The following is a 224,983-nucleotide window of genomic DNA, read 5'->3' on the forward strand; positions in this document are numbered from 1 at the left end:
GCCGACGAAGCCGCCATCGTCGCCGCCGCCCATGCCCTGCGCAGCGAAACCGTCGCCCTGCTCAGCGAACTGGTCACCCACCCTTCCCTGCTCGGCCAGGAGCAGAGCGCGCAGGAGCTCGTCGCGCGCACCTTCGAATCGTTGGGCCTGCAGGTCGACGCCTTCCAGATCGACGAAGACAAACTCAAGCAGCACCCCGGCTATTCGCCCTCCATCGTCTCCTACGACGGCCGTACCAACGTCGTCGGCATCCACCGGCCGGGCGGCCCCTTCAAGGGCCGCTCGCTGATCTTCAACGGCCACATCGACGTGGTGCCCACCGGCGCCAAGGTGCTGTGGACGCACGACCCCTTCTCCGGCCGCGTCGAGGGCGACCGGCTCTACGGCCGCGGCGCCTCGGACATGAAGGCCGGCATCGTCGCCTACACCATGGCCTACAAGGCGCTGAAGTCCATCGGCCTGGAACCGGCCTCGCCCGTCTACTTCCAGTCGGTGATCGAGGAGGAGTGCACCGGCAACGGCGCCCTGGCCTGCCTGGTGGCCGGCTACCGCGCCGATGCCGCCGTCATCCCCGAGCCGATCGCGCCCAACGGCGTGATGACCTGCCAGCTGGGCGTGCTGTGGCTGGCCATCGAGGTGCTGGGCAAGCCGGTGCATGCCTCGATCGCGCAGACCGGCGTGGGCGCGATCGACTTCGCGCTCTATTTGTTCGGCGAACTCAAGAAGCTCGAAGACAAATGGAACGCCCCCAGCGCCCGCTACCGCAGCTTCGCCCACCACCAGCATCCGATCAACTTCAACCTGGGCAAGATCAGCGGCGGCGAATGGGCTTCGTCCGTGCCCTCGGCCTGCCGGGCCGACATCCGCCTGGGCTTCTATCCCGACCGCAAGGTGGCGCAGATCAAGCAGGAAGTGGAAGCCCTGCTGGCCGCCGCCTACGAGGCGCATCCCGCCCATGCGGCTCTCACCTACCGGGTGCACTACGAAGGCTTCCAGGCCGACGGCTGCCATGTGCCGGACGACGCGCCCATCGTCACCGCCATCTCGCAGACGCACCTGGACGTGGTCGGCACCCAGCTCACCCCCACCGCCTTCACCGGCACCACCGACTGCAAGTTCTTCAACCTCTACGGCGACACGCCGGCGATCTGCTACGGCCCTTCGGGCGGCGAGAACATCCACGGCATCGACGAGTGGGTGTCCATCGAAAGCGTGATGCAGACGACGGCCGTGCTGGCGGTGTTCATGGCGCGCTGGTGCGGGGTGAACCGGCTGGCGGCGGTGGTGGACTCCAGTTTCGCGCCCGCCGCACGGCCGGTGTTGCACAGCGTTTGAGAGGCGCTCGCGCCGCCGTCTAGACTTTGCCGGATACCGGTCGAAGCCACAGCGCGGCGCCCGCCAGCATCAACAGAACCGCCGCCCCAGCTGAAAAAACAAAAGGTGCCGTTCGTCCGTACACGGCAATCAGCCAGGCACCAAAGATCGGAAAAGACAGGACGGCCGCGAGCTGGGCACTTCGGATGGAGGTGCTGACCCGCCCCAGCAACTGTCGCGGGCAGAGGTTCTGCAGGTTCACGCCTGCTCCGATCGCAAATAATTCGTACCCGAATCCATTCACAAACCAGAGCGCCATGAGAAAAGGCTCGATGGATTTCTGCGGCACATACGAGACGACAAACGCAGTCACGACCAGCACGCATGAATAAACCAGCAAACCGCCGCGCATTAAATTCGCGACGGAATTTCGACCGATCACGACACGACGGACCAATATAGCCGCCGTGGCTGCGCCAAGAGCCGTTGACGACATGATCCAGGAATATGTTTCTCCACTGAATCCCAGAAAACTCAGATAGGCCGCAAGGTGGGGGTCATAGACAGCCAGCAGGGCGGATACTGCAACACTGGCCAGTGCGCCGAGAAGAAGCCCCCTCGGCAATCGCGTCATCAATCCAAATGCGGGCGTTGGCCGATCGGCTTCTGATGAACCCGCCTCCTCCAAGGCCTTGCACGTTTCCGGATCGCGAAGCAAGACTGCCGGCAACAAACCAGTAGCTGCAGCCATGATTGCCCCCGAAAACAAAAATACCATGGGCATGGCAAGCAGCTGGGTGAGCCCACCGGCGAACAGCGGAGCGGCGATTTTCGAAGCCTGGTCCAGCGCACTCAAATTGGCGTAATAGCGGGTGCGTGCATGCGCTGGCACCAAGCGCCGGGTCATGACCGAACTGGACGCCCAGTAGAAGGTGTTGGCAAGCCCCTTTGCAAACACCAGCGCCAGGAACGGATAAAGAGACGGGGCGAATGCAATGCATATCGTCAACGCCGTCCGCGCTGTCGCCCCGTACAGCATGATGATCTTGCTGTCGCCGCGATCCGTCAAAAATCCGACAAATGGCCCCAGCACGAGGCTAGGGATGGCAAACGCCGCAGCGACCAAAGCAATGTCCGCAGGAGGCGCGTGCCACAGGAACGATGGGATGGAAAATATGAGAAAAATATCCAGCCATTGAGAAGCGCCGCTCAGTGCCTGAACCACGAGCCAGCTTTTTTTGCAGATTCCCTGGTCGGCGCCGGCATCTTCCATTTCGTTCAAGCCGAATAATCAATCGTTTCCCGGCAATGGTGGCCGCTTCAAGCCACAGCACCGGCTCGTGTTCATTTCACGCGGCCTGTCTTCCCAACCAGGCTGCTGCACCAATCGACAGACAGCCACCATCATCGCGCCACACAAGTACCGCTCAGCCCCCTTCGCCCTCGCCCCGCCCCAGGTAATGCCGTGGCGTCTTGCCCATCACCCGCCGGAACATCGCCGTGAAGGAACTCGGGCTCTCGTAACCCAGGTCCATGGCCACCTTGTGCACCGGCGTGCCCAGCGACAGCCGGCGCAGCGCCTCCATCAGGCGCAGTTGCTGGCGCCACAGGGTGAAGGTCATGCCGGTCTGTTCCAGGAAGAGCCGGGTCAGGGTGCGCCGGCCCAGGGCGCCGAAGCGGGCCCAGTCCTCCAGGTCGCCCTCGCGGCCGGGGTCGGCCAGCAGGGCCTTGCAGATGCGCAGCAGGCGGGCGTCGCGCGGCATGGGCACATGCAGTGGCACCTGGGGGGCGGCGCAGATTTCGTCCAGGATCAGGCGCATCACCCGGCCGTCGCGGCCGGCCTCGTCGTAGAGCAGGGGGATGTCGATCGCCTCGATGATCAGCTGGCGCAGCAGCGGCGAGACCTCGATCACGCAGCATTCGCCCGGCAGGTTCGGCGAGGCATCGGGCTGGATGTAGAGCGAGCGGTTGGACACCGCCTGCCCCCGCGCATGCATCTCGTGCTCGATGCCGCCCGGCACCCACACCGCGCGGTTGGGCGGCACCAGCCAGGCGCCGGCCTCGGTGTGCAGGGTGAACATGCCCTTGACCGCATAGGCCAGCTGGGCGCGCGGATGGGAATGGCGCGGCACGATCATCGAGGGCTCGGGATCGTGCTCCACGATGATCATCGAGACCGGGCGCGGGATGTCCTGGTAGTCCTGGAAGACGACGCTGCGGGCGGGATTCGCTGGGTTCATGGCTGGGCCTGCGGGCACGCAAGAAGCACGCCCAAGTCAGTTTGGCCCGCGCGAAACAGAACTCGGCTCGATCCCGCCGGTGCCGCGCCAGGCCCCTGCCTACACTGATTTTCGCCATACGGCGGGCCGCCGGCAGCAGGCGGCGGCTCCTTCCCCACACGAGGATCAGCATGCACAAACGTGAGTTCAACAAGAGCCTGGTGGCAGCCGGCGCCCTGGGCCTGTTCGAAGCTTCTTTCGGCATTACCAAGGCCTTTGGCCAGACCCGCGGCGGCACGCTCAACTCCATCGTGCAGCCCGAGCCGCCGATGCTGAACCTGGCGATCAGCCAGCTCACGCCCACGCAGATGGTGTCGGGCAAGATCTTCCTGAGCCTGCTGACCTACGGCTTCGACCTCAAGCCCATGCCCAGCCTGGCCAAGAGCTGGACCATCTCGCCCGACGGCAAGACCTACACCTTCCACCTGGAGCCGGCCGCCAAATGGCACGACGGCAAGCCGCTGACCTCGGACGACGTGCTCTACACCGTCAAGGAATTCCTGCCGATCACCCATCCGCGCGCCAAGGCGATCTTCGGCCGCTGCGAGTCGATCACCGCGCCGGACGCCCACACCGTGGTCTTCAAGCTGGCCGAGCCCTTCGGCCCCTTCATCGGCGCCTTCGACATCTCCAACCTGCCGGTGATGCCCAAGCACATCTACGCCGGCACCGACATCACCAAGAATCCCAACAACATGAGCCCGATCGGCTCGGGGCCCTTCAAGTTCAAGGAATGGGTGCGCGGCTCGCACATCCACCTGGTGAGGAACGAGGACTACTTCAAGCCCGGCCTGCCCTACCTCGACGCCCTCATCTACCGCGTGGTGCCCGACGGCGCCTCGCGCGCCCTGGCCATCGAGAAGGGCACGGTGCAGCTCACCCAGTGGACCGACCTGGAGCTGTTCGACGCCCAGCGCATCGGCAAGCTGCCGCAGCTGGCCATGACCACCAGGGGCTACGAATACTTCGCGCCCATCATGTGGCTGGAGATCAACAACCGCACCGCGCCGCTGGACGACAAGCGTTTCCGCCAGGCGGTGATGCACGCCATCGACCGCAACGTGATCAAGGACAAGATCCTCTACGGCTTCGGCAAGATCGCCACCGGCCCGGTCAACTCCAAGACCCGCTTCTACGAGCCCAACGTGAAGAAGTACGACTTCTCCATCGCCAAGGCCAACGCCCTGCTCGACGAGATGGGCCTGAAGCCCGACGCCAAGGGCATACGCGCCCGGGTGCGCCTGCCGGTGGCGCCCTACGGCGAGATGGTCACCCGCACCTGCGAGTACATCCGCCAGTGCCTCTCCAAGATCGGCGTGACGGTGGTGCTGGAGTCCACCGACACCGGCAGCTACAGCCAGCGCATCGCCAACTGGGACTACGACCTGAACCTGCTCTGGCTCTACCAGTTCGGCGACCCGGCGCTCGGCGTGACACGCAACTACGTCAGCTCCAACATCCGCAAGATCATGTTCACCAACACGGTGGGCTACTCCAACCCGGAAGTCGACAAGCTGGCCGACGCCGCCGCGGTGGAGGTGGAGGACAGCAAGCGCCAGGCCCTCTACAGCAAGATGCAGCAGCTGATCGTGGAGGACGTGCCCATCGCCTGGCTGGTAGAGATGGAGTTCCCCACCATCTACGACAAACGCCTGCAGAACCTGGTGACCACGGCCATCGGCATCCACGAGAGTTTCGACACCGTGTACTTCAAGGCCTGAGGACGCGGGCGCGATGACCTCCCCGGTCGAACCCCAGCTGGCCGCCAGGCCCGAAGGCGCGCTGCCGGCGCCCATGGACCCGCAGATCCGCGAGTTCGTGCGTCGCATGTCGGCGGACGCATCGCAATACCCGCGGCGCGACACCGTCTCCATCGCCGAGGGCCGCGACATCGCCGAGAAGGTGCGGGCGCCCTGGGCCGCCGGCGGCCCGGCGATGGCGCGCACGGTGGAGCGCCACATCCCCACCCGCCACGGCGAGCTGCGCATCCGCATCCACCACCCGGCCGGGCAGCGCATGCCCGGCGCCCTGCTCTACATCCACGGCGGCGGCTTCGTGCTCTTCAGCGTGGACACCCACGACCGGCTGATGCGCGAATACGCCCACCGCGCCGGCATCGTGGTGGTCGGCATCGACTACACCCGGGCGCCGGAGGCGCGTTTTCCGCAGCCGCTGGAAGAGTGCATCGACGCCATCGAATGGCTGGCCGCGCATGCCGGCGAGATCGGCTTCGACCCCGCCCAACTCTTCGTCGGCGGCGACTCGGCCGGCGGCAACCTCACCATGGGCTGTGCCCTGCACTTCCGCGATGCGGGCCGCCAGCCGATCCGCGCCATGGTGCTCAACTACACCGGCTTCAGCACCAACCTCTACCGCGACTCCGTGGTGCGCTACGGCGCGGGCGACTACGGCCTCTCGCTGCACATGATGGTCTGGTTCTACCGCAACTACCTGGGCCGCCAGGAGGACTTCGCCGACCCGCGCATGAACCTGCTGGCCGCCGATGTGCGCGGCCTGCCGCGGGCCTGCCTGGTGATCGCCGAATGCGATCCGCTGTACGACGACAGCATCGACATGGTCGCCAAACTCGAAGCCGCGGGCGTGGACCTGTGGGCCAGGGTCTATCCCGGCACGGTGCACAGCTTCCTCGAAGCCGTCTCCATCGCCGAGGTGGCCAACACCGCCTTCGACGACACTGTGCGCTGGCTGCAGCAGCACGCATGACCGCCCTTTTTTTCTTCCCCTGACCCTGCCTCTCCCATGACGCCCACCGAACCCGGCCTGCTGGCCGACGCCGAAGCCCGCACCCGCCAGGAACTGGCCGCCCTCTACCGCCTGGTCGCGCATTTCCGCATGACGGACCTGATCGATACCCACATCAGCGCCCGCATCCCCGGCACGCCCGACCATTTCCTGATCAACCGCTACGGCGTGCTCTTCCACGAGATGCGGCCCGAGGACCTGGTGAAGATCGACCCGACCGGCAGCGTGGTCGAGGCCCGGGATTCCGCCGAGCCGGTCAACGCCGCCGGCTTCACCATCCACTCCGCCGTGCACATGGCCCGCCACGACCTGGCCTGCGTGATCCACACCCATACCGGCGACGGCATGGCCGTGGCCTGCATGGAAGAAGGCCTGCTGCCCATCACCCAGCACGCGCTGAAGTTCTACGGCCGGCTGGCCTATCACGACTACGAGGGCATCGCCCTGGACCTCGACGAGCGCGAGCGCCTGGTCGCGAGCCTGGGCCAGCACCAGGTGATGATCCTGCGCAACCACGGCCTGCTGGCCGGCGGCCGCAGCATTCCCGAGGCCTTCCTCAACATCTATTTCCTGGAGCGCGCCTGCCAGGCGCAGGTGAAGGCCCTGAGTTCAGGCCGCAAGCTGAGCCTGCCCTCGCCCGAGGTCTGCCAGCGCACGGCCGACCAGTTCAACCGCGAGGAAGGGCTGGAGCATGCGCAGCTGGCCTGGGATTCGGCGCTGCGGCTGATCGCCTGATAAGCCTGATCGCGCGGCGGCCTATTCGAGCTTGATGTCGGCCTTGCGGATCACCTCGGCCCAGCGCCTGGTCTCGGCCTGCACATAGCTGCCGAACTCGGCCGGCGTGGAGCCGGTGGGGATGTAGCCCAGGGGCTCGACCATCTTCTTGAACTCGGCCGACTTGAGCGTGGCGTTGATCTCGGCATTGAGCTTGTTGACCACCGCGGCCGGCGTGTTGGCCGGCGCCAGGATGCCGTACCAGCCGTAGACCTCGAAGCCCTTCAGGGTCTCGGCGATGGCGGGCACGTCGGGGATCAGGGGCGAGCGTTCCAGGCTGGTCACGGCCACCGGATGCAGGCGGCCGGCGCGGGCCATGCCCAGGGAGTCGGGGCCGGCGAACACGCTGGGGATCTCGCCGCCCACGGCCGCGTTGATCGAGGGGCCGCCGCCCTTGTAGGGCACATGCATCATCTTCACGCCGGCCGTGCTGGCGAACAGCTCGCCGGCCAGGTGGCTGGTGTTGCCGCTGCCGGCCGAGCCGAAGCTGAGCTGGCCGGGGTTCTTCCTGGCGTACTCGATCAGCTCGGGCACCGTCTTCGGGCCGAACTGGGGGTTGGTGTAGAGCACCAGCGGCAGCTTGGCCACCATGGAGACCGGCGTGAAATCCTTGGTGGAGTCGTAGGGCAGCGTCTTGTAGAGGCTGGGGTTGATGGCGTGCGCCGCCAGCACCATCACCAGGGTGTAGCCGTCGGGCTGCGACTTGGCGACGAACTGGGTGGCGATGGCGCCGCCTGCGCCGCCCTTGTAGTCGAGGATGACCGGCTGGCCCAGGCGCTTGCCCAGCTCCACCGAGAGCGGCCGGGCCACCGAATCCGCGGTGCCGCCGGGCGGATAGGGAATGACGATGGTGACCGGCCGGCTGGGGTAGTCCGCGGCCATGGAGGCCAGGGCCGTCAGTGCCAGGCCGGCGGCCAGCAGGGTTCTGCGAAGGTGGTTTTGCATGGTCTCTGTCTCTCGGTTTTCTTGGGGAATCTTCGGGATGGATCAGTGGCGCAGCACGGCGAGCTCGTCGGCCCAGTGCAGCGGCGCGCCGGTCAGGGCCTGCACCTGCTCGCGGCTGACGCCTTCGGCCAGGCCGCGCACCACGAAGCCGGTGCCGGGCACCACGTCGATGGCCACCAGGTCGGTGTGCACCGAGGTGACCACGCCGCAGCCGGTGAGCGGGAAGACGCAGCGCTCCAGCAGCTTGGGGCGGCCCTCGCGGGTGGTGTGCTCCATGGTGACGATGACGCGCTTGGCGCCGGCCACCAGGTCCATGGCGCCGCCGATGCCGGGCACGGCGCCCGCGTCTCCGGTGGACCAGCTGGCGATGTCGCCGTTGGGGGCGACCTGGAAGGCGCCGAGGATGGTGGCGTCCAGGTGGCCGCCGCGCATCATGGCGAAGGAGGTGGACTGCTCGCAGATCGAGGAGCCGGGCACCAGCTGCACGAACTCCTTGCTGGCGTTGATCAGGTCCACATCCCCGTCCTCGCCTTCGATCAGGCCGCGCAGGCCGAGGATGCCGTTCTCGCTGTGCAGGATGACCTCCTTGGCCGGGTCCAGGTAGCGCGCCACCAGGGTCGGGATGCCCAGGCCCACGTTGACATAGCTGCCGTCGGGGATCGAGGCGGCGACGAGCTGCGCCAGCCGGTGGCGCGAGAGTTTCCTGAGTTCAGCCATGGGAGTCCTTGCGTACCGCGCAGGCCACGAAGATGCCGGGGGTGACGACCGCGTCCGGTGCGATGGCGCCCAGGGGCAGCACGTCGTCCACCTGGGCGATGGCATGGCGGGCGGCCATGCACATGGTCGGGCCGAAGCCGCGGCCGGCCAGCCGGTAGGTGAGGTTGCCCCAGCGGTCGGCCTGGTAGGCGCGCACCAGGGCGAAGTCGGCGCGCAGCGGCTGCTCCATCACGAAGCCGCGGCCGTCGATGACCCGCTGCTCCTTGCCCTCGGCGATGGGCGTGCCGTAGCCGGTGGGCGTGAAGAAGGGGCCGAGGCCGGCGCCGCCGGCGCGCATGCGCTCCAGCAGCGTGCCCTGGGGCACCAGTTCCAGCTCGATCCTGCCGGCCTTGAAGAGGCCGGCGAAGACATGCGCGCCGGAGGACTTGGGATAGGTGCACACCATCTTGCGCACCCGGCCCGCGGCCAGCAGCGCGGCCAGGGCATGGTCGCCGGTGCCGGCGTTGTTGCTGATGATGGTGAGGTCCCTGGGGCCCTGTTCGACCAGGGCATGCAGCAGCTCGAAGGGCAGGCCCGAGTCGCCAAAGCCGCTGACCATGACGGAGGCGCCGTCGGTTATGCCGGCCACGGCGGCGCGCAGGTTGGGGGCGATCTTGTTGATCACAGCGCGGCCTCCGTCGACAGGATGGCGGTGGACTGGCTCGACAGCGTGGAGCCGTTGCCGTGCACCAGGGCCACGTGCACATCCGCCTGCTGGCGCGCGCCGGCATGGCCGCGCAGCTGCTCCACCGCCTCCAGCACCAGGAAGCTGCCGTACATGCCGGGATGGCCGAAGGACAGGCCGCCGCCATTGGTGTTGACCGCCAGCCGGCCGCCGGGCGCGATGCCGCCGTCCTGCACGAAGGCGCCGCCCTCGCCCTTCTGGCAGAAGCCCAGGTCCTCCAGGAACAGGATGACGTTGATGGTGAAGGCGTCGTAGAGGCAGGCCAGGTCGATGTCGGCGATGGACACACCCGCCATCGCCAGCGCCCGGGGGCCGGAGCGCGAGGCCGCGGTCACCGTCAGGTCCGGCATGCTGGAGATCTGCCGGTGCCAGGTCTCGCTGGCATTGCCCAGGATGTAGGCCGGCCGGTGCGGGCCGTCCTTGGCGCGTTCGGCCAGGCTCAGCACGAAGGCGCCGGCGCCGTCGGTGAGCAGGCAGCAGTCGCGCACGCCGAGCGGGTCGCAGACCATGCGGGCCTGGAGCACGTCCTCGATGCTCAGCTCGCCGCGGCTGAAGGCCCGCGGATTGAGCTGCGCCCAGCGGCGGGCCGCCACCGCCACTTCGGCGAGCTGGGCGCGGGTGGTGCCGTACTGGTGCATATGGCGGGCGGTGGCCAACGCATAGGCGCTGATCGGCTGCATCGGCTGGTAGGGGGTCTCGTAGGGCTGGGGGTCGAGCACCTGGCGCATCTTCGTGACCGCCGCCCGGTCCACCGTGCCGCTGCGCTGGGTGCTGCCGTAGCAGACCAGCACGTGCTTGCATTCGCCCGCCATCAGCGCCAGCACCGCCGGCAGCAGCTGGGCGATGAAGCTGGAGCCGCCGAGCATGGTGCTGTCCACGAAACTTGGCCGGATGCCGAGGTATTCGGCCACCGGCAGCGCCCACATGGTGGCCGAGCCGCTGCAGGTGCACAGGCCGTCGATGTCGGCCATCTTCAGCCCCGCGTCGGCCACCGCGCGTTGCGCGGCCAGCGACAGGATCTCCATCTCGCTGAAGCCCTTCGCATCGCCCATGCCGGCCATGCCGATGCCGGTGATCGCGGCGGCGCCGCGCAATGCCTTGTCCTGCGAATTCATACGCTGCCGCCTTGCGGGTGGAACACGACCAGCGCTGCGCCGGCATGCTCGACGAGCGCCGCCTGCACCCGGTCGCCGATGGCGACGCTCTCGGGCGCCACGCCCTCGACACGGCTCATCATGCGAAAACCCTCCTCCAGATCGACCAGGCACAGGTGCAGGTCGCCGCCGGCCGCGGGAGGCCGGCGCATCACGGTGGTGGAATGGACCACGCCGCGGCCGCTGGGCGCGAACCAGGCGTAGTCCGCCGAGCCGCAGGCCGGGCAGGCGGTGCGCGGGAAGAAGATGGCGCGCTGGCAGCTGTTGCAGCGCTGGACCTGCCAGCGTCCCTCGGCCAGCGATTGCGCGTAATGGGCATCGGGGCCCACGGCGCTCGGTGTGTGGTCGGTCGGCATAGGCATCAGATCGGGTCCCAGTTGACGACGTCGGGCGAGCGCTCCAGCGCGTAAAACTCGTGCTGCATGGCGGGCATCGCCACCTCGGCGATGGATTCGGGGGTCCAGCCCTCGCTGCGGTGCACCGAGCGCACCGGCCGCGGCTGGCTGAAGAGAAAGATCTCGTTGGCGCGCACGCCGAAGATCTGGGCATTGACCTCGCGGGCCGCATCGCTGGCCAGGAAGACGGCCATGGGCGCGATCTTCTCGGCGCCCATGCGCTTGAGTTTTTCCACGCGCGCCAGTTCCTCGGGGGTGTTGGCCGGGATCGAATCGGTCATGCGGCTCCAGGCGAAGGGCGCGATGCAGTTGGAGCGCACGCCGTAGCGCGCCATGTCCAGCGCGATCGACTTCGACAGCGCCACCACCCCCAGCTTGGCCGCCGAATAGTTGGCCTGGCCGAAGTTGCCGATCAGGCCCGAGGTGCTGGTCATGTGCACATAGGCACCCGAGCGCTGCTCGCGGAAATGCGGCGCCGCCGCGCGGCTCACGAAGAAGCTGCCGTGCAGGTGCACGTCGATCACCTCGCGCCACTCGGCCTCGCTCATGTTGAAGAAGAAGCGGTCGCGCAGATTGCCCGCGTTGTTGATCACCGCGTCGATGCGGCCGAACTGGTCGAGCGCGTTCTGCACGATGCGCGCGGCGCTGGCGGCGCCGGCGACCGAATCCCTGTTGGCCACCGCCTGGCCGCCGCTGGCGCGGATGTCGGCGGCCAGCGCTTCGACGGCCGACGCGTCGCCGCCCTCGCCCGCCAGCGACACGCCGATGTCGTTGAGCACCACCTTCGCGCCCGCCGCGGCCAGCCCCAGCGCGACGCCGCGGCCGATGCCGCCGGCCGCGCCGGTCAAGACCACCACCCTGTCCTGCAGACTCTGCATACGTCTCCCATGATTTATGTTCGAACAAATAATATGTTCGAACATATTTCAGGGTCAAGACGTCCGAGCCCCGGGTTTGCCCGGGGTCGGTAAAACAGCTCAGTCGTTCTTGACGGACTGGCGCTTGAGCACGGTGGAATAAGCCGAGCGATCGCCCGGATGCACACTCACCGCCACCTGGAACAGCTCGCGCGCCTGGTCGTAGTACTGGCGGGTGAATTCGAGCGCATGGGCATCCGGCGCCACGCCCAGCTGCGCGGCCAGGCCTTCGGGCACACCGATGGCGCGCACGGTCTGGCGCACCTCGCTCAGCACCCGGCCGGTGGCTTCGTGGATCAGGTCGGAGATCAGGCGCTGGTCGGTCTTCAGGCGGTTGCGGATCAGCGCGCCGTCGTCCTTGGTCACATAGACCGTCCACCAGGCCATGGGGAAGCCGGCCACGCCGGGCTCGGAGCGCGAGGCCTCGACCTGCATCCAGGCCGTGCCCGGGGCGCAGCCCAGGCGCGCGGCCAGCGCCTGGTCGGCGACGATGTTGCGGATGCTCTGGATCAGGCGGGCGGAATGGGCCGAGTACTGGATCAGCTCGTCGACCGAGGAGATCGTCGGCTCGTAGGTGGCCACCGGCGGATGCCGCGCCTCCACCCGGGTGCCGGCCCGCTTGCGCCGGGAGATGAGGCCCAGGCCCTGCAGCTTGTCCAGTGCCACCCGCACCGTGCCGCGGCTGACCTGGAAGGCCTCGGCCAGTTCGGTCTCGCCCGGCAGGTTGCTGCCGACCGGATAGGTGCCGGCGGCGATGCCGCTGACGAGTGCCTTGGCCACGGCGGCGTATCGCTGCTCCACGTTTGGAAAACTCCTCCGCTGTCCGCTCGGACGAAAGCGGGGATTCTATGCATGGCGGCGCGGGCGATTCAGGCCGACCGTGGCCATCAGCCCCAGGCCGGCGAGCAGCATCACCAAGTGCCGCGGTTCGGGCACGGCCGGCACGGCAGCCACCGAGATGCCGGACAGACGGTAATAACCGCCGTCATTCACGAAGCCGAATCGCAGGTCGGTGGATGTGGAACTGGCGACGATATCCGTCGAAAACGGCGTCTGGGAAAACACGGCCGCATCGATGGCACTGAAAATCGTGGCGCCGTTCCAGCCGACCTCGTAGGAGTTGCTGGCCGGAGTGTTCTGCGAGTTCTCCAGCAGGAATTCGACGTGGTAGGTGAGGCCCGGCGTCGTGGCGAGCGTCTGGTGGATGCCGCCGGCGGTATTGGCGGGGCCGAACCAGGCCTGCGACAGAAGGCCCGAGACGAAGGTCGAATCGGTATTGCCGAACTGGGTCCATCCGCTGAAATCGCCGGTGGCGAAATCGCCGTTGGCAACCAGGTTGGCGGCACAGAAGGCGCCATGGCCGGCAAACATCAAGGCTGCGGCGGCGATTTTGGGCAAAGCGCTTTTCACTGACAGTTTCACGTCGGCTCCTTTGGGGTTGTGGGCTCGCATCAATGCTAGCCAGCCCTCACATCCGACGTGCTGCCGCGCGCCCTCCATCCCATGGGCAATTGGTGCCAGCGGTGCAGCAGCGAAGAGGCCCGGATTCCGTGTAAGCGCGGACTTCAGGCGCCTATGCCCTCGACCGTCTGGCGGATCAGCTCGCGGAACCAGGTGTGGCCGCTGTCGGCGTCGTTGCGTGGATGCCAGGCGATGTCCAGCGTCAGCGCCAGCTCGATCGGCAGCGGCCGCGCCACGCAGTGCTCGGCGAAGCGCTGCGTGCCCATCCAGCGGCCGGGGATGGCGGCCACCAGGTCGGTGGAGGCGATCACCGGCAGCATGCCCTGCCAGCTCGGCACCCGCATCATCACGCGGCGGGCCCGGCCGCACTGGGCCAGCACGTTGTCGATGGCATTGCTGCCCACGCCGGTCACCTTCAGGTGCGGCTGGGCGAGGTAGGCGTCCAGGTCCCAGGGCAAGGCGGCGGCGGGATGGTCCTTGCGCATGATGACCATGAAGCGGTCTTCCAGCAGGCGCTGCGAACGCATGGGCGTGGCGGCGCGGGACTCGACCGACAGATGGATCTCCACGCCCTCGTAGGCGATCACGTCCGGCACCGGCTGGTCGCCCACGTACTGCACGGTCAGGCCGATGTCGGGCGCCGTGCGGCGCAGCGCCAGGCACAGGCGCGGCAGCAGCAGCTCGCCCACATAGTCGGACACGCTCAGGTGGAAGGTGCGCCGGGCTCGGGCCGGATCGAAACCCCGCTCCACGTTCAGCACGCTCTCGATCTGGCCCAGCGCCGCGCGGAATGCGGTGGCCAGTTTCACCGCCTCGGGCGTGGGCTCCATGCCGTGGGCGGTGCGCACCAGCATCTCGCCGCCGAAGGTCAGGCGCAGGCGCTTGAGGGCATGGCTGACCGCCGGCTGCGTCATGCCCAGGCGGGCGGCGGCGCGGGTGACGCTGCGCTCCTCGATCAGCGCCTCGAAGACCACCAGCAGGTTGAGGTCGATGCCGCGCAGGTTCATCGCAGCATTATTCATCCGGCGCATGTGGAGGATGCCAAACATTGACTTGAGGGATGGACAGCGCGGGCGAATACTCAAAAAGCAAGTCAACAAAAACGGAGACGCCGCACCGATGAACGCCCGCACCGAGATCCCCCATCCCGTGGACGCATCCGACACCTGCCCGCAGGGCATGGACATGGCCGAATGGCAGTCCCGGGTAGACCTGGCCGCCTGCTACCGCCTGGTCGCCCACTTCGGCATGAGCGACCTGATCTACAACCACATCACCGCCCGCATCCCCGGCACCGAGGACATCCTGATCAACCCCTACGGGCTGATGTACGAGGAGATCACCGCCTCCAGCCTGGTGAAGATCGACCTCGAAGGCCGCATCCTCGCCAACCCCGACCCGGCCTACGGCATCAACCCGGCCGGCTACGTGGTGCACAGCGCCGTGCATGCGGCACGGCCGGACGTGGGCTGCGTGATCCACACCCACACCCGCGCCGGCATGGCGGTGTCGGCCATGCGCTGCGGCCTGCTGCCGCTGGCGCAGACCTCGATGCGTTTTCACCGCATCACCTACCACGACTACGAAAGCGTGGCCCTGGACCTGGACGAACGCGCCCGCCTGGCGCAGGACCTGGGACAGGAGAACGCCATGATCCTGCGCAACCACGGCCTGCTGGCCGCCGGGCCCACCGTGGCGCAGGCCTTCAACACCCTCTACTGGCTGGAGCTGGCCTGCCGGGTGCAGGTGGATGCCTGCGGCAGCGGGCAGGAGCTGTCGATGCCGCCCGAGGCGGTGATCGCCAAGACCCACCACCTCTACCAGCCCGAGGCCCGCCGCCCCTACGGCGAGCTGGAATGGCCCGCCATGCTGCGCATGCTCAACCGCCGCGACCCGGGTTACCGCCAATGAGCGCCCTGGCCCCGCTGCCGCAGGCTGGCGCCATGAGCACCGCGCAACGTCCTTATCTGCCCTTCGACCCGGTCGTCGCCTCGCCGCGCCAGCGCCTGCCGACGGGCAGCTGCGACTGCCACTTCCACGTCTTCGAGGACCCGCGCCAATTCCCCCTGGGCGAACCGCGCACCTACACACCGACGCTGGCCACGCTGGACCACTACCGCGCCATGGCCCGCGCCGTCGGCCTGGAGCGGGCGGTGCTGGTGCACCCCAGCGTCTATGGCCGCGACCACCGCACTTTCGAGCGCGCGCTGGCCGCATCGCAGGACTGGATGCGCGGCGTGGCCGTGGTCTTCGCCGATACGGCGCAGGAAGACATCGCCCGCTGGCACGCCCTGGGCAGCCGCGGCACCCGCTGCAATTCCCTCTTTGCCGGTGGCGCGGAGGTGGGCGCGCTGGCCGCGGTGGCCGACCGGGTGCGGCCCTTCGGCTGGCATCTGCAGATGCTGGTGGATGTGTCCGCCACACCCGCGCTGCTCGGCCACGTGGCCGGCTTCGGCCTGCCGCTGGTGGTGGACCATTTCGGCCACCTGCCGATCGAACGCGGCGTGCAGGACGCGGGCTTCCGGAACCTGCTGGCCCTGCTGCGCGAGGGCAACACCTGGGTCAAGCTCTCCGGCCCCTACCGGCTGACGGCCACCCGCCAGGGCTTCGCCGACCTGCAGCCGCTGGTGGACCGGCTGCTCGATGCCAACCCCGACCGGCTTGTCTGGGGCTCGGACTGGCCGCACCCGGCGATCACGCCGCCGCCCATGGTCAACGACGGCGCCCTGGCCGATGCGCTCTTCGACTGGCTCGATGCCGACGCACGCCAGAAGGTGCTGGTCGACAACCCCACGCAGCTCTACTGGAAGGACTGAACCCGCGCCGAAAACCGCACGGCGCCCCCAGATCCCGGACACAGATCCGAGGACGGCAGACAACAGAGACAAGACCACAACAGGAGACAAGAACATGCAGATCCATCGCAGGAACATGCTCGTGCTGGGCGCGGCGACGCTGGGCGCCAGCGCCTTCGCCCAGAGCTTCCCGAACAAGCCGGTGACCCTCATCGTGCCCTTCGCCCCCGGCGGCAATATCGACATCGTGGCCCGGGCGCTCTCGGTGCCGCTGGCCAAGGCCCTGGGCCAGTCGGTGCTGGTGGACAACCGGGCCGGCGGCGGCGGAGCCATCGGCACCGCGCTGGTGGCCGCCGCCCATGCCGACGGCTACACCGTGCTGGTGGCCACGCCGGGGCAGATCTCCACCCTGCCGCAGATGTTCAAGACCCCTACAAGGTGGCCAACTTCCTGCCGGTGGGCGTGGCCAGCAAGACCTCGATGGTGATCACCACCCGCAAGAACGACAGCCGCTTCAAGACGGTGGGTGAATTCATCGCCTTCGCCAAGGCCAACCCGGGCCGCATCAACTGCGGCCATGCGGGGCCCGGCACCCCCAACCACCTCGCCATCCTGCAGATGGAGAACGCGGCCGGCATCCAGCTGAGCGCCGTTGCCTACAAGGGCTCCGGCCCGGCGCTGGTGGACCTGCTCGGCGGCACGCTGGATGCCGTGTTCGACCAGATCAGCAGCTCCATGCCGCACTTCAAGGCCGGCAACCTCCAGGCGCTGGCGGTGCTGGGGCCGCAGCCCGAAGCCTTGCTGCCGGGCGTGCCCACGCTGGCGCAGTCGGGCCTGCCGGAGTTCGATTCCACCACCTACGCCGGCCTGCTGCTGCCGGCGGGAACACCGCCCGCGGTGGTCGGCACCCTGGGCGCGGCGCTGAAGAAGGCGCTGGCCGATCCGCAGATGAACGCCAGCTTGAAGGAGCTGGGCAGCTCGGTGTACGACGCCGATGCCGCCGCCTTCTCGCGCATGCTGGTCAGCGAGGACCAGCTGGCGACGGCCATGGTCAGGGACGGCAAACTCAAGTCGGACTGAAGGACATGACCCACACACTGCGTGTCGGCGCGATCTCGCGCAACTACTTCAACATGCCGCTGTGGATCGCGCAGGACCAGGGCCTGTTCGCCGAACAGGGCCTGGACGTGGCCATCGAGCTGTTCGAGCCGATCGACGAGGTGACCACGCGCCTGAACGACGGCCGCCTCGACCTGGCCCTGGGCGTGACCGAACACGTGATCCTGGCGGCCGAGACCGGCGGCGACCTGACGGTGATCGCCGGCAACGTCAACCGCCTGCCCTTCTCGCTGATCGCCCGGCCGGAGATCCGCAGCGTGGAGCAGCTGCGCGGGCAGGTGGTGGGCGTGTCGTCCCTGCAGGCGGGCAGTTCCTCGCTGGTGATGAAGATGCTGACCGCCCACGGCCTGGAATGCCCGCGCGACTACACCCTGGAAGCCGTCGGTCCCATCCTCGCCCGCTGGGAGCGGCTGCAGCGCGGCGAGATCGCCGCCGGCCTGCAGGGCATACCGCTGAACTACATGGCGCTGGATGCCGGCTACCGCTCGCTGGGCGAGCCGCGCGAGCAGTTCCCCTGGTTCCAGTTCACCTCGCTCAATGTGTCCGCGCGCTGGGCCGGGGCGCATCGCGCCGAGACCGAGGCCTTCGTACGGGCCTGGGTGGCGGCGCATGCCTGGTTCTACGGGCATCCAAAGGAATGCACCGCCATCGCCATGCGCCACACCGGCATTGACGAAGGCTATGCCGAGCGGGCCTGGCGCGACTACACACAGGACGAGATCTTCCCCCGCGACGGCGCGGCCGACCCGCGCGGCATCCAGACCCTGATCGACATCAGCGCCCTCATCCGCGCCCTGCCCGGCCGCGCGAAGACCCGCGCCGAGGATTACATCGACGGCCGCTATCTCGAAGCGACGCGGCAGGCGGCGTGATGACCGGAGCAGCCATCGACTATGGCGACGAGGCGCGCATCGGCGTGATCGTGCCCTCGGGCAATGTGGTCGCCGAAGCCGAGACCCACGCCATGCTGCCGGCCGGCGTGCGGGCGCTGTTCACCCGCCTGCCCCTGCGCAGCACGGCCGAGGCCGAACTGCTGGCGATGGCCGCGCAGGCGGAAGGCGCGGCCGCGCTGCTGGCCGATGCCCTGCCGGCGGTAATCGCCTTCCATTGCACGGCAGCGACCACCTTCAGCGACGCCATCTCGCGGCAGGTCGGCGCCGGCCTGCAGGCGGGCTCGCGCGGCATCGCCAGCTTCCAGACGGGCGAGGCCATCGTCGCCGCCCTGGCCGCGCTGGGCGCCCGCCGCATCGTGCTGCTGACGCCCTACCCCGCCGAGGTCAACCGGCGCGAAGCCGCGTACCTGGAAAACCGCGGCATCGAGGTGCTGGCAGAGAACGGCCTGGGCATCGCCACCAACACCAAGATGGCCCGCCTGCCGCCGCAGGCCTTCATCGACCAGGCGCTGCGCCATCGCCATCCGCAGGCCGAGGCTTACTTCATCAGCTGCACCGCCATCCGCAGCGCCGGCTGCATCGCGCCGCTGGAGCAGGCGCTGGGCCGGCCGGTGATCACCAGCAACCAGGCGCTGGTGTGGCAGGCCTTGCAGCGTTGCGGCGCGGCAGGCCGCGTGGCGGGCTACGGGGCCTTGCTGGGCGGCTAGCCGCCGGCTCACTCGGCCTGCACGTTCGCGGCCTTGATCACCTTGTCCCACTTCACCATTTCGGACTGCAGCTGCTTCTGCAGCGATTCGGGAGTGACCTTGTCGGGCGACACGATCTCGCTGCTCAGCTCGGCCAGGCGGGTCTTCACGTTGTCGTCCTGCAGCGCGGCGCGCAGGGCGGCGTTGATCTTGCCGATGTGCTCCTTGGGTGTGCCCTTGGCCACGTACATGCCGTGCCAGACCTTCACATCGAAACCCTTGAGGCCCTGCTCGTCCAGCGTCGGCAGGTTGGGAAAACTCGCCAGGCGCTGCGGCGTGGTCACGCCGAAGACCTTCACCCGGGTGCCGTCCTTGATCACCGGGCCGGTGGAGGTGGTCTGGTCGCAGAGCACATCCACCTGCCCGCCCATCAGGTCGTTGAGCGCGGGGCCGGCGCCCTTGTAGGGCACCTGCGTGGGGGTCACGCCGACCTGGCTGGTGAAGAGCAGCGCGCACAGCTGCGACACGGCGCCGATGCCGGCATGGGCCATCGACACCTTGTCGCCGTTCTTCTTCATATAGGCCAGCAGCTCCTGGAAGTTGGCCACCGGCAGGTCCTTGCGCGAGAGCAGGGTCATCGGCACATCCATCACCTGGCCGATGTAGTCGAAGTCCTTGAGCGGATCGAATGTGAGCTTCTTGTAGAGCGCCGGCGCGGTCGCCATGCCCATGTGCTGGAAGAGCACGGTGTAGCCGTCCGGCTTGGAGCGCGCCACCCGTGCGCCGGCCAGGGTGCCGCCGGCGCCCACGGTGTTCTCCACCACCACCGTCTGGCCCAGCGACTTGCCCATGGGCACGGCCAGCACCCGCGCCACCACGTCGGTGGGGCCGCCGGCCGAATAGGGCACGACGAGGGTGACGGGTTTGTCGGGCCAGCTGCCCTGGGCCTGCGCGGGGGCCAGGCAGGTGGTGGCCGCGACGGCGATCAGGGCCAGGGCGGTGCGGATGCTCGTTTGTTTCATGCTCTTTGTCTCCTTGATGGTTCTTGTGGAAAACAGCTCAGGCGGCTTGCTGCGCCGCTGTCGGCCCGCACAGGGCATCGATGGCGGCCTCGTCCAGGCCGGCCTCGCGCAGCAGCGCCCGGCTATGTTGGCCGACATGCGGCACCGGGTCCATGCGGGCTTCCCAGCGGTCGCTGCGGCCGGGGGGCAGCAGGGCCGGGATGTCGCCGGCCGGGCTGCCCACCTGGCGCCAGCGCTGGCGCGCCGCCAGCTGCGGATGGGCCCAGAGCCCAGCCATGTCGTTCATGGTGGCGTTGGCGATGCCGGCCTCGTCCAGCCGGGCCAGCACCTGGGCGGTGGAGAGTTCACAGAACGCCCGCACGATGATGTCCCGCAGCGCCTCCCGGTTGGCGTTGCGCCTGGCATTGGCATCGAAGCGTTCGTCGCCGGCCAGCGCCGTATCCAGCAGCACGTGTTCGCAGAAGAGCTTCCATTCGCGCTCGTTCTGCAGGCCCAGCATCACCGTGCCGCCGTCGCCGGCCGGGAACGGTCCGTAGGGGTAGATGCTGGCGTGCGCCGCACCGGCACGCGGCGGCGGCGCGGCGCCATCGAAGGCGTAGTACATGGGAAAACCCATCCACTCGGCCAGCGACTCCAGCATCGAGATGTCGATATGCGCACCCTCCCCCGTCGTGCCCCGGCGCAGCAGCGCGGCCAGGATGTTGGAGTAGGCGTACATGCCGGCGGCGATGTCGGCGATGGAGTTGCCCGACTTGCAGGGCTGCTCCGCCGTGCCGGTGACCGAGAGGAATCCCGCCTCGCTCTGGATCAGCAGGTCGTAGGCCTTCTTGTCGCGGTAGGGCCCATCGGCGCCGTAGCCCGAGATGTCGCAGACGATGAGCCGCGGGAACTCGGCTTTCAGCGCCTCGTAGCCCAGGCCCATGCGGGCGGCCGCGCCCGGCGCCAGGTTCTGCACCAGCACATCGGCCTTGGCGATCAGGCAGCGCAAGGCGGCGATGGCCTCGGGCTGCTTCAGGTCCAGCGCCAGGCTTTCCTTGCTGCGGTTGGTCCAGACGAAATGCGATGCCTCGCCCTTAACCCGCTGGTCGTAGGCGCGGGCGAAGTCGCCGGCGCCGGGCCGCTCCACCTTGATCACCCGCGCGCCCAGGTCGGCCAGCTGGCGGGTGCAGAAAGGCGCGGCGATCGCATGTTCCAGCGAGACCACGGTGATGCCTTGCAGGGGCAGTGTCATGTACAGCCTCCTAGAAGGAACGCGGCAGGCCCAGCACATGCTCGGCCACGTAGCTCAGGATCAGGTTGGTGGAGATGGGCGCCACCTGGTAGAGCCGGGTCTCGCGGAACTTGCGCTCCACGTCGTATTCGTTGGCGAAGCCGAAGCCGCCGTGGAACTGGATGCAGGCATTGGCCGCCTCCCAGCTGGCCTTGGCCGCCAGGTACTTGGCCATGTTGGCCTGGGCGCCGCAGGGCTGGTGGGCGTCGAACAGGCGGCAGGCCTCCCAGCGCATCAGGTTGGCCGCCTCCACCTCGATGTGGGCCTCGGCGATGGGGAACTGCACGCCCTGGTTCTGGCCGATGGGGCGGCCGAAGACCACCCGCTCCTTCACGTACTTCGTCACCCGGTCGATGAACCAGTAGCCGTCGCCTATGCATTCGGCGGCGATCAGGGTGCGCTCGGCGTTCAGGCCGTCGAGGATGTACCTGAAGCCCTTGCCCTCCTCGCCGATCAGGTTCTCCGCCGGGATCTCCAGGTTCTCGAAGAAGAGTTCGTTGGTCTCGTGGTTGACCATGTTGGGGATGGGCCGCACCGTCATGCCGGTCTTCTCGGCCTCGCGCAGGTCGACCATGAAGATGGACATGCCCTCGGACTTCTTCGTCACCTCGGCCAGCGGCGTGGTGCGGGCCAGCAGGATCATCCAGTCGGAATGCTGCACCCGGCTGATCCAGACCTTCTGGCCGTTGACGACGTATTTGTCGCCCTTCTTCACCGCGGTGGTCTTGATTTTGGTGGTGTCGGTGCCGGTCGTGGGCTCGGTCACGCCCATGGACTGCAGCCGCCATTCGCCGCTGGCGATGCGCGGCAGGTAGAACTGCTTCTGCTGCTCCGAGCCGTGGCGCAGCAAGGTGTTCATGTTGTACATCTGGCCGTGGCAGGCGCCGGAGTTGCCGCCGCTGCGGTTGATCTCCTCCATCACCACCGAGGCTTCGGCCAGGCCCAGGCCGGAGCCGCCGTATTGCTCGGGGATCAGGGTGGCCATCCAGCCGGCCTGGGTGAGGGCATCGACGAACTCAGCGGGATAGCCGCGTTTCTCGTCGACCTTGCGGTGGTATTCGTCGGGGAAACGGGCGCAGAGGTCGCGCACCGCGTCGCGGATGTCGGCGTACGGGTCTTCGGTGGTCGTGGTCTTGGTCATGGGAATCCGGATGCTCAGGCGAAAGTGGCCGTGGCCTGCATGGTGAGAAAGCCTTGGTGGTCCTGGCCCCAGAGGCGCACGGTGCGGCCGTCGTCCGAAGGCTGGCCGTTCACCGCGAAGGGGTGGATGTCGAAGGTGGGCCGCACGGCGCGGAAGTCGAAGCCCAGCAGGCGCCGGCCGGGCGCATGGCGGTGCAGCAGGTCGACCAGCAGGGTGGCGATCAGCGGGCCGTGCACGATCAGGCCGGGGTAGCCCTCGACCCCGGTGACATAGCTGCGGTCGTAGTGGATGCGGTGGCCGTTGAAGGTGAGCGCCGAATAGCGGAACAGCATCACCGGATCGGCGCTCAGGCCGCGCCGCCAGGCGGCGCCAGTCTCGGCGGGCGTGGGTGGGGGCGCGGTCTCGCCGGGCTGGGCGGCGGCGCGGTAGACGATGTCGTGCTCCTCGCTCAGCGCCAGGCCCTGCGGGTTGTGCACCTCGTGGCCGACGGTGACGAACATCAGCTCGCCGCTGCGGCCGGCCTTGTGCGCCACCGACAGGATGCGCGAGCGCCGTTCCACCGCCTGGCCGAGGCGCAAGGGGTTGTCGGCCTGCCACTTCAGCCGGCCGCCGGCCCACATGCGGCGCGGCAGGGGCACCGGCGGCAGGAAACCGCCGCGGCGGGCATGGCCGTCCTCGCCCAGTTCGTCCTGGCGGTGCTGGGGCAGGAAGTAGAGCCAGTGCCACAGCGGGGGCAGCTCGGCCGCGGGGTCTTGCGCGAGGAAGGCGCCGTCTTCCCGGTCCAGCGTGGCGGCCAGGCCGGTGACGGGAAAGGCGGTGATCAGATCGCTGGCGGTTTCGGCGCGGCCGGCCCAGCTCTTGAGGTGTTCGATCGTGGCCGTGTCCAGCACGGCGGCGGATGCGCTTGTGGCGAGGGTATTCATGAAGCCATGGTCCGCCCTGCCCCGCGCGCGCACAATCTGCGATTTCCCGAGCGAGCCTTCGCCAAATCAAGAGGCAGCCGCAGGCAAACCCTCTTGCCCCCGCCCATGAACTTCGACCTGCGCGACCTGCGCCTCTACATCGCCGCGGCCGAACTCGGCAGCCTGACCCGTGCGGCCGAGCGGCTGCACCTGTCGCTGGCCGCGGCCAGCGCGCGCATCAGGCAGCTGGAGGACCAGGCCGGCGTGGCCCTGCTGCAGCGCGAGCCGCGCGGCGTGCGGCTGCTGCCGGCCGGCGTGGTGCTGCTGCACCATGCCCGCGCCATGCTGCGCCAGACCGAGCAGCTGCGCGCCGAACTCGGCGAATACGGCGGCGGCGCACGCGGCCACCTGCGGGTGCTGGCCAACACCACGGCGGTGAGCGACTTCCTGCCGGAGATCCTGCCGGGCTTTCTGCGCGGCAACCCCGGCATCAATGTGGACCTTCAGGAAAAACCGAACACGGTGATACCGCGCGGTGTGCTCGACGAGAGCGCCGACATCGGCATCGTCGCCGGCCAGGTGGACACCCTGGGCCTGGAGCAGATCCACTTCAGCACCGACCGGCTGGTGCTGGTGACGCCGCTGCGCCACCGCTTCGCCAGGCGCAAGTCGGTGGCCTTCGCCGAGACCCTGGACGAGGACACCGTGGGCATGCAACAGGGCAGCACCCTGCACGCCTTCCTGGCCGGCATCGCCGATGGCCTGGGCCGGCGGCAGAAGCTGCGGCTGCAGCTGGGCAGCTTCGATGCCATGTGCCGGATGATCTCGGGCGGCGTGGCGATCGGCGTGCTGCCGGAATCCACCGCCCTGCGCCACCGGGATGCGCTGGGGCTGGCGCTGGTGCCGCTGTCGGATCCGTGGTGCGTGCGGGAACGCTATCTGCTCACCCGCGACCGGGCGCGGCTGGCGCCCTACGGCCGCGAGCTGATCGCGGCGGTCTGCCGGCATTTCGGCACGCCGGCTCCAGCCTGATTCAACGCGGGCCCTGCACGCCCAGGGACTTCATGTCGGTGATCCAGCCGGCCAGATCGCGCGCCACCCGCTCGGTCACGCCATCGACGTATTCGCCGGTGCTGCGGGTGCCGGGGTTGTCCAGCGCGTACTGGCCGGCCAGGGCCAGGCGTTTTTTCTGGCAGAGGGTCAGGGCCTTGTCGGCGGCGTGGCGGGGATTGCCCACCTTGGAGAAATTGTCCGGCAAGGAAAGCGCGGCGCAGACCCGGTATCGCTCGGCCGCGGCGCGCAGGCCCTCGCTGTCGGCGGCCGTGGGGTTCAGGGCGGCCGAGGCGCAGAAGCAATAAAGGAGCGGGACCAGGCCGAAGCCGGCGAGCCGTGGTTTCATGGAGAGGGCAAGGCCGAAGAACACGTGTCCATCACTCTAACAAGACGGCACTCCATCCCTGTGGATCATCCTGCCGAAACCTGCGGGCTTTGGCGGACTTGCTACATTCCCGCCCCATGTCGTTCCGCTGGGCCCTGATCGTGATGCTGCTTCTGCTGCCGCTGCAGTGGGGATTGGCGCAGGCGCACGATGCGGCGGAGGAGATCGCCGCGCTGGCCGTGGCCGCCGCCTCCGGCGAGGCATCGGAGCAGGCCCTCACCGCCGAGGGCGCGGCCCATGCGCAAGAGCCGGACGGCATCTGCCAGTTCCACGACCTGGCCCACAGCCTGGCCCTGGCGCCGGTCGGAGCCGGCGGCCGGGCCTGGGCGGCGTTGCCCGCCGCGCGCGTCAGCGGCACGGCCGCCGCTCGCCTGGCCGCGGGCCCGCCGGCCGATATCGACCGGCCCAAGTGGCCGAACCACGGTTCTTCCGTGGTGGAAGCCCCGGCAGCGCGCACCGTCCTCGGCTGAGGACCGCCGCCGCGCCGCGGCCCACCGAAGTCTTGTCGAACTTCGGAGTCTTCTTTTGTCCCATCCCCGTCATCCGGGGCGTGTCCGCCTGCGCCGTGCCAGCGCTGTTTCGGCCGCCCTGATTCTTTTGTTTGCCTGCGCGCCGTCCTGGGCGCAGGACGAGGCCGGCTTCGCCCTGGGCCTGGACACCGCCATCGCCCGCGCGCTGGACCGCAATCCCGAGATCGCCGCCGCGCGGCACGAGCAGCAGGCCAGCGAAGGCGCGCTGCTGCAGGCCGGCCTGCGGCCCAATCCCGAGATCTCCGCGCTGGAGGAAGACCTGCGGCGCGGCCGCCGCACCACCACGCTGCAGCTGAGCCAGCCGCTGGAGCTGGGCGGCAAGCGCCAGGCGCGCACCAGCGCCGCCGGGCTGCGCCGCGACCAGGCGGTGTGGGCGCTGCAGCAGATGCGCGCCGATGTGCGTGCCGCCGTCGCCGTGCAGTTCATCGAGCTGCTGGCCGCCCAGCAAAGGCTGCGGCTGGCGGCCGATTCGGTCGCCCTGGCCGAGAGCGCCAGCCGCGCCGCGCGCCAGCGGGTGGCGGCCGGCAAGGTGTCGCCGGTGGAGGAGACCCGCGCCCAGGTGGCCGAGGCGGCCGCGCGGGTCGAATCGCTGCAGGCCGAGGGCGGCTTGCGTATCGCGCGCCAGCGGCTGGCGGCGCTGTGGGGCGACATGCCGAATGCGGCGAGCGCCCCCCTGAGCGCCGCCGGCCGCCTGACCCTGCCGCCGGCCACCCTGGCCGATGCATCGCTGCAGGACCGGCTGGCCGATGCGCCCCTGCTGGCCCAGGCGCGTATCGAGCTGGACCGCCGCCGCGCCCTGGTGCAGGTCGAGACCGCCGCCCGGGTGCCCAACGTCTCGGTGAGCGTGGGCGCCAAGCGCCTGCAGGAAGCCGGCGTGACGCAGGCCGTCGTCGGCTTCTCGATGCCACTGCCGGTGTTCGACCGCAACCAGGGCAACCTGGCCGAGGCCCTGCGCCGCGAGGACAAGGCACACGACGAACTCGATGCCGCCACCCTGCGCCTGGCCACCGAGCTGGGCCAGGCCCAGGAAAGGCTGCGCTCGGCACGCGCCGAGGCCCGCACGCTGGAACGCGACGCCCTGCCCGGCGCCCGCCTGGCCTACGACGCGGCCGCGCGCGGTTTCGCGCTCGGCAAGTTCAGCTTTCTCGAAGCCCTGGACGCTCAGCGCAGCTGGTTCCAGGTGCAGGCCCAGGCACAGCGCGCGCTGGCCGAAAGCCTGCGCGCCGCCACCGAAATCGAACGGCTGCTCGGCGTGTCCGAGGAGCGCTCCGAACTCTCCAACGTCCTGCTGCCCTGAGCCACGGAGACACCATGCCTTTGCTTTTTTCCCGCATCCTGCAGGCTCCGCGCGCCCGGCGCCAGGCGCTCGTCCTACTGCTGATCCTGCTGCTCACGGCCGTGGCCGCCGTGCTCATCCTGCGCACCGGCACGCCGGGCGCCGAGCACGAAGAAGAACACCCGGCCGGTGAAAACCACCAGGAGCACCAGGACGAGCCGCATGCCGGCGAGACGCCCGGCCTGATCGCCCTGCCCGATGCCCAGCTCGCCGCCGCCGGCATCACCCTGGCCAGCGCCGGCCCGGCACGCATCGCCAGCAGCCTGCAGCTGCCCGGCGAGATCCGTTTCGACGAAGACCGCACCGCCCATGTCGTGCCCCGGGTGGCCGGCGTGGTCGACAGCGTGGGCGTTCAGCTCGGCCAGCAGGTGAAGAAGGGCCAGGTGCTGGCGGTGCTGTCGAGCACCACGCTCTCGGAACTGCGCAGCGAGCTGCTGGCGGCCAGCCAGCGCGCCGCCCTGGCCCGCACCACGGCCGAACGCGAGGAGCGGCTCTGGCGCGACCGCATCTCCGCCGAGCAGGACTATCTGCAGGCCCGCCAGGCGCGGCAGGAGGCCGATATCGCCGTCGCCAACATCAGCCAGAAGCTGCGCGCCCTGGGCGCCGCCACCTCGGGCGCTGCCGGCCAGCTGGCGCGCTACGAGCTGCGTGCGCCATTCGACGCCATGGTGGTGGAGAAGCATCTGGCACTCGGCGAATCGGTGCGCGAGGACGCCAATGTCTTCACCCTCTCCGATCTCTCCCATGTCTGGGCCGAGATCGCCGTGCCCGCCAGCCAGCTCGGTGTGGTGCGGGTGGGCGAGCCGGTGACCGTGCGCGCCACCTCCTTCGACCAGAGCGCCCGCGGCAGCATCGCCTATGTGGGATCGCTGCTCGGCGAGCAGACACGCACGGCGGTCGCCCGCGTCACCCTGTCCAACCCGCAGCTGGCCTGGCGGCCCGGGCTGTTCGTGACGGTGGAGCTGGAGCAGTCCGCCGCCGAGGTGGCGGTGAGCGTGCCCAGCGAGTCCCTGCAGACGGCGGACGGCCGCAGCCTGGTCTTCGAGAAGGTCGAGGGCGGCTTCATGCCGCGCCCGGTCACGCCCGGGCGCAGCGGCGGCGGGCGCACCGAGATCGTCCAGGGCCTGGCCGCCGGCACCCAGCTGGCCGGCGCCGGCAGCTTCGTGGTGAAGGCGCAGCAGGGCAAGGGCTCGGCTTCGCACGGGCACTAGGAGGCGGCATGTTCGAAAAAATCATCCGCACCGCCATCGCCCAACGCTGGCTGGTGATGCTGGGCGTGCTCGCCATGGCCGCGCTGGGCGTGTTCAGCCTGCAGCGCCTGCCGATCGACGCGGTGCCCGACATCACCAACGTCCAGGTCCAGATCAACACCGCCGCGCCCGGCTTCTCGCCGCTGGAGGTGGAGCAGCGTGTGACCTTCCCGCTGGAGACCGCCCTGGCCGGGCTGCCGGGGCTGCAGCAGACACGTTCGCTGTCGCGCTACGGGCTGTCGCAGGTGACGGCCATCTTCGACGACCGCAGCGATGTCTTCTTCGCCCGCCAGCTGGTCGGCGAACGCCTGCAGGCGGCGCGCGAAGCCATGCCCGCCGGCAGCAGCCCGGCCATCGGCCCCATCTCCACCGGCCTGGGCGAGATCTACCACTGGACGGTGGAGGCCGAGGAGAACGCCCGCCGCCCCGACGGCCAGCCCTACACGCCGACTGATCTGCGCGAGATCCAGGACTGGGTGATCCGGCCGCAGATGCGCACCGTCAAGGGCGTGACCGAGGTCAACACCATCGGCGGCTTCGCCCGGGAATACCAGGTCGCCCCCGATCCCGGAAAGCTGGCCGCCTACGGCATCGGCCTGGCGGCGCTGGTCGAAGCCCTGGAGCGCAACAACGGCAATGTGGGCGCCGGCTATATAGAACGCCGCGGCGAGCAGTACCTGGTGCGGGCGCCCGGCCAGCTGCGCTCGGCCGGGGAGATCGCCGAGCTGGTGCTGCGCAGCGTGGACGGCGTGCCGGTGCGCCTGCGCGACGTGGCCACCGTGGGCCTGGGCCACGAGCTGCGCACGGGTGCCGCCACCGACAACGGCCGCGAAGTGGTGCTGGGCACCGTCTTCATGCTGATCGGCGAGAACAGCCGCACCGTGGCGCGTGCGGTGGATAAGCGCCTGGCCGAGATCAACCGCAACCTGCCGCCCGGCGTGAAGGCGGTCACGGTGTACGACCGCACGGTGCTGGTGGACAAGGCCGTCGCCACCGTGCGCTCCAACCTGCTCGAAGGCGCGGTGCTGGTGGTGGTGGTGCTGTTCCTGTTCCTGGGCAACTTCCGCGCGGCGCTGATCGCGGCGGCGGTGATTCCGCTGGCGATGCTGTTCACCTTCACCGGCATGGCCAGCCAGAAGATCAGCGCCAACCTGATGAGCCTGGGCGCGCTGGACTTCGGCATCGTGGTCGATGGCGCGGTGGTGATCGTGGAGAACTGCCTGCGCCGCCTGGCCCATGCACGCTCGGCCGCCGGCCGTGCGCTGACGCGGCAGGAGCGTTTCGACGAGGTCTTCGAGGCGGCCCGCGAGGCACGCCGGCCGCTGATCTTCGGCCAGGCCATCATCATGGTGGTGTACCTGCCGATCTTCGCGCTGGGCGGCGTGGAGGCCCGGCTCTTCCACCCGATGGCGCTGACGGTGGTGATCGCCCTGCTGGGCGCGATGCTGCTGTCGATCAGCTTCGTGCCGGCGGCCGTCGCCCTGCTGATCCGCGACAGCGGACCCGAGACCGAAAACCGCCTGATGCGCCTGGCCCGCCGCGCCTACGCGCCGCTGCTCGACTGGACGCTGCGCACGCCCGCCGTGGTGCTGGCGCTGGCCCTGGCCTCGGTGCTGCTGGCGGGGCTGCTCTCCACCCGCCTGGGCACCGAATTCACGCCCAGCCTGGACGAAGGCGATTTCGCCCTGCAGGCGCTGCGGCTGCCGGGCACCAGCCTGAGCCAGTCGGTGGCCATGCAGCAGCAGATCGAAAGCACGCTCAAGGCGAAGTTCCCGGAGATCGAGCGGGTCTTCGCCCGCACCGGCACGGCCGAAGTGGCGGCCGACCCGATGCCGCCCAACATTTCGGACGGCTACATCATGCTCAGGCCCGAGGCCGACTGGCCCGAGCCGCGCCGCAGCCGGGCGCAGCTGCGGGATGCGATCGAGGAGGCGGTGGAACAGTTGCCGGGCAATGCCTACGAGTTCTCGCAGCCGATCCAGCTGCGCTTCAACGAGCTGATCTCGGGCGTGCGCAGCGATGTCGCGGTGAAGGTCTTCGGCGACGACATGGCCACGCTCGAAGCCACGGCCCAGCGCATCGCCGCGACACTCTCCCGCCTGCCCGGCGCGGCGGAGGTGAAGGTGGAGCAGACCAGCGGCCTGCCGATGCTGAGCGTGGAGATCGACCGGGCCAAGGCCTCGCGCTACGGCCTGAACCTGGGCGAGGTGCAGGAGGCGGTGGCCATCGCGGTCGGCGGCCGGCCGGCGGGGCTGGTCTTCGAGGGCGACCGGCGGTTTCCCATCGTGGTGCGCTGGCCGGATGCGGCGCGCAGCGATCCGGAAGCGATCCGGCGCCTGCCGATCGCCCTGCCCGCATCGGGCGAGAACCCTGGCCGGGCGCGCTTCATTCCGCTCGGCGACATCGCCACGCTGGAGACGGCCGCCGCACCCAACCAGTTCAGCCGCGAGGACGGCAAGCGCCGGGTGGTCGTCAGCGCCAATGTGCGCGGCCGCGACCTGGGCTCCTTCATGGCCGAGGCGCGCGAGTCGGTCGGCCGGCTGCCGCTGCCCTCCGGCTACTGGATCGGCTGGGGCGGGCAGTTCGAGAACCTGCAGTCGGCATCGCAGCGGCTGCGGCTGGTCGTGCCGCTGGCACTCGGCCTGGTGCTGGTGCTGCTGTTCGCGATGTTCGGCAATGTCCGCGACGGGCTGCTGGTCTTCACCGGCATTCCCTTCGCGCTGACCGGCGGGGTGCTGGCGCTGTGGCTGCGCGGCATACCGCTGTCGATCTCGGCGGCGGTGGGCTTCATCGCGCTGTCGGGCGTGGCGGTGCTCAATGGGCTGGTGATGCTGAGCTTCGTGCGCCAGGCGAGGCAGGAAGGCGCGGCGCTGGAGGTGGCGGTGCGTGAAGGCGCACTCTCGCGCCTGCGGCCGGTGTTGATGACGGCCCTGGTGGCGTCGCTGGGTTTCGTGCCCATGGCGCTGGCCACCGGCACCGGCGCGGAAGTGCAGCGGCCGCTGGCCACGGTGGTGATCGGCGGCATTCTTTCCTCCACCGCGCTGACGTTGCTGGTGCTGCCCCTGCTCTACCGGATGGCGCATCGCGCTGCGGAAAAATGGTCTGGCGCAGCACGGGAAAACCATGACGCATGAGCTTTTCCGAAATATTCTTCGCAGGCAACGGAAAAAAGCCGCTTCCACACGGATAATGCAACCCGTTGCGCGCGCCAGCTGCGCACCGCCAGTGATCGGATCGTTTCTAGCTACAGGGCATCTTGCTTTGGTTCGGGACTCCATCGCATATTAATCAGGTTCAATTGGGTCCTAATGGGCAAGAAACTCTACGTAGGCAATCTGTCCTACCAAATCCGCGACAACGATCTGCAAGATGCGTTTGGTCAATTCGGCGCCGTCGTCAGCGCACGCGTCATGATGGAACGCGAAACCGGCCGCTCCAAGGGCTTCGGCTTTGTGGAAATGGGCAGTGACGACGAGGCGCTCGCCGCCATCGAAGGCATGAACGGCAAGCAACTCGACGGTCGTGCACTCACCGTGAACGAAGCACGTCCGATGGAACCCCGTCCTGCCGGCGGCGGTTACGGCGGCGGCGGCCGCAGTGGCGGCGGTGGCGGCTACGGCGGCGGTGGTGGTGGTTACGGCGGCGGTGGCGGCGGCTACGGCGGCGGTGGCCGCAGCGGCGGCGGCGGTGGTGGCGGCTACGGTGGTGGCGGCGGCGGCGGTTACGGCGGTGGCCGTAGCGGCGGCGGCGGTGGCTACGGTGGCGGCAACAGCGGTGGTGGCGGCTACGGCGCCAGCAACTCCGGCGGCGGCTACGGCGGCAACGCTGGTGGCGGCTACGGTGGTGGCAATGCCGGCGGCTACGGCGGCGGCAATGCGGCCCCCCGCGGCGGCTACGGCCGTGACCGCGGCGGCGAGCGCGATCGCAGCGCCGGCGGCGAAGACGACAGCTACTAAGCTCTCGCTTCCTGCACAGACAAAAGGCTCTTCGGAGCCTTTTTCCGTTTTGGAACCCGTCGCTTTTTATCGGCCAGAATCGCGCATGAAAACCTGCTGCCTCGCACTGCGTTTGTTCCGGGCAATGGCCATCCAGGGCTGGCGGCCATGAAACATCCCCTGCCCTGGCTGGAGCCCGGCGACGGCTTTCCGCCCCTGGCCAGCGCCTGGGGGCCGGACGCCCCGGCGCCCGGCCTGCTGGCCGCCGGCGGCGCGCTCGACGTGGCCCATCTGCTGCGCGCCTACCGCTCGGGCATCTTTCCCTGGTTCAGCCAGGGCCAACCCATCCTGTGGTGGAGCCCCGATCCACGCATGGTGCTGCGCACCGCCAACTTCCGCCTGCATCGCTCCCTGCGCAAGACCCTGCTGGCCTTCGGCCAGACGCCCGGCTGCGAGATCCGTTTCGACCACGACTTCGCCGCCGTCATCGCCGCCTGCTCCGCCGCGCCGCGCGCCGGCCAGGACGGCACCTGGATCCTGCCGGAGATGGTGCGCGCCTACACCGCGCTGCACCGCGCCGGCCATGCGCACAGCGTGGAGACCTGGATAGACGGCGAACTCGCCGGCGGCCTGTACTGCGTGAACGTGGGCGGCGCGGTCTTCGGCGAATCGATGTTCGCGCGCCGCACCGATGCCTCCAAGATCGCGCTGGCCAGCCTGGTCGCCTTCTGCCTGGCGCAGGGCATTCCCACCATCGACTGCCAGCAGAACACCCGCCATCTGGCCTCGCTCGGCGCCGCCGAAATCGCACGGGATTCTTTCGCCGCCGAAGTAGCCGCCCGGGCCCGGGACCCGGCGCCCACGTGGAAATTCGAAACCGTATACTGGGATTCGCTCCTTTCCCGCCCGGCCACCGCGTGACGCAGCTCAAGGAACTTCCCCTCCACGCCTTGCAGTTCTACGCAACGGCGCCCTACCCCTGCAGCTACCTGCCGGACCGGCAGGCGCGCTCGCAGGTGGCCACGCCCGGGCACCTGATCCACAACGACATCTACAGCGAGCTGATCGCCAAGGGCTTCCGGCGCAGCGGCATGTTCACCTACCGGCCCTACTGCGACGGCTGCCAGGCCTGCCAGCCGCTGCGGGTGCGGGTGGCCGACTTCCACCCCGACCGCAGCCAGCGCCGCGCCCAGTCGCGCCATGCCGGCCTGCAGGAGCGGGTGCTGCGCCTGTGTTTCATCCCCGAGCACTACCAGCTCTACCTGCGCTACCAGAACGGCCGCCATGCCGGCGGCGGCATGGACCACGACAGCATCGACCAGTACACCCAGTTTTTGTTGCAGAGCCGTGTCAATTCGCGGCTGGTGGAGTTCCGCGAGCCGGCCCCGGAAGGCCAGCTCGGCACCCTGCGCATGGTGGCCATCGTCGATGTGGTGGACGACGGCATCTCCGCCGTCTACACCTTCTACGACCCCGACCCCGCCGCCAGCTACGGCACCTACGGCGTGCTCTGGCAGATCGCCCAGGCGCGCAGCCTGGGCCTGCCCTATGTCTACCTGGGCTACTGGATCGCCCAGAGCGACAAGATGCGCTACAAGACCCGTTTTCGCCCGCACGAACTGCTGGTGGCGGGCGAGTGGCGCGAGGCCCCGGCCGAGGCGCCGGAGCCCTCCGGTGACACCGGCTGATTTCACCTTATAAAATGCAGACCATCCGAAGGCTCCGTTTGGTTCGCCCATGAAAAAAACAGACAGCAGCGTTCCAGCCACCCCCAGCGTGCAGGTGCTCGAGCGCATGTTCTCGCTGATCGACGTGCTGGCCTCGCGCGAGGAAGCGATCTCCCTCAAGGAGATCAGCGAGCGCACCGGCCTGCATCCCTCCACCACCCACCGCATCCTCAACGACCTGGCGACCGGCCGTTTCGTCGACCGCCCCGAGTCGGGCTACTACCGCCTGGGCATGCGCCTGCTGGAGCTGGGCAACCTGGTCAAGGCGCGGCTGTCGGTGCGCGACGCGGCGCTGGGGCCGATGCGCGAGCTGCATCGGCTGATCCAGCAGCCGGTCAACCTCAGCGTGCGCCAGGGCGACGAGATCGTCTACATCGAGCGTTCCTACAGCGAGCGCTCCGGCATGCAGGTGGTGCGCGCCATCGGCGGCCGGGCGCCGCTGCATCTGACCTCGGTCGGCAAACTCTTCCTGGCGGCCGACGATGTGCAGCGGGTGCGCGCCTACGCCACCCGCACGGGCCTCGCCGGCCACACCCGCAACAGCATCACCGAGCTGCCGGTGCTGGAGCGCGAACTCTCCCGCGTGCGCCAGTACAGCACCGCCCGCGACAACGAAGAGCTGGAACTCGGCGTGCGCTGCATGGCCGCCGGCATCTACGACGACCAGCAGAAGCTGGTGGCCGGCCTGTCGATCTCCTCCCCCGCCGACCGACTGGACGAGGGCTGGCTGGCCAAGCTCGAATCCACCGCACGCGAGATCTCCGCCTCGCTCGGCCACCAGCCGCCGGCTGCGGCCTGAGGCCGCGCGGTCCATGGAGTTCGGCACGCTCGAGATCTTCGTCGCGGCGGTCGAAGAGAAAAGCCTCTCGCGCGCCGCCGAGCGGGCCAGCTTGGTGACCTCGGCGGCCAGCAAACGCATCTCGGAACTGGAGCGGCGCCTGGGCGTCAAGCTGCTGGATCGGCACGGCCGCGGCGTCACGCCCACGCCGGCCGGCGAGGTGCTCTACCAGCAAGCGCGCGCCATCCTGCGCCAGGTCGGCCAGGCGCGCACCTCGCTGGCGGCGTTTTCGGCCAGCGGCCTGCCGCAGATCCGGCTGGTGGCCAACTCATCGACCGTGCAGCAGTTCCTGCCGCGCGAGATCAGCGCCTTCGCCCAGGTCGCGCCCGGCGCCCGCATCGACCTGACCGAGGCCTTCAGCTACGACGTGCCGCGCCTGGTCGCCGATGGCGAGGCGGACATCGGCCTCTACCACGCCGCGCATCCGGCAGCCGGCGTGGTCTCGATGCGCTACCGCAGCGACCTGGAAGCCCTGGTGGTGCCGCTCGGCCATCCCCTGGCCGGACGCAGCAGCGTGGCCCTGGACGATGCGCTGGACTACGACTTCCTCGGCTTCTTCCCCCGCCACAGCCTGGAGGAATTCCTGCTGCTCATCGGCCCCGGCCTGTCGCGGCCGCTGCGGGTGCGGGCGCAGGTTTCCAATCCCGAAGCCCGCTGCGGCCTGGTGCGCGAGGGCCTGGGCGTGGCCATCGTGCCCTCGGCCATCGCCCGCCACCATGCCGGACGCATGGGGCTGGCGGTGATCCCCATGACGGACGCCTGGGCGCACCGGCAGATGTGGATCTGCGTGCGGGATGCGGCCAAGCTGTCGTCCGCCGGCAAGGCTTTCCTGCAGCAGCTGCAGAGCCGCGCGGACGAGCCGCCGCCCTGAAACCGCGCTCCGGTGGGAAACGGAGCTTTTCCCAAATTTCATAGCACGAGCGTTCTCGCTTCCTAGACTTGCTCCATAAATCTGGAGACAAGAACGTGATCGAACGACCGTTGACCCGGCGCGTGCTGCTGCGCGCCACCGCATCCGCCATGGCCGCATCGGGCCTGGCCGCACCCGCGCTGGCCGCCGATGCCTTTCCTTCCCGGCCCATCCGCCTGGTCGTGCCCTTCCCGGCCGGCGGCGGCACCGACTTGGTCGCCCGCACCCTCGGCGAAGGCATGGGCCGCGAGCTGGGCCAGCCGCTCATCATCGACAACAAGCCCGGCGGCGGCACCGTCATCGGCTCGGACACCGTCGCCAAGTCGCCGCCCGATGGCTACACCCTGCTGCTGACCACCTCGGCCCTGCCGATCAACGCCACGCTGATCCGCAAGCTGCCCTACGACACGGTGCGCGACTTCAGCCCGCTGGCCCTGGTCTGCCGCGGCCCCAACGTGCTGGTGTCGCGGCCCGACAGCCGCTACAAGACCATCGCCGACGTGATCCGCGAGGCCAAGGCCCGTCCGGGCAAGCTCACCTACGGCTCGTCCGGCAACGGCACCGCCGTGCACCTGGCCGGCGAACTCTTCAAGAGCCTGGCCGGCATCGACATCACCCATGTGCCCTACCGCGGCGCCGGCCCCGCCATGACCGACCTGCTGGGCGGCCAGATCGATTTCGTCTTCGGCACGCCCGGCGGCACCGGCAAGTTCGTCGATTCCGGAAAGATGCGCGCCATCGCCATCACCTCGGCCCAGCGCTCGGCCGTGTTCAAGGGCGTGCCCACCATCGCCGAGACGGTGCCGGGCTACGAGGCCGATGTCTGGTACGCCCTCTACGCGCCCGGCAACACGCCGCCGGATCTGCTGGCGCGGCTGAACGCGGCGGTGCGCAAGTCCGCCGATGCGCCGGAGTTCAGGAAACGCGTGGAGGCCGAGGGCCTGAGCGTGGCGGTGAACACGCCGCAGGAAATGACCGCCTTCGAGCGCGCCGAGGAAGGCCGCTGGCACAAGGTGATCGTGGATGGCCACATCACCGTCGACTGAACCTCAAAAGGAACCAGACCCCATGCCATCCCAGAGACTCGCCGGCAAGATCGCCGTCATCGTCGGCGCAGGCCAGCAGCCCGGCGGCACGCCCGGCAACGGCCGCGCCACCGCCGAAAGATTCGCCGAGGAAGGCGCCACGCTGCTGCTGGTGGACATCAACGAAGCCTGGGCCGATGACACGCGCAAAGCCGTGCAGGCCCTGGGCGCCACTGCCTCCACCTTCGTGGCCGACATCACCCGCGAGGCCGACTGCGCCGCCCTCATTGCCGCCTGCATCGAGCGTTACGGCCGCATCGACATCCTGCACAACAACGTCGGCCGCTCCAAGGGCGACAAGAAGACCGCCGAGATGGACGCCGACATGTGGGACGCCATCATGCAGATGAACCTGAAGGGCATGTTCATGACCTGCAAACACGCCCTGCCGCACATGGTGGCGCAGGGCGGGGGCAGCATCATCAACATCTCCTCGACCTCCTCGCTGTCGGGCCGGCCCACCGTCACCTACAAGACCAGCAAGGGCGCGGTCAACACCCTCACCCAGCACATCGCCTTCGAGAACGCCGCCCACGGCGTGCGCGCCAATGTGATCGTGCCCGGGCTGATCGACACCCCCATGGCCATCGAGCGCCGCGCCCAGGAGCGCGGCGTGGACCGCAGCGTGGTGCGCGCCGAACGCGACCAGCTGGTGCCCATGGGCTTCATGGGCTCGGCACTGGACGTGGCCAACGCCGCCGTCTTCCTGGCCTCCGACGAGGCCCGCTACATCACCGGCGTGCTGCTGCCGGTCGATGGCGGCCTGCTGCTCAAGCGCGGCTGATCCCTTCCCCCAACTACCGACCAAGACTAGCCATGCGCATCGCCCCCATAGAACCCGGCACCCGGCCGGAACTCGCCGAGATCGAGGCCTCCATCGCCCAGCAGCGCGGCCGTATCTCGCCGCTCTACCAGGTGCTGCTCAACAGCCCGCCGATGGCGGCCGGCTGGGAAAAGATGCTCACCGCCGTGCGCCGCCACAACACCCTGCCGGACGACGTGCGCGAGCTGGTCATCGTGCGGGTGGCCGTGCTCAACCACGCCCGCTTCGAGTACGACGCCCATGTGCCGATCGCGCTGAAGGCCGGCGCCACCCAGGCCAAGATCGACGCACTCGACGACGACAGCCGCATCGGCGAAGGTCTCAGCGAAGCCGAACAGGTGCTGATCGAGCTGACCGACGCCATGACCCGCCAGCTCGACGTGCCCGACGCCCTCTACGAACGGGTGCGCGCCCTCTACGACGAACGCCAGGTGGTGGACGCCATGGTGACCATCGCCGCCTACAACATGGTGTCGCGCTTCCTCGTGGCGCTGCACATCGGCCACTGAGACCCGGAAGCCCGCACATGACAACCGACTTCAACTACAACCCCTCCGGCCGCCTCAAGGGCCGCGTGGCCTTCGTCAGCGGCGCCGGCTCGGTCGGCCCGGGCTGGGGCAACGGCCGCGCCATGGCCGTGCGTTTCGCCGAGGAAGGCGCCCTCGTCTTCGCCACCGACCGCGATGCGGGACGGCTGGAGGAGACGGCCGAACGCGTCGCCGCGGCCGGCGGCACCCTGGTCACCGGCAGCTGCGACGTGACGGACAGCGCCTCGGTCGAAGCCGCCGTGGCCGCCTGCATCGAACGCTTCGGCGCCATCGACGTGCTGGTCAACAACGTCGGCGGCTCGGCCAAGGGCGGCCCGGTGGAAATGAGCGAGGAAGTCTGGAACGCCCAGATCGCCCACAACCTCACCAGCGTGTTCCTCGGCTGCAAGCATGTCCTGCCGCACATGGAGCGGCAAGGGCGCGGCGCCATCGTCAACATGTCCTCCACCTCCGGCCTGCGCTGGACCGGCGCGGCACAGGTGGCCTATGCGGCGACCAAGGCGGCGGTCATCCAGATGTCGCGGGTGATGGCGATCCAGTACGCCGACCGCAACATCCGCGTCAACACCGTCGTGCCGGGGCAGCTGCACACACCCATGGTGGAAGTGCGGCTGGCCGGCCAGCGGGCAGGCGGCGATGTGGAAGCCCTGCTGGCCCAGCGCCAGGCGCGCATCCCCCTGCCCTTCATGGGCGACGGCCGCGACAGCGCCGCCGCCGCCCTCTTCCTGGCGTCGGACGAAGCCCGTTTCATCACCGGCACCGAACTCATCGTCGATGGCGGCATGAGCGTGCGCTGCGGCTGAGGCACCATGCGAGACATCCCCTTCTCCCTCGCCAGGCGCGGCCTGCTGGCCACCGCCGCCGCGCCCCTGCTGGCCCGGGCCGCCGGCTACCCCGACAAGCCGGTGCGCATCATCGTGCCCTACGTGCCCGGCGGCGGGGCCGACATCCTGGCCCGCTACATGGCGCAGATGCTGACCGGCGCCCTCGGCCAGCCGGTGATCGTGGACAACCGCGCCGGCGCCGGCGGCCTGATCGGCGTGGATGTGGGCCTGGCCTCGCCGGCCGACGGCAGCGTGCTCACGCTGATCTCGTCGAGCTACACCGTCAACCCCAGCCTGTACAAGCTGAAGTTCGACCCGGTGCGCGACATCACGCCGATCGGCCAGATGTCCGCCGGCCCGCTGCTGGTGGTGGTGAATCCGGCCTCGCCGATCAGGACCATCGCCGACCTGGTGGCCGCCGCCAAGGCCCGGCCGGGCGAGATCAGTTATGCCTCCTCCGGCCAGGGCAGCGCCCTGCACCTGGCCGCCGCGCAGTTCGCCCGCCGTGCCGGCGTGCAGATGAACCACATCCCCTACAAGGGCGGCGGCGCCGCGCTCACCGATGTGATGAGCGGCCAGGTCGATGTGTACTTCGCCGCCACCGCCAGTGCCCTGCCGCATGTGGAAGGCGGCCGGCTGCGCGCGTTGGCCGTCACCACCACGGAGCGCATCGCCTCGCTGCCGCAGGTGCCGACCATCGCCCAGTGCGGCTATCCCGGCTACGACGTGACGCTGTGGTACGGCCTGATCGGCCCCAAGGGCCTGCCCGCGCCCATCGTGCAGCGCATCAACAGCGAGGTCGGCAAGATCCTGCTGCTGCCGGCCACCGCCGAGAAGTTCAAGGCCGATGGCGCCATGCCGGCCGGCGGCACGCCCGCGGCCTTCGGCCAGCGGATCGCCACCGAGATCGCCGCCTGGCACGAGACGGTCACGGCCCTGAAGATCAAGGTGGAATGAGCCCGGCGGGCGCCGAGCCGGCGGTTACAAGTCCTCGCGCCCGGCCCCTCGCGCCCCCCTAGCATGGTTCGCCATGCACCTGCCCTCCCCCTTGCGTCTCATCGCCGCGCTGGCCGCCGGCCTGCTTGCCTGCCAGCTCGCCTTCGCCCAGACACCCGCCGCGGCCGATGCCGACAGCCTGCGCCAGCGCTACGACAGCCTGGGCGACGCCCTGCGCAACAACCCCTTCGGCCGCCCGCTGGCGCTGGAATCCTCCGAGAACAAGGACCAGCTCGCCGGCAACATCTACGCGGTGCTGGACCGGCCCTTCGCCGCCGTCTCCACCGCCCTGCAAAGCCCCGCCAACTGGTGCGAGGTGCTGATGCTGCACCTCAACACCAAGTACTGCGCGCCCCAGCCGGCCGGCGGCGGCACCAGCCTGGCCGTGAGCGTGGGCCGCAAGTTCGACCAGCCGCTGGAACAGGCCCAGAAGGTCGCCTTCGTCTTCAACCTGGCCACCGCCAGCGATCGCCTGCTCGACGTGCGCCTGAGCGCCCAGGACGGCCCGCTCTCCACCCACGACTACCGCATCGGCCTGCAGGCCATACCGCTGGCCGGCGGCAAGACCTTCATCCACCTCGGCTACTCCTACGCCTACGGCACAGCGGCCCGGCTCGCCATGCAGGCCTACCTGGGCACCCTGGGCCGCGACAAGACCGGCTTCACCAGCGGCGGCATCCGCGGCGTGGTGGAGCGCAACACCATGCGCTACTACCTGGCGATCGACAGCTTCCTCGCCGCCCCCTCCAGCGCCCAGCGCGAGGCCCGCGCCGCCAGCTGGTTCGACGCCACCGAGCAGTACGCCAAGCAGCTGCACGAGGTCGAGCGCGACGACTACCTGGCGATGAAACGCAAGGAATACGCGCGGCTGCAGCAAACCCCGCCTTAACACCGCCGCCCCTGCATGGAATGCGGGTAAGCCCGCAGATGAACGCGGCGTGCGTCGGCTTTTCCGCGACGGCCCGAACGCTATATTTCCTCGACAACCGGGCATTCCGAGGAGAGAGCGTGTTTGACAATATGAAGATCGGGTCGCGGCTGGCCCTGGGCTTTGGCGTCCTGCTGGCACTCATGGCGGCGTTGATCGCCATCGCACTGTTCCATCTGGGCTCGGTGGGCCAGGAATCCCAGGCCCTGGCGCGCACCGCCGGCCAGGCCTCGGCCGCGGTGGCCGTGGCGGACGAGGTGCATGCGGCCCGGCTGCAGCTGATCGGACTGGGCCTGCTGGCGCTGGCCATCGCCTCGGCCTTTGCCCTGGCCCTGTCGCGCAGCATCGTCACCCCGCTCAACGAGGCGATCTACATCGCCGAGACGGTGGCCGCCGGCGACCTCAGCCAGGAGTTCTCCACCGAACGCGGCGGCGATTTCGGCCGGCTGCTCGGCGCCCTCGGCACCATGGAAGACACGCTCACCGAGCTGGTCGGCCGCATCGCCAGCTCCACCTCGGCCATCGCCCTGGCCTCGGGCGAGATCGACAGCGGCAACCGCCACCTGTCGGAGCGCACCGAGCAGCAGGCCTCCTCGCTGGAGCAGACCGCTTCCAGCATGGAAGAGCTGACCGCCACCGTGGCGCAGAACGCCGACCGGGCCCGCTCGGCCAGCGGCCTGGCGGTCGATGCATCCGGCATCGCCGAGCGCGGCGGCCAGGTGGTCGGCCGGGTGGTCGACACCATGACCGCCATCAGCGGCAGCTCGCGCAAGATCGTCGACATCATCCAGGTGATCGAGGGCATCGCCTTCCAGACCAACATCCTGGCGCTCAACGCCGCCGTGGAAGCCGCCCGGGCCGGCGAGCAGGGCCGCGGCTTCGCGGTGGTGGCCAGCGAGGTGCGCAGCCTGGCGCAGCGCAGCGCGGTGGCCGCGCGCGAGATCAAGGAGCTGATCGCCAACTCGGTCTCGCAGGTGGAGAACGGCGCGGCCCTGGTCGGCCAGGCCGGCAGCACCATGCAGGAGATCGTCGGCGCGGTGCGCGGCGTCAGCACCATCCTCGGCGAGATCTCCGGCGCGCTGGTCGAGCAGAGCACCGGCATCGCCGAGGTCAACGAGGCGATCTCGCAGATGGACAGCGTCACCCAGCAGAACGCCGCCCTGGTGGAGCAGGCCGCGGCCGCCGCCACCGCCCTGTCGGAACAGGCCGGCGAATTGAAGAGCGCCGTCGGCGAATTCAAGCTCGACGACGACGACACCCCCGCCCCGCCCCCGCCCGCCCGGCGCCCGCCCGCCGCCCGCCCCGGCGTGCTGGCCATCGCCTGACACACCGGCCCGCAGCGCCACTGGCATCGATATTGCGACTGCCACGCCCATGCACCGTTTAGGTTCAGGGGCCTGTCCCTGAAGCGGACGGGCCCCTTTTTTTCGACCGCATCCCATCCCTTTGCAGGAGCTTGTAGTGAACCGTTATCGACTGACGTCCCTTCGCATCGCCACCGCCGCCCTGCTCGGCCTGGGCGCCGCCTGCGCCATGGCCCAGGCCCGCTGGGACCTGCCCACCGCCTATCCGGCCAGCAACTACCACACCGAGAACATCGTGCAGTTCGCCAAGGACGTGGATGCCGCCACCGGCGGCAAGCTCAAGATCACGGTGCATGCCAACGCCTCGCTGTTCAAGGCGCCGGAAATCAAGCGTGCGGTGCAGAGCGGCCAGGCCCAGGCCGGCGAGATCCTGCTGGCCAACTTCGCCAACGAAAACCCGGTCTACGCGCTGGACGGCGTGCCCTTCCTGGCCACCACCTACGCCGAATCCCGCAGGCTCTACGACGCCTCCAAGCCCGCCACCGAGAAGCTGCTGGCCGCCCAGGGCATGAAGATCCTGTTCTCGGTGCCCTGGGCGCCGCAGGGCCTCTACAGCAAGCGTGAAGTGAGCTCCGTGGCCGACCTGCGCGGCATCAAGTGGCGTGCCTACAGCCCGGCCACCGCCAAGATCGCCGAGCTGATCGGCGCGCAGCCGGTGCAGATCCAGCAGGCCGAACTCAGCGCCGCCATGGCCACCGGCGTGATCGAGGCCTTCATGACCTCGGGCTCCACCGGCTACGACACCAAGACCTACGAATACATCAAGAACTTCTACGACACCCAGGCCTGGATCCCCAAGAACATCGTGCTGGTCAACGCCAAGGCCTTCGCCGCGCTCGACTCGGCCACCCAGGCCGCCGTGACCAAGGTGGCCGCCGAGGCCGAGGTGCGCGGCTGGAAGGTCGCCGAGGAGAAGAACGGCGAATACAAACGCCTGCTGGCCGAACGCGGCATGAAGATCCTCAAGCCCTCGGCCAAGCTCGATGCGGACATGCGCCAGGTCGGCGGCATCATGCAGGCCGACTGGCTGAAGGTCGCCGGCTCCGACGGCGCCGCCATCGTCGACGCATACCGCGCCAAGAAGTAAGCGCCGTGGCCAGCTTCCGACGCGGCATCGGCCGCGTGATCGATGCGGCCGGCGCCCTGGGCGCCTTCTGCGTGGTGCTCATCTTCGTGCTGATGATCGTGGGCGGCGTGGGCCGGCAGTTCAATCTGCGGGTCAGCGGCGTGAACGATGTGGTGGCCTGGCTCTGCGCCTCGGCCGCCTTCCTGGCGATGGCGCATGCCTTTCGCCATGGCGATTTCGTGCGGGTGACCCTGCTGCTGGAGAAGCTCCCGCCCGCGCCCCGGCGCGTCTTCGAGCTGGTGGGCCTGGCGGTCGCCGCCGTGTCGGTGGCCTACCTCGCCTGGTCGGCCACCGCCTTCACCTGGGAGAGCTACGAATACGCCGAAATGGCCACCGGCCTGGTGGTGATCCCGATCTGGATCCCGCAGGCCACCTTCGTCGTCGGCTCCTGGCTGCTGCTGGCGGCCGTGATCGATGAACTGGTCACGGTGCTCCAGGGCGGCGTTCCCAGCTACCAAAAAGCCATCGAAGAACGGCATGCAGCCGGCGACTTCTCCTCCGACGTCTAGCTTTCCCGGAACCCCATGCTCGAAACCCTCCTGATCGGCGCGCTGCTGCTGATCGTCATGCTCGTGCTGCTGGCCGGCGGCATCTGGATCGCGATGACCCTGGCCATCGTCGGCTGGGTCGGCCAGGCCTTCTTCACCAACACCCTGCCGGGCAAGAACCTGTTCTCGGCCTTCTGGGAGTCCAACGCCTCCTGGGAGCTGGCCGCCCTGCCCCTCTTCATCTGGATGGGCGAGATCCTGTTCCGCACCAAGCTCAGCGAGGAGATGTTCGAGGGCCTGCGCCCCTGGCTCAACCGCGTGCCGGGCCGGCTGATGCACACCACCATCCTGGGCTGCGGCGTGTTCGGCTCGGTCTCGGGATCGTCCGCCGCCACCTGCGCCACCATCGCCAAGGTGGCGCTGCCGGAGCTGAAGAAACGCGGCTACGACGAGAACCTGGCCATCGGCTCGCTGGCCACGGCCGGCACGCTGGGCATCCTGATCCCGCCCTCGATCACCATGGTGGTCTACGCGGTGGCGGCCGATGCTTCCATCATCCGCATCTTCCTGGCCGGCTTCCTGCCGGGCGCGCTGCTGATGCTGCTGTTCTCCGGCTACATCGGCTGGTGGAGCCTGCGCAACCCGGACAAGGTGCCGCCGGCCGACCCGCCCACCACCTTCCTGCAGAAGATCAAGGCATCGGGCAACCTGATTCCCTGCTCTCTGCTGATCGTCTTCATCGTCTGGGTGCTGGTGGCCGGCTGGGCCACCGCCACCGAATGCGCCGCCTTCGGCGTGCTCGGCTCGCTGGCCATCGCCGCCTGGGGACGCAGCCTGACCTGGGAGAACTTCAGGGCCGGCGTGATGGGCGCCACCCGCACCAGCTGCATGATCATGTTCATCCTGGCCGGCGCCGCCTTCCTGACCAAGACCATGGCCTTCACCGGCATCCCGCGCGAGCTGGCCGAATGGGTGGACGGCATGCACCTGTCGCCCTACGCGCTGATCGCGGCGCTGGTGGTGGTCTATCTGGTGCTGGGCACCGCGCTCGACGGCATCAGCATGATCGTGCTGACCAGCGCGGTCGTGATGCCCATGATCCAGAAGGCGGGCTTCGACCTGGTCTGGTTCGGCATCTTCATCGTGCTGCTGGTGGAGATCGCCGAAGTCACGCCGCCGGTGGGCTTCAACCTCTTCGTGCTGCAGAACATGACCGGCAAGGACAGCAACCTGATCGCCAAGGCCTCGATCCCCTTCTTCGTCTGCCTGGTGGTGTGCATCGGGCTGATCACCTTGTTTCCGCAGATCGTGACGGTGCTGCCCAATGTGGTGATGGGGGTGGACAAGTAGGGCGGCATCCAGAAGTCTGGCTTTTCCCGTGGAACTTTTCCAAAGGCGGGCAAGCTGCGGTACAACCCGGTGTGCCCGTGTTTTCCAGGACTCCAAGGAACCAGACCATGACCGCCATCGAGGCCCGCCTGATCGAACGCCTGAAGAAGTTGCCGCCCGGCCGCGTGGCCGAGGTGGTGGACTTTGTTGATTTCCTCACCGCACGCGAAGAGCGCGCAGCCGCTGCCGTGCGGCTGGGCGGCACCCTCGCCCATATCGATGCCCTGGGTTTACCGCCCCTGTCCGAGGACGAGATCGAGGCCGAAATTCAGGCCGACCGCCAGGAACGCCGCCACGGCGCTTGAGCATCGCGGCCCATGCGCCTCGTCCTCGATACCAATCTTCTCGTCTCGAGCGTGATTTCCGCGGGCCTGCCACGGCAACTGCTGCAGGCCGCGCGTGCAGGCGAGTTCGAAATGTGCACCAGCGAAGTCCTGCTCGCCGAGTTGCAACGCGTGCTGTCGCGCCCCAAGTTCGCCAGCCGCCTGGCGGGGCGCACACCCGAGAACATCGTGGCCGATCTGCGGCAATTGGCCTTGATCGTCACGCCCACCCTAGTGCCCCGTGTGGTGCCCACCGACCCCGACGACGATCATGTGGTGGCTGCGGCCGTGGCCGGCGCGGCCGACCTGATCGCCTCGGGAGATCGGCGCGATCTTCTGCCTCTGGGCAGCCATGGAGGCATCCCCATCCTGACAGCACGGGAGGCCTGGGAGCGCCTGGCATTGCAGGCCTGAGGCGGGAACCGCGCAGAGCAACGCGGGCCCTCAGGCCCTGCCGCCCACCACCGCACTGGCCAGCACCGCACGCTCGCGCGCCTGCTCGGCCAGCAGCGCCGCCTGCAGCACCGGCACCGGGCGGCTCATGTGGAAGCCCTGCACCTTGTCCACGCCGAGTTGGCGCAGGGTCTGCAGTTCGGCCTCGGTCTCCACGCCCTCGGCGGTGACCGCGCTGCCGATCTCGCGGGCGAAGGCGATCAGGGCGGCGGCCAGGGCGCGGCGGCGGGCGTCGGAGTCGATGTTGCGCACCAGGCTCATGTCGAGCTTGATGTACTCGGGCTGCAGATCCAGGATGTGGCGCATGCTGGAGTAACCCGCGCCGGCATCGTCGATGGCGATGCGCATGCCGCGGTTGCGCCAGGTGGCCAGGGAGTTCCACAGGCGCCGGTAGTCGTCCACGCTGGCATGCTCGGTCACTTCCAGCACCACCCGGTTCGGGTCCACGCCCTCCACCGCACGGGCCAGTTCGCCGCTGGTGAACAGTCCGGGCGAGGCATTGACCGCCAGGTAGACCTCCGGCGGCACGGCATCCATCTGCGCCAGGGCCCGGCGGATCGCGTGGGCTTCCAGCCGCGGGCCCATGCCCACCTCGGCCGCGTCGGCGAACCATTTGTCCGGCGTGGCATGGAAGCCACCGCGAAAGCGCGACAGGCACTCCATGCCGGAGACGGTGCCGTCGTCCAGGCTGTAGATCGGCTGGTAGACCACCGACAGCTCGTCATGGGTGAACACCCGCTCGATGCGGCTGCGCATTTCGCTCTTCTGGCGCTCGGCATGCATATCGCTTTCGAGCTTGTCGCCGAGCAGGTCGGCGAACACGTTCATGAACTGCAGGTCGCGCTGGGTCAGGGTGTCGTTGCGCTCGTGGCTGAAGCAGCACAGGGTGCCGTAGAGCGAGCCGTCGCTCAGCCAGATCGGCACGCTCAGGTGCGCGCCGATGGGCAGGGACAGGGTCTCGGGAATCTCCATCGCCAGCGGCACGGCGGCGGTATCGGGAATCAGGCCGGGCAAGCGGCCCTCGACCACATGGCGGCAATAACCCACGTCCAGCGGCAGGGACATGCCTTTTTGCAGCAGGTCGCGCCCGTCGTCGTCCACATGGCGCATCACCCGGTCCGTGCCGCCGAACTGGGAGACGAAAGCCACGTCCATCGCCAGGTGCTTGCGCATGGCGCGCAGCGCCTTGTCGATACTGGCCGAGCCGGTCTCCTCGTCGAAAATCGAGGTGATCGCGTCAGAGAGATTTTGGGCGTTGGGTACAGACATATACGACTCCGAGGATCTTTGATCGGCGCGACGGATAAATGACTGTAGTGGCAAAACCAGGGGGCTGGACACGGGTTCATATATGACCCGCACAAGCTTGGCGATATATCTCCGTCACTTCGAGAGAAAGATGCACGCTGATTCGGGCCGAATATCGCGGGCAAGCGCTCACCCAATAAAAAAGCGACCACCCGAATCGGATGGTCGCTTTTTCAGGTGGCGCGGAAAAACTCAGCCCGCGGCGCGCAGGGCCTCACGTTCCTGCCGACTGGCGCGCATCTTCATCAGGCGCGGCAGGATGAGCACGGCCAGGATGATGACGATCAGCCCGATCGACATCGGCCGCTGGAAGAACACACCCGCACTGCCCTCGCCGATCGACATGGCGTTGCGCAGCTGCGCCTCGGCCAACGGGCCCAGGATCATGCCGACCACCACCGGTGCGGTCGGGAAATCGAAGCGCCGCATCACCACGCCCAGCACGCCGATGGCGTAGAGCAGGAACAGGTCGAAGGCGCTCTGGCGCATGCCGTAGGCACCGACGGTGGCGAAGATCAGGATGCCGGCGTAGAGCTGCGGCTTGGGGATCTTCAGCAGCTTCACCCACAGGCCGACCATCGGCAGGTTCAGCACCAGCAGCATGACGTTGCCGATGTAGAGCGAGGCGATCAGCGCCCAGACCAGGGCGGCCGAGCTGGTGAACAGCTGCGGGCCGGGCTGGATACCGTAGTTCTGGAAGGCGCCCAACAGGATGGCGGTGGTGTTGCTGGTGGGAATGCCCAGGGTCAGCAGCGGGATCAGCGCGGCGGTCACCGTGGCGTTGTTGGCGGCCTCGGGGCCGGCCACGCCTTCGATGGCGCCGCTGGTGCCGAACTCGGCCCGGTCCTCGCCCTTGGCCAGCTTCTTCTCGGTGGCGTAGCTGAGGAAGGTCGGGATCTCGGTGCCGCCGGCCGGGATGCAGCCGAAGGGTGTGCCGATCAGCGTGCCGCGGATCCAGGCCGGCACCGAGCGCTTCCAGTCGCGTGCGCTCATGTGGACCTTGCTCATGCGGTTCTGCGACTCGGCCACCCGGCCTTCGAACAGCACCGCGTAGAGCACCTCGGCCACGGCGAACAGGCCCACGGCCACCAGCACGATCTCGATGCCGTCCAGCAGCTCCGGCTGGCCGCCGGTGTAGCGGCCCTGGCCGGAGATCTGGTCCAGGCCGACCAGGCCGGCGGCCAGGCCGATCAGCAGCGCGGTCATGCCGCGCAGCGTGCTCTGGCCGAGCACCGCGCTCACCGTCGTGAAGGCCAGCACCATCAACAGGAAGTACTCCGGCGGGCCGAGCTTGACGGCGAACTCCGCCACGAAGGGCGCGAACAACGTCACCACCACGGTGGCGATGGTGCCGGCGAAGAAGGAGCCGATGGCCGAGGTGGCCAGGGCCGCGCCGGCCCGTCCGCTCTTGGCCATCTTGTTGCCTTCCATCGCGGTCACCATGCTGGCGGTCTCGCCCGGGGTGTTGAGCAGGATGGAGGTGGTGGAGCCGCCGTACATGGCGCCGTAGTAGATGCCGGCGAAGAAGATCATCGACGCGGTCATGTCGACCTTGGCGGTGATCGGCAGCAGCATGGCCACGGCGGTGGCCGGGCCAATGCCGGGCAGCACGCCGACCGCCGTGCCGAGGGCACAGCCGACCAGGCACCACAGCAGGTTCATCGGGGTGATGGCGGCGGCGAAGCCGTGCATCAGGGCGTTGAAGATATCCATGATCTTGTTGTCTCTTGCTGCGTGTCGCCGGGGATCAGAACCAGCCCGAGGCCGTCAGGCCCGGCAGGTTGATCGCGAGGAATTGGGTGAACATCCAGAACACCGGGGCCGAGATGCAGAAGCCCGCGATCACGTCGGTCAGCAGCACCCTGGGCGTGCCGGCCTGCTGGCCGCTGGAGCGGCGCAGGCCCTGGCAGGCGAACACATAACAGAGCACGCAGCTGAGGATGAAGCCGATGGTGGTGATCAGCGCTGCGTTCAGCAGCAGGCCGGCCGACACCCAGACGAAGCCGAACCAGTAGGCGCGCTCGGCGCCCGGCGCCGCTTCCATCTGCCGGAAGCCGCCGGTGCGGGCTTCCCACACGATCAGCAAGCCGCACAGCAGCAGGCCCACCGACACCAGCCAGGGCAGGAAGTTGGGGCCGACGCCGCCATAGCCGGCGTCCGACGAGATGTCGATCGCGCCGTAGCCCAGGCCGAGCGCGGTCAGCAGCACGCCGATGCCGACGGCGGTCTGCGGCCAGCCGGCGGCGGGCCTGTCGGCGGTGGAGGGGGTGTCGGCGTGTGTTGTCATGGTGGGGTTCTGTGCAGACGGGGAAAACGGAAAGCGCCCGCCAAAACGCCGCGCAGGGGCGCGGCGTCCGGGCGGGGTGCGGGCCGGTGGCTTACACCATGCCGGACTTGGTCATGATGTCGCGCAGGCTGGCGAACTCATCGGTCACGAACTTCTCGAAGGCCGGGCCGCTGAGCACGGCGGGCGTCCAGTCGTTCTTCTGCAGGGCGTCCTTCCAGGCGGGGGTGTCCAGCGCCTTCAGCACTTCGTCGGTCAGCTTCTTGCGCTGCTCGGGCGTGATGCCGGGGGCGCCGTACACGCCGCGCCAGTTGCCGATCACCACGTCGATGCCCAGTTCCTTGAGCGTCGGCACGTTCACGCCCGACAGGCGCTGCTCGGAGGTCACGGCGATCGGCTTCATCTTGCCGGCGGTGATGTACTCGGCGAACTCGCTGTAGCCGCTGCCGCCCACGGTGACGTTGCCGCCCAGGATGGCCGCCACCGCCTCGCCGCCGCCCCGGAAGGCCACGTAGTTGATCTTGGCCGGGTCCACGCCCACCTTCTGCGCGATCATGGCCGCGGCCACATGCTCGGTGGAGCCGCGCGAGCCGCCGCCCCACTTCACGCTGCCCGGGTCCTTCTTGAGCTGGGCGATCACGTCCTGCATGGTCTTGAAGGGCGAGTTGGCCGGCAGCACGAAGGCGTTGTATTCGCTGGTGATGCGGGCGATGGGCGTGGCCTTGTCCAGGCTCACCGGCGGCTTGCCGGTGATGATGCCGCCGAGCATCACGGCGCCCATCACCATCAGCGCGTTGGGATCGCCCTTGCTGCCGTTGACGAACTGTGCCAGGCCCAGGGCACCGGCGGCGCCGCCCTTGTTGTCGTAGGTGACCGTGTCGGCCGCCTTGGCTTCGAGCAGGGCCTTGCCGAAGGCGCGGCCGGTCAGGTCCCAGCCGCCGCCGGGGTTGGCCGGAATCATCATCTTGATGTTGGTGGCCGCACGGGCCGTCAGCGGCAGTGCGCCGGCCGCGGCGAGGGCGGCAACAGCCTTGAGGAATTGGTCGCGACGCATGGGCAGTCTCCTGGATGGGGTCAGAGGTCTTTTCTCGGGACGAGCGCGATGATGCTGTCGGCGCCTGTCATTTGGCTGTCCGCCGCACTAGGGAAAGCCCGCGATCTGCCGGCCGGCTACAGTCCCGCCCATGCGATTGATGCTGGTGGAAGACGATCCCGGACTGCGCGCCGCCCTGGCGCGCACGCTGCTGCGCCGTGGATTCGAGGTGGTGGAGCATGGCGACGGCCGCCAGGCGCTCGATGCCTGGGCGGCCGAGCCGCCCGACATCCTGGTGCTGGACCTGAGCCTGCCCGGCCTCGACGGCCTGGAGGTGCTGGCCGCCGGCCGCCGCCGCGGCCTGCTCACCCCCGTGCTGCTGCTGACCGCCCGCGCCACCGTCGGCGACCGGGTGATGGGCCTGAACGCCGGCGCCGACGACTACCTGCCCAAGCCCTTCGACCTGGACGAACTGGAAGCGCGCATCCGCGCCATCGCCCGGCGCCGCGCGCCCGCGGGCGGCGGCCAGGGCGGCAACAGTGCCGCCGATGCCGACCCCGGCGTCTACCAGGCCGGCAGCCTGCGCTACGAGAAGTTCAGCGGCGCCATCTACTGCCGCGGCGAGCCGATGGAGCTGGCGCCGCGCGAGCTGGCCCTGCTGCAGGCGCTGATCCTGCAGCCGGGCCGGGCGGTGGCCAAGGAAAGGCTGTTCGAACTTGTCTTTCCCGGCGAGACCGAGGTGCAGTACGAGGCCATCGAGGTGGTGGCCTACCGCCTGCGCAAGAAGCTGTCCGGCACCGGCACCGCGCTGATGACGCTGCGCGGCCTGGGCTATCTGCTCAAGCTGGAGGGCTGAGCCTGTGGCGCCCGCGGAGCAGGTGTTACCCAAGGCCAGGGCGCGCTCCCTGCGCCGCCGGCTGCTGCTGGGCATCCTGCTGCCGCTGGTGGTTCTGATCGGCTTCAACACGGCCGCCCTCTACCGGCAGGCGCTGGACGCCGTCAACACCGCCTACGACCGCACCCTGCTGGCCTCGGCCAAGTCGATCGGCGAACAGCTCGAAGTCGAGGGCGACGGCAATGCCGCGCGGCTGCGCGCCACCGTGCCCTACTCGGCGCTGGAGATCTTCGAAGCGGACAACCAGAGCCGGCTCTTCTACCGGGTGTCCGAGCAGAACGGCCGCCTGGTCTCCGGCTACGAGGAACTGCCGCTGTGGCGCGGCCGCATCCCGGACCGCCCGCCCTATGCCGCGCTGGTCGATTTCTACGACGCCGAATTCCGCGGCAGCGCGGTGCGGGTGGCGGTGCTGCTGCAGCCGGTCTCCAGCAGCCGGGGCCATGCGATCGCCGTGATCCAGGTGGCCGAGACCCTGCAGCTGCGGCGCGGCCTGGCACAGCAGATCCTGATCGACACCCTCACCGGCCAGGCGGTGCTGGTGCTGGTGATCGGCCTGGTGGTGGTGGTGGTGGTGCAGAGCGCCACCCGGCCGGTGCGCCAGCTCAGCACCGAGCTGCGCGAACGCAGCGAAGGCGACCTGCGCCCGCTGGCCGCCCGCGACGCGCCGCGCGAACTGCTGCCGGTGGTGGACGCCACCAACCAGGTGATGCGCCGCCTGCGCCACCAGCTCGACCAGCAGCGCCGTTTCATGCGCGACGCCGCCCACCAGCTGCGCACGCCGCTGGCGGTGCTGAAGGTCCAAGTGCAGTCCGCCCTGCGCGGCGACGTGGCGCCGACCGATGCGCTGCACGAGATCGGCGCCACGGTGGACCGCGCCACCGCGCTGGCGCAGCAGATGCTGTCCCTGGCCCGGGTCGACCAGGCCCGGCACGAACCGGCCGAGCACGACGGCCCGCACGACCTGGGCGCCATCGTGCGCGAGCTGGCGCTGGAGATGTCGCCGCTGATCGCCGCGCGCGACCTGGACTTCTCCATCGCCACCGTCGCCACCCCGGTCGCCGCGGCCGAATGGATGCAGCGTGAACTCGCTCGCAACCTGCTGCACAACGCCATCCGCCACACGCCGCCCGGCGCCGCCCTGCAGCTGCGGGTGGAGCAGCAGGGCCGCGAAGCGGTGCTGACCGTGGCCGACAGCGGCCCGGGCATCGACGAGGAACTGCGCGGACGCCTGTTCCAGCCCTTCGCGGCCGGCAGCAGCTCGGGCGGCACCGGGCTGGGTTTGGCGATCTGCCAGGAGATCGTGCGTTCGGTCGGCGGCAGCATCGAGCTGCTGGATCGCCGGGAGCCGGACGGGGCCGTGTCGGGCCTCGATGTGACGGTGCGCCTGCCGATGGCCGCGCACGCCGCCGTCTGACAGGCGCGGGCGCCCAGTCTGGGACAATAAGCAGATGACGCCACTGGATACGCTGCGCCTCGACAAATGGCTGTGGAGCGCCCGCTTCTTCAAGACCCGGTCCCTGGCCGTGGAAGAAATCGGCAAGGGCCGGGTGCAGGTCAATGGCGCGGCCGCCAAACCTTCGCGCGAGCTGCGGCCCGGCGATACCGTGGTGCTGCGCCAGGGGCCGCAGCAACGCACGGTCGTCGTGCGCGGCCTCAGCGCCCAGCGTGGCCCCGCGCCGGTCGCCCAGAAGCTCTACGAAGAAACCCCCGAAAGCCTGGCCGCCCGTGCCGCCTTTGCAGAATCCCAGCGCCTGGCCCCCGAGCCCGGTGCCAGCCGCGACCAGGGACGTCCCACCAAACGCGACCGTCGTGCCATGGATGCGGGCGGCAGCGCCGGCTGGGGCGACCGCTGGAGCGCCTCGGTCGATTGATCGCTGCGCCCTCCCCTCATCCCGTCCGCCCACCAACAACAAGAAAGCCAAGCCATGACCCTGCGGACCTACCTGATCGAAGACGAAGCCGATGCCCGCGACACCCTGGCCACCCTGCTGCAGCAGCAGGTGCCGGGGCTGGAGATCGTCGGCTGGGGCGACAACGAACGCAGCGTCACCCACTGGTTGTCGACCAACGACCGCAACTGGGACCTGGCCGTGGTCGACCTGCAGCTGCGCGAAGGCAGCGGCTACGCGGCCCTGAGCTGGTGCGCCACCCGCCTGCCGGAGCAGAAGGTGGTGGTGCTGAGCGCCATGGTGAGCGATGAGGTACGCCAGCGCTGCCTGGACGCACGCGCCGATGCGGTGTTCGACAAGACCAGCGAGATGGACGAGCTGGTGGCCTTCTGCAAGGCACAGGCCGGCTGAGGCCCGGCCGGCGCCGCGGCGCGGTTTTTTCGGCCGGCGGCCGGGCATCTGCGCAAAGGGGCGGGCGGCTGCGACACGGTGAGGGCACCATCGTGTGCCGGGCCCGCGAGGCCGCAACCTGGCACCGTCAGCATATGGACCACCATCTCCACCGCAGCCGTTCCTTCCCAGCCCACATCTCGGCCCGCCTGCCGCAGCTGCGTGAGGAAGGGCCGGAAGAAGCCGAGACCACCACTCCCCCCGGCCCGGCCGCTGGTGTCATGCTGGGCGAGCTTTCGTCGGCCGGCCGGGCCGAGGGCAAACCGAGGGCATCGACCGGCCTGGCCGTCTTCCGGCAGGCGGCGCGCAGGATCGCCAAAGCCCAGAAGCAGGTGACAACGCCGCTTGCTTTTCGTCCGTATGGCCAGCTGCTGGCGGACATCGGCAGCGCCTCCCACGCGCAATGCGCGGTGATCGCCGATGAAATGGCGCGGCTGCTGGCCCGGGTGGGCATGGCGCCGCTGCAGCCCAGCCAGAGCGTGGGTGCCGCCGCGCGGTGGCTGCTGAGGGGGACTGGGAACGTTCGCTGGCGCAGGGCGAGCTGGTCATCGCCGACCTGCTGGCGGTGCTGCGCCGCTACCGCGAGCTGCATCCGGACTGCCAGGCCGAGATGGCCCGGCGCCTGGTGGCGGGATTCGAGCAGCTGACGGCGCGCCAGCTCTCCGCCGCGCCGGCCGCCGGGCCGTTGCTCCCGCCGGCGGTGCACAGCCGCTAGGAGCGTGGGCCGGACTTTATTGGCTGAGGAACAGCGAGGCGATCACGCCGGTGGCGATGGCCACCAGCACATAGTCGCCGCCGGTCTGCACCCACTGGTAGCCGCGCGGAGGCGCGCTCAGGTGGTGGCCGCGCCAGTCGTCCACCACGTACTGGCGGCTGCGGTATTCCGGCGGCAGGCGCTGGCCGCGGCGGAAGTTGTGGTCGGGGCCGGCGCCGCGCATGTCGGCATGCTGGTCATAGCCGCGCGGGCCGGGGCCGCCAGGGCCGCCGCGGCCGTCCGGGCCTCGGTGGTCGTCGCGGAACTGCTGTTGCGGCGGGCCGCCGCGCTGGTCGCGCGGGTCGTGGCGGTCATCGCGCGGCTGGGCGAAGGCCAGGCTGGAAAGACCCATGGTGAGGGCCATGGCGGCGGCGGCGATTTTTCGGATTTGCATGAGGACTCCTGTGTCTTGGATGAACCCAGCATGCCTGTCGCGCGTGTCCCCCGCATGAGGAGATGTAAGCAGCGGCGTCAGGCGGCCGCGCGGTAGAGCAAGGCGTGGAAGGCGGTGTAGAGCCGGTCCATGCAGGGCCGCTTGTAGGCGAAGACCTCGGGCGGATCCATGCGGTGCACCACGGCGCCGGGGTCCACTTCGAACACCAGCAGCTCGCCCGCCGGGGTCTCGGCGCAGTCGATCACCAGGTAGTCCAGCGCCATGCGCTCGGCCAGCGTTTCCAGGGCCTGGCGGTGGCGCTGGCCGAAGCCGGTGTCGAAGCCGGACATGAAGGCGGCCTCCTCCTCGCGCTTGTCGGCGCTCTCGGCCATGCCGGCATTGAGGTAGTGGATCATCCAGTGCGCCGACACCCCCATGTGCGCCGCATAGGCCCGGCCCGCCACCATCACCACGCGGTACTTGCGGAACAGGCCGTCGGGCTGTGCGTAGTCGATGAAACGCGAGAGGAAGAATTCGTCCTCGGCCTGAGCGGCCAGGTAGCGGCTCAGGGCCTCGGGCGTTTCCACCTTCTCCAGCCCATGGCCGGCATGGGAATCGACCGGCCGCACGATCAGCGGGAACACGCCGTCCGGCAGCAGCTCGGAGACCTCCAGCCGCCCCTGGCCCACCGCTTCCAGCGAGAGCCGGCCGCTGCGCGCCGAAGCCGGCATCAGCAGGCCGGGCACGCCCTGCAGCGCGGCATGGGCGCGGTCGCGGGCGGTGTTCAGGATATGGCTGGGATGGTTGATGACCGAGCCTTGCGGCAGCTGGGCGGCGAGCTGCTCCAGCAGCGCCCGGGTGGCATCCGACTCCGACACCGCCATGTAGAGCAGGTCGTGCGCCGGCAGCTGCGCCGGCAGGGCCTCGCCGGGGCGCAGGTAGAGCATGTCCAGCACCACGTCGCCGTCTTCCACCAGGAAGGACAGCGGCGTGTTGGTCATCAGGTCGCCCGGCGCCATGATGGCCAGCAGCCGCAGCCGCGGATGGGCGCCGTGCGGCAGCTCCAGCCGGTAGTGGCGGGCCATGGCCAGGGCCTGCAGCTGGGTCGCCAGACCCAGATCGGGCAGGCCTTGCAGGAAGAGAACGGTCGAGAGGTCCATCAGCGCCGCGGCATCGGTCTCGTCTTCCTCGGCCCGGGCGATCAGCGCGGCGGCCACCGGCCGCAGGTCGCCGCCATGGAAGGCCACGGTCATCAGGCGGGCCAGGCCGATCAGGGGCGCGGCCGCGCTGGGGAAGGCATTCACGGCAGCGGTGGTTTCTTGGGGTGTCATGCGGCGAGTTCCGAGGAAGCTGGGGAGACAGAGGCGCCATGGGCGCGGCGCCGGCGGCGGCCGAAGGCCAGGGCCGCATCGACCATCATGTCGATGTCGCTGGCCACGGTGCGGTGGTTGACGATGGCCGCGCGGATGGCGACTTGGCCCTTCACCCGGGTGGTGGAGGGAACGGCCACGCCGGACTCGTGCAGGTCGGCCACGATCTCGGTGTTGAGGGCATCCGCGTCCTGGCCGTCTTCGGCACGGAAGCGGAAGTTGACGATGTTGAGCGCCACCGGCGCCAGCATCTCCAGCTCCGGCTCGGCCAGCACCCGGGCCTGCAGATGGCGGGCCAGCTCGCAGCTGTGGGTGATGGCCGCGCCCATGCGGTCGGTGCCGTGGCTGACCAGGGTGAACCAGGTCTTGAGCGCGCGGAAGCCGCGCGACAGGTCCGGCCCCAGGTCGCAGGGCCAGGGCGAGCCGGCGGCCAGCCCGCGGTCGTGGCGCGAGAGATAGGCCGCGGGCGTGGCGAAGGCGGCCAGCTGGTCGGCCTGGTCGCGCACCAGGATGAATCCGGCGTCATAGGGCACCTGGCCCCACTTGTGGAAATCCAGCGCCAGGGAGTCGGCACGTTCGATGCCGGCCAGCTTGGGCGCGACTTCAGGCGACAGCATGCCGAGCGCGCCGTAGGCACCGTCGACATGGAACCAGGCGCCGCAGGTGCGGGCCACGTCGGCGATGGCGTTCAGGTCGTCGACCGAGCCGGTATCCACCGTGCCGGCGGTGCCGGCGATCAGGAAGGGACGGCGCCCGGCCGCCATGTCGGCCCAGACCATGGCGCGCAGCTGCACGATGTCCATGCGGTGGTCCGCATCCACCGGCACCAGGCGCAGCGCGTCGGTGCCCAGGCCGCTGATCGACATGGCCTGCGCGATGCAGCCGTGCGCGGCCGCCGAGGTATAGGCCACCAGTTCGCCGCCGCCGGCCCGCTCCACGCCGGTCTTGCGCGACTGGCCGCCGAGCGCCGAGGTGCGCGCCACCAGCACGCCCACCAGATTGGCCATGGAGGAGCCGGTGACGAACAGGCCGCCCGCCGTCTGCGGAAAGCCGAATAGCTCGGCCATCCAGCGGACCATCTGCTTTTCGAGCTCCAGCGGCATCTGGTCGCGTCCGCCCAGGTTGGCGTTGAGGCCGGCCGCCAGCATCTCGGCCAGCATGCCTTCGGCCGTGCCGCCGCCGTGCACCCAGCCCATGAAGCGCGGATGGGTGTTGCCCACCGAATAGGGCAGCACATCGCGCATGAAGCGCTGGTGCGCCTCGGCCAGGGGCGTCGGCGCGGACGGCATGGGCTCGGCGAAGGCGCCGCGCACCGCATCGGGAATCGGCTGCCAGACCGGTTTGTCGCGCAGGCCGGCCAGGTGGTCGAACATGTCGTCGAGCATCCGGTGGCCCTGGGCACGCAGCTGCGTCCAGTCGGCGGGGTCCAGCGAGGCGGCGCTTGTGTGGCTCATGGTGGCGTTCATGAAATGGGCTGTGGCCAGCATAGGCAATGGCGCGAACGCCTAGGCGCCGTTAACCGGCCGGATTACCGCGCAATTCGCGGCTTTGTCGGCCGGAGCGTGAGCGCCAGTCCTACGCCGGGCGGCGCGGTGCTGCCTATGCTGGGCCGCTTCATTCGCCGAACAAGAGGAGTCGCGCTCCCATGACGCCAGCAGCAGCACCAAAATCCTTCCCCCGCCGGCATCCGGTCGCCATCGGCATCGCGGTCGCACTCGTCCTGCTGGTGCTGCTGTTCGACTGGAACTGGTTCCGCCATCCGCTGGAGCGCTACATCTCGAAGAAGACCGAGCGCACTTTCACCATCTCCGACCTGCATGTGAAGCTGGGCCTGACGCCCACCATCCGCATGCGCGACGTGGTGTTCGGCAATGCCAAGTGGTCCAAGGAGCCGCACATGGCCAGCATCCCCGAGCTGGAGTTCTCGGTGAGCCTGCGCGACCTGCCCGAGAAGGTGCTGATCCCCCGCGTGGCGCTGACCAAGCCCGACCTGCTCTTCGAGCGCCTGGCCGACGACCGCAAGAACTGGATCCTCTCCGACCCCAACGACAAGTCGCCGAGCAAGCTGCGCATCAGCACCCTGTCGGTGGACAACGGCCACCTGCGCTACACCGACGCCGGCACGCCCTTCAACATCGACGTCCTGGCCAGCACCTTCGACCCCTCCAAGCAGGAACGGGTGAAGGACGCGGACGCCAAGCCGGTCAACGACCGCTATTCCACCCGCTTCGAATTCCACGGCGGCTACCGCGACGCCAAGTTCAAGGGCACCGCGCTGACCGGCGAGGTGCTGAGCTTCCAGGAGTCCGGCGTGCCCTTCCCGCTCAAGGGCGAACTCGATGCCGGCACCACCCGCCTCGAAGTGGAGGGCACCATCGCCGACGCGGCCAACATCTCCGGCATCGACACCCGGCTGATGATCAAGGGCCAGACCCTGGCCAACCTCTACCCCTTCCTGCTGCTGCCGCTGCCGGCCACGCCGCCCTACCAGCTGCAGGGGCACCTGATCCTGAAGGGCGACCGTTATTCCATCGACGACCTGGTCGGCAAGATCGGATCTTCCGACGTGCACGGCAGCGGCGCCTACGTGGACCGCAAGCCCCGCCCGCTGCTCACCGCCGACCTGCACAGCAAGCTGCTCGACATCTCCGACCTGGGCCCGGTGGTGGGCGTGCAGACCGCCGAGACCGGCGGCAAGCCCGACGCCACCCAGGCCAAGACGGCCGACCGGCCCACCGCCAAGACGCAGGAGAAGCAGGCCGACCCCAACCACATCCTGCCCAGCGGCACTTTCGACGGCAGCCGGCTGCAGAAGATCGACGCCGACGTATCACTGGAAGCCGCCCAGCTCAAGGCGCCGACCAGCCTGCCGCTGGAAAGCCTCAAGGCCACGTTGCACCTGCAAGATGCGGTGATGAAACTCGCGCCCCTGGATTTCGGTTTTGCCGGCGGCACCATCTCCTCGCACTGGAACCTGGACGCCCGCAAGCCCGTCATCTCCACCGAGGCGCAGGTGGACTTCCGCCATATCCAGGTCGCCAAGCTGGTGCCGGCCAGCGCCGAGAAGATCGCCCAGGGCGCCGGCACGCTGGGCGCACGCATCAAGATCAAGGGCACCGGCAACTCCATCGCCGACGCCGCAGCCAAGGCCGACGGCGAAGTCTCCGCGGCCATCGCCAACGGCCGCATCTCCAACCTGATCGACGCGGCCAGCGGCCTGAACGGCGGCAAGGTGCTGGCCCTGCTGGCCGGCGGCGACAAGACCATCGAGGTGAACTGCGGCGGCCTGGCCTTCGACGTGAAGGACGGCAAGGGTACGGCCAAGCTCTTCGTGGTGGATACCGAGCAGACGCAGATCCTGGGCACCGGCGGTTTCGACCTGGCGCAGGAGACCTTCAACATGGAGATCGCGCCCAAGCCCAAGCGGCCCGGCATCCTGTCCCTGCGCACGCCGGTGAAGGTGTTCGGCACCTTCAAGAACCCGGACTATTCGCTGGAAAAAGGCCCGCTGCTGGCGCGTGCCGGCGGCGCCGTCGCGCTGGCGGTGGTGGCGCCCCTGGCCGCCGTGCTGCCGCTGATCGAGACCGGGCCGGGCGAGAACACCAACTGCGCCCGCGTCAGTGCCGAAGCCGGCACGGCCGAGAAGCAGGCGGTGGCCACACCGGCCGGCGCGCAGCGCAAGAACAAGCAGTGAACGATTTCTCCACTCCCTCCAAAGGAACCATTCGATGAGCATTCTGGGCACCATCCTCGGCAAGATCTTCCCGTCTTCCCACGCCGCGCCAGCGCCCTCCCCCGCTCCGGCGACGCCCGATGCGGCACCGGCCACGGCTGCGGTCAATGCCGCGCCGGCGCCTGCAGCGATCTCGGAGGTAGACGTCAAGCAGGTGCTCGACGGCCTGGCCGCCAAGAGCAGCGAGAAGCTGAACTGGCAGACCTCCATCGTCGACCTGATGAAGCTGCTGGGGCTGGACAGTTCGCTGAACGCCCGCAAGGAGTTGGCCAAGGAGCTGGGCTACACCGGCGACACCAACGATTCGGCCAGCATGAACATCTGGCTGCACCGCCAGGTGATGAACAAGCTGGCCGCCAATGGCGGCAAGGTTCCCGCAGAGCTGAAGGACTGACGCGCCATGGGAATCATCTCCACCATCGTGATCGGCTTCATCGTCGGGCTGGTCGCGCGCGCCATCCTGCCGGGCAAGCAGGCCATGGGTTTCATCCTCACCGTGATCCTGGGGGTCGTCGGCTCGCTGCTGGCTACCTATGCCGGTCAGGCCATGGGCTGGTATCAGGCTGGCGTTGGGGCCGGGTTCTTGGCCTCTGTCGTGGGCGCCATCGTGGTGCTGGTGATCTATGGGGCGGTTGCCCGGCGGTGAAGCTCTTCGGGCTGGAGGGGTTGGCTGCCTTCGGCTTGGTTCCTTCTTCTACTCCTACCGAGGGTGGAGGTGGGGCTCGCGTCGCCCCACACCCCCGGTAACTTTCTTTCCATTGAAAGAAAGTCACCAAAGAAAAATTAGAAAGCGGGATCGGGGACGGGCTTTCGCCCGGGTCGGGCCATTGTTTCGCTGCGCTTCACTCGGCTCTCGGCATGGCGTAGTGGGCTCAGCAACTGGAACGAATGCTCGAGGTTTGGGCCGCTCGTTCGCCAAAAGCTTCACGCACTGACGCGGTTGGTGGGCGCTTGTTTTGGCGCACTGGCGGTTTTCCGGATCTGGACGCAGCGCTTGACCAAACTAGTCGGACGGCAGAGCGTGAAGCTTTTGGCGAGCGGGCGGCCCGATCCTCGAGCTTTTGCAGTCGTTGCTGCGATGAAATCGCCATGCGGAGAGCCGAGTGAAGCGTAGCGAAACAAAGGCCCGACCCGGGCGAAAGCCCGTCCCCGATCCCGCTTTAGAATTTTTCTTTGGTGACTTTCTTTCAATGGAAAGAAAGTTACCGGGGGTGTGGGGCGACGCGAGCCCCACCTCCACCCTCAGTAGGAGTAGAAGAAGTAAACAAGCCGAAGGCAGCTAACCTCACCCCCGAAAAAAATCAGGTACTGAGCAGCCCCCAAGCCTTATCAAGCCTCTTAACACTGACAGGCGCAGGCGTCCTCAACTCCTGAGCAAACAGACTGACCCGTAACTCCTCGAGCAGCCAGCGCAGCTCCTGCATACGCACATCGACATTGCCCTTGCGCTCGGCCACCAGCCGCCAGAAGCGCTGCTCCTGCAACTTCACATCAGCCATGCGGGAGGCATCACGAGCAGGATCGCTCCGCAGCTTGTCCAGCCGCATCACGATGGCCTGCAGATAGCGAGGCAAATGCTGCAACTGCGCCCAGGGCGTGGCCACAAGAAAGTCCTTCCCGATCAGCCGCTGCAACTGCGCCTGCACATCGGCAGTCACCAAGGGCTGCCCTTTGGTGTCCTTGATCTTGCGCAGCGCCCCCGCGTAATCGGTCAGCACCCGCAGCGCCAGCCGCGCCACTTCCTGCGCGATCAAAGTAAGACGCCCGCGTCCTTCGTCAACACGTTTCTTGAAGGCAGCCGCATCGGTAGGCAGCGGATCGAGCAGAAAGGCCCGGTCCAGCGCCACATCCACGATCTGCTGGCGCAGCTGCTCCTGCGTGCCCAGGGGCATGTAGGCCACGGCCATCTTCTGCAGGTCGGGGATCTGCTTCTCCAGGTATTTGAGCGCCTCCTTGATCTGCAGCGCGAACAGCCGCCGCAAGCCGCCGCGATGCTTCTGCGCCGCCATCTCGGGCTCGTCGAAGACCTCGATATGCACCGCCCCGCCCTCGTCGATCAGGGCCGGGAAACCCACCAGGGTCTGGCCGCCCTTGCGGATCTCCATCAGCTCCGGCAACTCGCCGAAAGTCCAGTCGGTGTAGTGCTGCCCCGCAGGCACGGCCGCAGCCGCCTTGGGCGCGGGCGCCGGAGCCTGGCCCTTGGCGGCAGGCGCGGCGACCGGCGCGGGCGCGGCCTGCACACGCACCCCCGCCAGCGCCTGGAAGGCCCCGCGCGCCTGCCCGCCCAGATCGGCCTTGAGCGCCGCCAGGCTACGCCCCTGGCCGAGCTGGCGGCCGTGTTCGTCCACCACCCGCAGGTGCATGAAGAGATGCGGCGGCACCTGGTCGGGCTTGAAGTCGGCGCGCTTGACGTCGAGCTGCGTGCCCTCGCGCACCTGCTTGAGCAGCGCGTCGATCAGCGTGCCCTGGCCGAACACCGTGGGCTCGGAAAGCGCCTGGGTGATGCGCGTGGCGCTCTCGGGCAGCGGCACCAAACGCGAGCGCGGCTTCTGCGGCAGGCTCTTGAGCAGGGCCTGCACCTTGTCCTTGAGCATCCCGGGCACCAGCCACTCGATGCGGTCCTCGCTCACCTGGTTGAGCACGAAGAGCGGCACGGCCACCGACAGGCCGTCGCGTGCATCGCCCGGTGCATGCAGGTATTCGGCGGCGCTGTCCACGCCGCCCAGGCGGATGGTGCGCGGGAAGGCGTCGGTGGTGATGCCGGCGGCCTCGTGGCGCATCAGCTCGTCGCGGTTGAGGTGCAGCAGGCGCGGATTGCCGGGCGAATGGTCGCGCCACCACTGCTCCAGGCCGCGGCCGTCGAACACGTCCTGGGGCAGTTGCTGGTCGTAGAAGGCAAAGATGAGTTCGTCGTCCACCAGCACGTCCTGCCGGCGCGACTTGTGCTCCAGGTCTTCCACCTGGCGGATCAGCTTGCGGTTGGCGGCCAGGAAGGGGAGTTTGGATTCCCAGCCCTCGCCTACCAGCGCCTCGCGGATGAAGATCTCGCGCGCCGCCGCCATGTCGACCCGGCTGTAGGGCACCCGCCGGCCGCTGTAGACGACCAGACCATAGAGCGTGGCCCGCTCCAGCGCCACCACTTCGGACGAGCGCTTCTCCCAGTGCGGATCGAGCAGCTGCTTCTTCAGCAGATGGCCGCCCACCTCCTCCAGCCATTGCGGCTCGATGGCGGCGATGCCGCGGCCGAAGAGGCGGGTGGTCTCGACCAGCTCGGCCGCGACGATCCAGCGGCCCGGCTTCTTCGACAGATGCGCGCCGGGATGCTTGTGGAACTTGATGCCGCGTGCGCCCAGGTATTCGCCCGAACCCGCCGCGCCCCGCCCTGCCCCGCCGGACTGGGTGCTGCCGGCGCTGCCCACGTCCTCCGGCCGGAAGCCGATATTGCCCAGCAGGCCCGACAGCATCGCCATGTGCAGATGCTCGTAGCTGGCCGGGTTGGCGTTGATCGCCCAGTGGTGCTCCTGCACCGTGGCGACCAGCTGCGAATGGATGTCGCGCCATTCGCGCACCCGGCGGATGTTGATGAAGTTGGCGCGCAGCAGCTGCTCGTACTGGCGGTTGCTGAGCTTGTGGGTGGGGGCCTCCGGCGCGGCGGGCGGCGGCGTGGCCACGGGTGCGGCAACCAGGCGCTGCGCCACCGGCAGGAAGGCCGCGTTGGGGCGTTTGGCCTGGCCGCTCTGGGCGGCCATCTGGCGGCGGGTGCTGGCCACCGGGGCGCCGCCACGGGCGTCATGGATCCACTTCCAGAGCTTGAGGTAGCCGCTGAATTCGCTCTTCTCGTCGTCGAACTTGGCGTGGGCCTGGTCGGCCTGGGCCTGGGCTTCCATGGGCCGGTCGCGCACGTCCTGCACGCTGAGGGCGCTGGCGATGATCAGCACCTCTTCGAGCGCGCCGCGGTCGCGCGCCTCCAGGATCATGCGGCCGATGCGCGGGTCCAGCGGCAGCTTGGAGAGTTCGCGGCCGACAGGCGTGAGCTGGTTGTCGTCGTCCACCGCGCCGAGTTCGGACAGCAGCTGGTAGCCGTCGGCGATCGCGCGTTTCTGCGGGGCTTCGAGGAAGGGGAATTCCTCCACGTCGCGCAGATGCAGCGACTTCATGCGCAGGATCACGCCGGCCAGCGAGGAACGCAGGATCTCCGGATCGCTGAAGCGCGGACGGCCGGCGAAATCCTCTTCGCTGTAGAGCCGGATGCAGATGCCGTTGGCCACCCGCCCGCAGCGCCCGGCGCGCTGGTTGGCCGCCGCCTGGCTGACCGGCTCGACCAGCAGCTGCTCCACCTTGCTGCGGTAGCTGTAGCGTTTGACCCGGGCGGTGCCGGTGTCGATCACGTAGCGGATGCCGGGCACCGTCAGCGAGGTTTCGGCCACGTTGGTGGCCAGCACGATACGGCGGCCGGTATGGCCTTCGAAGATGCGGTCCTGCTCGGCCTGCGAGAGGCGGGCGAAGAGCGGCAGCACCTCCGCACTGCGCAGCACGGCGTGGTGGCTAAGGTGGCCGCGCAGGTGGTCGGCGGCCTCGCGGATCTCGCGCTCGCCGGGGAAGAAGATCAGGATGTCGCCGGTCTGGCGCGGGTCCTGCCAGAGTTCGTCCACCGCGTCGGCCAGGGCCTCGTTCATGCCGTAGTCGCGCGACTCCTCGAAGGGGCGGTAGCGCTGCTCGACCGGGAAGGTGCGGCCGGTGACATGGATGACCGGCGCCGGGCCCTTGGCGGATGCAAAGTGGTTGGCGAAGCGGTCGGCATCGATGGTGGCCGAGGTGACGACGATCTTCAGGTCCGGCCGGCGCGGCAGGATCTCGCGCAGGTAGCCCAGCAGGAAGTCGATGTTGAGGCTGCGTTCGTGCGCCTCGTCGATGATGATGGTGTCGTAGGCCTTGAGCAGCGGATCGGTCTGCGTCTCGGCCAGCAGGATGCCGTCGGTCATCAGCTTGACCGAGGCGTCGCGCGAGAGGCGGTCCTGGAAACGCACCTTGTAGCCGACCACCTCGCCCAGCGGTGTCTTCAGCTCTTCGGCGATGCGTTTGGCCACCGACGAAGCAGCGATCCGGCGCGGCTGCGTATGGCCGATCAGCCGGCCCTTGCCGGGCGGCGCGTTGAGCTTGCCGCGGCCCAGGGCCAGGGCGATTTTGGGCAGCTGGGTGGTCTTGCCCGAGCCGGTCTCGCCGCTGACGATGATGACCTGGTGGGCCGCGAAGGCGCCCATGATCTCCTCGCGCCGGGCCGAGACGGGCAGCGATTCGGGAAAGAGGATCTCTAGCGGTGGGGAGGTTTCTGGCACGGGCGGAACGAAGGGGCTGGCGGCGGGGACGGGCCCGAGGAACTTGGGGGAGAATCCGCGATTATCCAGCCCTGCCCTCGCCGGCTCCATCCCTCACCCGCCCGCATGTCCGCCGTCTTCAATTTCACCTTCGTCCCCTGGTTCCGCTCCGTCGCGCCCTATATCCACATGCACCGCGGCAAGACCTTCGTGGTGGCCGTGGCCGGCGAGGCGATCGCCGCGGGCAAGCTGCCGGCCATCGCGCAGGACCTGGCACTGATCCAGTCCATGGGTGTGAAGGTGGTGCTGGTGCACGGCTTCCGGCCCCAGGTCAACGAGCAGCTCGCCGCCAAGGGGCATGAGGCCCGCTATTCGCACGGCATGCGCATCACCGACACGGTGGCGCTGGACTGCGCCCAGGAGGCCGCCGGCCAGCTGCGCTACGAGATCGAGGCCGCGTTCAGCCAGGGCCTGCCCAACACGCCGATGGCGGGCGCGCAGGTGCGGGTGGTGTCGGGCAACTTCATCACGGCGCGGCCTGTGGGCATCGTCGACGGGGTGGACTTCAAGCATTCGGGCCTGGTGCGCAAGGTCGACACCGACGGCATCCTGCGCTGCATCGACATGGGCGCGATGGTGCTGCTGTCGCCCTTCGGCTTCTCGCCGACCGGCGAGGCCTTCAACCTGACCATGGAAGAGGTGGCGACCAGCGTGGCGATCGAGCTGGGCGCGGACAAACTCATCTTCATGTCGGAAGTGCCCGGCGTGCGTTCGCAGCCCTCGGAGCCCGAGGGCGAGGACAACCCCATCGACACCGAGATGCCCCTGGCCGCCGCCGAGGCCCTGCTGGCCCAGCTGCCCCAGCCCCAGCAGCCCAGCGACGTGGCCTTCTACCTGCAGCACTGCGTGCGCGCCTGCAAGGCGGGCGTGGAGCGCAGCCACATCATTCCCTTCGCGGTGGACGGCGCCCTGCTGCTGGAGGTGTATGTACACGACGGCATCGGCACCATGGTGATCGACGAGAAGCTCGAAGAGCTGCGCCAGGCCACCAGCGACGACGTGGGCGGCATCCTCACCCTGATCGAGCCCTTCGAGCGCGACGGCACCCTGGTCAAGCGCGACCGCACCGAGATCGAACGCGACGCCGACCAGTACACGGTGCTGGAGCACGACGGCGTGATCTTCGCCTGCGCCGCGCTCTACCCCTATCCCGAGTCGCGCACCGCCGAGATGGCGGCGCTGACGGTGTCGCCGCTGAGCCAGGGCCAGGGCGACGGCGAGAAGGTGCTGCGCCGCATCGAGCAGCGCGCCCGCGCCATGGGCCTGAGCAGCATCTTCGTGCTGACCACCCGCACCATGCACTGGTTCATCAAGCGCGGCTTCCAGCCGGTGGACCCGGACTGGCTGCCCGAGGCCCGCAAGCGCAAGTACAACTGGGACCGCAAGAGCCAGGTGCTGATGAAGAAGCTCAACGGTTCCTAGAAAAACAAAAGCGGCCGAGGCCGCTTTTTTGTTTTACCGGTCGCCGACGCGGCGCACCCGCTGCGGCCGGCCGAGCAGCACCGCCAGCAGCACCAGCCCCAGCACCACGAAGCAGACGAAGGACCAGTTGGCGATGGAGCCGCCGAGGAAGGTCCAGTCGATCGCCGTGCAGTCTCCGCTGCCCTTGAAGATCATGGGGATGGCGCGCTGCAACGGGAAGGTCTCGATCATTCCGTAGAAGTCGCGGCCGCAGGAGGCGAACTCCGGCGGGTACCACTGCAGGAAGCTCTGGCGCGCGGCCACGAAGGCGCCGAAGCCGGCGGCCAGCAGGCCGAGGGTGGCGAAGGTCTTGCGGCCGCCGTTGCCTGGCAGCAAGGCACCGACCAAGGCGAAGACCGCCAGCAGGATCAGCGCATAACGCTGCACGATGCACATGGGGCACGGCTCCAGGCCGACCACATGCTGCAGGTACAGGCCGAACGCCAGCATGGCCACGCAGGCTGCGCAGACCAGGGCCAGGACCTTGCGCGGTTGCGCGCCAAAAATACTCATCACGATGTTGTTCCTCCGGCGCCACTGCGGTCGCCCTGCCATTGGTGCGGCGGGTCCGCGATTGGTTCCCGCCCCGGTACGGTCCTCGCGGACCGTTCAGGGGCGGTATTGTGGCCTGAGCGCCGGCCTGGCCGGTCTCAGCGCTTGTCGTCCACGAAGACCCGTGCGCGCTTCGGGGTGACGATGACGGTCTGGCCTTCTGCCAGGCCGAGCGCGCGGTACTGCTCGGCGGGCAGCTGCGCCTCGATGATGGCCGGCAGCGCGCTGGCCGAGCCGTCCTCGCCGGGCTGCGGTGCCAGCTCCAGCCGAGCGGTCGGGCCGACCACGATGGCACGTTCCAGCGTGGCCAGGATGCCGCCGTGTGAGGCGTCGATGGCATCGGGCACATGCGGCTGCACATCGAGGTCATGCGGCCGCACATAGGCGAAGGCCGGCTGGTCCTGTACCGCCGCATGCTCGGGCGCGGCCAGGCTCACGCCCTCGAAGCTGACCTGGCCCTGGTCGGCCCGGCCGTGGAACAGGTTCACATCGCCCAGGAAGCCGTAGACGAAGGGGCTGGCCGGATGGTCCCAGACCTCCTGCGGCGAGCCGCTCTGCTCCACCTGGCCCTTGTTCATCACCACCACCCGGTCGGCCACTTCCAGCGCCTCTTCCTGGTCGTGGGTGACGAAGATGGTGGTGACATGCAGCTCGTCGTGCAGCCGGCGCAGCCAGCGGCGCAGCTCCTTGCGCACCTTGGCATCGAGCGCGCCGAAGGGCTCGTCGAGCAGCAGCACCTTGGGCTCCACGGCAAGAGCCCGCGCCAGGGCGATGCGCTGGCGCTGGCCGCCGGAGAGCTGGGCCGGATAGCGGTCGTGCAGCCAGTCGAGCTGCACGAGCTTGAGCAGCGCATGAACCTTCTCCTGGATCTGCGCCTCGCCCGGCCGTTCCTTGCGCGGCTTCACCCGCAGGCCGAAGGCCACGTTCTCGAACACCGTCATGTGGCGGAACAGCGCGTAGTGCTGGAACACGAAGCCGACCTTGCGGTCGCGCACATGGACTTCGGTGGTGTCCTCGCCGGAGAAGAGGATGGTGCCGGTATCGGCCGTCTCCAGCCCCGCGATGATGCGCAGCAGCGTGGTCTTGCCGCAGCCCGAGGGGCCGAGCAGCGCGATGAGTTCGCCCGAGGCGATGTCGAGGTTGACGTCGCGCAGGGCCTGGAAGTCGCCGAACTGCTTGTTGACCTGGCGGATTTCGATGCTCATTTTTCTTCAGTCTTTCTCAACGGGCGACGCCGGGCACCGGCAGGGCCGGCGGCTTCTCGGGCGGCAGGTCGGCGGCGGCGCGTTCACGCTCGCTGCGCCATTCGACGATGGACTTCACCACCAGCGTGACCAGCGCCAGCAGCGCCAGCAGCGAGGCCACGGCGAACGCCGCCACCGACTGGTATTCGTTGTAGAGGATCTCCACATGCAGCGGCACCGTGTTGGTCTGGCCGCGGATATGGCCCGACACCACCGACACCGCGCCGAACTCGCCCATGGCGCGGGCGTTGCACAGGATCACGCCGTACATCAGGCCCCACTTGATGTTGGGCAGGGTGACATGCCAGAAGGTCTGCCAGCCCGAGGCGCCGAGCACGATGGCCGCCTGCTCCTCGTCGGTGCCCTGCGCCTGCATCAGCGGGATCAGCTCGCGCGCGATGAAGGGAAAGGTGACGAAGACGGTGGCCAGCACGATGCCGGGCACGGCGAAGATGATCTTGATGTCGTGCGCCGACAGCCAGGGCCCGAACCAGCCCTGGGCGCCGAAGACCAGCACGTACATCAGGCCCGCCACCACCGGCGAGACCGAGAACGGCAGGTCGATCAGCGTGGTCAGCACCGACTTGCCGCGGAACTCGAACTTGGCGATGCACCAGGCCGCGGCCACGCCGAAGACGAGGTTGAGCGGCACCGAGATGGCGGCCGTCAGCAGCGTGAGGCGGATGGCCGACCAGGCATCGGGCTCCTTCAGCGCTTCGAGGTAGGCATCGAGCCCCTTGCGCAGCGCCTCGGTGAACACCGCGGCCAGGGGCAGCAGCAGGAACAGCGCCAGGAACAGCAGCGCCACGCCGATCAGCGTGCGCCGCACCCAGGGGGATTCGGTGGTGATCGGCCGGTTGGAAGCGGTGGACTGCTTGCTCATGCGCCCATCCCCGCGCGCCGGCGCTGCCAGGCCTGCAGGCCGTTGATGACCAGCAGCAGGATGAAGGAGATGACCAGCATCACCACCGCGACCGCCGTGGCGCCCGCGTAGTCGTACTGTTCGAGCTTGCCGATGATGATCAGCGGCGTGATTTCGGAAACCATGGGCATGTTGCCGGCGATGAAGATGACCGAGCCGTATTCGCCGATGGCGCGCGCGAAGGCCATGGCGAAGCCGGTGAGCAGGGCCGGGGCGATGGAGGGCAGCAGCACCTTGGTGAAGGTCTGCCAGCGGGTGGCACCCAGGCAGGTGGCGGCCTCTTCGAGTTCCTTCTCGCTGTCTTCCAGCACCGGCTGCACCGTGCGCACCACGAAGGGAATGCCGATGAAGATCAGCGCGATCACGATGCCCGCCGGCGTGAAGGCCAGCTTGATGCCCAGCGGCTCCAGGTACTGGCCGACCCAGCCGTTGCCGGCCAGCAGCGCGGTCAGCGAAATGCCGGCCACGGCGGTGGGCAACGCGAACGGAAGATCGACCAGGGCATCGACGATCTTCTTGCCCGGGAATTGATAGCGCACCAGCACCCAGGCCAGCAGCAGGCCGAAGACCAGGTTGACCAGCGCGGCGATCAACGAGGCGCCGAAGGTCAGCCGGTAGGCGGCCAGCACCCGCGGCGAGGCCACGGCGATCCAGAACTGCTCGCCGGTCAGGCTGAAGCTGCGCAGCACCAGGGCGGCGAGCGGGATCAGGACGATGAGGCCGAGATAGAAAAGCGTGTAGCCGAGCGTGAGCTTGAAGCCCGGCAACACGCGCTTGCCGCCATTTCGGCGGGGCAGCGCGGTGGACATTTGGATCGTGGGGCCTGGCTCAGCGGCCGGGCGTGTAGAGCTTGTCGAACTGGCCGCCGTCGTTGAAGTGCACCTTCTGCGCCTCGCCCAGGCTGCCGAAGAGTTCCTGCACCGTGAACAGCGGGATCGGCTTGAAGACGTCCGCATGCTTCTTCAGGATGGCCGGGTTGCGCGGACGCAGGGCGTGCTTGACGGCGATCTCCTGGCCTTCGTCGGAGTACAGCCACTGCAGATAGGCCTTGGCCAGCTCGGCCGTGCCCTTCTTGGCGACGGTGCGCTCGACCACCGCCACCGGGTTCTCGGCCACGATGCTGATCGAGGGATAGACCGCATCGACCTTGCCCTCGCCGAACTCGCGGTTGATGGAGACGACTTCCGATTCGAAGGTGATCAGCACGTCGCCGATATTGCGTTGCAGGAAGGTGGTGGTGGCGTCGCGGCCGCCCTTGCCCAACACCGGCACGTTCTTGTAGAGCTTGCCGACGAACTCCGCGGCCTGGGCATCGCTGCCGCCCTTCTTCTTGATGTAGCCCCAGGCGGCCAGGTAGGCGTAGCGGCCGTTGCCGCCGGTCTTGGGGTTGACCACCACCACCTGCACGCCGGGCTTGATCAGGTCGTCCCAGTCCTTGATGCCCTTGGGATTGCCATTGCGGGTCAGGAACAGCATGGTGGAGGTGGTGGGCGAGGCGTTGTCCGGGAAACGCTTGTTCCAGTCCTTGGCGACCACGCCGCGCTCGGCGAGGAAGTCGACGTCGGTGGTGGTGTTCATGGTGACCACGTCGGCATCGAGGCCGTCGGCCACGGAGCGCGCCTGGGCGCTGGAGCCGCCGTGGGACTGGTCGATCTTCACGTCCTTGCCGGTGGTCTTCTTGTAGTTGGCGATGAAGGCCGTGTTGTAGTCCTTGTAGAACTCGCGGGCCACGTCGTAGGAGGCATTGAGCAGGGTCTGCGCCGAGACGGCGGCGGAGGCCAGGAATGCGGCGGCGGCGAGGGCGGCCTTCAGGCGGGAGTTCATGGCGGTCTTTTTCTCAGGAAATGCGGTGCGTGAAAACGAGGCCGGCACGTGCCCTGGTGGCAGCGTGCCGACGGGTGGCAGACCGGCGCCGGGCCGGCCCTTTCAGCGGTTGGGCTGCGGGGTGATGCGCAGGTAGGGGCGCACCGGGTTGAAGCCCTTGGGGAAACGCTCGGCCAGTTCCTTGGGGTCCTGGATGCTGGGCACGATCACCACGTCGTCGCCGTCCTTCCAGTTGGCGGGCGTGGCGACCTTGTGGCTGTCGGTGAGCTGCAGCGAATCGATCACCCGCAGGATCTCGTCGAAGTTGCGGCCAGTGCTAGCCGGGTAGGTGAAGGTGGTGCGCAGCACATGCTTGGGATCGATGATGAACACGCTGCGGACGGTGGCGTTGGCCAGCGCGTTCGGGTGGATCATGTTGTAGAGGGTCGATACTTTGCGGTCGGCGTCGGCCAGGATGGGGAAGTTGACCTGGGTGTTCTGCGTCTCGTTGATGTCCGGAATCCACTTGCCGTGCGATTCGACGGTGTCCACGCTCACCGCGATCGGCTTGACGCCGCGCTTGGCGAATTCGCCCGACAGCGCCGCCGTCTTGCCGAGTTCGGTGGTGCAGACGGGCGTGAAGTCGGCCGGATGCGAGAAGAGCACGACCCAGGAATCGCCGGCCCATTGGTAGAAGTCGATGGGGCCGACCGAAGAGTCCTGCTTGAAATCCGGAACGGTGTCGCCGAGTCTGAGAGTAGCCATGAGAGTCCTCCTAACTTCCTTTGGGGACCGTCATTCTCGGCGCTGAGCCCTAATTCGGGAAAGAATGGATTTCTTTATCTTTATTGCGTAAAACGCATATAAGCATGAAAAAAGACGCCCGCAGGCGTCTTTGTTTTGGAGCGCAGGAAGCGCTTCAGCCGTTGTTGGGCTTGGCCGCCATCATGGCCGCTGCGGCTGAGGAGGACTCGACCCAGCGGCGCACCCGCTCGGCATCGGCCACGCGGCTCAGGCGCCCTGCGGAATCCAGGAACACCATGATCAGCTTGCGGCCGGCGATCTTGGCCTGCATCACCAGGCACTGGCCGGCTTCGTTGATGAAGCCGGTCTTCTGCACGCCGATATCCCAGGCGGGATTGCTCACCAGGCGGTTGGTGTTGTTGTACTGCAGGGTGCGGCGGCCGATGTCCACCGTGTAGTTGGGCGAGGTGGTCAGTTCGCGCAGCAGCGGATCCTGGTAAGCCGAGCCGACCAGGGTGGCCAGGTCGCGGGCGCTGGACTGGTTGCGGCTCGACAGGCCGGTGGGCTCCACGTAGTGGGTGTCGTTCATGCCCAGCTGGCGCGCCTTGGCGTTCATCAGCGTGACGAAGGTCGCCAGGCCGCCGGGATAGGTGCGGCCCAGGGCGTGCGCGGCGCGGTTCTCGCTGGACATCAGGGCCAGGTGCAGCATCTCGCCGCGCGACAGCGTGGCGCCGACGACCAGGCGCGAGCTGCTGCCCTTCTCGGTATCCACATCGTCCTGGGTGATGGTGATCATCTCGTCCATCGGCAGCTTGGCTTCGCTGATCAGCGTGCCGGTCATCAGCTTGGTGATGGAGGCGATGGGCAGCACGGCGCTGTCGTTCTTGCTGAGCAGGACCTCGTTGGTGTCCTGGTCGATCACGTAGGCGACGCTGGACTTGAGCGAGAGCGGATCGAAGGCCTCGTGCAGCCCGGCGATCTGGCCGTAGGACTGGCGCGCCGGCACATAGGCGATGCGGGCTGGAGCGCTGGTGCGGCCGGCGACGAAGCTGCGCGACACGCGGGCCGCGGCCACGGGCTTATGGGCGACCGCCCGGCTGGAAGCGGTTTTGCGCGGAGCGGCGGCCGCGCTGGCGGCCTGTTTCTTGGCTGCGGGCGCCTTGTGGCGTTCGGCCGCGCTGGCGCTGGAAAGGCTGGCCGTCATGAGACATGCGGCTGCACCCAGAACGCATGCAAATCGGCCGGCTTGCGCCGCCATGAAACGGTAACGAATAGACATTAAAAATTCTCCGGGAAGCGGGGCCAGGGCCTAGCGGGAATGAAAATCCTCGTAAAGCCGGGCGATATCAAGCACTTAGGTCGGCTTTATCATGGAGTGCCGAAATTATAAGCAGTTGTTTCACTTCGGCGGGCCTGAAAGAGGACTTTAGTTTGTAAATCACGCCGCCGGTCGGCATGCAAAAAGGGGGCCTAGCCCCCTTTTCCCCTTTTCGCGGTGTCAACCGCCTGTTTCAGGCGGCGGCGGTCTCGGCCGAGACCGGCGCGCGGTGGCCGCGGCCCCGGCTCACGCCCGAAAGAATCGCCTTGAGCGAGGCCGAGACGATGTTGGCATCGATGCCGGCGCCGAAGACACCCTTGCCGCCGTCGACCTGCACTTCCACATAGGCCACCGAGCGGGCATCCGCGCCGGCGCCGATGGCGTGCTGGTGGTAGTCGATCACCCGGATGCTGCTGCCGGTGATGGCCTGCAGGCCGGCGACGAAGGCGTCGATCGGGCCGCTGCCCTGTCCGGCCAGCTGGCGGCTCTGGCCTTCCCAGTCGATGGTGGCATCGAGCTGCACCGTGCTGCCCTTGGCGCCGGTGTCCTCGACCACGCGGTGGATGGGCGCCTGCACTTCGTCGACGCGGTATTCGCGCTCGAACAGCTCGTAGATGTCCTTGGCCGAGAACTCCTTGCCGGTGGCGTCCATGTGCTGCTGCACCACCTGGCTGAACTCGATCTGCAGGCGGCGCGGCAGTTCGAGGCCGTATTCGCTCTCCAGCAAGTAGGAGATGCCGCCCTTGCCCGACTGGCTGTTGACGCGGATCACCGCCTCGTAGCTGCGGCCGAGGTCCTTGGGGTCGATCGGCAGGTAGGGCATGTCCCAGATATCGTCCTCGCGGCGCGCGGCGAAGGCCTTCTTGATCGCGTCCTGGTGCGAGCCCGAGAACGAGGTGTAGACCAGTTCGCCCACATAGGGATGGCGCGGATGCACCGGCAGCTGGTTGCAGTGCTCGACCGTGCGGCGGATCTCGTCGATCTGCGAGAAGTCCAGGCCCGGAGAGACGCCTTGCGTGTAGAGGTTGAGCGCGACGTTGACGAGGTCGAGGTTGCCGGTGCGCTCGCCGTTGCCGAACAGGCAGCCTTCGAGGCGGTCGGCGCCGGCCATCAGCGAGAGTTCGGCGGTGGCGGTGCCGGTGCCGCGGTCGTTGTGCGGATGGACCGAGATGACGATGGAATCACGCCGCTCGACGTGGCGGATGGTCCACTCGACCATGTCCGCGAAGATGTTGGGCGTGGAGCACTCCACGGTGGTGGGCAGGTTGATGATGCACTTGCGCTCGGGCGTGGGCTGCCAGACGGCGGTGACCGCATCGATCACGCGCTTGGAGAAGTCCAGCTCGGTGTTCGAGTACATCTCGGGCGAGTACTGGAAGGTCCACTGCGTGGCCGGCTGCTCGGCGGCGAGGTCCTTGAACATGCGGGCGTTGGTTTCGGCCAGGGCGACGATCTGGTCCTCGTCCATGCCCAGCACCACACGGCGCATGACCGGGGCGGTGGCGTTGTAGAGGTGGACGATGGCGCGCGGCACGCCCTGCAGGGCCTCGAAGGTGCGGCGGATCAGGGGCTCGCGCGCCTGGGTCAGCACCTGGATGGTGACGTCGTCGGGGATGCGGTTCTCCTCGATCAGCATGCGCAGGAAGTCGAACTCGATCTGCGACGCGGAGGGGAAACCGACCTCGATCTCCTTGAAGCCGATCGCCACCAGCGTCTCGAACATCTTCATCTTGCGCGCCACGTCCATCGGCTCGATCAGCGCCTGGTTGCCGTCACGCAGGTCGACGCTGCACCACACGGGAGGCTTGGAGACGACCTGGTCGGGCCAGGTGCGGTCCTTCAGGCCGACGGGAGGGAAGGAGCGGTATTTGGAAGCGGGCTGCTGCAACATGGCGATCTCTTTTCGATGAATGAAGAACCAGCAACTCCCAAAACAAAACGGCCCGTTGCTGGAGCAAACGGGCCGATGAGTGGGGGTAAAAGCGTGCGCGCGTTACCGTCTCTGCCCGTGAGGCAGAGCTAGTAGGGTCAGCGCGGTGGCGTTCATGAGCGGCGACTGTAGCACGTGGCGGCGAGGCGGTGCAATCCGTCGACTTTTAGCGATGCCAGCCGCGTTCGTCGGGCTCGTCGGTGGAGGTGCTGATCACGCTGACCTGCTGGCCGCGAAAACGCCGCAGGCCATAGATGACGTAGCCGCTCAGGCCGTAGAGCACGAAGATCGAGAACAGCACCGTCGGCGGATGGATGTTGATGACGGCGATGGCCAGCACCACCAGCACCACGGCGGCGAAGGGCACGCTGCGCTTCATGCGCAGGTCCTTGAAGCTGTAGAAAGGCACGTTGGTCACCATGGTGAGGCCCGCGTACAGCGTGAAGGCGAAGGTGGCCCAGATGACGGCCTGCCAGCTCACGTATTCGCTGCCCACGCCGCGGATGCCGGTCTCGTTAACCAGCCAGATGAAGCCGGTCACCAGCGCGGCGGCGGCCGGCGAAGGCAGGCCCTGGAAATAACGCTTGTCCACCACCGCGGTGTTGACGTTGAAGCGCGCCAGCCGCAGCGCCGCGCAGGCGCAGTAGACGAAGGCGGCGATCCAGCCCCAGCGGCCAATGCCGCGCAGCGCCCATTCGTAGGCGATCAGCGCCGGCGCGGCGCCGAAGGACACCATGTCGGAGAGCGAATCCATCTGCTCGCCGAAGGCGCTCTGCGTGTTGGTCATGCGGGCGACGCGGCCGTCGAGGCTGTCGAGCACCATGGCGATGAACACGCCCGCGGCAGCCAGGTCGAAGCGGCCGTCCATGGCCATCACGATCGAATAGAAGCCGCCGAACAGCGCCGCCAGCGTGAACAGGTTGGGCAGGATGTAGATGCCCTTGCGGCGCTTGCGCACCACCACGCCCTCGGGGGTGGTCTGCGGGCCTTGCGGTACTTGTGCCATTTGATTTCCTCCGGCTGCGCGCAAGGCGGCAGGCCTGTTGATCTTGTAAACCGGCAGTGTAGCCAGCGCCCACCCGGGTCACATAAAAAAACAGGGGCCATCGCCTGCGCGATAGCCCCTGCCGGCAGGATGGACGCTGCTTAGTTGCGGGTCTGGTCGACCAGCTTGTTCTTGGCGATCCAGGGCATCATGGCGCGCAGCTTGGCGCCGACCTGCTCGATCTGGTGCTCGGCGCCCAGGCGGCGGCGGCTGATCAGCGTGGGCTGGCCGGCAGCGGCTTCGAGCACGAAGCTCTTGGCGTATTCACCGGTCTGGATGTCCTTCAGGCACTGCTTCATGGCCTTCTTGGTCTCTTCGGTCACGATGCGCGGGCCGGTGACGTATTCGCCGTATTCCGCGTTGTTCGAGATCGAGTAGTTCATGTTGGCGATGCCGCCTTCATAGATCAGGTCGACAATGAGCTTCAACTCGTGCAGGCATTCGAAGTACGCCATTTCGGGGGCGTAGCCGGCTTCCACCAGGGTCTCGAAACCGGCCTTGATCAGCTCGACGGTACCGCCGCACAGCACGGCCTGTTCGCCGAACAGGTCGGTCTCGGTTTCTTCGCGGAAGTTGGTCTCGATGATGCCGGCCTTGCCGCCGCCGTTGGCCGAGGCATAGGACAGGGCCAGCTCACGCGCCTTGCCCGACTTGTCCTGGTGCACCGCGACCAGGTGGGGCACGCCGCCGCCCTGGGCGTAGGTGCCGCGCACGGTGTGGCCGGGGCCTTGGGGGCGACCATCCACACATCCAGGTCGGCGCGCGGCTTGACGAAGCCGTAGTGCACGTTGAAGCCGTGGGCGAACACCAGCGAGGCGCCCTGCTTGATGTGGGGCTCGACGTCGTTCTTGTAGACGGCGGCGATCTGCTCGTCCGGCAGCAGGATCATGACCACGTCGGCCGACTTCACGGCCTCGGCCACTTCGGCGACCTGCAGGCCGGCCTTGCCGACCTTGTCCCACGACGCGCCGCCCTTGCGCAGGCCGACCACGACCTTCACGCCGCTGTCGTTCAGGTTCTGGGCGTGTGCATGGCCTTGCGAGCCGTAGCCGATGATGGCGACGGTCTTGCCCTTGATCAGGCTGAGGTCGGCGTCTTTGTCGTAGAAAACTTTCATGGGAGTGCTCCGGTGTTGTGGCTTTTGGGTTTGGGTTGGTAAGGAAAAACGGCTAGACGCGCAGGATGCGTTCGCCGCGGCCGATGCCGCTGGCGCCGGTGCGCACCGTCTCGAGGATGGCGCTGCGTTCGATGGCGTGCAGGAAGGCGTCGTTCTTGGACTGGTCGCCGGTGAGCTCGATGGTGTAGCTCTTGTCGGTCACGTCGATGATGCTGCCGCGGAAGATGTCGGCCATGCGCTTCATCTCCTCGCGCTCCTTGCCGACGGCACGCACCTTCACCAGCATCAGCTCGCGTTCGGTATAGGCGCCTTCGGTCAGGTCGACCACCTTGACCACCTCGATCAGGCGGTTGAGGTGCTTGGTGATCTGCTCGATCACGTCCTCGGAGCCGGCGGTCTGGATGGTCATGCGCGAGAGGCTCGGGTCCTCGGTCGGCGCCACGGTCAGCGACTCGATGTTGTAGCCGCGGGCCGAGAACAGCCCGACCACGCGGGAGAGTGCGCCGGGCTCGTTTTCGAGCAGCACGGCAATGATGTGCTTCATGTGCGATTCCTCTTTTCGCCGCCCTCCCCCGCGCACGGTAATGCGCGGGCTCGGCGGGCAATAGATTCTTCAGGTGGGAGAAAAAAGGCGTCGGCCGGCCGGCCGCGCGCCTTACAGGTCTTCGCTGCCCAGCAGCATCTCGGTGATGCCCTTGCCGGCCTGCACCATCGGGAACACGTTCTCGGTGGGGTCGGTGCGGAAGTCCATGAACACCGTGCGGTCCTTCAGGCGGCGTGCTTCGCGCAGCGCCGGCTCGACGTCGCGCGGATGTTCGATCAGCAGGCCCACGTGGCCGTAGGCCTCGGCCAGCTTGACGAAGTCGGGCAGCGCGTCCATGTAGCTGTGGCTGTAGCGGCTGGAGTACTCGATCTGCTGCCACTGGCGCACCATGCCCAGGTAGCGGTTGTTCAGTGCGCAGATCTTGATCGGCGTGTTGTACTGGAAGCAGGTGGAGAGTTCCTGAATGCACATCTGCACCGAACCCTCGCCGGTGATGCAGAAGACTTCCGCATCGGGCCTGGCCATCTTCACGCCCATGGCGTAGGGAATGCCGACGCCCATGGTGCCCAGGCCGCCGGAGTTGATCCAGCGGCGCGGCTCGTCGAAGCGGTAGTACTGGGCGGCCCACATCTGGTGCTGGCCGACGTCGGACGTGATGTAGGTATCGGCGTCCTTGGTCATGTTCCACAGCGTCTCGACCACGTACTGCGGCTTGATGACGCTGCCGTCGCCCAGGCTGTAGGCCATGGACTTGCGGCCGCGCCATTCGGCGATGGTCTTCCACCAGGCCTCCAGCGCGCCGCCGTCGGGCTTGGTGGACGACTCCTTGATCATGGTGATCAGCTCGGTCAGCACGTCCTTGACGTCGCCGACGATGGGCACGTCTACCTTCACCCGCTTGGAGATCGACGAGGGGTCGATGTCGATGTGGATGATCTTGCGTTCGTTCTGCGCGAAGTGTTTGACGTTGCCGATCACCCGGTCGTCGAAACGCGCGCCCACGGCGAGCAGCACGTCGCAGTGCTGCATGGCGTTGTTGGCCTCCCAGGTGCCGTGCATGCCGAGCATGCCGAGGAACTTGGGGTCCGAAGCCGGATAGGCGCCCAGGCCCATCAAGGTGTTGGTGACCGGGTAGCCGAGCAGGTCGACCAGGGTGCGCAGCTCCTGCGAGGCATTGCTCAGCAGCACGCCGCCGCCGGTGTAGATGTAGGGCCGCTTGGCGTTGAGCAGTAGCTGCAGCGCCTTGCGGATCTGGCCGCCGTGGCCCTTCTTCACCGGGTTGTAGGAGCGCATCTCCACCGTCTGCGGATAGCCGGCGTAGAGCGTCTTCTTGAAGGACACGTCCTTGGGGATGTCCACCACCACCGGGCCGGGACGGCCGGTGCGGGCGATGTGGAAGGCCTTCTTCATCGTCATGGCGATGTCGCGGGCATCCTTGACCAGGAAGTTATGCTTGACGATGGGCCGGGTGATGCCGACCGTGTCGCATTCCTGGAAGGCATCCTGGCCGATGGCGGCAGTCGGCACCTGGCCGCTGATGATCACCATCGGGATCGAATCCATATAGGCCGTGGCGATGCCGGTGACCGCATTGGTCAGGCCAGGGCCGGAGGTGACCAGGGCCACGCCGACGTTGCCGGTGGCCCGGGCATAGCCGTCGGCTGCGTGCACCGCCGCCTGTTCGTGGCGCACCAGCACGTGCTGGATGGAGTCTTGCTTGTAGAGCGCGTCGTAGATATACAACACGGCGCCGCCCGGATAGCCCCAGACGAATTCGGTGCCTTCGGCCTGCAGGGCCTTCATCAGGACCTCGGAACCCATGAGTTCGACGGGCTCGGCGGAAGACGGCGTGGGATGGGCAGCTTGGCCTTGCGCGTTGGCAGCGGCCGCCGAAGTGATTTCGGCCTTGGAAATTTCCATGATCAACCTTTGAGATTTTCTCTAACGAAAAACCTTGGGTGCTCCTTCGCTGGAATCCTTGTGGGATTGCGTCGGAACTTTGGGCTAGCAGCCATGGGCGCGATGTAACGTGCCGGACCGAAACCCGTTTGCTCTTTGAGGTGCAACTGGCATTATTGCATTTCCGTCACCGGACTGGCACCGGTGCCAGCAAATATTTGCCCGATGGAATACGCTTGTTGCGCCGGGTTCCCGTCCTCTTCCGCTGCAAACACGCTACCCCTTGGCTTCAGACAAAGAACTTTCCGACTTCTTGCAGAGCGTGGAAACACGTGCCTTCAAGCGATCGGTCTACCACGTACGCGATGAAGAAGCCGCCCTGGACATCGTCCAGGACAGCATGATGCGCCTGGCCGAACACTACGGCGACCGGCCCGCGGACGAGTGGCCCATGCTCTTCCAGCGCATCCTGTCGAACTGCACGCTCGACTGGTTCCGCCGCCAGAAGACCCGCAAGGCCCTGTTCACCAACATGAGCGACTTCGAGCCGGCCGGCGACGACGGCGATTTCGACCTGCTCGAAGCCCTGGCCGTGGACGACGACAGCCACCGCACCGAGAGCGCCGAAGCCACCACCAGCCGCGGCGAGATCCTGCGCGAGATCGAAGCCGAGATACAGGAACTGCCGCTGCGTCAACGCGAAGCTTTCCTGATGCGTTACTGGGAGGAAATGGATGTTGCAGAAACAGCTGCCGCCATGGGCTGCTCCGAAGGCAGCGTGAAAACGCATTGTTCCCGCGCAGTGCGGGCGCTCGCCACAGCGCTGAAAGCCAAGGGAATAAAACTATGAACCGATCGACCACCATCACCCAGGCCCATCTGCAGGACGAGTTCGGCGAACGGGTCGCGGCGCGGCTGGAGCAAGGCGCGCGCGGCCTGCCGCAGGACATCGGCGCACGGCTGAAGGCCATGCGCCTGCATGCCGTGAGCCGCCGCAAGGTGGCCAACGTGCGCGCTCGCACTGCTTCCGCGGTCTTCGGCAACGGCGGCGGCACTGCGACGCTGAGCATGGGCGGCAGCGGCCCCGGCTTCTGGGGCCGGCTGGCATCGGCGCTGCCGCTGCTGGCACTGGTGGGCGGGCTGGTGGCCATCCATGTGTTCCAGACCGAAGACCGGCTGCGCGAACTCGCCGAGGTCGACAGCGACCTGCTCACCGACGACCTGCCGCCATCGGCCTATACCGACCCCGGCTTCATCGAATTCCTCAAGCACGGGCTGCAGAAGACCGAGCGCTGACTCCCCCATGCGGCCCAGCAAAATGCCCAGCCTTGTCCGGAACTCCTCGGCCGCGCGCCGCGCGACCCTGCGCCGCGTGGCGGCGGCCGTGATGCTGGCGTCCGCCGCGGGCGCATGGGCGCAGGCCCATGTCGCGCCCAAAAGCCCCTCCCCGGCCGGCACCCTGCCCGGCTCGAATCCCGCCACGACGCGCCCGACCTGGGCCGAATTGACGCCCGGCCAACGCGAAGCCCTGGCACCACTGGCGCAACACTGGTCTTCGCTGACCGAGAACCACCGCCGCAAGTGGATCGCCATCTCCCGCAATTTCGACAAGTGGGACCCGGCCGAACAATCCCGCATGCACGGCCGCATGAGCGCCTGGGCCGGCCTGAGCACCATCGAGCGCGACCAGGCCCGCCTCAACTTCGCCGAAGCCCGCAAGCTCGACCGCGATGAAAAGAAGGCGCGCTGGGAGGAATACCAGGCCCTCAGCGAAGAACAGCGCGACAAGCTCGCCGCCACCACCCAGCCCAAGCGGCCCGGCGCGGCGGTCGCGCCACGGCCGAGCAAAGGCCCCGCCCTGGTCAAGCTGGTGCCCTCGGGCGGCGATCCGGCCAAGCTGCCACGCGTGGGTGTTCCCGCCTCCGAGGTGGATCACAATACGCTTCTCCCGCAGCACCTCCTGGTTCCCTGATCCGCCATCGGAACCGGACGCTGCTGCCGTCCAGCCGCGTTCGAATCCCCCGTCCGATGCCACTTCCCCTTCCGTCCGTTGGCGCTACTCCGTCCGGCACATCGGACCTGATGGCGCCGCCCCTGCCGCGGCGCCTGGCCTGCTGCCTCTACGAGGGCGTGTTGCTGTTCGGCGTGGTCTTCATCGCCGGTTATCTCTTCGGCACCATGAGCCAGACGCGCAATGCGCTCGACAACCGGCACGCGCTGATGGCCTATCTCTTCGTCGTACTGGCGATCTACTTCGTGTGGTTCTGGAGCCGGGGACAAACGCTGGCGATGAAGACCTGGCACATCCGCCTGGTCGATCGGCAGGGCCGGCGGGTCACACAGCTGCGTGCCTTCTGGCGTTACCTGCTGAGCTGGCTCTGGTTCCTGCCGCCGCTGGCCGCCAGCCTGGCCATAGGCGCCTCGGCCACCGGGACCTTGCTGGTCTTTGCTGCATGGACACTCGCCTGGGCGCTGGCGAGCCGGCTGCATCCCGAACACCAGTTGCCGCAGGACATCCTCGCCGGCACACGCCTGGTGACCTTCCGCCCCGCCACCACCAAGCCGCGCTGATCCGCATCCATGTTGAATAGCCCCAACCATCCCTCCACCGCTGAAGCCGAGCGCGAAGCGCCCACAGCCCAGAAATCCCGCAAGGGACTGGAGCGCCTGCGGCACGCGCTGCGTTATTCGCTGGCCGGCCTGCAGGCGGGCTGGCTGCAGGCCGCCTTCCGCAGCGAGAGCGTGCTGGCCGTCGTCATGGTGCCGGCCGCCTTCTGGCTGGGCAAGACCTGGGTGGAAGTCGGCATGCTGGCCGGCGCCGTCGTGCTGGTGCTGATCGTCGAGCTGCTCAACACCGGCATCGAGACCGCCATCGACCGCATCGGCCCGGAATGGCACCTGCTGTCCAAGCAGGCCAAGGACATGGGCAGTGCCGCCGTGCTGCTGTCGCTGCTGCTGTGCGGCGGACTGTGGGCGGCGGCTTTGTACAACCGCTTCGTTTGACCTCACCAAACCGATGAGTGCTCCCGCCTTCTCCCTTTGTGTCTACTGCGGATCGCGCGAAGGCGCCGATCCGCGTTTTGCCGATGCGGCCCGCGCGGTCGGGCAATGGATCGGCCAGTCCGGCGGCCAGCTCGTCTACGGCGGCGGACGCGCCGGGCTGATGGGCATGGTGTCCGATGCCACCCAGGCCGCGGGCGGCCGTGTCATCGGCGTGATTCCCCAGACCCTGGTGGACCGCGAGGCCGCCAACCAGCGCTGCGACGAACTGCATGTGGTCTCGACCATGCACGAGCGCAAGGCCATGCTCGCCGAGCGCTCCGACGCCTTCCTGGCCCTGCCCGGCGGCATCGGCACCTTCGAGGAACTGTTCGAGGCCTGGACCTGGCGCCATCTCGGCTACCACGACAAGCCCATGGGCCTGCTCAACATCGCCGGCTATTACGACGACCTGCTGTCCTTCCTGGGCAAGACGGTCGAGGCCGGCTTCATGACCGATGGCACGGCCCGGCTGCTGCAGGTCGATACCCGGCCGGAGCCGCTGCTGGCCCGCCTGATCGAGGGCCTGCGCCACAGCGCAGGGGACAACTTCCCGCCGCGCAGCGTGATCTGAGCGCCCTGGCTTCAGACGGCGGAGTCGTCCTCTTCGCCGGTGCGGATGCGCACCGCCTTCTCCACCTCGGTGACGAAGATCTTGCCGTCGCCGATCTTGCCGGTACGCGCGGCATTGACGATGGCCTCGACGCAGCGCGCGCTGTCGGCATCGCCCACCACCGCTTCGATCTTCATCTTGGGCAGGAAGTCGACCTCGTATTCCGCGCCCCTGTACAGCTCGGTATGACCCTTCTGGCGCCCGAATCCCTTGACCTCGGTTACGGTCATGCCACTGACGCCACACGCGGCCAGCGCTTCGCGCACTTCCTCGAGCTTGAACGGCTTGATGACGGCGGTGATGAGTTTCATGGTCAGCTCCTGTGTGGTTCGTCTTGTCGACGTCGATTCTGACCCCGAGGGTAACGCAGCGTGAAGCAAAACCGAGAAGATCTCGTCATCCGGGTTCACACCGATCCATCGTCCATCACCGCCGAACAGTGGGACGAACTGCATGCGTTGCAGCCGCACGGCAGCCCCTTCATGCGCCACGCTTACCTGCTGGCCATGCACCGCAGCGGCAGCGCCAACCAGCGCACCGGCTGGGCGCCGGCCTTCATCACCCTATGGCGCGGCGAGGCGCTGCAGGCGGCCTGCGCGCTCTATCTGAAATCGCACTCCTACGGCGAATACGTGTTCGACTGGGCCTGGGCCAATGCCTATGCCGAGCACGGCCTGGAGTACTACCCCAAGGCCCTGGTCGCCGCGCCCTTCACCCCCGTGCCCGGGGCGCGGCTGCTGGCGCGAGACAGCCAGTCCCGTGCCGATCTGGTCCGAGCGCTGGTGGCCTGGTGCGAGGCGCAGGCGCTGTCGTCGCTGCACCTGCTGTTCGCCGCCGAGGAAGACATCGACGCCTGCCGCGAGGCCGGCCTGATGCTGCGCCACACGGTGCAATTCCACTGGCACAACAGCACGCCGCAGCCGTATGCCGACTTCGACGCCTTCCTGCAGAGCCTCGCGCAGGAGAAACGCAAGAAGATCCGCCAGGAGCGCCGCAAGGTGGCCGATGCCGGCGTGGTCTTCCGCTGGGCCGAGGGCGCGGACATCTCCGCCGCCGACTGGGATTTCTTCTACCGCTGCTACGAACGCACCTATCTCGAACACGGCAACGCGCCCTATCTCACGCGCGACTTCTTCCAGCGCATGCAGTCGGACATGCCGGAGAACTGGCTGCTCTTCATCGCCGAACGCGATGGCGTGCCGATCGCCAGCAGCCTGATCGCACTGCACCGCCAGGCCGATGGCGAGCGTGTGGCCTACGGACGCTATTGGGGCGCGCTGGAGCGGGTGGACTGCCTGCATTTCGAGGCCTGCTACTACCAGCCGCTGGCCTGGTGCATCGCGCACGGCGTGGCCCGCTTCGAGGGCGGCGCGCAGGGCGAGCACAAGATGGCGCGCGCCCTGATGCCGGTATCCACCACCAGCGCCCACTGGCTGGCCCGGGCCGATTTCTCGGAGGCGGTCGAGCGTTTCCTGGAGCGCGAAGGCGCGGGCATCGCCAACTACATGGAGCATCTCGAAGCCCGCTCGCCCTTCCGCCATGGCGAGCCGCCGCCCGAAGAAGAGGCCGGGCAAAAAAAAGGAGCCTGACGGCTCCTTCGGGGTCTGCTGCGCGGCGCGCTCAGCCCTTTTGGTAGGCAGCGATGCCGTCCAGGATTTCCTGGTGGGCGGCGTCCTTGCCTTCCCAGCCCAGCACCTTGACCCACTTGCCGGCCTCGAGATCCTTGTAGTGCTCGAAGAAGTGGCTGATCTGCTTGAGCACCAGCGGGTGCAGGTCTTCCGTCTTCTGGTACTGCTCGTAGATCGGCAGGATCTTGGTGGTGGGCACGGCCAGCACCTTGCCGTCCACGCCGCCTTCGTCTTCCATCTTCAGGATGCCGAGCGCGCGGCAGGGCACGACCACGCCCGGGGGCAGCGGGAAGGGGGTCATCACCAGCACATCGACCGGATCGCCGTCGCCCGACAGCGTCTGCGGCACATAGCCGTAGTTGGTCGGGTAGTGCATGGCGGTGCCCAGGAAACGGTCCACGAACACGCAGCCGGATTCCTTGTCGACTTCGTACTTGACCGGGTCCGCGTTCATCGAGATCTCGATGACGACGTTGAACACGTCAGGAGGATTCTTGCCGGGAGAGACTTTGTCGAAGGACATGAAGAGATGTGGGATTGGTTGGAAAAAAGAAACCGCGCCCTGCGGCGCGGAAAGCGCTGGCATTGTAGCCAGCGCCCCCGGGCTCAGCCGAGCGCGGTATCGAGCAGCATCATCAGCACGAAGCCGATCATCAGCCCGCCGGTCGCCCAGGCTTCATGGCCCTTGCGGTGCGATTCCGGAATGATCTCGTGGCTGACCACGAACAGCATCGCACCACCCGCAAAACCCAGGCCCCAGGGCAGCAGGCCCTGCGAATACTCGATGACCGCGGCGCCCAGCAGGGCGCCCACCGGCTCGATCAGGCCCGAAGCCATGCCGACGCCCACCGAGAGCTTGCGGCTGTAGCCCGCGGCCAGCAGCGCCACGGCCACGACCAGGCCCTCGGGCAGGTCCTGGATCGCGATGCCGGTGGCCAGCGCGCTCGCACGCAGCGGATCGGTACCGGCGAAGCCGACGCCGATGGCCAGGCCCTCCGGCAGGTTGTGCAGCGCGATGGCGAAGACGAACAGCCAGCTGCGCCGCAGGGTGCGGGAGGACTGGCCTTCCACGCCCTTGATGAAATGCTCGTGCGGAACCAGCCGCTCCATCACCAGCAGGACCAGCCCGCCCAGCAGGATGGAGGCGCCCACTGCACCGCCCGCGCCCCAGGGGCCCATCCCGCTCTCACGGGCGGCGGCGATGCCCGGAATGATCAGCGAGAAGGCGCTGGCCGCCAGCATCACGCCGGCGCCGAAGCCGAAGAGCGTGTCCTGCGTGCGCTCGGACAGCTTCTGCGAGAACATGACCGGCACGGTGCCCAGCGCCGTCGCGAATGCAGCCACCAGGCCGCCCAGGAAGGCATCCCGCACCACCTCGTTGGTGGCGACCATCTGCCAGCCCTGGGCGACGGTGGCGCCGGCCGCGGCCAGCACGACCGCCATGCCGAACCAGCGGCGCGCGAATGTGGCGGAGTAGGCCCGGCCGATCATCTTGGCTCGCTCAGCCCAGCGCAGCCGCGTAGCGACGAGCCACTTCCGGCCAGTTCACCACGTTGTAGAAGGCCGCGATGTATTCGGGCCGACGGTTCTGGTACTTCAGGTAGTAGGCGTGCTCCCAGACATCCAGGCCCAGGATGGGCGTGTTGCCGGAGCCGACGCCAGCCATCAGGGGGCTGTCCTGATTCGCGCTGCTTTCCACGGCCAGCTTGCCCTCCTTGGTGACGGACAGCCAGGCCCAGCCGCTGCCGAAGCGGGTCAGCGCGGCCTTGGTGAAGGCTTCCTTGAAGGCGTCCAGTCCGCCCAGGTCGCTGTCGATGGCCTTGGCCAGGGCGCCGTCGGGCTTGCCGGTCGCGCCGGGGGTCATCACGGTCCAGAACAGGCTGTGGTTGTAGTGGCCGCCGCCGTTGTTGCGCACCGGGCCGCGCAGGTTTTCCGGCAGTTTTTCGACGCCGGCCACCAGTTCCTCGATCGGCTTGCCTTCATACGGCGTGTCCTTGACGGCCGCGTTCAGGTTGTTGACGTAGGTCTGGTGATGCTTGCTGTAGTGGATCTCCATCGTCTGCGCGTCGATGTGGGGTTCGAGCGCGTCGTAGGCATACGGAAGCGAAGGGAGACTGAAAGCCATGGAGCGGATCCTTTGAAATGAGTTTCACTTGCATTTATACACCGTCCCCGCCCGGGGCGTGGGCCGGTTGCGGAGAGACAGTCTCCTGCCGAAGCGTGGTGCGGCTGTAACACGCCTTGTCGCCACTTCTCCTGCCACGCGGCGCCCCAAGAGCCTGCGATGTCAAGGTTTTGTCACTTTCGACACAGCTGCAGCCGCCAGCCGCGCGACAATTCACGCATGTCCCCCGTCTCCGTCGCCCGGACGCTTCCGCTGCTCGATCTCCGCCGTGCCATCCGCCCGCTGCCGGCCGGCCTTCCCGCGCCGGAACTGATGGACCGCCTGGGCCGTCCGCTGCGCGACCTGCGCATCAGCGTCACCGACCGCTGCAACTTCCGCTGCAGTTATTGCATGCCCAAGGAAGTCTTCAACAAGGACTATCCCTATCTCCCGCATTCCGCCCTGCTGAGCTTCGAGGAGATCGCGCGCCTGGCCGGCATGTTCGTGGCACAAGGTGTGCAGAAGCTCCGGCTCACCGGCGGGGAGCCGCTGCTGCGCCGCAATCTCGAAGCTTTGGTGGCGCAGCTGTCCGCGCTGCGCACCGGCGAGGGCCTGCCGCCCGACATGACGCTGACCACCAACGGCTCGCTGCTCGCCCGCAAGGCGCAGGCCCTGAAGGACGCCGGCCTGCGACGCGTGACCGTCAGCCTCGACGCGCTAGACGACCCGGTGTTCCGCCGCATGAACGACGTGGACTTCAGCGTGGCCGAAGTGCTGCGAGGCATCGACGCCGCGCTCAAGGCCGGCCTGGGCCCGGTCAAGGTCAACATGGTGGTCAAGCGCGGCACCAACGACGACCAGATCCTGCCGATGGCCCGGCATTTCCGCGGCACCGGCGTGGTGCTGCGTTTCATCGAATACATGGACGTGGGCGCGACGAACGGCTGGCGCATGGACGAGGTGCTGCCCTCCTCCGATGTCCTCGCCCTGCTGCGCTCCGAACTTCCCCTCGTGGCGCTGCCCGCCGCCAGCCCCGGCGAGACCGCCCGCCGCTGGGCCTACGCCGACGCGTCCGGCCGTCCGGACGCAAGCTTGGGCGAGCTCGGCTTCATCAGCAGCGTGACCGAGGCCTTCTGCGGCGACTGCAACCGCGCGCGCCTCTCGACCGACGGCCGCCTATTCCTCTGCCTCTTCGCCCGCCAGGGCCACGACCTGCGCCAGTTGCTGCGCGGCGAGGCGACCGACGCGGAGATCGCCAGTGCCATCGCCGGCATCTGGCAGGGCCGCGACGACCGCTATTCCGAACTGCGCGCCAGCCTGCCGCCGGCAGCTGCCGAGGCGGGACAGGCGCCGCGCGTCGAGATGAGTTTCATCGGCGGGTGAAAACCGCCACGCCCTCTCCGAGCGACATCACCGGCCTGGTGCTGGCTGGCGGCCGCGGCAGCCGCATGCAGGGCGCCGACAAGGGCCTGGTCGAATGGCGGGGCGAGGCGCTGGCCGCGCGGGCGCTGCGACGCTTGCGGCCGCAGGTCGGCCAGATCGCCATCAACGCCAACCGCCACCACCCGATCTACGCCGGCTGGCAGGTGCCCGTCTGGCCCGATGCGGACGAGAGCTTCGCCGGCCCGCTGGCCGGCATGTTGGCCGGGCTGACCCACTGCGGCACCGACTGGCTGGCGACGGTGCCCTGCGACAGCCCGCTCTTTCCCGACGATCTGGTCGCCCGTCTGGCGGCGTCGGCAAGAGACGCCTCGGCCTCGCTCGCCATGGCGACGGCCGCAGGCCAAGCGCAACCGGTCTTCCTGCTGCTGCACAAAAGCCTGCGCGGGGCGCTCGCCCAGGCCCTGGCCGAAGGCGAACACCGCGTGCGCCGCTGGGCCGCATCGCAGGGCGCCGCCATGGCAGATTTCGAAGACGCATCCGCCTTCGCCAATGCCAACACCGCGCAAGAGCTGGCCGCCCTGCCCTGGCGGCCCTGAATCAGATCCGGCCGAGCGCCTTGTCCACGCCCATGTTGGCCAGCGCATCGGCCCGCTCGTTGCCCGGATCGCCGTTATGGCCGCGCACCCATTTCCATTCGATGGTGTGCCCGCAGGTCGCCACCAACTGGTCGAGCTGCTGCCACAGCTCCACGTTCTTCACCGGCTCCTTGGAGGCCGTGCGCCAGCCCCGCGCCTTCCAGCCCTTGACCCATTCGGTGATGCCCTTGAGCACGTACTGGCTGTCGATGTAGAGCGTGACCTTGCAGGGCTTCTTCAGCGCCTGCAGGCCCTGGATGACGGCCATCATCTCCATGCGGTTGTTGGTGGTCAGCTTCTCGCCGCCGAACATTTCTTTTTTGAGCTCGCCGGACTTGAGCAAAACGCCCCAGCCGCCGGGCCCGGGATTGCCTTTGCAGGCGCCGTCGGTATAGATCTCTACGTGGTTCAAGAAAAGGACTTCGCTGGAAAACTAGGAATCGGGAAAGGAGGAAGGCCGCGGCTCCGGCACCGGTGCAGGACCGCGGCGGGCGACATTGTCGCGCCCCGCCACCGGCACGCCCGCGGCCTCCTTGCGGGGCTGGCGGATTTTCCAGGCCGGCGCGATCAGCCGCATGCCGGCCACGCGTTTGGTGGCCATCAGGAAATGCGCCGCGCCGAAGATCGGCCACCAGCGCGCGCCGACGCTGTCGAGCCAGCCGAAGCGGTCCAGCCAGCGCTGGCTGCGCACCGCCGGCCGGAAGCAGCCGAACTGGCTGGATTCCACCTCGAAGGACAAGAGCCGCAGCCAGTCGCGCAGCCGCCGGTAGCCGATGCCCTGCATCGCGTCCGGCAGGAATTCCGAGCCCAGGCCCACGCCGCGCAGCAGCTGCGAGCGCCGCTGGTGCACGCCCCAGAAACTGGTCGGGTTCAGGCCGAAGATGAGCAGCTTGCCGTCCGGCACCAGCACCCGCTCGGCCTCGCGCAGGGCGGCATGGGGATCGGCGGCCAGGTCGAGGGTGTGCGGCATCAGCACCATGTCCATGCTGCCGGAGGCAAACGGCAAGGCGGTGAAGTCGGTGACCAGCACCGGCGAGCGCGCCGCGATGCCGTCGATCGGCCATGGCAGGTCGTAGCTGCCGGCCGCCAGCCAGTTGCGCCGCACCCGGCTGGCGGCCAGGCCGTCGAGCGCGCCCAGGCCGAGCTGCACGCCGTGGTAGCCGAAGATGCCGTCGAAGGCCGAGGCCAGGCAGGCCTGCTCCCAGTCCAGCAGATATCGGCCCGCCGGGCTGGCGAACCAGGCATGCAGGCCATCGATTTCAGTGCTTTGCATCGCGCAGCGGTCCCCGGAGCAGCCAGTGGGGCCGCATTATCGCAGCCGACCCTGCCGGCCAGGCGCTGTATACAGACGGTTGCCCCGGCCCCGACGCAGCGGCGATAATTTCGCGCCCATGGTCCTGGATCCCCTCCCCGCTTTTTCCGACAACTACATCTGGATGCTGCGTACTTCGCAGCGGGCCGTCGTGGTCGACCCCGGCGAGGCGGCGCCGGTCTTCCAGGCCTTAAGCGCCCACGGCTTGCAGCTCGAAGCCATCCTCGTCACCCATCACCATGCCGACCACACCGGCGGCGTCGCCGAACTGCGCGAGGCCACCGGCTGCCGCGTGATCGGCCCCGCGGCCGAGGCGGTGCCGGAGCCGGCCGAGCGGGTCTCGGGCGGCGACCGGGTCCAGGCACTGGGCCTGCAATTCGAGGTGCTCGACGTGCCCGGCCACACCGCCGGCCACATCGCCTTCTTCTGCGCCGAGGCCGGCGGCGAGCCCCTGGTCTTCAGCGGCGACACCCTGTTCTCCGCCGGCTGCGGCCGCCTCTTCGAGGGCACGCCGGCGCAGATGCTGGCCTCGCTCGATGCCCTGGGCGCATTGCCCCCTGGCACCCGTGTCTGCTGCGGCCACGAATACACTCTGTCGAATCTGAAGTTCGCTCGCGCGGTCGAGCCCGGCAACTCCGCCGTGGCAGACCATGTCCAGCGCTGTGAAGGCTTGCGCGCCAAGGGCTTGCCCACCGTGCCTTCCACCCTGGCGCTGGAACACCAGATCAATCCATTCCTGCGCAGCCGCACCGCCGACGTCACCGCCGCCGTACGCCGCTTCGCGCCCGCCACCCCTGGCGACGAGACCTCCGTCTTCGCCGCCCTGCGCCAATGGAAAAACGAATTCCGATGAAGCTGCTGATTGCCTCATGGCTCGCCGCCGGCGCCCTCCTGTTGACCGGCTGCGCCGCGCCCAACGCGCCCGCCACGGCAGACGCCGCCGCCAAGCTGGCCGCCGCCGCCCCCTCTTCCGCCCACAAGCCGGTCTACCCGACCGGCGCGCTGCAACCGATCACCGCCGGCAGCGCCCAGCGCGGCGCCGTCGCCCCGCTGGCCCCGCCGGCCGACCTGTGGGAGCGCATCCGCCGCGGCTTCGCCATGCCCGACCTGGACAACGACCTGGTGCACGACCGCGAGCAGTGGTATGCCACCCGGCCGGACTACATCCAGCGCATGACCGAGCGCTCCAGCAAATACCTCTTCCACATCGTCGAGGAACTGGAACGCCGGGGCATGCCCACCGAACTGGCCCTGCTGCCCTATATCGAGAGCGCCTTCAACCCGCAGGCCGTCTCCAGCGCCAAGGCCGCCGGCATGTGGCAGTTCATGCCCGCCACCGGCACCGACTACCAGCTGAAGCAGAACATGTTCCGCGACGACCGTCGCGACGTGCTCGCCTCCACCCGCGCCGCCCTCGATTACCTGCAGCGCCTCTACGGCATGTTCGGCGACTGGCAGCTCGCCCTGGCCGCCTACAACTGGGGCGAAGGCAGCGTAGGCCGCGCCATCGCCAAGAACCAGAAGCTGGGCCTGCCCACCGGCTACGAAGACATCACCATGCCGGCCGAGACCCGGCTCTACGTACCCAAGCTGCAGGCGGTGAAGAACATCGTGGCGCATCCGGAAGCCTTCAACGCCGAGCTGCCGGTCATCGAGAACCACCCCTACTTCCAGCAGGTGGAGATCACCCGTGACATCGACGTGGCCCTGGCCGCCAAGCTGGCCGATGTGAAGCTCGACGACTTCCGCGCGCTCAACCCCTCGATGCGCCACCCGGTGATCCTGGCCGCCGGCACCACCAGCATCCTGCTGCCCTGGGACAACGCCTCGGTCTTCCGCCGCAACCTCGATGCCTACCAGGACGGCCAGTACGCCAGCTGGACGGCCTGGACCGCGCCCTCGACCATGTCCGTCACCGCCGCCGCCGCCAAGGTCGGCATGTCCGAGCAGGATTTGCGTTCGGTCAACGGCATCCCGCCCCGCATGCTCATCAAGGGCGGCTCCACCCTGGTCGTGCCGCGCACCGCCAACATGCCCGACGACGTGGACGCCAGCGTGGCCGAGAGCGGCCGCCTCGCCCTGGCGCCCGAGATCGTCACCAAGCGCACCGTCGTCAAGGCCGGCCGGCGCGACGACGTCGCCAGCGTGGCCCGCCGCTACAGCGTGGCCAGCAGCGATGTCGCCAACTGGAATTCGGTCAGCCCCTCCACCACCTTCAAGGCCGGGCAGCAGCTGATCGTCTACCTGCCGGTGCGTCCGCATGCGCCCTCGGGCTCGCCCGCCAGCCGCAGCCCGGCCAAGGGTCATGTGGTGGGCAAGGCCGTCGTGAAATCCGGCCCGCATGCGGCTGCCGCACCGTCGAAGGCCCGGGCGCCGGCCAAACGCAAACGCTGACACCCAGCACTTTTCGATCGTCCGCTGGCGATGATCGAGAACCTCAGGCTTCGTGAGAAACGGTGGCCATTCGGGCCGGGCCGATGCGCCGCTTGCACGCCAAAACACAGTGGAGATCCTTAGATCAGGAGGAATCTCTCCATGCGTTTCGACCCCGCGGCCGGCACCGCTTTCCCCAACACTTCCACGACATCGACCGTTTCGACCATTTCAACAATGGCGAACGTTGCCCTCGCCGTCCTCCAACGCCGTCAGCGGCTTGGGCATGCCACCCGGCTGGATCATGTCCCGATAGAGGGTGTGAACCAGGCTCAGCTGGCGCAGTTCCAGCCCATGAGCCAGGAGATGAAGGACTTGCTGGATCTGGAGCCCGAAGCATCCGCCAACGCTTCGGCACCCGAACAGGACACCGTCTTCACCGAACCCGTCTCCCGCCGCCGGACCAGGCGCGCCGGGCCTGAACTGCAAGACCGGCTCGACGCCTCCATTCGCTCCATGAAGACGGCGTTTCGCCGGGTGCTAGGCCTCCCCGGCACGTTCTTCGTACCCGGAGGCACATCGGGCAACGACGCGTTCGAAACACGCGCCACCCAACTCGCCACCTCATACGCCAAGGCCATCCAGCCGCATCTGACCACGCTCGACTGGGAGGCCATTCATTCGAATGCCCGCTCGTCGCTCCAGCTGGCCCTGGAAGGCTGGATCGAGTTCTATGCCCATGCCTACGCCACCATGGACCACCCATACGAATGGAACGGCGCCTACATCCTGGACTGGGCCCGGACCGAAGCAGCGCAGATCGACGCCGAGGCGGACTCACCCGCCTTCGCCAACAGGATCCGCGCCAGCTTCCTGGCCGGCAAGGCATCGCCGATCTTCAATTCGCCGGATGCGGGCCTGCTCACCCCCCTGGACTCCTTCGCCAGCGTGTCCGACGCCCAGGCCTTTGCGGCGTGCGGCCGGCCCGCCAGGCTGGCCGAAATCACCCGCGACGGCCAGGTGCGCTCCAGGACCATCACGCCATCCGCGCCCGACTGCCAGGGCGACGGCCTGACCCATCACGCCTATGTGGTCGGCAGGCAGCTCGCCCACCAGGAACCAGGCAGCATATTTTTTTCCTTGTCGAGCCTGGCCGTCACGCCCCGAAACGAGCAGCTGCCGATCACCGCCACGCTCAACATCCGCCAATGCGGCGATGAAACGACCAGACGCGAGATCCAGAGCGCCCAGCAGGTCGACCGCGAGCCGCCGCCCTGCCCGCCCTACGTGCCGCCGCTGCAGGCCTGGCGCAAGAGCGCGCAGGCAGAACTCGTCCAGCGCTACCAGGCACAGGCCAGCCAGCGGCCGAGTTACGCCCGGCACCGCTACGCCCCATGACCTCGAGGAGCATCGAAGGGATGCCCGCAAAACGGATACTCAGGCGCGCAGGATCGAGCGCCCAAGGGCTCGGCCTCCTTACGCCGGTGGCCGATTCACCTGCGTGGCCAGCGGCCGCCCGCCGAAGAACAGCTCCGCGTTCTCCAGAAACCGCAGCACCGAGGCATGGATCGCCTGCGGCGAGATGCCGCCGATATGCGGCGTGAGGATGGCGTTGTCGAAACCCAGCAAGGCCGCCGGCGGCGTCGGCTCGTTCTCGTAAACATCGAGCGCCGCCGCGAAGATGCGCCCCTCGCGCAGCGCATCGGCCAGCGCCTCGGTATCCACCAGCGTGCCGCGCGCGATGTTGACCAGCACCCCCTGCGGCCCCAGCGCTTCCAGCACCTCGCGGCCCACCACGTGGTAGGTCGCCTGCCCGCCCGGCGCCGCGATCACCAGGAAATCGCACCAGGCCGCCAGGGCCAGGATGTCGTCGAACCAGGCGAAGCCGCAGCCGTCCCGCCGGGTGCGGCTGTGGTAGCCGATCTCCATGTCGAAGCCCTGCGCGCGACGGGCGATCTGCCGGCCGATGGCGCCCAGGCCGAAGATGCCCATGCGCCGTCCGCTCACATGCGGCGGTCGCGGGATGTCGTCGCGCCACAGGCCATGGCGCACACCGGCGTTGAGAAAAGGCAGGCGCCGGATCGCGGCCAGCAGGATGGCCATGGCATGGTCGGCCACCGCGGCATCGTTGGTGCCGGCCGCATTGCACACCGGAATGCCGCGTGCCGTGGCCGCCTCCAGCGCCACGTTCTCGTAGCCCACGCCCACGGTGCAGACCAGCTCCAGCTTCGGAAGCGCCGCGATCTCCGAGGCCAGCAGGCCGTTGGTGCCGTTGGTCAGCACCACCCGGATCTCCTGCCCGCGCGCGGCGATCTGCGCCGCGCCGTTGCGGCGGTCGGCGCCCAGCTGCTCGTTGGGCGCATAGATCATGTCGAAGCGTTCGGCGACCAGGGCGCGATGCTCTTCGGAGAGGAAAACGAGGACCAGCAGGAGCGGCTTCATGGCGGATGGGTTCGGTCTCTGTTCTTGCATGTCATCAATCGACGGCGGCGCCGGACAGCTTCACCAGCTTGCCCCATTTCACGATCTCCTCGCCCAGGATCTGCTTGAACTCGGCCGGCGAATTGCCCACCGGCGTCGAGCCCTGGTCGGCCAGCGTCTTGCGCATGGCCGGGTCCTGCAGCACCTTGCGGATGGCCGCGTTCAGGCGGGTGACGACGGCCGGCGGCGTGCCGGTCGGCGCGAACACGCCGTTCCACAGCACCACCTCGAAGCCCGGCAGCGCCTCGGCGATCGCCGGCACATCCGGCAGGCGCGGCAAGCGCGCCTTGGTCGTCACCCCCAGCGCCCTCAGCTTGCCGCTGTCGATATAAGGCAGCACCTCCACCAGCGGCGAGAACACCGCCTGGATCTGCCCGGCCAGCAGGTCGGCATTGGCCGGCGCGCCGCCCTTGTAGGGCACATGGGTCATCTCGCCCTGGGCCATGCTGTTGAACAGCGCGCCCGACAAATGCTGCGAGGTGCCGTTGCCGGCCGAGCCGTAGTTGACCGGCGTCTTCTTCTGCTTCACCAGCTCGATGAACTCCTGCAGGTTCTTGGCCGGGACCTGGTTGTTCACCATCAGCACATTGGGAATCAGGGCCACCTGCGAGACCGGGATCAGGTCCTTCTGCAGGTCGAAGCCCATGCTCTTGTAGAGCGTGACGTTGGTGGCCACGGTGCTGGTGTGCATCAGCAGCGTGTAGCCGTCGGGCGTGGACTTGGCCACATAGGCCGCGCCGATGTTGCCGCCGGCGCCGGCGCGGTTATCGACGATGACCGGCTGGCCGAGTTCGCCGCCCAGCTTCTCGGCCAGCAGGCGGGCCGTGGAGTCGGTGCTGCCGCCGGGCGCCAGCGGCACGACCAGGGTGACCGGCCGCTCGGGCCAGTCGGCGGCCCGCACGGCCGTGGCGGCGGCCACGGCCAGCAGCGACACACCCAGGGCCTGGATCAGGGAAATGGTTTTCATGGCTTTGTCTCTCTCTTGTCTTTTTTCCTGCAGGGCCGCGCCTTCTCCGGGCGCTGGCCGGAGTCCTCAACGCTGTCCGTCGCCCACCGAGATCTTGTCCGCCCGCAGCCCGCCCAGGCGCTCGTGCACCCGGCTGCCGGTGGACATCACCAGGGCATACAGCAGCTCGTCGGGCCGCGGGCTGTCGATGGCGCCCACGTCCATGGTGCTGAAATGGCTGCGCACATAACAGGCCTCCACGTGGTGCAAGGGGATCTGCAGCCGTGTCCCGGCCGAGGCCACCACCTTGGCCGCCGGCACGATGGACTTGGCCTGCGGCAGGTTGGCACGCATCGGCCAGCCGCCCGCCTCGTGCCAGATCGCACCGTGCTCCAGCTCGCCGTTCAGGCCCACGATGGCGCCCTTGCCGTAGGCCTGGATCTTGTCGGCGCCGCCGAGCGCCGCCAGCAGTTCGGGCACCAGTTCCTTGGCCATCTCGGTGGCGTCCTTCACCAGGCCGGAGAGATCTTCCACATAACGGCCGGCATAGGGGTTCTGGATCACCACGGCGATGCTGCCTATGCGGATCGGTTCGGTGCGGGCCGGGCCGCCTTCGTGGTAGATGGATTCGATGTTGAGCAGCTTCTTGCGGATCTTGATGAGGGACATGAACGGTCTTCCTGGATGACGATGAAAAAACTTACTGCGGCTGCATGCCGGCTTCGTGGAACACCTTGGCCCACTTGGCGATGTCGGTATGGATCAGCTGGTTGAAGGCCTTGGGGCTCGAAGGCATGGGTGTCAACCCGGCCGTCTCGAAGCGCTTCTGCACGGCGGGGTCGGCCAGCACTTCCAGCAACACCGCGTTGATGCGCTGCACGACGCCGGCCGGCAGCCCGGCCGGCCCGGCCACGCCGAACCACACCGTCAGGTCGTAATCGGGCAGCCCGGCCTCGGCCAGCGAGGGCACGTCCGGCGCCAGCGGCGAGCGCTTCTTCGAAGTCACGCCCAGCGCAGTCACCCGCCCGCTGCGCGCCTGCTGCAGGCCGTTGACCATGTCGGCGATGGTGAACTGCACCGTGCCGCCCACCAGGTCGGTCATCACCTGCGGCACGCCGCGGTAGGCCACCGGCGTGGCCTCGAATTTGCCCATGGACACCACCTGCGCCGCGCACAGCTGCGAGCTGCCCGAGCCGTAGCCATAGGACAGCTTGCCCGGGTTGGCCCGCCCGTAGGCGATCAGCTCCTGCAGGCTCTTCACCGGCAGCGTATTGCTGGACACCAGCATGAACGGCGCCTCCGCCACCGAAGCGATCGGCGTGAAGTCCTTGCGCGGGTCGTACTGCAGCGCCTTGAAGCCGCTGACATTGCTGGCCCCGGTGCTCACTCCCACCATGAAGAGCGTGTAGCCATCCGGCACCGCCTTCACCGCCGAGACCGTGCCCACGATGCCGTTGGCGCCGGCCAGGTTGTCGATCACCACCGGCTGGCCCAGGCGCGCCGACATGCCGTCGGACATCGCCCGCGCCACCACATCGGTGATGCTGCCCGCCGGAAAGGGCACGATCAGCCGCACCGGCTTCTCCGGGTAGGCCGCCAGCGCCAGCAGCGGCAAGGCGCACAGCAGCGCCGCGATCAGGCGGCGCTTCATTGCTTTTCCCCGAACTGCACGCCGGCCCAGTGCTCGAAGTGGCGGATCGGATAGACGTTGTCCTGCTGCGCATCCCCCTGCGTGATGGCAAAGGCCAGGAACTGCCGCGCCGCCGGGCTCACCAGCATCGGCACACCGAGCTTCTCGGCCTCGTCGATGCACATCTTGATGTCCTTGTGCAGCAGCTCGGTGGTGAAACGCACCGGGAAACTCCGGTCCAGCGCGCACTGCGGAATGCGCTCCAGCGTGGCGAAGGAGCGGCCGCTGGAGACGTTGATCACATCCAGCATGGTCTTCGAATCCAGCCCCGCCTTCACCCCGTAGACCAGCGCCTCCAGGCTCGCCACCATGCTGGTGGCATAGAGCGTGTTGTTGATGATCTTCATCGTCTGGCCCAGCGTCGGATCGGCGCCCAGGTAGAAGATGTTCTTGCCGATCACCCGCAGCAGCGGCTCGATCTCTTCGTAGGTCTCCTGCGGCCCGGCAGGCATCACCGCCAGCGTGCCCTTCTCCGCCGCCACGATGCCGCCCGACACCGGCGCGCCCACCAGGGCGATGCCCCTGGCCTGGAGCAGAGCCTCCACCTCGCGGGTGACCGAAGGCCCGGTGGTGGACAGATCCACCACGATGCGCACCGCGCTGCCCTGCGCCACCTCAGTGGCCACGTCGGCCACGATCCTCGGCAGCGGCAGGCAGAGCAGCACGATGTCGGTGGCCGAGGCCAGCTCCTTCGCGCTCGCCATGCCGGTGGCGCCCTTGTCCACCAGCCGCCGCTGCGCCGCGGCGCTGCGGTCGTGCACCAGCAGTTCGTGGCCGGCCGCCAGCAGGCGCGTGCCGAAATGCACGCCGATATTTCCCAGGCCTATCAGTCCGATCTTCATGTGTTGGTGTCTCTTTGCTTGTTGGTTGCGGCAAATTTAGGCGCAGGACAGGCCTGCAGCCAGTGCAGATTCGGGTCCGGGGTATAGCCCCAGGTTAATTCCCGGGTTTACCCGGGCACCGCCACAAAGATGGCCCGTTGGCCGCATCTGGAATCCCGGCATTACCCCTTCGATTATCGAGATCACCCGTCTTCGCGATAAACGACTCTGATTCGGCCCGCGCCGGAATTTGCCTTCGTGTCAGCCAAAATATGCCGACCGAACCCGAGATATATTCCATGAGCTTTAATCCCGCACTGAATGCAAGCACCCCCGGCAATACAGGATTTGCCGCAATCGCCAATCTCGCTCTCGGACTGCTCGCACGCAATCCAGGCCAGCCGCGTACGGAAAACATGGAGCCAGAACGTTCCAGCCTGCTGCAGCAATATCCGGAAATCGGACCGGATATCGCCGGACTGCTAAGCATAAACGCCCGGTCCAACACCACAATTTCAAGCGATCACGGACCTTCGGTCGATGCAGACAAGGGAGCGGGCGAAATCAAGCGCAGCGGGCGGGCAAAACGCGCCAGCAAGGAATTGCAGGCCCGAATCGACACGGCGATGCGTTTTACCCTGGCGGGTTTTCGCAAACAATTCGGCCAGATCGAACCGAACCTGGTCCTGGCGCCGGGATCGTTTGAAAAACGCATGTTCGAGACCGGTGAAGTGTACGGCGGCCACAGTGCGGGTTGGCTGAACAAGGACGAATACGAAATCATGAAAACCCCGGCTCTCCGCTTCAGAACGCACTGGAGCAATGGGTCATCGTGCATGCCTACGCTCAGGCGACAGGCGGCGACCTCCTGACTTGGGAGCCTCAAAAGATACTCTCCTGGGTCCGCAAGGAATTGGCCCAGGTCCGCGCCCAGGCCGACGACGATCAACGCGAGACACGCATTCGTGAGGCATTCGACGCCGGCAAGAACTCGCAGATCGCCAGATCGCGCACGCATGGCATCGTGAGCCCGATATACGCCTATCCCAACATGGAAGATGTAAACAAGTTCGCGCCCTGCGGCATACCGGTATTACGTTTCCAGTGGGTAGATCCCGATGTGCCCAGCTACAGCCTCATTTTCGGCCCACCGGATCCCGCGCTGTGCCGGGGCAATGCAGAAACCGATATTGCCTACAAACTCGCCAGGCAAATCGCGCATGGCCCGAGAAACCAGTTGTTTAAACCGGATAACGCAAAATACCTGCCGCGCAACATGGCCGTACAAGTCTCGCGCACTGAAGTCAGCCAAAACTGCGGCCCCGACAATCTTGTGATAAAAAAGATACCCGCCCTCTCTCCGCTCATTCGATTCGATCTCTGTCCTCCGTATGTATCGCCTTATCACCGCTGGCGCGAATCGATGAAAAACAGCCTGGTGACCGACTACGAAGCGAAACGCAAGCGCGAATTCTTCGACCCGCAACCGCAGCAGCAGTTCTCCCCGCCGCAGCGCCCATTCGTCGGCCAGCCCGGCTTCGACAATCAGCGCAAGCAATTCGACGGCCAAGCATTCAACCAGGCGGGACGGCAGCAACAAGACGGATAAGGCCGCCGGGATTTTTACGCGTATGTCTCAACATTCATTCATGGAGAGATGATCATGAGATTTTCTTTGGCAAACGCAATTCCGAGCACGACGGCCCGCGTACCGGAGAGGTTCATGCTTGCCGATATGCAGCACAGCAATCCGCCCGAAACCCGGCAGCCGCTGGCAGCCCGGGTGTTCGATGACAGCCTCAGCCACATTGGCGCCGTCAGCCAGCAAATGAAGGATTTGCTCGATTTCCTGCCCGGTGAAATTGCCGGCTCCGCCGATGTGCATTACGGCCAAGGATTCACTACGGCGACCGCAGATCCCGTGCGGCGCGAAGACGTGTTATTGGACGATCCCTTTCGGGACGTTCCCGAAGAGCAGTCTGAAGTCGTAGCCAGGGATAAACGGCTGGAAGACGATATCCAGATCAAACTCGACAACACCGTCAACAACGCAGTCGGCGCATATCTCCTGGAAATCGGGCAGGTCGGCTTTATTTCCGACAATCCCGAGGGTCCCGTGGCCAAACCAGCGATCGCCCTGGGCCGCCAGATCGCGCGCGCCATCCAGCCCCATCTCAGTGAAATCGAGCGGAAACTGCCGCGCCTGTCGCCATTTTCCCAGGCTTTAAAAGGGTGGGTGGAGGTGTATGCCTACCGGCTCGCCCTCGGAGGGCTCGAATTCAAGGGAGGCGGCGAGGACATCGTCGAATGGGCCAGGAAGGAAGCCGCGCAGACGGATGCACATGCCGACCATCCCGAACGAGAACGCTCACTGCAAGCTGGTTATCGAGGCGGTTTGAAATCGAAACGCGGCGGCACACCTCGACGTCAAGCGCCGCTCCCTGCATATCCCGACAGGGAGGACATGCAGAACTACGCCCCTTGCGGCCAGGATGTGCTGCTTCATGAATTCAACAGGCAGATGAAAAAATACGCCACCATTTCTGTCCGGCCGCATCCCGACAACTGCCGAGGCAACCAATACACCCATATCGCTTATGGGATCGGCAGAATATTCGCGCACACCCCTTGGCAACTCACCAAATTCACCGTCGACACCGTCCGGAATGTTCCGCGTGACGTGCAGTTGCCGACCGGGCGTGACACCTGGCGCAGGAATTGCGGCCCCGACAATATCGTGACCAAAAACGTTTCATTCTGGGACTGGTCAAGCCACGGGGTGCCGGTATGCCCGCCATACGTCTCGCGCCTCGCCAAATGGCGCGAGCAACTCAAGGAAGCAATGGAGACCAACTTCCAGACCATGGTGTAGAACGGCCAGATTCCCGAGACACCTCCTCACGCCCGCCGCCTGCTGAAGCGCCGGCACGGCCTATACGCACGCTTTCCCGCCGTGCGGAAAAATCAACCCATCACCACCGACGGGATATTCTCATGGTTTTCGACCTCGCATCCAATTCAAGCCATGGAGCCACGCCCACTGCCGCGACCTTTGCAAGCCTGGCTGCCGGGCTGCTGTGGCGTTCAGCAAGCCAAACGTCAATGGAAACGGCGTCGCGCCCATTTTCCGATGCGCGGGGACCGAAGCAGGAACTCAGTGACGAAATGACGGCACTTTTAGGACTGAAATCCAGCGCAGCCATTAAGGATGACGCCATATTCGGCGCAGGCCAGCCTGATCAGAAACCGCGTATCTCCCAGAACGATATAAAACCCGAAGCCAGACGCACCAGCAGAACAAAGCGCGCCAGCCCCTACCTGCAGAACAGGCTGGACACCGCGCTGCGCTACGCACTCGCGGGCTTCGATCAGCAATTCGGACGTCATAACCCGAACCTGCCCGCCGCGCCTGACTCATTTTCCCAGCTGGCTTTCGACAAAGGCCTGGAATACGGCGGCACCATCCGGGGCACGCTGAACTCCGCGGAATACACGCTGATGCATTCGAACGAAAATTCCCAGCTGCGCCAGGTGCTGGAAGACTGGGTGACCGTCTATGCCTACGCCCACGCCACTGCCGGCGATCTTTATCGCTGGGACTACTACAAAATCATCGGCTGGGCGCGCAGGGAGGTCGCGCAAATCGATGCACAAGCCGATGACGACGTCGGCGAAAAAAGAAGGCTGGAGGCCTATCACGCCGGCAAGAATTCAGAAATCGCCATTTCACGCACGCGCGGCATCATCGGCGCGCTGTGGGCATATCCCAATGAGGCGGACATGAACAGGTTCGCCCCCTGCGGCAAACCGGTCTATGTTTTCGACTGGATCGACAAAAACGCCCTCAAATATCAGTTCATCGTCCGCCTGCCGGATCCCGACAAATGTCTGGGCGACGCCAGCACCGATGAAGCGTACATGGTTTCCAGACGTCTCTGGCGCGGCTCGCAAAATGAAATCTTTCGCAAGGAAGACGCGGTGCACATGCCACGCGGCGTCATATTGCGGGTCTCATCGAACGAGGTCGCGCAGAACTGCGGGCCCGACAATATCCTGATCAGAAAGGTTTCAATGTTCAACCCGTTTTACAAGATCCCGCTTTGCCCGCCTTATGTGCCCCCTTATAAACACTGGCGCGATTCCATGAAAAGCAGTCTGGTGACCGAGTATGAAAGAAAACACAAACGCGGCCTTTCCGAGCAGGACGTTTTTTCAGCCAACCAGCGTCAGCCAACCGTACAGCCCCAACAGCGCGTCGATCGACTGCCGCGACCCTCCGCCTGAACCTGCTGGCACCGGCCATGAATTCATCGCCTTCGAAAGAATATTCCGATGGGCTTAGACCTGACAACCAGCGCAGTTCAAGCAGCACCAGCCATCGTTCCATCGCCAGCCGCGACCATCTGCCTGAGCAGTTCGGCGAACTTGTCGGCATGGCTGCGCCCGGTATCGAAGACCGAACGCACGATGCTGGGCGCCAGCCGGATCTCCTCCTGCAGGGGCAGCACCTGCAGGTCGCTCCAGGCCATGCCCTCCACCGTGAACTGATCCACCATCGCAATGCCCGCGCCCGCCCGCACCAGGGCGCAGGCCACATCGGTTTCGTGAATATCCACCCGCGAAACCAGCGGCACATCGGCATTGCGGAAAGCGGCAGAAACCAGTTGCCCGAAAGGAATCGAAGGATGATGGGCGATCAGATTGAAACGCGCCAAATCCGCCAGGCTCACCGCCGGCAGCTGCGACAGTTCATGGCCACGCGGCACCACGCAGACCATGCGGCCCTCGGTGAAACGCTCGATGCGCAGATTGGGATGCTCCAGCGGCAGCACCGAAACCGCCAGGTCCACCGTGTTGCTCAACACCTCCTGCGCCATGCCGTTGAGCAGCGTGGTGCGCAGATTCACCCGGATATTCGGGTAACGCTGCACGAAACTGGTCACCACCCGCGGAATCAAGCCGCGGCTCAGGCAAGGGCTCGACGCGATATTGAGTGTTCCCGAAGGCCCCTGCGCCAGTCCGCGAGCGAAGTCGTCCACCCGCAGCGCCTGCTGGTAGAACTCGTCAACCTCGCGAAACAGGGCTTGGCCTTCGGGCGTGGGCACCAGCTTGCCCTTGACCCGGTTGAACAGCGCCAGCCCCAGGGTCTGCTCGGTGTGCGAAACGATGCGGCTGATGGCCGGCTGCGATGTGAACAGCAGTTTGGAGGCACCATTGATCGAGCCGGTCAGCATCACGGCGCGAAAAACCTCCATCTGGCGCAGTCTGAATTTCATGCTTTTCCTCGTGCCCTCTTTTCTCGGGCACCGCGAGCGCGTCCCAGATAATCTTCACCATTCTAGCTTCAAATAAGCAGAACCTACAGCTTCGGGGCGAACAACAGTGATTCGCCCAATTCGGCGGTGCCAGCGCACGCTCGGCACACAGTAAACCTTCTTTTATCACCAAGGATATGTTCCATGGGATTCAACATCGTATCGAACACGACGAACGGCAACGGCTCGAATATTGGCGCCGTGGCAAACCTGGCGCTGGGACTGATGGGGCGATATCCTCGGCGGGTTACGCTGCAAAATAATTCCCGGCCATCAGAAACACGAGTCGACGAATATCGCGAACTCAATGCAGAAATGGCGACCCTGCTTGGGTTGACGGCGGACGACGTCGGCCGCGACGGAGCAATCCAGCACTCGGCCATATTCTCGCAAGATGCAGACATCGAACCAGAAAAGCCGCTGGCACGCAAAAAACGCAATGCCCCCCTGGACTTCAAAAGACGGCTCGACGTGACCCTGCACAATGCGTTGGCGGGTTTTCGCACTGCCTGCAGGATTCCGGGCGAAACAGCATCAGTCCCGCAGGATCCGTTTGAAAAGCGTCAATTCCAGAACGGTGAAAGTTACGGCGGCGGCACCTGCAGTTTCCTTAATACGGACGAAATCAACAGCCTGCGCAACGACAAACAGTCACCACTGCGGCAGATTCTGGAAGGCTGGGTACGCGTTCAAGCCCATAGCGATGCCACCGGTTCCGGCGTCCACACATGGAAATCGGCGAATATTCTGGCCTGGGCGCGAGATGAAGTGAAGCAGGTCATTTCGCAGGCGGACAAACCGGACCGGGAAGAGCGTCTACGTGACGCATTTCAGCGAGGAAGGTCTTCTCCACTGGCCTTCGAACGCCTCTACAGCGCGACCAGCCCGCTGGATTGCTATCCCGACCTGAGGGACTTGCACGAATTCGCGGAGTGCGGGGTGGCTACTCGTTTGATCGAGTGGATCGGACATGGCGGCGGCGAAAACCACCCGATCTTCAGCATATCCCTGGTATATCCCGATCCGGCGCAATGCAAGGGCGATGCCACGACGCATATGGCCTATATTACCGGAAGGCGGATCGGATACTTGCCCGACTGGATATTCGACAACCCCAAGGTCATCGTCAACGTGCCGCGTGGTGTGACGGCCTGGTTGGCTGACAACGTGAAAGCGCGCAACTGCGGGCCGGACAATATATTGCGCAAAGTCATCAGCCGATGGAATCCGTTCGCCGGCGATGTACCCGCGTGTCCGCCGTTTGTGACCCGCCACGCCCAATGGCGCGCCGCCATCATCAAAGGCATTTTAGACAACATCGATTACTGGCAGCGCAAACGCCAGCTGGAGGAAGATCAGGTGCCAAAGGTTCAGTGGCAACAGGTCAGCCCGCCAGCTCGAACCAATTTGCAGCGGCAATTCGATCGGCAGAGCCAGGAGTTTCGAGAGCAGCAATGGCGCCTTCAGCAACAGGCCGCGACGGCACGGCAGCCGGGCTGACTGCGGCACGCCTGTCCCGTCTATCTGGGAGATTTTCCGTGTTCACCTGCCGCCGAATACCTGGCTCGATGATCAAGATAATGGCCTTGCGGGCAAATTAACGCGTATTCGGCATTGCATCAGAAAACAAATCCCGGCGCCCAAAAATAAGGGCTCCACTCTACAAGGTCCATCATGGGTTTCGACACCACATCATTCGTGGGCGGCAGCATGCCTGCAGCCTCGAATATATCGGCGCTTGCAGCCGTGGCGCAGGGCGCCGCTGCACACTTTCTAAACAAATCAAAATCGACAGAGCTCAAAGCCTCTCATACGAGTTTCTCCAAGAGCGAACTGTCCCCTCAAGAAATCAGCCATGATTTGCAGGAGTTGCTCGGTCTGCCCACGCCCGCAACTCCGGAAAATCCGCAAGCAGTATTTCATGGCGCGTTTTCAGCGAGCAAGATGCCAGCCACCTTAAACACCTCGCCAAACGAATCAATCAAGCCTGCATCCATTCCAGCCCGACACTCCATCGGCAAACGGGCTGCTTCCACAACACTGCAGCAGAGGCTGAAGATCGCGATACCCGTGACCATCGCCTCTTTCCGCCACACGATGGGCCTGCCCAATTCGATCATTCATCCTAACAATAATCTCTTGCAAGTCACTTCGATCTTGAATGGTCGGCGGATAGGTTTGGCCATCAGGCCATTACTGACTCATATCGAAATGCAGACGCTCCAGTCGCAAACCACCTCAGCGTTCCAGAATTCGCTTGAAGCCTGGGTCGAATATCTCGCTTACCGCATGGCGGCTATAAATCAACGCTTCGAAGACAACCAAGAAGAGATATTGAAATGGGTGCGCGAAGAAACAGCGCAGGTCATTTCACAAGCAGACAACTTCATCAGGGAAGAAAAAATACGCACAGCCTATCTCGCAGGGAAGAATTCGCTGCTGTTTGGCAACTCTGATCCGGCGCAACTGCATCCAGCATATGCCTATGCAACCATGCAGGACATGAATAACTATGCACCCTGCGACTTTATCGCATTCGTCTGGTATAAAAAGAACGACAAGCAATATGGCACCATGCTTGCGCGCACCCTGCACGAATGCAGCGGCAACACCGAAACCCATCACGCCTATAGCGTCGGTCGTCAGCAGAAAAACCTGGGCCAGGAAGCGGTCTTCAGCTCCGATTATTTGAACGATATACCGCGCGGTGAGCGGCTGCGTCTTGAAGGCAACTTGGACGCCAGAAACTGTGGACCGGGCAACTTCCTCTACAAACAAGTTCCCACTTTTAATTGGTTCAAAACCACAGTACCCCCCCTTTGTCCACCCTATGTATCGCCGCACACACGGCGGCGAACCGAATTGATAGCACAACTCGACCAGGATTTCGACAACGCCTCTAATAAACGATCCCTCGACCCTCGGATTCTCAGCACGATGACCCTGGGCGTGCCGGCTCAGACAGAGCCCAATCAGCAGGTGTTCGGCCCGCTGCAACGGCCATTCATCGACCAACCCAGCTTCGATAAACAGAGGCAGCAATTCGACGGGCAGGCAATCAACCAACCTGGAGGGCATGGACGAAACGGTTAAACCAGACTGACTTTTTCAAGCGTGCAATTATCAACATTCACTTCATTCGGAAATCATCATGAGCTTTCCCATTTCGGCGACCAACATACTCACGGACAACCTGGATCGTGCTCGGCGTTTCCTGTTTCCCGGAATGCAAGACAGTTCCGCAGCGGCCAAGGATAAAATCCCCACGAGCGTTGCGGACACGGTGTACAAAGACAGTTTGAAGGATATCGGCGAGATCAGCCCGAAAATGATCGACCTGCTCGGACTCAAGCGCGACGATGTCGCCAAGTCCGGAGAGGTGCATTACGGCGAACCCTTTAGGGCAAAACGTGCCGCTTTGAGCGATCCAAATGCACCAGTTCCGAAAAGCGTTTTTCGAGCTTCAGCGGGTTTGCAGCCCGCTGCCGCCCCGGATATCAGAGCCGACCAAGCTGAGGTGCCCACGGCGAGCGAAGGACTGACTGAAGAGATGCAGATTCGGCTCGACGGCACTGTCAGCAACGCAGTCGCTGCATTTCTCGAGGAAACGGGGCAGCCCGGCGTGGATCTGGATGACAGTGATGAGCCGGCAGCCAAGGCTGCGGCCGCATTGGGCCGGCAGATAGCCCGCGCGGTCAAACCGCATCTCACTGAATATGAGCTGAAGCTGCTGGGCTCCAGCTCGCCATTCACCGATGCTTTCAAGGGCTGGGTGGAGGTCTATGCCTACCGTTTGACCTTTGGAAATCTGGACTACACAGAGGACGGGAAAAAACTCGTCGCCTGGGCCAGGCAGGAAGCGGCGCAGGTGGAAGCGCAATCCGATAACCCGAGGAGGCAGAATTCGCTGGCGTACGGTTATGAAGGCGGCCTTGAATCGGAACGAGGCGGTACACGACGCCGCCCGGCGCCGCTCGACGCTTATCCGAACAAGCAGGATATGGAAAGCTACGCACCCTGTGGCAAGTTTGTGCGCCTTTACCAATTCAACCCCCACATCGGAGATTATGCGACTGTTTACACCCGGGTCGATCCCGAGGATTGCCGAGGCAACAAGGATACCGACATTGCATACCAGCTCGGAAGGTTTTTCACGCACACTTCTCACCTGAATGTCAAATTCCATATTACAGACATGGAGAATCTTCCGTATGGTGTTGAAGTGCCGACCGGCGACAACGCCTGGAGTCGAAATTGCGGCCCCGACAACATATTGACTGCCGACAATAACCGGTGGGAATGGTTCGGCAAGGGAGCCCCGGAGTGCCCGCCTTACGTTTCCAACCTCGCGAAGTGGCGGGATCATTTGAAATCCTTTATGAGCACGGATTTCTGGGCCGCATTGCCGGATGGCAATCTCCCCAAGGCGCTGCCGAAACGCCTACTTACGAGCTCGGCTTTGCGAACTCCCTCGCGCCCGAGCAATTCAACTCGCGCTTGAGCACTCGCCAAAATCCGCGGCGTGGAACAAAAGGAGATGCCATGATTTCCAGCGCCACGCTCGCGGGTATTCGTCAACACCGATTTTCCTGAGGAGATCATCATGGGCTTTCCACTCACGGCAGGAAACGCCATGGCGACCAAGCTGGTCGGCATGCCCCGTTTCCCGTTTCGAGGGACGCAAGACAGCGCCGCCACGGCGGAAAAAAGAATCCTGATGAGCGTTGCGGATTCGGCTCACGTCAACAACCTGGAAAATATCGGGGCCATCAGCTCGGAAATGGTGGACCTGCTCCAACTCCGACCCGGCGCCATTGCCGGAGCCGGCGAGGTGCACTACGACGATTCATTTAAAATGAAACGCGCTCTCGAAAAGCAGCCGCCTTCCATCGCGCGAACCAGGCGGCTGACAGACGACATGCAGATTCTGCTAGACAACACCATCAACAACGCCGTCGGTGCATATCTCGTTGAAATGGGTCAGCCCGGATTTTTCTCCGACAATATTAAAAACCCTGCAACCAAGGCCGCGATCGACCTGGGCCAAAACATCGCACGTGCCATCAAACCGCACCTCAACGAATATGAACGGCAAATGCTGCGCTCATCGTCGGCATTTTCCGCGGCGTTCAAGAATTGGGTGGAAGTCTATGCCTACCGATTGGTTTTTGGCGGTGTCGGCTATGAAGAGGATGGAAAAAACATTGTCGAATGGGTCAGGCAGGAAGCCGCCCAACTGGATTCGCAGGCCGACTATCCCGCGATTGAAGAATCATTAAGACGAGGTTACAAGGGCGGCCTGCAATCAAAACTCGTCGGCAAATATCTGCATCAGATACCGCTCAGCGTGTACCCCAACGTCGAGGACATGGAGAACTATGCGCCTTGCAACACGGATGTACTCCTTTATGCCGGGAACAAGCGTTCCGGCCAACACTCGGTCATACACGCCCGGGTCGGCCCTGAAAGGTGCAAAGGCAACGTGTATACCGACGCCTCGTACAGGGTTGCCAGATTTTGGCAACACACCGCAAAAGATCATGTCAGGTTTTCTCTGAATGAAGTTCAAATCGTGCCGCGCGGCGTGGTGTTGCCGACCGGCGAAGATACCTGGAGCCGTAACTGCGGACCGGACAATATATTGACCAGGCGGGGCTCATTCTGGGACTGGTTCAACCATGGGGCGCCGGCGTGCCCGCCCTATGTGTCCCTCTTCGAGAAATGGCGCGAAACACTGAAAAACGGCATCGTGAACAACTTCAAGGCCACACTACCAAACGGCATGATTCCGCAATCGCCTCCGCGACCTGCGCCGCCAAAATTGCCGAATCGCGGTTGAACGGCCAAGAGTCAAAAAAAGGAAACACCATGCTTTCCACCGCCAAGGCGACATCGGGCGCCCCCAACCCGACCGGGTCGCTTTTCAATAAACCATTGGACCCTATAGGCACCATCAGCCCGGACTTGCGTTCATTCGGCGGTCTGGGCCCGGTGGCCATTGAAATTTTGGAGCTTATGCGGGCGAAAGCCGACGCACCGCAGCCTCTGAAACACCGGCCAGTTCCTGTTCTCGACCAGAACCGTCTTCCCCCGCAGGAAATCGGCTGGGAAACAGCGGAACTGCTCGGAATGCACAGCCGATCCGGTGTTGAAGACGCCGGCTTCGATCAACCACGGGCGATGCCAAGGGCCAAACGGGTGGCGACTGCGTCCAAGGAGGATCTGGAGACCGCCGCGCGCTATTCGGTGCAGGGGTTTAGGCACGAGGTGGGCCTGCCCGACCTGTCCGTGCCAGCGCCCGAAACGCCGCTATCGACTCAGGCGCTGCGCAACGGCAGGGATTTTGCCCAGCAAATCAAACCGCTGCTCAACGATTTCGAAGCGCATATCGTGCGCTCGCAGCCCGCGTCCACCTTCGTGCGGGCACTGGAGGGATGGGCCGAGGTGTCCGGCTACAAGATGGTGGCCTCGGGCTTTCCATTCACCCAGACCCCGGCCAGCATCCTGAACATGGTGCGCTCCGAGGCGGCGCAGATGGATGCGGAGGCAGACAACCCCGAAGAGGAAGGGTGGAGACGCAGCGGCTTTCGGGGCGGGATGTCCTCAGTGTTCCTCCATTTTCACAGCAAGCCCTCGATGAGTGGTGTCTACTCCTATCCCAGCAATGAAGACGTCATGAGATACGCGCCCTGTGGCGCAACGGTGGTGCTTTTCGGTCCGGTGCAGAATCGCGCGAATTTCGGCCCCAAGATGGTCCAGCCCAAGCCCGGGCAATGCCATGGGAACTGGTTCACGCACAAGGCTTACATGGTGGGCAGGCGCGCGAAACATGTGATCGATCCGATATTCTCGCTCGATGAATTGCAAGCGGCGCCATTCAACTTCCAAGGCCTGCTGAGCCCCAACGTCAAGGGGCGCAACTGCGGGTCGGGCAATGTCCTCACCAAGGAGTTTCAATGGTGGCATCTGAGAAAGAGCGCCCCGGAGTGCCCGCCTTATGAGTCGCCGCATAAAAAACAGAGAAACCAGCTGAAAGCCGCGATGCGGGAGTCACTCGAAAAAAAGCACGCGACGCGCCAGTTCGACGATATGTTCGAGATGCCACCGGAAATGAGCCAGAACAGCTTCCAGCCGCGCCGCCCTGGCTTTTGACGCATTGCCGGCGCGGTGTGGCGATTTTTCAGGACTGGGCCGGCATGCTGCCAATGTGCAAAAACAAATAATTCAGGAGCATCCCGGGGGCGGCCTGGCATTGCACGGGTGAAGCGAGCTGGTGCCGGTGGTGCGTTTACGCACATACTCGCGCCGGCCGCCGGAGGCAGACTCCGGTCTTTCCACAGCCCTGAACTCCAGAAACTCCCATGAGCACCACCAACGTCGTCGCCCTTCCCCAACAGAGCCGCGAGGATGCAGCCAAGCTGGTGCTGCGCCTGCTGCTCGGCAGCCTGACGCTGCTGCACGGCATCGCCAAGCTGCAGAGCGGCCCGGGCTTCGTGCTCGGACTGGTGCAGCAGGCAGGGCTGCCGAGTTTCGTCGCCTACGGTGTCTACATCGGCGAGGTGGTGGCCCCCGTGCTGCTGATCATCGGCCTGTTCACCCGGCCGGCCGCGCTGATCGTGGTGGTCAACATGCTGGTGGCTTTCAGCCTGGTGCACATGAGCCAGATCTTCACCCTGGGCAAACAGGGCGGCTGGGCGCTGGAGCTGCAGGGCTTCTTCCTGTTCACCGCCGTGGCGATCGCGCTGCTGGGCGCGGGCCGCTACAGCGTGGGCGGCGTCAACGGCCGCTTCAACTAGGCGCCGAACCGGCCTAGCCCCGCGCGTCGCCGACCCGGCGCGCCAGGGCCTCGACATCGGTCACCACCAGCGCGCCGGCCTCCTTCTGCAGCAGGCCGGCGCGGACCAGCAAGGCCAGCTCCCGCGTCACCTGCTCGCGGTTGGTGCTGATCTGGCTGGCCAGCGCCGCATGGCGCGGCGCGGGTTCCAGCCTCGCCTGCTTGCCGGTCACGCCGACCTCGCGCGCCAGGCGCAGCAACTCGGCCTGCAGGCGATCGCCCACGGCCAGGGTGCTCAGCTCGATCACCCGCTCGCTCAATTGCCGCACCAGCGCCGCCAGCCGGCGCAGCATGCGTTCGGCCACCACCGGTTCATCTCGCATCAGGGCCATGAAGGCGCCGCGGCCCAGGCTGGCCACGGTGCAGGGCTCCAGCGTGAAGACATCGGCCGAACGCGGGCCTTCGTCGATCGCCGCCAAGTCGCCGAACAGTTCGCCCGGGCCATGGTCGCGGAAGGTCACCTGCCGGCCGCCGGCCGAATAGATGGCGATGCGCACCTGGCCCGAAACGATGAAGAACACCTCCGGCTCGCGCCCCGCCGCATCGCCCGCGGACGAGCGCAGCAGCAGCGGATGGCGGGCCGCCACCTGGTGCCAGGCGCAGTCCTGGGCGAGCTGGTCGAGCCGGCTGTCGGACAAGCCGGCGAAGAGTTCGATGCCGCGCAGGGCGAGGCTGGATCGGCGGGGAGGCTGGTTCATGCAGGCGGGTGTGGGCGCTGAATTATGCTGAGGGACTCCCGTATGAGCGACGCCCCGTCCCACCGTTCCCTGCCCGCCCGGTTTCCCGGCCAGCGCCAGCTGCGCTGGGCCAGCGGCCTGGTGCTGCTGGCCTATACCGGGCTGCATCTGCTGGACCATGCGCTGGGGCTGGTATCGCTGGCCGTGGCCGATCTCGTGCTGGCACTGGTGCGCGGCTTCTGGCACGGCGCCTTCGGCAGCCTGCTGCTGTACGGCGCGGCCAGCCTGCACCTGGTGCTGGCCTTCGTGGGGGTGTGGGAGCGGCGCAGCCTGCGCCTGCCGGCCACCGAGGCGATCCGCATCCTGCTGGGTTTCGCCCTGCCCCTGCTGCTGGCCGGCCATCTGGCGGCGATGCGCTGGGCCTACGAGGCCTACGGGCTGGACCCGGACTACGCACGGGCGATCCGCGGCATCTGGAGCCCCCGCGCGGCCGCCTTCCAGCTCTGCATGATGGCGGCCGCCTGGGCCCATGGCTGCCTGGGCCTGCACATGGCGCTGCGGGCGCGGATGGCCTGGCGGCGGATGTTCCCCCTCGTGCTCTGCCTGATGGTGCTGCTGCCGGTGCTGGCCACCCTGGGTTTCGTGGCCATGGGCCGCGAGATCGCCTGGACCGGAGCCCCGGCGCAAATGCCCACCGCCGCCCAGAGCGCGGCCGCCTCGCAGGTGGCGCGTACCGGTTCTGCCGTCTACCTGGTGCTGCTCGCCCTGCTGCTGGCATCGAGGGCGCTGCGCGCGCGCTGGCAGCGTGCGGCGCCGCAGGCCTGGATCACCCTGCACTACCCCGGCCGGCAGCTGCGTGTGCCGCGCGGCTGGAGCGTGCTGGAGGCCAGCCGCGAGCATGGCATCGCCCATCTCTCGGTCTGCGGCGGGCGCGCCCGCTGCTCCACCTGCCGCGTGCGGGTGAACGGCCCGGCCTCGGCGCTGCCGGCCATGGGCCACGACGAAGCCCAGACCCTGGCCCGGGTCAAGGCACCGCCCGACGTACGCCTGGCCTGCCAGCTGCGGCCGCTGGCCGACATCACCGTGCTGCCGCTCTTTGTGCCCGGCGCCCGCGAGGCCGCCGGCCGGGTGGGCCGCGAGCGCGACGTGGCCATCCTCTTCGTGGACCTGCGGCGCTGGTCCGGCCTGTCGGAGCGCCAGTGGCCTTTCGACTTGGTCTACACGCTGGACCGCTATTTCGAGATCGTCGGCGGTGCGGTGCAGGACAGCGGCGGCACCGCCAACCAGTTCATCGGCGACAGCGTGATGGCCATCTTCGGCCTGGAGACCGACCTGCCCACCGCCTGCCGCCAGGCCGTGGCCGCCGCCCGCCTGATCGGCCAGCGCATGGATGCATGGAGCGCCGCCTTCGAGCGCGAGTTCGGCCAGCCGATCGCCTTCGGCATGGGCCTGCATGCCGGCCGCGCGGTGGTGGCCGAGGTGGGCTGGCAGGACAGCACCACCTTCAGCGCGGTGGGCGAGGTGGTCAACACCGCGAGCCGGCTGCAGGACCATTCCAAGACCTCGGCCGGGCGACTGGTGATGTCGGTCTTCGTGGCGCAGCAGGCCGGGCTGCCGGTGCCGCCCGGCGAGGTGGAGCGGGTGAACGTGCGCGGCCGCGGCGAGCCCCTGGACGTGCTGCACGCCGCCCTCGCCTGAAAGAGCAAGGGCCGCCGCTCAGTGCTGCGCCTGCCCCAGCCGGAACACCTCGACCACCCGCACCAGCGCCTGGGCCTGCTCACGCAGGCTCTCCGCCGCCGCCGTGCTCTGCTCGACCATGGCGGCGTTCTGCTGGATCGACTGGTCCATCTGGTTGACCGCCTCGCCGATCTGCTGCACGCCCGCCGTCTGCTCGGCGCTGGCCGCGCTGATCTCGCCCATGATGTCGGCCACCCGCTTGATCGAATCGACGATCTCCTCCATCGCCCGGCCCGACTGGTCGGCCAGGCCGGTGCCGCGCGACACCCGCTCGACGCTGCTGCCGATCAGTCCCTTGATCTCCTTGGCCGCCGCCGCCGAGCGCCCGGCCAGGCTGCGCACCTCGCTGGCCACCACGGCGAAGCCGCGTCCCTGCTCGCCTGCGCGCGCGGCCTCGACCGCGGCATTGAGGGCCAGGATGTTGGTCTGAAAGGCGATGCCGTCGATCACGCCGATGATGTCCACGATGCGGTGCGAGCTGTCGTGGATGTCCTTCATCGTGCCCACCATCTCGGAGGTCACGCCGCCGCCGTCCACCGCCACCGTGCGCGCCGCCAGCGCGAGCCGGTTGGCCTGCGTGGCGTTGTCGGCGTTCTGCCTGACGGTGGAGTTCAGCTCTTCCATGGAGGCCGCGGTTTCCTCGATAGCGCTGGCCTGGGATTCGGTGCGCCGGCTCATGTCGCCGTTGCTGGACGCCACTTCGGCGCTGGTGGTGCGGATGATGTCGGCCGACTGGCGCACCTCGGACACGATCCGGCTCAGGCTGGCGTTCATGCCGCGCAGCGAGGCCATCAGTTCGGAGAGTTCGTCCCGGCCCTCCACCACGATGCGCTGCGACAGGTCGCCGTTGGCGATGTCGTTGGCCAGCGTGGCGGCCGCGGCCACCGGCACGGTGATGGAGCGCGTCAGCACGCGGGCCAGCACCAGGGCCAGCACCAGCATGAGCACACCGATGCCGGCCAGGCGCAGGCGGCTGGCGGCGATCTCGGCGTCGATGGACTTCGCCACCTCGTCGATGGCCGAACGCTGCTGGTCCACATAGGCCTGCATGGCCGCGACATAAGGCGGTATCGAGGGTTCGAATTCGCTGTTCAGGATGCGCCGGGCCTCGTCGGCATTGCCCTCGCGCTTGGCCGTCATCATGCGTTCGCGCACCGAGATGTAGACCTTGCGGGTGCTCTCGATGTTCTCGAACAGCTTCTTCTCGGTGGCATCCATCGGGAAGGCCTGGATCGCCTTGGCGATCTCCGCGCTGCGCGCCGAGGAGGCCTTGGCCTCTTCGGTGAAGGTCTTCTCCAGATCCGGATCGCTGGCCCGGCTGATCGCCTTGATCCGGCTCATCACCGACATCATGTTGCGCGACCACTCCTCCGTCAGGCGCTCCTTGGCCAGCGGCGTGGCCATCATCGCGCGGGTGGAGGCGGCGATGTCGTTGAGGCTCCAGACCGCCACCGCCAGCATGGCGGCCGAAAGGATGATGATCGCGGCGAATGCACCGCCGAGTCGGGTGCCGATGCGGAGTCTGCTGAGTTGCACGGAATGCCTTGGGGTTTGGGGGGCGGAAGAAGTCGTGGGGCAGTGCGTGCGGACCATCCGCGCCGCGGTCGAGCCCGTGGGGACCGTGAGCCCATTATCTTTTGGCCGGATGCGGGCGCGCAGGCTCGCAGCAAGCCAGCAATGAACGTGCCCGGGCGACTTTCACCAAAACCGGTGCGCTGGCGCACAGCCCGCCAGGCGACGGACGGCCAGACTCTGCTGCGTGGTTCCGGCTTTCCCGGAGCCCGCCAAAACAGACTCGACACCAGGAATCCATCGCCATGAAAACATCCAGGACTCTCGCCCTTTTCTCCGCTGCCCTGACGCTGGCTTTCGCCGGCTCGGCCTTCGCGCAGGAGGCCGACAGCGCGGCCGTCGCCACCGCGGCGCCGGCCGGCCCGTCGCTCAGCCGCGCCGAGGTCGAGGCCGACCGCAATCTGTGGCTGCAGTCCGGACTCTCGACCTATGCCGGCAACCAGTCGGCCGAGGCCGGCGTGCCGGGCTATGCCCGCGCCATGACCCGCTACCGCGCCGCCCGCAGCGGCCCGGCCTGGTTCGCCGAACTACGCCGTGTGCAAGGCCAGGATGGCGCGGCGATGGCCAGCGGCCCGGCTTCGGCCAACAAGGCTGAGTAAACACATCGGCCACGACGCGGCCAGCGGCTGCAGCAAGCCGCTGGCCTGTCTGACACCGCCATTGGTGCTGGTCAGTGCCTGATGCATGTTTTGACCGAAACGCCGGAGCAAGACAGCAGATGGACTGGACACAAGGAATGGGCATGGCCGCGGGTGTGCTGACGTCCTGCTCGATGCTGCCGCAGCTCTTCAAGGTGATTCGCGACAAGCAGGCCGAGGAGGTATCGGTCGTGATGATCGTGGTGCTGATCGCCGGCCTCGCGCTGTGGGTGGCCTATGGCATCGCGCGCGGGGACTGGCCGGTGATCCTGACGAACTCGTTTTCGGTGATCGTCAACTGCCTGCTGCTGGGGTTCCGAATCCGCTACAGCGGCACGAAATAGGCAACCTGCCTGCTCAGGCCTCGTAGCGCTGCTTGGCGCGCCGCGCGAACTCGTTGGTGAACAGGCGCCCGGTCTCCAGATGGGCCTGCGCCAGCTCGGGCTCGAAGCCGGCGGCCGCGCGCAGCACCGTGGCCGCGCCCTCCTCCGGTATCAGGCCGTCCGGCGAGATCGCCTCGCGCAGCTTCTGGAAGGCGGCGAGATACAGCGCCCGGTCGTTCTGCAGATAGGGCGGCGGCACGGTCTTGAGGATGTCGCCGGGGCTGGCGGTCTGCAGCCATTTGAGGGCGCGCACCATGGCGTCCGCCAGGGCCTGGGTGGTGTGCGGCGCCTGGCGCAGGAAGGCTTCGGGCGCGTACAGGCAGCCGGCGGGCATGGGGCCGCCGAAGAGCGACTTCGTGTCCTTCAGGGTGCGGGTGTCGCTGACCACGCAGACCTCGCCCTTCTGCTCCAGCTGGGTGATGAGCGGATCGAGCGTGACGATGGCGTCGACCTGGCCGCTGCGCACCGCCTGCGCGGCCGAGGCGCCCAGGCCGACCGGCACGAAACTCACATCCGACGGCCTGAGGTTGGCCCGCGCCACCACCAGCGTGGCGGCCAGGTGGGTGGTGGCGCCCAGGGCCGAGACGCCGATGCGCCGGTTGCGCAGGTCTTCGAGCTGTTTGTAGTCCGGCAGCGAACGCAGCGAGACCCCGGTGACCACCTGCGGCGCCCTGCCTTCGAGCACGAAGGCGGTGCAGTACTGGTGGCGGCTCTGCAGGCTGAGCGTGTGCTTGAAGGCGCCGGCGCAGACATCGGCGCGGCCCGACAGCAGCGCCTGCAGCGCGGCGGCGCCGCTGCCGTAGTCGTCGATCTGCACCTGCAGGCCGGCGGCGGCGAAGTAGCCCAGGCGCTCGGCGATGCTCAGCGGTAGGTGGTAGAAGCTGGCTTTTTCGCCGACGCAGATGCGCAGCGCGGGCCTTTCGATGCGGTCCTGTGCACGCAGCAGCAAGGGCACGCCCAGGCCGACGCCGGCCAGCGCCGCGCCGGCGGTGAAGAGCCGGCGGCTGGGCCGGAAGGACGGGAGGCTGGCCATGGCGGGATCAGCTTAAGTCCGCACCACGGCGGGGCGAATCCGGGACATCCCCGCCCCGGGTTAATCCGGGGCCGGCGGGCGAAGGCTCAGCGGTAACCGACGAAGAGCAGGCCCACGTTGACGGCGAAGGCCAGCAGGTAGACCGCGCTGCGCAGGCTGGCGAGGTTGGCGAGATAGGCGGCGACATAGCCGATGCGCAGCACGATGTAGGCCAGGGCCAGCGCATCCACCCAGCCCTGCGCGGCCTGCAGCTGGTGCGCGATGACGACCGCGCCGATGAAGAAGGGCAGGTTCTCGAAGCAGTTGGTCTGGGCCGCATTGGCGCGTGCCCGGTAGCCCTGCTGCTGCGCCAGCCAGGCCCGTGGATCGCGGTTGTCGAAACCAGCGGACTTGCCGCCCTTGGCGATGCCGGCGCACACGATGGGCAGCAGCGCGGCGAACAGCACGCACCAGTAGGCCAGCGTGAAATGGGGAAGCTCGTGCATCGGATGTCCTGCGGTGTTCAGCGCCGGTCGGCCAGCGCGTGGGCGATGGTGCCCAGGTCGACGTATTCGAGTTCGCTGCCCACCGGCACGCCGCGCGACAGGCGGGTGGTGCGCAGGCCGCGGGTCTTGAGGCCCTCGGACACCACGTGCGCGGTGGCCTCGCCTTCGGCGGTGAAGTTGGTGGCCAGGATGACCTCTTCGGTGATGCCGTCGGCGGCGCGGTCGAAGAGTTGCTGCAGGCCGATGTCCTTGGGGCCTATGCCGTCGAGCGGCGAGAGCCGACCCATCAGCACGAAGTACAGCCCGCGGTAGGCACCGGTGCGCTCCAGCGCGGCCTGGTCGGCCGGGGTCTCGACCACGCACAAGCGGGTGGCATCGCGTTCGGGATCGCTGCACACCGGGCAGATCTCGGCCTCGGTGAAGGTGTGGCAGCGCGCGCAGTGGCGCACGCTGGTGCTGGCCCGGTGCAGCGCCTGCGACAGCAGCTGGGCGCCGGGCCGGTCGTGCTGCAGCAGGTGGAAGGCCATGCGCGAGGCCGACTTGGCGCCCACGCCGGGCAGGCGGCGCAGGGCGTCGATCAAGGCGTCGACGGAGCCCAGGTCAGCCATGCGGGGCGATCAGAAGGGGAACTTCATGCCGCCGGGAAGGCCCGGCATGCCGGCGGTGATCTTGCCCATTTTTTCCTGCGAGGTTTCCTCGGCCTTGCGCACGGCGGCGTTGAAGGCGGCGGCGACCAGGTCTTCGAGCATGTCCTTGTCCTCGGCCAACAGGCTGGGGTCGATGGTGATGCGCTTGACGTCGTGCTTGCAGGTCATCAGCACCTTGACGAGACCGGCGCCGGATTCGCCTTCGACTTCGACGTTGGCGAGTTCGTCCTGGGCCTTCTTCAGGTTGTCCTGCATGGCCTGGGCCTGCTTCATGAGGCCGGCGAGCTGTCCCTTGTTGAACATGGCGAAAAATCCTTGATGACTGGGTGAAACGGGGAAAGAAAAAACAGCCGTGCAGATCAGGCCGAAGCGCTGTCCTGCAAGGGCCTGACCTTGAGGGAGCCGGGGACGATTTTCGCCCCGAAGTCCCGCATCATCTCCTGCACGAAGGGATCGCTGGTGACGATCTCCTCGGCCTGGCGCTGGCGGGCGCTGGCGGCGGCGGCATTGCGGCGCGCCGGGCTGTCGATGACATGGCCGACCTCCACCGAGAGCATATCGGCATGGCCGGCCGCGGCCAGCGCGGCGCGCAAACGCTCGCGGGTGCTGGCCTGGTTGAGCGAGGCGCTTTCCACCCGCAGCATCCAGTGCTGGCCGTCGCGGGCGACGAGCTGCGATTGCAGGGCCAGCTCACGTACCAGGGCATTGATGGCCTCGGCCCGCACCAGGCCGCGCACGGCGGCGTACCAGATCTCGCCCTCAGGCGTGGGAGTGAAGGTGGCGGCCGCGGCAGGATCGGAACGCGGGCCGGTGCGCAGGCCGGCGGTGGGCTGCTCGCGCACCGGCACGGCGACGACATCGTCGGCGGGCGGCATCTCGCGGCGCTGCATATTGGGGGATGGGCGCATGCCCTGGTCCCGCACCGGCAGCGCGGCCAGCGGCGGGGGGATGCGGGCGGGCGGGCGGCGGGCGGGGTGGAAGGGGCGTCGTCCAGGCCTGGATCGCCTTCTTCGTAGAAAGGCGGGGGCTCGGAATCGTCGTGGGGCTGGGGTGCGGGCTCGGCGGCCGGAGCGGCGGCTGCTGGTTCCGGTTCCGGTTCAGCTGCAGCGGGCTCGGGCGTTGGCAGCACGGGGGCGGCATCGGTCCCGGCCGGCACGACGATGTCGCCATCGCCGTCCGGATCGACCAGCACTTCCGGCTCGGCCACCGCCGGCTGCACTTCCGGTGAAGGAGCAGGCACGGGCGCCGGCGGGGGCGTCGCGGCCGCCACGGCGGGGGCCGGAACAGCCGCGGCCGGCGCCTCGGAAACAGCCTTTCGCGGCGCCTCAGGCGGCCGCGCGGCTGCTTTCAGAGTTTTTTTTTCCGCCGATGCCGCGTCTGGCGCGGGCTTGAAGGCCAACAGGCGCAGCAGCACCATGGTCAGCGCCGCGTATTCGTCCGGCGCCAGGCCCAGCTCGGCCCGGCCATGCAGGCAGATGCTGTAGAGCAGCTGGGTCTCGTCGGCGGGCATGGCATCGGCCAGGCGCGCCGTCTCGGCGGCCTCGGCATCGGCCGGCGCGGCGGCGCGCTGCGGCACGGCCTGCAGCACCGCCATGGACTGCAGCACCGCCGCCATCTCTTCGAGCGTGGAAGCGGCGGACAGGCCGTTGGCGCGCAGCGCCTCGACCGTCTCGACCACCGTCAAGCCGTCGCCCTCGCCCAGCGCGCCGATCAGGCTGAAGACATGGGAGCGGTCCACGCTGCCCAGCATGCGGCGCACCGTGTCCTCGCGCACCTCGCCGGCACCGAAGGCGATCGCCTGGTCGGTCAGCGACAGCGCATCGCGCATCGAGCCGCGCGCGGCGCGGGCCAGCAGGCGCATGGCCTGGGCATCGGCGGCCACGTTCTCGCGGCCCAGCACGTCGGCCAGGTGGGCCTCGACCGTCTCCGGCGCCATCGGCCGCAGGTTGAACTGCAGGCAACGCGAGAGCACCGTCACCGGCACCTTCTGCGGATCGGTCGTGGCCAGCACGAACTTCAGGTATTCGGGCGGCTCCTCCAGCGTCTTCAGCATCGCGTTGAAGGCGGTGTTGGTGAGCATGTGGACTTCGTCGATCATGAAGACCTTGAAGCGGCCGGCCACCGGCTTGTAGACGGCCTGCTCCAGCAGCGACTGGACTTCGTCCACCCCGCGGTTGGAGGCGGCGTCGAGCTCGGTGTAATCGACGAAGCGGCCGGCATCGATGTCGCGGCAGGCCTGGCAGACGCCGCAGGGCGCATCGGTGATGCCGCCGGTGCCGTCCGGCCCCACGCAGTTGAGGGCCTTGGCCAGGATGCGCGAGACGGTCGTCTTGCCCACGCCGCGGGTGCCGGTGAAGAGATAGGCGTGGTGCAGGCGCTGGGTCTGCAGGGCGTTGGACAACGCCTGCACGACGTGCTCCTGCCCCACCATTTCGGAGAAGTTCCGGGAGCGGTATTTGCGGGCGAGCACGAGATAGGACATCCCGCCATTCTAAGGACCGGCCACATGCCGATCCGGGCAAGGCGCGGCTGCGGGGATAATCCGCGCCCATGACTTCTGCCTCCACCAACCCCGACACGCTGAGCTACGAACAGGCCGGCGTCAATTACGACCTGATCGACCCGCTGAAGGTGAGCGCCCAGCGCGCCGCCGCCGCCACCGCGGTGCACCTGGGCGGCCACGGTTTCACCGAGGTGGCCGCCTCGCGCGGTGAATCGGCCTATGTGGTCGATGTCGGCCCCTTCTACCTGGCCAGCATCGTCGAATGCCTGGGCAGCAAGGTGCTGGTGGCCGACGCCATGGCCGAGCTCACCGGCCGCAGCTGGTACGAGGGCATCGCGCAGGACACCATCGCCATGGCCGTCAACGACCTGATCACCGTCGGCGCCACGCCGCTGGTGGTGCAGGCCTACTGGGCGGCCGGCGGCAGCGACTGGTTCGGCGACAAGGCCCGCGCCCAGGCGCTGGTGGCCGGCTGGAAGAAGGCCTGCGACACCTGCAGCGTGGCCTGGGGCGGCGGCGAGACGCCGGCGCTGGCCGGCATCGTGGAAGGCGACCGCATCGACCTGGCGGCATCCTGCACCGGCATCATCAGCCCCAAGTCGCGCCTGTCGGTGGGCGACGACCTGGCCGAGGGTGATGCCATCGTGCTGCTGGCATCGAGCGGCATCCATGCCAATGGCCTGTCGCTGGCGCGCAAACTGGTCGAGCGGCTGCCCGAGGGTTACCTGACCGAGGTCGAGCCGCGCCTGTCCTACGGCGAAGCCCTGCTGGCGCCCACCATCCTGTACTCGCCGGTGACCGAAGCCCTGGCCAAGGCCGGCATCGCCATGAAGTACTGCGCCAACATCACCGGCCACGGCTGGCGCAAGCTGCTGCGCCATCCCTCGGCCTTCACCTACCGCATCGAGGCGGTGCCGCCGGTCACGCCGGTGCTGCAGTTCATCCAGAAGCACGCCCAGCAGGACGACCGCGAGGCCTACAGCACCTTCAACATGGGTGCCGGCTTCGCCATCTTCGTGAAGGCCGAGGATGCACAGCGCACGGTGGAAGTGGCGCAGGCGCAAGGCATCGCCGCCATCGTCGCCGGCCGCGTGGAAGCGGGCCCGAAGCAGGTGGTGATCGAGCCGATCGATGTGACCTTCGGAACCGAAGACCTGCAGCTGCGCTGATTTTCCCGGCCGGCCCGAAAGGGCTTCTCCAGCCGGTTAGAATGCAGGCTGACGGGCCTCCTCGCATGGGGAAGCGGCCAACCGGGTCAGGTGGGGAACCAAGCAGCCCTAACTGTGGACTCAGTGCCGGGGTAGGGCTCGTCAACCTCATTCATCGAAACAAAGCCCGGCAGTCGCCGGGCTTTTTCGTTTCAGGCCAGGCGCTCCACCCAAGCTGCGGCACCCTCGCCCGCCACCTTGCCACCGGCCATGCAGGCGGTCAGCAGGTAGCCACCGGTCGGGGCTTCCCAGTCCAGCATCTCGCCTGCGCAGAACACGCCCGGCAGTCCGCGCAGCATCAGGGCCGCGTCCAGTCCTTCGAACGCCACGCCGCCGGCGGTGCTGATGGCTTCGTCGATCGGCCGGGTGGCGCGCAGCACGATGGGCAGCGACTTGATGGCGGTAGCCAGTGTCTCGGCATTCGCCATGGCGCCCTTGTCGAGCAGCTCGTGCAGCACGGCCGACTTGATGCCGTCCAGGCCGAGGCGGCTCTTGAGGTGACTGGACAAGGAACGCGAGCCGCGCGGATGGCGCACCTCGGCCAGCACCCGCGCGGGCGTGAAGTCGGGCAGCAGGTCCAGGTGGAAGGTCGCGCTGCCGTCGCGGGCGATGGCGTCGCGCAGCAATGCCGAGGCGGCGTAGACCAGGCTGCCTTCCACGCCGGTGGCGGTGGCGACGAATTCGCCGCGACGTGAGAAGTCCTCGAAGCGCAGCGCCACCGACTTGAAGGGCTGGCCGGCGAAGCGTTCGGTGAAGAAGGGGCTCCAGCCGGGCGCCTGGGGATCGCGGCCCTGCACATCGAAGCCGCAGTTGGCCGGCAGCAGCGGCGCGATCGGCACGCCCTGCTCCGCCAGCGGCGCGGCCCAGGCGCCGTCCGAGCCCAGGCGCGCCCAGCTGGCGCCGCCCAGGGCCAGTACGACGGCGCGGGCCTGCACCAGGCTCTCGCCTTCGGCCGACTCGAAACGCAGGGCATGGGAACCGTCGGCCTGTGCCGGCCCGAAGCCCAGCCAGCGATGGCGCATGTGGAACACCACGCCCGAAGCCCGCAACCGGTGCAGCCAGGCGCGCAGCAGCGGCGCGGCCTTCATGTCTTTCGGAAAGACCCGGCCGGAGCTGCCGACGAAGGTTTCCACGCCCAGGCCCTGCGCCCAGTCGCGCAGCGCCTGCGCATCCAGGCGCCGCAGCAGCGGCTCGACCTGTTCACGTCGAGCCGCATAACGCGTGGCGAAGAGCTCGGCCGGCTCCGAATGCGTGAGGTTGAGGCCGCCCTTGCCGGCCAGCAGGAACTTGCGCCCGGCCGAGGGCATGCGGTCGTACACCACCACCGGCAGACCCGCCGCCGCCAGTGTCTCGGCGGCCATCAGGCCGGCCGGGCCCGCACCCACCACGACGATGGGCGCCTGGTCCGCGCGGGAAGAAGAAAGGGAATCGGAAAAATCGGTCATGCGCGGTCGCCGTCAAAAGCCCGTCCGGGACGCGGCCGGAAAGGCGGCGCCGTTGCGGCGGGGGCGTATTCTCACGCAGCCGCGCCAAAGGCCTTTTTTCCTATGCCGGCAATAGCCTCGGCCCACCGACGCCGGGCATTGCCTTCTGTCACAATCACCGCCACTTCAGCGATCCATCCATCCCAAAGACAGGAACCTCGCAATGGCAAGCGACCTCATCAAACATATCTCCGACTCTTCCTTCGAAAGCGACGTGCTGCAGTCGGAAAAACCCGTGCTGGTCGATTACTGGGCCGAATGGTGCGGCCCCTGCAAGATGATCGCCCCCATCCTCGACGAAGTCTCGAAGAGCTATGAGGACAAGCTGCAGATCGCCAAGATGAACGTGGACGAGAACCGCGACATCCCCGCCAAGTTCGGCATCCGCGGCATCCCCACCCTGATGCTGTTCAAGGGCGGCCAGCTGGCCGCCACCAAGGTCGGCGCGCTGAGCAAGGCGCAGCTGACGGCCTTCCTGGACGAGCAACTGGCCGCCTGACAGGCCCCCACAGCCGCCGCGACCGACACCGGTCCCGGCGGCTGTTTTGTAGGCGGAGGGAGCCAAGCCCGAACGCCTGGCGGCAAGCCGTTTTTTGCTGTCATAATCAGTTTTCGGTCGGCGAGCAAAAACTGCATCCCCGGCTGCCTTTCCCGGCTCCGCGAGAACTCTCTCGCACAGGCCTCATCCCCCCGACAGATCAGCACCTGACACTCCTCGCGGAGTCCTCAAATGCACCTTAACGAACTCAAGGCACTGCACGTGTCGGAGGTCCTCAAGCAGGCCGACGACCTCGAAATCGAAAACACCGGCCGCATGCGCAAGCAGGAGCTGATGTTCGCGATCATCAAGAAGCGCGCAAAGGCCGGCGAACAGATCTTTGCCGACGGCGTGCTCGAAATCCTGCCCGACGGCTTCGGTTTCCTGCGCAGCCCGGACACCAGCTTCACCGCCAGCACGGACGACATCTACATCTCGCCCAGCCAGGTGCGGCGCTTCAACCTGCACACCGGCGACATGATCGAGGGTGAAGTCCGCACGCCCAAGGACGGCGAACGCTACTTCGCGCTGACCAAGCTCGACATCGTCAACGGCAGCCCGGCCGAGAACAACAAGCACAAGGTCATGTTCGAGAACCTGACGCCCTTGTTCCCCAAGGAGCAGATGAAGCTCGAACGGGACATGAAGGGCGAGGAGAACATCACCGGCCGCATCATCGACATCATCGCCCCCATCGGCCGCGGCCAGCGCGCGCTGATCGTGGCGCCGCCCAAGAGCGGCAAGACGATGATGATGCAGCACATCGCCCACGCCATCACCGCCAACAATCCGGACGTGCACCTGATGGTGCTGCTGGTCGACGAGCGGCCGGAAGAAGTGACGGAAATGCAGCGCACGGTCAAGGGCGAGATCATCGCCTCGACCTTCGACGAGCCGGCCGCCCGCCACGTGCACGTGGCCGAGATGGTGATCGAGCGCGCCAAGCGCCTGGTCGAGCTGAAGAAGGACGTGGTGATCCTGCTGGACTCCATCACCCGCCTGGCCCGCGCCTACAACAACGTCGTGCCCTCCTCCGGCAAGGTGCTGTCGGGCGGTGTCGATTCCAACGCCCTGCAGCGGCCCAAGCGCTTCTTCGGCGCGGCCCGCAAGGTCGAGGAAGGCGGCTCGCTGACCATCATCGCCACCGCGCTGGTCGACACCGGCAGCCGCATGGACGAAGTGATCTTCGAAGAGTTCAAGGGCACCGGCAACAGCGAAATCCACCTGAACCGCCGCCTCTACGAGAAGCGCGTGTTCCCGGCGATCGAGCTGAACAAGTCCGGCACCCGCCGCGAGGAACTGCTGCTGGCGCCCGAGATCCTGCAGAAGACCCGCATCCTGCGCCAGTTCATGTACAACATGGACGAGATCGAGTCGATGGAACTCATGATCAAGAACATGAAGGCCACCAAGACCAATGTCGATTTCTTCGACATGATGCGCCGCGGCGGCTGAGCAGCCCCACGCCTCACGAAAGCCGGGCCCAGCGCCCGGTTTTTTCGTTTCCGACCGGTCGAAGCGGCAGGTTACATGCCTGCTCCCGACCCGCCGCACCATGGTCCGCAAGGAGTACCAACATGGCACAGACGGTCGGCGATTTTTTCTGGGAACGGCTCCACCAATGCGGCGTGCGGCGGGTGTTCGGCTATCCCGGCGACGGCATCAACGGACTGCTCGGCGGCCTGCAGCGCATGGATGGAAAGATCGAATTCATCCAGGTGCGGCACGAGGAGATGGCGGCTTTCATGGCCAGCGCGCATGCCAAGTTCACCGGTGAACTGGGCGTGTGCATCGCCACCTCCGGCCCGGGCGCGGCGCACCTGGTGACCGGGCTGTACGACGCGCGGCTGGACCATGTGCCGGTGCTGGCCATCGCCGGCCAGCAGGCACGCACGGCCATCGGCTCGCACTACCAGCAGGAAGTGGATCTGCCTTCCCTCTTCAAGGACGTGGCGGGCGACTTCTGCGAGACCGCCATGGTGCCTTCGCAGATGCGGCACCTGGTCGACCGTGCGGTGCGCATCGCCATGGGCCGCCGCCGGGTGACGGCACTGATCGTGCCGAACGATCTCCAGGAAATGCCGATGGAGCAGCCGCCGCGCAAGCATGGCTCGGTGTTCTCGGGCGTGGGCTGGTCGGCGCCGGTCGTGGTGCCCACGGCGGAGGACCTGCAGCGCGCCGCCGAGGTGCTGAACGCCGGCAAGAAGGTGGCACTGCTGGTCGGCGCGGGCGGCAAGAACGCGACCGAGGAAATCATCGCCCTGGCCGACTGCCTGCAGGCCGGCGCGGCCAAGGCCCTGCTCGGCAAGCAGGTGCTGCCCGACGACCTGCCCTGGGTGACCGGCTCGATCGGCCTGCTGGGCACCGAGCCCAGCGATAAGCTGATGCAGGGCTGCGACACGCTGCTGATGCTGGGCTCCGGCTTTCCTTATGCCGAATTCCTGCCCAAGGAAGGCGCGGCGCGCGGCGTGCAGGTGGACCTGGACCCGGGCATGCTGTCGGTGCGCTACCCGATGGAGGTCAACCTGACAGGCGATGTGGCGCCGACCCTGCGCGCCCTGCTGCCGCTGCTCCAGCCCAAGTCCGACACGAGCTGGCGCGAGGACATCGAAGGCTGGGTGCGCGACTTCGACCGCAAGCTGCTCGACCGCGCGATGGTCGACGCCAAGCCTGTCAATCCCCAGCGCGTGTTCACCGAACTCTCGCCGCGCCTGCCGGAGATGAGCATCCTGACCAGCGACTCCGGCTCCTGCGCCAACTGGTATGCCCGCGACCTCAAGATGCGCCGCGGCATGATGGCCTCGCTGTCCGGCGGCCTGGCCTCCATGGGCGCGGCGGTGCCTTATGCCATCGCCGCCAAGTTCGCCTTTCCCGAACGGCCGGTGATCGCGCTGGTCGGCGACGGCGCCATGCAGATGAACAACATGGCCGAGCTGATCACGGTGGTGAAGTACTGGAAGCAATGGTCCGACCCGCGTTTCATCGTGATGGTGCTCAACAACCAGGACCTGAACCAGGTGACCTGGGAGCAACGCATCATGGAAGGCAATCCCAAGTTCGAGGCCACCCAGGTGCTGCCGGACGTGGCCTACCACCGCTTCGCCGAACTGATAGGCCTGCGCGGCATCTATGTGGACACGCCAGAGGGCCTGGCCGGCGCCTGGGAAGCAGCCCTCGCCAGCGACCGCCCGGTGGTGCTGGAAGTGCGCACCGATCCGGAAGTGGCGCCGCTGCCGCCGCACATCACCCTGGAGCAGGCCAAGCATTTCACCGAGACGCTGATCAAGGGCGATCCGCGCGAAGGCTCGATCATCGGCAACACGGTACGGCAGCTCTTCAGCCGCTTCTTTGCCAGGAACTGATCCGCGTGCGATAATCGTGGGCTAATCAGCAGCAAGTGCATCGCATCGGTTTGCGACGTGGCTACTGCAACAGACCCAGAAGGATTTGCGCCATGAAAGAAGGCATTCACCCCAACTACCGCGAAGTGCTTTTCGTGGACCTGTCCAACGGCTTCAAGTTCGTGACGCGCTCCTGCGTCAACACGCGCGAAACCGGCACCACCGAAGACGGCCGCGAGCTGCCGCTGTTCAAGCTGGACACCTCCAGCGAATCGCACCCCTTCTACACCGGCACTCAGAAGTCGGTCGACAACATGGGCGGCCGCGTCGAGCGCTTCCGCAACCGTTTCGGCAAGACCACCGGTACGGTCGCTGCCAAGTAATCGGCTCCCCTCGCGGGATAAAAGAAGAGCGCGGCTGGTCCGCGCTTTTTTTTGCCCGGCCGCCGGAGCCATCCCGGCTTTGCCTGCGCTTCATGCGCTTATGCCAAACTCGTCCGCGTGAATCTCCCCTCTCCCGCCATCGTTGCCCAGAGTGCCGTGCGTCGGCTGCCGCGGCCGCTGCTGCTGGCCTTCTGCGTGGCCTGGGTGCTGGCCGGATTCGTGGGCCGCGGCCCCTGGAAGAACGCCGACATCAGCGCCTTCGGCTACATGCTGGAGCTGGCGCGCGGCCACACCAGCTGGCTCAATCCCACCCTGGGCGGACTGCCGCCCGAAACCGACGGCCTGCTGCCCTACTGGCTGGGCGCCTGGGCGCTGAAGATCGCGCCGGCCTGGCTGCCGCCCGACTTCGTGGCGCGTGTGCCCTTCGGCATCCTGCTGGCGCTGACACTCACCGCCACCTGGTACGCGGTCTACACCCTGGCCCGCCATCCCCGCGCCCAGCCGGTGGCCTTCGCCTTCGGCGGCGAAGCCCTGCCCAAGGACTACGGCCGCGCCATCGCCGATGGCGGCCTGCTGGCGCTGATCGCCTGCCTGGGCCTGGCGCAGCTGGCGCATGAGGGTACGGCCTATCTCACCCAACTGGCCTTCTCCACCCTGACCTTTCTCGCCCTGGCGGCCGCGCCCTGGCGGCCCCGGCTGTCCACCGTCAGCCTGGCGGCGGGCCTGGGGGCCTGGTGCTGTCGGGCGCGCCGGCGCTCGCTGTGTTTTTCGGCAGCGGCGGCGCGCTGCTGGCCTGGCTGGAATCGCGCGACCTCGAAGTGCCGCCCGAACAGGCACAGCGCTTTCGCCGCAATGCCGCCATCACCGCCGCCTTCGTGGTACTGGCCGCCGTGCTGGCCGGGTCGCTGAACCTCTGGCGCTGGCGCATCGCCACACTGGAAGACGGCGAATGGCGCAGCCTGAGCCGTCTGCTGCTGTGGTTCACCTGGCCCTGCTGGCCACTGGCCGTGCTCACGCTGTGGCGCTGGCGGCGCCAGTGGCTGGGCGGCACGCTGCACCGCCACCTGCTGCTGCCCATCGGCTTCGCCCTGACCACCATCGCCGCGACGGTGGCGACCGAGCCGGCCGACCGCGCCCTGCTGCTGGGCCTGCCCGCCCTGGCCGCCCTGGCCGCCTTCTCGCTGCCCACCCTCAGCCGCAGCGTGAGTGCGCTGATCGACTGGTTCACCCTGCTCTTCTTCACCGGCGGCGCCATCGTCATCTGGGTGATCTACATCGCCATGCAGACCGGCTGGCCGCGCCAGCCGGCGGCCAACGTCGCCAAGCTGGCGCCGGGCTTCGTGGCCAGTTTCTCGCTGCCGGCCCTGGTGCTCGCGCTGCTGGCCACCGTGGCCTGGGGCGCGCTGGTGTGGTGGCGCGTGGGGCGCCATCGCCACGCGCTGTGGAAAAGCATGGTGCTGCCGGCCGGCGGCGCAGGGCTTGGCTGGCTGCTGCTGATGACCCTCTGGCTGCCGCTGCTCGACTACGCACGCAGCTATGCCGCGCAGGTGGAGCGGGTGGTGGCGCTGACCGGCACGGCGGACTGCGTGGAGTTCCAGGGCTTCAGCCGGGCCCAGATCGCCGCCTTCCAGTATCACGGCGGCCTGCGCCTGATACCGCTGGGCACCGTCTCGCCGCATTGCCGCTGGGCGCTGATCGATGCCGACGGCCCGCTGGCCAGGCCCTCGCCGGAGGTGCGCGCGGCCCTGGTGATCGGCGGCTGGAGCCAGGTCGAGGCAGTCGCCCGGCCGGCGGACCGCAAGGACACCGTGGTGCTCTACCGCCGCGCGCAGGCGCACTAGGAACCGATGGCTTTTCTGTCCCGTCCGGCCGCGCAGGCCGGCGAATTCGGCGCCATCGCGCGCCATGCCCTGACGGTGCTGGCCGGCCAGATGGCGGTGATGGCTTTCGGGCTGACCGACACCATCGTCGCCGGGCGGTATTCCGATGCCTCGCTGGCCGCGCTTTCGATCGGCTCGGCGGTCTACGTCAGCATCTATGTGGCGCTCACCGGGGTGATCCAGTCGCTGCTGCCGGTGTGGGCCCAGCAGCATGGCGGGCAGCAGCGCGAGGCGCTCGGCCGCTCGGTGCGGCAGTCGGTCTATCTTTGGCTGCTGGCTTCGCTGTTCGGCGTGCTGCTCTTGCTGGCGCCCGGCCCGCTGCTGCGGGTGATGCAGGTGCCGATGCCGATGCAGGCCGAGGTGGGCGCCTATCTGCGCATCCTGGCCGCCGCCCTGCCCTTCGCGCTGATGTTCCGCATCTACGGCACCCTGAACCAGAGCCTGGGCCGGCCGGTGCTGGTGACCTGGCTGCAGCTGGCTTCGCTGGTGGTCAAGCTGCCGCTGTCGGTCTGGCTGGCGCTGGGCGGCGGGCCGGTGCCCGCGATGGGCGCGGTGGGCTGCGCCTGGGCCACGCTGATCGTCTACATGCTGATGGCCGGGGTGTCGCTGGCCCTGCTGCGCTGGCAGCCGCTCTACCGCGAATACGGCCTGTGGCGGCGCATCGAGCCGCCGCACGGCCCCACGCTGGCGGCCTTCGCGCGGCTGGGTGTGCCGGCCGGGCTGTCGTATCTGGTGGACGTCACCTCGCTCACGCTGATGGCCTTGTTCATCGCCCGCCAGGGCACGGTGCCCACCGCCGCCCACCAGATCGCCGCCAGCATGGTCGGCATGCTCTACATGGTGCCGCTGTCGCTGGCGATCGCCACCAGCGCCCGGGTCGGCTACTGGCTGGGCGCAGTGCAGCCCGAACGTGCCCGACAGGCGGTGGGCACCGGCATGAAGACGACCGCCTGCCTGGCCGTGGGCCTCGCGGGGGTGTTGTTCTTCGCGCGCGGCGCCATCGCCGGCCTCTACACCGGCAACCCGGCGGTCGCGGCGCTGGCCGCCAGCCTGCTGGGCTGGGTGGCCTTCTTCCATCTGGGCGATGCGATCCAGTGCTTCTGCGCCTTCGTGCTGCGCTGCTGGCGCATCACCGTGTCGACCTTCGTGGTCTATGCGCTGATGCTCTGGGGCGTGGGCCTGGGCGGCGGCTATGCGCTGGCCTACACCGGGCTGTTCGGCCCGGCGCGGCAATCGCCGCAGGCCTTCTGGATGGCGGGCGGCAGCGCCTTGTGGCTGACCGCCCTGGCCTTCTCGACCATGCTGGCGCTGACGCTCAGGCGCCGCGCCTGAGCGCCTATTTGCCGGCGACCACCGGCGCTTCGCTGCGCACCCGCATCGGCGGGAACACCAGGGCGAAGGTCGAGCCCGCACCCGGCTGGCTGGCGATGCGCAGGCGCCCGCCGTGGCGCTGCATCACATGCTTGACGATGGCCAGGCCCAGGCCTGTGCCGCCGGTTTCGCGCGAACGGCTGCGGTCGACGCGGTAGAAGCGCTCGGTCAGGCGCGGAATGTGTTCCGAGGCGATGCCAGGGCCGCTGTCGCGCACCGCGAGTTCGCCCTCGCCGGCGGCGCCGCGGCCGGGTTCGCGGCCGTCCAGCACCGTCCAGGTCACGGTGATGGTGCCGCCGGCCGGCGTGTAGCGGATCGCATTGCCCACCAGGTTGGACAGCGCGCTGCGCAGCTCCTGCGAGGCGCCCAGCAGGGCCGCGTTGCCCAGAGTCTCCGTCTCGGGAAACACCAGCGTGTGCTTGCGGCCGAGCACGGTGGACAAGGCTTGCCCTTCCTGCTCGCCCTGCGTCATCAGCTGCGCCACCGGCACCGATTCGCTGCGACCCGGCGGCGGACTGCCCTCCAGGCGCGACAAGGTCAGCAGATCGCTCACCACTCCCTGCATGCGGCTGGCCTGCTGCGCCATCAGGTTCAGGTAATGGGCGCGTTCGGAGACTTCCAGCGGCAAGGTCTGCAGGGTTTCGACGAAACCGGTCAGCACCGTCAGCGGCGTGCGGATCTCGTGCGACACATTGGCCACGAAATCGCGCCGCATGGCCTCGGCCTGTTCGACCGCGGTGACGTCGCGCGACAGGATCAGCGTGCGGCCCTCGCCGTAGCGGTGCAGGTTCACCGCCAGCCGGATCGGCCGCGCCGCGGTGCTGCGGCTGCCCGGCATGGTGATGCCGGAAGAGAAATCCCCGTGCGACCAGTAGGCCACGAAGGCCGGATCGCGCACCAGATTGCCGATCGACTGCATCAGGTCGCGCTGCGCCTCGATGCCGAAGTGCTCGGTGGCCATCTGGTTGCACCATTCGATATGGCCCTGGGCGTCGAGCAGCACCACGCCGTTGGGCGAGGCCTGCAGGGCTTCCAGGATGTCGTCCAGGCGGGCCTGGCTTTGTTCCAGCGCGCGTTCGGACTCGCGGGCGCGGCGGCGCGAGCGGTCCACCAGCTCACCCCAGACGCCTCGCAGCACCGGCGCATCGGAGGCGGTGGCGCCTTCGCGCATCCAGGACAGCAGGCGCAGCGCCGGCCGCAGCTCCACCGCGAAGCGCAGCCAACCGGCCAGCACCATGCCGGCGGCGACGCAGAAAGCCACATGCCACACGCCCCAGCCCTGCGCGCCGCGCAGCGCGAACCACACGCCGACGGCGATACCGGCCAGCTGCCAGGCCACGAAACCCAGAAGCCTGGCGATCATTGCGCTGCCAGGCTCACTGTGGCTGGGCCTGTGCCTGGGCCTGCAGCACGGCCGGCTGCGCGGTGGCGCGGTAGCCGGCGCCGCGCACCGTCTCGACCATGATGCCGGCCGAGCCCAGCGCCTCGCGCAGGCGCTTCACATGCACATCCACCGTGCGTTCCTCGATGAAGACATGGTCGCCCCACACCTTGTCGAGCAGCTGGGTGCGGCTGTGCACCCGTTCCGCATGGCGCATGAGGTAGTGCAGCAGCTTGAATTCGGTCGGCGCCACCTTCAGCGGCTGGCCGTCGTAGCTCACGCGATGCGTGGCCGCATCCAGCACCAGCGGGCCGAGCGAGACCGTGTCGGCCAGCTGCTCGGGCGCCCGGCGGCGCAGCACGGCGCGGATGCGCGCCAGCAGTTCCTGGGTGGAGAAAGGCTTGGTGATGTAGTCGTCGGCACCGGCGTCCAGGCCGGCGACCTTGTCGGGCTCGTCGCCGCGCGCGGTCAGCATCAGGATGGGAACGGTCTTGGTACGGGCATCGGCGCGCCACTTGCGCGCCAGCATCAGGCCGCTGGTGCCGGGCAGCATCCAGTCCAGCAGGATCACGTCGGGCAGGACCGCGTCGAGTTCGCGCTGGGCGGCTTCGCCGTCTTCGGCCCAGACGGGCTGGAAGCCGTTGTGGCGCAGATTGACGGCGATGAGTTCGGCGATCGCCGACTCATCCTCGACGATCAGCACCAGGGGCAGTTTCTTCATGGAACCATCGCTTGATTGACTAAAGAGCTTTTACGGGGAACACCGCGGAACTGGCTTTGCCAGGCCGCGGGTGTTGCCCCCGGCAGGGGGTTGGCGGCCACACGAAGTGGGCAAGCCTGGGGGCGAGTCATTGAATGGCCGACTCGATGACCTGCATCGAGGTGTGGCGCACATCCGTTCCCTTGACGATGTAGATGATGAATTCGGCGATGTTCTTGGCATGGTCGCCGATGCGCTCGATGGCCTTGGCCAGGAACAGCAGGTCGAGGCTGGCCGAGATGGTGCGCGGGTCTTCCATCATGTAGGTGACCAGCTTGCGCACGAAGCCGTCGAACTCGCGGTCGATCAGGTCGTCTTCCTTGAGGATGCTGACGGCGGCGGTGACGTCCAGGCGGGCGAAGGCGTCCAGAGCCTTGCGCAGCAGGCCCGAGGCCAGGTCGCCGGCCACCCGCAGGTCGGACGACGGCAGGGTGCGGGCCGAACCGCTCTCGATGATGGACTTGGCCATGCGCGCGATCTTGTTGGCCTCGTCGCCCACCCGTTCCAGGTTGGCGGTGGTCTTGGAGATCGCGATCAGCAGGCGCAGGTCACGTGCGGTCGGCTGGCGGCGGGCGATGATGGAGGACAGCTCGTGGTCGATCTGCACTTCCATCGCGTTCACCCGCACTTCGGTCTCGACGACTTCGTCGGCGACTTCGGTGCTGAACTGCGACAGGGCATAGATCGCCTGGCGGATCTGGGATTCGACCAGGCCGCCGAGCTCCATCACCCGCGAGGAGACGCCGTTGAGTTCGCTGTCGAACTGGGTCGAGAGGTGCTTGTCTGGCATGTAGGGCTCCTGCTCAGCCGAAACGGCCGGTGATGTAGTCTTCGGTCTCTTTGCGCTGGGGCTTGAAGAACATCTGTTCCGTTTCGCCGAATTCGACCAGGTCGCCCAGGTACATATAGGCGGTGTAGTCGCTGCAGCGTGCGGCCTGCTGCATGTTATGCGTGACGATGACTACCGTGTAGTCATTCTTGAGTTCGGCGATGAGCTCTTCCACCTTGGCGGTGGAAATCGGGTCGAGCGCCGAGCAGGGTTCGTCGAGCAGCAGCACTTCCGGGCGGATGGCGATGCCGCGTGCGATGCACAGGCGCTGCTGCTGGCCGCCGGACAGGCCCGAGCCGCTCTGGTTGAGCTTGTCCTTGACCTCGGTCCACAGCGCGGCCTTGCGCAGCGCCCATTCGATGCGCTCGTCCATGTCGGTGGCGTTCAGGTCCTCGAACAGCTTCACGCCGAAGGCGATGTTGTCGCGGATGGACATGGGAAACGGCGTCGGCTTCTGGAACACCATGCCGACCTTGGCGCGGATCAGGGCCACGTCCTGCTTGGAGGTCAGCAGGTTCTCGCCGTCGAGAATGATCTGGCCTTCGGCGCGCTGCTCCGGATAGAGCTCGTACATGCGGTTGAAGGTGCGCAGCAGCGTGGACTTGCCGCAGCCGGACGGGCCGATGAAGGCGGTGACCTTCTTCTCCGGGATTTCCATGTTGATGCCCTTGAGGGCGTGGAACTTGCCGTAGTAGAAATTCAGGTCCTTGACCGAGATCTTGGAAGGACCGGCCGAGGGCTTGCCGGCCTGCTGCTGGCGCACCGGGGGAGACATCGTTGCGGACATGTTGGAAACCTTACTTTTGGCGTGTCAGGACACGCGCGAGGATGTTGAGACCGAGCACCGCCACCGTGATCAGGAACACGCCGGCCCAGGCCAGCTGTTGCCAGTTCTCGTAGGGGCTCATGGCGAACTTGAAGATGGTCACCGGCAGGCTGGCGGTCGGCTTGCTCAGGTCGGCGTTCCAGAACTGGTTGGACAGCGCGGTGAACAGCAGCGGAGCGGTTTCGCCGGCGATGCGGGCCACGGCCAGCAGCACACCGGTGATGACACCGGCACGGGCGGCGCGCAGCGTGATCATGGTGATCACCTTCCACTTGGGCGTGCCCAGGGCGTAGGCGGCTTCGCGCAGGCCGGAGGGCACCAGCACCAGCATGTTCTCGGTGGTGCGGATGACCACCGGGATCACGATCAGCGCCAGCGCCAGCACACCGGCGTAGCCCGAATAGGTCTTGAAGCTCGACACCACGACGGCGTAGACGAACAGGCCGATCACGATCGAAGGCGCGGACAGCAGGATGTCGTTGACGAAACGCGTCACCGAGGCCAGCCAACCGTGGGTGTCGTATTCGGCCAGGTAGACGCCGGCCATGATGCCGATGGGCGTGCCGACGAAGGTCGCCAGCAGCACCATGGTGAAGGAGCCGAAGATCGCGTTGGCCAGGCCGCCGGGCTCGTTGGGCGCCGGAGTCGATTCGGTGAACAGCGACAGGCTCAGGCCGCCGATGCCCAGGCGCAGGGTCTCGAACAGGATCCAGACCAGGAAGAACACGCCGAAGACCATGGCGGCCAGCGACAGCGTCAGCGCGATCTTGTTGACCCGCTTGCGCGAGGCGTAACGCGCCTCGCGGGCAGCGGCCAGGTCGGCCGCGGCGATCAGGCTCTTGCCGGTATTGGTGGCGGTGATCACGACTTGGCTCCTTCGTTCTTCTTCAGGCGGGCCAGCAGCAGCTTGGACAGCGACAGGACCACGAAGGTGATGAAGAACAGCACCAGGCCCAGGTAGATCAGCGATGCCTGGTGCAGGCCTTCGCCGGCTTCGGCGAACTCATTGGCCAGCGCCGAGGTGATGCTGTTGGCGGCCTCGAAGACCGACAGCGAGTTGAGCTGGTTCATGTTGCCGATGACGAAGGTCACGGCCATGGTCTCGCCCAGCGCGCGGCCCAGGCCCAGCATGATGCCGCCGAGCACACCCGTCTTGGTGAAGGGCAGCACCACCTTGAACACCACTTCCCAGGTGGTGGAACCCAGGCCGTAGGCCGATTCCTTGAGCAGCGGCGGCGTCACTTCGAACACGTCGCGCATCACCGAGGCGATGAAGGGAATGATCATGATCGCCAGGATGATGCCGGCCGACAGCAGGCCGATGCCCACCGGCGGGCCCGACACCAACGCGCCGAGAAGCGGCACGCCATGGAGCAGTTTCTGCAGCGGCTGCTGCACATAGGTGGCCAGGATGGGGCTGAACACCATCAGGCCCCACATGCCGTAGACGATGGAGGGCACGGCGGCGAGCAGTTCGATGGCGGTGCCCAGCGGACGCTTGAGCCAGGCCGGCGACAGCTCGGTGAGGAAAAGCGCGATGCCGAAGCTGACCGGCACGGCGATCAGCAGGGCGATGATCGATGTGGCCAGCGTGCCGTAGATCATGACCAGGCCGCCGTAGTCGTTCTGGACCGGGTCCCAGACGCTGCGGACCAGGAAAGTCAGTCCGTACTTTTCGATGGAGGGCCAGGCGCCTACGACGAGGGAGCCGAGGATGCCGACGAGCAGTGCCAGCGTCAGCAGCGCGGCGCCGCGGGCGGCCATGCCGAAGAGGCGGTCGACGAGCACACCCGTGAGTCGGGAGCGGGGAGCGGGAGAAGGATTCATGGTGACACCACGCCCCGACGAACGGGCGGGCGCATGGGTGACCGGCAGTGTAGAGGACACGGGATTCGCCTCGGTTGGGTCAGCGATGTCGGTGCTGGGCAGCATCCGACGGGGGATGAAAAAGGGGGATGGCCTTGGCCATCCCCTCTTTTCTTACTTCAGGGCGACAGCCTTGCCCGAGGTGTCCTTGATGTTGCCCCAGGACTTGTAGATCGCGTCCTTGACGCTGGAAGGCATCGGCACGTAGTCCAGTTCGGTGGCGGTCTTGTCACCGTTCTTGTAGGCCCATTCGAAGAACTTCAGGGCGGTGGCGGCCTGGGCCGGCTTGTCCTGCGACTTGTGCATCAGGATGAAGGTGGCCGAGGTGATGGGCCAGGCTTGCTTGCCAGGCTGGTTCGTCAGGATCTGGTAGAAGCTCTTGGACCAGTCGGCACCGGCGGCGGCGGCCTTGAAGGTCTCGTCGTCCGGAGCGACGGTGGCGCCTTCGCTGTTGACCATGTCGGTGTAGGTCATCTTGTTCTGCTTGACGTAGGCGTACTCGACGTAGCCGATGGAGTCAGGCAGGCGGTTCACGAAAGCGGCGACGCCTTCGTTGCCCTTGCCACCCGCGCCGGTGGGCCAGTTCACGGCCGTGCCTTCGCCGACCTTGCTCTTCCACTCGGCGTTGACCTTGCTCAGGTAGTTGGTGAAACCGAAGCTGGTGCCCGAACCGTCGGCGCGGCGGACCACGGCGATCGGTGCGTCAGGCAGGGTCACGCCGGCGTTCAGGGCGGTGATGGCGGGGTCGTTCCACTTGGTGATCTTGCCCAGGTAGATGTCGCCGAGCACCTGGCCGTTCAGCTTGAGCTGGCCGGGAGCGATGCCCTTGATGTTGACCACGGGGACGATGCCGCCGATGACCGTGGGGAACTGGAGCAGGCCCTTGGTGGCCAGCTCGTCGTCCTTCAGGGGCATGTCGGAGGCACCGAAATCGACGGTCTTGGCGTCGATCTGCTTGATGCCGGCGCCGGAGCCCACGGACTGGTAGTTGATCTTGACGCTGGTGGCCTTGTTGTAGTCGGCCGCCCACTTGGCATACAGGGGGGCGGGGAAACTAGCGCCTGCGCCGGTGGCATCCTGGGCTTGTACGCTGGCGGCGCCGAAGGCGGAGACAGCAGCAAAGGCGGCGATCAGGGTTTTGTTCATGCGTTCCTTCTTTCGATGACTTAAGGGGGACTGGGATGGAATGTAGGCAGGCTTCATGACAGCTATGTGACGCAGATGACAGCGTTCCGGGCGCAGATTGATGGATGTCACGCAATCGTCACACGGCCGCCCTAGCCTCGCCCCACCCTGGCCAGACCCCGGTGCACCTACACTGCGGGCGGCTTTTTTGTTTTCCCTGCTCCCATTCATGCAAGACGGACATCCCCTCGCCGCGATCGACCTCGGCTCCAACAGCTTCCGGCTCGAGATCGGACGTTTCGATCCCGCGGGCCAGCTCCAGCGCATCCAATACCTGAAGGAGACCGTGCGCCTGGGCGGCGGGCTCGACGCCTCCGGCCGCATTTCGGCCGAGGCGATGCAGCGCGGCTGGGACTGCCTGGCGCGTTTCGGCGAGCGGCTGCGCGAGTTCGCCCCGCGCCAGGTGCGGGCCGTCGCCACGCAGACGCTGCGTGAGGCCACCAACCGCGCGGAGTTCATCGCCCGCGGCGCCAAGCTGCTGGGTTTTCCGATCGACGTGGTGTCCGGGCCCGAAGAGGCGCGCCTGATCTACCAGGGCGTGGCACACCTGCTGCCGCCTTCGGACGAGCAGCGCCTGGTGGTGGATGTGGGCGGCCGCTCCACCGAGTTCATCCTCGGCCACGGGCTGGTCTCCAAGGCGGTGGCTTCTTTCCAGGTCGGCAGCGTGGCCTGGTCTCAGAAGTATTTCCCGGCCGGCCGCTTCACGGCCGACGCCTTCGAACAGGCCGAGGTCGCCGCCAAGGCGGTGCTGGACGAAGCTCTGCAGACCTTCGGCCGCCAGACCTGGGACGTGGCCTACGGCTCGTCCGGCACCGCCGGGGCGGTGGGCTCCCTGGCCGCAATGCTGGGCATGCCGGCCGGCACCATCACCCGCAAAGGGCTGGCTGACCTGCGCGAGCTGCTGTTGCAGGCGAAGTCGGCCGACAGCCTGCGCATGGAGGGCATGAAGGAAGACAGAAAGCCGGTGATCGGCGGCGGCGTGGCGGTGCTGTGCGCCATCTTCGACCTGCTGGACATCGACACCATGCAGGTCGCTCAGGGCGCCCTGCGCCAGGGTGCGCTCTACGACCTGCTGGACCGCGAGCAGCCCCATACCGATCTGCGCGCCGCCTCGGTGGCCGCGCTGGCGCGGCGTTTCCAGGTGGACGAAGGCCAGGCCGAGCGGGTCGCCCGCACCGCCACCACGCTGCTGCGCACGCTGCAGGACGACGCCGGCTCACCGCTGGCCGAGCGCGAAGCCCGCAAGCTCCACTGGGCGGCGCGGCTGCACGAGGTGGGCTGCCTGATCGCCCACGACGACGCCCACAAGCACGGCGCCTATGTGCTGGCCAATGCCGATGCGCCGGGGTTCTCGCTGCCGGAGCTGGAGCGTCTTTCGCTGCTGGTGCTGGCGCAGCGCGGCAAGCTGCGCAAGGTCGAGGAAGCGCTGGTGGACGACGGCTTTGCCCGGCAGGCGCTGAGCCTGCGCCTGGCCGTGGCGCTGTGCCACGCACGCAGCGAACCCGATCTGGCGGACCTGCGGCTGGCCGTGTCGAAGAAGGCGGTCGGCTGGTCGCTGGGCTGGAGCGCCGCGTGGGAGAAGCGCCATCCGCAGTCGGCCTACCTGCTTCGCGAGGAATCGCTGGCCTGGCTGAAGACCGGCCGCGGCCTGCAGCTGGCCAACGGCTGAGCCGCTACGCCAGCCCCGGCGGCTCGCCGCGCGACCAGGGCCAGAGCGATCCGGTCAATTCGACGGACGCCAGCGTGACCGCCAACAGGTAGAGCAGGAGGCCGACGCCCCAACGCAGCCAGTAGGGGTCTCGCCTGCCCGGCACGGGCCAGGCGACGGGATGTCTGGAGAGTCGCGCCTGGTTGAGGGAGGACACGAGGTACTCGACCCAGTCCTCATAGCAAAGGTCGGCTGCATGCTGCCATTCCTGACTGCCCCGCATGTAGTCAAGCAGACCCCGCAGCGTCGAAAGCTCGCTGTGTGGAATGCCGCGATCCCCGAAATGCTGCACCAGTTGTTCCCAGGCGATGCTCACCGGAATGGCCTGGTGGTCGATCCACACATAGGGCGCAAGCTCAAGGGGCAAGGGGGGCGGCTGCGCGAAGTCGTCATCGGCCCCACGGGCGCCGGCTCGACCAGCTCGTTCAAGGGACCATGCAGCTCCAGCCCCAGCAAGCCGGGCGAGGCGTCATCCTGCCCGCCGGGATTGCTCCTCGGCATCGGCGCCTGCGATTCTTCCGTGTCCGCCACCTCTTCCAGGCGGTCGCGTCCGTGGCGCGGCAGAGGGTTCGAGTGGGCGCCGGATGCAATTGGCAGGTTCGGATAGGCCATGGCTGAGATGCTCTGCTCGCCGCGCGAAGTTGCAATCGCATGAGCATGGTGGCCACCGCCGCACTGCGCGCCCGGCAGTGCGATGTCCTGTCTGCGCCGGCGCAAGGAACAGGCCGGCAGCGCCGCTTTCAGCTACAGGAATTCGGGCGTCTGCACGGTGACGACGACCGTCTGCTCGGCCGGCTCGCCCTCGCGCTGCCGGCTGCGGTGGCGCAGCCACCAGACGGCGCCCTTGCGGATGGCGCAGTCGCTGGCCTGCAGGCCCAGCAACTGGGCGATGGTGCGGCCCAGCATGGGCTGATGGCCCACCACCAGGACGGCGCCGCGCGCATGCGGCCACTGCACCACGTTCAGCAGGTCCTCGGGCGTGCTTTCGGGCAGCAGCTCGGCGCGCAGCTTGTACTTGCGGCCCAGCGCGATGGCGGTCTGCTCGGTGCGCCGGGCGGGGCTGGCCATCATGCGCACGCCCTCGGGCAATTGCCGGTCCAGCCATTGCGCCATGCGCGCGGCCTGTTTTTCACCGCGCGCGGTCAGGGCGCGTTCCAGGTCCGGGATGTTCTCGTCGCGTTCCTCGGCTTCCGCGTGGCGCCAGAAGATCAGGTCCATCATGCGGCTCTTTCTCGCCGGCGGCCCGGCATGCGGTAACGGTCCATCAGGGCGGCCTGCGCGGCATGGCCGCCGTCGGGGGCGGGTTCGGTGCAGCGGTAGCGGCCGTCGGCGTCCAGGGTCCAGGCGTCGCGGCTGTCGCCGAGGTAGGCGACCAGGCATTCGTCGATGATGCGCTGGCGCAGCGCGGGGTCGCGCACCGGCCAGGCCAGTTCCACCCGGCGCAGCATGTTGCGGGTCATCCAGTCGGCGCTGGAGAGGTACAGCTCGTCGGCATCGCCGGTGCGGAAGTAGAAGACCCGGCTGTGCTCCAGGAAGCGGCCGATGACCGAACGCACCCGGATGTTCTCGGTGGCGCCCGGCTGCTGGGCCGGCAGCATGCAGGCGCCGCGCACGATCAGGTCGATGCGCACGCCGTCGCTGCCGGCGGCGATCAGGGCACGGATCAGGCGTTCGTCGGTCAGCGCATTCATCTTGACGACGATGCGGGTGTCCTGCCCGGCGCGCGCGGCGGCGGCGGTGGCCTCGATGCGGGCGACCAGCTGGTCCTGCAGTTCGAACGGGGCGAGCCAGAGCCGCTTGAGTCTGGGCAGCTGGTTCTGGCTGGCGAGATGGGCGAAGACGGCGTCCATGTCGGCCGTCAGCGCGGCATCGGCCGTCAGGTGGCTGATGTCGGTGTAGAGACGCGCGGTGCGGGCGTTGTAGTTGCCGGTGGAGAGATGGCCATAGCGGCGCAGCCGGCCGCCTTCGCGGCGGGTGACCAGCAGCATCTTGGCGTGCGTCTTCAGGCCCACCACGCCATAGACCACCTGCGCGCCGACCGATTCCAGCGCCTCGGCCCAGTTGATGTTGGCCTCTTCGTCGAAACGCGCCTTCAGTTCGACGACGGCGGTGACTTCCTTGCCCAGGCGCACCGCCTCGGTCAGCAGGTCGATCATCACCGACTCGGAACCGGTGCGGTAGATGGTCTGCTTGATCGCCAGCACCTGCGGATCGTGCACCGCCTCGCGCAGGAAATCGACGACGCCGTCGAAGCTCTCGAAAGGCTGGTGGATCAGCACGTCGCGCTCGCGCAGCTGCGAGAAGATGGACACGCCGCTGCGCAGGCCGGTGGGCTGCACCGGCGTCCAGCGGGAATACAGCAGGGCCGGGTCGTTGACCAGGTCGACCAGCTGCATCAGCCGCACCAGGTTCACCGGGCCATGCACCCGGTAGAGGGCGGCGTCGGGCAGGCGGAACTGCTTCTGCAGGAAGTCCAGCAGATGCTGCGAGCAACCGGAAGACACTTCCAGCCGCACCGCCTGGCCGTAATGGCGCAGGGTCAGGCCACGGCGCAGGGCGGTGCGCAGGTTGATGACCTCGTCCTCGTCGACCGCCAGGTCGGAATGGCGGGTGACGCGGAACTGCGAGAACTCCGTCATCTGCCGGCCGGGGAACAGCTCGCCCATGTGCGCCCGGATGACGCTGGACAGCATCACGAAGGACGCCCGTCCGCGCGCCACCTCGGCCGGCAGCCGGATGATGCGCGGCAGAACGCGCGGCACCTTCAGGATGGCGATCTCGTTCTCGCGTCCGAAGGCATCCGTGCCCTGCAGCCGCACGATGAAGTTGAGCGACTTGTTGGCGACCTGCGGAAAGGGATGGGCCGGATCCAGGCCGATCGGCACCAGCAGCGGCGCGACTTCGCGGTTGAAGTAGTCGCGCACCCATTTGCGCTGCGCATGGTTGCGCGCGCCATGGGACAGCAGGTGGATGCCGTTGGCGGCGAAAGCCGGGATCAGGGCATCGTTGTAGAGCGCGTACTGGCGTGCCACCAGTTCGTGGGCGGCATCGGCCAGCTTCTCGAAGGTGGCGGTGCTCTCACCGGGCTTGTCGCCATCGGCCAGCGCGCCGGCCAGATGGGGCGCGGCACGGACCTCGAAGAATTCGTCGAGGTTGGAGGACACGATGCACAGATAACGCAGCCGCTCCAGCAGCGGGACATCTTCGCGGCGGGCCCAATGGAAGACGCGTTCGTTGAAGGCCAGGATGCTGCGGTCGCGGTCGAGCAGGGCCAGGGGCGTGGGTGCTGCCGCGTCGATCACGACCGGCGCCGGCTCGGGCCCGGCCAGTTCGGGCAGGGTCGATGTGGTCTCGGGCGTGGCCACGCCAGGCACCGGCGGGACGGCGACCTCGGGGACGGGTACGGGTTCGGTGGAAGCGGGAGGAAAGACCGTCATCGAGGAAGAAAGGAAATCTGGCAGAGCATGCGCCTTAGCATGCCGCTGCCGTGTGACGGAAGGGTGACATTTCAATGACAGCCACTTTGCCCGCACTTCCGATCGTCAAAAAGCGGACTTATCCCAGGAAATGCTTGCGGTAGCGGGCCGGCAGGTCGGCGATGCGCATCAGCATCGGGATGTCGGCCGTGTTGAAGTCAGGATCCCAGGCCGGAGCGCCCAGCACCCTGGCGCCCATCCTCAGGTAGCCGCGGATCAGCGCCGGCGCCTCCACATCGAGCTGGTCATCCAGCCGTTCCAGCGGCAGCGCGAGCCGCGGCCGCACATGCACTTCCACCGGCGCGAGATGCGTCTGCCGCAATTGGCGCCAGATGCTGGCCGCGACGTCGCCGCCGAGCACGCCGTTGTGCACCATGGGGATGCTGGCGCAGCCGATCATGATGTCGAGCTGGTTGCGCACCATGAAGCCGGCGAGCGCGCCCCACAGCGCCATGATGACGCCGCCGCGGCGGTGGTCCGGATGCACGCAGCTGCGGCCCAGCTCCACCATGCGGTCACGCAGGCCGCGCAGGCGCACCAGGTCGAACTCGGTATCGCTGTAGGTGCTGCCGGCGCGTTTGGCCTGGGCCGGCGTGAGCACCCGGTAGGTGCCGACGACCGGGCCGCCGCGGCCTGCACGGATCAGCAGGTGTTCGCAGTAGTCGTCGAACAGGTCGATGTCGTGGCCGGGCAGCGGCGAGCGGATGCGGGCGCCCATTTCGCCGGCGAACACCTCGTGGCGCAGGCGCTGGGCCTCTCGCACCTCGTCGAGATGGCGGGCCCAGCAGACCTGCAGCTCCTCGACGCCGGGTTCCTGGAGGGCGAAGCCTTGCGCTGCGCCGGATGGCAGCGCAGGGCTCTGGCGGGGCAATTCACGCATGCACGGTCCTCGTTCTGGATGACACGAGGAGTTTGTTGGGCCGCCATGACGAATGCATGGCGCGGCGATGACGCCGACGTGACGCCGCGGCCGGCCGGCCGCGTGCGGTGGGGCTAGGCGGCTTCGGTCTGGACCGCGTCGGCCAGACGCTGCGCGCACTGCCGCGAGACCGCCGCATCGCGCGCCTCGACCATGATGCGCAGCAGCGGCTCGGTACCGCTGGCGCGTATCAGCACCCGCCCCTGCCCGCCCAGCTCCGTCTCCACCTCGCGGCAGACGGCGGCGAAGGCCTCGCTCTGCCGCCACGACCGGCCATCGGGCAGCGGCACGTTGAGCAGGGTCTGGGGAAACAGGCTGATCTCCGACAGCAGGCTGGCCATGCTGCGGCCGCTGCGCAGGCAGGCCTGCAGCACCTGCAGGGCGCTGATCAGGCCGTCGCCGGTGCTGTGCTTGTCCAGCGCCAGCAGATGGCCGGAGCCTTCCCCGCCGAGCAGCCAGCCGCGCGCGCCCAGTTCCTCCAGCACATGGCGATCGCCCACCTTGGCACGCACGAACTGCACACCGCGCGCCTGCAGGGCCAGCTCCACCGCCATATTGGTCATCAGCGTACCGACCACGCCGGGCGTGCTGTCGCGGGAGCCGGGTGCGACCAGGGGCTCGTCGTGGTCCAGGCGCGCGTTGGCGACTAGGTAGAGCAGCTCGTCGCCGTCGTAGAGCCGGCCGTCGCCATCGACCATCTTCAGCCGGTCGGCGTCGCCATCGAGGGCGATGCCGAAATCGGCGCCCCGGGCGCGGACCTCGGCCACCAGGGCTTGAGGATGGGTGGCACCCACCTCGCGGTTGATGTTGAGGCCGTCCGGCGCGCAGCCGATGGAAAAGACCTCGGCACCCAGCTCGTGGAAGACCTTGGGCGCGATGTGATAGGCCGCGCCATGCGCCGCATCGACCACGATCTTCAGTCCGCGCAGCGTCAGCGCGCTGGGAAAGGTGCTCTTGCAGAACTCGATGTAGCGGCCCGCGGCGTCGTCGAGCCGGCGCGCCTTGCCGATCACCATCGAATCGGCCCAGGCCGGCGGCTGCTCCAGGGCCTCTTCGACGGCCAGCTCCCAGCCATCGTCGAGCTTGTTGCCGTGCGCGCCGAAGAACTTGATGCCGTTGTCCTGGAAAGGATTGTGGCTGGCGCTGATGACCACGCCCAGGCTGGCGCGCAGCGCGCGGGTGAGGTAGGCCACGCCCGGCGTGGGCAGCGGGCCGAGCAGCACCACGTCCACGCCGGCCGAGTTGAAGCCGGATTCGAGCGCGCTTTCCAGCATGTAGCCCGACACGCGGGTGTCCTTGCCGATCATCACCCGCGGCCGGCTCTCGGTACGGCGCAGCACCTGGCCCACCGCATGCGCCAGGCGCAGGACGAAGTCGGCGGTGATCGGCGGGCGTCCCACCGTGCCGCGGATGCCGTCGGTGCCGAAATATTTGCGTGCCATCTTGTCTTTTCTTCCTGCTTCGGCGTCAGTGCGCCTTCGATTCCTGCCGCATAGCCGCCAGCACCTTCAAGGCGGCGACCGTCTCGGCCACATCGTGTACCCGCACCACGCTGGCGCCCTGCTCCACCGCCAGCACGGCGGCGACGATGCTGGGGACCAGGCGCTGTTCCACCGCCAGCCCGGTGACCGCGCCCAGCGAGGACTTGCGGGACCAGCCGGCGAGTATCGGATAGCCCCGCGGCGTGGCTTCGCGCTGGCGTGCCAGCAATGCAAAGTTCTGTGACACGGTCTTGCCGAAGCCCACGCCCGGGTCCAGCACGATGCGCTCCTCGGCGATGCCGGCATGACGCAGACGGTCGGCCTGCTGCAGCAGGAAGTCATGCACCTGCGGCACCGCATCGCCGGACATCGGCTGCTGCTGCATGGTCAGCGGCTCGCCCTGCATGTGCATCAGGCAGACACCGCACAGCGGGTGGGCCGCCACGGCCTCCAGCGCCCCGGGCGCACGCAAGGCCAGGATGTCGTTGACGATGTCCGCACCCGCGTCCAGCGCCGCCCGCATGACTTCCGGCTTCCTGGTATCGACCGACAGCGGCGCACCCAGGGACTGCGCCGCCCGCACCAGGGGGATGACACGCGCCAGTTCCTCGTCCACCGGCACCGGCGGGCTGCCCGGCCGGGTCGATTCCCCGCCGATGTCCAGGATGTGCGCGCCCTCCTTCAGCAGCTGCTCGCAGTGGCGCAAGGCCTGTGACAGGCCGGCATGGCGGCCGCCATCCGAGAACGAATCCGGCGTGACGTTGACGATCCCCATCACACGCGGCGTGGAGAGATCGATACGAAAGCGGAAGGTCTGCCAGATCATCGGGACGACGAAGAATTCGAAATACAAAAGCACAACGGGGCCGAAGCCCCGTCATCGATATCGCTGGAAAGCGGTGAACTCAGGCCGCGCTGGGCGCCGGTTCGGTCGCCACCGCGGCGTTGCCACCGCCCGGCTTGTCGCCGTTGTTCGGCGGGATGCGCGGCGTCCAGTCCTTGGGCGGACGGGGTTCGCGGCCGGCCATGATGTCGTCTAGCTGCTCGGAATCGATGGTTTCCCATTCCAGCAGCGCCTTGGCCATGGCGTGCATCTTGTCGCTGTGCTCTTCGATCAGGCGGCGGGCCAGTGAATACTGCTCGTCGATGATGCGGCGCACGGCTTCGTCGACCTTCTGCATGGTCTGCTCGCTCATGTTGGTGGTCTTGGTGACCGAGCGGCCCAGGAAGACTTCACCTTCGTTCTCGGCATAGACCATGGGGCCCAGGGCCTCAGTCATGCCGTACTTCATGACCATGTCGCGGGCCAGGTTGGTGGCGCGCTCGAAGTCGTTGGAAGCGCCGGTCGTCATCTGGTGCATGAAGACCTCTTCCGCGATCCGGCCGCCGAACAGCATGCTGATCTGGTTGAGCATGTAGTCGCGGTCGTAGCTGTAGCGGTCCTGCGCCGGCAGGCTCATGGTCACACCCAGGGCACGGCCGCGCGGAATGATGGTGACCTTGTGCACCGGATCACACTTGGGCAGCAGCTTGCCGATGAGGGCGTGGCCGGACTCGTGGTAGGCCGTGTTGCGGCGCTCTTCCTCGGGCATGACCATGCTCTTGCGCTCGGGGCCCATGAAGATCTTGTCCTTGGCGCGCTCGAAGTCCTGCATCTCGACGGTGCGGGCATTGCGGCGGGCGGCCATCAGGGCGGCTTCGTTGCACAGGTTGGCCAGGTCGGCGCCGCTCATGCCGGGGGTGCCGCGGGCGATGACGGACGGGTTCACGTCCTGGCCCAGCGGAACCTTGCGCATGTGCACGTTCAGGATCTGCTCGCGGCCGCGGATGTCCGGCAGCGTGACATAGACTTGGCGGTCGAAACGGCCAGGGCGCAGCAGGGCGGCATCCAGGATGTCGGGGCGGTTGGTGGCGGCCACCACGATCACGCCGAGGTTGGTCTCGAAGCCGTCCATCTCGACCAGCATCTGGTTCAGGGTCTGCTCGCGTTCGTCGTTGCCGCCGCCGAGGCCCGCGCCGCGCTGGCGGCCGACCGCGTCGATTTCATCGATGAAGATGATGCAGGGAGCATTCTTCTTGGCGTTCTCGAACATGTCGCGCACACGGGCCGCGCCCACGCCGACGAACATTTCCACGAAGTCCGAACCCGAGATGCTGAAGAAGGGAACCTTGGCCTCGCCGGCGATCGACTTGGCCAGCAGGGTCTTGCCGGTGCCCGGAGGGCCGACCAGCAGCAGGCCGCGGGGAATGCGGCCGCCGAGCTTCTGGAATTTCTGCGGGTCCTTCAGGAAGTCGACGACTTCCTTGACCTCTTCCTTGGCCTCGTCGCAACCGGCGACGTCGGCGAAGGTGACGGTGTTGTTGTTCTCGTCGAGCATGCGCGCCTTGCTCTTGCCGAAGCTGAAGGCGCCGCCCTTGCCGCCGCCCTGCATCTGGCGCATGAAATACACCCAGACGCCGATCAGCAGCAGCATGGGGCCCCAGCTGATCAGCAGGGAAACCAGCAGCGAGCCTTCTTCGCGCGGCTTGACGTCGAACTTGACGTTGTTGTTGATCAGGTCGCCGACCAGGCCGCGATCGAGGTAGGTGGCGGTGGTGCGCACCTTGCGGTCGTCGTTGGTGGTGGCGAGGATCTCGCTGCCGCCGCTCTGGCCTTCCTGGATGGTGGCGCTCTTGATGCGGTTGCCGCGGACTTCTTCGAGGAAGTCGGAATAGCCGATGTAGCCGGCGCCGGCATTGCCACGTGCGTCGAACTGTTTGAAGACAGTGAACAGCACCATCGCGATCACCAGCCAGACGGCGATCTTGGAAAACCACTGATTATTCAAGCGAGGCTCCGGTCGGGTACGTGGGGGGACATGGATGACCTATGTGTGACGCATTCTAGGGGTTTCAAGTAGGGCAACCGGATTTTCCGGCCCCTGCGGCCCCAGGGATCGCGCGGGTTTTAAGAAATTCGAATCCGGTCAGCCGAAGCTGCCGCCATCAGGACAAACCCGATTTCAGGCCGATGCCGACCAGGAAGTTTTCCGAGGACTTGTCGCGCGAGGCCTTGGGCTTGATCGGCTTGACGACCTTGAAGTGATCTTTGAACAGTTTCACCACATCGTTGTAACCACCTCCATGGAAGACCTTGGCCACCAGCGCGCCCTGCGGCGTGAGGTGCTGGCAGGAGAAATCCACCGCCAGTTCGATCAGGTGCACCATGCGCGCGGCGTCGGCGGAGGCGATGCCGGAGAGGTTGGATGCCATGTCGGAGACGACCAGGTCGGCCTGCCCGCCCTGCAGCGCTTCCTCCACCTCGGCCAGCACGGCCTCTTCGCGGAAGTCGCCCTGGATGAAGAGCACGCCCTCGATCGGCACCATCGGCAACAGGTCGACCGCCACGATGCGGCCATTGAGCGCGCCCACCGCTGCACCATCGGGAGACAGGCGGCGCCGCAGGTACTGGCTCCAGGCGCCGGGCGTGGAGCCGAGGTCGACCACCGTGTTGCCCGGCCGTACCAGGCCCAGCAGTTCGTCGATCTCCTTGAGCTTGTAGGCGGCGCGGGCCCGGTAGCCCTCCTTGGCGGCGAGCTTCACATAGGTGTCGTTGACATGCTCGTTCAGCCAGGCCTTGTTGACCTTGCTCGATTTGGTTTTGACCTTCACGGCTGGCCTTCACCGTTCAGGAAGAGTGCGCAAAAAGGCACTTTAGGGAACATATACATAAGCTTGGATAATACGGCCATGCCCCAGATTTCACTGACCCCCGCCGAACGTCGCGAAAAACGCGCCGATGCCCACCATCTCGACCCCGTGGTCATCGTCGGCTCCGACGGCCTGACGCCCGCCGTGCAGAAGGAGATCGACAACGCGCTCAACTCCCACGGCCTGATCAAGGTGCGTGTCTCCGCCGAAGACCGAACCGCGCGGGAACTGCTGTTCCAGACGCTCTCCGCCGACCTGAACGCCGCCCCGATCCAGCACATCGGCAAGCTGCTGGTGCTGTGGCGCCCGCCGGTCGAGAAGGTGCGTGAAGCCGCCTCCGGCGAGGACCGCATGCCCGGCCCGCGCGACGTGAAGGTGCTGAAGTACGGCCGCGGCGGCCAGCGCCCCGAGGTCAAGACCCTGCGTGTGCTGGGCAACCAGCGCCTGACGCCCGGCGGCCAGGTCAAGCGCATCAAGGTGCTGCAGAAGTCCGTCAAGAAGAATCAGCCCGACTGAAGCCGAGCGAACAAGGAGCCGGCGCGATGCAAGCGACCGCAGGCCAGCGCCATGTGCTGTGCATGAAGTGGGGCACGAAATACGGCCCCGAATACGTCAACAACCTCTACGGCATGGTGCGCCGCCATCTGAGCGGCGATTTCACTTTCGTCTGCCTCACGGACGACGCCGTGGGCATCCGGCCGGAGGTGACATGCCTGCCCCTGCCGCAGATGCCGATCAAGCCCGAGAAGCCAGGCGTGCCCGACCGCGCCTGGCGCAAGCTCAGCACCTTCAGTGCCGATCTGCACGGCCTGAAGGGCACGGCGCTCTATCTCGACGTGGACGTGGTGGTGGTGGGCAGCCTCGACGGCTTCTTCAGCCAGCCGGGCGAGTTCCTGATCATCAAGGACTACAAGCGGCCCTGGCGCATCACCGGCAACTCATCGGTGTACCGCTTCGAGATCGGGGCGCATCCGGACGTGCTGAGTTATTTCCACGCACACGAAGACGAGATCCGCCTGAAGTTCCGCAACGAGCAGGCCTATCTGTCGGACTACCTGCACCGCCAGGGCAAGCTGAAGTACTGGCCCGCGCGCTGGTGCCCGAGCTTCAAGTACCACAGCATCCCGCACTGGCCGTTCAACTACTTCCAGGAGCCGTCGATTCCGGCCGATGCACGGGTGGTGATCTTCCACGGCGAATGCAATCCGCCGGATGCCCTGCACGGCCAGCGCAACCGGCGCTTCCGCTTCATCAAGCCGGCTGGCTGGGTGGCGGATTACTGGAAGGCCTGAGCAGGCGCCAAAAGCACAGGCCGGCGCAGGCCCATTGCACGACATAGAGGCCGGTGCCGACCGAATGCCACAGGCGCAGGTTCTCCCGCGCCACGATGCGCGGAGCCACCGCGAATTCCGACAGCAGGGCCAGCAGCAGGCCGGCCAGCACCAGGGCGATCCAGCCGTAGTCCTGGGGCGCCGCGGCGCCGTCTTCCTGCGCCCTGCCCCGCCCGCGCGACGCCACGATCAGCAGCATGGCGCAGACGACCGAGATCCAGGTCTGGCCGCTGAAGAGCCGCGCCGCCATGCCGCCGGCCACGGCCACCGGTTGCAGATGGGCGAACAGCATGGGCACCACGAAGAAACCCAGCGTGGACAGGCTGCCCCACCAGAGGCCGGCCGCCAGGGTGCAGAAGCGGCGGTTCTGGATCATGGCCTCAGGCGTAGCGGACCGCGACGATCTCGTAGTTGCGCACGCCGCCCGGCGCCTGCACGCTGGCGACATCGCCTTCGTGCTTGCCGATGAGGGCGCGGGCGATGGGGCTGGAGACGTTGATCAGGCCCAGCTTCAGGTCGGCCTCGTCCTCGCCCACGATCTGGTAGGTGACCTTGTCGCCGGAGTCCTCGTCTTCCAGTTCGACCGTGGCACCAAAGACCACGCGGCCTTCGGCGTCGAGCGCGGTGGGATCGATGATCTGCGCGGCCGACAGTTTGCCCTCCACCTCCTGGATGCGGCCTTCGATGAAGCCCTGGCGGTCCTTGGCGGCGTCGTACTCGGCGTTCTCGCTCAGGTCGCCCTGGGCACGTGCCTCGGCGATGGCCTGGATGATGGCCGGACGCTCCACCGTCTTGAGCTGGTGCAGCTCGGTCTTCAGTTTTTCGGCTCCGCGCTTGGTGATCGGGATGGTGTTGGCCATGTGGTTCTACTCTCCAAAAACAAAACGCCGGACTTCGATGGTCCGGCGATGAATGCGTGAGGGGCGCTGAACGCTAGGGAATCAGCGGGTGCCCCGCCAGCCGCGTCAGGATTGCAAGCGGACTGGACGCCACATTGTATTGCGCCTCGGGCGGCAGATGCAGGGTCTGCTCCAGCATGAACTGGCCGCCCATGACGGCATGCGGCGTCTGGTCGGAGAAGCACACCCAGGCCGATCCGGCCGCGAAGGGCATGGTGGCCTGCGGCGCGTTCTGCTGGTAGAGCGCATCGCCCTTCATGCCGTCGTGCAGCTGCAGCATCAGGTGGTCGTATTCGCTGCGCAGCGACTTGGTGACGCCGATCTTCTGCAGCAGCTTGGCCTGCCAGCGCGCGTACGGCCTGGCCTTGGGCAGGAAGCGGCGGGCCACGTCCTCGAAAGGCTCGCCCACGCGCCACACGCGGGGCTGGCCCATCGGGTTGACGTTGGCGAAGACCCGCAGGATGCGCTCGCCGCGGTTGGGCCGCGAGGGGAAGGCATCCACATGCAGGCGCTTGTCGTCGGCACGCCAGGACTGGGTGCGGCTCTCGACCTGGGTGGGCCGGAAGCTGGTCGGCGCCAGGCGCAGATGCGGCCGGTAATCCGGCAGCAGGCCGTGCACCAGCGCCACGGCGTTGGCGCGGAAGCGGCCGACCATCGCGGCGAGATCCTTCTGTTCCTCGGCGCTGCCGGCCGCGCCCTTGAGCTGGCCCTGCGCATCCAGGCTGATGTTGCGTTTGCCCTCGGCCAGCATGTCGGGCCGCAGCAGCGCTGCCTCCTGCGGCCAGAGCGTGAAGTGCAGCCGCGGGAAGTACAGCACCTTGCCGGCCTCGACCGCGGCGATCAGGGCCGGATCGGCCTCGGCCGCCTTCCAGTCCGCCAGGTCGAGTTCGAGGATCTGCTTTTCCACGGCCGCGCTCCTTCCGGTCAGGCGATCAGCTGCGCGTGCATTTCCTGCACCGAGATCACGCCCAGCCCGTCCACATGGGCCAGGCCCTCGACCGCCGCCTCGGCACCCGAAATGGTGGTGAAGGTGGTGACACGGGCCAGCAGCGAGGAGGTGCGGATCTGGCGCGAGTCGGAGATCGCGTTGCGGCGTTCCTCGACCGTGTTGACCACCATCACGATCTCGTTGTTCTTGATCATGTCGACCACATGCGGACGGCCTTCGGTGACCTTGTTGACCGTCTCCACCGGGATGCCGGCCGCCGAGATGGCGGCTGCCGTGCCCTTGGTCGCGACCAGGGTGAAGCCCAGCTCGACCAGCTGGCGCGCCACTTCCACGGTGCGCGGCTTGTCGTTGTTCTTCACCGTCAGGAAGACCTTGCCTTCGCGCGGCAGCTTGGTGCCGGCGCCGAGCTGGCTCTTCACGAAGGCTTCGCCGAAGGTCTTGCCCACGCCCATGACTTCGCCGGTGGACTTCATCTCGGGGCCGAGGATGGTGTCCACGCCCGGGAACTTCACGAAGGGGAAGACGGCTTCCTTCACGCTGAAGTACGGCGGGTTGACTTCCTTGGTCACGCCCTGCGAGGCCAGCGACTGGCCGGCCATGCAGCGCGCCGCCACCTTGGCCAGCTGCACGCCGGTGGCCTTGCTGACGAAGGGCACGGTGCGCGAGGCACGCGGGTTGACTTCCAGCACGAAGATCACGTCCTCGCCATCGACCTGCTGGATGGCGAACTGCACGTTCATCAGCCCGACCACGTTGAGCGCGCCGGCCATGGCGGCCGACTGGCGCTTCAACTCGTCGACCGTGGCGGCCGACAGGTAGTAAGGCGGCAGCGAACAGGCCGAGTCGCCCGAGTGCACGCCGGCCTGCTCGATGTGCTCCATCACGCCGCCGATGAAGGTGGCGCCGGTGTTGTCGCGGATGCAGTCCACGTCGCATTCGATGGCGTCGTTGAGGAAGCGGTCCAGCAGCACCGGGGAATCGTTGCTGACCTTCACCGCCTCGCGCATGTAGCGCTCCAGGTCGCGCTGCTCGTGCACGATTTCCATGGCACGGCCGCCCAGCACATAGCTGGGCCGCACCACCAGGGGGTAGCCCAGGGCGGCGGCCTTTTCCAGCGCTTCCGGCTCGGTGCGCGCGGTGGCGTTGGGCGGCTGGCGCAGGCCCAGGTCCTGCAGCAGCTTCTGGAAGCGTTCGCGGTCTTCGGCCGCGTCGATCATGTCCGGCGTGGTGCCGATGATCGGCACGCCTTCGGCTTCCAGGCCGAGGGCGAGCTTGAGCGGCGTCTGGCCGCCGTACTGCACGATCACGCCGACCGGCTTTTCCTTGTCGACGATCTCGAGCACGTCTTCCAGCGTCAGCGGCTCGAAGTACAGGCGGTCGGAGGTGTCGTAGTCGGTGGAGACGGTCTCGGGATTGCAGTTGACCATGATGGTCTCGTAGCCGTCCTCGCGCATGGCGAGTGCGGCATGCACGCAGCAGTAGTCGAACTCGATGCCCTGGCCGATGCGGTTGGGACCGCCGCCCAGCACCATGATCTTCTTGTTGCCGGTGGGCGCCGCCTCGCACTCGTCCTCGTAGGTCGAGTACATGTAGGCGGTGTCGGTGGCGAACTCGCCGGCGCAGGTGTCCACCCGCTTGTAGACCGGGCGCACCCGCAGGGCGCGGCGGGCTTCGCGCACCGCCTTCTCGCTGGTGTGCAGCAGCTTGGCCAGGCGGCGGTCGGAGAAGCCCTTGGACTTCAGCGTGCGCAGCGTGACGGCGTCCAGCGATGCCAGCGCGCCCTCGCCCTTGGAGGCGGCGAGTTCGTCGAGTTCGAGCTCGATCTTCACGATCTCCTCGATCTGCACCAGGAACCAGGGGTCGATCTTGGTCAGCGCGAAGACCTCGTCCACGCTCATGCCCAGGCCGAAGGCATCGCCCACGTACCAGATGCGCTCGGGGCCGGGCTCGCCGAGTTCCTTTTCCAGGACCTCGCGGTCCTTGGTCTTCTCGTTCATGCCGTCCACGCCCACTTCCAGGCCGCGCAGGGCTTTCTGGAAGGACTCCTGGAAGGTGCGGCCCATGGCCATGACTTCGCCGACCGACTTCATCTGGGTGGTCAGGCGGCTGTCGGCCGTGGGGAACTTCTCGAAGGCAAAACGCGGGATCTTGGTGACCACGTAGTCGATGCTGGGCTCGAAGCTGGCCGGCGTGGCGCCGCCGGTGATGTCGTTGCGCAGCTCGTCGAGCGTGTAGCCGATGGCCAGCTTGGCCGCGACCTTGGCGATCGGGAAACCGGTGGCCTTGGACGCCAGCGCGGAGGAACGCGAGACCCGCGGGTTCATCTCGATGACGACCATGCGGCCGTCCTTCGGGTTGATCGAGAACTGCACGTTGGAGCCGCCGGTGTCCACGCCGATCTCGCGCAGCACGGCCAGCGAGGCGTTGCGCAGGATCTGGTATTCCTTGTCGGTGAGCGTCTGGGCGGGCGCCACGGTGATCGAGTCGCCGGTGTGCACGCCCATCGGGTCCAGGTTCTCGATGGAGCAGACGATGATGCAGTTGTCCGCCTTGTCGCGGACCACTTCCATCTCGTATTCCTTCCAGCCGAGCAGCGATTCCTCGATCAGCAGCTCGTTGGTGGGCGAGGCTTCCAGGCCGCGCTTGCAGATGACTTCGAACTCTTCGGCGTTGTAGGCGATGCCGCCGCCGGTGCCGCCCAGCGTGAAGCTGGGGCGGATCACGGTCGGGAAACCCAGGCCCTTCTGCACGGCCCAGGCCTCGTCCATCGAATGGGCGATGCCCGACCGGGCCGAGCCCAGGCCGATCTTGGTCATCGCGTCCTTGAACTTCAGGCGGTCCTCGGCCTTGTCGATGGCTTCGGGCGTGGCGCCGATCAGCTCGACCTTGTATTTGTCCAGCACGCCGTTGTGCCACAGATCGAGGGCGCAGTTCAGCGCGGTCTGGCCGCCCATGGTGGGCAGGATGGCGTCGGGGCGTTCCTTGGCAATGATCTTCTCGACCGTCTGCCAAGTGATGGGCTCGATGTAGGTGACGTCGGCCGTGGCCGGGTCGGTCATGATCGTGGCGGGATTGCTGTTGATCAGGATGACCTTGTAGCCCTCCTCGCGCAGCGCCTTGCAGGCCTGCACGCCGGAGTAGTCGAACTCGCAGGCCTGGCCGATGACGATCGGGCCGGCGCCGATGATGAGGATGCTTTTGAGGTCTAGGCGCTTAGGCATTTTTCTGCTTGTCCATCAGGGCTGCGAAACGGTCGAACAGATAGGAAATATCGTGCGGACCGGGCGAGGCTTCCGGATGTCCCTGGAAGCAGAAGGCGGGCTTGGACACATGGGCCAGGCCTTGCAGCGTGTTGTCGAACAGGCTGATGTGGGTGGGCCGCAGGGTGGCGGGCAGCGATTCGGCATCGACCGCGAAGCCGTGGTTCTGGCTGGTGATGCTGACCCGGCCGTTGTCCAGGTCCTTGACCGGATGGTTGGCGCCGTGGTGGCCGAACTTCATCTTGTAGGTCTTGGCGCCCATGGCCAGGGCCATGATCTGGTGGCCCAGGCAGATGCCGAAAGTGGGCACGCCGGCCTCGATCAGCTCGCGCGCGGCGCGCACCGCGTAGTCGCAGGGCTCCGGATCGCCGGGGCCGTTGGCCAGGAAGACGCCATCGGGTGCGAGCTTGAGCACATCGGCCGCGCTGGTCTCCGCCGGCACCACGGTGATCTGCGCGCCGCGCTCGGCGATCATGCGCAGGATGTTCTTCTTCACGCCGAAGTCGAAGGCCACCACATGGTGGCGCGGCGCGATCTGCATGCCGTAGCCCTGGCCGAGCTTCCACTCGGTCTGGGTCCACTCGTAGGGCTGCTTCACGCTGACGACCTTGGCCAGGTCCAGGCCGGCCATGTTGGGCGCGCCCTTGGCCTGGGCGACGGCACGGGTGATCTGCGCCTGCGTGGCTTCCTCGCCGACCGGCAGGCCGACGATGCAGCCGTTCTGCGCGCCCTTGCTGCGCAGGTGGCGGGTGAGCTGGCGGGTGTCGATGCCGGCGATGGCGACCGTGTTCTCGCGCACCAGGTACTGGTTGAGCGTGAGGGTCTTGCGGAAGTTGGAGGCGACCAGCGGCAGGTCGCGGATGATCAGGCCGGCGGCATAGACCTTGTCGGCTTCGATGTCCTCGTCGTTGACGCCGTAGTTGCCGATGTGCGGATACGTCAGGGTGACGATCTGCTGGCAATAGCTGGGGTCGGTGAGGATTTCCTGGTAGCCGGACATCGCGGTGTTGAACACCACTTCGCCGACGGTGGAGCCGGTGGCTCCGATCGATTGGCCGAGAAAGACTGTGCCGTCTGCAAGCGCCAGGATGGCGGATGGGAATTTTCCCTTGAGAGACAAGAGCACGGGGTTCTCCGAATGGTTACGGTCGCCCGGCGCGGCTTCCGGCCTTGCAAAGAAGGCCCGAAGTGGCTGCTCGTCTGGAGGGAGAAGGCTTTGGCGCGGGAGGCGACGCGATTGAGGGAAAGCCCCCGATTATAGCCTCTGTGGACTAGCCGCCCCGGGCTCAGGAGGCATCCATCCATGCACAGCACGCATGACGCGTGCCGCCCGGGTCAGCGCGCGGCGCCGCTGGCGTGCAGGCAGATCGCGGCGGCCGCTGCCACGTTGAGCGACTCCTCGCCGCCTGGCTGGGCGATGCGGATGCGCTGCGAGGCCAGTGCCTCCAGCTCGGCCGAGACGCCCTGCCCTTCGTGGCCCAGCAGCCAGGCGCAGGGCCATGGCATGGGCGCGCGGTGCAGCAGTTCGCCGCCGTGCGAGCTGGTCGCCAGCACCGGCACACGCAGGCGGGCGATGTCTTCCAGCGCCAGGCCTTCCAAGAGCTGCAGCCCGAAATGCGCCCCCATGCCGGCGCGCAGCACCTTGGGTGACCACAGCGCGGCCGTGCCCTTGATCGCCAGCACCTGCGCAAAACCGAAAGCCGCGGCGCTGCGCAGGATGGAGCCGACGTTGCCGGCGTCCTGCACCCGGTCGAGAACGACCGCGGCCCCTTGCGGATCGACCGTGCCCGAGGCCGGCAGCTCGACGAGGAATCCCATGGGCGAAGGCGACTCCAGGCTGCTGATCTCGCCCAGCAGCTTGTCGGCCACGATCACATTGCGGACAGCCGCGCCGCCGAACTCGCCGCGCCAGCGCGGCCAGGCGCTTTCGCCGAACACCGCCGTGGCCGGCCGCCAGCCGCGCAGCAGCGCGGCGCGGCAGAGATGGTCGCCTTCGAGCCAGACCCGGCCCAGCTTGCGGTAGGCGTGGTTGTCCTGGGCCAGCTTGCGCAGTTCGCGCACCAGCGGGTTGTCGCGCGAGGCGATGAACAGCGCTTCTTCGTTCATGCGGCGCTCGTGCCACGTACCACGCGCCGGCGCAGCGGCGGGATCACGGGTTTGAGCAGGGGATCGTCAGAAGGCATCAGCGCCGGCACGGCCAGCGGCAGCGGCGTACTCGCGGCCAGATGCACCGCCGCCACCGGCGAGAAGGAACGCCGGTGATGCTCGCAGGCGCCGTGCTGGCGCAGCGCGGCCAGGTGTTCAGCCGTGCCATAGCCCTTGTGGCGGGCAAAGCCGTAATGCGGATATTGCAGGTCGAGTTCCACGCACAGCCGGTCGCGGTGCACCTTGGCCAGGATGGAGGCGGCCGAGATCGATTTGACCAGCGCATCGCCCTTGACGATGGCCTCGGCCAGCACATCCAGCGTGGGCAGGCGGTTGCCGTCGACCAGCACCTTGGCGGGCTTCAGCCGCAGGCCCTCGACCGCCCGGCGCATCGCCAGCATGGTGGCCTGCAGGATGTTGATGCCGTCGATCTCCTCGACGCTGGCCACGCCGATGGCGCAGCACAGCGCCCGTTCGCGGATCTGGTCGTAGAGGCGTTCGCGCTGCAGGGCCGTCAGCACCTTGGAATCGGCCAGGCCGCGGATGCGGCTGGGCTCGTCGAGGATGACGGCCGCCGCCACCACCGGGCCGGCCAGCGGGCCGCGGCCGGCCTCGTCCACGCCGGCCACCAGGCCGGGGACGTCCCAGGACAGGGACACCTGTTCAGCGGTTTTCAAGGACTTTCTGGAGGGCATCTGCGCAAAGCGTGGGCGTGTCGCGCAGCAGCTCGTGGTGCAGCGCGGTGAATCGTTCGGTGAGCGCCGCGATTTTCCCGGGAGACGCCAGCCATGCCAAGACCGCATCGGCCATGGCACGCGGCGTGGCCTGGTCCTGCAGCAGCTCGGGCACCACGAATTCGCGGCACAGGATGTTGGGCAGGCCCACCCAGGGTTGCAGGCGCTTGGGGGCCATCAGGCGCCAGCTCAGCCAGTGCATGTTGTAGGCGATGACCATGGGGCGCTTGAACAGCGCGGCCTCCAGGGTGGCGGTGCCGCTGGCGATCAGCGTGGCGTCGCAGGCGGCCAGCACCTGGTGGGAGCGGCCTTCGACGATCTGGATCGACTCGGCCATGCCGGCCTGCGCGGCGACCTGGGCGATGCGCTCACGCAGGGCGGGGATCGCCGGGACGACGAATCGCATCCCGGGCCGCTCGGCCCGCAGCAGCTTGCAGGCATCGAAGAAGCGGCGCGCCAGGTACTGCACCTCGGAGGCGCGGCTGCCGGGCAGCACGGCCAACACTTCGGCATCCGCCGGCAGGCCCAGCGCGGCGCGGGCGTCTGCACGGTCGGGCTGCAGCGGGATCATGTTGGCCAGCGGATGGCCGACGTAGCTCGCCGAAATGCCGTGTCGGGCCAGCAGCTCGGGCTCGAAGGGAAAGATGCACAGCACATGGTCGGTGCTGCGCCGGATCTTCTCCACCCGCTCGGGCCGCCAGGCCCAGACCGAAGGCGCGACGAAATGCACGCAGGGGATGCCGGCGGCCTTGAGGTCGGCTTCCAGGTCGAGATTGAAATCGGGCGCGTCCACGCCGATGAAGACATCGGGTTTGTCCTGCAGCAGCCGATCGCGCAGCTGGCGGCGGATGCCGACGATTTCCCGGTAGTGGCGCAGCACTTCGACATAGCCGCGCACGGCCAGCTTGTCGCTGGGCCACCAGGCCTCGAAGCCGCGCCTGCCCATTTGCGGGCCGCCGATGCCGGCGCTGGACATGTCGGGCCAGCGGGTCTTGAGCCCGTCCAGCATCAGCCCGGCAAGCAGATCGCCGGAAGTCTCGCCCGCGACCAGCGCGGCCTGCAGGTGCGCCGGTACAGGAGAGACCATGGCGCTAGCGGACGATGCCGCGCTGCGGCGAGGCGGTGCGCAGGAAGTCCAGCATCATGGCCACGTCGCCCTCGGAGCCGACGAAACGCCCGGGCAGCTCGGCGATGCGCTTCTGCGACTCCTCCAGCGTGAGGCCGTCGCGGTACAGCGCCTTGTGCATGGCCTTCACGGCCGCGATGCGCTCGGGCGAGAAACCACGGCGGCGCAGACCTTCGAAGTTCATCGAACGGGCGCCGGCCGGCTGGCCCTGGCTCATCACGAAGGGCGGCTGGTCGGCGAAGAGCAGCGAACACATGGCCGTCATGCCGTGGGCGCCGATGCGCACGAACTGGTGCACCACGGTGAAGCCGCCCAGGATCACCCAGTCGCCCACTTCCACATGCCCTGCCAGCTGCGAGTTGTTGGCGAAGATGGTGTGGTTGCCCACCAGCACGTCATGCGCCAGGTGCACATAGGCCATGATCCAGTTGTCGTCGCCCACCCGCGTGACGGCGCCGCCACCGGGCGAGCCGATGTTGAAGGTGCAGAACTCGCGGATGGTGTTGCGGTCACCGATCACCAGTTCGCAGGGCTCGCCCGCGTACTTCTTGTCCTGCGGCACCGCGCCCAGCGAATTGAACTGGAAGATGCGGTTGTCGCGGCCGATGGTGGTGTGGCCCTCGATCACGCAATGGGCGCCCACGGTGGTGCCCGCGCCGATCTTCACGTGCGGGCCGATCACGGTGTAGGGGCCGATCTCGACCGTGCCGTCGATCTGCGCGCCCGGCGCCACCAGCGCGGTCGGATGGATGGATGGATTCACGCCCTGCTCCTGCCGGCTGAGATCAGGCGATGGTCCGCATGGTGCACATCAGCTCGGCTTCGCAGGCGATGTCCTCGCCCACGCGGGTGGTGCCCTTGAACTTGAAGATGCCGGCCTTCATGCGCTCCAGCGAGACCTCCATGCGCAGCTGGTCGCCCGGCTCCACCGGGCGCTTGAAACGCGCGCCGTCGATGCCGGCGAAGTAGTAGACGGTCTTGTCGTCCGGCACCACGCCCAGGGTGTCGAAGGCCAGCAGCGCGGCGGCCTGGGCCATGGCTTCGAGGATCAGCACGCCCGGCATCACCGGGCGGTGCGGGAAGTGCCCGGTGAAGAAGGGCTCGTTGATCGTGACGTTCTTCAGCGCCAGGATGCGTTTGCCCTTTTCCAGCTCGAGAACCCGGTCCACCAGCAGGATGGGGTAACGGTGGGGCAGCTGCTTGAGGATCTGGTGGATGTCCAACATCGAAGGCTTCAGGTGTCTTTGTTCTGGAGATGCTGCTCGAGCGACTTGATGCGCTCGCGCAGCTTGTGGAGTTGCCGCAGCGTGGCGGCGTTCTTTTCCCAGCTCTTATTGTCGTCGATGGGAAAGACGCCGCTGTACTGGCCGGGCTGGAGGATGGAGCGCATGACCGTGGAGGCGGCCGAGATGTGCACGTTGTCGGCCAGTGTCAGGTGGCCGAGCACCACCGCGCCGCCGCCGACCGTGCAGTGCTCGCCGATGCGCGCGCTGCCCGCCACGCCGGCATTGCCGGCCAGCGCGCTGTGGCGGCCGATGCGCACGTTGTGGGCGATCTGCACCAGGTTGTCGATCTTGACGCCATCCTCGATCACCGTGTCTTCGAGCGCGCCGCGGTCTATGCAGCTGTTGGCGCCGATCTCCACGTCGTCGCCGATGCGCACCGCGCCCAGCTGCTCGATCTTGATCCACTCGCCCTGGTGCAAGGCGAAGCCGAAGCCGTCGGCGCCGATCACCACGCCGGCATGCAGGATGCCGCGTGCGCCGATGCTGCAGTATTCGCCCACGGTGACACGCGAGGCGAGAACGGTATCGACACCGATCGAGGCACCCCGCTCCACCACGCACAGCGGCCCGATGGAAGCGGTGGGATGCACTAGAGCCGAAGGATCGACCACCGCGCTGGGATGGATGCCCGCCGGCCGGCCGCTGCCCAGGCGCCGCTTCCACAGCTGCGTGAGCTGTGCGAAGTACACATAGGGGGCTTCGGTGACGATGCAGGCGCCGCGCTCGCGGGCCGCATCGGCCATGGCCGGCGCCACGATCACGCAGGCCGCCTGCGAGGCGGCCAGCTGCTGGGCGTAGCGGGGATGGCTGAGAAAGGCGATATCGCCCGGGCCCGCCGTCTCCAGCGGTGCGATGCCGCGGACAAGCACCTGGCCGTCGCCGTGCAGCTCGCCGCCGAGTTCGGCGACCAGCTGCTGCAGGCTCAGGGTGGCGGCGCTGCCGCCGCTCGCGGCAGACGAGGCCACGGGTTTACTTGGACGCCGGAGCGGTCGTCGTGGTGCCGGCCGAGTTCAGCGCCTTGATGACGCGGTCGGTGATGTCGTACTTGGGGTTGATGTAGACGGCTTCCTGCAGGATGACGTCGTACTTCTCGGTCTCGGCGACCTGACGGACCACGCGGTTGGCGCGCTCCAGCACCTGCTGGAGTTCCTCGTTCTTGCGGGAGTTCAGGTCTTCCTGGAACTCGCGGCGCTTGCGCTGGAAATCGCGGTCCTGCTCGACCAGGCCACGCTGGCGGGTGGCGCGCTGGCCATCGCTGAGCGTGGGCGCTTCTTTTTCGAACTTGTCGGTGGCCGCCTTCAGGGTGGCGCCCAGGTCCTGCAGGTCTTTCTCGCGCTTGGAGAATTCCTGTTCGAGCTTGGACTGGGCAGCCTTGGCGGGCGTGGCCTCGCGGAAGATGCGGTCGGTATTGACAAAGCCGACGCGGAAATCGTCTGCCTGGGCGGGGGCCGCGCAGGCTGCCGCCGCAAGCAGGGCACCGATGGCGCCTTGGCGGATAAAAGCGTTCATTAGAAAGAGCTTCCGATCTGGAATTGGAACTTCTGGATTCTATCGCCCGGCTCCTTGCGGACCGGGTTGGCAATGGCGATTCGCAGAGGGCCGACCGGGGATACCCAGCTCAGGCCCAGGCCGACCGAGGCGCGCATTTCACCAAAGTCGAAGCGCTGGTTCTCGCCGTAGACATTACCGACGTCGGTGAAGCCGAAGATACGCAGGGTGCGGTCGTTGCCGGCGCCGGGGAACGGCGCCGAGACCTCGGCGTTCAGGGTGATCTTCTTGGCGCCGCCGACCGAGGCGCCGGTCACGTCGCGCGGGCCCAGCGTGCCCTGCTCGAAACCACGCACCGAACCCAGGCCGCCGGAGTAGAAGTTCTTGAAGATGGGGAACGGCAGGCCGTTCAGGCCCTTGCCGGCGCCGAGTTCGGAGTTGAGCGCCAGGGTGTACTTCTTGGTGATCGGGTAGTACTGCTGGAACTGGTAGTTGCCGCGCACGTAACGGGCATCGCCGGCCACGCCGAGTTCGGAGTTGAAACGCTGGTAGCGGCCGCTGCTGGGCGAGAGCGCGCTGTCGCGGCTGTCGCGGGCCCAGCCCACGGTCAGCGGCACCGAGTAGCTCACGTAGCCGACCTGCTCCGCATAGGACAGGTAGCTCGCCGGGATGTTGGTGCCCGGCTTGATCTCGGTGCGCTCGGCGCCGGCGCCGAAGAACACGGTGTCGAGTTCGCTGAAGGGCACGCCGAAACGCATGCTGGCGCCGGAGGTCAGCAGCCGGTAGTTGCCGCCCTGGTCCTGGTAGGGACGCGAGGAGCGGGTGTACAGGTCGATGGTTCGTGAGATGCCATCCGGCGTGAAGTACGGGTTGGTCGTGCTCAGCACGATGGCGCGGTTGTACTTGCTGGTGTTGACGTCGATGCCCAGGTAGTTGCCGGTGCCGAAGACGTTTTCCTGCTTGATGCCGAAGGTCAGCGCGACCTTCTCGGCGCTGGAGAAGCCGGCGCCCAGCGACAGGCTGCCGGTGGGCTTTTCCACCAGGTTGACCACCACGTCGACCTGGTCGGGCGAGCCGGCCACGTCCTGCGTCTCGATGTCGACCGAGCTGAAGTAGCCCAGGCGGTCGATGCGGTCGCGCGAGAGCTTGATCTTGTCGCCGTTGAACCAGCTGGATTCGAACTGGCGGAACTCGCGGCGCACCACTTCGTCGCGGGTGCGGTTGTTGCCGGCCACCGAGATGCGGCGCACATAGGCGCGGCGCGAGGGCTCGGCCTGCAGCACCAGGGCGACGCGGTTGTTGGCGCGGTCGATGTCGGGCACCGGCTCGACCCGGGCGAAGGCGAAGCCGAAGGCGCCGAAGTGGTCGGTGAAGGCCTTGGTGGTCTGCGCGACCTGCTCGGAGTTGTAGGGCTCGCCGGGCACGATCTTGACCAGGGACTTGAACTCTTCCTCGCGGCCCAGGTAGTTGCCTTCGAGCTTCACGCCCGAGACCACGTAGCGCTGGCCTTCGGTGACGTTGATCGTCACGCTGATGTCCTGCTTGTTGGGCGAGATGGCGACCTGCGTCGAATCGACGCGGAACTCCATGTAGCCGCGCTGCAGGTAGTAGGAGCGCAGGGTTTCCAGGTCGGCGTTGAGCTTGGCGCGGGCGTAGCGGTCGGACTTGGTGTACCAGCTCAGCCAGCCGCCGGTGTCCAGGTCGAACAGGCCCTTCAGGGTGCCTTCGCTGAAGGCCTTGGCGCCGGTGATGCGGATGTCCTTGATGCGGGCCGGCTCGCCTTCGCTCACGGTGAAGGTGAGGTTGACGCGGTTGCGCTCGATCGGCGTGACCGTGGTGACGATCTCGGCGCCGTAGAGGCTGCGGTTGACGTACTGGCGCTTCAACTCCTGCTCGGCGCGGTCGGCCAGGGCCTTGTCGAAGGGGCGGCCTTCGGTCAGGCCGATGTCGCGCATGGCCTTCTTCAGGGTGTCCTTGTCGAATTCCTTGGCACCGGCGAAGTCGATGCCGGCCACCGTGGGACGTTCCTCGACGATGACGGTCAGCACATTGCCGCGGGCTTCCAGGCGCACGTCCTTGAACAGGCCCAGGGCGAACAGCGAACGGATGGCGCCAGCGCCCTTCTCGTCGTTGTAGTTGTCGCCCACCCGGAACGGCAGCGAGGCGAACACGGTGCCCGGCTCCACGCGCTGCAGGCCTTCGACGCGGATATCGGCGAGAGTGAAGGGATCGATGGCCCAGGCAGCCTGCGCTGCGAACAGCAGTGCGGCCACCGCGGAGGCGGCCTTCAGGCGAAAACCGAAGATGTTTTGCTTCATGTACGCGGAGAGGAAAATGTGCCGGCGACCGCGACTGTCGGTCACGGTCAACGCGGGATTATGACGGAGGCCGGCGCGGCCGCCGACACGGATACAGGTTCATCGCCTGCAAAGTCGCGTGAGAGAAGGTGCAAAACGCTCCGCTCAACCAAAGATGCGGCTGACGTCGTTGAACAGCGCGATCGACATCGCCAGCAGCAGCACCGCCACGCCGCCGCGCTGCAGGCGGCTGAGCCAGGCCTCGGAAACGCCCCTGCCGGTGATGGCCTCCCAGGCATACATCACGAGGTGGCCGCCGTCGAGCACCGGCAGCGGCAGCAGGTTGAGCACACCCAGGCTGACGCTGATCAGGGCCAGGAACACCAGGTACTGCACGATGCCGAGCTTGGCCGAACGGCCGGCGTAGTCGGCGATGGTCAGCGGGCCGGAGAGGTTCTTCAGCGAGGCTTCGCCGATCACCATGCGGCCCATCATGCGCAGGCTGAGCGAGGAGACTTCCCAGGTGCGGGTGACGCCGCGCCACAGGCCCTCGGCCACGCCGTAACGCACCCGCACGACTTCTGGCGGGCCGCCGACGTAAGCGCCGATGCGGCCGAAGCTGCTGCCGTTCTCGGTGACGACGGCCGGGGTGACGGTCAGGCGCACGGTGGCACCTGCGCGTTCCACTTCCCAGGGCTGCGGCAGCGGCTTGCCGTCGCGTACCGCGGCGCGGATCAGGTCGCGCAGCTGCACGCCGTCGGCCACCGGGGTGTCGCCGATGCGGCGCACGATGTCTCCGCGCTTCAGGCCGCCGGCCGCGGCGGCGCCGCCTTCCTGCACGTCGCCGACCAGCGGCGTGGTCAAGGGGCCGAGGATGCCGATCTCGCGCGCCATGGCGGCATCGGCCTCGCGGCTGGACAGATGATCGAGCGGCAGCTCCACATGGCGGCGCGCGCCGTCGCGGCCGGCCACTTCCAGCGACAGCGCCCTGCCCTCCAGCGCGGCGCGGGTCATCTGCCAGTGCAGGTCGTCGAAGGACCGCACCACAGCCGGCGTGGCGCCGGGGGCGGCCACGGTGAGCACTTCATCGCCGCCGCGCAGGCCGGCCTTGGCGGCCACCGAAGCGGCCACGGGTTCGGCCAGGCGGGCGACGGGCTCGTCGGTGCCGATCCAGCTGACAGCTGCATACAGGGCGATGGCCAGCAGCAGGTTGGCGGCCGGGCCGGCGGCCACGATGGCGGCGCGCCGGGCCACCGGCTGAGTGTTGAAGGCCAGGTGGCGTTCGGCCGGATCGACTGGCGCCTCGCGCTCGTCGAGCATGCGCACATAGCCGCCCAGGGGCAGCGCCGACAGGGTGAACTCGGTGGGCGAGCCGGGTTTCTGCCAGCGCAGCAGGACCGGGCCGAAGCCGATGGAAAAACGCAGCACCTTCACGCCGCAGGCGCGCGCCACGCGGTAGTGCCCGTACTCGTGCACGGCGATCAGGATGGCCAGCGCCACGAGGAAGGCCACGACGGTCATCAGCATCGAATCTCCCGGGAGGGCCCGCAGGCCGAAGCCGCCATTGTCGGCGACTCAGGCGGACAGGCGCGTGGCGGCATGCTCGGCCTCGGCGCGGGCGCGGGAATCCAGTTCCAGCAGCGCGGCGAGCGAATCGGGCGCGTCGGGCAACACCGCTTCGAGCGTCCGCAGGTTGACGACGTGGATCTCGTCGAAGCGGATGCGCCGGTCCAGGAAGGCCTGCACCGCCACCTCGTTGGCGGCGTTGAGCACGGCGGTGGTGCCGTCCGGGCCTTCCAGCGCGTCCCAGGCCAGGCGCAGGCCGGGGTAGCGCTGGGCCGAGGGCGGCTCGAAGGTCATGGCGGCGACGCTGGAGAAATCCAGGCGCTTTGTGCCGCTCTCGATCCGTTCCGGCCAGGCCAGGCCGTAGGCGATCGGCACGCGCATGTCCGGATTGCCGAGTTGAGCGACCAGCGAGCCGTCGCGGTATTGCACCAGCGAATGCACGATGCTCTGCGGATGGATCACCACCTCGATGCGCGCCGACGGCAGGCCGAACAGGTGGCGCGCCTCGATGACTTCCAGTGCCTTGTTCATCATGGTGGCCGAGTCCACCGAGATCTTGCGGCCCATGGACCAGTTGGGATGGGCGCAGGCCTCCTCCGGCGTGACCGCCTTCAGGCTGGCCGGATCGCGGCCGCGGAAGGGGCCGCCGGAAGCGGTGAGGATGATCTTCTCGACGCGGCGGTCCCAGGTGGCCGGATCGTCCGGCAGCGACTGGAAGATGGCCGAATGCTCGCTGTCGATCGGCAGCAGGGTGGCGCCGCCGGCGGCCACCGCGTCCATGAAGAAACGGCCGCCGACGACGATGGCTTCCTTGTTGGCCAGCAGCAGGCGTTTGCCGGTGCGGGCCGCGGCCAGGCAGGGGCCGAGCCCGGCCGCGCCGACGATGGCGGCCATCACTGCATCGACCTGGGGATGCGCGGCGATCTCCTCCACGCCCGCGTTGCCGCTCAGCACCTTGGTGGCCAGGCCATGGGCCTGGAGTTTGTCGCGCAGCAAGGCCGCATGCGCCTCGGTGGCCAGGGCGGCATAGGCCGGGCGGAAGCGCAGGCACAGCTCGAACAGCGCATCCACCTGGCTGCCGGCGCACAGGGCGAAGACCTCGAACTGCTCCGGATGACGCGCCACCACGTCCAGCGTGCTGGCGCCGATGGAGCCGGTGGCGCCCAGCACCGCCAGGCGCTGGCGGCGGGCCGTCGCCGGCATGGCCAGCACCGCGTTCATGACGACACCGCCGCGACCAGCATCATCGCCAGGGGCACGGTGGGCAGCAGCGCATCGATGCGGTCGAGCACGCCGCCGTGGCCGGGCAGTAGCTGGCTGCTGTCCTTGGCGCCGGCGCTGCGCTTGACCAGGGATTCGACCAGGTCGCCGGCCACACTCATCGCGGCCAGGAAGATCACCGCCGGCACCAGCAGCCAGATGCCGCGCGCGGCCAGCAGGCTGTAGAGGCTGACCGGCGCCAGGCCGTAGGCCCGGTCCGCCCAGATCCACACCGCCGACAGCACCAGCACGCCCGCCATGCCGCCCCACACGCCTTCCCAGCTCTTGCCGGGGCTGATGGAGGGCGCGAGTTTGTTGCGGGTGAACTTCAGGCCGAAGGCGCGGCCGGCGAAGTAGGCGGTGATGTCGGCCACCCAGACCAGCGTCATCACCGACAGGAGGAAATTCACGCCGATAAAGCGCGCCTGCGCGATCGCCAGCCAGGCCAGCCAGAGCATCACCACCCCGCCCACCAGGCGCAGCGGCTGCGGCACCGGCGCCCAGCCGGGCACGCCGCGGCGCAAGAGCAGGCCGGCGATCAGCACCCAGGCGCCGCCGACGATGGTCCACAGCAGCGGCATCGGCTGCGCCATCAGGCCCGCCTTCCAGCCCAGCACGCAGGCGATCAGCACCACGATGGCCACCAGCAGCGCGCCCACGTCGCGCAGGCCGTTGAGCCGCGCCCATTCCCAGGAAGCCGCGGCGATGGCGGCCACCGCCACCGCGCAGAAGGGCAAGGGCGAGGAAACGATCAGCGCCGAAAGAATGATCGCCAATAGGACGATGGCGGTGAGGATGCGCTGCTTGAGCATGGAAGAAGTCCTTTTACGGCAGGCGGCCGGCCGCGGGCAGCGGCCGGGATGTCAGGATGCGCCCACCACGCAGGCAGGGGCGGGAACGGAGCCGAAACGGCGCTCGCGGCGCTGGTAGTCGGTGATCGCGGCATCGAGTGCCGCTTCGTCGAAATCGGGCCACAGGCGGTCGCTGAAGAACAGCTCCGAATAGGCGCATTGCCACAACAGGAAGTTGCTGATGCGCTGTTCGCCGCCGGTGCGGATCAGCAGGTCAGGATCCGGCACATGCGACAGCGACAGCGAACCGCGCAGGCTGGCTTCGGTGATGGCCTCGCCGCGCCCGGCCAGGCCCTGGGCGGCCTGCACGATGTCCCAGCGGCCGCCGTAGTTGAAGCAGATGTTGAGGGTGAGCTTGCGGTTGCCGGCGGTCAGCGCCTCGGCCTCGCCGAAGCCGCCCGCCACCTTGTCCGACAGGCCGGCGCGGTCGCCCACGAAGAACAGGCGCACGCCGCTCTGGTGCAGCCGCGGCACTTCGCGCGCCAGCGCCTTGGCCAGCAGTTCGAACAAGCCGCCCACCTCGTCGGCCGGGCGCTTCCAGTTCTCGGAGGAGAACGCGAACACGGTCAGCACCGCCACGCCGCGGGCGATGCAGGCATCGATGCAGCGCTTGAGCGATTCCACGCCCTGGCGGTGCCCGGCCACACGCGGCAGCAGGCGCCGGGTGGCCCAGCGGCCATTGCCGTCCATCACGATGGCGATGTGGCGCGGAATGGAGGGCTCGCCCATGGCTAAGGGGATGGAGAGTCCGAGGCCTGGCGCCTCAGACCGCCATGATCTCGGCTTCCTTGGCGGTCACACGCTTGTCGATGTCGGCGATGTGGTGGTCGGTGACCTTCTGCACCTCGGCCTCGGCGCGCTTCTGCTCGTCTTCGGAAGCCAGCTTGTCCTTGACCAGCTTCTTGACCGCATCGTTGGCGTCGCGGCGCAGGTTGCGCACGGCGATCTTGGCGCTCTCGCCTTCGCTGCGGACCTGCTTGGTCATTTCCTTGCGGCGCTCTTCGCTCATGGCCGGCACCGGCACGCGGATCAGGTCGCCCATGGAGGCCGGGTTCAGGCCCAGGTCGCTTTCGCGGATGGCCTTCTCGATCTTCGGGCCCATGCCCTTTTCCCAGGGCTGGACGCTGATGGTGCGCGAGTCGATCAGCGACAGGTTGGCCACCTGGCTCAGCGGCACCGGCGAGCCGTAGTAGTCGACCTGGACCGCATCGAGCATCGCCGGGTTGGCGCGGCCGGTGCGGATCTTGCCGAGGTTGTTCTGGAAAGCGACGATGGACTGGTCCATCTTGGCTTCGGCGGTCTTCTTGATGTCTGCAATGGTCATCTCAATCTCCGGACTAATCAGGCGTGGACCAGCGTGCCTTCGTCCTCGCCCATCACCACCCGCTTGAGCGCTCCGTGCTTGACGATGGAGAAGACGCGGATCGGCAGCTTCTGGTCGCGGCACAGCGCGAAGGCGGTGGCATCCATGATGCCCAGATTCTGCGACATGGCGTCGTCGAAGCTGATGCGGGAATACCGGGTCGCCGTGGGATCCTTGTGCGGATCGGCGGTGTAGACACCGTCGACCTTGGTGGCCTTGAGCACCAGCTCGGCGCCGATCTCGGCACCGCGCAGGGCCGCGGCCGTGTCGGTGGTGAAGAAGGGGTTGCCGGTGCCGGCGGCGAACACGACGACCTTGCCTTCTTCCAGGTACTGCAGCGCCTTGGGGCGCACATAGGGCTCGACCACCTGCTCGATGGCGATGGCCGACATCACGCGGGCCGTCAGGCCCTGCTTGTCCATGGCGTCGGCCAGGGCCAGCGCGTTCATCACGGTGGCCAGCATGCCCATGTAGTCGGCCGTGGCGCGGTCCATGCCGACGGCACCGCCCGCGACGCCGCGGAAGATGTTGCCGCCGCCGATCACCACCGCCACCTGCACACCCAGGCGCGAGACTTCGGCCACTTCCTGCACCATGCGCACGATGGTGGCCTGGTTGATGCCGAAGGCGTCATCGCCCATCAGGGCCTCGCCGGACAGCTTGAGCAGGATGCGCTTGAGGGCTGGCCGCGGGGTATCTGACATGGAGGACTCCTGAGGTGGAAAAAACGGCGGACGATTCTGGATGGAACAACGGCCGTCTCCCACCGAAGCGGGAGACGGCCGTGCGTGCGGTATCAGGCTGCTGCCTTGGCGGCTGCGACCTGCGCGGCGACTTCGGCGGCGAAGTCGTCGACCTTCTTCTCGATGCCTTCACCGACCACGTACAGGGTGAAACCCTTCACGGTGGTGCCGGCGGCCTTGAGCATGGCTTCGACGGTCTGCTTGTCGTTCTTCACGAAGGGCTGGTTGAACAGCGAGACTTCCTTCAGGAACTTCTGCACGCCGCCTTCGATGCGCTTGGCGACGATCTCGGCGGGCTGCACCGGCTTGCCGGCGGCTTCGGCGACCTTGCGGTCTTCCTCTGCCTTGCCGGCGGCGACCGCGCGTTCCTTCTCGATCAGGTCGGCGGGCACGTCGGCCGAGGTCAGGGCGACCGGCTTCATGGCGGCGATGTGCATCGCGACGTCCTTGGCGGCGGCGGCATCACCGTCGAACTCCACGACCACGCCGATGCGGGTGCCGTGCAGGTAGGCGGCCAGCGGGGTGCCGCTGAAGTACTTGAAGCGGCGGAAGGACATGTTCTCGCCGATCTTGCCGATCAGGCCCTTGCGCACGTCTTCCAGGGTGGGGCCGAAACCGTCCTGTTCGTAGGCCAGGGCCCCCAGGGCGGCGATGTCGGCCGGGTTGTGCTTGGCGACCAGTTCGGCAGCGGCGCGGCACAGGGCCAGGAAGCTGTCGTTCTTGGTGACGAAGTCGGTTTCGCAGTTGACTTCCAGCAGCGCGCCGGTGTTGCCGTCGATGTAGCTGGTGACCACGCCTTCGGCGGTCACGCGGGCGGCGGCCTTGCCAGCCTTGTTGCCCAGCTTGACGCGCAGCAGCTCTTCGGCCTTTTCCAGATTGCCTTCGGCTTCGGTCAGGGCCTTCTTGCACTCCATCATGGGAGCGTCGGTCTTGGCGCGCAGCTCGGCGACCATGCTTGCGGTGATTGCAGCCATCTGTTGTTTCTCCGTATGCGGTTCAGTTCTGAATTTCTGTGACTTCGCCTGCGAGCCGGCTAAAAAAAAGGGGCGATGAGGCCCCTTTCCTGACGCCGGAGCGGCGACGACGCGTCGCTGCCTCAGGCTGCGGGCGCGGCGCTTTCTTCGACTTCGACGAATTCGTCGCCGGCTTCGGCAGCGGGCGCGGTCTTCACGATTTCGTTGCCGGCGCTGGCGCGGCCTTCGAGCACGGCGTCAGCCATGCCCTTGGCGTACAGCGCCACGGCCTTGGCCGAGTCGTCGTTGCCGGGGATGACGTAGTCGATGCCTTCGGGCGAGTGGTTGGAGTCCACCACACCGATCAGCGGAATGCCCAGCTTCTTGGCTTCCGAGATGGCGATCTTGTGGTAGCCGACGTCGATGACGAAGATGGCGTCCGGCAGGGCGGGCATGTCCTGGATGCCGCCGATGTCCTTTTCGAGCTTGGCGATTTCGCGCGAGAAGGTCAGTTGTTCCTTCTTGCTCAGTGCGGTCAGGCCGGATTCCTGCTGGGCCTTGAGGTCCTTCAGGCGCTTGATCGAGGTCTTGACCGTCTTGAAGTTGGTCAGCATGCCGCCGAGCCAGCGCTGGTCGACGAAAGGCACGCCGGCGCGGCGGGCTTCCTCGGCCACCAGCTCACGGGCCTGGCGCTTGGTGCCGACGAACAGGATGGTGCCGCGGTTGGCAGCCAGCTGCTTGACGAACTTTTCGGCTTCCTGGAAGAGCGGGAGCGTCTTTTCCAGGTTGATGATGTGAATCTTGTTGCGATGGCCGAAGATGTACGGGGCCATCTTGGGGTTCCAGAAGCGGGTCTGGTGGCCGAAATGGACACCGGCTTCCAGCATTTCGCGCATGGTTGCGGACATAGTGAATACTCCAGAAGGTTGGGTCTGAAAGACCGGGTCTTCATCACGATGCGGGATGCATCGCGACACCTTGGGGGACCCGGCTTGCGATTTGCTCCGCCCTCTTGCTGACTGCCCGAAAAGAGCTGCCACGCCATTGGGCGAAACCCAAGGAGTATAGCATCCGGCCAGCGCCGCTTCGGACTCACCATGACCACACGCATCTCGCACCAGCATTCCCAACCGCTCTACGACGTCACCGCCACCAAGGTGCTGGAGCAGGCGGCGCTCGCCCACGATGCGGCCCATATCCTGATGACCCGCGCCGGCGCCGCCACCGCCCGTCTGGCGGGCGCCCTGGCGCCGCATGCGCGCCGTATCTGGATCGCCTGCGGCCAGGGCAACAACGGCGGCGACGGTTTCGAGGCGGCGGTGCAGCTGCAGCAGGCCGGCCGGCCGGTGGTGCTCGGTTTCGCCGGCGACCTGGAGCGGCTGCCGGCCGATGCGCGCTGGGCCTTCGAGCGCGCGCAAGCTGCCGGCGTGGCGATTTCCGCGCGGCCGCCGGAAGATCTCGGGCCGCAGGACCTGTGCATCGATGCGCTGCTGGGCCTGGGCAGCGTCAAGCGCGCCGCGCCGGAATGGATGCAGGCCAGCCTGCAGGCGCTGCACGGTGCGCCCTGCCCCGTCCTGGCCATCGACGTGCCCTCGGGCCTCGACGGCTCCACCGGCCAATACGCCGAAGGCTTCGCGCCGCCGCATGCGAGTCCTGGCGAGCGCCACACCCTCAGCCTCCTCACCCTCAAGCCCGGGCTGTTCACCGGCCAGGGTCGCGATGCGGCCGGCACCGTCTGGTTCGACGACCTGGGCATCGATGCCTCCTGGTTCCTGCGCAGCGCGCCGACGGCCTGGCTCAGCGGCGCGCCCGCGCGCCGCACGCGCCCCTTCGCCTCCCACAAGGGCCAGTTCGGCGATGTGACGGTGCTGGGCGGCGAAGGCCTGCGGCGGCGCGGCATGGGCATGGGCGGCGCCGCCCTGCTGGCCGGCAGCGCGGCGCTGCATGCCGGCGCCGGCCGGGTGCTGGTGGCCCTGCTCGACGGCGATGCGGGCCCGGGCATCGATGTCTCGCAGCCCGAGCTGATGCTGCGTTCACCCGCCGCCCTGCAGCTGGACCAGGGCACCGTGGTCTGCGGCTGCGGCGGCGGCGAAGCGGTCGTGGAGCAGCTCGCAGCCGTGCTGCGGCAGGCCCGGCGCCTGGTGCTGGACGCCGACGCCCTCAATGCGGTGGCCGCCGACGACACCCTGCAGGACCAGCTGCGCGACCGCGCCCGCCACGGCCTGATGACCGTGCTGACCCCTCATCCCCTGGAAGCCGCCCGCCTGCTGCACCAGGGCGCCGCGGAGGTGCAGGCCGACCGCCTGGCGGCCGCCGCGCAACTGACCGAGCGCTACGCCTGCGTGGTCGTGCTCAAGGGCTCGGGCACGGTGATCGCCGCGCCGGGCTGCGTGCCGGCGGTCAACCCGACCGGCAACGGCCGCCTGGCCACCGCCGGCACCGGCGATGTGCTGGCCGGCATGGTGGGCGCCGCGCTGGCCGGGGCCGATCACGGTCACGAACTCACGCCGGAGCAGGCCCTGGACCTTGCCCGCGATGCGGTCTACCGTCACGGCGAACTGGCCGACCTCTGGCCGGCGGGGAAAGCGCTGACCGCCGGCCGGCTGGCGCGGCAGGCAGTGCAGCAGCAGCCGGACTGAAGTCAAACCGCACGCCGGGCAGGCAGCCGCTGCGACACCTCGCTGCGGACACGGTCCAGCAAGCGCCCGCGCGCCGCGGCCTGGGCGAAGCCCGCCAGGCCATCCACGCCGGGCGGACCATCCTCGTAGCTCAGCAGCTCCCACTGCAGCTTGCGGTGCACCGAGGCCATGCGGCGGGTGCGGCTGTCCTCCGTGTCCAGCGAGAAATTGCCGGAACTGGCGGGATCCCCCTCGGATTCACAGGCCGGCCGCAGCAGATCCGGACGATCCAAAAAAGCGCCCTCCACCCCCAGATCCACCGCCTCCCGGGCCTCGTCCGCGACATAGGCGTCGGCATCGAACTGCGCCGCGTAGTACTTCCTGCAGGCCTTGTTCGCATTCAGGATGGCCAGCACACGGGCCGAGAACACCGGCAGCGACAGCGGCCGCCGGCTGTCGAGGTGCTGCAGGTTGAGCGCGATCTGCCGGCACAGCGCCTCCTTGCCCGGCACGATGGCGTGCTTGCGGAATTCCTGGAAGGCCAGGTCGAACATGCAGCGGCCGAAAGCGGCCTCCTTTTCGGCGGCCTGCTGCCCGACGGCGCGCCGCATCTCCTCCCAGATCTGCTCCAGCGCCGCATCGATGCGTGCGCCGCAGAACCTGCGCATGAAGTGATAGGCCAGCGCCGGCGTGTTGTAGTAGTGCGGCTGGAAGCTGCCGGTGATGGCATTCCAGTGCCGCACCGGGATGTGGTCGAGCTGCAAGCCCTTTTCCGCCGCCAGGTCCTCGTCCTGGAACGGGGCCAGGAAGGCGTCGAAGACGGCGGCCGTCCTGCGGGACAGGTCCAGCCGGTCCAGGGTCTCGGCGCTGCAGGGCATGAGTTCGCCGCCATCGCTGGCCAGCATGCGGTGAAGCCAGGTGCCGGCGCTGTCCCAGAGGGCCTGGGAGCCGGCCATCATGGCCCGGTCGTGCTCCCAGCGCTGGCGGCGGCCGGCCAGCTCACGGTCGCGCCGGTATTCGCGGTCCATGGGGATGGTCAGGTTTTCGACCGGTTCCACGTCGAGTTGGTAGGCATCCCAGAGTTCGCCCGGGATGGCCGGCAGCTGTTGCGCCAGCGTGTGGTCCAGCGCTTCGCCCATGACGGACGACGGCGAGCGAAGCGCGTTCTCCGGCGCCGCGCAGGCCTCCTGCAGCGCTTGCAGCACCTTGCGCAGCAGATCGACCGCCATCGACCGCTCCTCGGCCGGGACATTGAGTTGCTCGGTATTGCCCAGCCGGGTGAGCCGCTCCCGCAGCAGGCCGAGCAGCACGCAGCATGCGGGGACCGAGAGGCGGTCGAGCCGGCGGTCGGCGAAGGACTCCTGGATGAGGATCACCGCCTGGTTCTGCGTCACCGCCTCGCCGTCGCTCAGGTATTGCGGCTGGAAGCTGGCACCCTGGTGAGGGCCGCGGGTGTTGAAGAGCTTGTCGAGATCCTCGTCCCAGCCGCGCGCCTCCTTCATGGCCTTGAAGCGGTTCACGGCGAACATGCTCGCCAGGGCGTCGATGTCCATGTGCTTGCGGGGCGGCACGATGGCGTTGAATTCGCGCAGGAAACGGTCGATGCCGTCGCCTGCGGCCCCCTTGGCGACCAGCCGCAGGAAAGCCGCGGCGGCCGATCCGGCCGTGCGATCCACCGGCTGGCCCGGCCGGGTACGCGCCAGGAAGTAGCGCCCGGCGCGCTGGCTGTCGATGCGGGCGAAGACCTGGCACATGGCCTCGCGGTCGCTGCCGGCCAGGTAGTAGTAGACGCCGCAGAACATCTTCACGCCCAGCGCCTGCGCGGCCTCCTCCACTTCGCGCCACCGCCCGGCCAGCTGTTGCAGGGACAGGCTCCTGTGCAGTTCCTCCCGGTGCTCGGGATGGAAGATGGTGTGCCGCGCGAAGGCGAGCACGGACCAGCCGTCCAGGTCGGGACGGGGCACCTCCACGCAGGCATGGTTCACGGGCAGGTCCGTCGGCAGGAACCCCGGCCGACTCGACGCGGCCGAACCGCTCGCCGAGCCAATGCCCGAATCCACGCTGCGCCGGGCGGGGCTGCCTGCGCCGGGCAGGCTGAAGACACGCGGCGGCACCGGCGGCGCCTGCCGCTCGGGGAGCGGCAGCTGCGGCGTGTCTTCCCGGCCGGGGCCTTGTGAATGCACGGGAGGCATCCGCGGGCCCGGGCGGTCGGGGCCGTGCCTGCATTGGCCGAAAGTGCCGCACAGCCATTGGCGCGGGAAGACGGGCGGTGGAATCTGCATGCCGGAGTCAGGAAAGTGCAGTCAGGGGCACTCAGGACTCGGAGGAGGCCGGCGGATGGTCGAGCTTGTCCAGCGCCTTTTCCCATTGGTCCAGGACCTCGGCCTTCACATGGCGCACCTGCAGGCCTGCCAGCCTGGCCCGGGGGTTGTCTTCCCGCTCCAGGATGTCATCGGCCCCGAAGGAGAACTTGGTCCGCCGCGAAAGCTCGATCTCCAGCGCCTCCCGGCGCGAAAAACGGTATTCGTCCTGAAACGCCTGTACCGGGCCTCGCAGGGACGCTGCCGCGTTGCGCTCCCGGGTTTCTTTCACCTCGTTTCGCCGGTCGGTCCTGCGTGACTGCAATTCGGCCCCGGCCTGCACCGATCCCGTCGCGCCCCCGCCGCCGGACGCCGCCCGGCTAGCGGCGGTGGACTGCACGAGCGCGGAGTCGGAGCGAAAGTCGGTGGACCGGGATGGCGGCACAGGCCGGCCGCGCGCGGCACTGCGGCTGCCGGACGCTTCGCCGAGCAGGGCCCAGCCCTCCTCCGGCTCCGGGTTGGAGTCCGACGAGGTCTCGGACGTGACGACGATGCGCGGCGCCTGCACGGGGCCGAAAGGCACTTCGCCCTCCCGGCGCAGGCGCCAGCCTCCGGAGCCCGCCTGACTGCCCTGACGGGACTGCCGCGGCTTGGGCTCGGGAAGCGAAGCGGGTTTGTCGCGCGACCCGCCGCCCAGGCTTCTGGCGATCCGGCTGAGCAGCCCGCCCGATTTCCGCACGCTGCTTTCAGCCCCCGGGGACCGGTAGTGCTTCAAGCTGGAGCCCGCCGCGCATTGCGATTTCTCGTACAGATAATCCTGCGCACCGTATTCCGAAAGGTTACGCGCCTTCATGACCTTTTGGACCTGCGCGCTTGCCGATTCAGGCAACTCGCCGATCGGCTTATCGATCATGCAGAAGCTGACCGGCGGAATGCGAAGCCGCTGCGCCGTGGAATGCGCGCCGGCCCGCTCCTGCTGCTCCCGCGACTCCTCCAGCTGCATGCGCCGGAGGATGCCGCTGCTGCGGGAAGCCGCCGCGCCCTTGCCGGCAGCGCCGGACGCCACCCGGCTGCCGCTCTTGCCCGATGGCACGGTGAGCGCGCTGGAGACCTGCGAACCATGGGACGCGGCCGCGTGTGCATCGCCTCGTGTCGCTGCCGCGTGGCGCGATGCCGCCAGCGAGGACCCTTGCCGCTCGACTGCGTCCTGCGCACCGGGCGCGGCCGACGATGCGGCGACGGAGGCCTCGCCCGTGCGGGTGGATTTCTGCGCCAGCGCCGAGCGGGGCTTCTCGGGCAGCCCGGCCAGCACCGAGCCGGCCCGGCTGCCGTGCGCGCCGCTCGGCGCCTGACGCGAAGTACCCACGCGGCTGCCGCCCTGCCCGACCGTCGCGCCGCCGGACCGCGCGCCCGATGGCGCGGCAAGCTCATGCTCGCCATCGGAATCCGAGTCCGGATCCGGCCCGACCTGCCTGATCGGGAAAATGGTCATGCCCAGTGGCGGCGAAGCTGGCCTGTCGGGTCTCAAATCCATGGTGTCCTTTCTGCGTCACCCCGCTCGTGGCGGGGAAAAAAGACGCAGCCTAGGCACCATGCCCCGGCGTGTCGGCGCCCAGGCGAAAACGACCGCGCGGGCACGAAGGCCCGGCGAACGGCCGCTGCTAGCCGCGGCCCACGAAAGGCATCTTGGTGGCCATCACCGTGTGGAACAGCACATTGGCCTCCAGCGGCAGATTGGCCATGTAGAGCACCGACTGGCCGACGACATCCACATCCATCAGCGGCTCCGGCGCGATCTGGCCGTTGGCCTGCGGCACGCCCTTGGCCATGCGCGAGGCCAGCGGCGTGCCGGCATTACCGATGTCGATCTGGCCGACGGCGATGTCGTGCTTGCGGCCATCGAGCGCGCCGGTCTTGGTCAGGCCCTGCACCGCGTGCTTGGTGGCCGTGTAGGCCATCGAGTTGGGGCGCGGCGCATGGGCCGAGATCGAGCCGTTGTTGATAATGCGGCCGCCCTTGGGCGACTGGTCGCGCATGGTGCGGAAGGCCTGCTGCATGCAATAGAACATGCCGTTGAGGTTGATGCCGACGACACCCTGCCACTGCTCGGGCGTCCAGTCCTCAAAGGGCCCGGGCGGATTGCCCACGCCGGCGTTGTTGAACAGCAGGTCGACCCGTCCGAAACGCGTCACCGCCGCGGCGAACAGCGCGGCCACGGACTCGGGGCGGGACACATCGGTCGGCACGGCCAGCGCCCGGTCGGCCTTGCCGCTTTCGGCGATCACCGCATCGAGCGGCTCGGCCCGGCGGCCGGCCAGGGCGACGGACCAGCCGTCCTTCAACAAGGCGAGCGCGGCGGCCCGGCCGACGCCGGTGCCCGCGCCGGTGACGATGGCGATGCGTGGAGAAGATTCGTTCTGCATGGACTCAGGATTTTTGGATGGGAAGACAAAAAAGCCGCTCAGCGCCGCGGCTTGCGCGACTTGTTGGTCTTGGCGCTCTTGGCGGCCTTCTTGACGTTGGCCTTGAGGATCTGGATGGACGAGGACACGGCCGCATCGGCGGCGCTTTCCGGCTTGCGGCGCTTGGGGCGCGGTACGCGGACATCGGCGTCGCCCGATGCGGCCGCGGCCGACGGCACGCGGCCGGCCTTCTCGCGTGTGGGCCGCACCGGCAGCTCTTCGCCCTCGCGCACCAGGCGGAAGTCGATCTTGCGGCCGTCCAGGTCCACCCGGCTGACCTGCACCCGCACCCGCGTGCCCACGGCATAACGGATGCCGGTGCGCTCGCCGCGCAGTTCCTGGCGCGCCTCGTCGAAGCGGAAATATTCGCCGCCCAGTTCGGTGATGTGCACCAGGCCCTCGACATACATCGCGTCGAGCGTGACGAAGATGCCGAAGGTGGTGCAGGCGGTGACCACGCCGCCGAACTCCTCGCCCAGGTGCTCGCGCATGTACTTGCACTTGAGCCAGGCTTCCACATCGCGGCTGGCCTCGTCGGCGCGGCGCTCGTTGGCGCTGCAATGCAGGCCGGCGGCCTCCCAGGCCTGCATGTCCACCGCCGATGCCACCACCTTCATCGGCTTCTGCGTCGGCGCCTTCACCCGCTGCGCCAGGCGCTTGGCCAACTTGGCATGGGCCTCGCCCGGTGTCGGCAATGCCGGCAACTGGTACTTGGAGCCCAGCAGGATGGCCTTGATCACCCGGTGCACCAGGAGGTCGGGATAACGCCGGATCGGGCTGGTGAAGTGGGTGTAGGCCTCGTAGGCCAGGCCGAAGTGGCCGCCGTTGAAGGGCGTGTAGATGGCCTGCTGCATGGAGCGCAGCAGCATGGTATGGATCTGCTGGGCGTCCGGCCGGTCCTTGGTGGCCTTGGCGATGGCCTGGAACTCGCTGGGCTTGGGCTCGTCGCCGATGGTCATGCCCACGCCCATGGCCTTGAGGTAGGCGCGCAGCACTTCCTTTTTCTCGACCGTCGGGCCCTCGTGCACCCGGTACAGGCCGGGCTGCTTGCCCTGCAGGATGAAGTCGGCGCTGCAGACGTTGGCGGCCAGCATGGCCTCCTCGATCACGCGGTGGGCCTCGTTGCGGGTGCGCGGCACGATCTTCTCGATGCGGCCGTTGTCGTCGCAGACGATCTGGGTCTCGGTGGTCTCGAAGTCCACCGCGCCGCGCTCGCCGCGTTCGGCCAGCAGGGCGCGGTAGACGTCGGCCAGGTTCAGCAGGTCGGCCACCCGGTCCTTGCGCCGGGCAGCTTCCGGGCCGCGGGTGTTGGACAGGATGGCCGCCACCTCGGTGTAGGTGAAGCGGGCATGGCTGTACATCACCGCCGGATAGAACTGGTAGGCATGCACCACGCCCTTGGTGGTGACCAGCATGTCGCAGACCATGCACAGGCGCTCCACCTCGGGGTTGAGCGAGCACAGGCCGTTGGAGAGCTTCTCCGGCAGCATCGGGATCACCCGGCGCGGGAAGTAGACGCTGGTGGCGCGGTCGTAGGCGTCGATGTCGATGGCGTCGCCGGTCTTCACGTAGTGGCTGACGTCGGCGATGGCCACCAGCAGGCGCCAGCCCTTGCCGCGGCCGACACGGGCCGGCTCGCAGTAGACGGCGTCATCGAAGTCGCGGGCGTCCTCGCCGTCGATGGTGACCAGGGCCACGTCGCGCAGGTCGATGCGGGTGCGGCGGTCCTTGGCCTGCACCTTGTCGGGCAGGGCCTTGGCGGCGGCCAGGGCGGCGTCGGAGAACTCGTGCGGCACGCCGTACTTGCGCACGGCGATCTCGATCTCCATGCCGGGGTCGTCGACCTCGCCCAGCACCTCGGTCACCCGGCCCACCGGCTGGCCGTAGAGCGCGGGCGGCTCGGTCAGCTCGACCACCACCACCTGGCCCGGCTTGGCCTGGCCGATGCCGGTCTTGGGGATGAGCACATCCTGGCCGTAGCGCTTGTCTTCCGGCGCCACCAGCCAGATGCCGCTTTCCTGCAGCAGGCGGCCGATGATGGGCTGGGGCGGCCGCTCCAGGATCTCCAGCACCCGCCCCTCGGGCCGGCCCTTGCGGTCGTGCCGGACGATGCGGGCCTTGACCCGGTCCTTGTGCAGCACGGCGCGCATCTCGTTGGAAGGCAGGTAGACATCGGCTTCGCCGTCGTCGCGCTGGAGAAAGCCGTGGCCGTCGCGGTGACCCTGGACGGTGGCGTTGAACTCGTCTGGCTGCGTATTGATCGAACTCATTTTTTTAGTATAGAATCGTGTTTTTCCTGAAATGCCCAGGTGGCGGAATTGGTAGACGCACTAGTTTCAGGTACTAGCGAGTAACATCGTGGAGGTTCGAGTCCTCTCCTGGGCACCAAAATGCAACGAAGGTCTTTTAGAAGGCCATCGAAACAAAAGCCGCTGAATCGCTTCAGCGGCTTTTTTGTTGCCCGTTCGATTTTCGAACGCGAAAGGTGGAACCAGGCGGCAGGCACCTCGACCCATGCGCCGCCGCAGCGGCTGCAGGAGATCGAGATGCCCGCGCCTTCTGTCATATGGGCTGGGCCACCAGGTCGTGTCCGTCGGTGGAGACGATGCTGGCGCGGGTGAACTCCCCCACCTTCAAGGTCTTGCTGGCCTTCAGCGGCGGCAGCAGGCGCACCACGCCGTCGATCTCCGGCGCGTCTGCATAGGTGCGGCCCACGCCGCCCTTGCGGCCCAGCGCGGGCGCGGAATCGACCAGCACCTGCATGGTGGCGCCGACCCTGCGGCGCAGGCGGTCGGCCGACACCTGCTCGGCCACCGCCATGAAACGCGAGCGGCGCTCCTCGCGCACTTCGATCGGCAGCATGCCGGGGATCTCGTTGGCGACCGCACCGTCGATGGCGCTGTAGGCGAAGCAGCCGGCGCGGTCGATGCCGGCTTCCTGCACGAAGTCGAGCAGGTGCTGGAACTCTTGCTCGGTCTCGCCCGGGAAACCGGCGATGAAGGTGCTGCGCACCACCAGCTCCGGGCAGGCCTCGCGCCAGCGCTCGATGCGCTCCAGGTTCTTCTCGCCGCTGGCCGGCCGCTTCATGCGGCGCAGCACATCGGGATGGCTGTGCTGGAAAGGCACATCGAGATAGGGCAAGGCCAGGCCCTGCGCCATCAGCGGGATCACCTCGTCCACGCTCGGGTACGGGTAGACGTAATGCAGCCGCACCCAGGCGCCGTAGGGTTCGGCGATCTCGCCGAGTGCCTGCACCAGGTCGAGCATGCGGGTGCGGATGGGGCGGCCTTCGTAGAAGCCGGTGCGGTACTTCACGTCCACGCCGTAGGCCGAGGTGTCCTGGCTGATGACCAGCAGCTCCTTCACGCCGCCCTCGAACAGCGCGCGGGCTTCCTTGAGCACATCGCCGATCGGCCGCGAGACCAGGTCGCCGCGCATCGAGGGAATGATGCAGAAGGTGCAGCGGTGGTTGCAGCCTTCGCTGATCTTCAGATAGGCGTAGTGCCGCGGCGTGAGCTTGATGCCGGCCTCGCCGAAGGAATTCGGCATCAGGTCGATGAAGGGATCGTGGGGCTTGGGCAGGTTCAGGTGGACGGCGTCCATCACCTCCTGCGTGGCGTGCGGGCCGGTGACGGCCAGCACGCTGGGGTGCATCTTGCGCACCAGGTTCTCGCCGCCCTCGCCGGTGCGGGCGCCCAGGCAGCCGGTGACGATCACCTTGCCGTTGCCGGCCAGGGCCTCGCCGATGGTGTCCAGGCTTTCACGCACGGCATCGTCGATGAAGCCGCAGGTGTTGACGATGACGATGTCGGCGCCTTCGTAGGTCTTGGATGTCTGGTAGCCCTCGGCGCTGAGTTGCGTGAGGATCAGTTCGGAATCGGTGAGTGCCTTGGGGCAGCCAAGGCTCACGAAGCCGACGCGCGGGGGCGCGGCGGCACTTGTTTTCTGTGGGGAGAGTACGTCGCTCATCGCCGTATTGTCCCCCGACGCGGAGAAGCCAAGTCGAAAAGGTCTTTCAGCGCTTCAAACCGAACACGCCGAGCATCTGTTCGGCCTGCTTCTGCCACTGCTCCTGCAGCTGCAGGAAGCTGTTCCTGGACTGGTCCGCATAGCCGCCCATGAGGGTCTGCATCATCGGCGGCTGCATCTTCAGGAAGCGGGTCCACATCTCGGGTGTGATGGTCTTGGACTGCGCGGCCAGCTGGGTCTGGATGTCGCAGAAGGCCTGCACGTTCTTTTCCAGATAGGCGCCCAGGAAGCCCTGCATCGCATGGCCGTAGAAACGGATGATGTTGGCCAGGGCCTGCTCGCTGAACATCGGAGCGCCGCCGGCTTCTTCTTCGAGAATGATCTGCAGCAGGATGCTGCGGGTGAGGTCCTCGCCCGTCTTGGCATCGCGCACGACGAGCAGCACGTTGTCGATCACCAGTTGCCGGACCTCGGCCATGGTGATGTAGCTGGAGGTGGCGGTGTCGTACAGCCGGCGATTGGGGTACTTCTTGATGATCCGTACCGCGTCCGCCTCATGGGCCGCGCCGGTATCGGGGCCGGGCTCGGAGCCCTGGTCGCTCTGGTCGCCCTGGTGGTTGCCGTCTACCAATTCGGAATCTCCCAGCTCCTCGGAAACGGAGCCTGTTGCAGTGCAACACATTCTAGGCAATGCGGCAGGAGGCGTTCATGGAACAAACCCCCGGCACCGCATGGCCGAGAAGGCCGAAGAGGCCTCAACCGCCCTTGTGGGGACGCTTGCCGGGGTTCTTCTTGCTGCGGGTCCAGGAGCCGCGCTCCAGGCTGTTCTTCTGGCCACGACCGCCGGTGCGCAGCGTGGTGCCAGGCAGCGACGGCAGGGGCGGCGTGGCGCGGCGGTCTGCTTCGGTGACGATCTTGTTGCCCATGACGAAATACTCCTTGATGAAAACGTCGAAAAAAACGGATTAACCCGCGATTAGGCCACAGCCGGGAAAGTCGGCCGCTATATGCTGCGCGTTTTCCCCGACAAGGCAGCCTTGCTGCTGCCGCCGAATCCCCGCCCATGCGCCTTTACGCCCTCGACGGCCACCACTCCTGGTTCAGCTGGAGTTCCCTTACCTGGTTCGGCGACACCGCCCTGCTTCTGCCGGCAGCCGCGGCGCTGGGATTGGCCTTCCTGCTGCGCCCCGGCGCGCGGATGCTGGCCTTTCGCTGGGCCCTGGCCTTCGGCAGCGTGGGCTTTCTGGTGCTGGCCACCAAGATCGCCTTCATCGGCTGGGGCATAGGCAATGCCGCGGCCGACTTCACCGGGCTCAGCGGGCATTCGGCGCTGTCGGCGGTTTTCTGGCCGGTGGTCGGCTGGATCGCCGCCCGCAACCACGGGGTGGTGCTGCGCCGGCTGGCGATAGGCGGTGGCGTGGCTTTCGCGCTGGGCATCGGCCTTTCGCGGCTGGTGCTGCATCTGCATTCGCCGTCGGAGGTGGTCTCGGGCCTCCTGGTGGGCTTTTCGGCCAGCGCCTGGCTCATCGGCAGCTCGCGCCAGGGGGTGGGCCCGCTGCGCACCGTGGTGTCCTTCGCCGCGGTCTTCGTGCTGGGACTGATCCTGGTGCGGCACGGCACGCCGGCGCCGACCACGCAGCTGATCGAAGTCACCGTGGTGCGCCTGCTGGGAAAGACCGAGCCTTACACCCGCGACGACCTGCGCGCCGGCCGCATCTGAGCCTCCGGCCAGCGGCGCCCTGTTGCGCCGCCACGTCATTTCTCAATCGAAGATGCTTCCAGTGCAATTTGACAAGCCAAACAGGTGTTTAGCCTGATCGCAATTTGTGACATTTCCGGTGTAATGCACAAAATTGTTTCGCCAATGTGACCTTCATAAGAGAAAACCCTGGCTTGGAAGACGCAAGGAAACACCCAGGTAAGCACTACCTGTTCTGAGCCAAAAACAAGCACGGAGACCCACCATGACGCCGACCACCCTGGGCCTGCTGGCCCTCTCTCTCTACATTCCCTTCGGTGTTCTTTTCTACGGCATGTCCAGCGTGGCACGCCGGGCCGACACGCTCGATGCCAAGGCCCGCGCAATCGCCAAGCAGAACCTGCGCCGCCGCCGCGCGGAAAGGGCCAACGCACGCCATGCCTTTGCCGGCTGGGGCCTGGCCGTCGTCTGAGGACTGCGCTTGTGCCATGCTCGGCGGAGCATGGAAGCACAAGACACCACCCACGCCCGCCTGCTGGCGGGTGAACTCAAAGGCCTGAAGCGCCTCGACCTGTCCTGCGGACTGACAGGTTTCCCTCCCGAGATCTTCGAACTCGCCGACTCGCTGGAGGTGCTCAACCTCTCCGGCAACCAGTTGAGCGAACTGCCGCACGACCTGCACCGGCTGCACCGCCTCCAGGTCCTGTTCTGCTCCGGGAACCGCTTCACCGAACTGCCGACCGCCCTGGGCGCCTGCACCAGCCTGGAGACCGTGGGGTTCAAGTCCAACAGCATCCGGCAGGTCGATGCCCGCGCCCTGCCCGCCTCGCTGCGCTGGCTGATCCTCACCGACAACCGGATCGAAGAACTGCCCGCCGAGCTGGGCCAGCGCCCCCGCCTGCAGAAACTGATGCTGGCCGGCAACCGGCTGCGCGCCCTGCCGCCCAGCCTGGCGCACTGCCTGCAGCTGGAGCTGATCCGCATCGCCGCCAACCCGCTCGAAAGCCTGCCCGACTGGCTGACCGCCCTGCCCCGCCTCGCCTGGATCGCCTGCGCCGGCACGCCCTGCGCACCGGACCTCGGCAGCCCGGCTCTGCCGGAGATCGCCTGGGACCGGCTGACGCTTGAAGCCGTCCTGGGCGAAGGCGCCTCCGGCGTGATCCACCAGGCGCAGCAGCGGCATGGCGATGGCCCGCGTCCGGTGGCGGTGAAGATCTTCAAGGGCGCCGTGACCAGCGACGGCTGGCCCGCGGACGAAATGGCCGCCTGCATGGCAGCCGGCCTGCATCCGCAGCTGGTGGGTGCGCAGGGCCGCATCGCCGGCCATCCGCAACGGCGCCAGGGCCTGGTGATGCCCCTGGTGGACAGCAGCTTTCAGGTCCTCGCCGGCCCGCCCAGCCTGGCCTCCTGCACCCGCGACGTCTACCCGGAGCGGGCGGCCTTCAGCCCGGCGACCGCCCTGCGCATCGCCCTGGACATCGCCCGCGCCGTCGCCCATCTGCACCAGCGCGGCATTCTTCACGGCGACCTGTACGCCCACAACATCCTGGTCGGCCCCGAAGGCGCGGCCCTGCTGGGCGACTTCGGCGCGGCATCGCGCTTTTCCACCGAAGCGGGGGCGACGCGCAGCACGACCCTGCAAAGACTGGAGGCCCGCGCCTTCGGCTGCCTGCTGGAAGAGCTGTGCCAGCGCTGCGACGCCCCCGCCACGGATCCAGCCCTGCAGACCCTGGTCGCCTTGCGCGATCGCTGCCTGCATGAGCAGGTGGACACCCGGCCGTCCTTTGCTGAACTTGTCCAGACACTGGCCGTGGCCAGCCAGGCCCTGAGCGCAGGCGGCTCAGCCCGCGGCCAGGCTCGAACCGTCCAGCGCGAACTCCAGCCGGAAACGGGTGCCGGCCGTCGCTGAAGAGGAAGCCGACAGCCGTCCGCCATGGGCCTGCGCGATCTGCAGGCAGATGTTCAGCCCCAGGCCCATGCTGCTGTCGCCCGCAGTCGAACCCCGGTAGAAGGCGTCGAACACCCGCTCCAGCACCTCGGGCGCGATCACGGCGCCCCAGTTGCGCACCTCCAGCACCACCCGGCCATCCTCCACGAAGCCCTGCACGGCAATCGGCGAGCGGGCATCCCCGTAGGCGATCGCATTGCCCAGCAGATTCGAGAGCAGCTGCTGCAGCCGGTCGGGATCGCAGCGCACGGCGGCCGGATAGTCCAGCGAGGACTCGATCACGCGGTCGGGATGGCCATCGCGCGCCTCGTCCACCACCGCCTCCAGGAACTCGGCCAGATCGGTGTGCAGGGCCTGCGTCACCGTCATCGCCGCACCCGCCCGGCCCCGGGAGAAATCCACCAGGTCGTCGATCAGCCGCGTCATGCGCGCGGCGCTGGACTTGAGCCGCGCGCCCAGCTTGGCGGCAGCCGGCTCCGCGCCGCGCAGCATCAGTTCGGCCGCGGTGTGCATGGTGAACAGCGGATTGCGCAGGTCGTGCGCGACCACCGCCAGAAAACGCTCGCGCGCGCCGGCCATGTCGCGCTCCTGCACCAGGGCCAGCCGGGTGCGGGAAATGGCCTCCTCCTCGTCGATCAGCCGCGCCAGGATTTCGGCGGTGGACTGAAGCACCGCCCGGGCCCGCTCGCTGGTGGCGTCGCGCGGCTCGGGATCGAGCGCGCACAGATTGCCGAAATGCGTACCGTCGGCCAGGATGATCGGCACCGACACATAGGCCCGAAAGCCATAGAGGCGCGGCGTGTGGTGCGTCGAATAAAACGGGTCCGCCAGGGCGTCGTCGAAAGCGACCATCTGGCGCGTGGACAGCACATCCTTGCAGATGGTGGTGTCCACATCGAGCTCATCGCCCACACGCACACCGAGCCCCGCCCCGTCGAGCACCGCGCAGGCACGCCAGCGCGTCGCCGTGACCCAGGCGATCGCGGCGAAACGCATGCCGGTCTGGGCCCGCACGATTTCGAGGATGGGGTTGATGACCTTGATGCCGGTGATGGTCGCCAGGCTGCGGTCCGCGTCTTGGTTCAGCTGTATTTCCATGGGCACCGAAGGGCGCCAGAAGCGCGGCAGCTTAGCCCAGACCGCTATGTTTTTTCACATACCGTAACCTGGTGCGGGAAATTTTCGGGGTAGATGACAAGGGGCCGGGCAAACCGCCTGCCGCCGCAAACACGCCATCCGGTCAGAATCGGCAGGCTTCCCAAGGAGTCGCGATGTTCCCGAAAGCCCAGACCCATGCAGCGCTCAGCGACGTATCGCACGGCAAGGCGATACCGGCCGAGTACCTGGAATACTTCATTGGCCGCGGTTTCGTCGAAGCGGTACGCCCCGGCACCGACGAGGCGGTGAACCACGACAGCCCCGGCGCGGAGATCCGCCTGACCGACGCCGGCAAGGCCTGCATGCGCGCAGACGGCGTCTAGCTTCCCACAGGAACCCGACCATGCGACTCACCACCCGTCTTTGCCTTTGCACCCTCATGTTCCTGGCCGCGAATGCGCAGGCGATCATGCCGCTGACGGTGGAGACCTGCCGGGCCATGAAGATCGAAGCCCAGCGCCAGGAATGCCTGCGGGCCGCCGTGGACGCGCCGCCCTCGGTCACCGGCAAGACCTACAGCACCAACGATGTGCCCAGGCGTGGACCCGCCGTCATCGACCAGTCGGCACCGCCGGTGCCGATCGCACCCATCGTTCCGTATGTAAACATGACGCCCGGCAGCCGCCCGGCGAATGCACGCTGAAGCACACCCGGACTCCTAGCGGGAGAACGAGCGCTCGACCCACATGGCCAGTTCCTCGCCCAGGGTGTCGGCCATTCTTTCGACGCGCCGGCAGTTTTCCAGCTGCTCGGCCGTCGGGCCCGGCCCCCTGCCGGCCGCCAGCTCGACCAGTGCGGCGGTGATCGCAGCCCGGCCGGAGCGCGCCTTTTCATTGGCAAGCCGCCATTGATTGGGCAAGTCTTCCCAGAAGGCTTCCGAATTGGCGAATTCCATGATGGCGGGCTCCAAGTTCTGCGCGAGTGGACGGCGGGCCTCGGCAACGTTCTCAGCCAGCAAGGACCGTTCCAGGGGCCTTTGCCAGTGATCAGGTGTCAGGGGAGTCGCTCACGCTTTGCATGGACTCGGCCGACCAGTGTCACCGCCGCCGAAAGCTCCGGCTCAAGCCAAGCGCATCAAGTTTTGAGGACTTTCCCTCGAACAAGGGCACTCGCGACATCGTTCAATCTACCCAAGAACAATAAATGCGCAGCGAGTAAAGCAGAACGATACCTTGGTACTGCTGCCGCAGGTCCTCGTCAATCACTTGAGACCTTGATCTGCGTATCGCAGTAGACGCTGCACAAGCGCGTCGAATGTGTAGAGGTCAGCTCAAGCGCGCCCGGACGAGTAGCCACAACTGCAGATCCCAGTACGCAAGCGCGTTAAAAGTTGCCATTTCGCACTCCTTTCACCGGACCAATCCAAATCCATCTGGCACCGCGGTTGGGATGGAAGCCCGATGTAGATACCGTTTCCGTCTGCGCAAGTACTTCGAATGAGGCTATCTAATTGCCTCGTAGCCACTCGTCAGAAACCATGAAACAGCCAAAAATGAATCACAAGGACCCCTATTAAATACGGGAGATACTTTTTACAAGGATATTGACACGCCGCAGGAACCAGAAATTTAAAAACAGCAATCTTGCATTATCGAAGCAAATTTCACGCCTTATCCCCACCACCCACTCAAAATCATTAAGCATGCCTGCACCTCAAAACAAATGGTGAAGAACACCGATTAGAACTCAATCCGAAAAACCAACTTAACAGCGCATTGATATCAAAATAGTCGCAAGACAATTTATCAGAATTAAAGAGCGCAGCGCATAGCGGCATCAAGCCGGGTGTCTCTTCATTAACGCGTGAAAATATATGGCTTAGCGTCCATCCGGTCACTTGTCTCTTGTTGCCCCAAGTCCGAAATGCTCATAACCAGCCACACGCCCTCCAAGCATTTTTATAAGCCGAACCTCTACAACAACATAAGTTGCGTACCCAACGAGGCTCGATACGCCAGCAGCAATTAATACCGTCAAATAAAAAGGAAGCACACGATACGAAAGCACGACAATCAATGGAACAGTAAACGCATGAGAAAGGTATAGAGAATATGATGAATCACCCAAGCGCTTCATCACTCCCAACCATCTAAATTGCCTAATTTTCCCCTCAAAGCTGACCGTAGAAAAAACCAACATTGCTGCGGCCACACCATATGTAAGCAGACGGTCGCGCCCCTCCCAAGAAAGTAGGCCAGCCAACGCGGCCAATGCAGGTATTAGCGCCAAAATCCCAAAGAAAGGGGATAACCGCCAACCACGCTGCCACAACCGAGCAACCAATATGCCCAGAATGAATTCAAATACGATATTTTGCGAAAAAAATCTAAGCAGATGCACTGAGGGAAAAAAATCAGCGGCAATGATAATGGCAAAAAAAACTGCTGAACTTAGCAGTACCGGGGGCAAAGCCAACAATATAGCGACAGCAAAGACGACATAAAACAACATCTCAAAGTTCAATGACCAGCCGACAGGCAAAACCGGTTCGATCAGCCCCCACGGACTCATGGTCGGAAAGAATAAATACGATGACACAATATGAAAAAAATTCAGCGTCGTTCGCGAAACCAAAATAGGAAAAAAAATAACAAGGACGATTTTTAAAGTCAAAAAAAACCAATAAATTGGCACGATCCGCCTGAACCTATGCCATAGGAATTTCGCCGCAGCTGCGAGCTGTGTTTTGCTCTTATCAGCCGAGGCCGTGGTTATTGCCATGACAAACCCACTAATAACGAAAAATATATCTACGCCGAAAGAACCAAAGCCGTACTCAAAACCAACGCCCCGCGCCGCCAAAGCACCAGTTGTATGCATCACGACCACCATGAGTGCCGCAAGAAACCGAAGTGACTGCAACCCATATAGCTTTGCGTCTTTGTTGTTTTGCGCAGATCGAGAATGAATTAACATATAAAATCAGGCAACTGGGCAGGGTTTATAAGAGTGGATGTTAGAAGGTGAAGTGTTTCACAATTCCAAACTCAATATAAATGATTCAAGGACCACTCTCATCCCGGAACCAGCAAGCGGATGATCCCACATGAGACCGTTTCGCTAAAATTAAAAGCCGATTTGTAGATTCATGCAAGGTGCACGACTGCAGCCTCAGGTCACCGCATCTTATTGCCAAAAAAACAATTCAGTAAAGTTTGCTTGATAGGGGTTGCGCGAAACAACAGCCAGCGCTCACTATCGAGTTTACATTTGCGTAATTGCTGTTGCATCGATCTGAAACTAACCAAGGTTGCGCTCGGCTACTCTCTCGCCCTAGGCGCGATGAATGCCGACCAAACATTGGCTATAGTCTTTGCACCGGTTGATCAAACGGTTATCATGAACAGCTTTGCTGAGTGATTCCCCCGCGTGGGAGGGCTCGTGGCAAGCGAGAACCGGTGGCAGTGAGCGTAAGTTTTCAACGTTGTTGGTGGGGCATGGTACCGCGCGAGCCCGCGCTTGGTGCCATGGACGGCCATAACCCGATTAGATCGATGAAAGCGCTTACTGCGCACTCTAAGATGTTGATTTCTAAACAGCCCGAGCGTCGGTGTATTTTTCTAGTTGCTGGCTTTGATGCGTTTTCGCAAGATAGAGTCGACAATCCTTAAATGGAATAATCTGGAGTTTAAATGGAAATCATCATTTGGGCTGTATTAGGGCTGCTAGCCGCTCTAGCAGCATTCGGCGTTATTTTCACCGGAATAATCGGCATTCAATTTTCGCGAAATCTAAAAGAGGGTTTGCTCCCTTATTTTTTCTATCCAGCTTTGTTTAGCAGCGGATTAATGGTTTTATTATCCTCACGAACTTTCTCAGTTGATGGGGGAACAAATGAAGCGCTGGTCAACTCATCCGCCGCCGCAGCTGTATGGGCAATTCGTCTCAACTCGATTTTCACGCTAATTGCGGTCGCCGATCAGGTCGTGCGTTACTTCGCAACAAGACCTAAAATAGATGCCCCAAGAGCCCTTCTTTTTCTTGCATTCTGCTTGTTCTGGGTTACAAATGTTCCAATAGCGGCTTATTTCGCCTCCCACCAAGTTGCGCCCGAGCTTCAATGGGTTTATGGGCCCGCCCTCATTTTTGGATTACTATGCCTTTCGAGAGAAGGTGCACACGAAACAATCAAGTCGTCCAGGAATGCTATTATTCTGTATTGCGCCGCCGGATTGGTTCTGATATTTATAATGCCGGACAAGGTGCTTGATCGCCAATATGCTCAAGGTTACGTTCCAGGTTTACCCCGATTCTCAGGCCTTGCTCCGCACGCCATTACATTGGGATTAACCGCAAGTATCGCGCTTTGGTGCCTGATTACTGAGCCGCTTAAAACCAAATGGATCAACAGATCAGCGTGGGCCATCTGCTTGCTTACGCTTTTTTTGGCGCAATCGAAGACGGTCTGGATGGCGTTTTTAGTTGGCGCACCAATTCTTAAATATTATCAAAATGGCTTGCCGAAGTTGACTGCGAGAGGAATTGGGCGGTTGAACGTCCTTTATTTTATTGTGCCCGCAGGAATGATCGGGGTTTCCTGCATTGTTGCAGCATATTTTCTTTTCGGCAACGGCGCAGATCGTCTTCAGGACTTCCTGCAAACGAAACAGGGCGCTCAGATCTTAACGGGCACTGGCCGAGATCTTATTTGGGAAATCGCGCTTCGCGAATGGCACGCGTCGCCGATATTCGGTTATGGATTAAATTTATTCGATTTTGATTACCGCACACAAATTCATATGTCTAACGCCACCTCCGGGCACAATCAGTTCATCGACGCCCTTGGCCGCACGGGAATCGTTGGCTGCATAGGTTTTTCGATTTACTTGTTCTCTTTGCTTTTCTTTGGGTTTCGATATGCCTCACAAAGCTCTGGACTAACTTTGGTTGTAAGCTTGCTTATTCTCGTGAGGTCGATCACAGAGGTTGCTATTTCGCCGGCTGGAATCGGCATTACCGAAACAGCCAGCTACGTTTTGATAGCCGCACTGGCGGCTTGCTTTACGAAAGCGCAGGTCGTCAACACAAGGAAATTCCGAACAGTGTCGATGCCCAATCAGATTTTCAACAAGACCGCGTAGATCTGTCTGCAGCGTGGTGGCTACCTCTAGTACCCTCCGTGTAATTGCCATCAGCCTCCGCCATCCTTTGGCACAACGCTGGATTTGCAATACCTTCGGGCGATGGTAGCTTTGACGGTTTTGATTTTCATATAAACCATGGCTTGAATGCACCGGATATCACGGCCACTTGCCTAAATGGCCGGATACCCTTTGGGCTTAGCCGAAGTGGATCCACCAGGCCGACTGTGGCCATGAGAATACAAAAATGGGAAGGAGTTTCGGGGCAAGGGCGGCACGCAAGTGTCCAAATCGCCAGAGCCTCACGAGTCTTGAAACGCCAAGACGGCAATTTCAGGGGAGTGAAAAAGCCTTTCAGATTAAACACCTGTAATGCGTTTACTAGCAATGGTTAGTTGGTAGGCGCGATTAAACTCGACCCATTTTACCCCGCTTTGAGGACCAACGCTTTACAGCGTAGCGTCGCTGAATGTTCCCCGGATTACCCATTGGAACTCCGGCAATCTCACCAAACAATCTTCCCAGCCACCCTACTTTGGCTGCGGCTCCGACAACAGTCGAGCCTCTGAGAGCTGCCGCATAAATTCCATGCCGCTGGCGTCGGCCGCATCAACCAAGCAGCATAAAGCCCGCGCGGCAGGATTGCCACCATGCGCTTGTCCTGCAGTTCCTGCGGCCGCCTCCGGTGCAGCTCCTTGAAGATCGGGCGCATTTCGGCGTTGAGCGTCAGCATGGTGAAGCTGCAGGCCCACTGACCGTTGGCAGAGTGGGCACTACCTTGCCGCTGCGCCTTTCCGGCTCGTAGTTGGGCTGAGCAGGGATGACGCAGTGCTGCTCGCTCTTCCACGCCTCCGTGAGCGCCGCCTTCTTGGCCACCGTCTCGTAGCGGGCGTTGTACGTCACCTTGGCGAGGCTCTCGTCTCGTCGCCCAGGGCGGCAGCAGTCCGAAGTTGCCGGCCAGCACCTCAAGCGGCGGCACCGCGTCGTCGCCTTAGTCGATCAGCCGGTCGGCAGATGAAGGGGCCGACGTAGCCGGGAAAAATTTCCGCCTGCTCTCGAGCGCCGACCACAACAGCTCGCGGGAAGGCGTTTCTACCCCAACCTGCTGCGCGCACCGGATCTGCCAGCGACCACGTACGTGAGCATCATGGCCACTTACCCGCCCGAGAACAACCTGCCGCTGGAGCCTTCGGCCTATCGCTTCGAGATGACTGGACGGGCGACGACCGTGCGCGTGGTCAGCGCTGGGGAGATCGTCTACGGCGGCGCCGGCTCAGTGGAGGGGCTCGAATGCCCGGTGCCCTTTTGACGCCAACATCGCGCCGCTGCGCCTCTTCATCAATACGAGCTGTCCACGTTGAGCGCTTCGAAGGGGTCCCTAGTCTTCCAATCGAGAACACGAGCATGCGCCCGTTCTCAGCGCCATATACGCCAGCGGTGTGACGCACCAGGACTTCTGTGCCTCGTTTGAGATGCGTCGGCATGCGAAGGCTTTCCAACGTGGCGGCCTCTACGGTTGAGCGGCAGCAATAGAGGGCAGTGACCCACTCATGTTTTCCGTCGTCAGCCTCCGCGAGTACCTTTTTCGACCAACCCAGCACCTCGGACGAATGTTCCAAGCCAGCTTCTTTGCTTAAAAAATCAGCATAGGGGGCGGTTTCTGACTTGAAACTGATCGGTCAGGACCCCTTTCAGAATGAAACCTTTAAAGCGCAGCATGGACGATGTCTTCGTCGCCATCGGTGCGGCGATGGCCGAGATGCAGGGCCGGACGCTGGACAAGATCGGCGCAGCCGCCGAAGCTGCGATCAGGGCTACATCTACAGGTTTCGATCGCGCTGCAGGGTTAGGAGAAATTCGCTGGCGCCTATCCGGGCGATGCAGCGGCAGTATCGGATGGAGGTGGGACCTGCTCTGTATGGGCTGCTAGCCGCTCAAGCGCGTGGGTCTTATCGCGGCAAAGCACTCTAGACGAGCCGACCGAAATGACGCGTGCGCTCACATTCCTTTAACTGGCGACCGGTGAGCCAGTCCGAATCAAGGGTATGCCGCAGCTCCAAGTCCCGATACCATCGCACACAAGAAAACGCTACGGCATTGGGAGCTTCATGGAAAAAAAAATTGGCTGGTTTTTTAAGAGCGTGGCGCCAGAGACAATCGACCAGCGATATCGGTCAGTTGGTGGCTTCACACACGGATTTGACTACCTGAGACTCATCCTGGCGGCGGCGGTAGTGGTCCAACACAGCCTGCGCTCAAGTTATGGCCCCGCATATGCGGATGTCACGAGTTGGCTTGGTTGGCACCGCGCTATTACCGCGCCAATTCTTTTGATGTTCTTCGCGTTGAGCGGGTTCTTAGTGGCCGGGAGTCTTAAACGACGGCCGACCGCCACAGCCTTTATGACACTGCGGGCGATGCGGCTGGTGCCCGCTTTGGCGGTGGAGGTGTTGCTATCGGCGTTAATCCTAGGTCCATTGCTTACCGAACTGCCTTGGCGCGCCTATTTTTCAGCACCCGAGTTTTTTAAATATTTCCAAAATATTTATGGCCACATCCATTTTAGATTGCCTGGAGTTTTTGTCGATACGCCAGCCCAAGAGGTAAACATATCGTTATGGACCGTGCCCTATGAACTCGAATGTTACCTCGCACTTCTAGGCTTATGGTTAATAGGAATTCTGAAGCGCCGCGCTTTTGTAGTTGCAATCACTGTGGCGTTTATTGCAGTTAATACGTATATTGCATTTGATACCTATACCGTGCAAAAGACCATGATTGGCGGGCCAGCGCGCGCCCTTGTAGCGGCTTTTTTATGTGGATTGTGCATCAACTTATATTCAGACCGAATTAAGCTCACTATTCCAATCGCTGCTGCCATGCTCCTAGGGATGGTTGTTTCGACGCTTCAATATCAAACTGCATCTGTTGCAGCGATTTTCGCCGCTTATATGGTCGTGTATTTAGGAATGACGCATCCGCCAAAGAAATCTTTTTTATTACGCGGCGATTATTCCTACGGCCTCTATCTTTTTGCATTCCCAATTCAGCAGACCTATACGCATCTTTTTCCTGGTTATCGACACTGGTACATTAACGCACCATTCGCCATTATTCTCGGTCTAATGTACGCCTATTTTTCGTGGTGGTGCGTAGAAAAGCCAATACTAGACAGAAAAAAACAGATAGTAGGCTTTACTGAAAATTTTGCCAGTCGCCTGAAACTAATCTTTGCTCGTCAAACTGCTTAATTCATTTGCAGATAGCCAAACTTTCCAGCCAACTCGCGATACGTGTTAATGGTTTCCCAAGAGCGATCGCTCAACATGGCGAGCGGGTTGGCTCGCACGATCGATGCTGTTTCGGGTATATGCGAATTGGATCGACGGCGCAGACTGTGGTCGCGAGAGGGCGAAGACGGAGGAGGTGCTGGACCGGGCAGACGCGCAGGCCGCGGAAATCCCCCTCCAGAATCTCCCCTAGCCCTGAAACGGTAGTCGCGCGGAACCTGCGCGGGAAATAAAAAAAGCCTTCCAGATCAAATACCTGGAAGGCTTTTACTACCAATGGTTAGTTGGTAGGCGCGATTGGACTCGAACCAACGACCCCCACCATGTCAAGGTGGTGCTCTAACCAGCTGAGCTACGCGCCTGTATGTCGTCGAGACCACGATTCTAGCACGTAAAAATCCAACTTATCAAGCAGTGTCAAAAATTACGCCGAGCATCCCTATCGCCGCCGGGCTGAGCGCACGCCGGCCACCGCGTTCACCACCGACAGCACATGCGCCAGGCGGGCCGAGTCGCCCACTTCCACCGTGAAGGTCATCCAGGCCGAGCCCTTGACCGACTGGGTCTGCACGCCGATCACATTGGTCTTCTCGCGCGCGAACACGTCGGAGATGTCGCGCAGCAGGCCTTGCCGGTCCGCTGCCTCGATGCGCACGTCCACCGGGTAGACGGTGGCGGCGCCCGTCTTGGGCTGCCCCCATTCCACTTCGATCACCCGTTCGGGCGCCTTGCTGGCCATTTCGCGGAAGTTGCTGCAGCTGGCACGGTGCACGCTGACGCCCTTGCCGCGAGTGACGAAGCCGCGGATCGCATCCGGCGGCGCGGGTTTGCAGCACTTGGCCATCTGCGTCATCAGCGAATCCAGGCCCACCACCAGCACGCCGCCCTTGGGCGCCTGATCGCTGCTGCGGGCCTTGCGCAGCACCACCAATTCGTCCTCGGTGGGCAGGGCCTCCGGCGGCTTGAGCAGGATCTCGATGTTGCGCAGCGAATATTCGTCCTTGCCGACCACCTCGAACAAGGCGTCCGCCGATTTGAAGCCGAGCTGGCTGGCCAGGTCTTCCAGCTTCAGGGCGGTGCGGCCTTCGCGCTGCAACAGCTTTTCCACCGATTCGCGGCCGCGGGCGATGTTCTCGTGGTTGGCCTGGGCGTTGAACCAGGCGCGCACCTTGGCCCGGGCGCGCGGACTGGTCAGGTAGCCCAGTTCGGCATTGAGCCAGTCGCGCGAGGGGCCGCCCTCCTTGGTGGTGGCGATCTCCACCGTCTGACCGTTCTGCAGCGGCGTGTTGAGCGAGACCATGGCGCCGTCCACCCGGGCGCCGCGGCAGCGGTGGCCGACCGTGGTGTGCACCGCATAGGCGAAATCGACCGGCGTGGCGCCCTGGGGCAGTTCGATGACGGCGGCGTCCGGGGTCAGCACATAGATGCGGTCCTCGAACAGGCCGTGGCCCTGGTGCACGCCGGAGAGGTCGCGCTCCCAGGCCAGCAGCTGGCGCAGCACGGCGATCTTGGCGTCGTACTGGCTGCTGGCCGATACGCCGGCATATCCCTTGCTGCCGGCCTCCTTGTAGGCCCAGTGGGCGGCCACGCCGTGCTCGGCATGGTCGTGCATGGCCTGGGTGCGCAGCTGGATCTCGATCGGCTGGCTGGCCGTGTTGCGCACCACGGTGTGCAGCGACTGGTAGCCGTTGGGCTTGGGCCGGGCGATGTAGTCGTCGTATTCCTCGGCGATCGGCTGGAAGTGTTCGTGCACCCAGCTGAGCGCGGCGTAGCAGTCGGCCACGGTGGGCACGATCACCCGCAGCGCGCGCAGGTCGAAGACCTGGTCGAAGTCGAGCGACTTGCCGCGCATCTTGCGCACGATGCTGTAGATGTGTTTGGGCCGGCCCTGCACGGTGGCGGCGATGCCGCGGGCGCGCAGGTCGGCCTCCAGCACAGCGCGCAGCTGGGCCATGGAGAGTTCGCGCTCCACCCGTTTCTCGTCGAGCCGGCGGGCGATGTCGCGGTAGGTGTCGGGCTCCAGGAAACGGAAGGCCAGGTCTTCCATCTCCCACTTGATCTGCCAGATGCCCAGGCGGTTGGCCAGGGGCGCGAAGACATGCAGCGACTCGTGCGCCAGGCTGGGCGATACCGGCTGCTTGGAGGCCGCCGCGTAGCGCAGGGTCTCCAGCCGCGAGGCCAGGCGCAGCAGCACCACCCGCAGGTCGCGCGAGAAGGCCAGCAGCATCTTGCGCACGTTCTCGGTCTGCACCGCGGCGTCGTCGTGCAGTTGGGCGGGACCGCTGTCGCGGGCCTGGCGCTGGACGTGGATCAGCCGGTTGGTTTCCACGGCCAGGGCGGCGTATTCGGGGCCGAAGGCCTTGGAGATCGCCTCCTGCGGCCGCGCCAGGTGGTCGCAGGCATGCACCAGGTAATTGGCGGCGCGCATGGCGTCGGAGCCTCCGATGCGCTGCAGCATCTCGGAGACGGCATCGGCATGCGCCAGCGTGTTCTGGCCGGACTCCATCAGCTCGCAGCCGATCAGCGGCTCGGCGAAGCCGCGCGCGCGGGCCAGGGCCTGGGCCTGTTCGGGCAGTGCGTTGGCGGTGGCGATGACGACTTCGGGCACCGCCTCGGCCAGCAGCGCGATGCCGGCCGCGGAGACGATGGTCTTCATCCGGCCGGCCCGAAGAGGAAATCGGCGACGACACGCGATTGCGCCTCATCGACCAGCGTGGGCGCATGGCCCACGCCGGCGAATTCGATCGCACTCGCCTTCGGCCCGCGGCCGGCCATGGCGACAACGCTGGCGACCGTGAGCAGGTCGGAATCCGCGCCGCGCAGCACCAGGGTGTCGGCCTGGATGGCGTCGTACAGGCTCCACAGCTGGGCTTCGGATTGCGCCGCGCTCTCGGGTGTCATGGCCTTGAAGGCCTGGGCGATGGCGGGGTCGTAGTGCAGGCCGAACCCGCCTTCGGGCGCCGGCCGCAGCATGGGTTCGGACAGGGCATGCCAGGCCTCGGGGCTGTGGGGACCGAAGCTGCTGGAGAGCAGCCAGAGCGCGGCGGCGCCCTCCTCCACCGTGGCGAACCGCAGCGGCCGGCCGAGGTACTGGCCGATGCGCTCCAGCGCGGGCCATTCCAGCACCGGGCCCACGTCGTTGAGCACCAGCTTGCGCACCGGCGCGGGCAGCGGCAGGCCGGTCTGGCCGCACAGCGCGATGCCGATCAGGCCGCCCATGCTGGTGCCCACCCAGTCCAGCGTGGCGATGGGTGCTTCAGCGTGCAGGGCCGTCAGAAGGCCGAGCATGTCGAAGGCGTACAGGGGAACGCCGTAGCCGGCCGGGTCCTGCAGCCAGTCGCTGTGGCCGCGGCCGACCACGTCGGGGCAGATCACCCGTGCACGGCCGGCCAGCCGGCGGGCGAGCTCGTCGAAATCCCGGCCCTGGCGGGTGAGTCCGTGCACGCACAGCACCACGTGGGGATGGTGGGCATCGCCGGTCTCGTTCCATTCCCAGTAGGCCATGCGGTGGCCCGCGCCCGCGGGCTGCTCGCCGCGGGGTGCACCGGGGGCGCCGGGGCAGTCGACGAAACGCAGGACGGGCTGGGAAGTCATGGAGGACGTGGTGGACGTGGGCATGGGCGAAAGAGGCTGAAATGCGTGTTGGACAGTGCAAATGCAAGCCGCCGGGAAGACGGCAATAATGCCCGCGACCCATCCTAAATGATCCGAAGGAACATCCATGCTCAGAGGCAAGACGGCGCTCGTCACAGGCTCCACCAGCGGTATCGGACTCGGGGTCGCGCAGGCGCTGGCGCGCCAGGGCGCGAACCTGGTGCTCAACGGTTTCGGCGATGTGGAGGAGCCCAAGCGGCTGGTCGCCGAAGCGGGCAAGGCCTTCGGCATCAGCGTCAGCCACCATGGCGCGGACATGTCCAAGCCGGATCAGATCGCCGACATGATGGCCTTCGCCGCCAAGGGCAGCGGCCAGGTGGACATCCTGGTCAACAACGCCGGCATCCAGCATGTGGCGAAGATCGAGGACTTTCCCGCCGAGAAGTGGGACGCCATCATCGCCATCAACCTCACCAGCGCCTTCCACACCACCCGGCTGGCGCTGCCGGCCATGCAGGCGGCGAACTGGGGCCGCATCATCAACATCGCCAGCACCCACGGGCTGGTGGCCTCGATGCAGAAGTCGGCCTATGTGGCGGCCAAGCACGGCATCGTGGGCTTCACCAAGGTGGCGGCGCTGGAGAACGCCACGACGGGGGTCACCGTCAATGCGATCTGCCCGGGCTGGGTGCTGACGCCGCTGGTGCAGAAGCAGATCGACGAGCGGGCCGCCAAGGACGGCAAGTCGGCCGATGAGGCCAAGCGCGAGCTGCTGGGGGAAAAGCAGCCTTCGCTGCAGTTCACCACGCCCGAGGAACTGGGCGAGCTGGCCGTCTTCCTGTGCTCGCCCGCCGCCAACAATGTGCGCGGCGTGGCCTGGCAGGTGGATGGCGGCTGGACGGCGCAGTAGGCCGTTCCCTGCTTACTTCATCTGCACAGAGCCGGACACGTTCACCGTGACCGTGCTCTTGCCGGCTTCCACCGGCACCGGCGCATCCGCCGATGCGGCCTTGGCCTCCATGGCCATCATGCGCGGACGCGGCATGGGCGAGGAATCGCTGGTGTTCACCGCCACCTCACGCAGGGTGTAGCCCTGGAAGCCGAAGCTGCGGCTGAGATCCGTGGCCTTGGCCTTGAAGCGCTCGATGGCCTGCGACTGGGCATCGCCTTCCACCTTGGCGCGCTGTTCGCGGCTCAGGAAGAAGCCGGTGCGGGCCAGCGTCAGGCTGGAGATGCGGCCCGCCGCCGTGGTGATGCGCGGGAAGTCGCGACCCTCCAGCACCAGTTCCGCCGTGCCCTGCCAGCTGGCGATCTTGCCTTCCTTGGAATAGCGCGGGTAGAGGCCGAAACTGCCGGTGCGCACATCGAGCTGGCCGGGCGACGCGTTCTTCTTCGCCTCGGTCAGGGCCGCGTCCAGCGCGGTCTTCAGCTGGGCCTGCACCACGGCCGGGTCGGCGCCCTCCTTGGTGGTCGACAGCACCATGCTCAGCATGTCTTGCGCCACCTCGACCTGGCCGTCGACCGACAGCTGGACCACGTTCTGCGGCTGCGGCGCCGGCACGCCCTGGGCCTGCACGGTGGCGGCGCCCAGGGCCAGGACCAGGGCGGGGACGACCGGCAAAAGAGTTGAGATAGCGCGCATAAGCTCCTGATTGTGTTGGGATGAAGTTCGGTTTTCAGAACAGGCGGAACCATAGCGGCAGGCGTGCGCGAACACTCCGCAGGCCGAGGCAAGACTTGTAACAATTGACAAAACGCGGCAAAACCAGCTGTCCGCCGCCCACACAATGCGGCTGTTACAAATAACGAGACCTCCATGACGCAACCCGTAGCCGCACGTACCGACAAGATCCTGGTGGTCGACGACGATGCCCGAATCCGTGACCTGCTGCGCCGCTATCTGACGCAGGAGGGCTTCGAAGTGATGGTCGCCGAAGACGGCAAGGCCCTCAACCGCATCCTGCTGCGCGACACGGTCGACCTGATCGTGCTGGACCTGATGATGCCGGGCGAAGACGGCCTTTCCATCTGCCGCCGCCTGCGCGCCGCCAACGACCGCACCCCCATCATCATGCTCACCGCCAAGGGCGAGGACGTGGACCGCATCGTCGGCCTGGAAGTGGGCTCCGACGACTATCTGGGCAAGCCCTTCAATCCGCGCGAACTGCTGGCCCGCATCCACGCCGTGCTGCGCCGCCGCCCGCCGCCGGAAGCACCGGGCGCGCCGTCCGGCGAGAACGAAGTGGTCAATTTCGGCCCCTTCACCTTCGACCTGGGCACCCGCGCCCTGCAGAAGAGCGGCGACGAACTGCCCCTGACCACCGGCGAATTCGCCATGCTGAAGGCCCTGGTGCGCCATCCGCGCCAGCCGCTGTCGCGCGAAAAGCTGGCGTTGCTGGCACGCGGCCGCGAGTTCGAGCCCTTCGACCGCAGCCTGGACGTGCAGATCTCGCGCCTGCGCAAGCTGGTCGAGGTCGATGCCGCCGCGCCGCGCTACATCCAGACGGTCTGGGGCGTGGGTTATGTCTTCGTGCCGGACGGCACCAATTGACGCGGCCGACAGCCCTCATCCCTTCGCCTCGCCGGCCAGCGGCCCTTCAGACACCATGAGCGCCGCGCCCTCCCCACCCAGCACGCTGAGCCCCGTAGAAGCCGAAGAAGCCGTAGAAGTACGGCCCAAGCGGGTGGGGCTCAACCTCTTCTGGCGCACCTTCTTCCTGCTGGCCATCCTGCTGGTCGGCAGCATCATGGCGTGGCTGCACACCCTGCTGTCGCTGGAGTACGAGCCGCGTGCACTGCACACCGCGCAGCAGATCGCCTCGCTGGTCAACCTGAGCCGGGCGGCGCTCATCCACGCGGATGCGATCGCGCGGGTCTCGCTGATCAAGACCATGGCCGACCAGGAAGGCGTGCGTATCCTGCCGCGCGAGCCGGGCGACCGATTCGAGCCGATGGTGGGCGACCGTTTCGGCGGGCGCATGACCGACGAGCTGGTCGAGCGCCTCGGCCAGGGCACGGTGGTGGCGCAGAGCGTCAACGGCGAGAAGGGCCTGTGGGTGGGTTTCGTCATCAATGGCGACTCCAACTGGCTGCTGCTCGACCAGGCGCGCTTCAGTCCGTCCAGCGGCACGATCTGGCTGGTGTGGCTGGTGACGGCCGCCGTGCTGTCGCTGGCCGGCGCGGCCGCCATCACGCGGCTGATCAACCGGCCGTTGAAGCAACTCTCCAGGGCGGCCAACCGGGTGCGCGAAGGCGATTTCGCCGCCAGCGAACTCGACGAGCAGGCCCTCACCACCGAGATCCGCGAGGTCAACGTCGGCTTCAACCGCATGGCGCGCCGCCTGGCGGAGCTGGAACAGGACCGCGCCGTGATGCTGGCCGGCATCTCCCACGACCTGCGCACGCCCCTGGCCCGCCTGCGCCTGGAAACCGAGATGAGCGTGGCCGACGACGACGCGCGCGACCACATGGTGGCCGACATGGCCCAGCTCGACGCCATCATCGACAAGTTCCTGGACTACGCCCGGCCCGATCATGTGAACCTGCATCCGCTGCTGCTGAGCGATGTGGTGGCCTCCTGCGTCTATGCGGTGGAAGACCATGACGAGTTGAAGATCCAGGTCGACATCCCCGACGGCCTGCGGGTGATGGCCGACGGCACCGAGCTGGCCCGGGTGGTGTCGAACCTGATCGAGAACGCCCGCCGCTACGGCAAGTCGCCCGGGCTGGACGTGGCCGAGGTGGACATCGGCGCCTACGTGCCCACCACCGGCCGCGACAGCGGCAATGTGGTGGTCACCGTGCGCGACCATGGCGTGGGGGTGCCGCCGGAGTCCCTGGTCCACCTGACCAAGCCCTTCTTCCGGGGCGATACGGCGCGCACTTCCGCAACCGGCGCGGGACTCGGCCTGTCCATCGTGGACAAGACCCTGCGCCGCATGGGCGGCAGCTTCCAGGTGTCGAACGCCCGCACCGGCGGTTTCCTGGCACGGCTGGAACTCACCCGCGCCCCTGCGCAGGACGGCAGCGAGAAACCGCCCGCCGCGGCCAATGGCGAAAAACGCTCCTGGCGCCCTTCGGTCGTGGCGCGGCGCGTGCTGCCCCGGCCCTCGCTACCGAAGTAGCAGCACGACGGCGCGGGCCTCCATGCTGAGGCCCTCGCCGACCGGGCCCAGCTTTTCGGCCGTCTTGGCCTTCACGTTCACGGCGTCCGTTTCCAGGCCCAGCACCTCGGCGATGCGGGCACGGATCGCCGCCTTGTAGGGCGCCAGCTTGGGCGCCTGGGCGATCACGGTGCAGTCCACATTGCCGAGCCGCCAGCCCAGTTCCGTCACGCGGCGCATGGCCTCGGCCAGCAGCACGGCGGAATCCGCGCCCTTGAACTTCGCGTCGGTATCGGGGAACAGCGTGCCGATATCGCCCAGGCCCGCCGCGCCCAGCAGCGCATCGGTGATCGCATGCAGCAGCACGTCGGCATCCGAATGGCCGAGCAGGCCCTTGATATAGGGTACCTCGACGCCGCCCAGGATCAGTCGCCGCCCCTCGACCAGGGCATGCACATCCCAGCCCTCGCCCACACGCATCTGATTCATCCGATTTCCCTCGCGGCCAGGACCGCTGCGGCCAGGAGGAAATCCTCCGGCCATGTCACCTTGAAATTCTGTGCGCCGCCGGGCACCAGCCGCGGCTGCAGGCCCAGGGCCTCGATGGCGCTGGCCTCGTCGGTCACGCCGGAGCCGGCGGCACGCAGGGCATCGGCCAGCATGCCCAGGCGGAACATCTGCGGCGTCTGCGCCAGCCAGCGGTCGCGGCGGTCCAGCGTGGTGTGGGCGCGATCGCCATGGGCGGCCTTCAGCGTGTCGGCCAGGGGCTGGGCCAGCAGGCCGCCGACGGCGTCGTCCAGGCAGGCGTCGATCAGCGCGTCGATGCGGCCGGGCGTGACCAGGCAGCGGGCGGCGTCGTGCACCAGTACCCAGTCGTCGGCGGCGGCGCCGCGCTCGGCCAAGGCTGTCAGGCCATGGGCCACCGTCAGGGCGCGGGTGGCGCCACCGCAGGCCACCACGGCGAAGCGGCGGTCTTCCAGCGCCTGATGCTCGAAGAACTTGTCGCCCGGCGCCACCACCAGCAAGCCGCCGGCCAGGCGCGTCACGCCGGCCAGCGCGGCCAGGGTGTGCATCACCATCGGCCGGCCGGCGATCGGCTGGTACTGCTTGGGTTCGTCCCCGCCGGCACGCGAGCCATGGCCAGCGCAGGGCACGAGCGCCCAGAGGCGCGGCGGGGAAATCGAGGAATCGGGCATGCGGACGAGACTCGGGGGGCTGGGGGCTTGGAAAAGGACGCCGCGCTGCCAGATGTCACAGCGGGCAAAGCGTCGCATTCTAGAATCGACCGCAGTCCCTGTTGCCACCCCCCGTCCCTGCGCCGGGGGGTGTTCGTATTTGCCGCGTGCATTTTGAGCTTGCCCCGACTTATGGATCTGCCCCGCCTCGTTCCCGGAAAACGCTTCACGCTGCCGCGCCCGCCGGGCTCGGCCGACGCGCTGCTGCTGGGCCGGCTCGGCCTGCGCGAAGCCGCCGCCGGGCGGCGCACCGCCATCGTCACCTCGGATGCCAACGACGCCCAGCGCCTGCTCGAAGAGATCGCCTTCTTCGCGCCCACCCTGCGCTGCGCCCTGTTCCCCGACTGGGAGACCCTGCCCTACGACACCTTCTCGCCCCACCAGGACCTGATCAGCGAGCGCCTGGCCGCCCTCTGGCGCATCTCCCAGGGCGAGGCCGACGTGGTGCTGGTGCCGGCCACCACCGCGCTCTACCGCGTGGCGCCGCCCGCCTTCCTGGCCGGCTACACCTTCCATTTCAAGGTCAAGCAGAAACTCGACGAAGCCCGGCTGCGCGCCCAGCTCACCCTGGCCGGCTACAGCAACGTGACGCAGGTGGTCAGCCCCGGCGAATACGCGGTGCGCGGCGGCCTGATCGACCTCTACCCCATGGGCTCGGCCGTGCCCTACCGCGTGGACCTGTTCGACGACGAGATCGACTCGATCCGCACCTTCGATCCCGACACCCAGCGCAGCCTCTACCCCGTGCCCGAAGTGCGCCTGCTGCCCGGCCGCGAGTTCCCGATGGACGACGATGCCCGCGCGCGTTTTCGCAGCCGCTGGCGCGAAATGCTCGAAGGCGACCCCACCCGCAGCCGCATCTACAAGGACATGGGCGCGGGCGTGGCCACCGCCGGCATCGAGTACTACCTGCCGCTGTTCTTCGACGAGACCGCCACCGTCTTCGACTACCTGGGCGCCGACGCCACCGTGGTGCTGCACGGCGACATCGAACCCGCCTTCCAGCGCTTCTGGCAGGACACCCGCGACCGCTACCGCCTGGTGCACGGCGACAGCGAACGCCCGGTGCTGCCGCCCGATGCCCTCTTCCTGAGCGCCGACCAGTTCTACACGCGGGCCAATGCCCATGCCCAGCTGGCGCTGCGTTCGTCCGATGCCAGCCATGCCGACGAACGTTTCGAGCGCCTGCCCGAGCTGTCGGTTGTGCGCGGCGCCGAAGACCCGCTCGCCCGCTTCAAGGCCCACGCCAAGACCAGCGCCCACCGCCAGCTGGTGCTGGCCGAGAGCGACGGCCGGCGCGAGAGCCTGCTCGACTTCCTGCGCGCCAGCGGCGTGCAGCCGCCGGCCTTCGACAGCCTGGAGGCCTTCCAGGCCGCGGGCGACGAGAAGATCGGCATCGCCACCGCCCCGCTGGCCGCCGGCTTCGTCTGGACCGGCGAGGCGATCGACTTCATCACCGAGACCGAACTTTTCGCCGCCGGCCCCACCACCCGGCGCCGTCGCCGGCAGGAGCAGGTCAGCGACGTCGAGTCCCTCATCAAGGACCTGGCCGAACTCAAGGTGGGCGACCCCATCGTGCATGTGCAGCACGGCATCGGCCGCTACCTGGGCCTGGTCAACCTCGACCTGGGCCAGGGCGACAGCGAATTCCTGCACCTGGAATATGCCGACAAGGCCGCGCTGTACGTGCCGGTGTCGCAGCTGCACCAGGTCGGCCGCTACACCGGTGTGTCGGCCGACGAGGCGCCGCTGCACAAGCTGGGCAGCGCCCAGTGGGACAAGGCCAAACGCAAAGCCGCCGAACAGGTGCGCGACTCGGCCGCCGAGCTGCTCAACATCTACGCCCGCCGCGCGCTGCGCCAGGGCCATGCCTTCCGTTTCTCGGCCGCCGACTACGAGATCTTCTCCAACGACTTCGGCTTCGACGAAACCCCGGACCAGCGCGCCGCCATCCACGCCGTGGTGCAGGACATGATTTCGCCCCGCCCCATGGACCGCCTGGTCTGCGGCGACGTGGGTTTCGGCAAGACGGAAGTCGCCCTGCGCGCCGCCTTCATCGCCGTCACCGGCGGCAAGCAGGTCGCCCTGCTGGCGCCCACCACCCTGCTGGCCGAGCAGCACTACCAGACCCTGGTGGACCGCTTCTCCAAGTGGCCGGTGAAGATCGCCGAGATGAGCCGCTTCCGCTCCGCCAAGGAGATCGCGGGCGCCGCCAAAGGCCTGGAGGACGGCCAGGTCGACATCGTCGTCGGCACCCACAAGCTGCTCAGCGAATCGGTGAAGTTCAAGAACCTCGGCCTGCTGATCATCGACGAGGAGCACCGCTTCGGCGTGCGCCACAAGGAGCAGATGAAGGCCCTGCGCTCCGAAGTCGACGTGCTCACGCTGACGGCCACGCCTATCCCCCGCACGCTCGGCATGGCGCTGGAAGGCCTGCGCGACCTGAGCGTGATCGCCACCGCGCCGCAGCGCCGTCTGGCCATCAAGACCTTCGTGCGCAGCGAGAGCAACGGCGTGATCCGCGAGGCCGTGCTGCGCGAGCTGAAGCGCGGCGGCCAGGTCTACTTCCTGCACAACGAGGTCGAGACCATCGAGAACCGCCGCCAGAAACTCGAGGAGATCCTGCCCGAGGCCCGCATCGCCGTGGCCCACGGCCAGATGCCCGAGCGCGAGCTGGAGAAGGTGATGCGCGACTTCGTCGCCCAGCGCTACAACCTCCTGCTGTGCTCCACCATCATCGAGACCGGCATCGACGTGCCTACCGCCAACACCATCGTGATGAGCCGCGCCGACAAGTTCGGCCTGGCCCAGCTGCACCAGCTGCGCGGCCGGGTGGGCCGCAGCCACCACCAGGCCTATGCCTACCTGATGGTGCCGGACATCGAGGGCCTGACCAAGCAGGCCCAGCAGCGGCTCGAAGCCATCCAGCAGATGGAAGAACTCGGTTCCGGCTTCTACCTGGCCATGCACGACCTGGAGATCCGCGGCACCGGCGAAGTGCTGGGCGAGAACCAGAGCGGCAACATGATGGAGATCGGTTTCCAGCTCTACAACGAGATGCTGTCCGAGGCGGTGCGCTCGCTCAAGGACGGCAAGGAGCCCGACCTGCTCGCCCCGCTCTCGGCCACCACCGAGATCAACCTGCACGCCCCCGCCCTGCTGCCCGAGGACTACTGCGGCGATGTGCACCTGCGCCTGTCCTTCTACAAGAAGCTGGCCACCGCGAAGAACGCCGACCAGATCGACCGTCTGCTGGAAGAGATCGTCGACCGCTTCGGCAAGCTGCCGCCGCAGGCCCAGACCCTGATCGACGTGCACCGCCTGCGGGTGCTGGCCAAGCCCTACGGCGTGGCCAAGGTCGATGCCGCGCCGGGCGTGACCAACATCACTTTCAAGCCCAACCCGCCGATCGATCCGATGCGCATCATCGAACTCATCCAGAAGAACCGGAAGGTCAAGCTGGTGGGCAACGAGAAGCTGCGCATCGAACGCGAATTGCCCGACCCCAAGGACCGCGCCCAGATGGTCCGGGACGTGCTTCGCAGCCTCGGCCAGCCGCTGGCCGACACCTCCGCCAAAACCCCCGCCTGACTCTTTTTTTCTCCGACGACATGAGCACGACTCCCCTGCCCGGCCTGGTGCTGCGCGGCATCCAGGCCCCCCTGCCCCTGGCCGATTTCAAGCTGATCGCCTTCGACATGGATTCGACGCTGATCAACATCGAATGCATCGATGAGATCGCCGACGCCGTCGGCAAGAAGGCCGAGGTGGCCGCGATCACCGAGGCCACCATGCGTGGCGAGATCGCCGATTTCCGCGAGAGCCTGCGGCGGCGTGTGGCCCTGCTCGAAGGCGTGCCGGTCGAGGCGCTGCAGCAGGTCTATGACCAGCGCCTGCAGCTCAACCCCGGCGCCGACATCCTGGTCGCCGCCTGCAAGGCCGCCGGCATGAAGGTGCTGCTGGTCTCGGGCGGTTTCACTTTCTTCGCCAACCGGGTGAAGGACCGGCTCGGCATCGACTTCGCCCGCTCCAACCTGCTGGATGAGCGCGGCGGCAAACTCACCGGCCGCATCGTGGAGCAGAGCTGGGGCGCCATCTGCGACGGCGCGGAAAAACGCCGCACGCTGATCGAGGTGGCTTCGCTGATGGGCATCTCGCCGCAGCAAGCGATCGCCGTGGGAGACGGCGCCAACGACCTGCCGATGATGGGCGAGGCCGGGCTCTCCGTCGCCTATCACGCCAAGCCCAAGGTGCGCGAGCAGGCCAAGGTGTCGATCGAGGAAGGCGGGCTCGACCGACTGCTCGAAGTGCTGGCCTGAGCCGCTACTTCAGCTGCCGCTGCAGGAGCACCACCGCCGCAGCGGCCAGGGCCAGCAGCGCCAGCACGCCGTAGAGCTGCTGGCAGGAGTGCAGCAGCGTCTGCTGCGCGGCCACGGACAGGGCCCCGTCCATCGCGGCCGGCGCGCCATGGGCGATCTGGCGGTTCTCCAGCGCGATCGCGGCCATGGCGCCCGAGAAGGAGCCGGCCAGCTGGCGCATCAGGTTCTTGCTCTGGTAGCCGTGGGCGAAGGCCTCGTCGCTCAGGCTGCGGAAGGTCAGGCCCGCCACCGGCAGCACCAGCATCACGCCGAACATGCCCTTGGCGATCAGGCCGGGCAGCAGCGCCCAGGCGGAGGCATCGGACGGCAGCAAGGCGAACATCAAGGCCGCCACGGCCAGCGCAGCCGCGCCGGCGGTCATCATGGGCTTCTTGTTCGGCATCTTCGCCGCCAGCTTGATGTAGCCATAGGCGACGGCCAGGCTCACCAGCGCCGAGAAGCTCGCCATCCAGCCCACGGCGGCCAGCGGAAAACCCAGGCCATGCTCCGCGAAGATGGGGAACAGGTAGTTGCTGGCGTTCGACAGCAGGTAGTGCAGGAAATACAGCAGCAGCCCCATGCCATAGACCGGGTTGCGTAGCTCGCGCAGGCGCAGCAGCGGCTCGTGGTGGCGCCACTGTTGCCACAGGAAGGCCAGCAGCAGCGCAGCGCCCGCCACCGCCATCGCCGCCAGCGGGGCGGGCCGGGCGAACACGTCATAGGGCGCCAGGGACAGTCCCAGCTGCAGCAGCGTGAGCGCCACTGCCACCATCAGCAGGGGCGTGACGGCCCAGCGCACCGGTTCGCCGCCGCGGCCCGCGCCGTCCGGCAGCAGGCGCCAGCAGCCGGCCATGGCCAGGGCGCCCAGCGGCAGGATCGCCAGGAAGATCCAGCGCCAGCCCCAACCCTCGACGAAGCCGGCCGCCATCAGCGGCGCGCAGGCGCTCATGCCGAACAGGATCAGCATGTAGTGCTTGACCGCCAGCCCGCGCTCCTTGGCCCCGAACAGCATCGGGATCAGCACCCGCGAACTGGTGAACAGCGCGCCCCCGCCGAAGCCCTGCACCAGCCGCGCGGCCGACAGCTGCAGGATGTCCTGCGACGCTGCCGAGGCCAACGCCCCCGCCAGGAAGATCGCCAGCGACACCGTCAGGTAGCGCCGGTAGCCGAAGTGCCGCGACAGCCACTGCTGCAGCACGATCATCACCATGCTGCCGATGGCGTAGGCCGCCTGCGCCTGGGCGAACTCGCGCGGCGCCGCATGCACCCCGCCCACGATGTAGCTGGCGGCGAAGACGAACATGCCGTTCTCCAGGAACTCCAGGCCGACCAGCAGGCCCAGGAGCAGCATCAGCAGGCGTTGTTTGTCGCGGTGCCAGGACAGGGCCGCGCTCATGCCGGGTCCTGGCCCAGCAGGGCCGCATGCACCGGCCGCAGGATCGCCAGTGCAGCGCGCGTGGCTTCGGTGCCCACCGAACTCCAGCCTTCCAGGTAGGCCGCATGCACCACCGGCGCGGCCTTCTTCAGCAGCCGGCCGCCGACGGCGGTCAGCGCCAATTGCAGGGCGCGGCGGTCCGCCTTGGCCGGCGAGCGCTGCGCCAGGCCCTTGCCCTCCAGGCCGTCGAGCAGGCGGGTGACCTGCACCCGGCTCGCATCCAGCGTGGTGCCCAGGTCCGAGGGCCGCAGCGGCTCGACCGCGTCGTCGTTGATCAGCACCAGCGCCAGATATTCGCGCATCGAAATCCCGAAGGGCGCGAGCGCCGCGTCCACCTTGGCTTCCAGCAGATGGCCGACGCGGAACACCAGGCGCGAGGCGGCGATGGCATCCGCGATCTCCGGCGGGCGGCCGGCCAGCAGGCGATCCAGGCGAGAAGGGCCCGTCATTCAAACACTCCGATATGATTTCAAATGAAATTATATCGAATGCAATCAAACCGGCGCAAGCGCGTTCAGGAAGGCCTGCTCCACCCGGTCGATGCGCCGATTGCCGCCATCGGCTGCGCGCCGCACCAGCGCCATTTGCCGCACCGGCGCCTGCCGGCCCAGGCTCACCTCCCGCACCGGATAGGCACCCAGCAGTTCGGGCCGCAATTCCGGCAGCACCGATACACCGATGCCCATCGCCACCATGGCCACGATGGCCTCCACGCCCGGCAGGTCGACCAGGGCCTGCTTGTTGGGTACCAGCGAATCCACGAACCGCGCGGCCAGCTTGCCGGCGACCAGTTCGCGGTCGATGCGGATCCAGGGCTGCGCCCGCAGCGTGTCGGCCACGCCGCCCGGCGTCAGCGAATCGGGCACCAGCAGCACGAAACGCTCCCGGCCCAGGTCGGTCCAGCGCAGGCGGCTCGATCCCCCGGTGGACGGTCGGAACACCACGGCCACGTCCAGCAGCCCGGCCTTCAGGCTGTTGAGCAGCCCTGGCGTGGTGCCGCGCTCGATCTGCAGCTGGATCTGCGGCGCCTGCCGCTGCAGGTCGGCGAAGGCGCGCGGCAGCAGCGTGGTCTGGGCCGATTCGGTGATGCCCAGGCGCACCCGGCCGGCCAGCTCCAGGTCGGCCACGTTGCGCAGGGCCTCGATGTCCTCGATCGCCCGGTCTACCGTGCGGGCGAGCTGCTCGGCGAAGGGCGTGGGCCGCACGCTGCGGCCGGAGCGGTCGAACAGCGGCTGGCGGAAATACTCCTCCAGCTGCTTCATCTGCAGGCTGACCGCGCTGGGTGTCACGTTCACATGCTCCGCGGCGGCCGCGAAGCTGCCGTGGCGCAGCACCGCCGTCAATGTGGCGAGCGAGTGGAATTTCATGAGGATTTCTTGAGGGTGGAACGACGAATCATCGCGCGTCGAAACCGGTGGCGCCACTAGCATCGGCGCATGCAGCCCACCATCGACCTCGAGAACTACCCCGTCTTCAGCCATACCGCGCCGCCCAACTCGCTGGCGCGGCAGATTCCGCCCCGGCTGCGCCGCATGCTGTCGCTGGACGATTTCGAAGTCGCCGCGAAGAAACACCTGCCCGCGCCGATCTTTGCCTATGTGTCCGGCGGCTGCGAGACCGACCGCAGCCTGGGCCGCAACCGCAGCGTGTTCGAGGACTACGAATGGGTCAGCCGGGCGCTGGTCAACACCTCGAAACGCACGCTGGCCACCGAGCTGTTCGGCAAGCGCTGGGCCGCGCCCTTCGGCATCGCGCCCATGGGCATCAGCGCCCTGTCGGCCTATCGCGGCGACCTGATCCAGGCGCAGGCGGCCGCGGCCACCGGCATCCCGATGATCATGAGCGGCTCCTCGCTGATCCGCATGGAGGACGTCGCCCAGGCCAACCCCGACGCCTGGTTCCAGGCCTATGTGCCGGGCGAGAACGACCGCATCCTGGCCCTGCTCGACCGCGTCGAGGCCGCCGGCTTCGGCACCCTGGTGGTGACGGTGGACGTGCCCGTCTCCGGCAACCGCGAGAACAATATCCGCGCCCGTTTCTCCACCCCGCTGCGGCCCGGCCCGCGCCTGGCCTGGGACGGCATCACCCATCCCGGCTGGCTCTTCGGCACCGCCCTGCGCACGCTGGTGAACCACGGCATGCCGCATTTCGAGAACTCGCATGCCAAGCGCGGCGCGCCCATCCTGGCCTCGAACGTGATGCGCGACTTCGGCGCGCGCGACCACCTGAGCTGGGAGCATTTCGCGCTGATCCGCCAGCGCTGGAAGGGCCGGCTGATCGTCAAGGGCATCCTGCATGTGGACGATGCCCTGCGCGCCCGCGACGAGGGTGCCGACGGCATCGTGCTGTCCAACCACGGCGGCCGTCAGCTCGACGGCGTGGTGGCGCCGCTGCGGGTGCTGCCGGCGGTTCGTGCGGCGCTGGGAGCGGACTACCCGCTGATGATCGACAGCGGTTTCCGCCGCGGCAACGATGTGCTGACCGCGCTGGCCCTGGGCGCCGACTTCGTCTTCGTCGGCCGGCCCTTCAACTACGCGGGCGCCATCGCCGGCCAGCCGGGCGTGCAGCATGCGATCGGCGTGCTGGCCTCCGAGATCGCCCGCAACATGGCCTTGCTCGGTGTGCAGAGCCCGTCCGAAGTCGGCCCGCAGCACCTGATGCCCTCATGAATGTTGCGCAAATGTAAAGACGGGAAGCGTCCTGGGGAATAATCGGGCCGACTCAACAGACGCTGCCGCTTCCCCGTTCCCCATGAAGAAAACCGTGATCGCCTTTGCCTGCGGCGTGCTTGTCACCCTGGCCGCCGTAACCGCCTACGACGCGGTCGAGCATGTGGAACGCATGCCGGACCCGTCCGAAGCTTCGATCTCGATGCCGCTGGCCAGTTACGAAGCGCCCGAAGCCCGGGTCACGCAGGGCAAGCCCAACTTCCGCGGAACCGCGTACGCCACCTCGGCCGATGGCAAGACCGTCTCCGGCATCTGGGCCGCCGACGGCCCTTCCACCTTCGACTGGACCTATGCCGGCGACGAAGCCGTCTACATCCAGGAAGGGCTGGCCGAGGTGAGCTACCAGGGCCGCAAGTTCACGCTGAAGCCCGGCGACCACGCTTTCTTCCACGTGGGCACCGTGGCGACCTGGACGGTGCCGCAGCATGTGCGCAAGTCCTGGACGGTGCACGGCGCCAACCGCCTGGTGCGGTGGTGGCGCGACATGACCGACGGGGCCTGAGGCCGGTCAGCCGCCGTGCATGCGCACCCAGCGCACGATGTCGGCGGCGCCCATGGCGCCGGCCTGGCGGGCCACTTCCCGGCCGCCCTTGAACAGCGCCAGCGTGGGAATGCTGCGGATGTTGAAGCGCGAGCCCAGCGCCGGCACCGCCTCGGTATCCACCTTGGCCAGGCGCATCGCAGGCTCCAGCTGGCCTGCCGCCTGCTCGTAGGCCGGCGCCATCTGCCGGCAGGGGCCGCACCAGGGCGCCCAGAAATCCACCAGCACCGGGATGTCGCTGCGGCCGATATGGCGCTCGAACGCGGCCTGGTCCAGCGCCACCGAATGGCCGGTGAACAGCGGCTGGTGGCACTTGCCGCAATCGGCCTGCGCCCGGTCGTCCGCCGCCACCCGGTTGGTGGTGTGGCAGTGCGGACAGACGATGTGCTGCGGATCGCTCATGCCCGTCTCCCGCTCAGGTGGGAGATGCCGCCGGACGGCTGGCGCGGGCGATGAACTCGCGCGCGGCCAGCTCGGCCGCGGTGGCCAGCTCCAGCTGGGTGCGGCACAGGCCGGCCTGCTCGTAGTAGAGGTTCTCGTAGATCGTCGCGGCGGCCGGCGAGGCGCTCAGCAGCGCATCGGTGGCGGCATCGCGCGGCAGGGTCTTGAGTTCTTCCGCGAGACGGTGCGCCACGTCGCGGTACTGGGCCGCATCGGCATGGTTGCCGGCTTCGAGGCGTTCCAGCAGCCCTGCCAGCAGGGCTGCGTTACGGGGAAGGGTTTGCTTGGTGGAGGTGCTCATGCAGGGAAGCTGAGGGCGCCCCCGCCACTTGCAAGAGGGCCGGCTTCAGGGCGGCTCGGGGCCGACGGGCGGCGGCTCCTCACCCGGCATGCCGCTGGCGGCCACACCCACCGAGGCGGCCACCACACACAGGATCGCCAGCCACTGGATGGCGCCCAGCCGCTGGTGCAGGAACAGCCAGCCCGACATCGCGCCCAGCACCGGCTCCAGGCTCAGCAGCACACCGAAGGTCTGGGTCGGCAGGCGGCGCAGCGCGAACATCTCCAGCGAATACGGCAACGCGCTCGACAGCAGCGCCAGCGCCAGGCCGGCGCCCAGCATCGCCGGTGTCAGCAGATGGCTGCCGGCCGTCATCACACCGAAAGGCAGGGCCAGCAGCGTGCCCACCGACAGGCCCAGCGCCAGCGCCGGCCCCGGGTTGCGCCGCGCCACCCGTTTGCCCAGCACGATGTAGGCCGCCCACAGCGCACCGGCGGCCAGCGCGAAACCCAGCCCGCGCGGATCGAGCGAGCGCGCGAAATCGCCCATCGGCAGCAGCAGCGCGATGCCGGCGGCCGCCACGGCGATCCAGATGAAATCGCGGCTGCGATGCGAATGCGTGACCGCCACCGCCAGCGGCCCGAGCAGCTCGATGGCGATCGCCACGCCCAGCGGCACCGTGCGCAGCGACAGGTAGAAGCACAGGTTCATGCCGCCCAGCGCCAGCCCGAACAGCAGCACACCGCCCAGTTCGCGCCGCTCCCATCGCACCCGCCAGGGCCGCCAGAAGATCAGCAGCAGCAGCGATGCGAAACCCACCCGCAGCAAGGTCGTGCCGGTGGCACCCACCCGCGGGAACAGCTGGGTGGCGAACGAGGCACCCGCGGCCAGCGAGGCCATGGAGCCCACCAAAGCCAGCACGGCGGGCCAGTTGCTGGCACCGCCGTGCGTGGAGGATGGGGATGAAGCGGCGGGCGCTTCGTTCAAGGCTGACTCACGTCGGACAACAGATCAGGGGTAGAGGCCGCGTTCCTGGCGGGCCGCCAGGATGCGTTCGCAGGACACGGTGAAGGTGGCGGTGCGAAGGCTGATCTTATGCTGGTCGGCCGTGTCCCAGATGTGGTTCAGGGCATTCACCATGATCTGGTCCAGGCGCTGGTTGATCTCGTCCTCGGTCCAGAAGAAGGAGGAGAAATCCTGCACCCATTCGAAGTAGGACACGGTCACGCCGCCGGCATTGCAGATCACGTCGGGCACTACCAGCACGCCGCGCTCGGCCAGGATGTCGTCGGCCTCGGGCACCGTCGGGCCGTTGGCGCCTTCGAGCACCAGCTTGGCCTTGGTCTTGCGGGCGCGCTCGGCGGTCACCTGGCCTTCCAGGGCGGCGGGGATCAGGATGTCGCACTCCACGTCCCAGAAGGCTTCGTTGTCGATGCGCTCGGCACCGGCCAGGCTGACCACGCCTTCGCGGCGGCCGGCTTCCATCAGCTTGGCCACGTCGAAACCGTCGCCGTTGAAGACGGTGCCGGTGTGGTCCTGCACCGCCACCACCTTGGCGCCGGCCTCGGCGAAGAGTTCGGCGGCGATCGAGCCCACGTTGCCGAAGCCCTGCACCGCGACACGGGCGCCGCGCAGGTCCAGGCCGATGCGGCGGGCGGCTTCGCGGCCGGTGACGAAAACACCGCGGCCGGTGGCCTTCACGCGGCCCAGCGAACCGCCCAGGTGGATCGGCTTGCCCGTCACCACGCCGGTGGCGGTGGCGCCGGTGTTCATGGAGTAGGTGTCCATCATCCAGGCCATGATCTGGGAATTGGTGTTCACGTCCGGCGCGGGGATGTCCTGCTGCGGGCCGATGATCAGGCCGATCTCGCTGGTGTAGCGGCGGGTCATCTTCTCCAGCTCGTTCATCGAGAGCTTCTTGGGATCGACCCGGATGCCGCCCTTGGCGCCGCCGTAGGGCAGGTTCACCGCGGCGCACTTCACCGTCATCCAGGCCGACAGGGCCATCACTTCTTCCAGCGTGACGTCGGGGTGGAAACGCACGCCGCCCTTGCCGGGGCCGCGCGAGAGGTTGTGCTGGACGCGATAGCCCTCGAAGTGGGCGATGGTGCCGTTGTCGAGTTCGATCGGCACGTCCACGATCAGCGCGCGCTTGGGGCGCTTCAGGGTTTCCGACCAGCGCTGCAACTTGCCCAGGTAAGGCATCACGCGGTCGACCTGCGAGAGGTAGGTGCCCCAGGCGCTGGTGGGCGTCGGCTGCACGAAGGACAGCGCGTTGAGCTGCATGGCGTTGGTGGTGGACGTACTCATGATGACAAGACCCTTGGGTTGCGAAAGAGAAGCGATGGCGCACGATAACGCGGACGCCGGTCCAGCCCAAGAGCCCATGCAGCGGCCGTATGCATGTTATGCATAGATGGCCATAAGACCTTCCAACACCCTGCCGCCCGCGTGGGCGGGGCCGTCATCCACGACAATCGGCCCTCCCCCGCTCCGTCCCAGGGCCCCTCGCCGGCCCAGCCTCCATGCCCTTTTCCGCCCTCGGCCTTTGTCCCGAACTCGTCCACGCCATCGGCGCCCTCGGCTTTTCCGTGCCGACGCAGATCCAGGCCGAGGCCATCCCGCCAGCCCTGAACGGTGCCGACCTGCTGGCCACCGCCCAGACCGGCTCGGGCAAGACCGCCGCCTACGCCCTGCCCCTGCTGCAGCGCCTGCCCGCTGCCGCGCCCGACCGGCGCCGCCCGGTGCGCGCCCTGGTGCTGGTGCCCACGCGCGAGCTGGCGGTGCAGGTGGGTGAGCTGCTGGCCGAACTGGCCGCGGCCCTGCCGCAGCAGCCGCGGGTGGCGGTGGTCTACGGCGGGGTCTCGATCAACCCGCAGATGATGGGATTGCGCGGCGGCGCGGAAGTGGTGGTCGCCACGCCCGGCCGCCTGCTCGATCTGATCGAGCACAACGCCCTGCGCCTGTCGGCCGTCGAGACCCTGGTGCTGGACGAAGCCGACCGGCTGCTGGACCTGGGTTTCGCCGAAGAACTGAAGCGTGTGCTGGCCCTGCTGCCCGCGCGCCGCCAGAACCTCTTTTTCTCCGCCACCTTCCCGCCCGAGGTCGAGGCCCTGGCCCAGGGCCTGCTGCACGAGCCGGTGCGCATCGCCATCGCCGCGACGGACGAAGGCAAGCCCGACATCCACCAGCGCGCCATTCGGGTCGACACCTCCCGCCGCACCGCCCTGCTGCGCCACCTGCAGAAGGAGCACGGCTGGAAGCGTGCGCTGGTCTTCATGGCCACCCGCTACGCCGCCGAGACGGCGGCCGACAAGCTCTACAAGAACGGCGTCTTCGCCACCGCCTTCCACGGCGACCTGAGCCAGGGCGCGCGCCAGCAGATCCTCGACGAGTTCAAGACCGGCCGCTGGGACCTGCTGCTGACCACCGACCTGGCCGCGCGCGGCATCGACATCGAGGCCATGGGTGTGGTCGTCAACTACGACCTGCCGCGCTCGGCCGTGGACTATGTGCACCGCATCGGCCGCACCGGCCGCGCCGGCGCCAGCGGCACCGCGATCAGCTTCGTCAGCGCGTCGACCGAGGCGCACTTCCGCCTGATAGAGAAACGCAACGGCCTGGCGATCCCGCGCGAGACGATCGCCGGCTTCGAACCGGTGGAAGTGGAAGCACCGCAGGCCGCGCCCTCGGCCGAGACGCTGGCCGGCACGGGCGGCGTGAAGGGCAAGCGGCCGAGCAAGAAGGACAAGTTGCGGGCCGCTGCTGCGTTGGCAGCGGCCGCTGGGGACAAGACGAAGGCCTAGTCGTCTTCGCCGAAATGGACGCTGTCGGCGTCCGGCGCCGAGCCCGGTTCACGCGGCTTGCGCACGCCGTGGGCGGCGAGGATCTCCACATAGAAGCTGTCGGCACCGGCCGCGGCGGCCGCGTTCACCGAGTCGATCAGGCTGCCCAGGTGCACCCGTTCGGCGGTCTCCTGCGTGAGGCCGAAGCGGCAGTCGAAGTCCCAGAAATCCACGCCGGCGGGCAGGTCGCGGCGGCGTTCGCGCTTCAGGTATTTGCGGATGTCGTGCTTGGCCGCGTCCAGCAGGCGGTCGCGGTTCTTGCCTTCGATGGCAAGCGAAAAAGTTTTTCTCATGCCGGATTATCGCGGCGTGGCCTCAAAGGGCTTTTGCCAGGCGGGCGATGCCATCCTTGATCCTGGCGACGTCGGCCGTGGCGAAGCTCAGCCGCAGGGTCGCGACATCGGGCTTCTCGGCGAAGAAAGGCGCACCGGGCACGAAGGCCACCAGCTGCTCGATGGCCTTCTTGGCGAAGGCGCTGGCATCGGTCGGGCCGCCATTCGCACCGGTCAGGCGCGCCCAGAAGAACAGGCCGCCCTGCGGCTTGGTGAAGGTGACGGCGTCGCCCAGATCGGCCTTCAGCGCGTCGGCCATGGCATCGCAGCGCCCGGCATAGACCTGGCGCACACGGGCCAGCGTGGCGGGCATGCGGCCGCTCTTCAGGTACTGGGCGGCGGTGGCCTGGGCGAAGGTGCTGGTGTGGGCATCGCTGAACTGCTTGCACATCACGGCGTTGGCCAGCAGCGCGGGCGGGGCGATCATCCAGCCCACACGCAGGCCGGGGCTCAGCACCTTGCTCATGCTGCCGCAGTGCACCAGCAGCTCGCGGCTGCCGGGCACCTGGGCGGTGAGGGCCATCAGGCTGGGCGGCGGCGGGGTTTCGGTGAAGTACAGGTCGCCGTAGGGGTCGTCCTCCACGATCACGGTGTTGTGCTTCACCGCCATCTCCAGCACCTTCTTGCGGCGTTCCAGGTTCAGCAGCGCGCCGCTGGGATTGCCGAAGGTGGGAATCAGGTAGACGAACTTGGGCCTGTGTTCCTCGATCAGCTTTTCCAGCTCGTCGGTCTTCACGCCCTCGCCGTCGATCGGCGCGCTGATCAGCTGCGCGCCGTAGAGGCGGAAGCACTGGATGGTGGCCAGGAAGGTCGGGCCTTCCACGATCACCTTGTCGCCCGGGCCGATCAGCGTCTTGCCGATCAGGTCCAGCGCCTGCTGGCTGCCGGTGGTGACGATCAGGCCCTGCGGCGCCACGTCCACGCCCTTGCCCTTCATGAAGGCCGACAGCTCGCTGCGCAGCGGCTCGTAGCCCTCGGTGGCGCCGTACTGCAGGGCGCCCGCCTCGTCCAGCGCACGCTGGCTGGCTTCGCGGATGCCGTCCACGTCGAACATCGCGCTGTCCGGAAAACCGCCCGCGAAACTGACGATGCCGGGCGTTCCCAGCAGCTTGAAGAGTTCACGGATGGCGGAGGTTTCGACGTTCTGGAGGCGGTCGGCGAATTGCATGGCGGCAGGAGCGATGAGTCTTTGAGGAGGTTTCGCGCGCTGGCGCCAGGCGGTGAACCGGCTCTTGGCAGTACGCGAAGCCTTCCATTGTCGCAGTGCTCGCGGACCCGTGCCCGCCAAGGCAGTGCGTTAAAACACGTGGGCGTACACGGCGGGGCCGCCCTCCCCTCCCTTGCGGGCTTCGAGGAGGTCGCCCTTCTTCACGCTGCCTCGGCCCAGATGCCGGAACCCCGTGGACACACCGTGCCCGTACCAGTACGACACCCCACCATTATCAATATGGCCAAAATAATCCCCATTGAGATAAAATCCACAGTAAATCTTGTCGGCAAATATCTTCTCGGAAATTTTCATCCAGAGATAATTCCCCTCGAGCTTAAGCTCAATCTCATAGGGAAAATCAACACTTTCGTGCGACTCATGTAGCAGTGTGATCCAAGCGGCCATGCCAGGATTCTTCTCCGGCGCCGGCACCACGAGGACCGGCTTATTCAATTCCAGAGTAAAAGCCTTGCCAGCAGGCCAATATTCCAGGAATCCACCGGGACGCATCAGCTCCGTCGTGTGCCCGCGGCAATCCAGCCGGTTCTGATTGGCGTTTAAAATCAAGGTCTTCTGCTCGGCCGACTTGTTGGCTGGCGTTTCAATTGGCGTATAGCTGCTGGCGCCGGGATAGGTCAAGGTACTCTCAATGCCGGGCATGACATACCTGGCAAACACTGTGCAATAGTCGTAAGGCCCGATCAGCTTGAAGCCGTCTTGCTGCAGCACTAATTCCGTTCCATTGACTCGAAGATAGGTCGGCATTTTGAGATCCATGGTCAAATCATCTGCGTCATTAGATGACCGCAATGCCAGCAGCCATTCATGCGCCGCGTGGGCCGAACGGCTCACCCGAACCGGCGTGGCAATGCAGGCGGCCTGCCGCCGGACCATGGCCTCGCCGCGATCACTCGTTGAGCAGCATGAATTCGATGCCCAGTTCCGGCGCGTGAGTGGGCGCGGGTCGGACGGTTCGAGGCGTGTTCAGCCGCAAGGTGAAGTTGGGCGGAACGGGCCATTGCGTCATCGCCCCGCCGGGGGGGCCGTACTGGGCAGCGATCCCGCTCCATGTCGTGCTGCTCAGATCGGCATTCGACATCTTGACTTTGCGCTCGGCCTGCTTGTCCGGCGGAGTCTCGATGGGAGGGCCAAAGGGCAAGCCGTCGAGCCGAACCCATTCGATATCCGGATTGCTGAACGAGACGATCAGGTGGGCGCCGTCGAGCACGATGCCCAACACGATCTGGTCCGATCTCAGGTAATACACCATGTCGCCGCCAATCTTCAGATAGGTCGCCATATCGTGGCCCTCCAGCATGAGCGATCGATTGTTGGGTTCTCCTTTCCATTTCCCAATAGACCACTAGCGCCATCCAGGGACACCGGGCCTAGACTCGCCGCATGAAAGTCGCCGACATCACCCCTTTCTTCGCCACCCTGCAGGTCGCCAATCCCGAGCCTAAAACCGAGCTGGAATACACCACGCCCTTCGAACTGCTGGCCGCCGTGCTGCTGTCGGCGCAGGCCACCGATGTCGGCGTGAACAAGGCCCTGGCGAGGCTCTGGCCGCTGGCCAACACGCCGCAAGGTCTGCTGGACCTGGGGCTGGAGAAGGTGGAGGCCTCGATCAAGACCATCGGCCTCTATCGCAACAAGGCGAAGAACCTGCTGGCCACCTGCCGCATCCTGGTGGACCAGTACGGCGGCGAGGTGCCGCAGACCCGCGACGCGCTGGAGTCGCTGCCCGGCGTGGGCCGCAAGACGGCCAATGTGGTGCTGAACGTGGCCTTCGGCGCGGAAACCATGGCGGTCGACACGCACATCTTCCGCGTCTCCAACCGCACCGGCCTGGCGCCGGGCAAGGATGTGCTGGCGGTGGAGATGAAGCTGATGAAGCGCATCCCCAAGCCCTTCATGCTGCATGCCCACCACTGGCTGATCCTGCACGGGCGTTATGTCTGCGTCGCCCGCACGCCCAAGTGCTGGCAATGCGCGGTGGCGCAGTACTGCGACTACAAGCCGAAGACACCGGCGCCGCGCACCCGCTGAGCCAGGCGCAGCCGCCGGCCCGGGTGCCGCTTCGCCCGACGGCGCGGTGCTTCGGCTCCCGGCGCCCCGGCCGACGGCCTTGCCGAAAACATGCTCGCCACCATCCGACATCGATAAGGCTTTGCGCATGTTTTCTTCGCCCGGCGCGTTCAACGCTTCGCCAGTGCCCTTTTCCGCGGACCGGGCGCTGCACCGGTACCAGCCGCGTCTCGACCCCAGCCGTCGGGCATCGACTCCCCCTCACCCTACGGGCCGCTTGCCTGGCTGATGGCCTATGGCCTCGACGCGCCCGCCGTGCAGACCATGGCGGTGAGCCTGGCCGAAGGGGAAAGCGCCCCCGACGACCAGCGGCTGCTGCAGAACGCCTGGCAGCACGCGCAACGCCGCTACAGCGACAGCGGCGGCGCTGCGCAGGCACCGGCGCCCGTCTTCCTGCCGGCCCTGCGCCGCAAGCTGCCCGCCATGTTGTCCGCTCGTGTCGCCGCAGGCCCAGGCACCGACAGCCTGGAGCCGGCCGACCGGCTCGTCACCAACCTGGTCCATGTCTTCAGCGGCCTGCTGCTGCAGGACCTGGAACTGGAGCTGCCCGACGCACAGGACAGCCTCTACAGAGCCGCGCAGAAGGACCTGCGCATCGCAGCCGCCGCCTACATCCTGGACGTGGCCGTGCCGGAACGCCTGGGTTGCCGGGCCACGGCAGAGCGCAGCCGGCATCACCGTGCCGATCTGATCTTCGTGCGCCGGCCCGGTACGGTCGCCGGGCTGGCGGAGGACATCCATGACGGACTGGTCGCCTGCACGCGGGACGATCCGCCGGAGTTCGCAACGGCGCAGCAGACGGACACCGCGCTGGCGACATTCACTGAATATGTCGAGCAGTGCCTGGACCGCATCGATGGCATGGGCAGCGCGCAATATCCGTTCTGCACTCCGCCTGCGGCTGCGGCTACTCGTTGAGCAGAGTGAACTCCACTTCCAGGTTTCGGAACTCATCGGAGCCGGGCCTGACGAGCATCCGCCTGCCAACTTCCACGGTGAAATCTGCAGGGGCAGGCAAGGAGCTCAATCGATTGCCGTTGGCGGCGTCCTTGACCTCGAATACCTTGCCCAGGCACCTGATGCTTTGCTGGTTTGCGTGCGAGATCAGCAGCTTGTCGGCAGCGCGCTTGTCCGCCGGCGTCTCCAGAGGAAATTCGCGCCGCTCACCGGCGCGCTGGAAGGTTTCCATGGCGGGGACGTCCCAGCCGATCCGGACAGATTTGCCATCGCCCTTGCCGCCAAACGCCGCTATCGCATTGATCCGCTTCGAATCGGCATGGCCCCACTGAAGGCCATGGATCTTGAGGTAGGTTGCCATTGCGAGTCCCCGCTTTCGAAAGCGATCATTCTTCGCATTCGGCGGGCAGACTCAATAGGGCGAATGGGTCGAGGAATCCCACCAACGAAAAGGGGACCCGAAGGTCCCCATGCATGGTGGCCCGCCCGAAGCGGGATGCCGACTCAGGAGCCGGCCTTCTCCAGCGACTTCTTGGCGCTCTTGGCGTCGTGCTCGGCGCTCTTCTTGTGGTACTCGGCCTTGGTGTTGTTCACTGCCTTGCCGATGGGGCCGCTTTCCTTGGCCTTGCTCTCGGCCTGCTTCTGGTCGATCTTGTGCTGGGCTGCGTCGGTGGCCTGGTCGGCCGCCTTGCCCACTTGTGCCTGTGCACCCAGGACGGCCAGCGAAGCGATGAGGGCGAATGCGATCTTTTTCATGTTCTCTCCTGAAAACGTTGAGATGGGTGCAGATTGCCTGCGTGAGGGCGCCCTGCCTGTCAGCCATCGCCCCGCCCGGGTTTCGGCCTAAGCCGGGCCTTGCTGCCGGACGAACAACTGCTCCTGCACCTCGCTGCCCCATTGCGCGCCCGCCTGCTGCTGCTTCAGCACGAAGCCCTGGGCTTCGTACAGGCGGCGGGCGGCGTCCAGCCCCTCGAAGGTCCAGAGCCGGGTTTCGGCGAAGCGGTGTTCGTCGCAGAAGGCCAGCGCCCGCTGCAGCAGCGCCTTGCCCAGGCCGCCGCCGCGCTGGCCGCCATCCACGATGAACCAGCGCAGGTGCGCATGGCCGTCGGCGAAGCCCTTGCCGTCGATGGCGACCGAGCCGACGACACGGCCGGCGCTCACCGCCGTCCACAGCCCGTTACGTGCATCGCCCAGCCGCCCGGCGAACTCGGCCAGGCCGCAGGCGACTTGGCTTTCGAACACCTGGCCGAAGCCGGCGT

General features: G+C 67.1%; 216 protein-coding genes, 2 tRNA genes, 1 other RNA gene and 4 pseudogenes (2 of these 223 only partly in view). 98 read left to right on the forward strand and 125 right to left on the reverse strand.

The annotated features are described in order from the left end of the window. Positions 1–1,335: the 3' portion of an ArgE/DapE family deacylase gene (locus tag GT347_RS01830; protein WP_160550357.1), read on the forward strand. Its footprint begins 27 nt before the window's first position; only the last 1,335 of its 1,362 coding nucleotides appear in the window; the start codon falls outside the window, past its left edge; the stop codon is at positions 1,333–1,335. A 19-nt stretch (positions 1,336–1,354) separates the two neighbouring features. On the opposite strand, the gene GT347_RS01835 is transcribed toward GT347_RS01830, so the two are convergent. Both GT347_RS01835 and GT347_RS01840 read right to left on the reverse strand, forming a co-directional pair. After that, a complete protein-coding gene (locus tag GT347_RS01835) occupies positions 1,355–2,587 on the reverse strand; it encodes an MFS transporter (RefSeq protein ID WP_229722875.1) in 1,233 nt (410 codons plus the stop codon). Positions 2,588–2,741: 154 nt separating this feature from the next. Continuing rightward, positions 2,742–3,554: an AraC family transcriptional regulator gene (locus tag GT347_RS01840; RefSeq protein ID WP_160550359.1), complete on the reverse strand. Its 813-nt coding sequence runs from the start codon at positions 3,552–3,554 to the stop codon at positions 2,742–2,744. A 170-nt stretch (positions 3,555–3,724) separates the two neighbouring features. On the opposite strand from GT347_RS01840, the gene GT347_RS01845 reads away from it, so the two are divergent. Genes GT347_RS01845 through GT347_RS01855 form a run of 3 tightly spaced genes read left to right on the forward strand, consistent with a single transcriptional unit; the run spans position 3,725 to position 7,091 of the window. Then, the gene (locus GT347_RS01845) at positions 3,725–5,314 is read left to right on the forward strand and encodes an ABC transporter substrate-binding protein (RefSeq protein WP_160550360.1); all 1,590 of its coding nucleotides are present in this window, start codon (positions 3,725–3,727) and stop codon (positions 5,312–5,314) included. Positions 5,315–5,327: 13 nt separating this feature from the next. Further along, positions 5,328–6,317, forward strand: coding sequence for an alpha/beta hydrolase (locus GT347_RS01850; protein ID WP_160550361.1), 990 nt, complete (start codon positions 5,328–5,330; stop codon positions 6,315–6,317). 36 nt (positions 6,318–6,353) lie between these two features. Further along, positions 6,354–7,091 (forward strand): class II aldolase/adducin family protein, encoded by a 738-nt coding sequence (locus tag GT347_RS01855; RefSeq protein WP_160550362.1) that lies wholly within the window; start codon positions 6,354–6,356, stop codon positions 7,089–7,091. A gap of 21 nt (positions 7,092–7,112) precedes the next feature. Here GT347_RS01855 and GT347_RS01860 read toward each other — a convergent pair whose 3' ends face one another. From GT347_RS01860 to GT347_RS01900, 9 genes are all read right to left on the reverse strand, one after another. Then, positions 7,113–8,075 (reverse strand): tripartite tricarboxylate transporter substrate binding protein, encoded by a 963-nt coding sequence (locus GT347_RS01860; RefSeq protein WP_160550363.1) that lies wholly within the window; start codon positions 8,073–8,075, stop codon positions 7,113–7,115. Between the two features lie 42 nt (positions 8,076–8,117). After that, positions 8,118–8,792, reverse strand: a complete 675-nt coding sequence (locus GT347_RS01865) for a CoA-transferase (protein ID WP_160550364.1) — start codon at positions 8,790–8,792, stop codon at positions 8,118–8,120. Then, on the reverse strand, positions 8,785–9,456 hold the full coding sequence (locus GT347_RS01870; protein WP_160550365.1) for a 3-oxoacid CoA-transferase subunit A: 672 nt from the start codon (positions 9,454–9,456) through the stop codon (positions 8,785–8,787). Before GT347_RS01870 ends, GT347_RS01865 begins: the two co-directional genes overlap by 8 nt. After that, a complete protein-coding gene (locus GT347_RS01875; protein ID WP_160550366.1) occupies positions 9,453–10,631 on the reverse strand; it encodes a thiolase in 1,179 nt (392 codons plus the stop codon). The genes GT347_RS01870 and GT347_RS01875 overlap by 4 nt, the downstream gene beginning before the upstream one ends. Continuing rightward, the gene (locus GT347_RS01880) at positions 10,628–11,032 is read right to left on the reverse strand and encodes a Zn-ribbon domain-containing OB-fold protein (protein ID WP_326830379.1); all 405 of its coding nucleotides are present in this window, start codon (positions 11,030–11,032) and stop codon (positions 10,628–10,630) included. Before GT347_RS01880 ends, GT347_RS01875 begins: the two co-directional genes overlap by 4 nt. Further along, a complete protein-coding gene (locus GT347_RS01885) occupies positions 11,032–11,943 on the reverse strand; it encodes an SDR family oxidoreductase (protein ID WP_160550367.1) in 912 nt (303 codons plus the stop codon). The genes GT347_RS01880 and GT347_RS01885 overlap by 1 nt, the downstream gene beginning before the upstream one ends. A 99-nt stretch (positions 11,944–12,042) precedes the next feature. Continuing rightward, positions 12,043–12,783: a GntR family transcriptional regulator gene (locus GT347_RS01890; protein ID WP_160550368.1), complete on the reverse strand. Its 741-nt coding sequence runs from the start codon at positions 12,781–12,783 to the stop codon at positions 12,043–12,045. 45 nt (positions 12,784–12,828) lie between these two features. Next, positions 12,829–13,404 carry a PEP-CTERM sorting domain-containing protein gene (locus GT347_RS01895; protein ID WP_160550369.1) on the reverse strand — a complete coding sequence of 192 codons (576 nt, stop codon included), beginning with the start codon at positions 13,402–13,404 and terminating at the stop codon, positions 12,829–12,831. A gap of 143 nt (positions 13,405–13,547) precedes the next feature. Continuing rightward, positions 13,548–14,465, reverse strand: a complete 918-nt coding sequence (locus GT347_RS01900; RefSeq protein WP_229722608.1) for a LysR family transcriptional regulator — start codon at positions 14,463–14,465, stop codon at positions 13,548–13,550. Between the two features lie 157 nt (positions 14,466–14,622). On the opposite strand from GT347_RS01900, the gene GT347_RS01905 reads away from it, so the two are divergent. From GT347_RS01905 to GT347_RS01925, 6 genes are all read left to right on the forward strand, one after another. Further along, the gene (locus GT347_RS01905; RefSeq protein ID WP_229722876.1) at positions 14,623–15,354 is read left to right on the forward strand and encodes a class II aldolase/adducin family protein; all 732 of its coding nucleotides are present in this window, start codon (positions 14,623–14,625) and stop codon (positions 15,352–15,354) included. A gap of 32 nt (positions 15,355–15,386) precedes the next feature. Continuing rightward, positions 15,387–16,259 carry an amidohydrolase family protein gene (locus tag GT347_RS01910; protein WP_160550372.1) on the forward strand — a complete coding sequence of 291 codons (873 nt, stop codon included), beginning with the start codon at positions 15,387–15,389 and terminating at the stop codon, positions 16,257–16,259. A 94-nt stretch (positions 16,260–16,353) separates the two neighbouring features. Then, entirely contained in the window at positions 16,354–16,725 is a 372-nt protein-coding gene (locus tag GT347_RS27820) for a Bug family tripartite tricarboxylate transporter substrate binding protein (RefSeq protein WP_268236188.1), read from the forward strand. Continuing rightward, the gene (locus GT347_RS01915; protein WP_268236189.1) at positions 16,677–17,318 is read left to right on the forward strand and encodes a tripartite tricarboxylate transporter substrate binding protein; all 642 of its coding nucleotides are present in this window, start codon (positions 16,677–16,679) and stop codon (positions 17,316–17,318) included. The genes GT347_RS27820 and GT347_RS01915 overlap by 49 nt, the downstream gene beginning before the upstream one ends. Positions 17,319–17,323: 5 nt before the next feature. Beyond that, positions 17,324–18,229 (forward strand): ABC transporter substrate-binding protein, encoded by a 906-nt coding sequence (locus GT347_RS01920; RefSeq protein ID WP_160550373.1) that lies wholly within the window; start codon positions 17,324–17,326, stop codon positions 18,227–18,229. Continuing rightward, entirely contained in the window at positions 18,229–18,957 is a 729-nt protein-coding gene (locus GT347_RS01925; protein WP_160550374.1) for a maleate cis-trans isomerase family protein, read from the forward strand. Before GT347_RS01920 ends, GT347_RS01925 begins: the two co-directional genes overlap by 1 nt. Before the next feature lie 8 nt (positions 18,958–18,965). Here GT347_RS01925 and GT347_RS01930 read toward each other — a convergent pair whose 3' ends face one another. The 4 genes from GT347_RS01930 to GT347_RS01945 are packed head-to-tail and all read right to left on the reverse strand — an operon-like array spanning position 18,966 to position 23,292. Continuing rightward, positions 18,966–19,958, reverse strand: a complete 993-nt coding sequence (locus GT347_RS01930; protein ID WP_160550375.1) for a tripartite tricarboxylate transporter substrate-binding protein — start codon at positions 19,956–19,958, stop codon at positions 18,966–18,968. Between the two features lie 37 nt (positions 19,959–19,995). Beyond that, positions 19,996–21,189: a CaiB/BaiF CoA transferase family protein gene (locus GT347_RS01935; RefSeq protein ID WP_160550376.1), complete on the reverse strand. Its 1,194-nt coding sequence runs from the start codon at positions 21,187–21,189 to the stop codon at positions 19,996–19,998. A gap of 10 nt (positions 21,190–21,199) precedes the next feature. Beyond that, positions 21,200–22,369 carry an acyl-CoA dehydrogenase family protein gene (locus GT347_RS01940; RefSeq protein ID WP_160550377.1) on the reverse strand — a complete coding sequence of 390 codons (1,170 nt, stop codon included), beginning with the start codon at positions 22,367–22,369 and terminating at the stop codon, positions 21,200–21,202. 14 nt (positions 22,370–22,383) lie between these two features. Beyond that, entirely contained in the window at positions 22,384–23,292 is a 909-nt protein-coding gene (locus tag GT347_RS01945; protein WP_160550378.1) for an FAS1-like dehydratase domain-containing protein, read from the reverse strand. Positions 23,293–23,397: 105 nt separating this feature from the next. Between GT347_RS01945 and GT347_RS01950 the strand changes: the two genes are divergently transcribed. Next, positions 23,398–24,303 (forward strand): LysR family transcriptional regulator, encoded by a 906-nt coding sequence (locus GT347_RS01950; protein WP_160550379.1) that lies wholly within the window; start codon positions 23,398–23,400, stop codon positions 24,301–24,303. 1 nt (position 24,304) lies between these two features. Here GT347_RS01950 and GT347_RS01955 read toward each other — a convergent pair whose 3' ends face one another. After that, positions 24,305–24,670 (reverse strand): hypothetical protein, encoded by a 366-nt coding sequence (locus tag GT347_RS01955; protein WP_160550380.1) that lies wholly within the window; start codon positions 24,668–24,670, stop codon positions 24,305–24,307. A 116-nt stretch (positions 24,671–24,786) separates the two neighbouring features. Between GT347_RS01955 and GT347_RS27350 the strand changes: the two genes are divergently transcribed. From GT347_RS27350 to GT347_RS02055, 21 genes and pseudogenes are all read left to right on the forward strand, one after another. After that, entirely contained in the window at positions 24,787–25,179 is a 393-nt protein-coding gene (locus tag GT347_RS27350) for a hypothetical protein (protein WP_229722612.1), read from the forward strand. A gap of 55 nt (positions 25,180–25,234) precedes the next feature. Further along, entirely contained in the window at positions 25,235–26,536 is a 1,302-nt protein-coding gene (locus GT347_RS01960; protein WP_229722613.1) for a TolC family protein, read from the forward strand. A gap of 14 nt (positions 26,537–26,550) precedes the next feature. After that, the gene (locus tag GT347_RS01965) at positions 26,551–27,786 is read left to right on the forward strand and encodes an efflux RND transporter periplasmic adaptor subunit (RefSeq protein ID WP_160550382.1); all 1,236 of its coding nucleotides are present in this window, start codon (positions 26,551–26,553) and stop codon (positions 27,784–27,786) included. 8 nt (positions 27,787–27,794) lie between these two features. Continuing rightward, positions 27,795–30,959 (forward strand): CusA/CzcA family heavy metal efflux RND transporter, encoded by a 3,165-nt coding sequence (locus GT347_RS01970; protein WP_160550383.1) that lies wholly within the window; start codon positions 27,795–27,797, stop codon positions 30,957–30,959. A gap of 174 nt (positions 30,960–31,133) precedes the next feature. After that, positions 31,134–31,688, forward strand: a pseudogene (locus GT347_RS01975) (RNA recognition motif domain-containing protein); the annotation flags it as partial. 240 nt (positions 31,689–31,928) lie between these two features. Beyond that, positions 31,929–32,681: a leucyl/phenylalanyl-tRNA--protein transferase gene (aat, locus tag GT347_RS01980; RefSeq protein WP_160550385.1), complete on the forward strand. Its 753-nt coding sequence runs from the start codon at positions 31,929–31,931 to the stop codon at positions 32,679–32,681. Next, entirely contained in the window at positions 32,678–33,448 is a 771-nt protein-coding gene (locus GT347_RS01985; protein ID WP_160550386.1) for an arginyltransferase, read from the forward strand. Before aat ends, GT347_RS01985 begins: the two co-directional genes overlap by 4 nt. Positions 33,449–33,497: 49 nt before the next feature. Beyond that, positions 33,498–34,286 (forward strand): IclR family transcriptional regulator, encoded by a 789-nt coding sequence (locus GT347_RS01990; RefSeq protein ID WP_160550387.1) that lies wholly within the window; start codon positions 33,498–33,500, stop codon positions 34,284–34,286. Between the two features lie 13 nt (positions 34,287–34,299). Further along, entirely contained in the window at positions 34,300–35,196 is an 897-nt protein-coding gene (locus GT347_RS01995; RefSeq protein ID WP_160550388.1) for a LysR family transcriptional regulator, read from the forward strand. A 95-nt stretch (positions 35,197–35,291) separates the two neighbouring features. Then, a complete protein-coding gene (locus GT347_RS02000; RefSeq protein WP_229722614.1) occupies positions 35,292–36,281 on the forward strand; it encodes a tripartite tricarboxylate transporter substrate binding protein in 990 nt (329 codons plus the stop codon). Between the two features lie 22 nt (positions 36,282–36,303). Next, positions 36,304–37,104 (forward strand): SDR family NAD(P)-dependent oxidoreductase, encoded by an 801-nt coding sequence (locus GT347_RS02005; protein WP_160550389.1) that lies wholly within the window; start codon positions 36,304–36,306, stop codon positions 37,102–37,104. A 32-nt stretch (positions 37,105–37,136) separates the two neighbouring features. Next, the gene (locus GT347_RS02010; RefSeq protein ID WP_160550390.1) at positions 37,137–37,652 is read left to right on the forward strand and encodes a carboxymuconolactone decarboxylase family protein; all 516 of its coding nucleotides are present in this window, start codon (positions 37,137–37,139) and stop codon (positions 37,650–37,652) included. A gap of 17 nt (positions 37,653–37,669) precedes the next feature. Further along, entirely contained in the window at positions 37,670–38,494 is an 825-nt protein-coding gene (locus GT347_RS02015; RefSeq protein WP_160550391.1) for an SDR family NAD(P)-dependent oxidoreductase, read from the forward strand. A gap of 6 nt (positions 38,495–38,500) precedes the next feature. After that, the gene (locus GT347_RS02020) at positions 38,501–39,472 is read left to right on the forward strand and encodes a tripartite tricarboxylate transporter substrate binding protein (protein ID WP_160550392.1); all 972 of its coding nucleotides are present in this window, start codon (positions 38,501–38,503) and stop codon (positions 39,470–39,472) included. A gap of 73 nt (positions 39,473–39,545) precedes the next feature. Further along, on the forward strand, positions 39,546–40,400 hold the full coding sequence (locus GT347_RS02025; RefSeq protein WP_160550393.1) for a hypothetical protein: 855 nt from the start codon (positions 39,546–39,548) through the stop codon (positions 40,398–40,400). A 119-nt stretch (positions 40,401–40,519) separates the two neighbouring features. Further along, positions 40,520–41,764, forward strand: a complete 1,245-nt coding sequence (locus GT347_RS02030; RefSeq protein ID WP_407704131.1) for a methyl-accepting chemotaxis protein — start codon at positions 40,520–40,522, stop codon at positions 41,762–41,764. Between the two features lie 208 nt (positions 41,765–41,972). After that, complete coding sequence (locus tag GT347_RS02035) at positions 41,973–42,890, forward strand: TRAP transporter substrate-binding protein (protein ID WP_160555181.1); 918 nt, start codon at positions 41,973–41,975, stop codon at positions 42,888–42,890. A 5-nt stretch (positions 42,891–42,895) separates the two neighbouring features. Then, the gene (locus GT347_RS02040) at positions 42,896–43,438 is read left to right on the forward strand and encodes a TRAP transporter small permease subunit (protein WP_229722616.1); all 543 of its coding nucleotides are present in this window, start codon (positions 42,896–42,898) and stop codon (positions 43,436–43,438) included. Positions 43,439–43,453: 15 nt separating this feature from the next. Continuing rightward, the gene (locus GT347_RS02045; protein WP_195812389.1) at positions 43,454–44,767 is read left to right on the forward strand and encodes a TRAP transporter large permease; all 1,314 of its coding nucleotides are present in this window, start codon (positions 43,454–43,456) and stop codon (positions 44,765–44,767) included. Between the two features lie 107 nt (positions 44,768–44,874). Then, positions 44,875–45,111 (forward strand): DUF2281 domain-containing protein, encoded by a 237-nt coding sequence (locus GT347_RS02050; RefSeq protein ID WP_160550394.1) that lies wholly within the window; start codon positions 44,875–44,877, stop codon positions 45,109–45,111. Positions 45,112–45,123: 12 nt separating this feature from the next. Continuing rightward, positions 45,124–45,543 carry a putative toxin-antitoxin system toxin component, PIN family gene (locus tag GT347_RS02055; RefSeq protein WP_160550395.1) on the forward strand — a complete coding sequence of 140 codons (420 nt, stop codon included), beginning with the start codon at positions 45,124–45,126 and terminating at the stop codon, positions 45,541–45,543. Positions 45,544–45,573: 30 nt separating this feature from the next. On the opposite strand, the gene GT347_RS02060 is transcribed toward GT347_RS02055, so the two are convergent. From GT347_RS02060 to GT347_RS02075, 4 genes are all read right to left on the reverse strand, one after another. Next, positions 45,574–46,851: a sensor domain-containing phosphodiesterase gene (locus GT347_RS02060; protein ID WP_160550396.1), complete on the reverse strand. Its 1,278-nt coding sequence runs from the start codon at positions 46,849–46,851 to the stop codon at positions 45,574–45,576. A gap of 231 nt (positions 46,852–47,082) precedes the next feature. Then, positions 47,083–48,603 carry a tripartite tricarboxylate transporter permease gene (locus GT347_RS02065; protein WP_160550397.1) on the reverse strand — a complete coding sequence of 507 codons (1,521 nt, stop codon included), beginning with the start codon at positions 48,601–48,603 and terminating at the stop codon, positions 47,083–47,085. A gap of 34 nt (positions 48,604–48,637) precedes the next feature. Further along, positions 48,638–49,177, reverse strand: a complete 540-nt coding sequence (locus GT347_RS02070; protein WP_160550398.1) for a tripartite tricarboxylate transporter TctB family protein — start codon at positions 49,175–49,177, stop codon at positions 48,638–48,640. 91 nt (positions 49,178–49,268) lie between these two features. Next, positions 49,269–50,228: a Bug family tripartite tricarboxylate transporter substrate binding protein gene (locus GT347_RS02075; RefSeq protein WP_160550399.1), complete on the reverse strand. Its 960-nt coding sequence runs from the start codon at positions 50,226–50,228 to the stop codon at positions 49,269–49,271. 130 nt (positions 50,229–50,358) lie between these two features. Here GT347_RS02075 and GT347_RS02080 point away from each other — a divergent pair, with 130 nt between their 5' ends. The 5 genes from GT347_RS02080 to GT347_RS02100 all read left to right on the forward strand — a co-directional run bounded on the left by GT347_RS02080 (position 50,359) and on the right by GT347_RS02100 (position 54,156). Continuing rightward, complete coding sequence (locus GT347_RS02080) at positions 50,359–51,063, forward strand: response regulator (protein WP_160550400.1); 705 nt, start codon at positions 50,359–50,361, stop codon at positions 51,061–51,063. Positions 51,064–51,067: 4 nt separating this feature from the next. Then, on the forward strand, positions 51,068–52,516 hold the full coding sequence (locus GT347_RS02085; RefSeq protein WP_229722621.1) for a sensor histidine kinase: 1,449 nt from the start codon (positions 51,068–51,070) through the stop codon (positions 52,514–52,516). A gap of 34 nt (positions 52,517–52,550) precedes the next feature. Continuing rightward, positions 52,551–52,973, forward strand: a complete 423-nt coding sequence (locus GT347_RS02090) for an RNA-binding S4 domain-containing protein (protein WP_160550401.1) — start codon at positions 52,551–52,553, stop codon at positions 52,971–52,973. Between the two features lie 54 nt (positions 52,974–53,027). Beyond that, complete coding sequence (locus GT347_RS02095) at positions 53,028–53,402, forward strand: response regulator (RefSeq protein WP_160550402.1); 375 nt, start codon at positions 53,028–53,030, stop codon at positions 53,400–53,402. A gap of 535 nt (positions 53,403–53,937) precedes the next feature. After that, on the forward strand, positions 53,938–54,156 hold the full coding sequence (locus tag GT347_RS02100; protein WP_160550403.1) for a hypothetical protein: 219 nt from the start codon (positions 53,938–53,940) through the stop codon (positions 54,154–54,156). Between the two features lie 16 nt (positions 54,157–54,172). Here the strand turns inward: GT347_RS02100 and GT347_RS02105 are convergent, their stop codons facing one another. The 3 genes from GT347_RS02105 to GT347_RS02115 form a co-directional block, all read right to left on the reverse strand. Beyond that, positions 54,173–54,589, reverse strand: coding sequence for an RcnB family protein (locus GT347_RS02105; protein ID WP_160550404.1), 417 nt, complete (start codon positions 54,587–54,589; stop codon positions 54,173–54,175). A gap of 77 nt (positions 54,590–54,666) precedes the next feature. Continuing rightward, on the reverse strand, positions 54,667–55,899 hold the full coding sequence (locus GT347_RS02110) for an ATP-grasp domain-containing protein (RefSeq protein WP_160550405.1): 1,233 nt from the start codon (positions 55,897–55,899) through the stop codon (positions 54,667–54,669). Then, the gene (locus tag GT347_RS02115) at positions 55,896–57,392 is read right to left on the reverse strand and encodes a pyridoxal phosphate-dependent decarboxylase family protein (protein WP_229722623.1); all 1,497 of its coding nucleotides are present in this window, start codon (positions 57,390–57,392) and stop codon (positions 55,896–55,898) included. Before GT347_RS02115 ends, GT347_RS02110 begins: the two co-directional genes overlap by 4 nt. A gap of 191 nt (positions 57,393–57,583) precedes the next feature. Here GT347_RS02115 and GT347_RS02120 point away from each other — a divergent pair, with 191 nt between their 5' ends. From GT347_RS02120 to GT347_RS02130, 3 genes are read left to right on the forward strand one after another with little or no spacing between them, the layout of a single operon-like run. After that, positions 57,584–59,632 carry an AsmA family protein gene (locus GT347_RS02120; RefSeq protein ID WP_160550407.1) on the forward strand — a complete coding sequence of 683 codons (2,049 nt, stop codon included), beginning with the start codon at positions 57,584–57,586 and terminating at the stop codon, positions 59,630–59,632. Positions 59,633–59,666: 34 nt separating this feature from the next. Continuing rightward, on the forward strand, positions 59,667–60,065 hold the full coding sequence (locus GT347_RS02125) for a DUF3597 domain-containing protein (protein ID WP_160550408.1): 399 nt from the start codon (positions 59,667–59,669) through the stop codon (positions 60,063–60,065). Positions 60,066–60,071: 6 nt separating this feature from the next. After that, the gene (locus GT347_RS02130) at positions 60,072–60,317 is read left to right on the forward strand and encodes a GlsB/YeaQ/YmgE family stress response membrane protein (protein ID WP_160550409.1); all 246 of its coding nucleotides are present in this window, start codon (positions 60,072–60,074) and stop codon (positions 60,315–60,317) included. A 655-nt stretch (positions 60,318–60,972) separates the two neighbouring features. Here GT347_RS02130 and hrpA read toward each other — a convergent pair. Beyond that, positions 60,973–64,932, reverse strand: a complete 3,960-nt coding sequence (hrpA, locus tag GT347_RS02135; protein ID WP_229722877.1) for an ATP-dependent RNA helicase HrpA — start codon at positions 64,930–64,932, stop codon at positions 60,973–60,975. A 180-nt stretch (positions 64,933–65,112) separates the two neighbouring features. Here hrpA and argA point away from each other — a divergent pair, with 180 nt between their 5' ends. Continuing rightward, positions 65,113–66,468, forward strand: coding sequence for an amino-acid N-acetyltransferase (gene argA, locus GT347_RS02140; RefSeq protein WP_160550411.1), 1,356 nt, complete (start codon positions 65,113–65,115; stop codon positions 66,466–66,468). 33 nt (positions 66,469–66,501) lie between these two features. On the opposite strand, the gene GT347_RS02145 is transcribed toward argA, so the two are convergent. From GT347_RS02145 to GT347_RS02200, 12 genes and pseudogenes are all read right to left on the reverse strand, one after another. Then, entirely contained in the window at positions 66,502–67,026 is a 525-nt protein-coding gene (locus tag GT347_RS02145) for a disulfide bond formation protein B (protein WP_407704157.1), read from the reverse strand. Positions 67,027–67,157: 131 nt separating this feature from the next. Then, positions 67,158–68,264 carry a sulfate/molybdate ABC transporter ATP-binding protein gene (locus GT347_RS02150; RefSeq protein ID WP_160550412.1) on the reverse strand — a complete coding sequence of 369 codons (1,107 nt, stop codon included), beginning with the start codon at positions 68,262–68,264 and terminating at the stop codon, positions 67,158–67,160. Between the two features lie 16 nt (positions 68,265–68,280). Then, complete coding sequence (cysW, locus tag GT347_RS02155; protein ID WP_160550413.1) at positions 68,281–69,186, reverse strand: sulfate ABC transporter permease subunit CysW; 906 nt, start codon at positions 69,184–69,186, stop codon at positions 68,281–68,283. Continuing rightward, positions 69,183–70,034, reverse strand: coding sequence for a sulfate ABC transporter permease subunit CysT (cysT, locus tag GT347_RS02160; protein ID WP_160550414.1), 852 nt, complete (start codon positions 70,032–70,034; stop codon positions 69,183–69,185). Before cysT ends, cysW begins: the two co-directional genes overlap by 4 nt. A gap of 19 nt (positions 70,035–70,053) precedes the next feature. Beyond that, positions 70,054–71,049: a sulfate ABC transporter substrate-binding protein gene (locus GT347_RS02165; RefSeq protein WP_160550415.1), complete on the reverse strand. Its 996-nt coding sequence runs from the start codon at positions 71,047–71,049 to the stop codon at positions 70,054–70,056. 102 nt (positions 71,050–71,151) lie between these two features. Beyond that, complete coding sequence (locus tag GT347_RS02170; protein WP_160550416.1) at positions 71,152–71,793, reverse strand: peroxiredoxin; 642 nt, start codon at positions 71,791–71,793, stop codon at positions 71,152–71,154. A gap of 154 nt (positions 71,794–71,947) precedes the next feature. Next, positions 71,948–72,976, reverse strand: a complete 1,029-nt coding sequence (gene pbpG, locus GT347_RS02175) for a D-alanyl-D-alanine endopeptidase (protein ID WP_229722625.1) — start codon at positions 72,974–72,976, stop codon at positions 71,948–71,950. A 307-nt stretch (positions 72,977–73,283) separates the two neighbouring features. Next, complete coding sequence (gene leuA, locus GT347_RS02180) at positions 73,284–74,981, reverse strand: 2-isopropylmalate synthase (RefSeq protein ID WP_160550417.1); 1,698 nt, start codon at positions 74,979–74,981, stop codon at positions 73,284–73,286. Positions 74,982–75,186: 205 nt separating this feature from the next. Then, positions 75,187–76,026 (reverse strand): CDP-diacylglycerol--serine O-phosphatidyltransferase, encoded by an 840-nt coding sequence (gene pssA, locus GT347_RS02185; RefSeq protein WP_160550418.1) that lies wholly within the window; start codon positions 76,024–76,026, stop codon positions 75,187–75,189. A 140-nt stretch (positions 76,027–76,166) separates the two neighbouring features. Beyond that, a pseudogene (ilvC, locus tag GT347_RS02190) lies at positions 76,167–77,182 on the reverse strand (ketol-acid reductoisomerase). 52 nt (positions 77,183–77,234) lie between these two features. Next, positions 77,235–77,726 (reverse strand): acetolactate synthase small subunit, encoded by a 492-nt coding sequence (gene ilvN / locus GT347_RS02195; RefSeq protein WP_160550419.1) that lies wholly within the window; start codon positions 77,724–77,726, stop codon positions 77,235–77,237. 111 nt (positions 77,727–77,837) lie between these two features. Beyond that, positions 77,838–79,646: an acetolactate synthase 3 catalytic subunit gene (locus GT347_RS02200; RefSeq protein WP_160550420.1), complete on the reverse strand. Its 1,809-nt coding sequence runs from the start codon at positions 79,644–79,646 to the stop codon at positions 77,838–77,840. Between the two features lie 262 nt (positions 79,647–79,908). Between GT347_RS02200 and GT347_RS02205 the strand changes: the two genes are divergently transcribed. The 6 genes from GT347_RS02205 to GT347_RS02230 all read left to right on the forward strand — a co-directional run bounded on the left by GT347_RS02205 (position 79,909) and on the right by GT347_RS02230 (position 83,238). Then, positions 79,909–80,475: an RNA polymerase sigma factor gene (locus tag GT347_RS02205; protein WP_160550421.1), complete on the forward strand. Its 567-nt coding sequence runs from the start codon at positions 79,909–79,911 to the stop codon at positions 80,473–80,475. Next, a complete protein-coding gene (locus GT347_RS02210; RefSeq protein WP_160550422.1) occupies positions 80,472–80,921 on the forward strand; it encodes a DUF3619 family protein in 450 nt (149 codons plus the stop codon). The genes GT347_RS02205 and GT347_RS02210 overlap by 4 nt, the downstream gene beginning before the upstream one ends. A gap of 22 nt (positions 80,922–80,943) precedes the next feature. Then, on the forward strand, positions 80,944–81,597 hold the full coding sequence (locus tag GT347_RS02215) for a DUF3106 domain-containing protein (RefSeq protein WP_160550423.1): 654 nt from the start codon (positions 80,944–80,946) through the stop codon (positions 81,595–81,597). A 110-nt stretch (positions 81,598–81,707) separates the two neighbouring features. Then, entirely contained in the window at positions 81,708–82,196 is a 489-nt protein-coding gene (locus GT347_RS02220) for an RDD family protein (RefSeq protein WP_229722627.1), read from the forward strand. A 9-nt stretch (positions 82,197–82,205) separates the two neighbouring features. Next, entirely contained in the window at positions 82,206–82,628 is a 423-nt protein-coding gene (locus tag GT347_RS02225; protein WP_160550425.1) for a diacylglycerol kinase, read from the forward strand. A 13-nt stretch (positions 82,629–82,641) separates the two neighbouring features. After that, the gene (locus tag GT347_RS02230; RefSeq protein WP_160550426.1) at positions 82,642–83,238 is read left to right on the forward strand and encodes an LOG family protein; all 597 of its coding nucleotides are present in this window, start codon (positions 82,642–82,644) and stop codon (positions 83,236–83,238) included. An 11-nt stretch (positions 83,239–83,249) separates the two neighbouring features. Here the strand turns inward: GT347_RS02230 and GT347_RS02235 are convergent, their stop codons facing one another. Continuing rightward, positions 83,250–83,588, reverse strand: a complete 339-nt coding sequence (locus tag GT347_RS02235) for a P-II family nitrogen regulator (RefSeq protein WP_160550427.1) — start codon at positions 83,586–83,588, stop codon at positions 83,250–83,252. A 60-nt stretch (positions 83,589–83,648) separates the two neighbouring features. On the opposite strand from GT347_RS02235, the gene GT347_RS02240 reads away from it, so the two are divergent. Further along, entirely contained in the window at positions 83,649–84,866 is a 1,218-nt protein-coding gene (locus GT347_RS02240) for a GNAT family N-acetyltransferase (protein WP_195812391.1), read from the forward strand. 31 nt (positions 84,867–84,897) lie between these two features. On the opposite strand, the gene ppa is transcribed toward GT347_RS02240, so the two are convergent. The 3 genes from ppa to GT347_RS02255 all read right to left on the reverse strand — a co-directional run bounded on the left by ppa (position 84,898) and on the right by GT347_RS02255 (position 87,030). Further along, positions 84,898–85,428: an inorganic diphosphatase gene (gene ppa / locus GT347_RS02245; RefSeq protein WP_160550428.1), complete on the reverse strand. Its 531-nt coding sequence runs from the start codon at positions 85,426–85,428 to the stop codon at positions 84,898–84,900. 83 nt (positions 85,429–85,511) lie between these two features. Continuing rightward, the gene (locus GT347_RS02250) at positions 85,512–86,396 is read right to left on the reverse strand and encodes a ZIP family metal transporter (protein WP_160550429.1); all 885 of its coding nucleotides are present in this window, start codon (positions 86,394–86,396) and stop codon (positions 85,512–85,514) included. A 10-nt stretch (positions 86,397–86,406) separates the two neighbouring features. Next, positions 86,407–87,030, reverse strand: coding sequence for a superoxide dismutase (locus GT347_RS02255; RefSeq protein WP_160550430.1), 624 nt, complete (start codon positions 87,028–87,030; stop codon positions 86,407–86,409). Between the two features lie 219 nt (positions 87,031–87,249). Between GT347_RS02255 and moaA the strand changes: the two genes are divergently transcribed. Both moaA and mobA read left to right on the forward strand, forming a co-directional pair. Continuing rightward, entirely contained in the window at positions 87,250–88,392 is a 1,143-nt protein-coding gene (gene moaA / locus GT347_RS02260; RefSeq protein WP_160550431.1) for a GTP 3',8-cyclase MoaA, read from the forward strand. Further along, positions 88,389–88,988 carry a molybdenum cofactor guanylyltransferase MobA gene (gene mobA, locus GT347_RS02265; RefSeq protein WP_229722629.1) on the forward strand — a complete coding sequence of 200 codons (600 nt, stop codon included), beginning with the start codon at positions 88,389–88,391 and terminating at the stop codon, positions 88,986–88,988. The genes moaA and mobA overlap by 4 nt, the downstream gene beginning before the upstream one ends. 1 nt (position 88,989) lies before the next feature. Here the strand turns inward: mobA and rnhA are convergent, their stop codons facing one another. Together rnhA and GT347_RS02275 are read right to left on the reverse strand one after the other, a co-directional pair. Continuing rightward, positions 88,990–89,439: a ribonuclease HI gene (gene rnhA, locus GT347_RS02270; RefSeq protein WP_160550432.1), complete on the reverse strand. Its 450-nt coding sequence runs from the start codon at positions 89,437–89,439 to the stop codon at positions 88,990–88,992. A 21-nt stretch (positions 89,440–89,460) separates the two neighbouring features. After that, on the reverse strand, positions 89,461–90,300 hold the full coding sequence (locus GT347_RS02275) for a class I SAM-dependent methyltransferase (protein WP_229722630.1): 840 nt from the start codon (positions 90,298–90,300) through the stop codon (positions 89,461–89,463). A gap of 118 nt (positions 90,301–90,418) precedes the next feature. Between GT347_RS02275 and gloB the strand changes: the two genes are divergently transcribed. The 3 genes from gloB (at position 90,419) to GT347_RS02290 (ending at position 94,110) form a co-directional block, all read left to right on the forward strand. After that, a complete protein-coding gene (gene gloB / locus GT347_RS02280) occupies positions 90,419–91,192 on the forward strand; it encodes a hydroxyacylglutathione hydrolase (protein ID WP_160550433.1) in 774 nt (257 codons plus the stop codon). Then, entirely contained in the window at positions 91,189–92,733 is a 1,545-nt protein-coding gene (locus tag GT347_RS02285; RefSeq protein ID WP_160550434.1) for a transglycosylase SLT domain-containing protein, read from the forward strand. Before gloB ends, GT347_RS02285 begins: the two co-directional genes overlap by 4 nt. Before the next feature lie 141 nt (positions 92,734–92,874). After that, positions 92,875–94,110, forward strand: coding sequence for a hypothetical protein (locus GT347_RS02290; RefSeq protein ID WP_160550435.1), 1,236 nt, complete (start codon positions 92,875–92,877; stop codon positions 94,108–94,110). Positions 94,111–94,188: 78 nt separating this feature from the next. Here GT347_RS02290 and GT347_RS02295 read toward each other — a convergent pair whose 3' ends face one another. The 5 genes from GT347_RS02295 to GT347_RS02315 all read right to left on the reverse strand — a co-directional run bounded on the left by GT347_RS02295 (position 94,189) and on the right by GT347_RS02315 (position 98,671). After that, positions 94,189–95,154: a 2-hydroxyacid dehydrogenase gene (locus GT347_RS02295; RefSeq protein ID WP_160550436.1), complete on the reverse strand. Its 966-nt coding sequence runs from the start codon at positions 95,152–95,154 to the stop codon at positions 94,189–94,191. A 34-nt stretch (positions 95,155–95,188) separates the two neighbouring features. Further along, the gene (locus GT347_RS02300; RefSeq protein WP_160550437.1) at positions 95,189–96,160 is read right to left on the reverse strand and encodes a tripartite tricarboxylate transporter substrate binding protein; all 972 of its coding nucleotides are present in this window, start codon (positions 96,158–96,160) and stop codon (positions 95,189–95,191) included. Between the two features lie 66 nt (positions 96,161–96,226). Then, positions 96,227–96,808, reverse strand: coding sequence for an amino acid synthesis family protein (locus GT347_RS02305; RefSeq protein WP_160550438.1), 582 nt, complete (start codon positions 96,806–96,808; stop codon positions 96,227–96,229). 31 nt (positions 96,809–96,839) lie between these two features. Continuing rightward, on the reverse strand, positions 96,840–97,790 hold the full coding sequence (locus GT347_RS02310; RefSeq protein WP_160550439.1) for a Bug family tripartite tricarboxylate transporter substrate binding protein: 951 nt from the start codon (positions 97,788–97,790) through the stop codon (positions 96,840–96,842). Then, on the reverse strand, positions 97,787–98,671 hold the full coding sequence (locus tag GT347_RS02315) for an NAD(P)-dependent oxidoreductase (protein ID WP_160550440.1): 885 nt from the start codon (positions 98,669–98,671) through the stop codon (positions 97,787–97,789). The genes GT347_RS02310 and GT347_RS02315 overlap by 4 nt, the downstream gene beginning before the upstream one ends. 278 nt (positions 98,672–98,949) lie before the next feature. Between GT347_RS02315 and GT347_RS02320 the strand changes: the two genes are divergently transcribed. From GT347_RS02320 to GT347_RS02335, 4 genes are all read left to right on the forward strand, one after another. Continuing rightward, positions 98,950–99,522, forward strand: coding sequence for a hypothetical protein (locus tag GT347_RS02320; RefSeq protein ID WP_160550441.1), 573 nt, complete (start codon positions 98,950–98,952; stop codon positions 99,520–99,522). Beyond that, on the forward strand, positions 99,483–100,259 hold the full coding sequence (locus GT347_RS02325) for a hypothetical protein (RefSeq protein ID WP_160550442.1): 777 nt from the start codon (positions 99,483–99,485) through the stop codon (positions 100,257–100,259). The genes GT347_RS02320 and GT347_RS02325 overlap by 40 nt, the downstream gene beginning before the upstream one ends. 54 nt (positions 100,260–100,313) lie before the next feature. Then, a complete protein-coding gene (locus tag GT347_RS02330; RefSeq protein WP_160550443.1) occupies positions 100,314–101,522 on the forward strand; it encodes a hypothetical protein in 1,209 nt (402 codons plus the stop codon). A gap of 122 nt (positions 101,523–101,644) precedes the next feature. Further along, the gene (locus tag GT347_RS02335; protein WP_160550444.1) at positions 101,645–102,934 is read left to right on the forward strand and encodes a hypothetical protein; all 1,290 of its coding nucleotides are present in this window, start codon (positions 101,645–101,647) and stop codon (positions 102,932–102,934) included. Between the two features lie 77 nt (positions 102,935–103,011). Here the strand turns inward: GT347_RS02335 and GT347_RS02340 are convergent, their stop codons facing one another. Further along, positions 103,012–103,926 carry a LysR family transcriptional regulator gene (locus GT347_RS02340; RefSeq protein WP_160550445.1) on the reverse strand — a complete coding sequence of 305 codons (915 nt, stop codon included), beginning with the start codon at positions 103,924–103,926 and terminating at the stop codon, positions 103,012–103,014. A 183-nt stretch (positions 103,927–104,109) separates the two neighbouring features. On the opposite strand from GT347_RS02340, the gene GT347_RS02345 reads away from it, so the two are divergent. The 6 genes from GT347_RS02345 (at position 104,110) to GT347_RS02370 (ending at position 111,761) form a co-directional block, all read left to right on the forward strand. Beyond that, positions 104,110–105,465 (forward strand): hypothetical protein, encoded by a 1,356-nt coding sequence (locus GT347_RS02345; RefSeq protein ID WP_160550446.1) that lies wholly within the window; start codon positions 104,110–104,112, stop codon positions 105,463–105,465. 174 nt (positions 105,466–105,639) lie between these two features. Then, complete coding sequence (locus GT347_RS02350; RefSeq protein WP_160550447.1) at positions 105,640–107,058, forward strand: hypothetical protein; 1,419 nt, start codon at positions 105,640–105,642, stop codon at positions 107,056–107,058. 58 nt (positions 107,059–107,116) lie between these two features. Then, positions 107,117–108,466, forward strand: coding sequence for a hypothetical protein (locus GT347_RS02355; RefSeq protein WP_160550448.1), 1,350 nt, complete (start codon positions 107,117–107,119; stop codon positions 108,464–108,466). 102 nt (positions 108,467–108,568) lie between these two features. Next, complete coding sequence (locus GT347_RS02360) at positions 108,569–109,804, forward strand: hypothetical protein (RefSeq protein ID WP_160550449.1); 1,236 nt, start codon at positions 108,569–108,571, stop codon at positions 109,802–109,804. 29 nt (positions 109,805–109,833) lie between these two features. Beyond that, a complete protein-coding gene (locus GT347_RS02365; RefSeq protein ID WP_160550450.1) occupies positions 109,834–111,117 on the forward strand; it encodes a hypothetical protein in 1,284 nt (427 codons plus the stop codon). A 209-nt stretch (positions 111,118–111,326) separates the two neighbouring features. Continuing rightward, positions 111,327–111,761 (forward strand): DoxX family protein, encoded by a 435-nt coding sequence (locus GT347_RS02370; RefSeq protein WP_160550451.1) that lies wholly within the window; start codon positions 111,327–111,329, stop codon positions 111,759–111,761. A 13-nt stretch (positions 111,762–111,774) separates the two neighbouring features. On the opposite strand, the gene GT347_RS02375 is transcribed toward GT347_RS02370, so the two are convergent. Next, the gene (locus GT347_RS02375; protein ID WP_160550452.1) at positions 111,775–112,497 is read right to left on the reverse strand and encodes a Crp/Fnr family transcriptional regulator; all 723 of its coding nucleotides are present in this window, start codon (positions 112,495–112,497) and stop codon (positions 111,775–111,777) included. A gap of 42 nt (positions 112,498–112,539) precedes the next feature. Between GT347_RS02375 and GT347_RS02380 the strand changes: the two genes are divergently transcribed. After that, the gene (locus GT347_RS02380) at positions 112,540–114,174 is read left to right on the forward strand and encodes an adenylate/guanylate cyclase domain-containing protein (protein ID WP_160550453.1); all 1,635 of its coding nucleotides are present in this window, start codon (positions 112,540–112,542) and stop codon (positions 114,172–114,174) included. A gap of 18 nt (positions 114,175–114,192) precedes the next feature. Here the strand turns inward: GT347_RS02380 and GT347_RS02385 are convergent, their stop codons facing one another. Next, on the reverse strand, positions 114,193–115,749 hold the full coding sequence (locus tag GT347_RS02385) for a methyl-accepting chemotaxis protein (RefSeq protein WP_229722632.1): 1,557 nt from the start codon (positions 115,747–115,749) through the stop codon (positions 114,193–114,195). A gap of 281 nt (positions 115,750–116,030) precedes the next feature. On the opposite strand from GT347_RS02385, the gene GT347_RS02390 reads away from it, so the two are divergent. Together GT347_RS02390 and GT347_RS02395 are read left to right on the forward strand one after the other, a co-directional pair. Next, positions 116,031–116,384, forward strand: coding sequence for a hypothetical protein (locus GT347_RS02390; RefSeq protein WP_160550455.1), 354 nt, complete (start codon positions 116,031–116,033; stop codon positions 116,382–116,384). 119 nt (positions 116,385–116,503) lie between these two features. Further along, entirely contained in the window at positions 116,504–116,767 is a 264-nt protein-coding gene (locus GT347_RS02395; protein WP_229722634.1) for a SemiSWEET transporter, read from the forward strand. A 13-nt stretch (positions 116,768–116,780) separates the two neighbouring features. Here the strand turns inward: GT347_RS02395 and GT347_RS02400 are convergent, their stop codons facing one another. From GT347_RS02400 to dnaX, 6 genes and pseudogenes are all read right to left on the reverse strand, one after another. Next, complete coding sequence (locus GT347_RS02400; protein ID WP_160550456.1) at positions 116,781–117,839, reverse strand: ABC transporter substrate-binding protein; 1,059 nt, start codon at positions 117,837–117,839, stop codon at positions 116,781–116,783. Positions 117,840–117,925: 86 nt separating this feature from the next. Next, complete coding sequence (locus GT347_RS02405; RefSeq protein ID WP_160550457.1) at positions 117,926–118,324, reverse strand: MAPEG family protein; 399 nt, start codon at positions 118,322–118,324, stop codon at positions 117,926–117,928. 17 nt (positions 118,325–118,341) lie between these two features. Continuing rightward, positions 118,342–118,932 (reverse strand): recombination mediator RecR, encoded by a 591-nt coding sequence (gene recR / locus GT347_RS02410; RefSeq protein ID WP_160550458.1) that lies wholly within the window; start codon positions 118,930–118,932, stop codon positions 118,342–118,344. Between the two features lie 9 nt (positions 118,933–118,941). Next, on the reverse strand, positions 118,942–119,274 hold the full coding sequence (locus GT347_RS02415) for a YbaB/EbfC family nucleoid-associated protein (protein WP_160550459.1): 333 nt from the start codon (positions 119,272–119,274) through the stop codon (positions 118,942–118,944). A 56-nt stretch (positions 119,275–119,330) separates the two neighbouring features. Then, on the reverse strand, positions 119,331–119,879 hold the full coding sequence (locus tag GT347_RS28005; protein WP_407704158.1) for a DNA polymerase III subunit gamma/tau C-terminal domain-containing protein: 549 nt from the start codon (positions 119,877–119,879) through the stop codon (positions 119,331–119,333). Positions 119,880–120,196: 317 nt separating this feature from the next. Then, positions 120,197–121,453 (reverse strand): annotated as a pseudogene (dnaX, locus tag GT347_RS02420) (DNA polymerase III subunit gamma/tau); the annotation flags it as partial. Positions 121,454–121,521: 68 nt separating this feature from the next. On the opposite strand from dnaX, the gene GT347_RS02425 reads away from it, so the two are divergent. Further along, complete coding sequence (locus GT347_RS02425) at positions 121,522–122,643, forward strand: AIR synthase-related protein (protein ID WP_160550460.1); 1,122 nt, start codon at positions 121,522–121,524, stop codon at positions 122,641–122,643. Between the two features lie 50 nt (positions 122,644–122,693). Further along, positions 122,694–122,789: signal recognition particle sRNA small type (gene ffs, locus GT347_RS02430), an RNA gene on the forward strand. 45 nt (positions 122,790–122,834) lie between these two features. Here ffs and GT347_RS02435 read toward each other — a convergent pair. Further along, positions 122,835–124,127: a TIGR03862 family flavoprotein gene (locus GT347_RS02435; protein WP_160550461.1), complete on the reverse strand. Its 1,293-nt coding sequence runs from the start codon at positions 124,125–124,127 to the stop codon at positions 122,835–122,837. A 202-nt stretch (positions 124,128–124,329) separates the two neighbouring features. On the opposite strand from GT347_RS02435, the gene trxA reads away from it, so the two are divergent. The 6 genes and pseudogenes from trxA to GT347_RS02465 all read left to right on the forward strand — a co-directional run bounded on the left by trxA (position 124,330) and on the right by GT347_RS02465 (position 131,640). Beyond that, positions 124,330–124,665 carry a thioredoxin TrxA gene (gene trxA, locus GT347_RS02440; protein WP_160550462.1) on the forward strand — a complete coding sequence of 112 codons (336 nt, stop codon included), beginning with the start codon at positions 124,330–124,332 and terminating at the stop codon, positions 124,663–124,665. Between the two features lie 231 nt (positions 124,666–124,896). Beyond that, on the forward strand, positions 124,897–126,159 hold the full coding sequence (gene rho, locus GT347_RS02445; protein WP_160550463.1) for a transcription termination factor Rho: 1,263 nt from the start codon (positions 124,897–124,899) through the stop codon (positions 126,157–126,159). A gap of 122 nt (positions 126,160–126,281) precedes the next feature. Further along, entirely contained in the window at positions 126,282–128,066 is a 1,785-nt protein-coding gene (locus tag GT347_RS02450; RefSeq protein ID WP_160550464.1) for a thiamine pyrophosphate-requiring protein, read from the forward strand. 92 nt (positions 128,067–128,158) lie between these two features. Then, positions 128,159–128,428 (forward strand): type B 50S ribosomal protein L31, encoded by a 270-nt coding sequence (locus GT347_RS02455; protein WP_160550465.1) that lies wholly within the window; start codon positions 128,159–128,161, stop codon positions 128,426–128,428. A 117-nt stretch (positions 128,429–128,545) separates the two neighbouring features. Next, positions 128,546–130,269, forward strand: a pseudogene (locus GT347_RS02460) (hypothetical protein). Positions 130,270–130,275: 6 nt separating this feature from the next. After that, positions 130,276–131,640 carry an MATE family efflux transporter gene (locus tag GT347_RS02465; protein ID WP_160550466.1) on the forward strand — a complete coding sequence of 455 codons (1,365 nt, stop codon included), beginning with the start codon at positions 130,276–130,278 and terminating at the stop codon, positions 131,638–131,640. Between the two features lie 4 nt (positions 131,641–131,644). On the opposite strand, the gene phoR is transcribed toward GT347_RS02465, so the two are convergent. From phoR to pstS, 7 genes are all read right to left on the reverse strand, one after another. Continuing rightward, positions 131,645–133,042, reverse strand: a complete 1,398-nt coding sequence (phoR, locus tag GT347_RS02470) for a phosphate regulon sensor histidine kinase PhoR (protein WP_160550467.1) — start codon at positions 133,040–133,042, stop codon at positions 131,645–131,647. 13 nt (positions 133,043–133,055) lie between these two features. After that, the gene (gene phoB, locus GT347_RS02475) at positions 133,056–133,781 is read right to left on the reverse strand and encodes a phosphate regulon transcriptional regulator PhoB (RefSeq protein WP_160550468.1); all 726 of its coding nucleotides are present in this window, start codon (positions 133,779–133,781) and stop codon (positions 133,056–133,058) included. 127 nt (positions 133,782–133,908) lie between these two features. Then, on the reverse strand, positions 133,909–134,610 hold the full coding sequence (gene phoU, locus GT347_RS02480) for a phosphate signaling complex protein PhoU (RefSeq protein ID WP_160550469.1): 702 nt from the start codon (positions 134,608–134,610) through the stop codon (positions 133,909–133,911). Positions 134,611–134,623: 13 nt separating this feature from the next. Continuing rightward, positions 134,624–135,424 (reverse strand): phosphate ABC transporter ATP-binding protein PstB, encoded by an 801-nt coding sequence (gene pstB, locus GT347_RS02485; protein WP_160555190.1) that lies wholly within the window; start codon positions 135,422–135,424, stop codon positions 134,624–134,626. A 22-nt stretch (positions 135,425–135,446) separates the two neighbouring features. Next, a complete protein-coding gene (pstA, locus tag GT347_RS02490; protein ID WP_160555191.1) occupies positions 135,447–136,337 on the reverse strand; it encodes a phosphate ABC transporter permease PstA in 891 nt (296 codons plus the stop codon). After that, the gene (pstC, locus tag GT347_RS02495; protein ID WP_160550470.1) at positions 136,337–137,302 is read right to left on the reverse strand and encodes a phosphate ABC transporter permease subunit PstC; all 966 of its coding nucleotides are present in this window, start codon (positions 137,300–137,302) and stop codon (positions 136,337–136,339) included. Before pstC ends, pstA begins: the two co-directional genes overlap by 1 nt. Before the next feature lie 153 nt (positions 137,303–137,455). Further along, entirely contained in the window at positions 137,456–138,487 is a 1,032-nt protein-coding gene (pstS, locus tag GT347_RS02500; protein WP_160550471.1) for a phosphate ABC transporter substrate-binding protein PstS, read from the reverse strand. Between the two features lie 208 nt (positions 138,488–138,695). On the opposite strand from pstS, the gene GT347_RS02505 reads away from it, so the two are divergent. Continuing rightward, the gene (locus GT347_RS02505; RefSeq protein ID WP_160550472.1) at positions 138,696–140,195 is read left to right on the forward strand and encodes a Ppx/GppA phosphatase family protein; all 1,500 of its coding nucleotides are present in this window, start codon (positions 138,696–138,698) and stop codon (positions 140,193–140,195) included. Between the two features lie 4 nt (positions 140,196–140,199). Here GT347_RS02505 and GT347_RS02510 read toward each other — a convergent pair whose 3' ends face one another. The 8 genes from GT347_RS02510 to GT347_RS02545 all read right to left on the reverse strand — a co-directional run bounded on the left by GT347_RS02510 (position 140,200) and on the right by GT347_RS02545 (position 149,761). Beyond that, on the reverse strand, positions 140,200–140,550 hold the full coding sequence (locus GT347_RS02510; protein ID WP_160550473.1) for a hypothetical protein: 351 nt from the start codon (positions 140,548–140,550) through the stop codon (positions 140,200–140,202). A 428-nt stretch (positions 140,551–140,978) separates the two neighbouring features. Further along, positions 140,979–141,455: a SixA phosphatase family protein gene (locus GT347_RS02515; protein WP_160550474.1), complete on the reverse strand. Its 477-nt coding sequence runs from the start codon at positions 141,453–141,455 to the stop codon at positions 140,979–140,981. Next, a complete protein-coding gene (gene ppk1, locus GT347_RS02520) occupies positions 141,452–143,671 on the reverse strand; it encodes a polyphosphate kinase 1 (protein ID WP_160550475.1) in 2,220 nt (739 codons plus the stop codon). The genes GT347_RS02515 and ppk1 overlap by 4 nt, the downstream gene beginning before the upstream one ends. 118 nt (positions 143,672–143,789) lie before the next feature. After that, complete coding sequence (locus GT347_RS02525) at positions 143,790–144,590, reverse strand: GNAT family N-acetyltransferase (protein ID WP_160550476.1); 801 nt, start codon at positions 144,588–144,590, stop codon at positions 143,790–143,792. 113 nt (positions 144,591–144,703) lie between these two features. Beyond that, entirely contained in the window at positions 144,704–146,071 is a 1,368-nt protein-coding gene (glmM, locus tag GT347_RS02530) for a phosphoglucosamine mutase (RefSeq protein WP_160550477.1), read from the reverse strand. A gap of 25 nt (positions 146,072–146,096) precedes the next feature. After that, complete coding sequence (folP, locus tag GT347_RS02535; RefSeq protein ID WP_160550478.1) at positions 146,097–146,936, reverse strand: dihydropteroate synthase; 840 nt, start codon at positions 146,934–146,936, stop codon at positions 146,097–146,099. A gap of 79 nt (positions 146,937–147,015) precedes the next feature. Beyond that, the gene (gene ftsH / locus GT347_RS02540) at positions 147,016–148,938 is read right to left on the reverse strand and encodes an ATP-dependent zinc metalloprotease FtsH (protein WP_160550479.1); all 1,923 of its coding nucleotides are present in this window, start codon (positions 148,936–148,938) and stop codon (positions 147,016–147,018) included. A 157-nt stretch (positions 148,939–149,095) separates the two neighbouring features. Then, a complete protein-coding gene (locus tag GT347_RS02545) occupies positions 149,096–149,761 on the reverse strand; it encodes an RlmE family RNA methyltransferase (protein WP_160550480.1) in 666 nt (221 codons plus the stop codon). A gap of 78 nt (positions 149,762–149,839) precedes the next feature. Between GT347_RS02545 and GT347_RS02550 the strand changes: the two genes are divergently transcribed. Both GT347_RS02550 and GT347_RS02555 read left to right on the forward strand, forming a co-directional pair. Continuing rightward, positions 149,840–150,316 carry a YhbY family RNA-binding protein gene (locus GT347_RS02550; RefSeq protein WP_160550481.1) on the forward strand — a complete coding sequence of 159 codons (477 nt, stop codon included), beginning with the start codon at positions 149,840–149,842 and terminating at the stop codon, positions 150,314–150,316. A 26-nt stretch (positions 150,317–150,342) separates the two neighbouring features. After that, the gene (locus GT347_RS02555) at positions 150,343–151,092 is read left to right on the forward strand and encodes a glycosyltransferase (RefSeq protein ID WP_160550482.1); all 750 of its coding nucleotides are present in this window, start codon (positions 150,343–150,345) and stop codon (positions 151,090–151,092) included. Here the strand turns inward: GT347_RS02555 and GT347_RS02560 are convergent. The 21 genes from GT347_RS02560 to rpsB all read right to left on the reverse strand — a co-directional run bounded on the left by GT347_RS02560 (position 151,052) and on the right by rpsB (position 172,959). Further along, entirely contained in the window at positions 151,052–151,507 is a 456-nt protein-coding gene (locus GT347_RS02560; RefSeq protein WP_160550483.1) for a DUF4149 domain-containing protein, read from the reverse strand. The genes GT347_RS02555 and GT347_RS02560 overlap by 41 nt on opposite strands. Positions 151,508–151,511: 4 nt before the next feature. Then, on the reverse strand, positions 151,512–151,991 hold the full coding sequence (gene greA / locus GT347_RS02565; protein WP_160550484.1) for a transcription elongation factor GreA: 480 nt from the start codon (positions 151,989–151,991) through the stop codon (positions 151,512–151,514). A gap of 73 nt (positions 151,992–152,064) precedes the next feature. Beyond that, positions 152,065–152,937: a Kdo hydroxylase family protein gene (locus GT347_RS02570; protein ID WP_160550485.1), complete on the reverse strand. Its 873-nt coding sequence runs from the start codon at positions 152,935–152,937 to the stop codon at positions 152,065–152,067. A 17-nt stretch (positions 152,938–152,954) separates the two neighbouring features. Next, a complete protein-coding gene (gene carB / locus GT347_RS02575; protein WP_160550486.1) occupies positions 152,955–156,200 on the reverse strand; it encodes a carbamoyl-phosphate synthase large subunit in 3,246 nt (1,081 codons plus the stop codon). Next, the gene (gene carA / locus GT347_RS02580; protein ID WP_160550487.1) at positions 156,193–157,365 is read right to left on the reverse strand and encodes a glutamine-hydrolyzing carbamoyl-phosphate synthase small subunit; all 1,173 of its coding nucleotides are present in this window, start codon (positions 157,363–157,365) and stop codon (positions 156,193–156,195) included. Before carA ends, carB begins: the two co-directional genes overlap by 8 nt. A 209-nt stretch (positions 157,366–157,574) precedes the next feature. Then, positions 157,575–158,345, reverse strand: coding sequence for a TrmH family RNA methyltransferase (locus GT347_RS02585; RefSeq protein WP_160550488.1), 771 nt, complete (start codon positions 158,343–158,345; stop codon positions 157,575–157,577). After that, positions 158,342–159,079: a ribonuclease HII gene (gene rnhB / locus GT347_RS02590; RefSeq protein ID WP_160550489.1), complete on the reverse strand. Its 738-nt coding sequence runs from the start codon at positions 159,077–159,079 to the stop codon at positions 158,342–158,344. Before rnhB ends, GT347_RS02585 begins: the two co-directional genes overlap by 4 nt. After that, positions 159,048–160,205, reverse strand: coding sequence for a lipid-A-disaccharide synthase (lpxB, locus tag GT347_RS02595; protein ID WP_195812393.1), 1,158 nt, complete (start codon positions 160,203–160,205; stop codon positions 159,048–159,050). The genes rnhB and lpxB overlap by 32 nt, the downstream gene beginning before the upstream one ends. A 4-nt stretch (positions 160,206–160,209) precedes the next feature. Further along, on the reverse strand, positions 160,210–161,007 hold the full coding sequence (lpxA, locus tag GT347_RS02600) for an acyl-ACP--UDP-N-acetylglucosamine O-acyltransferase (RefSeq protein ID WP_160550490.1): 798 nt from the start codon (positions 161,005–161,007) through the stop codon (positions 160,210–160,212). A gap of 22 nt (positions 161,008–161,029) precedes the next feature. Then, positions 161,030–161,470, reverse strand: coding sequence for a 3-hydroxyacyl-ACP dehydratase FabZ (gene fabZ / locus GT347_RS02605; RefSeq protein ID WP_160550491.1), 441 nt, complete (start codon positions 161,468–161,470; stop codon positions 161,030–161,032). An 8-nt stretch (positions 161,471–161,478) separates the two neighbouring features. After that, on the reverse strand, positions 161,479–162,456 hold the full coding sequence (gene lpxD, locus GT347_RS02610) for a UDP-3-O-(3-hydroxymyristoyl)glucosamine N-acyltransferase (RefSeq protein ID WP_160555193.1): 978 nt from the start codon (positions 162,454–162,456) through the stop codon (positions 161,479–161,481). 43 nt (positions 162,457–162,499) lie between these two features. Then, positions 162,500–163,039, reverse strand: a complete 540-nt coding sequence (locus GT347_RS02615) for an OmpH family outer membrane protein (RefSeq protein WP_160550492.1) — start codon at positions 163,037–163,039, stop codon at positions 162,500–162,502. Then, the gene (gene bamA / locus GT347_RS02620) at positions 163,039–165,336 is read right to left on the reverse strand and encodes an outer membrane protein assembly factor BamA (protein ID WP_160550493.1); all 2,298 of its coding nucleotides are present in this window, start codon (positions 165,334–165,336) and stop codon (positions 163,039–163,041) included. Before bamA ends, GT347_RS02615 begins: the two co-directional genes overlap by 1 nt. A gap of 144 nt (positions 165,337–165,480) precedes the next feature. After that, positions 165,481–166,842 carry an RIP metalloprotease RseP gene (gene rseP / locus GT347_RS02625; RefSeq protein WP_160550494.1) on the reverse strand — a complete coding sequence of 454 codons (1,362 nt, stop codon included), beginning with the start codon at positions 166,840–166,842 and terminating at the stop codon, positions 165,481–165,483. Positions 166,843–166,890: 48 nt separating this feature from the next. After that, the gene (ispC, locus tag GT347_RS02630; protein ID WP_229722640.1) at positions 166,891–168,102 is read right to left on the reverse strand and encodes a 1-deoxy-D-xylulose-5-phosphate reductoisomerase; all 1,212 of its coding nucleotides are present in this window, start codon (positions 168,100–168,102) and stop codon (positions 166,891–166,893) included. Further along, entirely contained in the window at positions 168,099–168,953 is an 855-nt protein-coding gene (locus GT347_RS02635) for a phosphatidate cytidylyltransferase (protein ID WP_160550495.1), read from the reverse strand. Before GT347_RS02635 ends, ispC begins: the two co-directional genes overlap by 4 nt. Positions 168,954–169,004: 51 nt before the next feature. Continuing rightward, positions 169,005–169,721 carry a polyprenyl diphosphate synthase gene (uppS, locus tag GT347_RS02640; RefSeq protein WP_160550496.1) on the reverse strand — a complete coding sequence of 239 codons (717 nt, stop codon included), beginning with the start codon at positions 169,719–169,721 and terminating at the stop codon, positions 169,005–169,007. Positions 169,722–169,755: 34 nt separating this feature from the next. Then, the gene (gene frr, locus GT347_RS02645; protein ID WP_160550497.1) at positions 169,756–170,316 is read right to left on the reverse strand and encodes a ribosome recycling factor; all 561 of its coding nucleotides are present in this window, start codon (positions 170,314–170,316) and stop codon (positions 169,756–169,758) included. Positions 170,317–170,333: 17 nt separating this feature from the next. Continuing rightward, a complete protein-coding gene (gene pyrH, locus GT347_RS02650) occupies positions 170,334–171,059 on the reverse strand; it encodes a UMP kinase (RefSeq protein ID WP_160550498.1) in 726 nt (241 codons plus the stop codon). Between the two features lie 92 nt (positions 171,060–171,151). After that, positions 171,152–172,072: a translation elongation factor Ts gene (gene tsf, locus GT347_RS02655; RefSeq protein ID WP_160550499.1), complete on the reverse strand. Its 921-nt coding sequence runs from the start codon at positions 172,070–172,072 to the stop codon at positions 171,152–171,154. A gap of 122 nt (positions 172,073–172,194) precedes the next feature. Next, on the reverse strand, positions 172,195–172,959 hold the full coding sequence (gene rpsB / locus GT347_RS02660) for a 30S ribosomal protein S2 (protein ID WP_160550500.1): 765 nt from the start codon (positions 172,957–172,959) through the stop codon (positions 172,195–172,197). 189 nt (positions 172,960–173,148) lie between these two features. On the opposite strand from rpsB, the gene GT347_RS02665 reads away from it, so the two are divergent. Further along, positions 173,149–174,690: an NAD(P)H-hydrate dehydratase gene (locus tag GT347_RS02665; RefSeq protein ID WP_160550501.1), complete on the forward strand. Its 1,542-nt coding sequence runs from the start codon at positions 173,149–173,151 to the stop codon at positions 174,688–174,690. A gap of 2 nt (positions 174,691–174,692) precedes the next feature. Here the strand turns inward: GT347_RS02665 and GT347_RS02670 are convergent, their stop codons facing one another. From GT347_RS02670 to rnr, 4 genes are all read right to left on the reverse strand, one after another. Further along, positions 174,693–176,852 (reverse strand): hypothetical protein, encoded by a 2,160-nt coding sequence (locus GT347_RS02670; protein WP_160550502.1) that lies wholly within the window; start codon positions 176,850–176,852, stop codon positions 174,693–174,695. 130 nt (positions 176,853–176,982) lie between these two features. Further along, a complete protein-coding gene (locus GT347_RS02675; protein WP_160550503.1) occupies positions 176,983–178,503 on the reverse strand; it encodes a hypothetical protein in 1,521 nt (506 codons plus the stop codon). Positions 178,504–178,630: 127 nt separating this feature from the next. Beyond that, on the reverse strand, positions 178,631–179,392 hold the full coding sequence (locus GT347_RS02680; RefSeq protein WP_160550504.1) for an SDR family oxidoreductase: 762 nt from the start codon (positions 179,390–179,392) through the stop codon (positions 178,631–178,633). Positions 179,393–179,430: 38 nt separating this feature from the next. Further along, positions 179,431–181,701 (reverse strand): ribonuclease R, encoded by a 2,271-nt coding sequence (gene rnr, locus GT347_RS02685; protein WP_160550505.1) that lies wholly within the window; start codon positions 181,699–181,701, stop codon positions 179,431–179,433. Between the two features lie 33 nt (positions 181,702–181,734). On the opposite strand from rnr, the gene GT347_RS02690 reads away from it, so the two are divergent. Then, positions 181,735–181,819: transfer RNA gene (locus GT347_RS02690), tRNA-Leu, on the forward strand. A 174-nt stretch (positions 181,820–181,993) separates the two neighbouring features. Here the strand turns inward: GT347_RS02690 and rimO are convergent. The 3 genes from rimO to GT347_RS27265 all read right to left on the reverse strand — a co-directional run bounded on the left by rimO (position 181,994) and on the right by GT347_RS27265 (position 184,326). Further along, the gene (rimO, locus tag GT347_RS02695) at positions 181,994–183,400 is read right to left on the reverse strand and encodes a 30S ribosomal protein S12 methylthiotransferase RimO (RefSeq protein WP_160550506.1); all 1,407 of its coding nucleotides are present in this window, start codon (positions 183,398–183,400) and stop codon (positions 181,994–181,996) included. Between the two features lie 46 nt (positions 183,401–183,446). Continuing rightward, positions 183,447–183,938 (reverse strand): polyhydroxyalkanoate synthesis repressor PhaR, encoded by a 492-nt coding sequence (gene phaR / locus GT347_RS02700; RefSeq protein WP_229722880.1) that lies wholly within the window; start codon positions 183,936–183,938, stop codon positions 183,447–183,449. A 217-nt stretch (positions 183,939–184,155) separates the two neighbouring features. Beyond that, positions 184,156–184,326, reverse strand: coding sequence for a hypothetical protein (locus GT347_RS27265; RefSeq protein WP_195812394.1), 171 nt, complete (start codon positions 184,324–184,326; stop codon positions 184,156–184,158). 137 nt (positions 184,327–184,463) lie between these two features. On the opposite strand from GT347_RS27265, the gene GT347_RS02705 reads away from it, so the two are divergent. The 3 genes from GT347_RS02705 (at position 184,464) to GT347_RS02715 (ending at position 187,008) form a co-directional block, all read left to right on the forward strand. Continuing rightward, the gene (locus GT347_RS02705; protein ID WP_160550508.1) at positions 184,464–185,120 is read left to right on the forward strand and encodes a phosphatase PAP2 family protein; all 657 of its coding nucleotides are present in this window, start codon (positions 184,464–184,466) and stop codon (positions 185,118–185,120) included. A gap of 244 nt (positions 185,121–185,364) precedes the next feature. Continuing rightward, positions 185,365–185,571 carry a hypothetical protein gene (locus GT347_RS02710; RefSeq protein WP_160550509.1) on the forward strand — a complete coding sequence of 69 codons (207 nt, stop codon included), beginning with the start codon at positions 185,365–185,367 and terminating at the stop codon, positions 185,569–185,571. Positions 185,572–185,601: 30 nt separating this feature from the next. Continuing rightward, positions 185,602–187,008, forward strand: a complete 1,407-nt coding sequence (locus GT347_RS02715) for a protein kinase (RefSeq protein ID WP_160550510.1) — start codon at positions 185,602–185,604, stop codon at positions 187,006–187,008. On the opposite strand, the gene GT347_RS02720 is transcribed toward GT347_RS02715, so the two are convergent. Next, entirely contained in the window at positions 186,940–188,145 is a 1,206-nt protein-coding gene (locus GT347_RS02720; protein WP_160550511.1) for a GAF domain-containing sensor histidine kinase, read from the reverse strand. The genes GT347_RS02715 and GT347_RS02720 overlap by 69 nt on opposite strands. A 173-nt stretch (positions 188,146–188,318) precedes the next feature. Here GT347_RS02720 and GT347_RS02725 point away from each other — a divergent pair, with 173 nt between their 5' ends. Together GT347_RS02725 and GT347_RS02730 are read left to right on the forward strand one after the other, a co-directional pair. Next, positions 188,319–188,528 carry a hypothetical protein gene (locus GT347_RS02725; RefSeq protein WP_160550512.1) on the forward strand — a complete coding sequence of 70 codons (210 nt, stop codon included), beginning with the start codon at positions 188,319–188,321 and terminating at the stop codon, positions 188,526–188,528. A 20-nt stretch (positions 188,529–188,548) separates the two neighbouring features. Then, positions 188,549–188,848 (forward strand): hypothetical protein, encoded by a 300-nt coding sequence (locus tag GT347_RS02730; RefSeq protein ID WP_160550513.1) that lies wholly within the window; start codon positions 188,549–188,551, stop codon positions 188,846–188,848. A gap of 15 nt (positions 188,849–188,863) precedes the next feature. Here GT347_RS02730 and GT347_RS02735 read toward each other — a convergent pair whose 3' ends face one another. Both GT347_RS02735 and GT347_RS02740 read right to left on the reverse strand, forming a co-directional pair. Beyond that, on the reverse strand, positions 188,864–189,163 hold the full coding sequence (locus GT347_RS02735; protein WP_160550514.1) for a hypothetical protein: 300 nt from the start codon (positions 189,161–189,163) through the stop codon (positions 188,864–188,866). A gap of 875 nt (positions 189,164–190,038) precedes the next feature. Continuing rightward, entirely contained in the window at positions 190,039–191,037 is a 999-nt protein-coding gene (locus tag GT347_RS02740; protein ID WP_160550515.1) for an acyltransferase family protein, read from the reverse strand. A gap of 800 nt (positions 191,038–191,837) precedes the next feature. On the opposite strand from GT347_RS02740, the gene GT347_RS02745 reads away from it, so the two are divergent. Further along, the gene (locus tag GT347_RS02745; protein ID WP_160550516.1) at positions 191,838–193,286 is read left to right on the forward strand and encodes an O-antigen ligase family protein; all 1,449 of its coding nucleotides are present in this window, start codon (positions 191,838–191,840) and stop codon (positions 193,284–193,286) included. Positions 193,287–193,791: 505 nt separating this feature from the next. Here the strand turns inward: GT347_RS02745 and GT347_RS27270 are convergent. Together GT347_RS27270 and GT347_RS28010 are read right to left on the reverse strand one after the other, a co-directional pair. Beyond that, positions 193,792–194,019: a hypothetical protein gene (locus GT347_RS27270; protein ID WP_195812395.1), complete on the reverse strand. Its 228-nt coding sequence runs from the start codon at positions 194,017–194,019 to the stop codon at positions 193,792–193,794. Next, entirely contained in the window at positions 194,013–194,189 is a 177-nt protein-coding gene (locus GT347_RS28010; RefSeq protein ID WP_407704132.1) for a hypothetical protein, read from the reverse strand. Before GT347_RS28010 ends, GT347_RS27270 begins: the two co-directional genes overlap by 7 nt. A gap of 244 nt (positions 194,190–194,433) precedes the next feature. Between GT347_RS28010 and GT347_RS02755 the strand changes: the two genes are divergently transcribed. From GT347_RS02755 to GT347_RS02765, 3 genes are all read left to right on the forward strand, one after another. After that, the gene (locus GT347_RS02755) at positions 194,434–194,595 is read left to right on the forward strand and encodes a hypothetical protein (protein WP_160550517.1); all 162 of its coding nucleotides are present in this window, start codon (positions 194,434–194,436) and stop codon (positions 194,593–194,595) included. 408 nt (positions 194,596–195,003) lie between these two features. After that, positions 195,004–195,216, forward strand: a complete 213-nt coding sequence (locus GT347_RS02760; RefSeq protein ID WP_160550518.1) for a hypothetical protein — start codon at positions 195,004–195,006, stop codon at positions 195,214–195,216. Positions 195,217–195,394: 178 nt separating this feature from the next. Next, positions 195,395–196,537 carry an acyltransferase family protein gene (locus tag GT347_RS02765; RefSeq protein ID WP_229722642.1) on the forward strand — a complete coding sequence of 381 codons (1,143 nt, stop codon included), beginning with the start codon at positions 195,395–195,397 and terminating at the stop codon, positions 196,535–196,537. Positions 196,538–196,861: 324 nt separating this feature from the next. Here the strand turns inward: GT347_RS02765 and GT347_RS02770 are convergent. The 3 genes from GT347_RS02770 to GT347_RS02780 all read right to left on the reverse strand — a co-directional run bounded on the left by GT347_RS02770 (position 196,862) and on the right by GT347_RS02780 (position 200,170). Beyond that, positions 196,862–196,938 (reverse strand) — tRNA-Val (locus tag GT347_RS02770). Positions 196,939–197,015: 77 nt separating this feature from the next. Further along, positions 197,016–199,232 (reverse strand): RelA/SpoT family protein, encoded by a 2,217-nt coding sequence (locus GT347_RS02775; protein WP_160550520.1) that lies wholly within the window; start codon positions 199,230–199,232, stop codon positions 197,016–197,018. After that, positions 199,229–200,170 carry an alpha/beta fold hydrolase gene (locus GT347_RS02780; protein ID WP_160550521.1) on the reverse strand — a complete coding sequence of 314 codons (942 nt, stop codon included), beginning with the start codon at positions 200,168–200,170 and terminating at the stop codon, positions 199,229–199,231. Before GT347_RS02780 ends, GT347_RS02775 begins: the two co-directional genes overlap by 4 nt. Before the next feature lie 127 nt (positions 200,171–200,297). Between GT347_RS02780 and GT347_RS02785 the strand changes: the two genes are divergently transcribed. Then, the gene (locus tag GT347_RS02785; RefSeq protein WP_160550522.1) at positions 200,298–201,080 is read left to right on the forward strand and encodes a 3-hydroxybutyrate dehydrogenase; all 783 of its coding nucleotides are present in this window, start codon (positions 200,298–200,300) and stop codon (positions 201,078–201,080) included. Between the two features lie 12 nt (positions 201,081–201,092). Here the strand turns inward: GT347_RS02785 and GT347_RS02790 are convergent, their stop codons facing one another. After that, the gene (locus GT347_RS02790) at positions 201,093–201,812 is read right to left on the reverse strand and encodes an SIMPL domain-containing protein (RefSeq protein WP_160550523.1); all 720 of its coding nucleotides are present in this window, start codon (positions 201,810–201,812) and stop codon (positions 201,093–201,095) included. A 174-nt stretch (positions 201,813–201,986) separates the two neighbouring features. Here GT347_RS02790 and ompR point away from each other — a divergent pair, with 174 nt between their 5' ends. Both ompR and GT347_RS02800 read left to right on the forward strand, forming a co-directional pair. Continuing rightward, complete coding sequence (gene ompR, locus GT347_RS02795) at positions 201,987–202,721, forward strand: osmolarity response regulator transcription factor OmpR (RefSeq protein WP_160550524.1); 735 nt, start codon at positions 201,987–201,989, stop codon at positions 202,719–202,721. Positions 202,722–202,776: 55 nt separating this feature from the next. Beyond that, on the forward strand, positions 202,777–204,294 hold the full coding sequence (locus tag GT347_RS02800; protein ID WP_160550525.1) for a sensor histidine kinase: 1,518 nt from the start codon (positions 202,777–202,779) through the stop codon (positions 204,292–204,294). Here GT347_RS02800 and ispF read toward each other — a convergent pair. Next, on the reverse strand, positions 204,283–204,753 hold the full coding sequence (gene ispF, locus GT347_RS02805; protein ID WP_195812417.1) for a 2-C-methyl-D-erythritol 2,4-cyclodiphosphate synthase: 471 nt from the start codon (positions 204,751–204,753) through the stop codon (positions 204,283–204,285). The two genes, GT347_RS02800 and ispF, sit on opposite strands and share 12 nt — an antisense overlap. A gap of 5 nt (positions 204,754–204,758) precedes the next feature. Then, positions 204,759–205,469 carry a 2-C-methyl-D-erythritol 4-phosphate cytidylyltransferase gene (gene ispD, locus GT347_RS02810; protein WP_160550527.1) on the reverse strand — a complete coding sequence of 237 codons (711 nt, stop codon included), beginning with the start codon at positions 205,467–205,469 and terminating at the stop codon, positions 204,759–204,761. Between the two features lie 171 nt (positions 205,470–205,640). On the opposite strand from ispD, the gene mfd reads away from it, so the two are divergent. Next, positions 205,641–209,099 (forward strand): transcription-repair coupling factor, encoded by a 3,459-nt coding sequence (gene mfd / locus GT347_RS02815; protein WP_160550528.1) that lies wholly within the window; start codon positions 205,641–205,643, stop codon positions 209,097–209,099. 20 nt (positions 209,100–209,119) lie between these two features. Further along, the gene (gene serB / locus GT347_RS02820) at positions 209,120–209,827 is read left to right on the forward strand and encodes a phosphoserine phosphatase SerB (protein ID WP_160550529.1); all 708 of its coding nucleotides are present in this window, start codon (positions 209,120–209,122) and stop codon (positions 209,825–209,827) included. A 4-nt stretch (positions 209,828–209,831) separates the two neighbouring features. On the opposite strand, the gene GT347_RS02825 is transcribed toward serB, so the two are convergent. The 3 genes from GT347_RS02825 to GT347_RS02835 are packed head-to-tail and all read right to left on the reverse strand — an operon-like array spanning position 209,832 to position 212,668. Continuing rightward, on the reverse strand, positions 209,832–211,262 hold the full coding sequence (locus GT347_RS02825; protein WP_160550530.1) for an MFS transporter: 1,431 nt from the start codon (positions 211,260–211,262) through the stop codon (positions 209,832–209,834). Further along, positions 211,259–211,750 (reverse strand): MarR family winged helix-turn-helix transcriptional regulator, encoded by a 492-nt coding sequence (locus GT347_RS27900; protein ID WP_326830380.1) that lies wholly within the window; start codon positions 211,748–211,750, stop codon positions 211,259–211,261. The genes GT347_RS02825 and GT347_RS27900 overlap by 4 nt, the downstream gene beginning before the upstream one ends. Before the next feature lie 45 nt (positions 211,751–211,795). Continuing rightward, on the reverse strand, positions 211,796–212,668 hold the full coding sequence (locus GT347_RS02835; RefSeq protein WP_160550531.1) for a LysR family transcriptional regulator: 873 nt from the start codon (positions 212,666–212,668) through the stop codon (positions 211,796–211,798). 165 nt (positions 212,669–212,833) lie between these two features. Between GT347_RS02835 and GT347_RS02840 the strand changes: the two genes are divergently transcribed. Both GT347_RS02840 and GT347_RS02845 read left to right on the forward strand, forming a co-directional pair. Continuing rightward, positions 212,834–213,970 (forward strand): alpha-hydroxy acid oxidase, encoded by a 1,137-nt coding sequence (locus tag GT347_RS02840; protein WP_229722881.1) that lies wholly within the window; start codon positions 212,834–212,836, stop codon positions 213,968–213,970. An 82-nt stretch (positions 213,971–214,052) separates the two neighbouring features. Continuing rightward, positions 214,053–214,532 carry a cupin domain-containing protein gene (locus GT347_RS02845; RefSeq protein WP_160550533.1) on the forward strand — a complete coding sequence of 160 codons (480 nt, stop codon included), beginning with the start codon at positions 214,053–214,055 and terminating at the stop codon, positions 214,530–214,532. Between the two features lie 6 nt (positions 214,533–214,538). Here the strand turns inward: GT347_RS02845 and trxC are convergent, their stop codons facing one another. Genes trxC through GT347_RS02865 form a run of 4 tightly spaced genes read right to left on the reverse strand, consistent with a single transcriptional unit; the run spans position 214,539 to position 217,602 of the window. Further along, positions 214,539–214,973, reverse strand: coding sequence for a thioredoxin TrxC (gene trxC, locus GT347_RS02850; RefSeq protein WP_160550534.1), 435 nt, complete (start codon positions 214,971–214,973; stop codon positions 214,539–214,541). A gap of 13 nt (positions 214,974–214,986) precedes the next feature. Next, a complete protein-coding gene (locus GT347_RS02855; RefSeq protein ID WP_229722644.1) occupies positions 214,987–215,313 on the reverse strand; it encodes a hypothetical protein in 327 nt (108 codons plus the stop codon). Between the two features lie 45 nt (positions 215,314–215,358). Beyond that, entirely contained in the window at positions 215,359–216,279 is a 921-nt protein-coding gene (locus GT347_RS02860; protein WP_229722646.1) for an EamA family transporter, read from the reverse strand. 24 nt (positions 216,280–216,303) lie between these two features. Next, positions 216,304–217,602: a Glu/Leu/Phe/Val family dehydrogenase gene (locus tag GT347_RS02865; RefSeq protein WP_229722647.1), complete on the reverse strand. Its 1,299-nt coding sequence runs from the start codon at positions 217,600–217,602 to the stop codon at positions 216,304–216,306. A 215-nt stretch (positions 217,603–217,817) separates the two neighbouring features. On the opposite strand from GT347_RS02865, the gene GT347_RS02870 reads away from it, so the two are divergent. After that, complete coding sequence (locus GT347_RS02870; RefSeq protein ID WP_160550535.1) at positions 217,818–219,098, forward strand: DEAD/DEAH box helicase; 1,281 nt, start codon at positions 217,818–217,820, stop codon at positions 219,096–219,098. Here the strand turns inward: GT347_RS02870 and GT347_RS02875 are convergent. The 4 genes from GT347_RS02875 to GT347_RS02890 all read right to left on the reverse strand — a co-directional run bounded on the left by GT347_RS02875 (position 219,095) and on the right by GT347_RS02890 (position 221,979). Beyond that, positions 219,095–219,430, reverse strand: coding sequence for a DUF6172 family protein (locus GT347_RS02875; protein WP_160550536.1), 336 nt, complete (start codon positions 219,428–219,430; stop codon positions 219,095–219,097). The two genes, GT347_RS02870 and GT347_RS02875, sit on opposite strands and share 4 nt — an antisense overlap. Before the next feature lie 22 nt (positions 219,431–219,452). Next, positions 219,453–220,637 (reverse strand): aminotransferase-like domain-containing protein, encoded by a 1,185-nt coding sequence (locus tag GT347_RS02880; RefSeq protein ID WP_160550537.1) that lies wholly within the window; start codon positions 220,635–220,637, stop codon positions 219,453–219,455. Positions 220,638–220,766: 129 nt separating this feature from the next. Next, positions 220,767–221,573, reverse strand: a complete 807-nt coding sequence (locus GT347_RS02885) for a hypothetical protein (protein WP_160550538.1) — start codon at positions 221,571–221,573, stop codon at positions 220,767–220,769. Between the two features lie 13 nt (positions 221,574–221,586). Next, complete coding sequence (locus tag GT347_RS02890; protein ID WP_160550539.1) at positions 221,587–221,979, reverse strand: hypothetical protein; 393 nt, start codon at positions 221,977–221,979, stop codon at positions 221,587–221,589. A 101-nt stretch (positions 221,980–222,080) separates the two neighbouring features. On the opposite strand from GT347_RS02890, the gene nth reads away from it, so the two are divergent. Further along, on the forward strand, positions 222,081–222,728 hold the full coding sequence (gene nth / locus GT347_RS02895) for an endonuclease III (protein WP_160550540.1): 648 nt from the start codon (positions 222,081–222,083) through the stop codon (positions 222,726–222,728). 267 nt (positions 222,729–222,995) lie between these two features. Continuing rightward, on the forward strand, positions 222,996–223,685 hold the full coding sequence (locus GT347_RS02900; protein ID WP_160550541.1) for a hypothetical protein: 690 nt from the start codon (positions 222,996–222,998) through the stop codon (positions 223,683–223,685). Here the strand turns inward: GT347_RS02900 and GT347_RS02905 are convergent. From GT347_RS02905 to GT347_RS02915, 3 genes are all read right to left on the reverse strand, one after another. Next, the gene (locus GT347_RS02905; RefSeq protein WP_160550542.1) at positions 223,675–224,085 is read right to left on the reverse strand and encodes a hypothetical protein; all 411 of its coding nucleotides are present in this window, start codon (positions 224,083–224,085) and stop codon (positions 223,675–223,677) included. The genes GT347_RS02900 and GT347_RS02905 overlap by 11 nt on opposite strands. A 143-nt stretch (positions 224,086–224,228) precedes the next feature. Next, the gene (locus tag GT347_RS02910; protein WP_160550543.1) at positions 224,229–224,480 is read right to left on the reverse strand and encodes a hypothetical protein; all 252 of its coding nucleotides are present in this window, start codon (positions 224,478–224,480) and stop codon (positions 224,229–224,231) included. Positions 224,481–224,567: 87 nt separating this feature from the next. Next, a protein-coding gene (locus GT347_RS02915; protein WP_160550544.1) for a GNAT family N-acetyltransferase crosses the window boundary here: on the reverse strand, positions 224,568–224,983 show its 3' portion. It continues 91 nt past the right edge of the window; 416 of the gene's 507 nt are visible here — the last part of the coding sequence; the start codon falls outside the window, past its right edge; it ends in the stop codon at positions 224,568–224,570.

Origin of the sequence: Xylophilus rhododendri, from assembly GCF_009906855.1 — a bacterium.
GTDB lineage: Bacteria > Pseudomonadota > Gammaproteobacteria > Burkholderiales > Burkholderiaceae_C > Xylophilus > Xylophilus rhododendri.

Coding starts and splice junctions, on each gene's coding strand:
- argA (WP_160550411.1), top strand. CDS start 65,113: ATGTCCGCCGTCTTCAATTTCACCTTCGTCCCCTGGTTCCGCTCCGTC.
- GT347_RS02875 (WP_160550536.1), bottom strand. CDS start 219,430: ATGAGAAAAACTTTTTCGCTTGCCATCGAAGGCAAGAACCGCGACCGC.
- GT347_RS02200 (WP_160550420.1), bottom strand. CDS start 79,646: ATGGAAATTTCCAAGGCCGAAATCACTTCGGCGGCCGCTGCCAACGCG.
- ompR (WP_160550524.1), top strand. CDS start 201,987: ATGACGCAACCCGTAGCCGCACGTACCGACAAGATCCTGGTGGTCGAC.
- GT347_RS02380 (WP_160550453.1), top strand. CDS start 112,540: ATGAGCGACGCCCCGTCCCACCGTTCCCTGCCCGCCCGGTTTCCCGGC.
- GT347_RS02880 (WP_160550537.1), bottom strand. CDS start 220,637: ATGCAATTCGCCGACCGCCTCCAGAACGTCGAAACCTCCGCCATCCGT.
- pstS (WP_160550471.1), bottom strand. CDS start 138,487: ATGAACAAAACCCTGATCGCCGCCTTTGCTGCTGTCTCCGCCTTCGGC.
- rseP (WP_160550494.1), bottom strand. CDS start 166,842: ATGCTGATGACCGTCGTGGCCTTCCTCGTGGCGCTGGCCATCCTGATC.
- ispD (WP_160550527.1), bottom strand. CDS start 205,469: ATGCCCGATTCCTCGATTTCCCCGCCGCGCCTCTGGGCGCTCGTGCCC.
- trxA (WP_160550462.1), top strand. CDS start 124,330: ATGGCAAGCGACCTCATCAAACATATCTCCGACTCTTCCTTCGAAAGC.
- ispF (WP_195812417.1), bottom strand. CDS start 204,753: ATGCGTGTGGGCGAGGGCTGGGATGTGCATGCCCTGGTCGAGGGGCGG.
- greA (WP_160550484.1), bottom strand. CDS start 151,991: ATGGCCAACACCATCCCGATCACCAAGCGCGGAGCCGAAAAACTGAAG.
- GT347_RS02400 (WP_160550456.1), bottom strand. CDS start 117,839: ATGGCCAGCCTCCCGTCCTTCCGGCCCAGCCGCCGGCTCTTCACCGCC.
- GT347_RS02220 (WP_229722627.1), top strand. CDS start 81,708: ATGGCGCCGCCCCTGCCGCGGCGCCTGGCCTGCTGCCTCTACGAGGGC.
- moaA (WP_160550431.1), top strand. CDS start 87,250: ATGTCCCCCGTCTCCGTCGCCCGGACGCTTCCGCTGCTCGATCTCCGC.
- pssA (WP_160550418.1), bottom strand. CDS start 76,026: ATGGCACAAGTACCGCAAGGCCCGCAGACCACCCCCGAGGGCGTGGTG.
- lpxB (WP_195812393.1), bottom strand. CDS start 160,205: ATGGTCTCTCCTGTACCGGCGCACCTGCAGGCCGCGCTGGTCGCGGGC.
- GT347_RS02310 (WP_160550439.1), bottom strand. CDS start 97,790: ATGAAGCGCCGCCTGATCGCGGCGCTGCTGTGCGCCTTGCCGCTGCTG.
- GT347_RS02290 (WP_160550435.1), top strand. CDS start 92,875: ATGCGTTTCGACCCCGCGGCCGGCACCGCTTTCCCCAACACTTCCACG.
- GT347_RS02865 (WP_229722647.1), bottom strand. CDS start 217,602: ATGAGTACGTCCACCACCAACGCCATGCAGCTCAACGCGCTGTCCTTC.
- GT347_RS02825 (WP_160550530.1), bottom strand. CDS start 211,262: ATGAGCGCGGCCCTGTCCTGGCACCGCGACAAACAACGCCTGCTGATG.
- GT347_RS02210 (WP_160550422.1), top strand. CDS start 80,472: ATGAACCGATCGACCACCATCACCCAGGCCCATCTGCAGGACGAGTTC.
- GT347_RS02680 (WP_160550504.1), bottom strand. CDS start 179,392: ATGCAGAACGAATCTTCTCCACGCATCGCCATCGTCACCGGCGCGGGC.
- cysW (WP_160550413.1), bottom strand. CDS start 69,186: ATGAGCAAGCAGTCCACCGCTTCCAACCGGCCGATCACCACCGAATCC.
- GT347_RS02890 (WP_160550539.1), bottom strand. CDS start 221,979: ATGGCGACCTATCTGAAGATTGGCGGCGACATGGTGTATTACCTGAGA.
- GT347_RS02120 (WP_160550407.1), top strand. CDS start 57,584: ATGACGCCAGCAGCAGCACCAAAATCCTTCCCCCGCCGGCATCCGGTC.
- GT347_RS02055 (WP_160550395.1), top strand. CDS start 45,124: ATGCGCCTCGTCCTCGATACCAATCTTCTCGTCTCGAGCGTGATTTCC.
- GT347_RS02370 (WP_160550451.1), top strand. CDS start 111,327: ATGAGCACCACCAACGTCGTCGCCCTTCCCCAACAGAGCCGCGAGGAT.
- GT347_RS02115 (WP_229722623.1), bottom strand. CDS start 57,392: ATGAGCCACACAAGCGCCGCCTCGCTGGACCCCGCCGACTGGACGCAG.
- hrpA (WP_229722877.1), bottom strand. CDS start 64,932: ATGGGCGCCTTCGCGGCCCACCAGGTCATCATCGTCAGCGGCGAGACC.
- pyrH (WP_160550498.1), bottom strand. CDS start 171,059: ATGTCAGATACCCCGCGGCCAGCCCTCAAGCGCATCCTGCTCAAGCTG.
- GT347_RS02405 (WP_160550457.1), bottom strand. CDS start 118,324: ATGCACGAGCTTCCCCATTTCACGCTGGCCTACTGGTGCGTGCTGTTC.
- tsf (WP_160550499.1), bottom strand. CDS start 172,072: ATGGCTGCAATCACCGCAAGCATGGTCGCCGAGCTGCGCGCCAAGACC.
- GT347_RS02835 (WP_160550531.1), bottom strand. CDS start 212,668: ATGAAATTCCACTCGCTCGCCACATTGACGGCGGTGCTGCGCCACGGC.
- aat (WP_160550385.1), top strand. CDS start 31,929: ATGAAACATCCCCTGCCCTGGCTGGAGCCCGGCGACGGCTTTCCGCCC.
- GT347_RS02320 (WP_160550441.1), top strand. CDS start 98,950: ATGAGCTTTAATCCCGCACTGAATGCAAGCACCCCCGGCAATACAGGA.
- GT347_RS01935 (WP_160550376.1), bottom strand. CDS start 21,189: ATGACACTGCCCCTGCAAGGCATCACCGTGGTCTCGCTGGAACATGCG.
- GT347_RS02110 (WP_160550405.1), bottom strand. CDS start 55,899: ATGACACCCCAAGAAACCACCGCTGCCGTGAATGCCTTCCCCAGCGCG.
- bamA (WP_160550493.1), bottom strand. CDS start 165,336: ATGAAGCAAAACATCTTCGGTTTTCGCCTGAAGGCCGCCTCCGCGGTG.
- GT347_RS01970 (WP_160550383.1), top strand. CDS start 27,795: ATGTTCGAAAAAATCATCCGCACCGCCATCGCCCAACGCTGGCTGGTG.
- GT347_RS02025 (WP_160550393.1), top strand. CDS start 39,546: ATGCACCTGCCCTCCCCCTTGCGTCTCATCGCCGCGCTGGCCGCCGGC.
- GT347_RS01850 (WP_160550361.1), top strand. CDS start 5,328: ATGACCTCCCCGGTCGAACCCCAGCTGGCCGCCAGGCCCGAAGGCGCG.
- GT347_RS02785 (WP_160550522.1), top strand. CDS start 200,298: ATGCTCAGAGGCAAGACGGCGCTCGTCACAGGCTCCACCAGCGGTATC.
- GT347_RS02560 (WP_160550483.1), bottom strand. CDS start 151,507: ATGATCCAGAACCGCCGCTTCTGCACCCTGGCGGCCGGCCTCTGGTGG.
- ppa (WP_160550428.1), bottom strand. CDS start 85,428: ATGTCCTTCGACAAAGTCTCTCCCGGCAAGAATCCTCCTGACGTGTTC.
- mfd (WP_160550528.1), top strand. CDS start 205,641: ATGGATCTGCCCCGCCTCGTTCCCGGAAAACGCTTCACGCTGCCGCGC.
- GT347_RS02465 (WP_160550466.1), top strand. CDS start 130,276: ATGGCTTTTCTGTCCCGTCCGGCCGCGCAGGCCGGCGAATTCGGCGCC.
- GT347_RS02075 (WP_160550399.1), bottom strand. CDS start 50,228: ATGCGTCGCGACCAATTCCTCAAGGCTGTTGCCGCCCTCGCCGCGGCC.
- GT347_RS02050 (WP_160550394.1), top strand. CDS start 44,875: ATGACCGCCATCGAGGCCCGCCTGATCGAACGCCTGAAGAAGTTGCCG.
- GT347_RS27270 (WP_195812395.1), bottom strand. CDS start 194,019: ATGCTGACGCTCAACGCCGAAATGCGCCCGATCTTCAAGGAGCTGCAC.
- GT347_RS02765 (WP_229722642.1), top strand. CDS start 195,395: ATGGAAAAAAAAATTGGCTGGTTTTTTAAGAGCGTGGCGCCAGAGACA.
- GT347_RS02005 (WP_160550389.1), top strand. CDS start 36,304: ATGCCATCCCAGAGACTCGCCGGCAAGATCGCCGTCATCGTCGGCGCA.
- GT347_RS01835 (WP_229722875.1), bottom strand. CDS start 2,587: ATGGAAGATGCCGGCGCCGACCAGGGAATCTGCAAAAAAAGCTGGCTC.
- GT347_RS01925 (WP_160550374.1), top strand. CDS start 18,229: ATGACCGGAGCAGCCATCGACTATGGCGACGAGGCGCGCATCGGCGTG.
- GT347_RS27350 (WP_229722612.1), top strand. CDS start 24,787: ATGTCGTTCCGCTGGGCCCTGATCGTGATGCTGCTTCTGCTGCCGCTG.
- GT347_RS02230 (WP_160550426.1), top strand. CDS start 82,642: ATGAGTGCTCCCGCCTTCTCCCTTTGTGTCTACTGCGGATCGCGCGAA.
- recR (WP_160550458.1), bottom strand. CDS start 118,932: ATGGCTGACCTGGGCTCCGTCGACGCCTTGATCGACGCCCTGCGCCGC.
- GT347_RS02080 (WP_160550400.1), top strand. CDS start 50,359: ATGCGATTGATGCTGGTGGAAGACGATCCCGGACTGCGCGCCGCCCTG.
- GT347_RS02330 (WP_160550443.1), top strand. CDS start 100,314: ATGAGATTTTCTTTGGCAAACGCAATTCCGAGCACGACGGCCCGCGTA.
- GT347_RS02285 (WP_160550434.1), top strand. CDS start 91,189: ATGAAGCTGCTGATTGCCTCATGGCTCGCCGCCGGCGCCCTCCTGTTG.
- GT347_RS02010 (WP_160550390.1), top strand. CDS start 37,137: ATGCGCATCGCCCCCATAGAACCCGGCACCCGGCCGGAACTCGCCGAG.
- GT347_RS02455 (WP_160550465.1), top strand. CDS start 128,159: ATGAAAGAAGGCATTCACCCCAACTACCGCGAAGTGCTTTTCGTGGAC.
- GT347_RS01880 (WP_326830379.1), bottom strand. CDS start 11,032: ATGCCTATGCCGACCGACCACACACCGAGCGCCGTGGGCCCCGATGCC.
- GT347_RS01930 (WP_160550375.1), bottom strand. CDS start 19,958: ATGAAACAAACGAGCATCCGCACCGCCCTGGCCCTGATCGCCGTCGCG.
- GT347_RS02255 (WP_160550430.1), bottom strand. CDS start 87,030: ATGGCTTTCAGTCTCCCTTCGCTTCCGTATGCCTACGACGCGCTCGAA.
- trxC (WP_160550534.1), bottom strand. CDS start 214,973: ATGAGCGATCCGCAGCACATCGTCTGTCCGCACTGCCACACCACCAAC.
- ppk1 (WP_160550475.1), bottom strand. CDS start 143,671: ATGACGGTCTTTCCTCCCGCTTCCACCGAACCCGTACCCGTCCCCGAG.
- GT347_RS01995 (WP_160550388.1), top strand. CDS start 34,300: ATGGAGTTCGGCACGCTCGAGATCTTCGTCGCGGCGGTCGAAGAGAAA.
- GT347_RS01905 (WP_229722876.1), top strand. CDS start 14,623: ATGGACATGGCCGAATGGCAGTCCCGGGTAGACCTGGCCGCCTGCTAC.
- GT347_RS28005 (WP_407704158.1), bottom strand. CDS start 119,879: ATGCGCCCATCCCCCAATATGCAGCGCCGCGAGATGCCGCCCGCCGAC.
- GT347_RS02550 (WP_160550481.1), top strand. CDS start 149,840: ATGCCCCAGATTTCACTGACCCCCGCCGAACGTCGCGAAAAACGCGCC.
- rnr (WP_160550505.1), bottom strand. CDS start 181,701: ATGAGTTCGATCAATACGCAGCCAGACGAGTTCAACGCCACCGTCCAG.
- GT347_RS02360 (WP_160550449.1), top strand. CDS start 108,569: ATGGGCTTTCCACTCACGGCAGGAAACGCCATGGCGACCAAGCTGGTC.
- GT347_RS02555 (WP_160550482.1), top strand. CDS start 150,343: ATGCAAGCGACCGCAGGCCAGCGCCATGTGCTGTGCATGAAGTGGGGC.
- GT347_RS02150 (WP_160550412.1), bottom strand. CDS start 68,264: ATGAGCATCGAAATCCGCCAGGTCAACAAGCAGTTCGGCGACTTCCAG.
- GT347_RS01920 (WP_160550373.1), top strand. CDS start 17,324: ATGACCCACACACTGCGTGTCGGCGCGATCTCGCGCAACTACTTCAAC.
- GT347_RS02845 (WP_160550533.1), top strand. CDS start 214,053: ATGAAGAAAACCGTGATCGCCTTTGCCTGCGGCGTGCTTGTCACCCTG.
- GT347_RS02675 (WP_160550503.1), bottom strand. CDS start 178,503: ATGGATTTGAGACCCGACAGGCCAGCTTCGCCGCCACTGGGCATGACC.
- rho (WP_160550463.1), top strand. CDS start 124,897: ATGCACCTTAACGAACTCAAGGCACTGCACGTGTCGGAGGTCCTCAAG.
- GT347_RS02215 (WP_160550423.1), top strand. CDS start 80,944: ATGCCCAGCCTTGTCCGGAACTCCTCGGCCGCGCGCCGCGCGACCCTG.
- GT347_RS02720 (WP_160550511.1), bottom strand. CDS start 188,145: ATGGAAATACAGCTGAACCAAGACGCGGACCGCAGCCTGGCGACCATC.
- GT347_RS02060 (WP_160550396.1), bottom strand. CDS start 46,851: ATGTCTGTACCCAACGCCCAAAATCTCTCTGACGCGATCACCTCGATT.
- folP (WP_160550478.1), bottom strand. CDS start 146,936: ATGATCTGGCAGACCTTCCGCTTTCGTATCGATCTCTCCACGCCGCGT.
- gloB (WP_160550433.1), top strand. CDS start 90,419: ATGGTCCTGGATCCCCTCCCCGCTTTTTCCGACAACTACATCTGGATG.
- GT347_RS02105 (WP_160550404.1), bottom strand. CDS start 54,589: ATGCAAATCCGAAAAATCGCCGCCGCCGCCATGGCCCTCACCATGGGT.
- GT347_RS02275 (WP_229722630.1), bottom strand. CDS start 90,300: ATGCAAAGCACTGAAATCGATGGCCTGCATGCCTGGTTCGCCAGCCCG.
- GT347_RS02855 (WP_229722644.1), bottom strand. CDS start 215,313: ATGAGCACCTCCACCAAGCAAACCCTTCCCCGTAACGCAGCCCTGCTG.
- GT347_RS02705 (WP_160550508.1), top strand. CDS start 184,464: ATGCGCCTTTACGCCCTCGACGGCCACCACTCCTGGTTCAGCTGGAGT.
- GT347_RS01950 (WP_160550379.1), top strand. CDS start 23,398: ATGAACTTCGACCTGCGCGACCTGCGCCTCTACATCGCCGCGGCCGAA.
- glmM (WP_160550477.1), bottom strand. CDS start 146,071: ATGGCACGCAAATATTTCGGCACCGACGGCATCCGCGGCACGGTGGGA.
- GT347_RS01910 (WP_160550372.1), top strand. CDS start 15,387: ATGAGCACCGCGCAACGTCCTTATCTGCCCTTCGACCCGGTCGTCGCC.
- GT347_RS02035 (WP_160555181.1), top strand. CDS start 41,973: ATGGCCCAGGCCCGCTGGGACCTGCCCACCGCCTATCCGGCCAGCAAC.
- phoR (WP_160550467.1), bottom strand. CDS start 133,042: ATGATCGCCAGGCTTCTGGGTTTCGTGGCCTGGCAGCTGGCCGGTATC.
- GT347_RS02295 (WP_160550436.1), bottom strand. CDS start 95,154: ATGAAGCCGCTCCTGCTGGTCCTCGTTTTCCTCTCCGAAGAGCATCGC.
- GT347_RS02635 (WP_160550495.1), bottom strand. CDS start 168,953: ATGCTCAAGCAGCGCATCCTCACCGCCATCGTCCTATTGGCGATCATT.
- GT347_RS02900 (WP_160550541.1), top strand. CDS start 222,996: ATGGCCTATGGCCTCGACGCGCCCGCCGTGCAGACCATGGCGGTGAGC.
- GT347_RS02350 (WP_160550447.1), top strand. CDS start 105,640: ATGGGTTTCGACACCACATCATTCGTGGGCGGCAGCATGCCTGCAGCC.
- GT347_RS02870 (WP_160550535.1), top strand. CDS start 217,818: ATGCCCTTTTCCGCCCTCGGCCTTTGTCCCGAACTCGTCCACGCCATC.
- GT347_RS02425 (WP_160550460.1), top strand. CDS start 121,522: ATGACTTCTGCCTCCACCAACCCCGACACGCTGAGCTACGAACAGGCC.
- GT347_RS02435 (WP_160550461.1), bottom strand. CDS start 124,127: ATGACCGATTTTTCCGATTCCCTTTCTTCTTCCCGCGCGGACCAGGCG.
- GT347_RS02780 (WP_160550521.1), bottom strand. CDS start 200,170: ATGACTTCCCAGCCCGTCCTGCGTTTCGTCGACTGCCCCGGCGCCCCC.
- GT347_RS02710 (WP_160550509.1), top strand. CDS start 185,365: ATGACGCCGACCACCCTGGGCCTGCTGGCCCTCTCTCTCTACATTCCC.
- GT347_RS02300 (WP_160550437.1), bottom strand. CDS start 96,160: ATGAAAACCATTTCCCTGATCCAGGCCCTGGGTGTGTCGCTGCTGGCC.
- GT347_RS02305 (WP_160550438.1), bottom strand. CDS start 96,808: ATGTCCCTCATCAAGATCCGCAAGAAGCTGCTCAACATCGAATCCATC.
- GT347_RS02225 (WP_160550425.1), top strand. CDS start 82,206: ATGTTGAATAGCCCCAACCATCCCTCCACCGCTGAAGCCGAGCGCGAA.
- serB (WP_160550529.1), top strand. CDS start 209,120: ATGAGCACGACTCCCCTGCCCGGCCTGGTGCTGCGCGGCATCCAGGCC.
- GT347_RS02340 (WP_160550445.1), bottom strand. CDS start 103,926: ATGAAATTCAGACTGCGCCAGATGGAGGTTTTTCGCGCCGTGATGCTG.
- GT347_RS02070 (WP_160550398.1), bottom strand. CDS start 49,177: ATGACAACACACGCCGACACCCCCTCCACCGCCGACAGGCCCGCCGCC.
- GT347_RS02910 (WP_160550543.1), bottom strand. CDS start 224,480: ATGAAAAAGATCGCATTCGCCCTCATCGCTTCGCTGGCCGTCCTGGGT.
- rpsB (WP_160550500.1), bottom strand. CDS start 172,959: ATGTCCGCAACCATGCGCGAAATGCTGGAAGCCGGTGTCCATTTCGGC.
- GT347_RS01990 (WP_160550387.1), top strand. CDS start 33,498: ATGAAAAAAACAGACAGCAGCGTTCCAGCCACCCCCAGCGTGCAGGTG.
- GT347_RS02365 (WP_160550450.1), top strand. CDS start 109,834: ATGCTTTCCACCGCCAAGGCGACATCGGGCGCCCCCAACCCGACCGGG.
- GT347_RS02740 (WP_160550515.1), bottom strand. CDS start 191,037: ATGGTGGTCGTGATGCATACAACTGGTGCTTTGGCGGCGCGGGGCGTT.
- GT347_RS02015 (WP_160550391.1), top strand. CDS start 37,670: ATGACAACCGACTTCAACTACAACCCCTCCGGCCGCCTCAAGGGCCGC.
- GT347_RS02885 (WP_160550538.1), bottom strand. CDS start 221,573: ATGGTCCGGCGGCAGGCCGCCTGCATTGCCACGCCGGTTCGGGTGAGC.
- GT347_RS02250 (WP_160550429.1), bottom strand. CDS start 86,396: ATGATCGGCCGGGCCTACTCCGCCACATTCGCGCGCCGCTGGTTCGGC.
- GT347_RS02090 (WP_160550401.1), top strand. CDS start 52,551: ATGACGCCACTGGATACGCTGCGCCTCGACAAATGGCTGTGGAGCGCC.
- fabZ (WP_160550491.1), bottom strand. CDS start 161,470: ATGTTGGACATCCACCAGATCCTCAAGCAGCTGCCCCACCGTTACCCC.
- GT347_RS02725 (WP_160550512.1), top strand. CDS start 188,319: ATGTTCCCGAAAGCCCAGACCCATGCAGCGCTCAGCGACGTATCGCAC.
- carB (WP_160550486.1), bottom strand. CDS start 156,200: ATGCCTAAGCGCCTAGACCTCAAAAGCATCCTCATCATCGGCGCCGGC.
- GT347_RS02375 (WP_160550452.1), bottom strand. CDS start 112,497: ATGAACCAGCCTCCCCGCCGATCCAGCCTCGCCCTGCGCGGCATCGAA.
- GT347_RS27265 (WP_195812394.1), bottom strand. CDS start 184,326: ATGGGCAACAAGATCGTCACCGAAGCAGACCGCCGCGCCACGCCGCCC.
- rimO (WP_160550506.1), bottom strand. CDS start 183,400: ATGAGCGACGTACTCTCCCCACAGAAAACAAGTGCCGCCGCGCCCCCG.
- GT347_RS01945 (WP_160550378.1), bottom strand. CDS start 23,292: ATGAATACCCTCGCCACAAGCGCATCCGCCGCCGTGCTGGACACGGCC.
- GT347_RS02715 (WP_160550510.1), top strand. CDS start 185,602: ATGGAAGCACAAGACACCACCCACGCCCGCCTGCTGGCGGGTGAACTC.
- GT347_RS01955 (WP_160550380.1), bottom strand. CDS start 24,670: ATGAAACCACGGCTCGCCGGCTTCGGCCTGGTCCCGCTCCTTTATTGC.
- GT347_RS02390 (WP_160550455.1), top strand. CDS start 116,031: ATGAAAACATCCAGGACTCTCGCCCTTTTCTCCGCTGCCCTGACGCTG.
- GT347_RS02730 (WP_160550513.1), top strand. CDS start 188,549: ATGCGACTCACCACCCGTCTTTGCCTTTGCACCCTCATGTTCCTGGCC.
- pbpG (WP_229722625.1), bottom strand. CDS start 72,976: ATGACGGCCAGCCTTTCCAGCGCCAGCGCGGCCGAACGCCACAAGGCG.
- GT347_RS01875 (WP_160550366.1), bottom strand. CDS start 10,631: ATGAATTCGCAGGACAAGGCATTGCGCGGCGCCGCCGCGATCACCGGC.
- GT347_RS02130 (WP_160550409.1), top strand. CDS start 60,072: ATGGGAATCATCTCCACCATCGTGATCGGCTTCATCGTCGGGCTGGTC.
- GT347_RS02020 (WP_160550392.1), top strand. CDS start 38,501: ATGCGAGACATCCCCTTCTCCCTCGCCAGGCGCGGCCTGCTGGCCACC.
- GT347_RS01940 (WP_160550377.1), bottom strand. CDS start 22,369: ATGACCAAGACCACGACCACCGAAGACCCGTACGCCGACATCCGCGAC.
- leuA (WP_160550417.1), bottom strand. CDS start 74,981: ATGTTGCAGCAGCCCGCTTCCAAATACCGCTCCTTCCCTCCCGTCGGC.
- cysT (WP_160550414.1), bottom strand. CDS start 70,034: ATGTCCACCGCGCTGCCCCGCCGAAATGGCGGCAAGCGCGTGTTGCCG.
- GT347_RS02760 (WP_160550518.1), top strand. CDS start 195,004: ATGGACGATGTCTTCGTCGCCATCGGTGCGGCGATGGCCGAGATGCAG.
- GT347_RS02395 (WP_229722634.1), top strand. CDS start 116,504: ATGGACTGGACACAAGGAATGGGCATGGCCGCGGGTGTGCTGACGTCC.
- GT347_RS01965 (WP_160550382.1), top strand. CDS start 26,551: ATGCCTTTGCTTTTTTCCCGCATCCTGCAGGCTCCGCGCGCCCGGCGC.
- GT347_RS02045 (WP_195812389.1), top strand. CDS start 43,454: ATGCTCGAAACCCTCCTGATCGGCGCGCTGCTGCTGATCGTCATGCTC.
- GT347_RS02905 (WP_160550542.1), bottom strand. CDS start 224,085: ATGGCAACCTACCTCAAGATCCATGGCCTTCAGTGGGGCCATGCCGAT.
- pstC (WP_160550470.1), bottom strand. CDS start 137,302: ATGAATCCTTCTCCCGCTCCCCGCTCCCGACTCACGGGTGTGCTCGTC.
- GT347_RS02615 (WP_160550492.1), bottom strand. CDS start 163,039: ATGAACGCTTTTATCCGCCAAGGCGCCATCGGTGCCCTGCTTGCGGCG.
- GT347_RS02125 (WP_160550408.1), top strand. CDS start 59,667: ATGAGCATTCTGGGCACCATCCTCGGCAAGATCTTCCCGTCTTCCCAC.
- GT347_RS02345 (WP_160550446.1), top strand. CDS start 104,110: ATGGGATTCAACATCGTATCGAACACGACGAACGGCAACGGCTCGAAT.
- GT347_RS02840 (WP_229722881.1), top strand. CDS start 212,834: ATGCTGTCGCTGGACGATTTCGAAGTCGCCGCGAAGAAACACCTGCCC.
- GT347_RS01900 (WP_229722608.1), bottom strand. CDS start 14,465: ATGAATAATGCTGCGATGAACCTGCGCGGCATCGACCTCAACCTGCTG.
- phoB (WP_160550468.1), bottom strand. CDS start 133,781: ATGAAGAAACTGCCCCTGGTGCTGATCGTCGAGGATGAGTCGGCGATC.
- ispC (WP_229722640.1), bottom strand. CDS start 168,102: ATGAACGCGGTGCTGGCCATGCCGGCGACGGCCCGCCGCCAGCGCCTG.
- pstB (WP_160555190.1), bottom strand. CDS start 135,424: ATGTCTCCCCCGGTGCGCCAGCAGCAGGCCGGCAAGCCCTCGGCCGGT.
- GT347_RS02450 (WP_160550464.1), top strand. CDS start 126,282: ATGGCACAGACGGTCGGCGATTTTTTCTGGGAACGGCTCCACCAATGC.
- uppS (WP_160550496.1), bottom strand. CDS start 169,721: ATGGGCGAGCCCTCCATTCCGCGCCACATCGCCATCGTGATGGACGGC.
- GT347_RS01845 (WP_160550360.1), top strand. CDS start 3,725: ATGCACAAACGTGAGTTCAACAAGAGCCTGGTGGCAGCCGGCGCCCTG.
- nth (WP_160550540.1), top strand. CDS start 222,081: ATGAAAGTCGCCGACATCACCCCTTTCTTCGCCACCCTGCAGGTCGCC.
- GT347_RS01860 (WP_160550363.1), bottom strand. CDS start 8,075: ATGCAAAACCACCTTCGCAGAACCCTGCTGGCCGCCGGCCTGGCACTG.
- GT347_RS02585 (WP_160550488.1), bottom strand. CDS start 158,345: ATGAACGAAGAAGCGCTGTTCATCGCCTCGCGCGACAACCCGCTGGTG.
- GT347_RS01865 (WP_160550364.1), bottom strand. CDS start 8,792: ATGGCTGAACTCAGGAAACTCTCGCGCCACCGGCTGGCGCAGCTCGTC.
- GT347_RS02745 (WP_160550516.1), top strand. CDS start 191,838: ATGGAAATCATCATTTGGGCTGTATTAGGGCTGCTAGCCGCTCTAGCA.
- GT347_RS02315 (WP_160550440.1), bottom strand. CDS start 98,671: ATGAAGATCGGACTGATAGGCCTGGGAAATATCGGCGTGCATTTCGGC.
- GT347_RS02525 (WP_160550476.1), bottom strand. CDS start 144,590: ATGCGTGAATTGCCCCGCCAGAGCCCTGCGCTGCCATCCGGCGCAGCG.
- GT347_RS02775 (WP_160550520.1), bottom strand. CDS start 199,232: ATGAAGACCATCGTCTCCGCGGCCGGCATCGCGCTGCTGGCCGAGGCG.
- GT347_RS02235 (WP_160550427.1), bottom strand. CDS start 83,588: ATGAAACTCATCACCGCCGTCATCAAGCCGTTCAAGCTCGAGGAAGTG.
- GT347_RS02355 (WP_160550448.1), top strand. CDS start 107,117: ATGAGCTTTCCCATTTCGGCGACCAACATACTCACGGACAACCTGGAT.
- GT347_RS02665 (WP_160550501.1), top strand. CDS start 173,149: ATGACCACACGCATCTCGCACCAGCATTCCCAACCGCTCTACGACGTC.
- GT347_RS02415 (WP_160550459.1), bottom strand. CDS start 119,274: ATGTTCAACAAGGGACAGCTCGCCGGCCTCATGAAGCAGGCCCAGGCC.
- GT347_RS02755 (WP_160550517.1), top strand. CDS start 194,434: ATGGCCACTTACCCGCCCGAGAACAACCTGCCGCTGGAGCCTTCGGCC.
- GT347_RS27820 (WP_268236188.1), top strand. CDS start 16,354: ATGCAGATCCATCGCAGGAACATGCTCGTGCTGGGCGCGGCGACGCTG.
- GT347_RS02515 (WP_160550474.1), bottom strand. CDS start 141,455: ATGATGGACCTGATCTTCTGGCGCCACGCGGAAGCCGAGGAACGCGAC.
- GT347_RS02790 (WP_160550523.1), bottom strand. CDS start 201,812: ATGCGCGCTATCTCAACTCTTTTGCCGGTCGTCCCCGCCCTGGTCCTG.
- GT347_RS02335 (WP_160550444.1), top strand. CDS start 101,645: ATGGTTTTCGACCTCGCATCCAATTCAAGCCATGGAGCCACGCCCACT.
- GT347_RS02800 (WP_160550525.1), top strand. CDS start 202,777: ATGAGCGCCGCGCCCTCCCCACCCAGCACGCTGAGCCCCGTAGAAGCC.
- GT347_RS01855 (WP_160550362.1), top strand. CDS start 6,354: ATGACGCCCACCGAACCCGGCCTGCTGGCCGACGCCGAAGCCCGCACC.
- GT347_RS02065 (WP_160550397.1), bottom strand. CDS start 48,603: ATGGATATCTTCAACGCCCTGATGCACGGCTTCGCCGCCGCCATCACC.
- GT347_RS27900 (WP_326830380.1), bottom strand. CDS start 211,750: ATGACGGGCCCTTCTCGCCTGGATCGCCTGCTGGCCGGCCGCCCGCCG.
- GT347_RS02170 (WP_160550416.1), bottom strand. CDS start 71,793: ATGGCTACTCTCAGACTCGGCGACACCGTTCCGGATTTCAAGCAGGAC.
- phoU (WP_160550469.1), bottom strand. CDS start 134,610: ATGCCAGACAAGCACCTCTCGACCCAGTTCGACAGCGAACTCAACGGC.
- frr (WP_160550497.1), bottom strand. CDS start 170,316: ATGACCATTGCAGACATCAAGAAGACCGCCGAAGCCAAGATGGACCAG.
- GT347_RS02165 (WP_160550415.1), bottom strand. CDS start 71,049: ATGAACTCCCGCCTGAAGGCCGCCCTCGCCGCCGCCGCATTCCTGGCC.
- GT347_RS02095 (WP_160550402.1), top strand. CDS start 53,028: ATGACCCTGCGGACCTACCTGATCGAAGACGAAGCCGATGCCCGCGAC.
- rnhB (WP_160550489.1), bottom strand. CDS start 159,079: ATGCCCTCCAGAAAGTCCTTGAAAACCGCTGAACAGGTGTCCCTGTCC.
- GT347_RS01885 (WP_160550367.1), bottom strand. CDS start 11,943: ATGCAGAGTCTGCAGGACAGGGTGGTGGTCTTGACCGGCGCGGCCGGC.
- GT347_RS01840 (WP_160550359.1), bottom strand. CDS start 3,554: ATGAACCCAGCGAATCCCGCCCGCAGCGTCGTCTTCCAGGACTACCAG.
- ilvN (WP_160550419.1), bottom strand. CDS start 77,726: ATGAAGCACATCATTGCCGTGCTGCTCGAAAACGAGCCCGGCGCACTC.
- GT347_RS02505 (WP_160550472.1), top strand. CDS start 138,696: ATGCAAGACGGACATCCCCTCGCCGCGATCGACCTCGGCTCCAACAGC.